Source organism: Paraburkholderia kururiensis (genome assembly GCF_034424375.1).
In the GTDB taxonomy this organism is placed as follows: domain Bacteria; phylum Pseudomonadota; class Gammaproteobacteria; order Burkholderiales; family Burkholderiaceae; genus Paraburkholderia; species Paraburkholderia kururiensis_A.
This window is the reverse complement of record NZ_CP139965.1, coordinates 1,832,321-2,059,583: the sequence shown is the minus strand read 5'-3', so window position 1 is coordinate 2,059,583 and position 227,263 is coordinate 1,832,321. Positions and strand designations below refer to the sequence as shown.

The 227,263-nt window shown below is 66.3% G+C and carries 205 protein-coding genes, 6 tRNA genes and 1 pseudogene (2 of these 212 cut by a window edge); 81 read left to right on the top strand and 131 right to left on the bottom strand.

Going from position 1 to position 227,263, the window contains the following annotated elements; genetic code table 11:
* The 3 genes from U0042_RS09280 to ppsA (U0042_RS09270) form a co-directional block, all read right to left on the bottom strand.
* Positions 1-861, bottom strand: the 5' portion of a protein-coding gene (locus tag U0042_RS09280; RefSeq protein ID WP_114815058.1) for an SPFH domain-containing protein. The gene continues 72 nt to the left of window position 1, outside the view; the window shows 861 of its 933 coding nt (coding positions 1-861); the start codon lies at positions 859-861; its stop codon lies off the left edge, out of view.
* A 45-nt stretch (positions 862-906) separates the two neighbouring features.
* Positions 907-1,350 (bottom strand): NfeD family protein, encoded by a 444-nt coding sequence (locus U0042_RS09275; RefSeq protein WP_114815080.1) that lies wholly within the window; start codon positions 1,348-1,350, stop codon positions 907-909.
* 136 nt (positions 1,351-1,486) lie between these two features.
* Entirely contained in the window at positions 1,487-3,886 is a 2,400-nt protein-coding gene (gene ppsA / locus U0042_RS09270; RefSeq protein WP_114815057.1) for a phosphoenolpyruvate synthase, read from the bottom strand.
* A 478-nt stretch (positions 3,887-4,364) separates the two neighbouring features.
* Between ppsA (U0042_RS09270) and U0042_RS09265 the strand changes: the two genes are divergently transcribed.
* On the top strand, positions 4,365-5,180 hold the full coding sequence (locus U0042_RS09265) for a pyruvate, water dikinase regulatory protein (RefSeq protein ID WP_114815079.1): 816 nt from the start codon (positions 4,365-4,367) through the stop codon (positions 5,178-5,180).
* A 21-nt stretch (positions 5,181-5,201) separates the two neighbouring features.
* Here the strand turns inward: U0042_RS09265 and U0042_RS09260 are convergent, their stop codons facing one another.
* The 16 genes from U0042_RS09260 to rpsB all read right to left on the bottom strand — a co-directional run bounded on the left by U0042_RS09260 (position 5,202) and on the right by rpsB (position 21,357).
* Positions 5,202-5,990 carry a TrmH family RNA methyltransferase gene (locus U0042_RS09260; RefSeq protein ID WP_114815056.1) on the bottom strand — a complete coding sequence of 263 codons (789 nt, stop codon included), beginning with the start codon at positions 5,988-5,990 and terminating at the stop codon, positions 5,202-5,204.
* A gap of 91 nt (positions 5,991-6,081) precedes the next feature.
* Positions 6,082-6,897: a ribonuclease HII gene (rnhB, locus tag U0042_RS09255; protein WP_114815055.1), complete on the bottom strand. Its 816-nt coding sequence runs from the start codon at positions 6,895-6,897 to the stop codon at positions 6,082-6,084.
* The gene (lpxB, locus tag U0042_RS09250) at positions 6,894-8,063 is read right to left on the bottom strand and encodes a lipid-A-disaccharide synthase (RefSeq protein WP_114815054.1); all 1,170 of its coding nucleotides are present in this window, start codon (positions 8,061-8,063) and stop codon (positions 6,894-6,896) included. Before lpxB ends, rnhB begins: the two co-directional genes overlap by 4 nt.
* 3 nt (positions 8,064-8,066) lie before the next feature.
* The gene (gene lpxA, locus U0042_RS09245; RefSeq protein WP_114815053.1) at positions 8,067-8,855 is read right to left on the bottom strand and encodes an acyl-ACP--UDP-N-acetylglucosamine O-acyltransferase; all 789 of its coding nucleotides are present in this window, start codon (positions 8,853-8,855) and stop codon (positions 8,067-8,069) included.
* A gap of 73 nt (positions 8,856-8,928) precedes the next feature.
* Positions 8,929-9,393: a 3-hydroxyacyl-ACP dehydratase FabZ gene (gene fabZ / locus U0042_RS09240; RefSeq protein ID WP_114815052.1), complete on the bottom strand. Its 465-nt coding sequence runs from the start codon at positions 9,391-9,393 to the stop codon at positions 8,929-8,931.
* 119 nt (positions 9,394-9,512) lie between these two features.
* Positions 9,513-10,589: a UDP-3-O-(3-hydroxymyristoyl)glucosamine N-acyltransferase gene (gene lpxD / locus U0042_RS09235; protein WP_114815051.1), complete on the bottom strand. Its 1,077-nt coding sequence runs from the start codon at positions 10,587-10,589 to the stop codon at positions 9,513-9,515.
* A gap of 23 nt (positions 10,590-10,612) precedes the next feature.
* A complete protein-coding gene (locus tag U0042_RS09230) occupies positions 10,613-11,146 on the bottom strand; it encodes an OmpH family outer membrane protein (protein ID WP_198665433.1) in 534 nt (177 codons plus the stop codon).
* Between the two features lie 14 nt (positions 11,147-11,160).
* On the bottom strand, positions 11,161-13,464 hold the full coding sequence (gene bamA / locus U0042_RS09225) for an outer membrane protein assembly factor BamA (protein ID WP_114815049.1): 2,304 nt from the start codon (positions 13,462-13,464) through the stop codon (positions 11,161-11,163).
* Between the two features lie 66 nt (positions 13,465-13,530).
* Entirely contained in the window at positions 13,531-15,009 is a 1,479-nt protein-coding gene (gene rseP, locus U0042_RS09220) for an RIP metalloprotease RseP (protein ID WP_114815078.1), read from the bottom strand.
* Positions 15,010-15,016: 7 nt separating this feature from the next.
* Positions 15,017-16,222, bottom strand: a complete 1,206-nt coding sequence (locus tag U0042_RS09215; RefSeq protein ID WP_114815048.1) for a 1-deoxy-D-xylulose-5-phosphate reductoisomerase — start codon at positions 16,220-16,222, stop codon at positions 15,017-15,019.
* A 10-nt stretch (positions 16,223-16,232) separates the two neighbouring features.
* Complete coding sequence (locus U0042_RS09210) at positions 16,233-17,054, bottom strand: phosphatidate cytidylyltransferase (protein WP_114815047.1); 822 nt, start codon at positions 17,052-17,054, stop codon at positions 16,233-16,235.
* The gene (gene uppS, locus U0042_RS09205; protein ID WP_026122117.1) at positions 17,048-17,830 is read right to left on the bottom strand and encodes a polyprenyl diphosphate synthase; all 783 of its coding nucleotides are present in this window, start codon (positions 17,828-17,830) and stop codon (positions 17,048-17,050) included. The genes U0042_RS09210 and uppS overlap by 7 nt, the downstream gene beginning before the upstream one ends.
* 62 nt (positions 17,831-17,892) lie before the next feature.
* The gene (gene frr, locus U0042_RS09200) at positions 17,893-18,453 is read right to left on the bottom strand and encodes a ribosome recycling factor (RefSeq protein WP_114815046.1); all 561 of its coding nucleotides are present in this window, start codon (positions 18,451-18,453) and stop codon (positions 17,893-17,895) included.
* A 106-nt stretch (positions 18,454-18,559) separates the two neighbouring features.
* Positions 18,560-19,273 carry a UMP kinase gene (gene pyrH, locus U0042_RS09195; RefSeq protein WP_017778139.1) on the bottom strand — a complete coding sequence of 238 codons (714 nt, stop codon included), beginning with the start codon at positions 19,271-19,273 and terminating at the stop codon, positions 18,560-18,562.
* Between the two features lie 219 nt (positions 19,274-19,492).
* Complete coding sequence (gene tsf, locus U0042_RS09190; protein WP_114815045.1) at positions 19,493-20,374, bottom strand: translation elongation factor Ts; 882 nt, start codon at positions 20,372-20,374, stop codon at positions 19,493-19,495.
* Positions 20,375-20,604: 230 nt separating this feature from the next.
* A complete protein-coding gene (gene rpsB, locus U0042_RS09185) occupies positions 20,605-21,357 on the bottom strand; it encodes a 30S ribosomal protein S2 (RefSeq protein ID WP_017778137.1) in 753 nt (250 codons plus the stop codon).
* A gap of 488 nt (positions 21,358-21,845) precedes the next feature.
* Between rpsB and map the strand changes: the two genes are divergently transcribed.
* The 3 genes from map to U0042_RS09170 all read left to right on the top strand — a co-directional run bounded on the left by map (position 21,846) and on the right by U0042_RS09170 (position 27,174).
* Positions 21,846-22,655, top strand: coding sequence for a type I methionyl aminopeptidase (gene map / locus U0042_RS09180; RefSeq protein WP_114810678.1), 810 nt, complete (start codon positions 21,846-21,848; stop codon positions 22,653-22,655).
* 71 nt (positions 22,656-22,726) lie between these two features.
* The gene (locus tag U0042_RS09175; RefSeq protein WP_114810677.1) at positions 22,727-25,300 is read left to right on the top strand and encodes a [protein-PII] uridylyltransferase; all 2,574 of its coding nucleotides are present in this window, start codon (positions 22,727-22,729) and stop codon (positions 25,298-25,300) included.
* Positions 25,301-25,308: 8 nt separating this feature from the next.
* The gene (locus tag U0042_RS09170; RefSeq protein WP_114810676.1) at positions 25,309-27,174 is read left to right on the top strand and encodes a pseudouridine synthase; all 1,866 of its coding nucleotides are present in this window, start codon (positions 25,309-25,311) and stop codon (positions 27,172-27,174) included.
* Positions 27,175-27,235: 61 nt separating this feature from the next.
* Here the strand turns inward: U0042_RS09170 and def are convergent, their stop codons facing one another.
* From def to U0042_RS09145, 5 genes are all read right to left on the bottom strand, one after another.
* A complete protein-coding gene (gene def / locus U0042_RS09165; protein WP_114810675.1) occupies positions 27,236-27,769 on the bottom strand; it encodes a peptide deformylase in 534 nt (177 codons plus the stop codon).
* On the bottom strand, positions 27,766-29,817 hold the full coding sequence (ligA, locus tag U0042_RS09160; protein ID WP_114810674.1) for an NAD-dependent DNA ligase LigA: 2,052 nt from the start codon (positions 29,815-29,817) through the stop codon (positions 27,766-27,768). The genes def and ligA overlap by 4 nt, the downstream gene beginning before the upstream one ends.
* Before the next feature lie 324 nt (positions 29,818-30,141).
* Entirely contained in the window at positions 30,142-31,371 is a 1,230-nt protein-coding gene (locus U0042_RS09155) for a cell division protein ZipA C-terminal FtsZ-binding domain-containing protein (RefSeq protein ID WP_114810673.1), read from the bottom strand.
* A 130-nt stretch (positions 31,372-31,501) separates the two neighbouring features.
* Positions 31,502-35,020: a chromosome segregation protein SMC gene (gene smc, locus U0042_RS09150; protein ID WP_114810672.1), complete on the bottom strand. Its 3,519-nt coding sequence runs from the start codon at positions 35,018-35,020 to the stop codon at positions 31,502-31,504.
* Between the two features lie 154 nt (positions 35,021-35,174).
* A complete protein-coding gene (locus U0042_RS09145; RefSeq protein WP_114810729.1) occupies positions 35,175-36,239 on the bottom strand; it encodes a DMT family transporter in 1,065 nt (354 codons plus the stop codon).
* A 364-nt stretch (positions 36,240-36,603) separates the two neighbouring features.
* Here U0042_RS09145 and dapC point away from each other — a divergent pair, with 364 nt between their 5' ends.
* From dapC to cls, 6 genes are all read left to right on the top strand, one after another.
* Positions 36,604-37,833, top strand: coding sequence for a succinyldiaminopimelate transaminase (dapC, locus tag U0042_RS09140; RefSeq protein ID WP_114810671.1), 1,230 nt, complete (start codon positions 36,604-36,606; stop codon positions 37,831-37,833).
* A 143-nt stretch (positions 37,834-37,976) separates the two neighbouring features.
* A complete protein-coding gene (dapD, locus tag U0042_RS09135; protein WP_114810670.1) occupies positions 37,977-38,804 on the top strand; it encodes a 2,3,4,5-tetrahydropyridine-2,6-dicarboxylate N-succinyltransferase in 828 nt (275 codons plus the stop codon).
* 1 nt (position 38,805) lies between these two features.
* Positions 38,806-39,168: an ArsC family reductase gene (locus U0042_RS09130; protein ID WP_114810669.1), complete on the top strand. Its 363-nt coding sequence runs from the start codon at positions 38,806-38,808 to the stop codon at positions 39,166-39,168.
* Positions 39,169-39,252: 84 nt separating this feature from the next.
* Complete coding sequence (gene dapE / locus U0042_RS09125) at positions 39,253-40,392, top strand: succinyl-diaminopimelate desuccinylase (protein WP_114810668.1); 1,140 nt, start codon at positions 39,253-39,255, stop codon at positions 40,390-40,392.
* A gap of 38 nt (positions 40,393-40,430) precedes the next feature.
* Entirely contained in the window at positions 40,431-41,327 is an 897-nt protein-coding gene (gene prmB / locus U0042_RS09120; protein ID WP_114810667.1) for a 50S ribosomal protein L3 N(5)-glutamine methyltransferase, read from the top strand.
* Between the two features lie 206 nt (positions 41,328-41,533).
* Positions 41,534-42,970, top strand: coding sequence for a cardiolipin synthase (cls, locus tag U0042_RS09115; protein WP_114810666.1), 1,437 nt, complete (start codon positions 41,534-41,536; stop codon positions 42,968-42,970).
* Between the two features lie 30 nt (positions 42,971-43,000).
* On the opposite strand, the gene U0042_RS09110 is transcribed toward cls, so the two are convergent.
* Positions 43,001-43,480, bottom strand: coding sequence for a glutathione peroxidase (locus U0042_RS09110; RefSeq protein ID WP_114810665.1), 480 nt, complete (start codon positions 43,478-43,480; stop codon positions 43,001-43,003).
* Positions 43,481-43,611: 131 nt separating this feature from the next.
* Here U0042_RS09110 and U0042_RS09105 point away from each other — a divergent pair, with 131 nt between their 5' ends.
* Positions 43,612-45,543, top strand: a complete 1,932-nt coding sequence (locus tag U0042_RS09105) for an ATP-binding cassette domain-containing protein (protein ID WP_114810664.1) — start codon at positions 43,612-43,614, stop codon at positions 45,541-45,543.
* 174 nt (positions 45,544-45,717) lie between these two features.
* Positions 45,718-46,854, top strand: a complete 1,137-nt coding sequence (locus U0042_RS09100) for a CaiB/BaiF CoA transferase family protein (protein ID WP_232833340.1) — start codon at positions 45,718-45,720, stop codon at positions 46,852-46,854.
* A gap of 69 nt (positions 46,855-46,923) precedes the next feature.
* Here the strand turns inward: U0042_RS09100 and U0042_RS09095 are convergent, their stop codons facing one another.
* The 3 genes from U0042_RS09095 to alr form a co-directional block, all read right to left on the bottom strand.
* Positions 46,924-47,187: a DUF2866 domain-containing protein gene (locus U0042_RS09095; protein WP_114810663.1), complete on the bottom strand. Its 264-nt coding sequence runs from the start codon at positions 47,185-47,187 to the stop codon at positions 46,924-46,926.
* A 201-nt stretch (positions 47,188-47,388) separates the two neighbouring features.
* Complete coding sequence (gene radA / locus U0042_RS09090; protein WP_114810662.1) at positions 47,389-48,765, bottom strand: DNA repair protein RadA; 1,377 nt, start codon at positions 48,763-48,765, stop codon at positions 47,389-47,391.
* Between the two features lie 3 nt (positions 48,766-48,768).
* Positions 48,769-49,839 (bottom strand): alanine racemase, encoded by a 1,071-nt coding sequence (gene alr / locus U0042_RS09085; RefSeq protein ID WP_114810661.1) that lies wholly within the window; start codon positions 49,837-49,839, stop codon positions 48,769-48,771.
* Between the two features lie 221 nt (positions 49,840-50,060).
* Here alr and lplT (U0042_RS09080) point away from each other — a divergent pair, with 221 nt between their 5' ends.
* Entirely contained in the window at positions 50,061-51,368 is a 1,308-nt protein-coding gene (lplT, locus tag U0042_RS09080) for a lysophospholipid transporter LplT (protein ID WP_114810660.1), read from the top strand.
* Positions 51,369-51,396: 28 nt separating this feature from the next.
* The gene (gene thiD, locus U0042_RS09075) at positions 51,397-52,203 is read left to right on the top strand and encodes a bifunctional hydroxymethylpyrimidine kinase/phosphomethylpyrimidine kinase (RefSeq protein WP_114810659.1); all 807 of its coding nucleotides are present in this window, start codon (positions 51,397-51,399) and stop codon (positions 52,201-52,203) included.
* On the opposite strand, the gene U0042_RS09070 is transcribed toward thiD, so the two are convergent.
* The 4 genes from U0042_RS09070 to tsaB form a co-directional block, all read right to left on the bottom strand.
* Positions 52,188-53,207 carry a DUF1853 family protein gene (locus U0042_RS09070; RefSeq protein ID WP_114810727.1) on the bottom strand — a complete coding sequence of 340 codons (1,020 nt, stop codon included), beginning with the start codon at positions 53,205-53,207 and terminating at the stop codon, positions 52,188-52,190. The two genes, thiD and U0042_RS09070, sit on opposite strands and share 16 nt — an antisense overlap.
* 170 nt (positions 53,208-53,377) lie before the next feature.
* Positions 53,378-54,409, bottom strand: a complete 1,032-nt coding sequence (locus tag U0042_RS09065) for a uracil-DNA glycosylase (RefSeq protein ID WP_114810658.1) — start codon at positions 54,407-54,409, stop codon at positions 53,378-53,380.
* A complete protein-coding gene (gene rimI, locus U0042_RS09060) occupies positions 54,396-54,890 on the bottom strand; it encodes a ribosomal protein S18-alanine N-acetyltransferase (RefSeq protein ID WP_114810657.1) in 495 nt (164 codons plus the stop codon). Before rimI ends, U0042_RS09065 begins: the two co-directional genes overlap by 14 nt.
* A complete protein-coding gene (gene tsaB, locus U0042_RS09055) occupies positions 54,887-55,699 on the bottom strand; it encodes a tRNA (adenosine(37)-N6)-threonylcarbamoyltransferase complex dimerization subunit type 1 TsaB (RefSeq protein WP_114810656.1) in 813 nt (270 codons plus the stop codon). Before tsaB ends, rimI begins: the two co-directional genes overlap by 4 nt.
* Positions 55,700-55,838: 139 nt before the next feature.
* Here tsaB and U0042_RS09050 point away from each other — a divergent pair, with 139 nt between their 5' ends.
* The 3 genes from U0042_RS09050 to aceA all read left to right on the top strand — a co-directional run bounded on the left by U0042_RS09050 (position 55,839) and on the right by aceA (position 59,895).
* Positions 55,839-56,108 (top strand): acyl-CoA-binding protein, encoded by a 270-nt coding sequence (locus tag U0042_RS09050; protein WP_017778111.1) that lies wholly within the window; start codon positions 55,839-55,841, stop codon positions 56,106-56,108.
* A gap of 376 nt (positions 56,109-56,484) precedes the next feature.
* Positions 56,485-58,167, top strand: a complete 1,683-nt coding sequence (locus U0042_RS09045; protein ID WP_114810655.1) for a DEAD/DEAH box helicase — start codon at positions 56,485-56,487, stop codon at positions 58,165-58,167.
* A 417-nt stretch (positions 58,168-58,584) separates the two neighbouring features.
* Positions 58,585-59,895: an isocitrate lyase gene (gene aceA / locus U0042_RS09040; RefSeq protein WP_114810654.1), complete on the top strand. Its 1,311-nt coding sequence runs from the start codon at positions 58,585-58,587 to the stop codon at positions 59,893-59,895.
* A 296-nt stretch (positions 59,896-60,191) separates the two neighbouring features.
* Here aceA and U0042_RS09035 read toward each other — a convergent pair whose 3' ends face one another.
* Complete coding sequence (locus tag U0042_RS09035) at positions 60,192-60,626, bottom strand: universal stress protein (RefSeq protein WP_114810726.1); 435 nt, start codon at positions 60,624-60,626, stop codon at positions 60,192-60,194.
* 184 nt (positions 60,627-60,810) lie between these two features.
* Positions 60,811-61,719 (bottom strand): LysR family transcriptional regulator, encoded by a 909-nt coding sequence (locus tag U0042_RS09030; protein WP_114810653.1) that lies wholly within the window; start codon positions 61,717-61,719, stop codon positions 60,811-60,813.
* 165 nt (positions 61,720-61,884) lie between these two features.
* Here U0042_RS09030 and U0042_RS09025 point away from each other — a divergent pair, with 165 nt between their 5' ends.
* Complete coding sequence (locus U0042_RS09025) at positions 61,885-62,655, top strand: haloacid dehalogenase type II (protein ID WP_114810652.1); 771 nt, start codon at positions 61,885-61,887, stop codon at positions 62,653-62,655.
* Positions 62,656-62,738: 83 nt separating this feature from the next.
* Positions 62,739-64,331, top strand: a complete 1,593-nt coding sequence (aceB, locus tag U0042_RS09020; protein WP_114810651.1) for a malate synthase A — start codon at positions 62,739-62,741, stop codon at positions 64,329-64,331.
* A gap of 151 nt (positions 64,332-64,482) precedes the next feature.
* Here aceB and U0042_RS09015 read toward each other — a convergent pair whose 3' ends face one another.
* Together U0042_RS09015 and rraA are read right to left on the bottom strand one after the other, a co-directional pair.
* A complete protein-coding gene (locus U0042_RS09015; RefSeq protein WP_114810650.1) occupies positions 64,483-64,893 on the bottom strand; it encodes a gamma-glutamylcyclotransferase family protein in 411 nt (136 codons plus the stop codon).
* A 16-nt stretch (positions 64,894-64,909) separates the two neighbouring features.
* Positions 64,910-65,401, bottom strand: coding sequence for a ribonuclease E activity regulator RraA (gene rraA / locus U0042_RS09010; protein WP_114810649.1), 492 nt, complete (start codon positions 65,399-65,401; stop codon positions 64,910-64,912).
* Positions 65,402-65,639: 238 nt separating this feature from the next.
* Between rraA and U0042_RS09005 the strand changes: the two genes are divergently transcribed.
* Positions 65,640-66,539, top strand: coding sequence for an AraC family transcriptional regulator (locus U0042_RS09005; protein WP_114810725.1), 900 nt, complete (start codon positions 65,640-65,642; stop codon positions 66,537-66,539).
* Between the two features lie 102 nt (positions 66,540-66,641).
* Here the strand turns inward: U0042_RS09005 and U0042_RS09000 are convergent, their stop codons facing one another.
* From U0042_RS09000 to gltX, 7 genes are all read right to left on the bottom strand, one after another.
* Complete coding sequence (locus U0042_RS09000; protein WP_114810648.1) at positions 66,642-67,106, bottom strand: GNAT family N-acetyltransferase; 465 nt, start codon at positions 67,104-67,106, stop codon at positions 66,642-66,644.
* Between the two features lie 210 nt (positions 67,107-67,316).
* Positions 67,317-67,393 (bottom strand) — tRNA-Asp (locus U0042_RS08995).
* 85 nt (positions 67,394-67,478) lie between these two features.
* A tRNA-Glu gene (locus tag U0042_RS08990) sits at positions 67,479-67,554 on the bottom strand.
* Between the two features lie 59 nt (positions 67,555-67,613).
* A tRNA-Asp gene (locus U0042_RS08985) sits at positions 67,614-67,690 on the bottom strand.
* 81 nt (positions 67,691-67,771) lie between these two features.
* Positions 67,772-67,847 (bottom strand) — tRNA-Glu (locus tag U0042_RS08980).
* Positions 67,848-68,027: 180 nt separating this feature from the next.
* Positions 68,028-68,103: transfer RNA gene (locus U0042_RS08975), tRNA-Ala, on the bottom strand.
* 127 nt (positions 68,104-68,230) lie between these two features.
* Positions 68,231-69,640, bottom strand: coding sequence for a glutamate--tRNA ligase (gene gltX, locus U0042_RS08970; protein ID WP_114810647.1), 1,410 nt, complete (start codon positions 69,638-69,640; stop codon positions 68,231-68,233).
* 496 nt (positions 69,641-70,136) lie between these two features.
* Here gltX and U0042_RS08965 point away from each other — a divergent pair, with 496 nt between their 5' ends.
* A complete protein-coding gene (locus U0042_RS08965) occupies positions 70,137-71,090 on the top strand; it encodes a patatin-like phospholipase family protein (protein WP_114810646.1) in 954 nt (317 codons plus the stop codon).
* A gap of 263 nt (positions 71,091-71,353) precedes the next feature.
* Here U0042_RS08965 and U0042_RS08960 read toward each other — a convergent pair whose 3' ends face one another.
* From U0042_RS08960 to U0042_RS08940, 5 genes are all read right to left on the bottom strand, one after another.
* Positions 71,354-72,028: a C40 family peptidase gene (locus U0042_RS08960; RefSeq protein ID WP_114810645.1), complete on the bottom strand. Its 675-nt coding sequence runs from the start codon at positions 72,026-72,028 to the stop codon at positions 71,354-71,356.
* A gap of 114 nt (positions 72,029-72,142) precedes the next feature.
* Positions 72,143-73,789: an ABC transporter ATP-binding protein gene (locus tag U0042_RS08955; protein WP_114810644.1), complete on the bottom strand. Its 1,647-nt coding sequence runs from the start codon at positions 73,787-73,789 to the stop codon at positions 72,143-72,145.
* Positions 73,786-74,865, bottom strand: a complete 1,080-nt coding sequence (locus tag U0042_RS08950) for an ABC transporter permease (RefSeq protein WP_114810643.1) — start codon at positions 74,863-74,865, stop codon at positions 73,786-73,788. Before U0042_RS08950 ends, U0042_RS08955 begins: the two co-directional genes overlap by 4 nt.
* A 28-nt stretch (positions 74,866-74,893) precedes the next feature.
* Positions 74,894-75,931 (bottom strand): microcin C ABC transporter permease YejB, encoded by a 1,038-nt coding sequence (locus tag U0042_RS08945; protein ID WP_114810642.1) that lies wholly within the window; start codon positions 75,929-75,931, stop codon positions 74,894-74,896.
* Positions 75,932-76,012: 81 nt separating this feature from the next.
* Entirely contained in the window at positions 76,013-77,806 is a 1,794-nt protein-coding gene (locus U0042_RS08940; protein ID WP_198665291.1) for an extracellular solute-binding protein, read from the bottom strand.
* Positions 77,807-78,103: 297 nt separating this feature from the next.
* On the opposite strand from U0042_RS08940, the gene fabI reads away from it, so the two are divergent.
* Entirely contained in the window at positions 78,104-78,895 is a 792-nt protein-coding gene (fabI, locus tag U0042_RS08935; protein ID WP_114810641.1) for an enoyl-ACP reductase FabI, read from the top strand.
* Between the two features lie 173 nt (positions 78,896-79,068).
* Here fabI and U0042_RS08930 read toward each other — a convergent pair whose 3' ends face one another.
* Entirely contained in the window at positions 79,069-79,431 is a 363-nt protein-coding gene (locus U0042_RS08930) for a hypothetical protein (RefSeq protein ID WP_114810640.1), read from the bottom strand.
* A gap of 419 nt (positions 79,432-79,850) precedes the next feature.
* On the opposite strand from U0042_RS08930, the gene U0042_RS08925 reads away from it, so the two are divergent.
* Together U0042_RS08925 and zwf are read left to right on the top strand one after the other, a co-directional pair.
* Positions 79,851-80,702 (top strand): MipA/OmpV family protein, encoded by an 852-nt coding sequence (locus tag U0042_RS08925; RefSeq protein WP_114810639.1) that lies wholly within the window; start codon positions 79,851-79,853, stop codon positions 80,700-80,702.
* 468 nt (positions 80,703-81,170) lie between these two features.
* Positions 81,171-82,646 carry a glucose-6-phosphate dehydrogenase gene (gene zwf / locus U0042_RS08920; protein ID WP_114810638.1) on the top strand — a complete coding sequence of 492 codons (1,476 nt, stop codon included), beginning with the start codon at positions 81,171-81,173 and terminating at the stop codon, positions 82,644-82,646.
* Positions 82,647-82,684: 38 nt separating this feature from the next.
* On the opposite strand, the gene U0042_RS08915 is transcribed toward zwf, so the two are convergent.
* Complete coding sequence (locus U0042_RS08915) at positions 82,685-83,287, bottom strand: LysE family translocator (RefSeq protein WP_114810637.1); 603 nt, start codon at positions 83,285-83,287, stop codon at positions 82,685-82,687.
* A 51-nt stretch (positions 83,288-83,338) separates the two neighbouring features.
* Positions 83,339-84,595 (bottom strand): NAD(P)/FAD-dependent oxidoreductase, encoded by a 1,257-nt coding sequence (locus tag U0042_RS08910; protein WP_114810636.1) that lies wholly within the window; start codon positions 84,593-84,595, stop codon positions 83,339-83,341.
* Between the two features lie 96 nt (positions 84,596-84,691).
* On the opposite strand from U0042_RS08910, the gene U0042_RS08905 reads away from it, so the two are divergent.
* Entirely contained in the window at positions 84,692-85,429 is a 738-nt protein-coding gene (locus U0042_RS08905; RefSeq protein WP_114810635.1) for a class I SAM-dependent methyltransferase, read from the top strand.
* A gap of 85 nt (positions 85,430-85,514) precedes the next feature.
* On the opposite strand, the gene U0042_RS08900 is transcribed toward U0042_RS08905, so the two are convergent.
* The 25 genes from U0042_RS08900 to cysS form a co-directional block, all read right to left on the bottom strand.
* Positions 85,515-85,955, bottom strand: coding sequence for an excinuclease ABC subunit A (locus tag U0042_RS08900; protein WP_114810723.1), 441 nt, complete (start codon positions 85,953-85,955; stop codon positions 85,515-85,517).
* 17 nt (positions 85,956-85,972) lie between these two features.
* On the bottom strand, positions 85,973-86,422 hold the full coding sequence (locus U0042_RS08895; RefSeq protein WP_114810634.1) for a signal peptidase: 450 nt from the start codon (positions 86,420-86,422) through the stop codon (positions 85,973-85,975).
* A gap of 18 nt (positions 86,423-86,440) precedes the next feature.
* Positions 86,441-87,721, bottom strand: coding sequence for a beta-ketoacyl synthase N-terminal-like domain-containing protein (locus tag U0042_RS08890; RefSeq protein ID WP_114810633.1), 1,281 nt, complete (start codon positions 87,719-87,721; stop codon positions 86,441-86,443).
* Positions 87,718-88,944, bottom strand: coding sequence for a beta-ketoacyl-ACP synthase (locus U0042_RS08885; protein WP_114810632.1), 1,227 nt, complete (start codon positions 88,942-88,944; stop codon positions 87,718-87,720). The genes U0042_RS08890 and U0042_RS08885 overlap by 4 nt, the downstream gene beginning before the upstream one ends.
* Positions 88,944-89,669 (bottom strand): 3-ketoacyl-ACP reductase FabG2, encoded by a 726-nt coding sequence (locus U0042_RS08880; protein WP_114810631.1) that lies wholly within the window; start codon positions 89,667-89,669, stop codon positions 88,944-88,946. Before U0042_RS08880 ends, U0042_RS08885 begins: the two co-directional genes overlap by 1 nt.
* A complete protein-coding gene (locus U0042_RS08875) occupies positions 89,666-90,163 on the bottom strand; it encodes a hotdog family protein (protein ID WP_114810630.1) in 498 nt (165 codons plus the stop codon). The genes U0042_RS08880 and U0042_RS08875 overlap by 4 nt, the downstream gene beginning before the upstream one ends.
* Positions 90,164-90,171: 8 nt before the next feature.
* Complete coding sequence (locus tag U0042_RS08870; protein ID WP_114810629.1) at positions 90,172-91,353, bottom strand: beta-ketoacyl-[acyl-carrier-protein] synthase family protein; 1,182 nt, start codon at positions 91,351-91,353, stop codon at positions 90,172-90,174.
* On the bottom strand, positions 91,350-93,779 hold the full coding sequence (locus U0042_RS08865; RefSeq protein ID WP_114810628.1) for an MMPL family transporter: 2,430 nt from the start codon (positions 93,777-93,779) through the stop codon (positions 91,350-91,352). The genes U0042_RS08870 and U0042_RS08865 overlap by 4 nt, the downstream gene beginning before the upstream one ends.
* Positions 93,779-94,477: an outer membrane lipoprotein carrier protein LolA gene (locus U0042_RS08860; protein WP_114810627.1), complete on the bottom strand. Its 699-nt coding sequence runs from the start codon at positions 94,475-94,477 to the stop codon at positions 93,779-93,781. The genes U0042_RS08865 and U0042_RS08860 overlap by 1 nt, the downstream gene beginning before the upstream one ends.
* Entirely contained in the window at positions 94,465-94,896 is a 432-nt protein-coding gene (locus U0042_RS08855; protein WP_114810626.1) for an acyl-CoA thioesterase, read from the bottom strand. Before U0042_RS08855 ends, U0042_RS08860 begins: the two co-directional genes overlap by 13 nt.
* Complete coding sequence (locus tag U0042_RS08850; protein WP_114810625.1) at positions 94,893-96,485, bottom strand: HAL/PAL/TAL family ammonia-lyase; 1,593 nt, start codon at positions 96,483-96,485, stop codon at positions 94,893-94,895. Before U0042_RS08850 ends, U0042_RS08855 begins: the two co-directional genes overlap by 4 nt.
* Entirely contained in the window at positions 96,472-98,187 is a 1,716-nt protein-coding gene (locus U0042_RS08845) for a glycosyltransferase family 2 protein (RefSeq protein ID WP_114810624.1), read from the bottom strand. Before U0042_RS08845 ends, U0042_RS08850 begins: the two co-directional genes overlap by 14 nt.
* The gene (locus U0042_RS08840) at positions 98,184-99,893 is read right to left on the bottom strand and encodes an AMP-binding protein (protein WP_114810722.1); all 1,710 of its coding nucleotides are present in this window, start codon (positions 99,891-99,893) and stop codon (positions 98,184-98,186) included. Before U0042_RS08840 ends, U0042_RS08845 begins: the two co-directional genes overlap by 4 nt.
* On the bottom strand, positions 99,890-100,582 hold the full coding sequence (locus U0042_RS08835) for a hypothetical protein (RefSeq protein WP_114810623.1): 693 nt from the start codon (positions 100,580-100,582) through the stop codon (positions 99,890-99,892). The genes U0042_RS08840 and U0042_RS08835 overlap by 4 nt, the downstream gene beginning before the upstream one ends.
* On the bottom strand, positions 100,582-100,833 hold the full coding sequence (locus U0042_RS08830) for an acyl carrier protein (protein ID WP_017778070.1): 252 nt from the start codon (positions 100,831-100,833) through the stop codon (positions 100,582-100,584). The genes U0042_RS08835 and U0042_RS08830 overlap by 1 nt, the downstream gene beginning before the upstream one ends.
* Positions 100,834-100,836: 3 nt before the next feature.
* Positions 100,837-101,136: a phosphopantetheine-binding protein gene (locus U0042_RS08825; protein WP_114810622.1), complete on the bottom strand. Its 300-nt coding sequence runs from the start codon at positions 101,134-101,136 to the stop codon at positions 100,837-100,839.
* The gene (locus tag U0042_RS08820; protein WP_114810621.1) at positions 101,111-101,905 is read right to left on the bottom strand and encodes a lysophospholipid acyltransferase family protein; all 795 of its coding nucleotides are present in this window, start codon (positions 101,903-101,905) and stop codon (positions 101,111-101,113) included. Before U0042_RS08820 ends, U0042_RS08825 begins: the two co-directional genes overlap by 26 nt.
* Positions 101,889-102,599: a beta-ketoacyl synthase chain length factor gene (locus U0042_RS08815; protein ID WP_114810620.1), complete on the bottom strand. Its 711-nt coding sequence runs from the start codon at positions 102,597-102,599 to the stop codon at positions 101,889-101,891. The genes U0042_RS08820 and U0042_RS08815 overlap by 17 nt, the downstream gene beginning before the upstream one ends.
* 533 nt (positions 102,600-103,132) lie before the next feature.
* Positions 103,133-103,927: a polysaccharide deacetylase family protein gene (locus U0042_RS08810; RefSeq protein ID WP_232833351.1), complete on the bottom strand. Its 795-nt coding sequence runs from the start codon at positions 103,925-103,927 to the stop codon at positions 103,133-103,135.
* 359 nt (positions 103,928-104,286) lie between these two features.
* Positions 104,287-104,380: transfer RNA gene (locus U0042_RS08805), tRNA-Ser, on the bottom strand.
* 226 nt (positions 104,381-104,606) lie between these two features.
* A complete protein-coding gene (locus U0042_RS08800; protein WP_114810618.1) occupies positions 104,607-105,857 on the bottom strand; it encodes an aspartate kinase in 1,251 nt (416 codons plus the stop codon).
* Positions 105,858-106,357: 500 nt separating this feature from the next.
* Positions 106,358-107,788: a tRNA lysidine(34) synthetase TilS gene (tilS, locus tag U0042_RS08795; protein WP_198665279.1), complete on the bottom strand. Its 1,431-nt coding sequence runs from the start codon at positions 107,786-107,788 to the stop codon at positions 106,358-106,360.
* A gap of 56 nt (positions 107,789-107,844) precedes the next feature.
* Entirely contained in the window at positions 107,845-108,816 is a 972-nt protein-coding gene (locus tag U0042_RS08790; RefSeq protein ID WP_114810617.1) for an acetyl-CoA carboxylase carboxyltransferase subunit alpha, read from the bottom strand.
* 150 nt (positions 108,817-108,966) lie between these two features.
* A complete protein-coding gene (locus tag U0042_RS08785) occupies positions 108,967-110,058 on the bottom strand; it encodes a DNA-3-methyladenine glycosylase family protein (protein ID WP_114810616.1) in 1,092 nt (363 codons plus the stop codon).
* Between the two features lie 45 nt (positions 110,059-110,103).
* A complete protein-coding gene (gene cysS / locus U0042_RS08780; protein WP_114810615.1) occupies positions 110,104-111,501 on the bottom strand; it encodes a cysteine--tRNA ligase in 1,398 nt (465 codons plus the stop codon).
* Positions 111,502-111,726: 225 nt separating this feature from the next.
* Between cysS and U0042_RS08775 the strand changes: the two genes are divergently transcribed.
* The 4 genes from U0042_RS08775 (at position 111,727) to U0042_RS08760 (ending at position 114,618) form a co-directional block, all read left to right on the top strand.
* Positions 111,727-112,425, top strand: coding sequence for a tetratricopeptide repeat protein (locus U0042_RS08775; RefSeq protein ID WP_114810614.1), 699 nt, complete (start codon positions 111,727-111,729; stop codon positions 112,423-112,425).
* 68 nt (positions 112,426-112,493) lie between these two features.
* The gene (locus U0042_RS08770) at positions 112,494-113,075 is read left to right on the top strand and encodes a peptidylprolyl isomerase (RefSeq protein ID WP_114810613.1); all 582 of its coding nucleotides are present in this window, start codon (positions 112,494-112,496) and stop codon (positions 113,073-113,075) included.
* Between the two features lie 175 nt (positions 113,076-113,250).
* A complete protein-coding gene (locus tag U0042_RS08765) occupies positions 113,251-113,745 on the top strand; it encodes a peptidylprolyl isomerase (protein ID WP_114810612.1) in 495 nt (164 codons plus the stop codon).
* A gap of 75 nt (positions 113,746-113,820) precedes the next feature.
* Complete coding sequence (locus U0042_RS08760; protein ID WP_114810611.1) at positions 113,821-114,618, top strand: UDP-2,3-diacylglucosamine diphosphatase; 798 nt, start codon at positions 113,821-113,823, stop codon at positions 114,616-114,618.
* Positions 114,619-114,675: 57 nt separating this feature from the next.
* Here the strand turns inward: U0042_RS08760 and cysE are convergent, their stop codons facing one another.
* Positions 114,676-115,536 (bottom strand): serine O-acetyltransferase, encoded by an 861-nt coding sequence (gene cysE, locus U0042_RS08755; protein ID WP_327205047.1) that lies wholly within the window; start codon positions 115,534-115,536, stop codon positions 114,676-114,678.
* On the opposite strand from cysE, the gene U0042_RS08750 reads away from it, so the two are divergent.
* Entirely contained in the window at positions 115,535-115,726 is a 192-nt protein-coding gene (locus tag U0042_RS08750) for a hypothetical protein (protein WP_232833352.1), read from the top strand. The genes cysE and U0042_RS08750 overlap by 2 nt on opposite strands.
* Positions 115,727-115,776: 50 nt before the next feature.
* Here the strand turns inward: U0042_RS08750 and U0042_RS08745 are convergent, their stop codons facing one another.
* Positions 115,777-116,613 carry an RNA methyltransferase gene (locus U0042_RS08745; RefSeq protein ID WP_114810609.1) on the bottom strand — a complete coding sequence of 279 codons (837 nt, stop codon included), beginning with the start codon at positions 116,611-116,613 and terminating at the stop codon, positions 115,777-115,779.
* A gap of 346 nt (positions 116,614-116,959) precedes the next feature.
* Between U0042_RS08745 and U0042_RS08740 the strand changes: the two genes are divergently transcribed.
* From U0042_RS08740 to U0042_RS08720, 5 genes and pseudogenes are all read left to right on the top strand, one after another.
* Positions 116,960-117,757: an inositol monophosphatase family protein gene (locus tag U0042_RS08740; protein ID WP_114810608.1), complete on the top strand. Its 798-nt coding sequence runs from the start codon at positions 116,960-116,962 to the stop codon at positions 117,755-117,757.
* Positions 117,758-117,992: 235 nt separating this feature from the next.
* A complete protein-coding gene (gene lplT, locus U0042_RS08735; protein WP_114810607.1) occupies positions 117,993-119,291 on the top strand; it encodes a lysophospholipid transporter LplT in 1,299 nt (432 codons plus the stop codon).
* A gap of 346 nt (positions 119,292-119,637) precedes the next feature.
* Positions 119,638-120,279, top strand: a pseudogene (locus U0042_RS08730) (DNA mismatch repair protein MutS); the annotation flags it as partial.
* Positions 120,280-120,365: 86 nt separating this feature from the next.
* Positions 120,366-120,695: an ATP-binding protein gene (locus U0042_RS08725; protein WP_327205046.1), complete on the top strand. Its 330-nt coding sequence runs from the start codon at positions 120,366-120,368 to the stop codon at positions 120,693-120,695.
* Entirely contained in the window at positions 120,692-121,384 is a 693-nt protein-coding gene (locus tag U0042_RS08720; RefSeq protein ID WP_114810606.1) for a response regulator, read from the top strand. The genes U0042_RS08725 and U0042_RS08720 overlap by 4 nt, the downstream gene beginning before the upstream one ends.
* Here U0042_RS08720 and U0042_RS08715 read toward each other — a convergent pair whose 3' ends face one another.
* From U0042_RS08715 to U0042_RS08705, 3 genes are all read right to left on the bottom strand, one after another.
* Positions 121,385-122,383, bottom strand: coding sequence for a 1-phosphofructokinase family hexose kinase (locus tag U0042_RS08715; protein WP_114810720.1), 999 nt, complete (start codon positions 122,381-122,383; stop codon positions 121,385-121,387).
* A 20-nt stretch (positions 122,384-122,403) separates the two neighbouring features.
* Entirely contained in the window at positions 122,404-124,827 is a 2,424-nt protein-coding gene (gene ppsA / locus U0042_RS08710) for a phosphoenolpyruvate synthase (RefSeq protein WP_114810605.1), read from the bottom strand.
* 123 nt (positions 124,828-124,950) lie between these two features.
* Positions 124,951-125,577 carry a hypothetical protein gene (locus U0042_RS08705; protein ID WP_114810604.1) on the bottom strand — a complete coding sequence of 209 codons (627 nt, stop codon included), beginning with the start codon at positions 125,575-125,577 and terminating at the stop codon, positions 124,951-124,953.
* 364 nt (positions 125,578-125,941) lie between these two features.
* On the opposite strand from U0042_RS08705, the gene U0042_RS08700 reads away from it, so the two are divergent.
* Positions 125,942-126,289, top strand: a complete 348-nt coding sequence (locus tag U0042_RS08700; RefSeq protein WP_114810603.1) for a hypothetical protein — start codon at positions 125,942-125,944, stop codon at positions 126,287-126,289.
* Positions 126,290-126,307: 18 nt separating this feature from the next.
* Positions 126,308-127,732, top strand: a complete 1,425-nt coding sequence (gene phaZ, locus U0042_RS08695; RefSeq protein ID WP_232833338.1) for a polyhydroxyalkanoate depolymerase — start codon at positions 126,308-126,310, stop codon at positions 127,730-127,732.
* Between the two features lie 45 nt (positions 127,733-127,777).
* Here phaZ and U0042_RS08690 read toward each other — a convergent pair whose 3' ends face one another.
* The 6 genes from U0042_RS08690 to U0042_RS08665 form a co-directional block, all read right to left on the bottom strand.
* Positions 127,778-128,224 (bottom strand): hypothetical protein, encoded by a 447-nt coding sequence (locus tag U0042_RS08690; RefSeq protein WP_114810602.1) that lies wholly within the window; start codon positions 128,222-128,224, stop codon positions 127,778-127,780.
* Positions 128,225-128,465: 241 nt separating this feature from the next.
* Positions 128,466-128,717, bottom strand: a complete 252-nt coding sequence (locus U0042_RS08685) for a hypothetical protein (RefSeq protein WP_114810601.1) — start codon at positions 128,715-128,717, stop codon at positions 128,466-128,468.
* A 303-nt stretch (positions 128,718-129,020) separates the two neighbouring features.
* Positions 129,021-130,805: a PEP/pyruvate-binding domain-containing protein gene (locus tag U0042_RS08680; protein WP_114810600.1), complete on the bottom strand. Its 1,785-nt coding sequence runs from the start codon at positions 130,803-130,805 to the stop codon at positions 129,021-129,023.
* A gap of 26 nt (positions 130,806-130,831) precedes the next feature.
* Positions 130,832-132,859 carry a DUF47 family protein gene (locus U0042_RS08675; RefSeq protein ID WP_114810599.1) on the bottom strand — a complete coding sequence of 676 codons (2,028 nt, stop codon included), beginning with the start codon at positions 132,857-132,859 and terminating at the stop codon, positions 130,832-130,834.
* A gap of 210 nt (positions 132,860-133,069) precedes the next feature.
* Positions 133,070-133,531: a CBS domain-containing protein gene (locus U0042_RS08670; protein ID WP_198665278.1), complete on the bottom strand. Its 462-nt coding sequence runs from the start codon at positions 133,529-133,531 to the stop codon at positions 133,070-133,072.
* Positions 133,532-133,549: 18 nt separating this feature from the next.
* Positions 133,550-134,080 (bottom strand): flavodoxin, encoded by a 531-nt coding sequence (locus tag U0042_RS08665; RefSeq protein ID WP_114810597.1) that lies wholly within the window; start codon positions 134,078-134,080, stop codon positions 133,550-133,552.
* A gap of 248 nt (positions 134,081-134,328) precedes the next feature.
* On the opposite strand from U0042_RS08665, the gene U0042_RS08660 reads away from it, so the two are divergent.
* Positions 134,329-135,726, top strand: a complete 1,398-nt coding sequence (locus U0042_RS08660; RefSeq protein ID WP_114810596.1) for an MBL fold metallo-hydrolase RNA specificity domain-containing protein — start codon at positions 134,329-134,331, stop codon at positions 135,724-135,726.
* A 256-nt stretch (positions 135,727-135,982) separates the two neighbouring features.
* On the opposite strand, the gene U0042_RS08655 is transcribed toward U0042_RS08660, so the two are convergent.
* The 6 genes from U0042_RS08655 to U0042_RS08630 all read right to left on the bottom strand — a co-directional run bounded on the left by U0042_RS08655 (position 135,983) and on the right by U0042_RS08630 (position 141,325).
* On the bottom strand, positions 135,983-136,417 hold the full coding sequence (locus tag U0042_RS08655) for an Hsp20/alpha crystallin family protein (RefSeq protein ID WP_114810595.1): 435 nt from the start codon (positions 136,415-136,417) through the stop codon (positions 135,983-135,985).
* Between the two features lie 261 nt (positions 136,418-136,678).
* Entirely contained in the window at positions 136,679-137,722 is a 1,044-nt protein-coding gene (locus tag U0042_RS08650; protein ID WP_232833336.1) for a bifunctional enoyl-CoA hydratase/phosphate acetyltransferase, read from the bottom strand.
* A complete protein-coding gene (locus tag U0042_RS08645) occupies positions 137,719-139,662 on the bottom strand; it encodes a PHA/PHB synthase family protein (RefSeq protein ID WP_232833335.1) in 1,944 nt (647 codons plus the stop codon). Before U0042_RS08645 ends, U0042_RS08650 begins: the two co-directional genes overlap by 4 nt.
* Positions 139,659-140,405 carry a beta-ketoacyl-ACP reductase gene (locus tag U0042_RS08640; RefSeq protein WP_114810594.1) on the bottom strand — a complete coding sequence of 249 codons (747 nt, stop codon included), beginning with the start codon at positions 140,403-140,405 and terminating at the stop codon, positions 139,659-139,661. Before U0042_RS08640 ends, U0042_RS08645 begins: the two co-directional genes overlap by 4 nt.
* Positions 140,395-140,976, bottom strand: coding sequence for a hypothetical protein (locus U0042_RS08635; protein WP_114810593.1), 582 nt, complete (start codon positions 140,974-140,976; stop codon positions 140,395-140,397). Before U0042_RS08635 ends, U0042_RS08640 begins: the two co-directional genes overlap by 11 nt.
* A 67-nt stretch (positions 140,977-141,043) precedes the next feature.
* The gene (locus tag U0042_RS08630) at positions 141,044-141,325 is read right to left on the bottom strand and encodes a hypothetical protein (RefSeq protein WP_157977810.1); all 282 of its coding nucleotides are present in this window, start codon (positions 141,323-141,325) and stop codon (positions 141,044-141,046) included.
* Between the two features lie 74 nt (positions 141,326-141,399).
* On the opposite strand from U0042_RS08630, the gene U0042_RS08625 reads away from it, so the two are divergent.
* The 4 genes from U0042_RS08625 (at position 141,400) to U0042_RS08610 (ending at position 144,980) form a co-directional block, all read left to right on the top strand.
* Complete coding sequence (locus U0042_RS08625; protein ID WP_114810592.1) at positions 141,400-142,239, top strand: universal stress protein; 840 nt, start codon at positions 141,400-141,402, stop codon at positions 142,237-142,239.
* 6 nt (positions 142,240-142,245) lie between these two features.
* Positions 142,246-143,505 carry an acetate/propionate family kinase gene (locus U0042_RS08620; protein ID WP_114810591.1) on the top strand — a complete coding sequence of 420 codons (1,260 nt, stop codon included), beginning with the start codon at positions 142,246-142,248 and terminating at the stop codon, positions 143,503-143,505.
* A gap of 87 nt (positions 143,506-143,592) precedes the next feature.
* Positions 143,593-144,120 carry a universal stress protein gene (locus tag U0042_RS08615; protein ID WP_114810590.1) on the top strand — a complete coding sequence of 176 codons (528 nt, stop codon included), beginning with the start codon at positions 143,593-143,595 and terminating at the stop codon, positions 144,118-144,120.
* Complete coding sequence (locus tag U0042_RS08610; protein ID WP_114810589.1) at positions 144,117-144,980, top strand: universal stress protein; 864 nt, start codon at positions 144,117-144,119, stop codon at positions 144,978-144,980. Before U0042_RS08615 ends, U0042_RS08610 begins: the two co-directional genes overlap by 4 nt.
* A 395-nt stretch (positions 144,981-145,375) precedes the next feature.
* On the opposite strand, the gene U0042_RS08605 is transcribed toward U0042_RS08610, so the two are convergent.
* Entirely contained in the window at positions 145,376-146,506 is a 1,131-nt protein-coding gene (locus tag U0042_RS08605; protein ID WP_157977809.1) for a DUF1176 domain-containing protein, read from the bottom strand.
* Between the two features lie 338 nt (positions 146,507-146,844).
* Between U0042_RS08605 and U0042_RS08600 the strand changes: the two genes are divergently transcribed.
* From U0042_RS08600 to U0042_RS08585, 4 genes are read left to right on the top strand one after another with little or no spacing between them, the layout of a single operon-like run.
* Positions 146,845-147,297, top strand: a complete 453-nt coding sequence (locus U0042_RS08600; protein WP_114810716.1) for a MarR family winged helix-turn-helix transcriptional regulator — start codon at positions 146,845-146,847, stop codon at positions 147,295-147,297.
* 30 nt (positions 147,298-147,327) lie between these two features.
* Positions 147,328-147,891 carry an isochorismatase family protein gene (locus U0042_RS08595; protein ID WP_114810587.1) on the top strand — a complete coding sequence of 188 codons (564 nt, stop codon included), beginning with the start codon at positions 147,328-147,330 and terminating at the stop codon, positions 147,889-147,891.
* A gap of 2 nt (positions 147,892-147,893) precedes the next feature.
* Positions 147,894-148,223, top strand: a complete 330-nt coding sequence (locus U0042_RS08590; RefSeq protein WP_114810586.1) for a hypothetical protein — start codon at positions 147,894-147,896, stop codon at positions 148,221-148,223.
* Positions 148,220-149,473: an MFS transporter gene (locus U0042_RS08585; protein WP_114810585.1), complete on the top strand. Its 1,254-nt coding sequence runs from the start codon at positions 148,220-148,222 to the stop codon at positions 149,471-149,473. The genes U0042_RS08590 and U0042_RS08585 overlap by 4 nt, the downstream gene beginning before the upstream one ends.
* Positions 149,474-149,641: 168 nt before the next feature.
* Here the strand turns inward: U0042_RS08585 and U0042_RS08580 are convergent, their stop codons facing one another.
* From U0042_RS08580 to U0042_RS08565, 4 genes are all read right to left on the bottom strand, one after another.
* The gene (locus U0042_RS08580) at positions 149,642-151,123 is read right to left on the bottom strand and encodes an MFS transporter (RefSeq protein WP_114810584.1); all 1,482 of its coding nucleotides are present in this window, start codon (positions 151,121-151,123) and stop codon (positions 149,642-149,644) included.
* Positions 151,124-151,172: 49 nt separating this feature from the next.
* The gene (locus U0042_RS08575; protein ID WP_114810583.1) at positions 151,173-151,769 is read right to left on the bottom strand and encodes a TetR/AcrR family transcriptional regulator; all 597 of its coding nucleotides are present in this window, start codon (positions 151,767-151,769) and stop codon (positions 151,173-151,175) included.
* A 356-nt stretch (positions 151,770-152,125) separates the two neighbouring features.
* Positions 152,126-153,316 (bottom strand): sialidase family protein, encoded by a 1,191-nt coding sequence (locus tag U0042_RS08570; RefSeq protein ID WP_114810582.1) that lies wholly within the window; start codon positions 153,314-153,316, stop codon positions 152,126-152,128.
* Between the two features lie 578 nt (positions 153,317-153,894).
* Positions 153,895-154,737 (bottom strand): oxidoreductase, encoded by an 843-nt coding sequence (locus U0042_RS08565; protein WP_114810581.1) that lies wholly within the window; start codon positions 154,735-154,737, stop codon positions 153,895-153,897.
* A 142-nt stretch (positions 154,738-154,879) separates the two neighbouring features.
* Here U0042_RS08565 and U0042_RS08560 point away from each other — a divergent pair, with 142 nt between their 5' ends.
* On the top strand, positions 154,880-155,833 hold the full coding sequence (locus U0042_RS08560; RefSeq protein WP_232833333.1) for a LysR family transcriptional regulator: 954 nt from the start codon (positions 154,880-154,882) through the stop codon (positions 155,831-155,833).
* Here the strand turns inward: U0042_RS08560 and U0042_RS08555 are convergent.
* Complete coding sequence (locus U0042_RS08555; RefSeq protein WP_114810579.1) at positions 155,830-156,633, bottom strand: helix-turn-helix transcriptional regulator; 804 nt, start codon at positions 156,631-156,633, stop codon at positions 155,830-155,832. The genes U0042_RS08560 and U0042_RS08555 overlap by 4 nt on opposite strands.
* Positions 156,634-156,744: 111 nt before the next feature.
* Here U0042_RS08555 and U0042_RS08550 point away from each other — a divergent pair, with 111 nt between their 5' ends.
* Positions 156,745-157,824 (top strand): alcohol dehydrogenase catalytic domain-containing protein, encoded by a 1,080-nt coding sequence (locus tag U0042_RS08550; protein ID WP_114810578.1) that lies wholly within the window; start codon positions 156,745-156,747, stop codon positions 157,822-157,824.
* Between the two features lie 188 nt (positions 157,825-158,012).
* On the opposite strand, the gene U0042_RS08545 is transcribed toward U0042_RS08550, so the two are convergent.
* Together U0042_RS08545 and U0042_RS08540 are read right to left on the bottom strand one after the other, a co-directional pair.
* On the bottom strand, positions 158,013-159,263 hold the full coding sequence (locus tag U0042_RS08545) for an aminotransferase class V-fold PLP-dependent enzyme (RefSeq protein ID WP_419150505.1): 1,251 nt from the start codon (positions 159,261-159,263) through the stop codon (positions 158,013-158,015).
* Between the two features lie 84 nt (positions 159,264-159,347).
* On the bottom strand, positions 159,348-160,673 hold the full coding sequence (locus U0042_RS08540) for a cation:dicarboxylate symporter family transporter (RefSeq protein ID WP_114810576.1): 1,326 nt from the start codon (positions 160,671-160,673) through the stop codon (positions 159,348-159,350).
* Between the two features lie 147 nt (positions 160,674-160,820).
* On the opposite strand from U0042_RS08540, the gene U0042_RS08535 reads away from it, so the two are divergent.
* Positions 160,821-161,738, top strand: a complete 918-nt coding sequence (locus U0042_RS08535; RefSeq protein ID WP_114810575.1) for a LysR family transcriptional regulator — start codon at positions 160,821-160,823, stop codon at positions 161,736-161,738.
* A gap of 286 nt (positions 161,739-162,024) precedes the next feature.
* Here the strand turns inward: U0042_RS08535 and U0042_RS08530 are convergent, their stop codons facing one another.
* Together U0042_RS08530 and U0042_RS08525 are read right to left on the bottom strand one after the other, a co-directional pair.
* Entirely contained in the window at positions 162,025-163,191 is a 1,167-nt protein-coding gene (locus U0042_RS08530; RefSeq protein ID WP_114810574.1) for a glycosyltransferase family 9 protein, read from the bottom strand.
* Positions 163,188-165,299, bottom strand: a complete 2,112-nt coding sequence (locus U0042_RS08525; protein WP_198665277.1) for a sulfotransferase — start codon at positions 165,297-165,299, stop codon at positions 163,188-163,190. Before U0042_RS08525 ends, U0042_RS08530 begins: the two co-directional genes overlap by 4 nt.
* Before the next feature lie 298 nt (positions 165,300-165,597).
* On the opposite strand from U0042_RS08525, the gene U0042_RS08520 reads away from it, so the two are divergent.
* Positions 165,598-169,227 (top strand): autotransporter domain-containing protein, encoded by a 3,630-nt coding sequence (locus tag U0042_RS08520; RefSeq protein ID WP_114810572.1) that lies wholly within the window; start codon positions 165,598-165,600, stop codon positions 169,225-169,227.
* A 210-nt stretch (positions 169,228-169,437) separates the two neighbouring features.
* On the opposite strand, the gene U0042_RS08515 is transcribed toward U0042_RS08520, so the two are convergent.
* On the bottom strand, positions 169,438-169,902 hold the full coding sequence (locus U0042_RS08515) for a universal stress protein (protein ID WP_114810715.1): 465 nt from the start codon (positions 169,900-169,902) through the stop codon (positions 169,438-169,440).
* A gap of 464 nt (positions 169,903-170,366) precedes the next feature.
* On the opposite strand from U0042_RS08515, the gene U0042_RS08510 reads away from it, so the two are divergent.
* From U0042_RS08510 to fnr, 4 genes are all read left to right on the top strand, one after another.
* Positions 170,367-172,529 (top strand): PAS domain S-box protein, encoded by a 2,163-nt coding sequence (locus U0042_RS08510; RefSeq protein ID WP_114810571.1) that lies wholly within the window; start codon positions 170,367-170,369, stop codon positions 172,527-172,529.
* Positions 172,526-173,173 (top strand): response regulator transcription factor, encoded by a 648-nt coding sequence (locus U0042_RS08505; protein ID WP_114810570.1) that lies wholly within the window; start codon positions 172,526-172,528, stop codon positions 173,171-173,173. The genes U0042_RS08510 and U0042_RS08505 overlap by 4 nt, the downstream gene beginning before the upstream one ends.
* Before the next feature lie 389 nt (positions 173,174-173,562).
* Positions 173,563-173,970, top strand: coding sequence for a response regulator (locus U0042_RS08500; protein ID WP_114810569.1), 408 nt, complete (start codon positions 173,563-173,565; stop codon positions 173,968-173,970).
* Positions 173,971-173,979: 9 nt separating this feature from the next.
* Positions 173,980-174,774, top strand: a complete 795-nt coding sequence (fnr, locus tag U0042_RS08495; protein ID WP_114810714.1) for a fumarate/nitrate reduction transcriptional regulator Fnr — start codon at positions 173,980-173,982, stop codon at positions 174,772-174,774.
* 224 nt (positions 174,775-174,998) lie between these two features.
* Here fnr and U0042_RS08490 read toward each other — a convergent pair whose 3' ends face one another.
* Positions 174,999-175,781, bottom strand: a complete 783-nt coding sequence (locus U0042_RS08490) for a YkgJ family cysteine cluster protein (RefSeq protein ID WP_232833330.1) — start codon at positions 175,779-175,781, stop codon at positions 174,999-175,001.
* Positions 175,782-176,195: 414 nt separating this feature from the next.
* Between U0042_RS08490 and U0042_RS08485 the strand changes: the two genes are divergently transcribed.
* The 4 genes from U0042_RS08485 to U0042_RS08470 all read left to right on the top strand — a co-directional run bounded on the left by U0042_RS08485 (position 176,196) and on the right by U0042_RS08470 (position 180,003).
* Positions 176,196-176,636 (top strand): helix-turn-helix transcriptional regulator, encoded by a 441-nt coding sequence (locus U0042_RS08485; RefSeq protein WP_232833329.1) that lies wholly within the window; start codon positions 176,196-176,198, stop codon positions 176,634-176,636.
* Entirely contained in the window at positions 176,633-177,049 is a 417-nt protein-coding gene (locus tag U0042_RS08480; RefSeq protein ID WP_114810568.1) for a VOC family protein, read from the top strand. Before U0042_RS08485 ends, U0042_RS08480 begins: the two co-directional genes overlap by 4 nt.
* 106 nt (positions 177,050-177,155) lie before the next feature.
* Positions 177,156-178,352 carry an MFS transporter gene (locus U0042_RS08475; RefSeq protein ID WP_114810567.1) on the top strand — a complete coding sequence of 399 codons (1,197 nt, stop codon included), beginning with the start codon at positions 177,156-177,158 and terminating at the stop codon, positions 178,350-178,352.
* Positions 178,353-178,461: 109 nt separating this feature from the next.
* Positions 178,462-180,003 carry a tetratricopeptide repeat protein gene (locus U0042_RS08470; RefSeq protein ID WP_114810566.1) on the top strand — a complete coding sequence of 514 codons (1,542 nt, stop codon included), beginning with the start codon at positions 178,462-178,464 and terminating at the stop codon, positions 180,001-180,003.
* A 122-nt stretch (positions 180,004-180,125) separates the two neighbouring features.
* Here U0042_RS08470 and U0042_RS08465 read toward each other — a convergent pair whose 3' ends face one another.
* Positions 180,126-181,112 carry a zinc-dependent alcohol dehydrogenase family protein gene (locus tag U0042_RS08465; protein WP_114810565.1) on the bottom strand — a complete coding sequence of 329 codons (987 nt, stop codon included), beginning with the start codon at positions 181,110-181,112 and terminating at the stop codon, positions 180,126-180,128.
* 141 nt (positions 181,113-181,253) lie between these two features.
* Here U0042_RS08465 and U0042_RS08460 point away from each other — a divergent pair, with 141 nt between their 5' ends.
* The 3 genes from U0042_RS08460 (at position 181,254) to U0042_RS08450 (ending at position 183,206) form a co-directional block, all read left to right on the top strand.
* Complete coding sequence (locus U0042_RS08460) at positions 181,254-182,285, top strand: Acg family FMN-binding oxidoreductase (protein WP_114810564.1); 1,032 nt, start codon at positions 181,254-181,256, stop codon at positions 182,283-182,285.
* 117 nt (positions 182,286-182,402) lie between these two features.
* Positions 182,403-182,786 (top strand): c-type cytochrome, encoded by a 384-nt coding sequence (locus U0042_RS08455; RefSeq protein ID WP_114810563.1) that lies wholly within the window; start codon positions 182,403-182,405, stop codon positions 182,784-182,786.
* Positions 182,787-182,837: 51 nt separating this feature from the next.
* Positions 182,838-183,206 (top strand): DUF3564 domain-containing protein, encoded by a 369-nt coding sequence (locus U0042_RS08450; RefSeq protein ID WP_114810562.1) that lies wholly within the window; start codon positions 182,838-182,840, stop codon positions 183,204-183,206.
* Positions 183,207-183,339: 133 nt separating this feature from the next.
* Here the strand turns inward: U0042_RS08450 and U0042_RS08445 are convergent, their stop codons facing one another.
* Complete coding sequence (locus U0042_RS08445) at positions 183,340-183,645, bottom strand: HPF/RaiA family ribosome-associated protein (protein ID WP_114810561.1); 306 nt, start codon at positions 183,643-183,645, stop codon at positions 183,340-183,342.
* Between the two features lie 276 nt (positions 183,646-183,921).
* Here U0042_RS08445 and U0042_RS08440 point away from each other — a divergent pair, with 276 nt between their 5' ends.
* From U0042_RS08440 to arcC, 7 genes are all read left to right on the top strand, one after another.
* Complete coding sequence (locus U0042_RS08440) at positions 183,922-184,857, top strand: TIGR00730 family Rossman fold protein (protein ID WP_198665276.1); 936 nt, start codon at positions 183,922-183,924, stop codon at positions 184,855-184,857.
* 13 nt (positions 184,858-184,870) lie between these two features.
* Complete coding sequence (locus U0042_RS08435; protein ID WP_114810559.1) at positions 184,871-185,179, top strand: hypothetical protein; 309 nt, start codon at positions 184,871-184,873, stop codon at positions 185,177-185,179.
* Between the two features lie 125 nt (positions 185,180-185,304).
* Positions 185,305-185,607 carry a hypothetical protein gene (locus U0042_RS08430; protein WP_157977808.1) on the top strand — a complete coding sequence of 101 codons (303 nt, stop codon included), beginning with the start codon at positions 185,305-185,307 and terminating at the stop codon, positions 185,605-185,607.
* Between the two features lie 234 nt (positions 185,608-185,841).
* A complete protein-coding gene (arcD, locus tag U0042_RS08425; protein WP_114810557.1) occupies positions 185,842-187,332 on the top strand; it encodes an arginine-ornithine antiporter in 1,491 nt (496 codons plus the stop codon).
* Between the two features lie 15 nt (positions 187,333-187,347).
* Positions 187,348-188,565, top strand: a complete 1,218-nt coding sequence (locus U0042_RS08420; RefSeq protein ID WP_114810556.1) for an arginine deiminase — start codon at positions 187,348-187,350, stop codon at positions 188,563-188,565.
* Positions 188,566-188,681: 116 nt separating this feature from the next.
* Positions 188,682-189,680: an ornithine carbamoyltransferase gene (gene argF, locus U0042_RS08415; RefSeq protein ID WP_114810555.1), complete on the top strand. Its 999-nt coding sequence runs from the start codon at positions 188,682-188,684 to the stop codon at positions 189,678-189,680.
* Positions 189,681-189,763: 83 nt separating this feature from the next.
* Positions 189,764-190,672 carry a carbamate kinase gene (arcC, locus tag U0042_RS08410; RefSeq protein WP_114810554.1) on the top strand — a complete coding sequence of 303 codons (909 nt, stop codon included), beginning with the start codon at positions 189,764-189,766 and terminating at the stop codon, positions 190,670-190,672.
* Between the two features lie 87 nt (positions 190,673-190,759).
* On the opposite strand, the gene U0042_RS08405 is transcribed toward arcC, so the two are convergent.
* Entirely contained in the window at positions 190,760-191,209 is a 450-nt protein-coding gene (locus U0042_RS08405) for a CBS domain-containing protein (protein ID WP_114810553.1), read from the bottom strand.
* Between the two features lie 266 nt (positions 191,210-191,475).
* Here U0042_RS08405 and U0042_RS08400 point away from each other — a divergent pair, with 266 nt between their 5' ends.
* Positions 191,476-191,718: a hypothetical protein gene (locus tag U0042_RS08400; protein ID WP_114810711.1), complete on the top strand. Its 243-nt coding sequence runs from the start codon at positions 191,476-191,478 to the stop codon at positions 191,716-191,718.
* A gap of 37 nt (positions 191,719-191,755) precedes the next feature.
* On the opposite strand, the gene U0042_RS08395 is transcribed toward U0042_RS08400, so the two are convergent.
* Together U0042_RS08395 and U0042_RS08390 are read right to left on the bottom strand one after the other, a co-directional pair.
* Positions 191,756-192,031, bottom strand: coding sequence for a UDP-glucose 4-epimerase (locus U0042_RS08395; RefSeq protein WP_114810710.1), 276 nt, complete (start codon positions 192,029-192,031; stop codon positions 191,756-191,758).
* A 77-nt stretch (positions 192,032-192,108) separates the two neighbouring features.
* On the bottom strand, positions 192,109-192,759 hold the full coding sequence (locus U0042_RS08390; protein ID WP_114810552.1) for a BON domain-containing protein: 651 nt from the start codon (positions 192,757-192,759) through the stop codon (positions 192,109-192,111).
* A 430-nt stretch (positions 192,760-193,189) separates the two neighbouring features.
* On the opposite strand from U0042_RS08390, the gene U0042_RS08385 reads away from it, so the two are divergent.
* Positions 193,190-193,849 (top strand): nitroreductase family protein, encoded by a 660-nt coding sequence (locus U0042_RS08385; RefSeq protein ID WP_114810551.1) that lies wholly within the window; start codon positions 193,190-193,192, stop codon positions 193,847-193,849.
* A 62-nt stretch (positions 193,850-193,911) separates the two neighbouring features.
* Here U0042_RS08385 and U0042_RS08380 read toward each other — a convergent pair whose 3' ends face one another.
* The gene (locus U0042_RS08380) at positions 193,912-194,880 is read right to left on the bottom strand and encodes an acetyltransferase (RefSeq protein WP_114810550.1); all 969 of its coding nucleotides are present in this window, start codon (positions 194,878-194,880) and stop codon (positions 193,912-193,914) included.
* A gap of 61 nt (positions 194,881-194,941) precedes the next feature.
* Here U0042_RS08380 and U0042_RS08375 point away from each other — a divergent pair, with 61 nt between their 5' ends.
* The gene (locus U0042_RS08375; RefSeq protein ID WP_114810709.1) at positions 194,942-196,009 is read left to right on the top strand and encodes a ribose-phosphate diphosphokinase; all 1,068 of its coding nucleotides are present in this window, start codon (positions 194,942-194,944) and stop codon (positions 196,007-196,009) included.
* On the opposite strand, the gene U0042_RS08370 is transcribed toward U0042_RS08375, so the two are convergent.
* The 5 genes from U0042_RS08370 to U0042_RS08350 form a co-directional block, all read right to left on the bottom strand.
* Entirely contained in the window at positions 195,970-197,088 is a 1,119-nt protein-coding gene (locus U0042_RS08370; protein WP_114810549.1) for a hypothetical protein, read from the bottom strand. The two genes, U0042_RS08375 and U0042_RS08370, sit on opposite strands and share 40 nt — an antisense overlap.
* 93 nt (positions 197,089-197,181) lie before the next feature.
* Positions 197,182-199,011, bottom strand: coding sequence for a DNA polymerase/3'-5' exonuclease PolX (gene polX / locus U0042_RS08365; RefSeq protein ID WP_114810548.1), 1,830 nt, complete (start codon positions 199,009-199,011; stop codon positions 197,182-197,184).
* Positions 198,998-200,998: an ATP-dependent zinc metalloprotease FtsH gene (gene ftsH / locus U0042_RS08360; protein WP_419150522.1), complete on the bottom strand. Its 2,001-nt coding sequence runs from the start codon at positions 200,996-200,998 to the stop codon at positions 198,998-199,000. Before ftsH ends, polX begins: the two co-directional genes overlap by 14 nt.
* Before the next feature lie 90 nt (positions 200,999-201,088).
* The gene (locus U0042_RS08355) at positions 201,089-201,601 is read right to left on the bottom strand and encodes a BCAM0308 family protein (RefSeq protein ID WP_114810546.1); all 513 of its coding nucleotides are present in this window, start codon (positions 201,599-201,601) and stop codon (positions 201,089-201,091) included.
* A gap of 184 nt (positions 201,602-201,785) precedes the next feature.
* On the bottom strand, positions 201,786-202,436 hold the full coding sequence (locus tag U0042_RS08350) for a BON domain-containing protein (RefSeq protein WP_114810545.1): 651 nt from the start codon (positions 202,434-202,436) through the stop codon (positions 201,786-201,788).
* A 585-nt stretch (positions 202,437-203,021) separates the two neighbouring features.
* Between U0042_RS08350 and U0042_RS08345 the strand changes: the two genes are divergently transcribed.
* The 4 genes from U0042_RS08345 (at position 203,022) to U0042_RS08330 (ending at position 209,534) form a co-directional block, all read left to right on the top strand.
* Positions 203,022-203,939 carry a polysaccharide deacetylase family protein gene (locus U0042_RS08345; RefSeq protein WP_114810544.1) on the top strand — a complete coding sequence of 306 codons (918 nt, stop codon included), beginning with the start codon at positions 203,022-203,024 and terminating at the stop codon, positions 203,937-203,939.
* Complete coding sequence (locus U0042_RS08340; protein ID WP_232833328.1) at positions 203,936-205,228, top strand: putative glycoside hydrolase; 1,293 nt, start codon at positions 203,936-203,938, stop codon at positions 205,226-205,228. Before U0042_RS08345 ends, U0042_RS08340 begins: the two co-directional genes overlap by 4 nt.
* A gap of 65 nt (positions 205,229-205,293) precedes the next feature.
* Positions 205,294-207,762 (top strand): serine hydrolase, encoded by a 2,469-nt coding sequence (locus U0042_RS08335; RefSeq protein ID WP_114810543.1) that lies wholly within the window; start codon positions 205,294-205,296, stop codon positions 207,760-207,762.
* Positions 207,763-207,779: 17 nt separating this feature from the next.
* Positions 207,780-209,534, top strand: coding sequence for an AAA family ATPase (locus tag U0042_RS08330; RefSeq protein ID WP_114810542.1), 1,755 nt, complete (start codon positions 207,780-207,782; stop codon positions 209,532-209,534).
* Positions 209,535-209,584: 50 nt separating this feature from the next.
* Here U0042_RS08330 and U0042_RS08325 read toward each other — a convergent pair whose 3' ends face one another.
* The 8 genes from U0042_RS08325 to U0042_RS08290 form a co-directional block, all read right to left on the bottom strand.
* A complete protein-coding gene (locus tag U0042_RS08325) occupies positions 209,585-209,869 on the bottom strand; it encodes a DUF1488 domain-containing protein (RefSeq protein ID WP_114810541.1) in 285 nt (94 codons plus the stop codon).
* Between the two features lie 316 nt (positions 209,870-210,185).
* Positions 210,186-211,667, bottom strand: coding sequence for an efflux transporter outer membrane subunit (locus tag U0042_RS08320; RefSeq protein ID WP_114810540.1), 1,482 nt, complete (start codon positions 211,665-211,667; stop codon positions 210,186-210,188).
* Positions 211,645-212,730 carry an HlyD family secretion protein gene (locus U0042_RS08315; protein ID WP_114810539.1) on the bottom strand — a complete coding sequence of 362 codons (1,086 nt, stop codon included), beginning with the start codon at positions 212,728-212,730 and terminating at the stop codon, positions 211,645-211,647. The genes U0042_RS08320 and U0042_RS08315 overlap by 23 nt, the downstream gene beginning before the upstream one ends.
* Positions 212,727-213,443 (bottom strand): ABC transporter ATP-binding protein, encoded by a 717-nt coding sequence (locus U0042_RS08310; RefSeq protein WP_114810538.1) that lies wholly within the window; start codon positions 213,441-213,443, stop codon positions 212,727-212,729. The genes U0042_RS08315 and U0042_RS08310 overlap by 4 nt, the downstream gene beginning before the upstream one ends.
* Before the next feature lie 10 nt (positions 213,444-213,453).
* Positions 213,454-214,590, bottom strand: coding sequence for an ABC transporter permease (locus tag U0042_RS08305; protein WP_114810537.1), 1,137 nt, complete (start codon positions 214,588-214,590; stop codon positions 213,454-213,456).
* Between the two features lie 42 nt (positions 214,591-214,632).
* Positions 214,633-214,896 carry a DUF2964 domain-containing protein gene (locus U0042_RS08300; protein WP_419150504.1) on the bottom strand — a complete coding sequence of 88 codons (264 nt, stop codon included), beginning with the start codon at positions 214,894-214,896 and terminating at the stop codon, positions 214,633-214,635.
* Positions 214,893-215,363, bottom strand: a complete 471-nt coding sequence (locus tag U0042_RS08295) for a universal stress protein (RefSeq protein WP_114810536.1) — start codon at positions 215,361-215,363, stop codon at positions 214,893-214,895. The genes U0042_RS08300 and U0042_RS08295 overlap by 4 nt, the downstream gene beginning before the upstream one ends.
* Positions 215,364-215,418: 55 nt before the next feature.
* Positions 215,419-216,441, bottom strand: coding sequence for a universal stress protein (locus U0042_RS08290; protein WP_114810535.1), 1,023 nt, complete (start codon positions 216,439-216,441; stop codon positions 215,419-215,421).
* Between the two features lie 317 nt (positions 216,442-216,758).
* Between U0042_RS08290 and U0042_RS08285 the strand changes: the two genes are divergently transcribed.
* A complete protein-coding gene (locus tag U0042_RS08285) occupies positions 216,759-217,565 on the top strand; it encodes a DUF72 domain-containing protein (RefSeq protein ID WP_114810534.1) in 807 nt (268 codons plus the stop codon).
* On the opposite strand, the gene U0042_RS08280 is transcribed toward U0042_RS08285, so the two are convergent.
* The gene (locus tag U0042_RS08280) at positions 217,549-218,160 is read right to left on the bottom strand and encodes a TetR/AcrR family transcriptional regulator (RefSeq protein WP_232833347.1); all 612 of its coding nucleotides are present in this window, start codon (positions 218,158-218,160) and stop codon (positions 217,549-217,551) included. The genes U0042_RS08285 and U0042_RS08280 overlap by 17 nt on opposite strands.
* A gap of 395 nt (positions 218,161-218,555) precedes the next feature.
* Between U0042_RS08280 and U0042_RS08275 the strand changes: the two genes are divergently transcribed.
* The 3 genes from U0042_RS08275 to U0042_RS08265 all read left to right on the top strand — a co-directional run bounded on the left by U0042_RS08275 (position 218,556) and on the right by U0042_RS08265 (position 220,869).
* Positions 218,556-219,335, top strand: coding sequence for an amino acid ABC transporter substrate-binding protein (locus tag U0042_RS08275; protein WP_114810533.1), 780 nt, complete (start codon positions 218,556-218,558; stop codon positions 219,333-219,335).
* Positions 219,336-219,427: 92 nt separating this feature from the next.
* Positions 219,428-220,102, top strand: coding sequence for an amino acid ABC transporter permease (locus U0042_RS08270; RefSeq protein WP_114810532.1), 675 nt, complete (start codon positions 219,428-219,430; stop codon positions 220,100-220,102).
* Complete coding sequence (locus U0042_RS08265) at positions 220,102-220,869, top strand: amino acid ABC transporter ATP-binding protein (protein WP_114810531.1); 768 nt, start codon at positions 220,102-220,104, stop codon at positions 220,867-220,869. Before U0042_RS08270 ends, U0042_RS08265 begins: the two co-directional genes overlap by 1 nt.
* Positions 220,870-221,098: 229 nt before the next feature.
* Here U0042_RS08265 and U0042_RS08260 read toward each other — a convergent pair whose 3' ends face one another.
* A complete protein-coding gene (locus U0042_RS08260; RefSeq protein ID WP_114810530.1) occupies positions 221,099-222,574 on the bottom strand; it encodes an RNA polymerase factor sigma-54 in 1,476 nt (491 codons plus the stop codon).
* 333 nt (positions 222,575-222,907) lie between these two features.
* On the opposite strand from U0042_RS08260, the gene U0042_RS08255 reads away from it, so the two are divergent.
* The gene (locus tag U0042_RS08255) at positions 222,908-223,261 is read left to right on the top strand and encodes a BON domain-containing protein (protein WP_114810528.1); all 354 of its coding nucleotides are present in this window, start codon (positions 222,908-222,910) and stop codon (positions 223,259-223,261) included.
* A 79-nt stretch (positions 223,262-223,340) separates the two neighbouring features.
* On the opposite strand, the gene U0042_RS08250 is transcribed toward U0042_RS08255, so the two are convergent.
* The 4 genes from U0042_RS08250 to U0042_RS08235 all read right to left on the bottom strand — a co-directional run bounded on the left by U0042_RS08250 (position 223,341) and on the right by U0042_RS08235 (position 225,678).
* Positions 223,341-223,781 (bottom strand): ferritin-like domain-containing protein, encoded by a 441-nt coding sequence (locus U0042_RS08250; protein WP_114810527.1) that lies wholly within the window; start codon positions 223,779-223,781, stop codon positions 223,341-223,343.
* A gap of 158 nt (positions 223,782-223,939) precedes the next feature.
* The gene (locus tag U0042_RS08245) at positions 223,940-224,491 is read right to left on the bottom strand and encodes an HPP family protein (RefSeq protein WP_114810526.1); all 552 of its coding nucleotides are present in this window, start codon (positions 224,489-224,491) and stop codon (positions 223,940-223,942) included.
* Positions 224,492-224,766: 275 nt separating this feature from the next.
* The gene (locus U0042_RS08240) at positions 224,767-225,054 is read right to left on the bottom strand and encodes a DUF1488 domain-containing protein (protein ID WP_114810525.1); all 288 of its coding nucleotides are present in this window, start codon (positions 225,052-225,054) and stop codon (positions 224,767-224,769) included.
* A gap of 69 nt (positions 225,055-225,123) precedes the next feature.
* The gene (locus U0042_RS08235; RefSeq protein ID WP_114810524.1) at positions 225,124-225,678 is read right to left on the bottom strand and encodes a type 1 glutamine amidotransferase domain-containing protein; all 555 of its coding nucleotides are present in this window, start codon (positions 225,676-225,678) and stop codon (positions 225,124-225,126) included.
* A gap of 271 nt (positions 225,679-225,949) precedes the next feature.
* Here U0042_RS08235 and U0042_RS08230 point away from each other — a divergent pair, with 271 nt between their 5' ends.
* Positions 225,950-226,735 (top strand): superoxide dismutase, encoded by a 786-nt coding sequence (locus U0042_RS08230; RefSeq protein WP_114810523.1) that lies wholly within the window; start codon positions 225,950-225,952, stop codon positions 226,733-226,735.
* Positions 226,736-227,230: 495 nt separating this feature from the next.
* Here the strand turns inward: U0042_RS08230 and U0042_RS08225 are convergent, their stop codons facing one another.
* Positions 227,231-227,263: the final stretch of an aldo/keto reductase gene (locus tag U0042_RS08225; RefSeq protein WP_114810522.1), read on the bottom strand. Its footprint extends 1,032 nt past the window's final position; the window shows 33 of its 1,065 coding nt (coding positions 1,033-1,065); its start codon lies beyond the right edge, outside the window; the stop codon is at positions 227,231-227,233.

The following is a 227,263-nucleotide window of genomic DNA, read 5'->3' as shown; positions in this document are numbered from 1 at the left end:
AGCCAGGTTGCCGGGCACGATGAGCGTGTTGCCCTGCTTCGCCAGATTGCCGAACGCGTTCACGTACTGCTCCGCCACCTTCAGGTTGACCGCCTCCATACCGCCTTGAGACTGAATCGACGCCGCGATCTTCTGGATCGCCTCGGCGTTCGCCTCGGCCACCGCGAGTATCGCTGCGGCCTGCCCCTGCGCCTGATTGATGGCCGCCTGGCGCTCGCCCTCGGACTTCTGGATGGCCGCTTCGCGCGCCCCCGCGGCCAGGTTGATCTGCTCCTGCTTGCGGCCCTCCGATGCGGCGATGAGCGCCCGCTTCTCGCGCTCCGCCGTGATCTGGGCCTGCATGGCGTGCAGGATTTCCTTCGGCGGCGTGAGGTCCTTGATCTCGTAGCGCAACACCTTGACGCCCCAGTTGGACGCGGCTTCATCGAGTGCGGAGACCACGCTGTGATTGATGAAGTCGCGCTCCTCGAACGTCTTGTCGAGTTCGAGCTTGCCGATCACCGAGCGCAGCGTGGTCTGCGACAGCTGCGTGATGGCGAAGACGAAATTGCTCGATCCGTACGACGCCTTCATCGGGTCCGTCACCTGGAAGTACAGCACGCCGTCCACCTGCAACTGCGTGTTGTCGCGCGTGATACAGACCTGACTCGGCACGTCGAGCGGAATTTCCTTGAGCACGTGCCGGTACGCCACGCGGTCGATGAACGGAAGCACGAAGTTGAGCCCCGGCGTCAGCGTGGCGTGATAGCGCCCGAGCCGCTCCAGCACCCACGCATGCTGCTGCGGCACGATCTTGATGGTCTGTGCGATCAGCACCACGACGATCACGAGCACGATCAGCCCGACGACTGGTATTTCCATCATTGTTCTCCTTGTGTTGCACTGCGCTTTTTCTGTTGCGTCCCGTCAGGCCGGCGTCACGTGCTTGCGCGCGGCCACGATGAGGCAGTTGCCGCGCAGCGCGGTGATCTCGTAGAAGCGGGCATCTTCCGACTCCCCCGGCGCCAGCTCCACGTCCCACTGCGCGCCGCGGTACATCGCGCGCGCCCGGCGGTCGCGCCAGGCCGTCACCGTGAGCGGCGACCCGATGTCGATATTGACGTCCGGATTGTGCGCCGCGTCTTTACGACGCAGCCGCCCAAAGCGCGAGCGGCGCAGCGCCGCCACGGCGACGAGCGCCACCACCGCTGCCACGGCGAGCTGCACTTCGAGCGGAGCACCGCCCCACTGAGCAAGCCCCGCGGCAATGAAGCCGAGCGCGATCATCAACAGATAGAACGTGCCGCTCATCAACTCCAGCACGATCATCGCCCCCGCGCCGACCCACCAGAACAGTCCGTGAATGGCCACGACGATCTCCCCAAACAAAAACACCCCGGATTGACCGGGGTGTTATAGCACGTGTTGCAGCACGAATCGGCGCTTTCTTCACCGCAGCGTTCGACAAGCGACAGCGCTTACCGAACGCCGCGGGCGCGCTCGTGAGTTACTTCGCCTGCGCGAGCGCCTGCCACGTTTCGATGACCGTGTCCGGGTTCAGCGAAATCGACGCGATGCCCTCGTCGGCGAGCCACTTCGCGAAGTCCGGATGGTCCGACGGCCCCTGGCCGCAGATGCCCACGTACTTGCCGAGGCGGCGGCAGGTGTCGATGGCGCGCTTCAGCATGAACTTCACCGCGGGGTCGCGCTCGTCGAAGTCCACCGCCAGCAGTTCCATGCCCGAATCGCGATCGAGGCCAAGCGTGAGCTGCGTGAGGTCATTCGAACCGATCGAGAAGCCGTCGAAGTGCTGCAGGAACTCTTCGGCCAGAATCGCGTTGGACGGCACTTCGCACATCATGATGAGGCGCAGGCCGTTCTCGCCACGCTTGAGACCGAACTTGCCGAGCAGGCCGACCACGCGCTCGGCCTGACCGAGCGTACGCACGAACGGCACCATGATCTCGACGTTGGTCAAGCCCATCTCCTCGCGCACGCGCTTCAACGCGATGCACTCCATCTCGAAGGCCTGTGCGAAGTCTTCCGCGATGTAGCGCGATGCGCCGCGGAAGCCCAGCATCGGGTTCTCTTCGTCCGGCTCGTAGCGCGAACCGCCGATCAGCTTCTTGTACTCGTTGGACTTGAAGTCCGACAGACGCACGATGACAGGCTTCGGATAGAACGCGGCAGCAATCGTCGCAATGCCTTCCGCGAGCTTGTCCACGTAGAAGGCCCGCGGCGACGCATGGCCGCGGGCCACGCTTTCCACCGCCTTCTTGAGGTCCGCGTCGACGTTCGGATACTCGAGAATCGCCTTCGGGTGCACGCCGATGTTGTTGTTGATGATGAACTCGAGACGCGCGAGACCCACGCCTTCGTTCGGCAGCTGCGAGAAGTCGAACGCGAGCTGAGGATTACCGACGTTCATCATGATCTTGACCGGCACCGGCGGCAGTTCGCCGCGCTGCACTTCGGTCACTTCGGTTTCGAGCAGGCCGTCGTAGATGCGGCCTTCGTCGCCTTCCGCGCACGACACCGTGACGAGCGAGCCGTCCTTGAGCACGTCGGTGGCGTCGCCGCAGCCCACCACGGCGGGCACGCCGAGTTCGCGCGCGATGATGGCCGCGTGACACGTCCGGCCGCCTCGGTTCGTGACGATGGCCGAGGCGCGCTTCATTACCGGCTCCCAGTTCGGGTCGGTCATGTCGGCCACCAGCACGTCGCCGGGCTGCACGCGCTCCATCTCGGACGGATCGTGAATCACGCGCACGCGGCCCGCGCCGATCTTCTGGCCGATGGCACGCCCGGTGGCAAGCACCGGCGACTGGCCTTTGAGCTTGAAGCGCTGCTCGATCTTGCCGTGCGACTGGCTCTTCACCGTTTCAGGACGCGCCTGCAGGATGAAGATCTTGCCGTCGCGGCCGTCCTTGCCCCATTCGATGTCCATGGGGCGCTGGTAGTGCTTTTCGATGATGACCGCGTACTTCGCCAGTTCGATGACGTCGTCGTCGGTGATCGAGAAGCGGTTGCGCTGCTCGTGCGGCACGTCGACGGTCTTCACGCGGCCCGGCTCGCCCGGCTGCGTGAATTCCATCTTGATCAGCTTGGAGCCGATGGAGCGGCGGATGATGGGCGACTTGCCCTGCGCGAGCGTGGTCTTGAAGACGTAGAACTCGTCCGGATTCACGGCCCCCTGCACGACGGTTTCGCCGAGGCCGTAGCTCGACGTGATGAACACGGCGTCCTTGAAGCCCGATTCGGTGTCCAGCGTGAACATCACGCCCGCGGCGCCTACGTCCGAGCGGACCATGCGCTGCACGCCGGCCGACAGGGCCACTTCTGCGTGCGTGAAGCCCTTGTGGACGCGATACGAGATGGCGCGGTCGTTGTAGAGCGACGCAAACACGTGCTTCATGCGGTCGAGCACGTCTTCGATACCGACCACGTTCAGATAGCTTTCCTGCTGGCCGGCGAACGAGGCGTCGGGCAGGTCTTCGGCCGTGGCCGACGAGCGCACGGCAAAAGAGAGCTCGCCGGGCGAGCTCTTTTGCAACGTGTCGAACTGGGCGCGAATTTCCTGTTCGAGGCGAGGCTGCATCGGCGCAGCCACGATCCACTCGCGGATTTCCTTGCCTGCGGCGGCAAGCGCCTTCACGTCGTCGACGTCGAGCGTGTCGAGACGTTTCGCAATACGTTCGGTGAGGTTGTTGTGTCGGAGGAAGTCGCGAAACGCGAGCGCCGTGGTGGCGAAACCGGTCGGCACGCGCACGCCGGCTTCGGCGAGCTGGCTGATCATCTCGCCGAGCGACGCGTTCTTGCCACCCACGATTTCCACGTCGGTCATCCGCAACTGTTCGAACGGAACTACATACGCCTCATCCTTTGCGACGTTAACTGCGTTAGTCATACAAGCCCCTAAGTGTGAAAAAAATGCTCGATTGCGCAAGTGGGCTTACGTACGACGCGCTTATTGGAGGCGTGGCGTACCTTGCGCAACCTGTTGGAGAAGCAATCGCCGGCGGTGGATGTCGGCAGCCGTGCTGCCGCAGGCTCGCGTCGACCCTCGACAAAACAGGCAAAGCCGACCGAGAAAGCGCGATGAAGTGCACGATTCGCCGAAATTGCCACGAGTCCGCGCGGATTTGCGGCAGAAAGCCGTAGGATCGGCGGCAATTCGGCGTGGTTCGCCCGCAATTGCTTATCCAACAGGTTGCCGCTATTCTACCGTGCCGAGTGCCGAAATGTGTCAGCCGGCACGAACAATGCCTCGAATGGGTGCACGAACGCGGTTCCTCGCGTTCATGACGTTCACGACGCGGTCTTCGGGCCGGTCATTCTTCTTGCCACACCGGGCGCTGCCGCGCTTCACGTTCCAGCTTCTACCCATGCCGCCCACCGTATTCATCGTCTCCGACGGTACTGGAATTACTGCCGAGACCTTCGCGCATTCCATCCTCTCCCAGTTCGATCTGAAGTTCCGCCTCGTGCGCGTGCCGTTCGTCGACTCGACGGAAAAGGCCTACGTCACCGTCGAAAAGATCAACGAATCGGCCGTTCACGATGGCCGCCGGCCCATCGTCTTCACGACGCTCGTGAACAGCGGCTCGAACCAGATCGTGAAGGGATCGAATGCGCTCGTGCTGGACATGTTCCAGACTTTCGTCGAGCCGCTCGAGCAGGAACTGGAGCTCAAGTCGAGCCATGCGATGGGACGCGGCCACCAGAACGCGGACACGGACGAATACAAGAACCGCATCGAGGCAATCAACTTCTCGCTCGCCCACGACGACGGTCAGTCGAACCGCAATCTCGCGGAAGCGGACGTGATCCTCGTCGGCGTGTCGCGCAGCGGCAAGACACCGACCAGCCTCTATCTCGCCATGCAGTACGGCGTGAAGGCCGCCAACTACCCACTGATTCCCGAAGACTTCGAACGCAGCAAATTGCCCACGCCGCTGCTCGCGCATCGCACGAAAATCTTCGGGCTGTCCATCGATCCGCAACGTCTCTCGGAAATCCGCAACGAGCGGCGTCCGGGCAGCAAGTACGCTGCGCTGGAAAACTGCCGCTACGAGATCAACGAAGCCGAAGCAATGATGCGGCGCGAAGGCATCAAGTGGCTCTCGTCGACGCACAAGTCGATCGAGGAAATCGCCACCACGATCCTGCAGGAAATCAAGCTGGACAGGCCGGCGTACTGATCGTCGCCTGAAGAAGCCCGTTCATTCGCGGTGCCGCCGCTGCTGACGGCACTGCTCGAAGAGACACACGGCCGCCGCCGCGGCAACGTTGAGCGATTCCATTCCGCCCGGTTGGGGAATCGTCATCCGGTGCGCCGCGGCCTCGCGCCACGCCTCGGACACACCCGCCCCTTCATTGCCGAACACCCACGCGAGCGGCCCGGACAGATCGCTGTCGTAAATCGCCGCGCTACCGTGTGAATCGGTGATGGCGACGGGGACGTCGAGACGCTCGATCAGCGTGGACGCCTCCACGTCCTCGTGAATCTGCATCAGGAAGTGCGCGCCCATGCCCGAGCGCAACACCTTCGACGACCATGCATACGCGGTCCCCGAACCGCAGAACACGTGCTGGACGCCGGCGGCCGCGGCGCTGCGCAGAATCGAACCCACGTTGCCCGCATCCTGAATGCCGTCCAGCACGACGCATGTCTGCGTCACGTGCTCCGGCATTTCGGGGGCAAGCCGGTCGACGAGCAGCAGCAGCCCCACGCCGTTCACGACATTCGACAGCTGACCGAAGAGCGCATCGGGCAGCATCACGACAAGCTGGGGGTCCACGCGCGCGATGATGTCGTGCGCCTCGTCATGCCGCAGCGCGCCTTCGGTCACGATGCAGGTCTGCGGCTGCCCCGCTGCCTCGATATATGCCCGGGCGAGATGAAACCCTTCGAGCAGAGCCTGACCGCTACGCCGCTGCTGATGGGTCGAGCCGGCCAGCGCCTTCAGGCGTTTGTAGAGCGGATTATCGCGAGAGGTGAGCGTTTTCACGGGCTTTTACGGGCGCCCACAGAGCGATTGCGGGCGTGCGGCAAGAAGAGAGAATGAAACGGGGGTCGATGCAGCGCCTCAGACAAGCGCCTCAGAACGGCGCGACACCGTCGTCCGGCTGGGGCCGAGCTTGCTGCTGCCCCTGGTGTTGCGGACCGGCTACGCCGGCACGGCCGACGGTCGACACGGCGGCAAACGCGCCGTCCAGATCCTCCGCATCACCCGAGGAAACCACCGCCACAACGCTTTCACGGCCCGGCAGCACAAAGGGCATGCCGTGCAGCGCGTAGGCTTCACGCACCGGCGCAAACGAGCGCCGATGATGCTCGCACGGACCGTGCTGCCGCAGCGCGGCGAGGTGCTGCGGCGTACCGTAGCCAGCGTGAGCGTCGAAACCGTACATCGGGAAGGTTTCGTGCAATTCCAGCAGCATCCGGTCGCGCGTGACCTTCGCGAGAATCGAGGCAGCCGAGATGGAAGGCACGAGTGCGTCGCCGCCTATTACGGCTTCGCTTCGGACCGAGAGCACGGGACACCGGTTGCCGTCGATGCGTGCGAGCGTCGGCGTCACGGCAAGCCCTTCCACGGCGCGCTTCATCGCGAGCATTGTGGCGTGCAGGATGTTCAGCGTGTCGATTTCCTCCACCGACGCCGACGCCACGCAATACGCCACCGCGCGCGTGACGATCTTCTCGTAGAGCGCTTCGCGCTTTTTCGCCGTCAAGGCCTTGGAGTCGTCCAGACCGCGAATGGGTCGGGCGCGGTCGAGAATCACCGCCGCGGCCACCACGGGACCGGCCAGCGGCCCGCGGCCCGCTTCGTCCACGCCGCAGACGATGTCTTCCGGCGCGTTGAAATCGAGGCCGGCCTGAGGCGCGCGGGCGCCGCTCTTCCGGCGGCCCGTCATGCGCGCCCCCGGCGCTTTTCGACAATGCCCGCCACGACTTCGGCAGCACGCTGCGACGTGTTCTGCTTCAGCACGTGATGCATTTCCGTGAAGATTTCCTTGAGCGTGCGACGGTTCACGTCGTCGCGCAACTGGGTCAGCGTGGCATCCGCGAGCGCTTCCGGCGTCGCGAAATGCTGAAGCAGTTCGGGCACGACGAAGCGCCCGGCGAGAATATTCGGTAGCCCGACGTACGGCAGATACCCCTGGCGTCGCATGATCTGGCCGGTGAGCCAGGGCACCTTGTACGAAATAACCATCGGCTTCTTGAGCAGCGCCGCTTCGAGCGTAACGGTGCCGCTTTTCACGAGGATCGCGTCGGCGGCCGTCATGGCGACCTGCGACTGTCCGTCCACCAGCGTGAGCGCGAGGCCCGGATGGGCCTCGACGAGCGGCTGGAGCAGGGCCCGCAGCGCCGGCGTAGCGGCCGGCATCACGAAGCGCACGCCCGGTTCGCGCTGCTGCATGAGGGCCATGGCGTCGAAGAACGTCGGCCCGATCAGGCCGATTTCCGAGCGGCGGCTGCCGGGCAGCACCGCGATGACGGGGCCGCTCTCCGGCAGGCCGAGGGTGCGGCGCGCGCCCGCCGTGTCGGGTTCGAGGGGAATCTCGTCGGCCAGCGGATGACCAACGTACGACGCCGCCACGCCCGCCCTCTCGAGAATCGCGGTCTCGAACGGGAACACGCACAGCATGTGATCCACCGACTTCGCGATCTTCTTGATACGGCCGCCCCGCCACGCCCAGATCGAGGGACATACGAAATGGACCGTGGGAATGCCCGCTTCGCGCAGCGGCTGCTCAAGACCGAAATTGAAGTCGGGCGCGTCGACGCCGACGAACGCATCCGGCGGATCGGCAAGCAGTTGCCGCTTCAGCTCGTTACGGATGCCGAGAATCTCGGGAATGTGCCGCAGCGCCTCGACGTAGCCGCGCACGGTCAGCTTCTCCATCGGCCAGTGCGCCTCGAAGCCCTCGGCGATCATGCGAGGACCACCGATGCCGTAGTACTGCGTCGTGCCTTCGAGGCGCCCTTGCAGGCCCTTCAGCAGCGAAGCGGCCAGCAGGTCGCCGGACGGTTCGCCGGCCACCATCGCGAGCCGCAGCGGTCGGGTCTGCAGTGCCATCGCCTAGCGGATGATGCCGCGTTGCGACGCTTCGACGAAGTCGACGAACGCCTTCACCGGCGCGTCGCCGTCGCCGCCCGCCGAGGCGAGCTCGCGCAGTTGCACCTTGGCCTCTTCGAGCGAGAGTCCGTTCTTGTACAACAGACGATAGGCCGAGCGCAGCGCCGAGATCGCATCGGGCGAAAAGCCGCGGCGGCGCAACCCTTCGACGTTGATACCGTGCGGCTCGGCCTTGTTGCCCGCGGCGATCACGAACGGCGGAATGTCCTGCACGAGTGCCGAAGCGCCGCCCAGCATGGAATGCGCGCCGATGCGCACGAACTGGTGCACGCCCGACATGCCGCCGACCACGGCGTAGTCTTCGACGATCACGTGCCCCGCCAGCTGCGCGTTGCTCGACATGATCACGTTGTTGCCGAGCCGGCAGTCGTGGCCCACGTGCACGTACGCCATGATCCAGTTGTCGTCGCCGATGACAGTGATGCCCGTGTCCTGGATCGTGCCTGTGTGCAGCGTCGTGAATTCGCGAATGGTGTTGCGGTCGCCGATCACGAGCCGCGTGGGCTCGCCCTTGTACTTCATGTCCTGAGGGCGGCCGCCGACCGACGCAAAATGGCCGATCCGGTTGTCCACGCCGATCGTGGTGTGGCCTTCGACCACCGTGTGCGCCCCGATCGTGGTGCCCGCGCCAATCGTGACGTTCGCGCCGACAACCGCATACGGTCCGATTTCGACCGTTTCGTCGAGCTGTGCGCCCGGCTCGACGATCGCAGTGGGATGAATCCTGCTCATGCGTCCTCGCTTCTCGTTCTGCTGCCTCATGCCCCGCCCGTGCGGGCCGTCGCAGCCATTGTCGCAGCCGCCTTTACTGGCCCGGCTCGACGTTCTTGACCGTGCACATCAGTTCGGCTTCCGCGGCCACGACGCCATCGACTTCGGCACGCGCCTTGAACTTCCAGATGCCGCGCAGGTAGCGCTCGAAGGTGGCGTTCAGGATCAGCTGGTCGCCCGGCTCCACGACGCGCTTGAAACGCGCACCGTCGATGCCCACGAAGTAGTACAGCGTGTTTTCCGGGTTCTGCGGCGCCTCGGCGAACGTGAGGAGCGCGGCGGTCTGCGCGAGTGCTTCCAGGATCAGCACGCCGGGCATGACCGGGCGCGAGGGGAAATGTCCCATGAAGTACGGCTCGTTGATCGAGACGTTCTTCAGCGCCTTGATGCTCTTGTGCGGCTCGAGCTCGAGCACCCGGTCGACGAGCAGGATCGGATAGCGATGCGGCAGCAGCGTGAGAATCTTATGGATGTCGAGATTGATCTTTTCGGTGCTCATGGTGTTTCTGCTCACGCATTGACTGCGCGGTGATGACTGCGGAAAGGCTCATGCGGCCGGGGAACACGCGGTTCCTGCGACCTCCGCTCGTTGGCGGGACGACGCGGCTGCGCCGTCGCTTACGTTTCGTCCGGCGTCTTCGCGGCCACGGCCGCTTCAAGCGCCTTGATCCGGTCGCGCAGCTTGTCGAGATTGCGCATCAGCGCGGCGCTGCGGTTCCAGTCGGCGTGATCCACGGCGGGGAACGCGCTCGTGTACATGCCCGGCTTCAAAAGCGACTTGGACACGCCCGACTTCGCCGTGACGATCACATAGTCGGCAAGCGTCACGTGACCCGCGATGCCCACTGCGCCACCGATCATGCAATGCCGTCCGATCGTGGTGCTGCCCGCGATGCCGGCGCAGCCCGCGATCACGGTGTACGCGCCGATGCGGCAGTTGTGACCGATCTGCACGAGGTTGTCGATCTTCACGCATTCCTCGATCACGGTGTCGGCCATCGCGCCGCGGTCAATCGTGGTGTTCGCGCCGATCTCCACGTCGGGGCCGATCGCGACGCCGCCCACTTGCGGAATCTTGACCCAGCTGCCGGTGCGCGCATCGCCGTCGCCCGTGAAGTCGGGTGCGAAACCGAAACCGTCCGAGCCGATCACGGCACCCGCGTGAATGATTGCGCGTTCGCCGATACGGCAGCCGTGATAGACGGCAACGTTCGGATACAGATGCGAGCCGTCGCCAATGCGCGTGCCGCGGCCGACGAACACGTTCGCGTCGAGGCGCACGTTCTCGCCGATCACGGCGCCCGCTTCGACCGTTACGTTGGGTCCGATCACCGCGCTTGCGGCGACCTGGGCCGATGCATCCACCGTAGCGGAAGGATGCACGCCCGGCGCCACCTTGGGCGCGGCGAGGTCGATGAATGCCTGCGCCACGCGAGCGAAATAAGCGTACGGATTCGGCGTGACGATGAAGTTACGGCCGTCGCGGGCCGCGAGTTTCGAGAGGTCGTCGGCCGAGATGAGGACCGCGCCCGCCTGGGTGGTTTCGACCTGCGACAGGTACTTCGGGTTCGCGAGGAACGCCAGTTGAAGCGGGCCGGCCTGATCCAGCGGAGCCAGGCTACCCACGCGATGCGACGGGTCGCCGACTACTTCACCGCCGAACCGCCGGACGATTTCCTCGAGCGTAAATGCCATGGTGCGCGTACTGCTCCTGCTTTTCAGTTGGCGTTGCCGCCCGACGCCGCAAGCGCCTTGAGCACCTGGTCGGTAATGTCGATGCGCGGACTCACGTACACCGCTTCCTGCACGATCAGGTCGTAGTGCTGCTGCTCGGCGATCTGCTTGATCACCTTGTTCGCGCGGTCCAGCACCGCAGCGAGTTCTTCGTTGCGTCGCTGGTTCAGGTCTTCACGGAACTCGCGCTGCTTGCGCTGGAAGTCGGTGTCGAGCTGCGACAGGTCGCGCTGCTTCTGCGCGCGGTCCGCCGGCGACATCGACGTGCCGTTCTTGTCGAGCGAATCGGACATCGACTTCAGACGCTGCGCCATGTCCTGCAGGTCCTTGTCGCGCTTTGCGAACTCGGCCTCGAGCTTGCTCTGCGCGGCCTTGGCGGGCGCGGATTCGCGCAGGATACGGTCCGAATTGACTGCCGCGATCTTCGCTTCCTGGGCGTGGGCTGAGGCGCTCGCGCCCAAGGCCGCCGCCAGCGACAGCGCGCAGGCCACACGTTTGAAAGACATACCCGTTAGCAAAGTCATCCTCTCGATTAGAACGCCGTCCCGATCTGGAACTGGAACTTCTGGTACTGGTCGCCCGTGTGTTTCACGAGCGGGAAGCCGAGGCTCAGCTTGAGCGGACCGATGGGCGAGATCCACGCGAGGCCGACGCCATAGCCGTAACGCAGACCGTTCGCGCCGATGCTGTTGCCTTCCGTGCCCCAGACGTTACCGCCGTCGAGGAACGTGAACACGCGAAGCGTGCGGTCATACCCGGTGCCCGGCAGCGGGAACGTCAGTTCGATATTGCCGACCAGCAGCTTCGAGCCGCCGATCGGGTCGTTCGTCTTGGCGTCGCGCGGACCCAGCGAGCTCGGCTCGTAGCCCCGCACCGAACCGATACCGCCCGCGTAGTAGTTCTTGAAGATCGGGTACGGCTTGCCGCCGAGGCCGTTGCCGTAACCGCCCTGGAAGTTGAAGCCGAGCACGAAGCCGCGCGCAAACGAGTAATAGTACTGCGCCTGGATATCGGCCTTGTAGTACTGGGTACCGGCGATCGGCGTGCCGTACTCCGCGTTCGCCTGCGTGAAGTAGCCGCGGCTCGGCACGAGTGCGCTGTCGCGCGCGTCGCGCGACCAGCCGAGCGTGAGCGGCACGTTGCTCGACACACGGCCGAAGTTGTTCACGTAGTCGATATAGCTTTGCGGCGTGGCCGAGTCCACGTCGAGCCGGTTCTGCTCGAAGCCCGTGCCGAAGTACACCGTATCGACTTCCGAGAACGGAATGCCGAACTTGAGGTCGGCGCCCGCCGTGATGATGCGAAAGCTCGAATTGGTCGAGTAGTAGAGCGGCTGGTACGTACGGTAGTAGACGTCGGTAATGCGCTTGATGCCGTCGACGGTGAAGTACGGATCGACCTGCGTGACCGTCAGCGTGCGGTAGCTGCGCGCCGTGTTCACGTTGACCGAGAGGCTCGTGCCCGAGCCGAACACGTTGTCCTGCGAGACGCCCGCCGAAAGCACGACCTTGTCCGTGGACGAGAAGCCCGCGCCCAGCGTGATCGCACCGGTCGGCTTTTCCGTGACCTTCACGTCGACGTCGACCTGGTCGGCAGTGCCTTCCACGGGCACGGTGGTGACATCCACGTCCGTGAAATAGCCGAGACGGTTGATGCGGTCCTTCGACAGTGCAAGGCGGTTCGAATCGAACCACGAGCTTTCGAGCTGGCGCATTTCGCGGCGCACCACTTCGTCGCGCGTACGCGTGTTGCCGTTCACGTTGATGCGGCGCACGTAGACGCGGCGGCTCGGATCGACCTGCAGCGTGAGGTCGACCTTGTGATGTTCCTGATCGATCTGCGGCACGGCGTTCACGGTTGCGAACGCATAGCCGTATTCGCCGAGCTTGTCGACAATGGCCTTGGTGGTGGCCTGCAGCTTTTCGGCGGAGAAGCGGTCGCCCGACTTGATCTTGAGAAGCTTGTTGAGCTCCGCCTCACGGTCGAGCAGATTGCCCGCGAGCTTGATGCTCGACACCGTGTACGGCTCGCCCTCATGCACCGTGATGGTCAGGTACATGTCCTTCTTGTCGGGCGAGATGGAGACCTGGGTCGACTCGATGTTGAATTCGAGGTAGCCGCGGTTCAGGTAGTACGAGCGCACGTTCTCGAGGTCGCCCGTGAGCTTTTCCTTCGAGTACAGGTCGTTCTTCGTGTACCACGAGAACCAGTTCGGCGTGGAGAGCTGCATCTCGTCGAGCAGTGTGCTCGACTTGAACGTCTTGTTGCCGATGAAGTTGATCTGGCGGATCTTCGCGCTCGGCCCTTCCACCACGGCGAACAGGATTGCGACGCGGTTGCGGTCGATCGGCGTGACGGTGGTGGTGACTTCGGCGGCGTAGAAGCCGCGCGTGAGGTACTGGCGCTTCAGTTCTTGCTCGGCGCGATCGACGAGCGCCTTGTCGTAATAGCGGCCCTGCGACAGACCCACCGAGCGCAGCGCCTTGGTAAGGTTGTCCTTGTCGAACTCGTGCAGACCGGAGAAATCGATGGTGCCGATCGCGGGGCGCTCGGCCACCTGGACGATCACGACGTTGCCTTCGGTGGCGATCTTCACGTCGTTGAAGAAGCCCGTCGCATAGAGCGCGCGGATGGCTTCGGAAGCCTTTTCGTCGGTGAACGTCTCGCCTTGCTTGATGGGCAGGTAGGAAAACACGGTGCCGGGTTCGACGCGCTGCAGCCCCTCGATCCGGATGTCCTGTACCACGAAAGGTGTCGTTGCGTGTGCCACCAGTCCATGCGCCGCGAACGCTGCGGCAACAACCGTTTTCGGAACCAAGCGATGAGGTCTAAACAACGTGCTTCCCCAGTATGTATAGCTGCATCAGACCGGACGGCTGTCGCTGGACGCCGCCGGACTTCTTTAAAAGTGGATTAAACGAGCCAGATCGTTGAAAAGCGCAATCGCCGACAAGGCGACGATGCAGGCAAGCCCCGCTCTCTGGAGTACCAGCTGCCAACGATCGGAAACGGCTTTGCCCGTTACAGCCTCAACCAGATAATATAACAGATGCCCCCCGTCCAATACCGGAATTGGTAGCAGATTGAGCACGCCGAGGCTGATGCTGACAAGGGCCAGGAACGACAGGAATGCAGAAGGACCGAGGCGCGCGCTCTTGCCCGCATAGTCCGCAATCGTCACCGGGCCGGACAGATTCTTCAGCGACGCTTCGCCCGTAATCATCCGGCCGAACATCCGCAGCGAGTAGATCGCAATGTCCCAGGTGCGGGTCGCACCCAGACGAACGCTCTCGATCGGCCCGTAATGGACGTCCACCGATGGCGCGTCTGTGGCGAGCGCCGCGCCGATGCGGCCTACGCTCCGGCCGGTTTCCTCATCACGCTGCGGCGCGGGCACGACGGTCAGTTGGCTTGTCGTTTGGCTCGTCGCGGCGGCGGCGCGGGCATTCTCCGCGGTCTTGTTCGCAGCGTCGTTCGCTGATTCCGGTTGCCCGTCTTGCCGCTGTGATTGCTGCGGCGCACCGCGTTCCACTTCCAGCGCGACCGGCTTGCCGGCATGCGCCTTCACATAGGCGATGAAACTCTCGGCACTATCCACGGGCCGACCGTCCATGCGGCGCAGCGTGTCACCGGCTACGAGTCCCGCCCGCTGTGCCGCGCTGCCCGGCTCGACGGCCGCCACGCGCAACGTCGCGCCGCCCACATCGAAGCCGAGCTTCGACATGAAGTCGTCGTCGAGATCCTGGCCTGAGAGGCCCGCGAGATTGACCGCAAAGTCGTACGTACCCTGCCCGTCGCGCGCCGACAGCACTACGCGCTCATGGTCGAGCGCGGCGCCCAACAGCTTCCAGCGCAGGTCGGACCACGAACGCACGGGCTCGGCCTGCGCGCCGTTGGCATCGCGAATGGCGACGATCTTCTCGCCGCCTTCGAACCCGGCTTGCGCTGCGACGGTCCCGGCGGGAGGCGCGGCAACGATGGCGACCGGCTCCGTCACGCCCGTGGCGAACACGGCCGCGAACAGCACGATGGCGAGCAGGAAGTTGGCGAGCGGCCCTGCCGCGACGATGGCGATCCGCTTGCCGACACCCTGGCGGTTGAAGGCGCGCGGCAGCTCTTCGGCGGCAATCGGTGCGCCGCCCTCCACCACCTCGCGCTCATCGAGCATCTTCACGTAGCCGCCCAGCGGCAACGCGGCCACGACCCACTCGACGCCGGTCTTCTTGCTCACCCAGCGCGCAAGCGGCTTGCCGAAGCCGATCGAAAAACGCAGCACCTTGACGCCGCACAAACGCGCAACGCTGTAGTGGCCATACTCGTGAACAACCACGAGCACGCCGATCGCAACGATGAAGGCGACCAGTTCGGTGAGCAGGTTCATAAGCGCCTCACTGCGCCACGCGCTCCAGGCGGCGCGCGCCGGCAGGCAAACCGTCGATGAACGATGCCGCCGCGCGGCGAGCCGCCGCATCGGCATCCAGCACATCGTCGAGACTCGTGGCGCGCCGGTTCGGCAGCGCGTTCAGCACGGCGTCGACAGTCTGCGCGATGGCCATGAAGGAAATGCGACGTGCAAGGAAAGCGTCGACCGCCACTTCGTTGGCCGCGTTGAGCGCGGCGCTTGCCACGCCGCCCTCGGCCAGTGCCTTCATGGCGAGCGCGAGGCACGGGAAACGCGCGTAGTTCGGCTTCTCGAACGACAACGTCGCGATTTCGGCAAGGTCGAGTTGCGCGACGCCCGAATCGACACGCTCCGGAAACGCCAGCGCATGCGCGATCGGCGTGCGCATGTCGGGGTTGCCGAGCTGCGCGAGCACCGAACCGTCGGCATACGAGACGAGCGAATGGATCACGCTCTGCGGATGGATCAGCACGTCGATGCGCTCGCCGGGCAAGCCAAAGAGCCAATGCGCCTCGATGACCTCGAGGCCCTTGTTCATCATCGTGGCCGAGTCGACCGAAATCTTGCGGCCCATCACCCAGTTCGGATGCTTGCACGCCTCTTCGGGCGTCACGTCGACGAGCGTAGCCGGCTCGCGCGTACGGAACGGGCCGCCGGACGCGGTCAGAATGATCTTCGAGACGCCGCCGTGCAGCGCCGCCTCGCGCGGCAGGCACTGGAAGATCGCGTTGTGCTCGCTGTCGACGGGCAGGAGCACCGCATGGTGATCGCGCACGGCGTCCATGAAGATCGCGCCGGACATCACGAGGGCTTCCTTGTTCGCAAGCAGGATGCGCTTGCCGGCGCGGGCCGCCGCGAGCGTGGGAGCGAGGCCCGCCGCACCGACGATGGCCGCGACCACGGTGTCGCACCCGTCGCTCTTCGAGACGTCGACGAGAGCCTGCGGGCCCGAGGCCACCTCGGTCTTGCTCCCTGCGGCGCGCAGCTTCGCTTCCACCCGCGCCGCGGTTTCGGCGTCGCCGACGACCGCCACCTGGGGAGCGAAGCGCAGGCACTGCTCGACCAGCTTGTCGCCGTTGCGGTGCGCCGTGAGCGCGTAGACAGAGAAACGTTCCGGATGCCGCGCGACGACGTCGAGCGTGCTGTCTCCGATCGAGCCCGTAGAGCCGAGCAATGTCAGTCGTTTTTGCATGTTTCTTTCTCTAGCCGGCGCTGCGGCCGACGATAAGCATGGCAAGCGGCAGCACCGGAAGCAGTGCGTCGATACGGTCGAGCACGCCGCCGTGCCCCGGCAGGAGGCCGCTGGAATCCTTCACACCCGCCTGGCGCTTGAGCAGCGACTCGAACAGATCGCCCACCACGCTGAATGCGACCAGCACCGTGAGCGCGAGGAGCGCCCGGACAGGGCCCGCGTGCGCGAAGAGCGCTGAATAAAGGGTCGGTTCGAAGGCGTGCAACGTAGCGGCCGCCGCCGAGACGACCATGACGGCGAGCCAGCCGCCCGCCGCGCCTTCCCAGGTCTTGCCGGGGCTGATGGCCGGCGCGAGCTTGTGCCGGCCGAAAGCCTTACCGGAGAAGTATGCGCCGATATCGGCGAGCCAGACCACGAGCAGCAGCGACAGCACGAACGCCACGCCCGCGGCACGTGCGGCCACAAGCGCATGCCAGCAGGCCGCGAACAGCACGAGCCCGGCGACGAACAGGAACGGCCGCCAGGCCCCGTCGGCAAGCGTCGGTTTGCGCACCAGCGCATAGGGGCCGGCGATCACCCAGAAGATCGCGGCCGCCTCGAAGAGCGGCCGCGTATCGGAGAGGCGCGTGCTGGCCACCACGGCGAGACCTGCCGCCACCGCGTACAGCACCGGCACCACACCGTTGGCCTTCAGGAGCCGCGCCCACTCCCACGCGGCGAACACCACGACGAAGCCGATCAGCGCACCGAACGCGCCGATGGGCGCAAACAGCGTGACCGGCAGGAAGACAGCCAGCAGAACGAGCGCCGTGATGACACGGGTTTTTAGCATGGAAGGGGATCGACGTTTTGCGATTGCGGCTCCAGCTGGGCGCTGGTGCGGCCGAAGCGCCGTTCGCGCTCCGCATAGGAAGCGATGGCGTGGCCGAGCGCGTCCGCGTCGAAATCCGGCCAGTAGGTGTCGGTGAAGTAGAACTCGGTATAGGCGAGTTGCCAGAGCAGGAAGTTGCTGATGCGCTGCTCGCCGCCGGTGCGAATGAAGAGATCGGGCTCCGGCGCATAAGCCATGGCCAGATGCTGGGCGAACGTGTCTTCGTTGACCGGCACCACGTTGCCCGTTTGCGCCGCCTCTTCGACGAGCTTTCTCGTCGCCTGCATGATGTCCCAGCGGCCGCCGTAGTTGGCCGCAATGGTGAGCGTGAGGCGCGTATTGCGGGCGGTTTTCGTTTCCGCCCGGCGGATGAGGTCCTGAATGCGCGCGTCGAACATCGACAGATCGCCCACTACGCGCAGCCGGATGCCGTTGGCGTGAAGCTTGCCGATCTCGCGTTCGAGCGCCGTGACGAACAGACGCATCAGGAACGAGACTTCGTCGGTGGGACGGCGCCAGTTTTCGGAGCTGAACGCGAACAGCGTCAGGTACTGGACCCCGCGGCGCGCACAGGCTTCCACCGTGGCGCGCACGGCGTCGACGCCTCGCGTATGGCCGGCCACGCGCGGTAACCGGCGCTGCGTCGCCCAACGGCCGTTGCCGTCCATGATGATCGCGATGTGACGCGGGACAGCCGTCACATCAGGCACGCGAACGGTTGAGCTGGTATAGGTCATGGCCGTCGGACTCAAACTGCTTGGGGAACGGAAAACACTGACGCAAAGAAAGCCCGACGGCTTCAGACCGTCATGATTTCCGCTTCTTTGGTCTGCACCATCTTGTCGATCTCGGCGACGAAGCGGTCCGTGAGCTTCTGGATGTCGTCGCCGGCACGGCGCTCGTCGTCTTCCGAAATTTCCTTGTCCTTGACGAGCTTCTTCAGTTGCTCGTTGGCATCGCGGCGCAGATTACGCACGGCGACCTTCGCCGTTTCGCCTTCGCTCTTCACGACCTTGGTGAGTTCGCGGCGGCGTTCTTCCGTGAGCGCCGGCATCGGCACGCGGATCAGGTCGCCCTGCGTGGCCGGATTCAGACCGAGGTCCGATTCGCGGATCGCCTTCTCGACCACCGGCACCATCTTCTTTTCCCACGGCTGGACGCCGATCGTGCGGGCATCCACGAGCGTGAGGTTGGCGACCTGGGAAATGGGAACCGGCGAGCCGTAATAGTCGACCTGGATGTGATCCAGCAGACCGGTGTGGGCGCGGCCCGTGCGGATCTTGGAGAGATCGTTCTTGAATGCGTCGATCGAGCGCTGCATCTTTTGCTCGGCGCCCTTCTTGATGTCAGCCACAGCCATTTTCTAACCTCCGAACCATCATAACGTGCGGACCGGCCAGCGCGCCGCTGCGGCAGCTTCAAGCCTCGCCGGACCCGCGTTCGAGCCTTCTCGCGTGACCGAGAGTTTACACGTGGACGAGCGTGCCCTCGTCGTCGCCCTGGACGATCCGCTTGAGCGCACCGGCCTTCGTGATCGAGAACACGCGGATAGGCAGCTTCTGGTCGCGACACAGCGCGAACGCCGTGGCGTCCATGACCTGCAGGTTGCGGCTGATCGCCTCGTCGAACGTGATCGTCGTGTAGCGCGTCGCCGCGGGGTCCTTGCGCGGATCGGCCGAATACACGCCGTCCACCTTGGTCGCCTTGAGCACGACCTCCGCACCGATCTCGGACCCGCGCAGGGCCGCCGCCGTATCGGTGGTGAAGAACGGGTTGCCCGTGCCGGCCGCGAAGATCACGACCTTGCCCTCTTCCAGCTGACGAATGGCGCGCGGCCGGATGTACGGTTCCACGACCTGGTCCATGCGCAGCGCGGACTGCACGCGAGCCTCGATGCCCGCATGACGCATGGCGTCCTGCAGCGCGAGCGCATTCATCATGGTGGCCAGCATGCCCATGTAGTCCGCCGTGGCGCGGTCCATGCCGGCCGCGCCGCCCGCGACGCCGCGAAAGATATTGCCGCCGCCGATCACGACCGCGAGCTGCGTGCCGAGCTTCACGACCTCGGCCACGTCTGCCACCATTCTTTCGATCGTTGCGCGATTGATGCCGAAAGCATCGTCGCCCATCAGAGCTTCGCCGGAGAGTTTGAGCAGAACGCGTTTATAGGCAGTGGGCATGGAGGTATCCAGATCGCGCGGAAAGGGACAATAACTTGAAACTGTAGGGGTGAAATACTGATTCGGGCAAGCACCGCCAAATTTGCCCCGGCGCGTGCACGAGGTGCGCGCAACCGTCGATCGGCGCGCCGGCGGGGATGGCCCGAGGCGCGCCTTGCGGCGCTGCCGGCCGCGGCGAGGTCTTGCCTCGCCGCGGGGTACAACATGTTGCGGTAACGCTTATTGCTGCTTTGCAGCAGCGACTTGCGCCGCCACTTCGGCCGCGAAATCGTCCTGGCGCTTCTCGATGCCTTCGCCCACCACGAACAGTGCGAACTTCTGCACGCTCGCATTGCCGGCCTTGAGCATCTGCTCGATGGTCTGCTTGTCGTTCTTCACGAACGGCTGGTTCAGCAGCGACACTTCCTTCAGGTACTTCTGCACGCTGCCTTCCACCATCTTCGCCACGATCTCGGCCGGCTTGCCCGATTCGGCGGCCTTCTGCTCGGCGATGCTGCGCTCCTTCGCGATCAGGTCCGCCGGCACGTCGTCGGCCGACAGCGAAACCGGCTTCATGGCCGCGATGTGCATCGCGACGTCCTTGCCGACCTGCTCGTCCGCGCCCGAGTACTCGACCAGCACGCCGATGCGCGTGCCGTGCAGGTACGCGGCCAGCTTGCCGGCGGTTTCGAAGCGCACGAAACGGCGGATCGACAGGTTTTCACCGATCTTGCCCACGAGCGCGAGACGCACGGCGTCCACGGTCTCGCCATCGAGCGCCAGCGCCGACAGGGCGGCCACGTCGGCCGGGTTCTGCGTAGCGACCAGCTCGGCCACCTTCTTCGCGAACGCGTTGAAGTCGTCGTTCTTGGCGACGAAGTCGGTTTCGCAGTTCAGTTCGACGAGCGCGCCGACGTTGCCGCCGATGTACGACGCCACCACGCCTTCAGCCGTCACGCGCGACGCCGCCTTGCTCGCCTTGTTGCCGAGCTTCACGCGCAGCAGTTCTTCGGCGCGGGCCATGTCGCCATCGGCTTCGGTCAGCGCCTTCTTGCATTCCATCATGGGCGCGTCGGTCTTCGCGCGCAGTTCTGCCACCATGCTTGCGGTAATTGCCGCCATCATTCGCTCCTTGCAATCTGACTGTTCACACCGCCCGCACTTCGATGCCGGCGGCCGGAATTCGTTTCGCTGCGACACATTTGTTACACGTGCCGCGCGGCCGGGACCGCCTTTGCGGCGGCCATTCTTGCTGTCCGGTCCACCGTGGCGCCGAGCGACTCCGCGCAGCGCCGCAGCTTAAAAAAAGGGGGCCTGTAGAAAGCCCCCTTTTTTGCCGGACACGGGGCAGCTTACGCTTCCGCGTTGACCTCGACGAACTCGTCGCCGTCGTCGCCGCGCACGGCCTGAACGACTTCGTTCACGGCGTTCGCGCGGCCTTCGAGGATCGCGTCGGCCACGCCCTGGGCGTACAGTGCGACGGCCTTGCTGGCGTCGTCGTTACCCGGAATCACGTAGTCGATGCCTTCCGGCGAGTGGTTCGTATCGACCACGGCGATCACCGGAATGCCCAGCTTGTTGGCTTCCGTGACGGCGATCTTGTGATAGCCGACGTCCACCACGAAAATCGCGTCGGGAATGCCGCCCATGTCCTTCACGCCGCCAATCGACTTCTGCAGCTTGGCGATTTCGCGTTCGAACAGCAGCGCTTCCTTCTTGCTCATCTTTTCGAGCTCACCCGCCTCGACCGACGCTTCCATGTCCTTCAGGCGCTTGATCGAAACCTTCAGCGTCTTGAAGTTGGTCAGCATGCCGCCGAGCCAGCGTGCGTTCACGAACGGCATGCCGGCGCGCTGTGCTTCTTCAGCGATAATGTCGCGCGACTGACGCTTCGTGCCCACGAACAGGATGGTGCCGCGATTGGCTGCCAGCTGACGCACGTACTTCAGCGCGTCGTTGTACATCGGCAGCGTCTTTTCGAGGTTGATGATGTGAATCTTGTTGCGATGGCCGAAGATGAACGGGGCCATCTTGGGGTTCCAGAAGCGCGTCTGGTGACCGAAGTGGACACCGGCTTCCAGCATTTGGCGCATGGTGACTGCCATGAAATTCTCCGCGAGGGTTAGGTCTTAAGCCGGCTGCCGTATCGGCGGCAAGCCCGCCCTGCCGGGCGAAGCCTGCAGACGACACCCTGGGTGCGCCGGCTTGCGAATGTGCTGCGCGCCTGGATCGTGCGGCACCGGGACTCCCGGAAGGCCGCCTCCCACGCTTGCAGCGTCAGGTCCAAGCCGCTCCCCCACATTCGCCGGATTCCGCAGACCGTGCCACTTACTACCTTTGGGCGGACCTGCAATCCGGGAAAACCGGGAGCGACTTAGCCAGTAAGTATAGCACGCGACTGTTTCACGACTCAACCAGCGCCCGGGACGGCGCGGCGCGAAGGCGTACGAGACAGGCTGCCGCCCGCCCCTTCCCCGCCACGGCCAGCCGGGCTGCCGACGCCCTCCCCCCCTTTGCCAAACCCCTGCGGCACGGCGCGTTAGGTGCGATAATTGCGTTTTATTGCCGCTAGCCAGCAATCCTGGGCTCCGCCATGGCCATTACCATCAAGAACGAACATGACATCGCGCAGATGCGCGTTGCCTGCCGCCTCGCAAGCGAGGTGCTCGACTACATCACGCCGTTTGTCGCTGCCGGGGCCACCACAGGCGAACTGGACAGGCTGTGCCACGAGTACATGCTCAACGTCCAGGGCACCGTGCCGGCACCGCTCAATTACCAGCCGCCGGGCTACCCGCCGTATCCAAAGGCGACCTGCATTTCGGTCAACGACGTGATCTGCCACGGCATTCCCGGCGACAAGACGCTCAAGAACGGCGATGCGCTCAACATCGACATCACCGTGATCAAGAACGGTTATTTCGGCGACACGAGCCGCATGTTCATCGTCGGCGAGGGGTCGATCCTCGCGAAGCGTCTTGTTCAGGTGACCTACGAGTGCATGTGGCTCGGCATCGACCAGGTGCGCCCCGGCGGCCATCTGGGCGACATCGGCCACGCCATCCAGCGGCACGCCGAGAGCAACGGCTACAGCGTGGTGCGTGAGTACTGCGGCCACGGCATCGGCACGGTGTTCCACGAAGACCCGCAGGTGCTCCACTACGGTCGTCCGGGCACCGGCATCGAGCTTCAGCCGGGCATGATCTTCACCGTGGAGCCGATGATCAACGCCGGCCGCCGCGACATCCGCACCATGCCCGACCAGTGGACGGTCAAGACCAAGGACCGCAGCCTCTCGGCGCAATGGGAGCACACGGTGCTCGTCACGGAAACCGGGTACGAGGTGCTGACGGTCTCGGCCGGCACGCCCGCGCGCCCCGACATCGTCGCCGCGGCCGCCTGAGCGGCCTTTCCGCTCAGCGCCTGCTGCCCCCGCTCCCCGGTCCTCCGTCCTCTGTCTCGACACGCCCGCCCATGAGTGTTCCCGCTGTCGCCCTTCCCGATACGTCTTCGCTCAGGACGGACTACAAGGCGGCCAAAGCCGCCCTGCTCGAGCGGTTCCGCACCGCCACCAACGTCGATGCCCTGATGCGGGCGCTCGCGCGTCTCACTGACGACACGCTGCGCCGCGCCTGGCAAGCCTGCGAGCTGCCAGACGCGCTGACGCTCGCCGCCGTCGGCGGATTCGGGCGCGGCGAACTCGCGCCGCATTCGGACGTCGACATCCTGGTGTTGCTGCCCGACGATCCGCCGCACGTGGAGGCGCGCATCGAGCGCTTCATCGGCCTCGCCTGGGATCTCGGGCTGGAACTGGGCAGCAGCGTGCGTACGGTTTCGCAGTGCGTCGAGGAAGCCGCGAACGACGTCACGGTGCGCACCTCGCTGCTCGAGGCGCGCTTCATCACGGGCAGCGCCAGCCTCTTCGACGATTTTTCGCACTGCTACCACGCCGCGCTGGATCCGCGCGCATTCTTCCAGGCGAAGGTGCTGGAAATGCGCCAGCGCCACGCGAAGTTCCAGGACACCCCGTACGCGCTCGAACCGAACGTGAAGGAAAGCCCGGGCGGCCTGCGCGACCTGCAGCTGATCCTCTGGATCACCCAGGCCGCGGGCTTCGGCAGCAGCTGGCGCGAACTCGACCAGCGCGGGCTCATCACGGGCCGCGAAGCGCGCGAACTGCGCCGCAACGAGCGCTTCCTCAAATCGCTGCGCGCCCGGCTACACGTCGTGTCGGGACGCCGCCAGGACATCCTCGTATTCGACCTGCAGACGCCCGTGGCCGAGAGTTTCGGCTACCGCGCAAGCGGAGCGAGGCGCGCCAGCGAGCAGCTGATGCGCCGGTATTACTGGGCCGCCAAGGCGGTGACGCAGCTCTCCACGATCCTGATCCAGAACATCGAGGCGCAGCTCTTCCCGAAGACGAGCGGCATCACGCGGGTACTCTCGGACCACTTCGTCGAGAAACAGGGCATGCTCGAAATCGCCAGCGACGACGTGTTCCAGCGCGAGCCGCATGCCATCCTCGAAGCGTTCCTGCTCTACGAGAAAACGCCTGGCGTGAAGGGGCTGTCGGCACGCACGCTGCGCGCGCTCTACAACGCGCGCGACGCAATGGACCAGCACTGGCGCCGGGACGCCGAAAACCGTCGCCTCTTCATGGAGATCCTGAAGGCGCCGGAAGGCATCACGCACGCCATGCGTCTCATGAACCAGACGAGCGTGCTGGGCCGCTACCTGCTGAACTTCCGGCGCATCGTCGGCCAGATGCAGCACGACCTGTATCACGTCTATACGGTCGACCAGCACATCCTGATGGTGCTGCGCAACCTGCGCCGCTTCGCCGTGCCCGAGCACGCGCACGAGTATCCGTTCTGCAGCCAGTTGATCGCCAACTTCGAGCGGCCGTGGGTGCTCTACGTGGCGGCGCTCTTTCACGACATCGCGAAGGGCCGCGGCGGCGACCACTCCACGCTCGGCATGGCCGACGCGCGGCGTTTCTGCCGGGAACACGGCATCGAAGGCGACGACGCAGCGCTCGTGGTGTGGCTCGTGCAGCACCACCTCACGATGAGCCACGTCGCGCAGAAGCAGGACACGAGCGACCCCGAAGTGATCCGCCGCTTTGCGGAACTGGTCGGCAGCGAGCGCCGGCTCACAGCGCTCTACCTCCTGACGGTGGCCGACATCCGCGGCACGAGCCCCAAGGTATGGAACAACTGGAAGGGCAAGCTGCTCGAGGACCTGTATCGCGCCACGCTGGCCGTGCTGGGCGGCGCGCGTCCAGACGCGCACTCGGAGCTCAAGTCCCGCCAGGAAGAGGCGCTCGCGCTGCTGCGGCTCGAAACCGTGCCGGAGCACGCGCACCGTGCGCTCTGGGACCAGCTCGACGTGGGCTACTTCCTGCGCCACGACGCGGCCGACATCGCGTGGCAGACGCGCGTGCTGTATCGCCACGTGCAGGCGGAAGCGCCCGTGGTGCGCGCGCGCCCCTCGCCGATCGGCGAGGCCTTGCAGGTGCTCGTCTACCTGAAGGACCGCCCCGACCTCTTCGCCGGCATCTGCGCGTACTTCGACCGCAATGGTCTCTCCGTGCTGGACGCGCGCGTGAGTACGACGAAGCACGGCTACGCGCTCGACAACTTCCTCGTCGCGTACACCGAAGGCGACGTCCACTATCGCGACATCGCCAACCTCGTCGAGCAGGAACTGACGGCACGGCTGGCCACGCCGGGCACGCTGCTGCCCGAGCCCTCGAAGGGCCGTCTGTCGCGCCTGTCGCGCACCTTCCCCATTACGCCGCGCGTCGACCTGCGGGCCGACGAGCGCGGTCAGTACTACATCCTTTCCGTGTCCGCCAACGACCGGCCGGGCCTTCTTTATTCGATCGCACGCGTGCTGGCCGAGCACCGGGTCGGCGTCCACGCGGCGCGGATCAACACGCTCGGCGAACGGGTCGAAGACGTGTTTCTGCTGGACGGACACGGGCTGTCCGATAACCGGCTCCAGATCCAGGTCGAAACCGAGCTGCTGCGCGCGATCGCAGTCTGAAAAAATTCATGCGAGTCAAACTGACAGCCAAGCATCCGCGGCCGACAGCGCCCGAGCGCGCCCCCGTCCGTTCCGGTAGCGCGAACGCGCGCAAACCCACCCGCCCCGCTGCGGCGACCGCACCAGGTACCGGCGCGGGAGCACCGAAGTTCGGCGGGGCCAAACGGCCAGCCGGACCCGCGAGCGGAACCGGGCCGCGCTCAAGCGCAAAATCAAGCGCGAAAGCCGGCGCCGCGGACGCGGGCGGGAAACGGCCTCGGCCGGCCGCGAAGCCCGCAGCGGGAACCAGCCCAAAATGGGAAGACCGGGCGCGTGATCGCGGCAATGAGCGCGGAGCGGCCCGACCGACCGGCGCGGCACGCGAAGGTGGGTACAAACGCCCAACGTCAGCGCCTGGCGCACCGAGAGCTTCGGGGTTTGCGCGCTCCGAAGGGAAATTTAAGGCTCGTGCGGAAGCAGGCGGAGATCGTCCGTCGCGGCCCCACGCGGGCGCTGCGGCGGATCAGCCAACAGGTGCAGAGCGCCGACGCGCCGAGAAGGCCGCATCTGGACCCGCCGGTGAACGCAAATCGCGCGGTCCGGCTCGTGAGGCAGAGGGCGGCTACCGCGCGACGAATCGCAGAACCGAGGGTCCGCGCGGGTCAACCCGTGATACAGAGGGTACGCGCCGCTCTGTTCGCGGAACGGACGGGCCGCGAACCGACGCGGCACGCAGGACGGATGGCGTGCGCGGCGCGGCAGCGACGGACCGCCCTCGCCGCGCGTTCTCCTCAGCATCCCGGCGCGACGAACCGGCGCGGGGCTTCGGGCCAGGCAGCCGCCGAGCAGACGCGCCCGCCCGAGATACCGAATCGCGCACCGGCCGATTTGAGCGCACGCCGCGGGCCGGCTCCGCGGGCACAGACCGCGCCGAGCGTCCTTACGCGAAGCCCGTGAAAGGCACGTACAGGGAGGGTGGCGAGCGTGGCGGCGACCCAAGAAGCGACCGTGGTCGCGGCGCGCCCGCGGCAGGCAAGCCTGCCCGCCGACCGTCTACGCGTACCGATGCAGCCGCACCCGCGAAGGGCAGGTCCTCGCCCCGCCCGTCGGAAGCGGTGCGCCTCCATGAAGACGAGCCAGGAACGCTGCGCCTGTCGAAACGCATGTCGGAACTGGGCCTGTGCTCGCGGCGCGAAGCGGACGAGTGGATCGAAAAAGGGTGGGTGCTCGTGGACGGCGTGCGAGTGGATGCGCTCGGCGCCAAGGTACGCCCGGACCAGCAGATCGAGATCAACCCGGCTGCGCGCGCGGCGCAAGCCCGCCAGGTGACGATCCTGCTGCACAAGCCGGTGGGCTTCGTTTCCGGACAGGCAGAGGACGGCTACCCTCCCGCGGCCACGCTCGTGACCCCGGCCAACCACTGGGACGGCGACCGCTCCGGCATCCGCTTTTCGCCGTTGCATCTGCGCACGCTCGCGCCCGCCGGCCGTCTCGACATCGATTCGACCGGCCTCCTGGTGCTGACCCAGGACGGCCGCGTCGCGAAGCAGTTGATCGGCGAACAGTCCGACGTCGACAAGGAATATCTGGTGCGCGTGACGTACGGCGACTTGAGCACCGACATCGACCAGCACTTCCCCGCGGCAAGCCTCGCGATGCTGCGTCACGGCCTCTCGCTCGACGACGTCGCGCTCAAACCTGCGATGGTCAGTTGGCAAAACGGCGAGCAGTTGCGCTTCGTGCTGCGCGAAGGCAAGAAGCGGCAGATTCGCCGCATGTGCGAACTGGTCGGCCTGAAGGTGGTGGGCCTCAAACGCGTGCGGATGGGCCGCGTGACGCTGGGCGCATTGCCGCAAGGCCAATGGCGTTACATGACGCCGGACGAATCGTTCTGACCGTTCCCAATGTGCCGCAACGTGCGCAGCAGGCAACGAGCCCTGCTGCGCCCGGCACACCTCAGTCGTCCTGACCCGGATCGAGGTCCGGAAAGAGGACCTCGGTAAAGCCGAACTTCGAGAAGTCCGTGATCCGCATGGGGTACAGCTTGCCGATCAGGTGATCGCATTCGTGCTGCACCACGCGTGCGTGAAAACCCTCCGCGACGCGATCGATGGGCTTGCCGAACTGATCGAATCCTTCGTAGCGGATCATCGAAAAGCGGTTCACCATACCGCGCAGCCCGGGCACCGAGAGACAGCCTTCCCAGCCTTCCTCCTGATCCTGCGACACCGGATGGATGATCGGATTGATGAGCACCGTTTCCGGCACAGGCGGCGCGTCGGGGTAACGCTCGTTCTGGCCGAAGCCGAAAATCACCACCTGCAGATCGACGCCGATCTGGGGTGCCGCGAGCCCCGCACCGTTCGCATCGTGCATGGTGTCGAACATGTCGGCGATGAGCTCGTGCAGCTCGGGCGTGTCGAAATGATCGACCGGGCGTGCGATGCCGAGCAGGCGCGGATCGCCCATTCTGAGAATTTCGCGAATCATGGCGTGTGACCCTCCAGCAGCTTGCGCATACCCTCTTCGTCGAGTACGGAAACGCCGAGTTCCTCGGCCTTCGCGAGCTTGCTGCCCGCGTCCGCACCCGCGACCACGTAATCCGTTTTCTTCGATACCGATCCCGCCACCTTGGCGCCCGCGGCCTCCAGCATTTCCTTCGCCGCTTCGCGCGTGAGATTCGGCAACGTACCCGTCAGCACCACCGTTTTGCCCGCGAGTACGCCTTGCGGTGCCTTGGGCGCGGGCGGCCCTTCTGCCCAGGTCACCCTGCCGGGCGCCCGCAACTGCTCGATCACGGTGCGGTTGTGTTCCTCTGCAAAGAACTGGTGAATCGACTCGGCCACCACGGGGCCCACGTCGTTCACTTCCAGTAGCGCCTCCACCGACGCGCTCATGATCGGATCGAGCGAACCGAAATGCTTCGCGAGATCTTTCGCGGTGGACTCGCCCACATGACGGATGCCGAGCGCGTAGATGAACCGCGCGAGCGTCGTCTTCTTGGCTTTTTCCAGCGAATCCAGCAGATTCTGCGCCGACTTGTCCGCAAAGCGATCGAGAGCGGCTAGCGTGGAAAAGCCCAGGCTGAACAGATCGGCCGGCGTACGCACGAGGTTCTGGTCGACCAGCTGGTCGATCACCTTCTCGCCGAGACCATCAATATCCATGGCGCGGCGCTGCGCGAAATGCCAGAGCGCCTGCTTGCGCTGCGCCGGACAGAAGAGCCCGCCCGTGCAACGCGCCACGGCCTCGTCGGGCAGCCGCTCGATGCGCGACCCGCATACCGGGCAATGCGTGGGCATGACGAACGCGCGAGCGTCTTCGGGGCGCCGGTCCAGCACCACGCTCACCACTTCCGGGATCACGTCGCCGGCACGACGCACCACGACCGTGTCGCCGATATGGATGTCCTTGCGGCGCACCTCGTCCTCGTTGTGCAGCGTCGCATTCGTGACCGTCACGCCGCCCACGAATACCGGCTCGAGGCGCGCGACGGGCGTAATGGCGCCGGTGCGGCCCACCTGCACATCGATGGCCTGGAGCCTCGTCAGCGCTTCCTGTGCGGGAAACTTGTGTGCGAGCGCGAAGCGCGGCGCGCGCGAAACGAAACCGAGTGCGTCCTGCTGGTCGCGGCGGTTCACCTTGTAGACCACGCCGTCGATGTCATACGGCAGGTTGTCGCGCTTCTCTCCGATCGCGCGAAAGAACCCGAGCAGTCCTTCCGCGCCCTGCACCACGCGCCGCTCGCTGTTCACGGGCAGCCCGAGTTCCACATACCAGTCGAGCAGTTCGCTGTGCGTCGCGGGCATCTCCATGCCGTCGAGCACGCCGATGCCGTAGGCAAAAAACGAGAGCGGACGGTGCGCCGTGATCCGCGTATCGAGCTGCCTCAAGCTGCCCGCCGCGGCGTTGCGCGGGTTCGCGAATTCGCGCTGCCCCGCCTCGCGCTGACGCTCGTTGAGTCGCTCGAAGTCACGGCGAAACATCAGCACTTCGCCGCGCACGTCGAGCACCTTCGGAATACGCTTGCCCTTGAGCTTGAGGGGAATGGAGCGAATCGTGCGGACGTTCTCGGTGACGTTCTCGCCCGTCGTGCCGTCGCCTCGCGTAGCGGCCTGCACGAATTGCCCGTCGACGTAACGCAACGAGATAGCGAGCCCGTCGAATTTCAACTCACACGCGTAATCGACCTGCGTCACGTCCAGCGTCTCACACACACGTCGGTCGAAGGCGACGATGTCCTCGTCCTCGAAACCGTTGTTCAGCGACAGCATGGGTGCGTCGTGCACCACGGGCTCGAAACCGCTCGCCACCTCGCCGCCCACGCGTTGGGTAGGCGACTCCGGCGTGATGAGGTCCGGATGCTCAGCCTCGATCTGCTGCAGCTCGACGAACATCCTGTCGTACTCGGCATCCGGCAGTTCCGGCTGATCGAGCACGTAGTACGCGTAGTTCGCGCGTTCGAGCTCGTTGCGCAGCCATGCGGCGCGCTCGGCAGCGGATGCGTGGACGGGTTCGCGGGCAGTCGTTCGGGCCATGCTGTTGGCGGGGTTCGGAAGGAAATTGAGTGGTCAGATTATCGCAGGAAGCCGCCGCCGTGGCATCGGCCAAAAGGACAGCTTCACCGGCGCGGTGCGGGTCGGTATCGTCTTCTCCATGCGCTGGGTAGGCGCCCATCACGGATGGACAGCGTGCAGGACGAACGAGTCTCGCCGGCAGGTTTAACGCGAAACGTTCCACCTGCCAGGCACGCAGCGGCGTGCGCTATTTCGGGACTCCGCAGGTTGCCGCCGCTCACCGTCTACGGTGAGCGGCGCTATGAAGATGCGATAAAGGGAGAAACAGTGAACCGGGCGCTGGCATTACTGACTGAAGAGCCGCCGCGTGGCGGCCGAACCGGCAGGAATGCCGGCTTGCTCGAGCTTCGCGTAGAGCGTCATCAGCTGCTTTTCGATGGCAAGGAAAGCTGCCTCGGGCAGCGGGCGGCGCTGGTCGTCCACCACGCGGCCGCCAATCCGCTCGGCAAGCGACTTCGCGTAGTCGCACATCAGGCGGAACGGCAGGATGTCCTCGTCGGCCACGGGCACATCGAGCACCAGCGTGATCATCTGGCCGCCCTTGTACGTGAGGTCGTCGCGCAGGAAGTTGGTGTCGCCGAACTGCAGCATGAACACCGGGCTTTGCTTCGCGTCGAGCTTCACGAAACGGGTGCCGTCGCGCGAGAGCAGCAGGCCGTCCTGAGAGGCGACCGCCTGCACGTAGTTGGCCGACCACGGCGCGCCGTCCGACATCACGTTGATCGAGAGCTGCGCGTCGCACTGCGCGGCGAAGCCGTCCAGCTCGCGTGCCATCGATACGGTTTCCATCATGTCCGGAAACTCGGGGGCGGCATCGAGCGCGTCCGCGAATTGCTGCACGCCCGAAACGAACTCGGAGAACTCCAGCTCGTTGAGCGGACCATTACGGTTGGCGAGCTGGGCAGCGGCGCGCAATTCCTCGTAGCGTGCGCCGTTCTGCAGCAGCTCCCACGCACCGTCGCCGTCCGGCTTGCCCTCGATGTGCACGGGCTTGCTTCCCGCACGGCGCAGGCGCTGCGCGAGCGGAATGATGCGCTCCGCAGGCACCGGCGCAGCGAGCCGGATGGGCACGATGCAGTCGATGCGGCGATCCACCACGGCGGGCGGCGCCGCAGAAATGGTCGTGGCCGTGGGCAACACCGGTTCGGTGCGTTCGTCGTCGCCTTCGGCAGGCTGCGGCTCGGCAAAGCCTCCGTTGGGCGACGTGGTTTCCGCCTGAATGTCCGCGGGCACATCGAGCGGTGCCGCTGCGCCGAAGCCCGGCTCGATGCGCTCCTCCGCTTCCTCGCCCGAGCTGCCCGCCAGCGTCGGTTCGCGGCGTGTCACGGGCCGCGCGGGCTCGATGAACGGACTCTGGTTCTCGTGATCTTCGCGGGCCAGCGTTTCGGCGGTCTCGGCCGGCATCGGCCTCGGCATCCTGCGGCGCACTTTCGCTGCCTGCCAGGCGTTATACGCCACCACGCCGGCCACCACCACGGCACCCGCGCCGGTCAAACCGAGGGTCAACTCGTCCATGCATGCTCCATCAGCAATTCTTCTTCGGGCGATGCGCCGCGCAAGGCATCGTCTGCGATGCGGCAGCGCGACGGTGCGAGGCAGCACCGCGCTGCCCGTCCGCCATGCGCGCTCGCGCGGCGCTCGCCAATCAAACGTTATTCTGGGCGAATCCGGCAGCCGTTTCCATGTCGACTGCCACGATGCGCGACACGCCTTGCTCCTGCATCGTCACGCCGATCAGCTGCTGCGCCATTTCCATCGCAATCTTGTTGTGCGAGATGAACAGGAACTGCGTCTTGTCCGACATCGCGCGCACCAGGTTGGCAAAGCGTTCGGTGTTCGCGTCGTCGAGCGGCGCGTCCACTTCGTCGAGCAGACAGAACGGCGCAGGATTCAGCTGGAACATCGCGAACACGAGCGCCGTGGCCGTGAGCGCTTTCTCGCCGCCCGACAGCAGATGAATGGTCGAGTTCTTCTTGCCCGGCGGCTGTGCCATGACCTGCACGCCGGCGTCGAGAATCTCGTCGCCCGTCATCATCAGCCTCGCCTGGCCGCCGCCGAAAAGCCGCGGGAACAGCTCGCCGAAGTGGCGATTCACCTCGTCGAACGTGCCTTGCAGCAGTGTGCGTGTTTCCTGATCGATCTTGCGGATCGCGTCTTCGAGCGTTTCGATCGCGCTTGTCAGGTCGCCGGACTGCGCATCGAGGAAGGCCTTGCGTTCCTTCGCCGCGGCGAGCTCGTCCAGCGCGGCCATGTTGACCGGCCCGAGCGCCGCGATCGCATTGTTGATGCGCGTCACTTCGCCTTGCAGATACGAAGGCTTGAGGTCCGGCGTGAGTTTGGCCTGCAGCGCTGCTTCGTCCACGCCGGCGGCCTGCAGTTGCTCGACATACTGCTCGCCGTTCAGGCGCGCGGCCTGCTCCTTCAGCTGCAACTCGGTGATGCGGTCGCGCAGCGGCTGCAGCGCGCGCTCTGCCGTGAGGCGCGTTTCGTCGGCCTGGCGCAGACTCGCCGTGAGATCGTCGAGCTCGATACGCGCGAGACGCAGCGCTTCTTCCTTCTGCGCGCGAATGTCGAGGGCGTCTTGCAACCCGGTATGCGCGGTCTGCTCGTTGATGGTTTCGAGTTCCGCGCGCGCATCCTCGAGCGACGCCGCTACCCGTTCGCTCTGCTCGTGCGCCACCTGGATGCTGCGCCGAAGCTCGTCGATACGGTTGGCCATGTTGCGCGCGGCAAACCGTGCGTCGTTCGCGGCGCGCTCCAGGTCGCGCGCCTCAGCGCGCGCTGCGGTCAAGTCCTCGTCGAGCGCTTCGAAAGCAAGCTGGTTGTCTTCGTAGCGCGCCTGCAACTCGGCAAGTTCGGCGTCGTGGCGCTCGAAATTCGCTTCCGACTCGGCCCGCAGTCCGCGCTGCTCTTCGATCTGGGCGGCGATTTCCTCGCGCTCCTCGCGAATCTGCGTGCTGCGCGCCGTATAGCGCTCATGCGCCTGCGTGAGTTTCAGCACGTCCAGCTGCAGCGCGTGCACGCGCTGCGTGGCGCGTTCGGCCTGAGCGCGCACGTCGGCGAGCGACTGGGCCGCCTGCGTGTGCGCCGCTTCGGCGCGGATCGCGGCGGCCTTCGCCTCGTCGGCAAGCAGCGCCTGGGCGCGCACCTGGCGCGTGAGGTTCTCGATTTCCTGCTGCCGCGCGAGCATGCCGGCCTGTTCGGAGTCGGCCGCATAGAGCTGCACGCCCACGCGCGTCACGACGTGCCCCGCCTTCACGACGAAGGCGCCGCCCTCGGACAGCTGCGAGCGCTGGGCGAGGGCCTGCGCGAGGTCGTCGGCGACGAACACCTGGCCCAACCAGTCGTTGAGCACAGCCCGCAGCCCGGCGTCGTCGATGCGTACGAGCGACAGCAACGGATTCAGCGCTGCCGTCGCGGCCACCGGCTGACCCGCCACAGGCGGCGAATAGAACGCGAGCTTGGCGGGCGGCGCGTCGGTGGCGAACGCCTTCACCCAGTCGAGATTCGAGACTTCCAGTGCGGCGAGCCGCTCGCGCAGCACCGCTTCGAGCGCCGTTTCCCAGCCGGCCTCGACATGCAGCTTCTTCCACAGACGCGGCAAGCCGGCGAGTTCGTGCTTCTCGAGCCAGGGCTGGATCTTGCCTTCGGTCTGGACGTTTTCCTGCAGCTGCTTCAACGCCGAGAGGCGAGCTTCGAGCTGGTGTATCTGCGCACTTTCGGCCTGCACGCGCTCCTGCGCGGCACGGCGCTCGGCGTCGAGACGCGGCACCGTTTCCTGTGCTTCCGTGAGCCGGTCCTGCGCGTCGCGCAGAATTTCCTCGTGCTCGGCAAGCTGCATGCGCAGTTCTTCGAGCTGTGCCTCGTCCGGGGCGTCGAGCCCCCCTGCTTCCGCCTTCAGCCGCTCCTCGCGTTGCTGAAGTTGTTGCAGCATCTGGTCGGCGTTGCGCTGGTGGGCAGCTTCCAGCTTGATGGCCTGCTCGGTTTGCGCAATACCCGCGCGCTCGTCGTTGAGCTGTCCCTGGGCGTCGCGCCAGCGCGCTTCGAGCGCGGGCAGCGCGTCGTGTTTCGCGGCGGCTTCTTCCTCGGCGAGGGTCGCTTTTTCTTCGGCAATCGCCCGTTGCTCTTCGGCGTCTTCCAGATCGCCCTGGGCCTTCTGAGCCTGTGCGAGCCACTGCTCGCGCTGCGCCGCGAGCGCTGCGATCTGTGCCTGCGCGCGATTGCGCGATTCGACGATGAACTTGATTTCGGCTTCGAGCCGGCTCACTTCGGCGTTCGCTTCGTACAGCGCGCCTTGCGCGCCCTGCATCGCGTCGGTCGCGGAGTAGTGCGCAACGCGCAGCGTTTCGAGTTGCGCTTCCACTTCGCGCAGCTTCGCGGTGTGCGCTTCGAGATCGATCTGGGCCTGCTCGATGGCGCGCTGCTGGCGCTGCTGCTCGCTCGCCGCCTCGTTCTTGCGCAACAGCCAGAGCAGCCGCTGCTTCTCTTCGCCTTCGGACTGCAGTTCACGAAACTTCGTGGCCACCACAGCCTGACCCTCGAGCTTGTCGAGGTTCGTGGTCAGTTCGCGAATGATGTCTTCGACGCGCGTGAGGTTCTCGCGCGTGTCGTGCAGCCGGTTCTCGGTCTCGCGGCGACGCTCCTTGTACTTCGACACGCCCGCGGCTTCTTCGAGGAACACGCGCAGCTCTTCGGGCTTCGCCTCGATGATGCGCGCGATCATGCCCTGCCCGATGATCGCGTACGCACGCGGCCCGAGGCCGGTGCCGAGGAAGATGTCCTGGATGTCGCGGCGGCGCGCCGGCAGGTTGTTGATGTAGTAGCTCGACGTGCCGTCGCGGGTCAACACGCGCTTGACGGCGATCTCGGCATACTGGCCCCACTGGCCCGCGGCGCGACCGTCCGCATTGTCGAACACGAGTTCGACGCTTGCGCGGCTGCCCGGCTTGCGCGCGGTCGAGCCGTTGAAGATCACGTCCTGCATCGACTCGCCGCGCAGTTCCGAGGCGCGCGACTCGCCGAGCACCCAGCGCACGGCGTCGATGATGTTGGACTTGCCGCATCCATTGGGACCGACCACGCCGACCAGCTGGCCCGGAACCTGGAAATGCGTAGGATCGACGAATGACTTGAAGCCAGCGAGTTTTATCGAGGTCAGACGCACGGCGATATCGCTGATTTATAAGGGATTGAAAACTGGATCGCGCCCCGTGCCGGAACGCGGCGCCACCGGTGCGGCGCGCGTTTTCCGTTGACGGAGCGCCATACGGATACGCCGCAGGCACGCGAGACAGCGCACCTGCGGCGGGTAGCGGCAATCATACCATCGCGCGTGAGCGATTCCGACCGGGCGTGTGCCCATCCGGACCGCTTTGCGGCCCGCCGCCGACGTCGGCATCCTGGCCGCGGCCTTGTCCATCGCCTCGCCCGTCACCCTTCGGGTCGCGTTTCAGATCGCCTGGATGCGGGCCCGGATCGCGATGTATCCAACTGGACAGCAGCGAGGCGAGCACGATGCAGGCGCCGCCTGCCCATTCGCGCGGGCCGGGCACTTCGCCGGCGAAGAGCCACGCGGTAAGCGCCGTCACGACGAGCTCGAACAACATGATGATGGACGCACGATTGGCCGGTACGCGGGCGAGCCCGTACTGCACCAGCATGTTGTTCGACGCCAGCACGAGCCCCAGCGCCAGGACCAGCAGCGCCGCGAGTGCCAGATGACCGCCCGCGGGCGGCGCAGGCATCGGCTCGAACAGCGACGCGCAGGCGCTGAAGAGCGCGGCGCCGCCGAAGATCGTCGCGGTACGCATTTCGGGCTTCATCTGCGGCAGCACGCGGCTTGCCTTCAGGATCAGCACGTTGCTCATGGCAAAGCCCATGCCGCCCGCGAGGCCGCCCCATTCAGCCAGACTGGCCGGCATCGGCAGGCCGGCCTGCGGCGACCACAGCATCAGCATCGCGCCGCCCAGCGACAGCGCGGCAAGACCTGCGCCACCCCACGTCAATCGCTCGTGCAGGATGAAGTGCGCGAAGAGCGCGGTCCATGCGGGCGTCAGATAGAAGAGCAGCAGCACGCGCATCACTTCGCCGTGAATCGAACCCCAGACGAAGCCGAGGTTGGTCACGCCGGCCGCGAGCCCGAGCGCGGGCAAGATCCAGTGCCAGCGCACGCTCGCAATCGCCCGGCGACGCAGCACGAGCACGAAAAGACAGCCGGCGGCGCTCGTCGCCGCGCTCGCGGCCGTTCCCGTCACACCGAGAGATGCCAGCGTGCGCAGCGGGTACCAGACCATGCCCCACACCGAAGCGCCCAGCATGATCGCGAGCGTGGGCCAACTGGCGGACCAGCTCGCGGCGCCCTTCGCCGGCACGTTGGTGTGCATGTTGGCGCGCTCGTTCGTACGAATCCGGCCGTTCATTGCGGCAAACCTCTGCGGCCCTCAGCCATCTCACCGCGGGCCTTGCCCTCGTTGCTGCGTAACGTCAATCTGCATCCTCTCGTGTGTTCGTCTCTCTGCGTCGTCGCACGGTGGCGTCGCGCGGCAGCACAGAGCAGCGTACCGCTTGCCGGGCCGACTCCGCCCGTTGAGGGGCCGCACTCCACGCTATAATCGGCCGCTTGAAGTTCGCAGCCGCAACCGCGCGTCGGGCGCCTCACCGCAACGGCGTCGGGCCGGCTTCCATGGTGGCCGGTGCGTGCCTCGCTCACCTGTCGCTGTCCGTCTTCGATCAGCCCTGATCCGCCAAGTGAATCCGCTCCTCGACACCCTTCAGTCCTATCCGTTCGAAAAGCTGCGCGCACTCTTCGCCGACGTCGCGCCGCCACACGACCTGCGCCACATCAGCTTCGGCATCGGGGAGCCCAAACATCCTACGCCGGCGCTCGTGCGCGAGGCGGTGATCGCCTCGCTCGACGGCCTGTCGGCCTATCCCGCCACGGCAGGATCGGACGCGCTGCGCGAAACCATCGCGCGCTGGATCACGCAGCGCTACGGCCTGCCGGACATCGATGCCAAGACACAAGTGCTGCCGGTCTCAGGCTCGCGCGAGGCGCTCTTCGCGCTCGCGCAGGCGGTGGTCGACCCGACCGCGGGCGTCAAGGACCCGGCGAAACGGCCGATCGTACTCTGTCCGAACCCGTTCTACCAAATCTACGAGGGCGCCGCGCTGCTCGCGGGTGCCGAGCCGTATTTCGCCAACAGCGATCCGGCGCGCAATTTCGCCTGCGATTATTCGGCGGTGCCCGACGACATCTGGGCCCGCACCCAGCTGCTCTACGTGTGCTCGCCGGGCAACCCGACCGGCGCGGTGCTCACGCTCGACGACTGGCGCGAACTGTTCGCGCTGTCGGACCGCTACGGCTTCGTGATCGCCTCCGACGAGTGCTATTCGGAAATCTATTTCGACGAGAGCGCGCCGCCGTTAGGCGGCCTCGAAGCCGCGCACCGGCTGGGCCGCGGGTTCGAGCGTCTCGTGATGCTGTCGAGTCTCTCCAAGCGCTCAAACGTGCCCGGCATGCGCTCGGGGTTCGTCGCGGGCGACGCCGCCATCCTCAAACCGTTCCTGCTTTACCGCACCTACCACGGTGCCGCGTTGTCGACGGTCTGGCAAAGCGCCAGCATCGCGGCATGGAACGACGAGGCTCACGTGCGCGAGAACCGCGCGAAATACGTGCAGAAGTTCTCCACCGTCACGCCGCTGATCGCCGACGTTCTCGACGTGCGCATGCCCGACGCCGCGTTCTACCTCTGGGCGAACGTGGCCCGCACCGGCCTTTCGGATACCGCCTTCGCCCGGCAACTGTACGCCGACTATAATGTGACGGTTCTACCGGGCTCGTATCTCGCGCGTACTGCACATGGCGTCAATCCGGGGCGCGATTTCGTCCGTCTGGCGCTCGTCGCGAGTGTCGACGAATGCGTCGAGGGCGCCCAACGGATCGTCTCGTTCTGCCGCTCACTTGGCGCGGCGAGCTGAGCCGGTCGGGAGCTCGCCCAGCACGTCGCGGCGCCGACAACCGGCGTGCGCGGCATCACGGCCCACACAGCCGGTGCGCGAGCAGCCCGCCGCGAGGCACCCCGCTTCTCTTCCACTGTCTTTCACTTCCAGCAACCACGAACATGTCGCAACAACTTCAGCAGATCATCGACACCGCCTGGGACAACCGCGCCGAGCTGTCGCCGAAATCCGCCTCCCCGGAAGTGCGTGACGCCGTCGCGCACGCCATCGAGCAGCTCGACCGCGGCGCGCTGCGCGTCGCCGAAAAGAAAGACGGCCAGTGGGTCGTCAACCAGTGGCTGAAGAAAGCAGTGCTGCTGTCGTTCCGGCTGGAAGACAACGTGCCGATGCCCGCCGGCGGCTACTCCCAGTTCTACGACAAGGTGCCCTCGAAGTTCGCGAACTACACGGCCGAAGACTTCGCCGCAGGCGGCTTTCGCGTGGTGCCGCCCGCCATCGCGCGCCGCGGCTCGTTCATCGCGAAGAACGTCGTGCTGATGCCGTCGTACACGAACATCGGCGCCTATGTGGACGAAGGCACGATGGTCGATACGTGGGCCACCGTCGGTTCGTGCGCGCAGATCGGCAAGAACGTGCACCTGTCGGGCGGCGTGGGCATCGGCGGCGTGCTGGAGCCGCTGCAGGCCAACCCCGTCATCATCGAAGACAACTGCTTCATCGGCGCGCGCTCGGAAGTGGTGGAAGGCGTGATCGTCGAAGAGAATTCGGTGATCTCGATGGGCGTCTATCTTGGCCAGAGCACCAAGATCTACGATCGCGAGACCGGCGAAGTGACCTATGGCCGCATTCCGGCGGGCTCCGTCGTGGTGGCGGGCAACCTGCCGTCGAAGGACGGCTCGCACAGCCTCTATTGCGCCGTGATCGTGAAGAAGGTGGACGCGAAAACGCGTGCGAAGGTCGGGCTGAACGAACTGCTGCGAGGCGACTGAGATGGCCGCCGGCAAAACGGTCGTCTATGGCATTCCAAACTGCGACACCGTGAAGAAGGCGCGCGTGTGGCTCGAAGCGCACGGCGTCGTGTTCGAATTCCACGACTTCAAGAAAGCCGGCGTCACGGCGCCGCTTCTCAAGGGCTGGCTGAAGGAAGTGCCGCTCGACACGCTGGTGAACCGGCGCGGCACGACGTGGCGCGGCCTCGACGACGACGCGAAGGCCGCGGCGCAGAACGAGGCCGGCGCCATCGCGCTGATGATCGAGAAGCCCTCGGTCATCAAACGTCCGGTGGTGGTCGTGGACGGGCGCGTGAAAACGCTCGGATTTTCGGCCGACGAGTATGCAGCGCTCTTCGCCTAGCGCCGTGGCGCTCCGGCGCCGCCTGTAACCCATGCTCTTGCCGGCCCGCGGGCCGGCAATTTTCTTATCGGAAGTCTCATTCCCATGTCCGGCACCCTCGCCCTTACCGAACAGCTCATCGCCCGCGCATCGGTCACGCCCGACGATCACCACTGCCAGCGGATCCTGATCGAGCGCCTCGCGCCGCTGGGCTTCGCGTGCGAAACCATCGAGTCGCACGGCGTCACCAACCTCTGGGCCGTCAAGCGCGGCACCGAGGGCGCCAACGGCAAGCTGCTCGCCTTCGCGGGCCACACCGACGTCGTGCCCACCGGCCCGCTTGAACAATGGAGTTCGCCGCCGTTCGTGCCCGCCATTCGCGACGGCAAGCTCTACGGGCGCGGTGCGGCGGACATGAAGACGTCGCTCGCCGGCTTCGTCGTAGCAAGCGAGGAATTCGTGGCCGCGCATCCGCAGCATCGCGGCTCCATCGCCTTCCTCATCACGAGCGACGAGGAAGGTCCCGCCACCGACGGCACCGTCAAGGTGGTCGACCTGCTCGAAGCGCGCGGCGAGCGGCTCGACTACTGCATCGTCGGCGAGCCCACGTCCACGGCCACGCTCGGCGACGTCGTGAAAAACGGCCGGCGCGGCTCGATGAGCGGCAAGCTCACCATCAAGGGCGTGCAGGGGCATATCGCGTATCCGCACCTCGCGAAGAATCCGGTCCACCTGTTCGCGCCGGCATTGGCCGAGCTGGTGGCGCAACGCTGGGACGACGGCAACGAATACTTCCCGCCCACCACGTGGCAGGTGTCGAATCTGCATAGCGGCACGGGCGCGAGCAACGTGATTCCGGGTCACGCCGACGTGCTCTTCAACTTCCGCTTTTCGACCGCGAGCACGGTGGAAGGATTGCAGCAGCGCGTGCACGCCATCCTCGACCACCATGGGCTCGACTACGACCTCCAGTGGACCGTGAGCGGTCTGCCGTTCCTCACGCCGCGCGGCGAGTTGTCGAACGCGCTCGAGAAGGCGATTCGCGACGAAACCGGCGTGACCACCGAACTCTCCACCACGGGCGGCACTTCGGACGGCCGCTTCATCGCGCGCATCTGCCCGCAGGTGGTCGAATTCGGGCCGCCGAACGGCAGCATCCACAAGATCGACGAGCATATCGACGTAGCCTTCGTCGAGCCGCTCAAGAACGTCTACCGACGCGTGCTCGAACAACTGATCGCCTGAGGCGACCACGCACGCCGACACGACACGAGGAGTCCACCATGCCGCATCCGCTCTGCGCGACCTTCCACACCGTGCGCGACCTGCTGCGTTACGCGGTCACGCGTTTCAACCAGGCCGAGCTGGCGTTCGGCCACGGCACCACGAACGCCTACGACGAAGCCGCATACCTGCTTCTCCACACGCTGCATCTGCCGCTCGACCTGCTCGACCCCTTCCTCGATGCGCGTCTCACAGACGAGGAAACGACGACCGTGCTCGGCGTGATCGAGCGCCGCGCCACCGAGCGCGTGCCGGCCGCGTACATCACGCACGAAGCATGGATGCACGGCGTGCGCTTCTACGTGGACGAGCGCGTGATCGTGCCGCGCTCGTTCATCGGTGAACTGCTGCAGGACGGCTTGCAGCCCTATGTCGAAGACCCGGAACTGGTGGGCGCCGTGCTCGAACTCTGCACGGGCTCGGGGTGCCTCGCCGTGCTCGCGGCGCACGCGTTTCCGAACGCGGACATCGACGCGGTGGACCTCTCGTCCCCGGCGCTTGAAGTCGCGACGCGCAACGTCCACGAGCACGGCCTCGACGAACGCATCTCGCTCTTCCAGGGCGATCTGTTCGCCCCGCTGCCCGAGCGCCGCTACGACGTCATCGTTACGAATCCGCCGTACGTCAATGCGGAATCGATGCAGACGCTGCCCGCCGAATACCGGCACGAACCCGAAATGGCGCTCGCAGGCGGTGCCGACGGCATGGACATCGTGCGACGCATCATCGGCGAAGCGCGCCGCTGGCTCACCGACGAAGGCGTGCTCGTGGTCGAGATCGGCAACGAGCGCGCGAACGTCGAAGCAGCGTTCGGCGGACTCGATCTGGTGTGGCTCCCGACAAGCGCCGGCGACGACAACGTCTTCCTGATCCAGGCCGAGGATCTGCCGGGCTGAACCAGACCGCGTCACCGACCGCGCGCGCCCCAGCGCGTGGCGGCGAAAGGCGGCGGAGCCGTCTAACGCCGCCACGCCGATTTCCACTTGCGCACAAGCAGGCACAAGCGGTCTCGACAGACGCGACGCCACCACCATCCGGTAAGATGGGCGGGCCTGCGCGCCAGCCGGCGCGCAGCGGTTCAGGAGCCCCTCCGCACGCCTGTATGCAACCCGATCTGCTCCATCTCGGCACACTCGTCGCGCTCGCGCATATTCTCGGCGTCATCGCGGCGTGCCACGCCATTCTCAATACCCGCACCTCGCAAGGCGCAATCGCGTGGGCCGTCTCGCTCACCGCGATGCCCTACTTCACGCTGATCCCCTACCTGTTCCTCGGCCGCAGCAAGTTCGAGGGTTATGCCGACGCCCGGCGTCTGCGCAACGAATCGCTGCGCTCGCGCGCGCACCCGCCTGAGTGGGATTCGATGGGTTCGTCGGGCGGCAAGCCCGCCGACGCGCTGGGCGAGAGCGTCATCCGCTCGTTCACGCGCCTTGGCGGCATGCCGTTCCTGCCGGGCAATGCCGTGCGCACGCTCGTGAACGGCGAGGCGACTTTCGCGGCCATTCTCGAAGCGATCGGCGAAGCGGAGCGCTATGTGATCGTGCAGTTCTTCATCGTGCGCGCCGACGCGCTGGGCGACATGCTCAAAGACGCCCTGCTCGCCTGCGCCAAACGGGGCGTGCGCGTCTACTTTCTTTACGACAGCATCGGCAGCTTCGATCTGCCGCATCGCTACGTTTCCGCGCTGCGCGCGGGTGGCGTAGACGTGCATCCCTTCGCGACCCACCGGCGCTTCGTCAACCGGTTTCAGCTCAACTTCCGCAATCACCGCAAGATCGTGGTGGTGGACGGTGCGCGCGCCTTCGTGGGCGGCCACAACGTAGGCGTCGAATACCTGGGTGCGAACCCGAGGCTTTCGCCGTGGCGCGACACGCACATCGAAGTGCGCGGCCCGGCCGTGGCGAGCATCCAGTTCGTCTTCACCGAAGACTGGTACTGGGCGACCCAGCAGTTGCCGCCGCTCGACTCGCCGCCGGCCACGCATGGCGACGACATGCATTGCCTCGTACTACCGAGCGGCCCGGCCGACCGCCAGGAAACCTGCTCGCTCTTTTTCGTGGAGGCGATCAACGCGGCACGCAAGCGCATCTGGATCACGACGCCCTATCTCGTGCCCGACGAAGCCGTGCTGTCCGCGTTGCGGCTTGCCGTGCTGCGCGGCGTGGACGTGCGCATCATGATCCCCAGCCGGCGCGATCACTACGTGGTGTTCGAAGCCTCGAAGCTGTATGCCTACGACGCGATACGGGCGGGTATTCGCATCTTCCGCTACCGGCCGGGCTTCCTGCACCAGAAGGTCGTGTTGATCGACGACGCGGCGGCCGCGATCGGCAGCGCGAATCTCGACAACCGGTCGTTCCGTCTCAACTTCGAGATCATGGTGCTCACGGTGCATCGGGCCTTCGCCGCCGAGGTCGAAGCCATGCTGCAGCACGACTTCGATGAAGCGTTCGAGATCGACCGCACCGAGTACCGCAACGCCCCCGCGTGGCGGAAGATGACCATGCACGTGGCGCGGCTCTTCGCCCCCATTCTCTAGCGGCCGCACCAGGCGCGGCCCGCCCCCGCGCTACAGCAGCTTTTCGATGTCAGCCGCGATGGATTCGGGCTTCGTGACCGGCGCGTAGCGTTTCACGACGTTGCCGTTGCGGTCCACCAGAAACTTCGTGAAATTCCACTTGATTGCCTCGAGCCCCAGCAGACCCGGTGCCTCCTCCGTGAGGAAGCGATACAGCGGATGCGCGCCCGCGCCGTTCACGTCGATCTTGTCGAACATCTGGAACGACACGCCGTAGTTCTTTTCGCAGAAGCTGCCGATCTGCGCCGCGTCGCCCGGCTCCTGCTTGCCGAACTGGTTGCATGGAAAGCCGAGCACCGCGAGACCGCGCGCCGCGTACTGCTCGTGCAATTGCTGCAGGCCGGCGTATTGCGGCGTGAATCCGCACTCGCTCGCCGTGTTGACGATCAGCATCACCTTGCCCTGATAGCGCTCGACGCTCACCGGCTCGCCGTTCAACGCGGTGGCCGAAAACGAGTAGATCGAAGTCATCTGTGCGTTCCTCGCAAAAAAGTAGCGCCAGTCTAAGCGAAAAGACCCGTGCGCGCCCCTGGCCGTCCGGCCGATCCTCCGGGCGGGTCGCACGGTCTAGAATAGCGTTTTCGTCAGCGCCGGACCTCGTTGTGATCCGCTTTAACCAGTTCAGTCTTACGCGCGGCACCAAGCCGCTTTTCGATCAGACGTCGTTCACGCTCAATCCCGGCGAAAAGGCCGGGCTCGTCGGCGCGAACGGTGCCGGCAAATCGACCTTGTTCGCCGTGCTGCGCGGCGAGTTGCACGCGGACGCCGGCGACTTTTCGATGCCGCCTTCGTGGCAGATCGCCCACGTCGCGCAGGAAACGCCGGCCGTCGACAAAAGCGCGCTCGACTACACACTGGACGGCGACGCGGCACTGCGCGAGATCGAGGCGCGCATCGCGGCCGCCTCCGCGGCACACGACGGCACGGCCGAGGCCGAAGCCCACGCCGCCTTTGCGGACGCGGACGGCTACACCGCGCCGGCGCGCGCAGAAGCGCTGCTGCTCGGCCTCGGCTTCACGCTGGAACAGACGCGCCAGCCGGTCAGCAGTTTCTCCGGCGGCTGGCGTATGCGTCTGAACCTCGCGCAGGCGCTGATGTGCCGCTCGGACCTGCTGCTGCTCGACGAGCCTACGAACCACCTCGACCTCGACGCCATCGTGTGGCTGGAAGAATGGCTGCATCGCTATCCCGGCACGCTGGTCGTGATCTCGCACGACCGCGAGTTTCTCGATTCGGTCTGCAACGTCACGCTGCACCTCGAGCAACGGCAGATCAAACGGTACGGCGGCAACTATTCGCAGTTCGAGATTCTGCGCGCCCAGCAGCTCGCGTTGCAGCAAAGCGCCTACGAGAAGCAGCAGAAGACCGTGGCGCATCTGCAGAGCTTCATCAACCGCTTCAAGGCGAAGGCGACCAAGGCACGGCAGGCGCAGAGCCGCGTGAAAGCACTGGAAAAGATGGAGCTCATCGCGCCGGCGCATGCCGCTTCGCCGTTCACGTTCGAGTTCCGGCAGCCCGATTCGGCACCGAACCCGATGATGGTGATGGACGGCGTACGCTGCGGCTATCGCGCGGCGGACGGCAGCGAAATTCCCATCGTGGAGGGTGTGACGCTCTCCATCCAGAACGGTCAGCGCATCGGTCTGCTGGGCGCGAACGGTCAGGGCAAGTCGACGCTGATCAAGACGCTGGCCGGCACGCTGCCGCCGCTTGCCGGCGAGTTGCGCACGGGCAAGGGCCTGCAGATCGGCTACTTCGCGCAACATCAGCTCGAAACGCTGCGCCCGGACGACTCGCCGCTCCAGCATCTCGCCCGGCTCGCGCCCGACACGCGGGAACAGGAACTGCGCGACTTCCTCGGCAGCTTCAACTTCGCGGGCGACATGGCGACGGCGCCCATCGCCCCGTTCTCCGGCGGCGAGAAAGCGCGCCTCGCGCTTGCGCTCATCATCTGGCAAAAGCCGAATCTGCTGCTGCTCGACGAACCGACCAACCACCTCGATCTCGAAACGCGTCACGCGCTCACCATGGCACTCGCGCAATTCGAAGGCACGTTGATCGTCGTCTCGCACGATCGCCATCTGCTGCGCGCCACCACCGACGAATTCATGCTCGTCGCGAAGCACCGCCTGCAACCGTTCGATGGCGACCTCGACGACTACCGCAGTTGGCTGCTCGAGCATGCCGCACAGCAACGTGCTGCGCTCAAGGTGAGCGAGGCGCCGCAGGCGTCGGCCGAAAATTCGCAGAACCGCAAAGATCAGCGGCGCCAGGAAGCCGAGACGAGACAGAAGCTGTCGCAACTGAAAAAGCCGTTGCAAACGCGCATCGCGAAGATCGAAAAGGAAATGGACGCGCTGAACGCCGAGAAGACCTCGCTGGATGCGTTCGTCGCCGACCCGGCCAGCTACGAAGCGCAGCACAAGGCCCGGCTGACCGAGGCGATCCGCCGGCAGGGCGAAGTGGCCGGGCAGCTCGAAGCACTGGAAGCGCAATGGCTCGATGCGCACGAGGAACTGGAGCAGATCGGCTAACGGACAACGCGCGCCGGTGGCGGGATCAAACCCGTGGACAATCAGCGTTCGTCAGCCGCCACGCCGCAATATGGACCTCGGCACGCGCGGCGGGCATCCCGGCTGCTGTACCGACGGAGCAAGGCCCGCTGCGCCCGGCACCACGCCCCATCGTCATCGACAAGGAGATTGAGAGTGTCGTCTCCCGCTGTACTGCAAGGCCTGCGCGTGCTCGATCTGACGCGCCTGCTGCCCGGTCCTGTCGCCACGTTACGGCTCGCGGAACTGGGTGCCGACGTGCTGAAGATCGAGGCCCCGGGCGCGGGCGACGACGCGCGCGTGATGATGCAAAGTGCCGCGGACCGGGTAGCGGGTCGCCCCGGCGCGTTCTACCGCATCGTCAATCGCGGCAAGCGGGAAACGCGGCTCGACCTGAAGTCGGAAAGCGGTCGCAACGTGCTCAAGGCACTGGCTCGCGACGCGGACGTGCTCGTGGAAAGTTTTCGCCCCGGCGTGATGGCACGGCTCGGTCTGGGCTACGACACACTGCGCGAGCTGAATCCGAAACTGGTCTATTGCGCCATAACGGGCTACGGTTCGAGCGGTCCGTTCGCCCGTCGCGCGGGCCATGATCTCAACTACGTTTCCTATGCCGGCGTACTGGACCAGCTTGCCTCCACGGACGGCACGCCCGTACTGCCCAATTTCCAGATCGCGGATCTGCTGGGCGGCGCGCTCAGTGCGGTGACGCAGATTCTCGCGGCGCTCTGGCACGTATCGCGCGGCGGCGAAGGCCGTTTCCTCGACGTATCGATGACGCACGCCACCTACGCCCACAACGTCGTCGCGCAAATCGCGCTCGCCAATGACGACGAAGAAGACCAACACGCAGGCCACGGTCTGCTCAATGGCGGAGTGCCCTGCTACAACCTGTATCGAACGCTCGACGGGCGTTGGCTTGCGGTGGGCGCACTGGAGCTGAAGTTCTGGGAAACGCTGTGCGCGGCAATCGATCGGCCGGAATGGGGCACACGGCACTGGAGCCTCGGTCAAGCCGTCGGCGGAACCGATGCCGCCGCGCTCACGCGCGAACTGGCCGGCGTGATTGCCAGCCGAACGCTCAAGGAATGGTCGACGCTGCTGGAGCCGCTGGACTGCTGCGTCTCGCCCGTGCTCACACCAGCGGAAGCGGCGCGGCATCCGCTTTTTACCGGTGCTACATCGGAACAACCGGGAGCAGGAAAGGACGCCGAAGCACGCACGGCAATGCAGTCAGAGAGGGCCGACATGCGCGCCCCGCTCACAGGGCCACAACGGCAAGACAAGTATTGAAGAGGCGTGAAGCGCGGCCCCTGAGCCGGTGCACGCGCTGACACCGCGAGACTGGTCCGCGCGCAGACGTCAGCGCCGTGGCAAGGTCTGCCGAGGTTCGCGCTCGTCGTCGTAGAGCCTATGCTTGCGCCCTTCCACGTGGCGCGCGATGGTGCTTCGCACTTCTGCTGCCGTCGCATGTTCCGCGACGACGCGGCGGGAGATCTGCCCATCGCTGTCGATCCACTCGACGATGCGGCATGCGCCGCCCCAAGGTTGGCGAATCGGGTCGGACACGCGGCAGCCGCGTACCACGACAGCGCAGTCGGCCGCGGATTCATGAGACTGTTTCAAGACACCACCCTTCCCGCTCGAAACGGAATGCAGACCGAATCAAGCATAGGGAAAACACGTGTCTGGTGGGTTACAGCTTCCGAGGCCTCCGTTACAGCCGATTACTGTCGTGAAGCGTGTGCGAGGCGAAGGGTAATATCGGGGAATCAGCCGAAAAGAACCGTGCAGCCGAGCGTCCGTCTGGCCGCGCCTGCCGCAGCGTTATTCGAACTCACGCACGCGGTCGATCGCCTGCTCGATCCGCTCGACCGCGATGACCTGAAGACCGTCGATGGGCTGCTTCGGCGCATTTGCCTTCGGAATGAGCGCGCGCGAAAAACCGAGCTTCGCCGCTTCCTTGAGCCGCTCCTGGCCCCGGGGTGACGGCCGGATCTCGCCGGCCAGCCCCACTTCGCCGAACACGATGAGCCCCTTCGGAAGCGGCTTGTTGCGCATCGACGAATGAATGGCAAGCAACACGGCCAGATCGGCGGCCGGCTCGGTGATCTTCACGCCGCCCACCGCATTGAGAAAGACGTCCTGGTCGAAACACGCAATGCCCGCATGCCGATGCAGCACCGCAAGCAACAGCGCGAGCCGGTTCTGTTCGAGGCCGACCGCGAGCCGCCGCGGATTGGGCACGTGCGCCGTATCCACGAGCGCCTGGATTTCCACGAGCAGCGGCCGCGACCCCTCCTGCGTGACGAGCACACACGAGCCCGGCACGGTCTGCTCATGCTGCGAAAGAAACAGCGCGGAAGGATTGGCGACGCCGCGTAAGCCGCGCTCGGTCATGGCGAACACGCCCAGTTCGTTGACCGCGCCGAAGCGGTTTTTGAACGCGCGTACGAGGCGAAACGACGAATGCGTGTCGCCTTCGAAGTACAACACCGTGTCAACGATGTGCTCGAGCACGCGCGGGCCCGCCAGGTTGCCCTCTTTCGTCACGTGCCCGACCATGATGATCGCGGTGCCCGATTGCTTCGCCACGCGCGTGAGTTGCGCGGCACATTCGCGCACCTGCGCGACCGACCCGGGCGCCGACGAAAGCGCCTCGGAATAGATGGTCTGGATCGAATCGATCACGGCCACGTCCGGCCGTTCGGCTTCGATGACCGCCTGAATTTTTTCGAGCTGGATTTCGGCAAGCAGCTGGAGGTCGCTGGCCTTCGCGCCGGGCTCCAGCAGCGCGAGCCGTTGAGCACGCAGCGCAATCTGCGCGCCGGACTCCTCGCCGCTCACGTACAGCGCGCGCCGCTCGTTCGCAATCTGTGCGAGCGACTGAAGCAGCAGCGTCGACTTGCCGATACCCGGATCGCCGCCGATCAGCACCACGCCACCCGCCACGAGCCCACCACCCAGCACGCGGTCGAACTCGCCCACGCCGGTGGTGAAGCGCGGAACGTCAGAGGCCTCGATGTCGGCGAGCCGTTGTACCGTCGCAGTCTTCGCGAGCGACTGGAAGCGCCGCGCGCCGGCGGGCTCCGCGACGGTTTCCACGAGCGTATTCCACGCGCCGCAGGCGGGACACTGCCCTTGCCACTTCGGCGCCTGCCCGCCGCACTCGGTGCAGGTGTACAGCGTCTTCGGTCGGGCCACGCGTTATTCCGCCCGCACCGGCACGCGCGGCGCGATCGCGCACATCAGCTCGTAGCCGATCGTGCCGCACGCTTGCGCCACGTCGTCGATAGGCAGCGCGTTGCCCCACAGTTCGACGCGCGTGCCCACGTTCGCGTTCGGGCACGGGGTGAGGTCGACGGTGAGCATGTCCATGGAGACGCGGCCCACGGCCCGCGTACGCACGCCGTCCACGATGATCGGCGTGCCTTCCGGCGCGATGCGCGGATAGCCGTCCGCATAACCGCAGGCAACCACGCCGATGCGCATGGTCTCGCGCGCCTTGAAGGTGGAACCGTAGCCCACGGTCTGCCCCTTTGCCACGGTCTGCACAGCGATGAGTTCGGAGGCAAACGTCATGGCCGGCTGCATGCCCGCGCCCTCGATGGCCGCGTTCACGCCCGAGGGCGACGCGCCGTACAGAATGATGCCGGGCCGCACCCAGTCGAAGTGGGCCGCAGGGTGCCAGAGCGTGGCCGCCGAGTTCGCGAGGCTACGCGCACCCGCGATGCCTTCTGCGCCGCGCTCGAACGCTTCCATCTGGTAGCCGATGCCGCGTTCACTGTCGGCGTCGGAGAAATGGGTCATCAACGTGATCTGGCCAATGCCGGCGCAGGCCCGGGCGCGCTCCCATGCCGCACGGAAACGCTCGGGCGTATACCCCAACCGGTTCATGCCGCTATTCATTTTCAGCTGGATATTGACCGGCTTCGACAAACGCGCCATTTCGAGCATGCGCATCTGCTCGTCCGAATGAATGACGGTGGTGAGGCTATAGCGGTCGATGACGTCGATGTCCGTCGGACGAAAGAAGCCTTCGAGCAACAAAATGGGCCCGGCCCAGCCGAGTTCACGCAACTTCACCGCTTCTTCGAGGTCGAGCAATCCAAATCCGTCGGTTGCACGCAGCCCCGGGAACGCGCGGGCGAGGCCGTGGCCGTAGGCATTGGCTTTCACGACAGCCCAGATTTTCGACTTGGGCGCGCTGCGGCGCACGACTGCGAGATTGTTGGCGAGAGCGGCGGTGTGAATCGTGGCTGAGAGGGGACGCGGCATGGGAAGTTTTCGTAAAGACGCTTTCAAATCAGGAGCTTACAATGCGTTTTCAGCGCCTGGAAGTCCGCCGGATGGTGCGGCTGAGGTATCTGCTAGTCCGAATGCCGCTATTTTCGTGATATAAAGCCGTGCGCACAACCCATTTCGATCGTAATAAGCCCGGATGCCTTACAGCCGTCCGGGGCGGCCGGACGGCAGAGAGGACAGCATCGCATCATCAGATGAGAAAAGGCTTTTACACCATCATGGCCGCGCAGTTTTTTTCTTCGCTGGCCGACAACGCGCTTCTGATCGCTGCCATCGCTCTGCTCAAAGATCTCCACGCTCCGAACTGGATGACGCCGCTCCTGAAGCTGTTCTTCGTGCTGTCATACGTCGTTCTTGCTGCGTTCGTGGGCGCGTTTGCCGATTCCCGGCCCAAGGGCCGCGTCATGTTCATCACCAACACCATCAAGGTGGTGGGCTGCCTCATGATGCTGTTCGGCACGCATCCCCTCTTCGCCTATGGCGTGGTGGGCTTCGGCGCGGCGGCGTACTCGCCGGCCAAATACGGCATCCTCACCGAACTGCTGCCGCCTGACCGGCTCGTCGCCGCGAACGGCTGGATCGAAGGCACCACGGTCGGCTCCATCATTCTCGGCACCGTGCTGGGCGGCGCGTTGATCAGTCCGCACATCGCCTCGCACGTCATCCACTACACGCCGCCGTCCATCAACACGCCCGCTGAGGCGGCGATGTTCGTGATCATGTCGATCTACGTCGTCGCGGCTCTTTTCAATCTGCGCATCCCCGACACCGGCGCCCGCTATCCGAAACAGGAGCGCGGCCCCATCAAGCTCGTCACCGATTTCGCGGACTGCTTCCTCGTTCTCTGGCGCGACAAGCTGGGCCAGATCTCGCTTGCCGTCACCACGCTCTTCTGGGGCGCGGGCGCCACGCTGCAATTCATCGTGCTCAAATGGGCCGAGGTCTCGCTCGGCATGTCGCTCTCCGAAGGGGCCCTTCTACAAGCCGTGGTCGCGGTCGGCGTGGCGGCCGGCGCAATGATCGCCGCGGCACGCATTCCGCTCAAGAAGTCGCTGTCGGTGCTGCCTGTGGGCATCATCATGGGTATCGCGGTCATGCTGATGGCGTTCTACACCCGCGACTTCTTTCCGCCGCACTGGAACATCTCCGTCGGGCGACTGCACCTGCCCGTGTATCTGCTGATCGCCTATGTGTTCCTGATGTTCGTGGGCAGCCTCTCGGGCTTTTTCGTGGTGCCGATGAACGCACTGCTCCAACATCGCGGTCACGTGCTGCTGTCGGCGGGCCATTCGATCGCGGTGCAGAACTTCAACGAAAACCTCTCCGTGCTCGTGATGCTGTGCCTCTATGCCGTGCTCGTCTGGCTCGACGTGCCCGTGGCGCTCGTCATCGTGCTGTTCGGCACCTTCGTGTGCCTGATGATGTGGCTCGTCATGAAACGCCATCAGGCGAATCAGCGCGCGTTCGATTCGGTCGCGCTCATCGGCGAAGTGAAGCACTGATCGGGCGTCGCAACGCCCTCCCGCTGTCATGACTCATCCCATTCCCAACGTGCTCACCATCGCCGGCTCCGACTCCGGCGGCGGGGCGGGCATTCAGGCCGACCTGAAAACCTTCTCCGCGCTCGGCGCCTACGGAGCAAGCGTAATTACGGCGCTCACCGCGCAGAACACGCGCGGCGTGACGGGCGTGCACGCGCCGGAGCCGGCGTTCGTAACGGCCCAGCTCGACGCGGTGTTCGACGACATCCGCATCGACGCGGTCAAGATCGGCATGCTGGCGAACGCGGCTATCGTGCACGCGGTCGCCGCGGCGCTGACACGCTACCGTCCGCCGTGCATCGTGCTCGACACGGTGATGATCTCGAAGAGCAATCACGCCTTGCTCGCAGCCGACGCGGTCGCCGCATTGCGCGACGAACTGCTGCCGCTCGCCGACGTGGTCACGCCCAACCTGCCTGAGGCCGCGGCGCTGCTCAGCGAAGCGACAGCGACCAACGAAGCCGGCATGGTGCGCCAGGGCGAAGCGCTGCGAAAGCTGGGCGCGCGCGCCGTGCTGGTGAAGGGCGGGCATCTTGGCACAGACGAGAGCCCCGACTGGTTGGTGCAGGAGAGCGGCACGCTACGCCTGGGCGGTGCACGCGTTCCGGTCAGGAACACGCACGGAACGGGCTGCACACTTTCATCGGCGATTGCCGCGCTCGCGCCGCAGCGCGACAGCCTCGCCGCAGCGGTGGCCGATGCCAAGCAATACCTGACGGGCGCCATCGAAGCGAGCAGCCGGCTCGACGTCGGCCACGGCGTGGGCCCCGTTCATCACTTCTATCGCTGGTGGTGACGCGCGAATGCCTGCGCGTGCCGCGGCCAGTCGTCCGGAACGATGAAGCCGCGCGAGCGCTCGGTGCAGGCGCCGCTCGCATCGCGCGCGAACGCGGCCACCATCGCCGGTCCTGATCCATCTTCAAGCTGTTCGGCCAGCGTATAGGCGTCGACGAGCGGTACCTGCCCTTCGTCGTCACGATACCGGCGCGGCGCCAGCCATTCGAGCCGGGACAGCCTGCGCCAGACCATGGCGTGGTCCGACGCGAAGCGAGGCCAGTCGCCGCGGGTCGTCCACCAGCCGCGCGCGTGATCGGGCGCGAGTTCAGGGGCAAGCGGCTCCGCGTTGCGCGCAGCAGCTTCGTCGGGCAGGTTCTCCGCCCGATAAAACAACCACCCTTTGACGAACATCCGCGCTTCCCACGGCCCGCGATGTCCGAGCGTTGCAAACTCCTCGCGCCCGCTGAGCGGCAACTGATGACCGAGCAGATGCGACAGCTTGAGGTCGAAGCGATCCTGCAGATTCGGGCCGACGTAGTCCGCGAGGCGCGCGCGCCCGTCGCCCGCCTGCAGGTAGCACTTCACGGCCAGTTCCCAATGCCGGCGACGGCCGCTGTGGGTTTCCACGAGAAAATCGCATTCGCCGAGCGTGACGCCCGCGCGGCGCAGCGCGACGTTCGCCGCCACGAGCCGCGCTGCGGGACCATGCTGCAGAAACCAGCCGAGCAGGCATTCGGCATAGCGGCCAAGCCGCGTCACGCGCGCTGCCGCGATGGCGCTGTGCAGCGCGAGCGCGTCGCGATCCAGAGCAACGAGCCAGTCGATGGTGTCCGCCCGCTCGCTCGCCGATTCGAATGGATCGGCGAGCAGATCGGCTGGCGGCTGTGCCCGCAACAGGCCGGGGCTGAAAAGCAGCCACGCGAGGTCTCGCACGGCGGTGTCGCGCAGCGAATCGAGACGGGCATCCTGGCTGACGTGTTCGGGCTGCGGTGACTGCGCGTCCGGAACGATGTCCGGCGACATGTCGGGTGCGACGTCGGCCGGTTGTTCGGTTGTCGGTTCGGTTGTCGGTTCGGTTGTCGGTTCGGGCTGCGATGCCGAGTACGGCCCGAGGTGCGGATCGGCGTGCGACCGGGCCCGCGATGCCGGCTCATCGGGCACGGCGGCACCGCACTCGCCCGGCGCGCCTTTCTTCATCCTTCGCCGCCGGCGCCCTTGCGCCACGTATCGCGTGCGAGGCAAAGGTCGGTCCACGCCTTCGCCTTGTCGTGGAGACTGCGCAGCAAGTAGGCGGGGTGATACGTGACGATCACCGGTACGCCCTCGTACTCGTGCACGCGCCCGCGCAGCGACGAAATGCTGGCGTCGGTCTTGAGCAGGCTCTGCGCGGCAAAGCGGCCGAGCGCGACGATGATCTTCGGCTTCACGAGCGCGACCTGGCGCTGCAGATAAGGCTCGCAGCGCGCCACTTCGTCGGGCTCCGGATTGCGGTTGCCGGGCGGACGGCACTTGATGACGTTCGCGATGTAGACGTTGTTGCCCCGTGCGAGCGTCAGCGCGCGCAGCATGTTGTCGAGCAGCTTGCCCGCCTGGCCGACGAACGGCTCGCCCTGGCGGTCTTCATTCTCGCCGGGCGCCTCGCCCACCAGCATCCATTCGGCCTCGCGGTCGCCCACGCCGAACACCGTGTTGGTGCGCTTCTCGCAGAGGCGGCAGCGCTGGCACCCCGCCACGCGTGCGGCGAGCGCGTCCCAGTCGAGCGTCGCGACGGATGGCTCACCGGGCGTGTCCTGAGCCATCGGGGCTTGCCGCTCCGGCACGGGCGACGGGGCGTCGAACCAGGCAAAGTCGTCCTCTGCGGGTGGCGGCTCGTCGACGAGGCGGGCAGCGGTTGCCGACGGCTGAACCGCCGTATCGGCGTTTGGCATTCCGGAGGCCGTGGCTGTCGGGGTGTCGGCAACCGCCGTAGCGCGGCCCGACGTTCCAGCGGCCATCGACGGCACAGCGACTGCCGCGGCGGTGACGTCCGAAGCCGACTCTTCGCCCCGTGTCACTGACGCCGCGGCTCGAGGCTCGGCCGCCGCATCCCGCTCTCGCGTCGTTGCGAGCGCCTCGTCCGCGCCGGATTGGTCGCTCACGTCGGCAGAACGCTGGCCTTCCGCACCTCGGCGCACCCACACGGGCGCCAGGCCCATCTCTTCCAGCACGGTCTCACGGAGCGTCATGCACGCCCTCCTCTGCAAACGAAAAACGCATCACGATCGCGTCCTCCCGGCTGCGATGACGCGCCGGGTAGTAGTTCTTGCGCCGGCCGATCGACTTGAACCCGAAACGCTCGTAAAGCCGGATCGCCCGATGGTTCGACGGCCGCACCTCGAGCAGCAGCCCTTCGAGACGCTGGTTGCGCGCCATGCGCACCGCCTCGCGCAGCAGCGCGAGCCCAGCGCCCGCGCCCTGCGCGCTCGGCGCCACGCAGAGGTTGAGCACGTGCATTTCGTCGACCACCGGCATCAGCACGCAGTAGCCGAGCAGCGTGCCCGTCACGTGCCGCATGCAGATGCCGAAGTAGCCGTTGCGCAGCGAGTCCTCGAAATTGCCGCGCGTCCAGGGAAATTCGTAGGCGACCTTCTCGATGGATACCACTTCGTCGAGATCGCTTTCGGTCATCGGCGACAGATAGCGATCGGCCAGCAACACGCCACTCATTGCGCGCCCTCGGGACTACCGTGCGTCTCGCGAGAGGCCAGCGTGCCCGCGTGCGTTGTCGCCTTGGCCGCGAGCCGCTCGGCCACCGTTTGCGCCACCTTGTTGCGCACGTACTCGGGCGCGGCTTGATCGGGCCGCACGGTACGGCCGGCACGCAAGGCACGCAGCGCCGTGACCGCCACTGCGCGGGCATGAGGCACAGCCTCGCCGTTCACGTGCTGGGCGTGAGCCGCCGCAGGCAAGCGCTCGCCGAACGCCGCCGCGGCATTGCCGGCCAGCGTGAACGGCTCGTCGGGAATCACGAGTTGCGCGGGAGCGTCCAGCGACGCCGACTGGATCGTGCGCCATTCCTGCTGCGCGTCGTCCCACGCGAAGTCGGCCCAATAGACCTCGTCCATGCGTGCATCGAGCGCCGCGAGCACCCGCGTGGCGGATGGGTCGGCAAGCCGCGCCGCTTCGGCGCAGGCAACGAGTGTGCTGACCGGCACGACCGGCACGCCGAGCCCGAATGCCAGCCCTTGTGCAACGCCCGTCGCCGTGCGCAGACCGGTGAACGAGCCCGGTCCGGCGCCGAACGCGATGGCGTCGCAATCGGTCAGCCCGAAGCCCGCTTCGTCGAACAGTTCGCGAACGGCGGGCAGAAGACGTGTGCTGGACACCGCGCCCGTGGCCTCGTGGCGCGTCCAGATGCGCAGCGCGTCCTGGGCGTCCGGGGCGGAGCTGCCGGACGTATTGCCGGCGGAGCAAAGCAAGGCGACCGAGCAGAATTCGGTCGACGTATCGATGGCAAGCAGCACAGTTTGAGTCATGCCCGCTATTGTAATGCCCCGCTCTTGCCCTGGCCGGCGGCGGCCAGCCCGCCCGCCGTTTGGAAGAGTTGCTCCAGCGTCATGGCCGGCGCCGCTGTTACCATCGACGGCCATTCCCGCCACTGCCATGGAGAAAACGATGAGCGATGTCGATGCACTGTTCGCACAGGCCCAGGAAGACGTGAAACAGCTGCCCGAGCGCCCCGGCAATCTGACGCTGCTGCGTCTTTACGCGCTCTTCAAGCAGGCAACCGAAGGCGACGTGCACGGCGACAAGCCGGGTTTCGCCGACATCGTCGGCAAGTACAAGCACGATGCCTGGGCCGCGCTCAAAGGTACCCCGCAGGAAACGGCGCGCCAGCAGTACGTGGAGCTCGTGGAGTCCCTGAAAAACGGCACGGCTTCCTGACGCCCGGGGGGCGGCGGGACGAAAAACCGAAATCGATGTGGCGCGGCGCAACAAATCTCTTTATAATGCCAGCTGCGTTTTGCCTTGGCCTCGGTGCAAACCGGTTTCGCGGCACAGCGCTTCGTAGCGTTATGCTCCAATCCAGTTTAGAACCTGTCCCCCTCTGCCTTGGCCCTGTTCGGGGCCGTCAAAGATCAGGCTGGCGGCATACCATCCGGTGCGCCGCATCCGAAACAGCTTCTAACTAGAAACTCGCTCACGGTTGCGAGTTGCCCCCGTTTTTCGATTTGCTCGCGGCTTCATGCCCGCTGAATCCGACGACCAGGGTTGTGTCGATTGGCGCCGACGTTCCATTTCCTGCGTTCCAAGGATTTACATGACTTCGAGTAACACCCCCAGCCCGCTGACCGCCCTCGCCAACGACGTCTTCGGTGACAACGAACAGCAGGCCGCTCCCGCGCACGACGCCGCCGCCGCTGTCACGCCGGAAGGCCCGTCGTTCGCGTCGCTCGGCCTCTCGCCCGAAATCGTTTCGGCGCTCACCGCGGCGGGCTACAAGGTACCCACGCCCGTGCAGCAGCGTGCCATTCCGGCCGCCATCGCGGGCCGCGACCTGCTCGTTTCGAGCCCGACCGGCTCCGGCAAGACCGCGGCCTTCATGCTGCCCGCCATCGAGCGCTTCGCCCAACTGCAAAAGACGCAAGCCAGCCAGCCGCGCGAACCCCGTTCGGGCGACGCGCAAGGCGAGCGCCGTGGCCGCCGTCCGCAGCCGGTCGCGCGCCCTGGACTCCTCGTGCTCACGCCCACCCGCGAGCTCGCCATGCAGGTGACCACCGCCGCATCGACCTACGGCAAGCATCTGCGCCGCCTGCGCACGCTCAGCATTCTGGGCGGCGTCGCATATGGCCAGCAGTTGATGCTGCTCGCGAAGAACCCTGAGATTCTCGTCGCGACGCCGGGCCGTCTGCTCGACCATCTCGAGCGCGGTCGCATCGACCTGTCCGAACTCCAGATGCTGGTGCTCGACGAAGCCGACCGCATGCTCGACATGGGCTTCATCGACGACATCGAAACGATCGTGGCCGCCACGCCGGCCACGCGTCAGACCATGCTTTTTTCGGCCACGCTGGACGGCAAGATCGGTTCGCTCACGAGCCGCCTGCTGAAGGATCCGGAGCGTATCGAGATCGTGCAGCGCCTCGAGTCGCGTGCGAACATCGCGCAGACGGTGCACTACGTCGACGACCGCGACCATAAGAACCGTCTGCTCGACCATCTGCTGCGCGACACCGGCCTCGACCAGGCCATCGTGTTCACGGCAACCAAGATGGACGCCGACCAGCTTGCCGGTCGCCTCGCCGACGCCGGTTTCGAAACGGCCGCGCTGCACGGCGACCTGCCCCAGGGCGCACGTAACCGCACCATCCGCGCGCTGCGCGAGCGCCGCGTTCGCGTGCTGGTTGCAACCGACGTGGCTGCGCGCGGCATCGACATCCCCGGCATCACGCACGTGTTCAACTACGATCTGCCCAAGTTCGCCGAAGACTACGTGCACCGCATCGGCCGTACCGGTCGTGCGGGCCGCTCGGGCATCGCGGTAAGCCTCGTCCATCACGCCGAGCAAGGCGCGCTCAAGCGCATCGAGCGCTTTGTGCACACCACGTTGCCCGTCAACGTGGTCGAGGGCTTCGAGCCTCGCAAGACGGCGCCCGCCAATCGCGGCTTCGGTCGCGGCCGTCCGGGTGGCGGCAACGGCGGTCGCCGCTTCGGTAATGGCGGCAAGCCGGGCGGCGGCTACGGCCAGGGCGGTCAACGTACGGGGGGCTGGGCCAACAAGTCCGCGGACGGTGCTTCGCGCGGTGGTTACGGCGCGCCGAGCGGCGGCCAGTCGCGCGACGGCTATGGCGCCCGTGATGGCCGCCCCGGCGGTCAGCGCAGCGGTTCCGGCGACTCCCGCGGCTTCGGCGGCGGCTCCCGCGAAGGCTACGGCCGCTCGCGCGAAGGCGGCTACAGCGGCCGCCGTCAGGACGGATCGCGCACTTCGCGTCGCGACGACTAACCTGCGCGCATCGCGAACGCGATGCGCCTGATTGCCTTCCCAGCGGCTTCTTCTGCCGCAGCGAAAGCGCTGAAGACCGGTGCCCAGGCACCGGTCTTTTTTTATGTCCGCCTGAATTTCACGATATGAAAAAATCTTTTGAGTCGTAAAATTTCGTGCTGCGTGGCACAAGCTGTTGCGTTCCAGGATGGAAAACGACATTTCTCATCACGAAATCAACACATCAAGCCATTGATTTAAAACAAAAATAAATTCCTATAAAACCTGACTTACGGCCTGTTGCACCTGCCCGGTTTTGCCTAGACTCTTATATAAGACTTCGCGAAACGAGTCGACCCAATTCCTCCAGGAACCCGTCGTTTCGCGAAGACAGCCAGTCCATCGATTCACTTCAAGGCACTCAAAGGAGAGCACATCATGACCACGACGCGTCAACAACAGGCTCAGGAACTGCAACAGCAATGGGAAACCGATCCGCGCTGGAAAGGCATCAAGCGCGGCTACAGCGCCGAGGACGTCGTGCGCCTGCGCGGCTCGCTGCAAGTCGAGCACACGCTCGCGAAGCGCGGCGCAGAAAAGCTGTGGCAGCTCGTGAACAACGAGCCGTTCGTGAACGCGCTCGGCGCCCTCACCGGCAACCAGGCCATGCAGCAGGTCAAGGCCGGCCTCAAGGCGATCTACCTCTCGGGCTGGCAAGTCGCGGGCGACGCCAACGTGGCCGGTGAAATGTACCCCGACCAGTCGCTGTACCCCGCGAACTCGGTGCCGCTCGTCGTGAAGCGCATCAACAATACGCTCACGCGCGCCGACCAGATCCAGTGGTCCGAAGGCAAGAACGAAGGCGACGAAGGCTACGTCGACTTCTTCGCGCCCATCGTGGCCGACGCCGAAGCCGGCTTCGGCGGCGTGCTCAACGCATTCGAACTGATGAAGGCCATGATCGAGGCCGGCGCCGCGGGCGTGCACTTCGAAGACCAGCTCGCCTCCGTCAAGAAGTGCGGCCACATGGGCGGCAAGGTGCTCGTGCCGACCCGCGAAAACGTCGCCAAGCTCGTCGCCGCGCGCCTCGCCGCCGACGTCTGCGGCACGCCGACTGTGCTCGTCGCGCGTACCGACGCAGAAGCCGCCGACCTCATCACGTCCGACGTCGACGACAACGACAAGCCGTTCCTCACGGGCGAGCGCACGGTGGAAGGCTTCTTCCGCACGAAGCCGGGCCTCGAGCAAGCCGTGTCGCGCGGCCTCGCCTACGCGCCGTATGCCGACCTGATCTGGTGCGAAACGGGCAAGCCGGATCTCGAGTACGCGAAGAAGTTCGCCGAGGCGATCCACAAGCAGTTCCCGGGCAAGCTGCTCTCCTACAACTGCTCGCCGTCGTTCAACTGGAAGAAGAACCTCGACGACGCAACGATCGCGAAGTTCCAGAAGGAGCTGGGCGCGATGGGCTACAAGTTCCAGTTCATCACGCTCGCCGGCTTCCACGCGCTCAACTACTCGATGTTCAATCTCGCGCACGGCTACGCACGCCAGCAGATGAGCGCGTTCGTCGAGCTCCAGCAGGCCGAGTTCGCCGCCGCCGAGAAGGGCTTCACCGCGGTCAAGCACCAGCGCGAGGTCGGCACGGGCTACTTCGACGCCGTCACCCAGACGGTGGAGCGCGACGCTTCCACCACGGCGCTGCATGGTTCGACCGAAGACGAGCAGTTCTTCGACAAGAAGGTCGCCTGATCCAATGGGTTGCCGGTCCGGGGCAGGTCCCCGGCACCGAATCGTGCCGGCTTCAAAAACAAATCAGGGAGGAGGCGCGGCGGGTGGGTACTCAGGTACCGCCCGCCGCCACACCAGGCTGCGCGACGGGGTGCGCGCCTTGGCAGACGCGATATGGTCGACCCCATACGTCGGACTGCGAGCCTGGAAAAAACGCCAACGCGGCACAACCGCGGCAGCACACAAAAGAACGGAACGCGCCGGACCCCCGGCGCGATTTCGCTGCGAGCCGCGTTGCCCCACGGCCTCGCTTGTCGCTATCGATACACGATCACAGGAATCTTCGTATGGGTCAGCACGCGCTGCGTCTCGCTGCCGATCAGCAGGCTGCCCAGGCCGCGCCGTCCGTGCGAGGCCATGAAGATCACATCGCAACCGCCCTGCTCCGCCGCTTCGATGATGCCGAGATACGGTGACGGGTGCACGCTCGTCTGGCAGTCGCAGACCACGCCCGCGCTGCGCGCGGCTTCCTCGACCTCCTGCAGATGCATCTGCGCCTCACGTTCGCTGCGTTGCTGGAAGTCGACAGGCGGTTCGATCACGACTTCGGAAAACGGCGAGTACGGATATTGCGGCAGACACGCGTACGCCGTTACGCGCGCGCCCACGGCGCGGGCCAGATCGATGGCGCCGTCGATCGCCTTCTTCGACAGTTCCGATCCATCGGTTGGAACCAGGATGTGCTTGAACATGGCGCCCTCCGTTGCGGGCAGCGGCGCGATCTGCACGGCGCCGGGCTGCGGCGGTGGTGTCGGGGTGGTCCCGCATCGCGGACCTCGTGCTCCGATTCTAGTGCGCCGAAAAACGCGGCAACGCACGGGTGCGGGTCTGTACCCATATCGGAAACCCGCCTGCAGTGCGACGCAAGGCGCGGCATCAACCCTCGCCCCAATAGCCGGGTTGCTCGTAGGTATGTTTGAGGAAATCGAGAAAGAGCCGCACGCGCAGCGGCAAATGGCGGCGTTGCGGAAAGACGGCGTGAATACCGATGGGCGGTGCGGCGAAGGCGTCGAGCACACTCACGAGCCGTCCGGCGAGCACGTCGGTGCCGACCTCCCACCACGAGCGCCACGCGAGCCCGTGACCTTCGAGACACCATTCGTGCAGGACCGCGCCGTCCGAGCATTCCATGGTGCCGGAGACGCGAATGGAGACGACCTTGCCGTCCTGCTGGAACGTCCAGCCGCGCTGCTGGTTGGCGCTTGCCGCCAGCGCGAGGCAATTGTGATGAGCGAGATCCGCGAGCGTGGCCGGCGTGCCGCGGCGTGCGAGGTAGTCCGGCGAAGCCACGCACAGGCGCCGGTTTTCGCCCAACCGCAGCGAGACGAGCGAAGAGTCCGGCAGTTCGCCGAGACGTACGGCGCAGTCGAATCCCTCGTTCACGAGATCCACCATGCGGTCCGAAAGATCCAGCGTCACGGAAACGTCCGGATGCGCCACGGTGAACGCGGGCACGAGCGGCGCCACGTGGCGTCGGCCGAAACCCGCTGGCGCCGAGACGCGCAGGTGACCGCTCGCCTTGACGCCGCCCGCCGACACGCTCGCTTCGGCGTTCTGCATCTCGTGCAGCACGCGCTGACAGTCTTCGAGAAACGCCGAGCCTTCGAACGTGAGCGTAATGCGTCGCGTGGTGCGCACGAGCAGTTTCACGCCGAGGCGCTCTTCGAGCGCGTCGATACGTCGCCCGATGATGGCGGGCGCCACGCCCTCGGCTTGCGCCGCGGCCGAGAGGCTGCCCTTCGCTGCTACGGCGACGAAAGTTTCGATCTGTTTGAAGCGGTCCATCGCATCACCGTAGACAGTTCAAAGCGCCGGGAAAGTGAGTCCCGGAGCGGTGAGCGACAGATTAGGTAGATGAAAGTAAAAGATCAAGTGACGATTCGAAGCTTTCTTTGCCTTAAGCATCACGAATAGAATCGTCGTCGACCTCTGACAACGGAGCGCACGGCTATGTCGGCCACAACGACACTCTTTCCCAAGGCAGTGATTTTCGACGCGTACGGCACGCTCTTCGACGTCCATTCGGTCGTCGCCGCGGCCGAGCAGCTGTTCGCCGGCCAGGGACTCGCGCTCTCGCAGTTGTGGCGGCAAAAGCAGATCGAATACACCCAATTGCGCACGCTCTCGGACCCCGAAGGCGGCGCGCGCTACCAGCCATTCTGGAGCGTCACGCTCGACGCCCTGCGCTTCTCGGCGCGCAAGCTGGGTCTGCCGCTCACGGCCACCGGCGAAAAGCGGCTGATGGACGAATACGCGTGTCTCTCGGCTTTTCCCGACGTCCTGCCCGTGCTGCGGCAGTTGCGCGCAGGCGATGGCGCGGGCCGCGCGCCGGGCCTGGCCATTCTCTCGAACGGCAATCCGCAGATGCTCGACATCGCCGTCAAAAGCGCCGGCATGACGGGACTCTTCGATCACGTGCTTTCGGTGGACGCCGTGCGTGCCTACAAGCCCTCGCCGGCCGCCTATGCGCTCGGCACGCAGGCCTTCGGCGCAGCGCCACGCGACATCGTGTTCGTTTCGTCGAACGGCTGGGACGCCGCGGGCGCCGGCTGGTTCGGCTACACCACGTTCTGGATCAACCGCCAGGGCGCGCCCGCAGAGGAACTGGGCGTGCGGCCGGACGGCACAGGCAGCGGCATGGCGGACCTCGCCGCGTTTCTCGAAACCCACGCGCCGCCCGACCGGAGCGCGGCCCGCGTGCGCCACAGCCCCGGCGCATGACGGGCCGCCGTTCCGCGCGGACGGCGCACGCAGTACCCGCTTTCACATCCGATTCACATCTGACCGACCAGGGAGCAGCCATCATGGCCAATTCGTTGCAGACACCGCAGGGCATGCAGATTACCGGCGAGATTGCGCCGGGCTTCGAAACGATCCTTACGCCGCAGGCACTGGCACTCGTCACGCAACTGCATCGCGCTTTCGAGCCGCGCCGCCAGGAACTGCTGAAGGCTCGTGCCGAGCGCACGAAGCGCCTCGACGCGGGCGAGCGCCCCGACTTCCTCGCCGAAACGAAGAGCGTGCGCGACGGCGACTGGACCATTGCGCCGTTGCCGAAAGACCTGGAATGCCGCCGCGTGGAAATCACGGGCCCGGTGGAGCGCAAGATGATCATCAACGCGCTGAACTCCGGCGCGGACTCGTACATGACTGACTTCGAGGACTCGAACACGCCGAACTGGAACAACCAGATCACCGGCCACATCAACCTCAAGGACGCCGTCCGCCGCACCATTTCGCTCGAGCAGAACGGCAAGTCGTATCGCCTGAACGACAAGGTCGCGACGCTGATCGTGCGTCCGCGCGGCTGGCACCTCGACGAGAAGCACGTGACCGTGGACGGCCAGCGCGTCTCGGGCGGCATCTTCGACTTCGCGCTGTACCTGTTCCACAACGCGAAGGAACTGATCGCGCGCGGCAGCGGCCCGTACTTCTATCTGCCGAAGATGGAAAGCCACCTCGAAGCACGCCTCTGGAACGACGTCTTCGTCGCCGCGCAGGAAGCCGTGGGTATTGCCCGCGGCACGATTCGCGCGACGGTGCTGATCGAAACGATCCTCGCCGCCTTCGAGATGGACGAAATCCTCTATGAGCTGCGCGAGCACAGCTCCGGCCTCAACGCGGGCCGCTGGGACTACATCTTCTCGGCCATCAAGAAGTTCAAGAACGATAAGGACTTCTGCCTTGCGGACCGCTCGCAGATCACGATGACCGTGCCGTTCATGCGCGCCTACGCACTGCAGTTGCTCAAGACCTGCCACCGACGCAACGCGCCGGCCATCGGCGGAATGAGCGCGCTCATTCCGATCAAGAACGATCCGGCCGCTAACGACAAGGCGATGGGCGGCGTGCGTTCGGACAAAGCACGCGACGCCGGCGACGGCTACGACGGCGGCTGGGTCGCGCACCCGGGCCTCGTGCCCGTGGCAATGGAAGAGTTCGTCAAGGTGCTCGGCGACAAGCCGAACCAGATCGGCAAGCAGCGCGACGACGTGCAGGTGACGGCCAAAGATCTGCTCGACTTCCGTCCGGAACAGCCGATCACCGAAACGGGTCTGCGCAACAACATCAACGTGGGCATCCACTACCTGGGCTCGTGGCTCGCCGGTAACGGCTGCGTGCCGATCCACAATCTGATGGAAGATGCCGCCACGGCGGAAATTTCGCGCTCCCAGGTGTGGCAGTGGATCCGCTCGCCGAAGGGCACGCTGGAGGACGGCCGCAAGGTCACGGCCGAACTCGTTCGAGCGCTCGCGAAAGAGGAACTCGTGAAGGTGAAGAACGTGGTGGGCGGCGATACGGCACCGTACGACCGCGCGGCCGAAATCTTCGAGCAGATGTCGACGGCAGAGCAATTCACTGAATTCCTCACGCTGCCGCTGTACGAGGAAATCTAAGTACCGTGATCGCTATTGCGTGGCCAGCCCGGTTGTAAACACGGGCCGGTCTCGTGGTAGCGGAGCCGGTTACCAGTCAGGTGGCGCGGTAGTGCACGCGGGTTACACGCGAACCTCCGGCTACAGCAGGCCACCTCAGGCGGCCCTCGCCTCAGCGGGCGCGCCGGTACGTCACCCAGTCTCCGTTCCTGATCTCCGGCCATCCCCTCGCCGAATCCGGCGCAACGGGATAGAACCGGCAGGTGAGCGCCACGCCGTTCACCTCGACCTCCGTATGACGGGCGAGAAATAGCCCTTCCACACCCGGATAGACCTCTTCGATCTCGTCGAGCACGGCGACAAGCGCGTCGTCGATCTCGTAGACGTCGCCCTTCACGCGCAGCGCCCGGTCGCCAACCTGCTCCACCACGAGCCCCGGATACGCGCCGAAATCGAACAGTCGCCCGCGCACGAAGGCCTCGCCTACGAGTGTCGGCGCCGCGATGTCGTAGCGCGCCGCGGCCACGTTGATGTCGTTGATCTCTCCCGCCCGCAAGGTGCCGTAGACAAACACGTACTGCATCAAGCGTCCCCCGGCTTCAGAGCGGCGCGCTGGAAACGAGCACGCCGTCCGCGTCGGCGTAGATCCATTCGCCGGGCCGCACCGTCGTGCCGGGCAGGCGCACCGGTACGTCGCGTTCGCCGCCGCCGCGCTTCTGGCTGCGCTGCGGGTGGGCGGCCAGCGCGGCAATGCCGATGTCGCATTCGTTCAGTTCACGCGTGTCCCGCACGCAGCCGTACACGACGATGCCCGCCCAGCCGTTGACCTGCCCGAGCTTGCCGAGGTTGCCGCCGACCAGCGCGCATCGCAGACTGCCGCCGCCGTCCACCACGAGCACGCGGCCTTCGCCGGGTTGTTCGAGCGCGGTGCGCACGAGCGTGTTGTCCTCGAAGATTTTCAGCGTGACGGCCGGGCCGCAAAAAGCCGGCGCGCGGCCGAAGAAACGAAATACCGGATCGAGCACGCGCAGCGTGCCGGCGGCAAGCTGATCCTCGTGCGCGTCGCAGAGATCCGCAGTGGCCTGGGTCATGGGCTTCCTCCACGGTTTGGCGATGGGGTTTGGCAATGAGTTCGACGTCATCGAAATCGCACGCATTATGCCCGCATATCGGGCAGGGAAGAAAAGCCGGCGGCAACCGGTCAACGGGGCTGCGCAGCGGGTGTGTGCGGCATGCGTGCGAGTCTGCCCGGCGCCCGGCCGCGCCCTGCAGCGCGTGCTGCACCCGCCTACAATGGCGGAGCCGCCGCTGCCCGACTCCGCGCCTGCCATGCCACTCGACGCCACTTCGTCTTCTTCCGATCAGGTCCACTTCGCCGACATTCCGCCGGACTTCGCGCCCACGCCGGTTCATCCCATCCGGGTGCGGTCGCGCCCCATGCCGGCGGGCGTGCGCATCGCGCGTCATACGCACGGCTGGGCGCAGGTCGCCTATGCGTCGCGCGGCGTGCTGCGCGTGGCGACCACGGGTACGACGTGGATGGTGCCGCCCTCGCGCGCGATCTGGGTGCCGCCGCACGTGACGCACGAAGTCGTCATCGTCGAAGAGGCGTTCCTGCGTACGCTCTATGTGGACGAGACGGTGGTGCCCGAGGGGCTGGACGCGTGTCGCGTAGTGGAGGTGTCGGGGCTGCTGCGCGAGGTCATTGCGGCGCTCGATACGCAAGGGTTGCCCTCGTATCGCGAGCGGCTGCTCGGCACGCTCGCCCTCGACGAGATCACGCGGTCCGAGCCGCTGCCGCTCTCGGTACCGATGCCGGCCGAAAAACGGTTGCGCACGCTATGCGAAGCGCTGATTGCCGATCCGGCCGGCTCGGTGTCGCTGGAACACTGGGCGGCCAGCATCGGTGCGAGCACGCGCACTATCGCCCGGCTGTTCCGCCAGGAACTGGGCATGAGCTTCTCGCAGTGGCGTCAGCAGGCCATCCTCGCGCGTGCGATTCCGTTGCTGAACCAGGGGCGGCCGATGTCGCTCGTGGCGGAAGAACTCGGCTACCAGAGCCAGAGTGCGTTCTCCGCGATGTTCCGACGGGCCTTCGGACAGAGTCCGCGCGCATTCATCGCACGCGACATCGCACATCGCGAGGACAACGGCGTCGCGCTTGCTGCTCGAGACGAGCTGTTGTCACCGGACGTCGAGGTCAGCACCGCACGGCCTGCGCGGACGTAGACAAATGATGAATGCCGCTCGCGCATGACGCGATTGCAACAGCAGTTGGCGTATGCAGAAGGATTGGCTTAGCGACCGACGAAGGGGATGACATCCACCGCATCACACCTTGCGCGCCATGTGGCGGATGGAGCCGAGCCGCGCAAGCCTCGGGCCCGCAGGCCGGTACCCCATGCGCTGATAGAGCCTTGCCGCCGGATTGTCGACGAACACCCGCAGTTGAAGCTCCTTCAGACCGCGTTCGCGCGCCCACTGATGCGAGATGTCGAGCAGGAAGGTGCCTGCACCCTGACGCCGGTGTCCTTCGGCGATCTGCACGTCCCGGATATGCAGCGAGTCGTTTTCTTCCGTCACCCGCAGCACGCCGATTGCTTCGCCCTCGGCTTCCAGAATGAAGTTCTCGGATTCGCGCCAGCTTGCGAGAAACAGGTCGCCCCGCCAGACGAGATGGTGTCGCCGGTAATAGCCGTCCATGTTCGTACGCGTCAGCGCTTCGGCAAACTCGAAGTCTTCTATGGTGGCGCCGCGCAGATGGAAGCGGGATGGGACGTCGTTCGGGGCAAACATGGCACACCGGCGAGAGAAGAACCTGCACAACGGTAAGGCAGGCCGTGCACGCTGGCAATGGCTGTTTTTCCGAAGCGGTCAGGAACAACGGCTTGGCGTTGCTGGTTGACGGTTGGCGGAGTCAGGTCGAGCATCCCCTTCGTCCGCGCCGCTCTGACTGGAGCAAACAACAAAAAGCCCGCTGGGTGTTCCCAGCGGGCTTCTCGTTTTTGGCGGAGCGGACGGGACTCGAACCCGCGACCCCCGGCGTGACAGGCCGGTATTCTAACCGACTGAACTACCGCTCCAGTCTCTACAGCTTCGCGCACATCGCCTTGTGGCTGCGTACGCTGCATCGCCTCGTGCTGCATGGCGCTGCTACCTGTGTGTCTTTGGCGTCCCCTAGGGGATTCGAACCCCTGTACTCACCGTGAAAGGGTGATGTCCTAGGCCTCTAGACGAAGGGGACAACACAGGCTTACACCTTAATAAAAAAGCCCGCTCAAGTGCGCCTGAACGGGCTTTGTCTGGCGGAGCGGACGGGACTCGAACCCGCGACCCCCGGCGTGACAGGCCGGTATTCTAACCGACTGAACTACCGCTCCAGTCTTTACATCATCGCTTACGGGCGTCGGTTAGTTCCCGCATGCTGCTTCGCCGGTTACTGCCTGGCGCCGCGAATGTCCTGGCGTCCCCTAGGGGATTCGAACCCCTGTACTCACCGTGAAAGGGTGATGTCCTAGGCCTCTAGACGAAGGGGACATAATCTTTGCAGACCAACCTCTTCTGCATCGTGTCGCTTATCGCGACGCTACCGCTCGCAATTTGCTGCTAACTACCTGCAACAGCGAAGACCGCTATATTAACTGCCGTACCGCTGCTTGTGAAGTCTTTTTTCTACGACGTCCGGCTGGGCAGAAAAGAGATTCACGAATGTTCTGGTGGTGGAGGTAAGCGGGATCGAACCGCTGACCTCTTGCATGCCATGCAAGCGCTCTCCCAGCTGAGCTATACCCCCTTGCAGAACAGAAACGAGATTTTAGAGACCGAATCGTGGTTTGTAAATACCCTTTGAGCTTTCCAACGCAACTTTTTCGATCGCGCCGAGCGGCCCTTCGAATCGCGCTCCGTTTTCGGCATCACGCTTAAGCCAGCGCCTTGCCGATTCGCGCCACCACTACCTCGCGTGAGAAGAGCGAAAGCAAGCTATCGATCGAGGGTGTGTGCGTCGTGCCGACCACGAGCAGGCGTACCGGCATCGCGAGTTGCGGCATCTTGAGCTTGTGTGCCGCAAGCGTCGCCTTCAGCGCCGCCGCGATCCCCTCCTTCGTCCATTCGGCGCTGCGCAGCGCCGTGACGAGATCGGCGAGCGCGCCACGCACGGCGTCGGTCACGTGCTGCGCCAGCGCCTCGGGCTCAGGCTGCGGCTCGCGATAGAACATGACGGCGTTTTCGGCGATCTCCTTGATGGTCGATGCGCGATCCTTGAGCAAGGCGATCACGCCGTCGAGCGACGGGCCTGCCTCGAGCGCCGCAGCGTCGATGCCGAGCGCCTCGAAGAACGGCTTCGCCAGCCCGGCAAGACGCGCGCTGTCCGCTTCCTTGATGTAGTGATTGTTGAGCCAGTTCAGCTTGTTGTGGTCGTACTGCGCCGGCGACTTGCCGAGGTGTTCGAGGTCGAACCACTCGACGAACTGCTCACGCGAGAAGACCTCGGCGTCGCCGTGCGACCAGCCGAGACGCGCGAGATAGTTCAGCACGGCCTCCGGCAGATAACCCTCGTCGCGGTAGCCCATCACGCTCATTGCGCCATGACGCTTGCTCATCTTCTCGCCCTGCTCGTTGAGCACCGTGGGCAGATGCGCGTAGACCGGCGGCTCCGCGCCGAGAGCTCGCAGGATGTTGATCTGGCGCGGGGTGTTGTTCACGTGGTCGTCGCCGCGAATCACGTGTGTGATGCGCATGTCGAGATCGTCCACCACGACGCAGAAGTTGTAGGTGGGCGTGCCGTCGGGACGCGCGATCACGAGGTCGTCGAGCTCCTCGTTGGAAATTTCAACGCGCCCCTTCACGGCGTCGTCCCATGCCACGACGCCCGTCAGCGGATTCCTGAAGCGCAGGACCGGCTTCACGCCTTCCGGGGGCGTGGGCAGCGTCTTGCCGGGCTCCGGACGCCACGTGCCGTCGTAACGCGGCTTGAGGCCGGCGGCGCGCTGCCTTTCACGCAGCGCATCGAGTTCTTCCGTCGACATGTAGCAGGGGTACACGAGACCCTGCTCCACCATCTGCGCCAGCACCTCGCGATAGCGGTCCATGCGCTGCATCTGGTAGAACGGGCCTTCGTCGTAATCGAGGCCGAGCCATGCCATGCCTTCGAGAATGGCGTCGACCGACTCCGAAGTCGAACGCTCGAGATCCGTGTCCTCGATGCGTAGCACGAAGGTCCCCTTGTGATGACGCGCGAACGCCCACGGGTAAAGCGCGGAGCGAATGTTGCCCAGATGGATGAAACCGGTGGGGCTCGGTGCGAAGCGGGTACGGACAGAGGTGGTCATATGGATGAGCTCGGAGACGGCGTCGCGCGTGCGGGCAAGGCTGCCGCGGTCTCGTGAAGGACGCGCGCCGGCCGCCCGCGAGCGGCAGAGCAAGACGCCGGCCGGTGATGTCCTGCGGCGTTCGCCCACGCAACGCGAATGAAAAATTCGACCTGCGATTATACCCGCCGGGACTTCGGTGAGCCGCCGGGTGCCGCGCGGCACGCGCGCAAACGAGGCCGGGTGCGCGGCTCATTCCGCTACCAGTCGCTCTCATCGGGGCACGCTGTATGTCGCTCGCCGTACGTGTGGGATCCCACCACAAGTAGCACGTCCACTCGGTCGGCGTATCCGTGCATGGCTACCCGTTTGCTTTATGATGTGCCCGCGCCGGCGCCCGTTGCCGACGCGGTACGCGCCGCACGGTACGCCACCGTAATTGCGCCGCGCGTTGCGTGATCCGCGGTCTGCGCCCCGGCTACCGGCCGGCCGTGCGCTACCGCAGCTGGAGAAATCGTTGAAGCCTTCCTCGCCTTCCATGGGCCGCCGGGCGTTTTCGCTCGCCGCGGCATCCGCCGTCCTGACTGCCTGCGGCACCACAGCCACGCAGACCCACACCACCCCCAGCACATCGGCGCCAAACACCGCGGCCACGCCGCCCGTGGGCAAGCCGGCGCGTCCGCTGCGGGTCGGGCTCGCGCTCGGCGGCGGCGCCGCGCGCGGCTTCGCGCACATCGGCGTGATCAAGGCGCTCGAAGCCCGCAACGTGCAGATCGACCTGGTGTGCGGCACGAGCGCGGGCTCCGTGGTGGCCGCGCTCTACGCTTCGGGCATGAGCGGCATCGCGATCAACAAGCTCGCCTTGACGATGGATCAGGCATCCATCAGCGACTGGGCCATGCCGTTTCGCACGCGCGGCCTGCTGCAAGGCATCGCGCTGCAGAACTATCTCAACACGACGTTGAACAATCGCCCCATCGAGAAGATGGCGAAGCCGCTCGGCGTGGTTGCCACCGATCTGAGGACCGGCGAGCCTATCCTGTTCCAGCGCGGCAACACGGGTATCGCGGTTCGTGCGTCGTGCAGCGTGCCGTCGATTTTCGAGCCCGTGAAGATCGGCGGCCACGAGTATGTGGACGGCGGGCTCGTGAGCCCGGTGCCGGCTGCGTTCGCGCACAAGATGGGCGCCGATTTCGTGATCGCGGTGGACATCTCCGCGCGCCCGGAAAGCGGGCTCACCCAAAGCTCGTTCGATGTCCTGATGCAGACGTTCACCATCATGGGCCAGACCATCAAGGCCTATGAACTCGACAAATACGCGGACTTCGTGATCCGGCCCAATCTGGCCGCCATGAGCAGCAGCGACTTCGGCCAGCGCAATGCGGCGATTCTCGCCGGCGAGGAAGCGGTGGCGCGAATCATGCCGGAGCTGGAACGCAAACTCGCGCAAAGTCGCGCCACGGTCGCGTAAGCGGCGTTTCCGCCGTGGGGCGGGTGGCGAGGCGTTGGTTGAGCACGCGCTTCCCGGCGCGCCATTCAGCCACCCCGGCATTTGCCGCACTGTCGCTGGCCCGTCGCAGCACGGGCCCTGCGGGCGAGACGACTCAAGGCACGCAGAACGCACGCTACAAACACAAAAAGCCCGCTTCAAACGAAGCGAGCTTTTTGTCGAACTGCCGAAGACCTGATGAAAAGAAGCGGCCGGCCGGCTGAACCCCGACTAAGCGGGTCTACTCAATTGCCGCCAATCGTCGCGCTTACGCGCTGCTTCAGGTCCTGCTGCTGCGGATAGGTGGTCTCCACGCGTCGCGCGCCCGTAAAGCGCTTTTCCCAATAGCCGTCATCCATATCGTCGACGCGGATCGTGCTGCCCGTGGAAGGCGAATGCACGAACTTGTTGTCGCCGATGTAGATGCCGACGTGCGAGAACGTGCGGCGCATCGTATTGAAGAAAACGAGGTCGCCCGGCTTCAGCTCGGAGAGGCGCACCTTCTCGCCCACGCGACTCATTTCCTCGGCCCGACGCGGCAGCGCGAGGCCCAGCGTGTCCTGGAACACGTAGCGCACGAAGCCGCTGCAATCGAGGCCCGAATCCGGCGTGTTGCCACCCCAGCGGTAGCGCACGCCAATCATGTTCAGCGCGCCGACCACCACGTCGCCGGCCTTGCCCGCCATGCCGGACAGGAACGAGCGGGTGCCGCTCGTGCTGTCGCTCGCTGCGGGAGCCTGGGTGGTGCTGGTGGGGGAGGAAGACTGCGAATTCGTCGAGAATTGCGACGAATTTAAGGCATTCTGACTAAAATTGCTTGCTTCATCGGCGAATGTGCCGGAACTTGCTGCCATCAGCACGCCGATGAACATCCCGGCGACGGCGCGCGCGCAAGCCTGGGTCAAATGTCTGTGGTGCATCGGTCGGTAGAATTTGCCCGAAAATCAGGGGGTTAGAAGAAAACTTTGGACGATACTAGCCAGTAAGTATTCGCGTGTCAAAACAAATAGAAAAATACAATCGTCACACGCACCTCATTGGGGAATATGCCCGCCGAGGGCCGCCTGGAGCAGCTTCCGCGTATAAGGATGGGCCGGTTCGGCGAAGATCTTCCCCACCTCGCCGGTCTCCACGATCGCCCCGTTTTGCATCACCACCACCCGGTGCGCCATGGCGCCGATCACCTCGAGGTCGTGGCTGATGAAGACGTAGCCGAGGTTGTACTTGCGTTGCAACCCGGCCAGCAGCTTGAGCACTTGCTGCTGGATGGAGACGTCGAGCGCGCTCGTCGGCTCGTCGAGGATGAGGATGCGCGGCTCCAGCACCAGCGACCGCGCGATCGCGATGCGCTGCCGCTGCCCGCCCGAGAACTCGTGCGGATAGCGATAGAGCACCGTGCGGTCGAGGCCCACCTCGCGCAGTACTGCGACAACCTTGTCGCGCCGCGCCTTCGCGTCGAGTTGCGGCCGATGCAGCGCGAGCCCCTCGCCCACGATCCGCTCGATCGTGTGTCGCGGCGAGAGCGAGCTGAACGGGTCCTGAAACACCACCTGCATGTTCGAGCGCAGCTCGGTCTGTTCGCGGCCGCGATAGCTCGCGAGCGAACGGCCCTGAAACTCGATCTCGCCGTGCGCGGTGCGCTGCAGTCCGAGCAGCGCCATCGCAAGCGTCGATTTGCCCGAACCCGATTCCCCGACGATGCCGAGCGTCTCGCCCTGCCGCACCGACACGTTAGCGTCGTCCACTGCGCGAAAGCGCCCGGTGCGAAACCAGCCGCGAAAGCCCGGCAGCCGGGTCGGAAAATCGACGCACACGCCGCGCGCATCCAGCAACACGGGCGAAATGGGCAGCACGGGCACGACCGTGCGCTCCGGCCGGCTGTTGAGCAGCCGCTGTGTGTACGGATGCTGCGGCGATTCGAAAATCGTCTCGACCGGCCCGCTCTCCACGAGCACACCGCGCTCCATCACGGCCACGCGCTGCGCGAATCGGCGCACGAGGTTCAGGTCGTGCGTGATGAGCAGCACCGCCATGCCGCGCTTCTGCGCCTCGTCGCGCTGAAGCTCCAGCAGCAGATCGACGATCTGCGCGCGAATGGTGACGTCGAGTGCCGTGGTGGGCTCGTCGGCGAGCAGCAGTTGCGGCCGGCAAGCCAGCGCCATCGCGATCATCGCGCGCTGGCGCTGCCCGCCGGAAAGCTGGTGCGGGTAGCTCGCCACCCGCCGCTCCGGATCGGTAATGCCCGTGCGTGCGAGCAGCGCCGCAGCCTGGCGGTACGCCTGCGGCTTGGTGAGGCCGTCGTGCAGCATGATCGTTTCCGCGATCTGCTCGCCCACCGTGAAGAGCGGATTCAGGGCCGTCATGGGCTCCTGAAAGATCATCGCGATGTCGTTGCCGCGCAGGCCGCGCATCTCGCGTTCGCTCTTCGCGAGCAGGTCTTCCCCGTTGAAGCGGATCGAACCGCCCACCTGCGCATCCGCGAGCAGACGCAATACGGAAAGCGCGGTAACCGTCTTGCCCGAGCCCGATTCGCCGACGAGCGCCACACGCTCGCCGCGCGCAATGGAGAGCGTCACGTCGTTGACGGCCACCGTATCGCCGAACGCCACGCGCAGCCGCTCGAGCGAGAACAGCGGCGTACCGGCCGCCGGCGCGGCCCTTTCGCTGGCGGCGGCGCTCACTGGTTGCCTCCCGCGCGCATGGCGTCGGCAATGCGCGTATCGAGCGCGTTGCGCAGCGCGTCGCCCATGAACGTGAGCAACAGCAGCGTCACGACGAGCACGCCGAACGTGGACATCGAGATCCACCACGCGTCGAGATTGGCCTTGCCCTGGGCGAGGAGTTCGCCAAGGCTCGGCGTAGGCGCGGGCACGCCGAGGCCGAGAAAGTCGAGGCTCGTGAGCGCGAGAATCGCGCCGCTCATGCGAAACGGCAGGAACGTGATGACCGGCGTGAGACTGTTGGGCAGCACGTGCCGCCAGATGATCTGCCAGTTCGACAGCCCCATCGCTCGCGCGGCGCGCACGTAGTCCTGATTGCGATTGCGCAGAAATTCGGCGCGCACGTAATCGGAAAGGCCGATCCAGCCGAACAGCGAGAGCAGCACGATCAGCAGGATGAAGCCCGGCTCGAAGATCGAGGAAAAAATGATGAGCAGATACAGCTCGGGCAGCGCGCTCCAGATCTCGATCAGGCGCTGGCCCACGATATCGACCTTGCCGCCGAAGTAGCCCTGCACTGCGCCCGCCAGCATGCCGAGCAGCGTGCCGATGGCCGTGAGCACGAGCGCGAACTCCACCGAAACGCGAAAGCCGTAGACGAGCCGTGCGAACAGGTCGCGGCCGCGATCGTCGGTGCCGAGCCAGTTCGCGCGCGAAGGGGGCGCTGGATTCGGCGTTTTCGAAAAATAGTTAAGCGTGTCGTAGTAGTACGGGTTAGGCGGGTAGATCGCGAAGTTGCCCGGCGCGTCGAAGCGATGCCGGATGTACGGATCGAGATAGTCGGCCGGCGTCGGGAAGTCGCCGCCGAATGCGGTCTCGGGATAGTCCTTGAAGAGCGGGAAATAGAGTTGCCCGTCGTAGCGCACGACGAGCGGCTTGTCGTTGCACCACAGCGGCGCCGCAAGGCTCGCCGCGAAGGCGAACACGAAGACGACGAGGCTCCAGTAACCGAGGCGCTGCTGCCTGAAGCGCTGCCAGATGCGCCGCGCCGGCGACGGCGACACGAATGCGCGCACCGGCTGCGCGGAAGAGGACATCTCAGGGCCAACGCGGGCTCGGCTCAACTCAGTGCTCCAGATGCTCGAATTGAATGCGGGGGTCGACCAGCACGTAGCAGAGATCGGAAATCAGTTTCGTCACGAGACCGATCAGCGTGAACAAATAGAGCGTTCCCAGCACGACGGGATAGTCGCGGCGAATCACGGACTCGTAGGAGAGCAGGCCCAACCCGTCGAGCGAAAAGAGCGTCTCGATCAGCAGGCTGCCCGTGAAGAAGGCACCGATGAACGCGGCCGGAAAGCCCACGATGAGCGGCAGCAACGCGTTACGAAATACGTGCTTCCACAGCACCGTGCGCTCGGAGAGACCCTTCGCGCGCGCCGTCAGCACGTACTGCTTGCGCACTTCGTCGAGGAATGCGTTCTTCGTAAGCATGGTGACCACGGCGAAGCTGCCCACCACGGAAGCAACGACGGGCAACGTGATGTGCCACAGATAGTCGAGGATCTTGCCGCCGAGCGACAGCGAGTCCCAGTTGTCCGACACGAGATTGCGCAGCGGAAAGAGCTGCAGAAACGAACCGCCCCCGAACAGCACGAGCAGCAGCACGCCCAGTACGAAGCCGGGAATCGCGTAGCCGACGAGCACGACGAGGCTCGTGACCAGATCGAAGCGCGAGCCGTTGCGCACGGCCTTCGCGATACCGAGCGGCACCGATATGAGATAGGTGAGGAAGAACGTCCACAGGCCGATGCTGATCGACACCGGCAGCTTCGAGACGATCAGCGACCACACGCTTTGATGCCGGAAATAACTGTCGCCCAGATCGAAGCGCGCGAAGCGTCCGAGCATCATGAAGTAGCGTTCGAGCGGCGGCTTGTCGAAACCGTAGAGCGCCTTGAGTTGTGCGAGCTGCTGGGCATCCACGCCCGTATGGGCACGCATGCCGAACGGCAGGCCCTGCTCGGCACCTTTGCGCAGCTCGTGTATCGCCTGCTCCACCGGCCCGCCCGGCACGAACTGGATCACGACGAAGGTCAGCGTCAGCACGCCGAGGAGCGTCGGGATCATCAGCAGCAGGCGTTTGAGGATGTAGCTCCACATAGGCGGCAATCCGTATGTTTGAACGGGACGGCTCGCGTACGGGCGGCCATGATCGGCGCGCTTGAAACACGAGCCGTTACGCTACTGGTTCGCCGCTCCCGCAGGCGATGTCTTGAACCACCACGTCGAGATGATCCAGTCGCTCCCGGAATAGTACAGCGGCAGTGTGCGCGGCCACGCGAGCGTGTTCTTGAACGCCACGCGATGCACCGCGCTATACCACTGCGGCACCACATAATAGCCATGCATCAAGACCCGGTCGAGCGCATGCACCGCGTCGACAAGCGCCTCGCGCGTCTGTGCCGCGACGATGGCGCGCAACAGCGCGTCCACCACCGGCGACTTGAGGCCGATCAGATTGCCTGAGCCCTCCTCGTCCGCGGCTTTGCTGCCGAAGCGGTCGATCTGCTCGGTGCCCGGCACCTGCACGTCGGGATAGCGGATCGTCGTCATGTCGAAGTCGAATGCGTCGAGGCGCTTCTGATAGAGCGCGAAGTCCACGGCGCGATAACTGACCTTGATGCCGAGCTTCTGAAGACTGCGCTGATACTGCGCCATGATGGGCTCCCACCGCGCCGAGCCGCTCGTGTCGTCGAGCACCTCGAATTCGAACGGCTTGCCTTGCGCGTCGCGCAGCGCTCCGTCGCGATAGGTCCAGCCGGCCTGCGCGAGCAGTGCGCGCGCCTTGAGCAGATTGGCGCGCAGCGAGCCGGGCGGGTCGGTGTCGGGCTGTACGGGCGGCGGCCCGAACACCGCGGGGTCGAGCTTCGAGCGCCACGGGTCGAGCAACGCCAGCTCGCCCGGCGAAGGCAACCCTTTTGCCTGCAGGTCTGTGTTCACGAAGAAGCTGTCGATGCGCCGGTACTGGCTATAGAACAGTTGCCGGTTGAGCCACTGGAAATCGAGCGCAAGGTCGAGCGCCTCGCGCACGCGCACGTCCTGAAAAAGCGGCCGACGCAGATTCATGATGAAGCCCTGCATGCCGGCGCCGTTGTGCTGCTCGAACTCGCGCTTCTGCAACTCGCCGCTGTCGAAGCGTTTGCCCACGTCGCGACGCACCCAGTTGCGCGCCACGTATTCGACGAGCGCGTCGTATTCGCCGGCCTTGAACGCTTCGAGACGGGCGACGTCGTCGGCATAGAGCTTGTAGACGATGCGCTCGAAGTTGTACATGCCGGCACGCACCGGCAGATTGGCGCCCCAGTAATTCGGATCGCGGCGATAGGTGATCGTGCGCGCGTTCGAGTAGCTCTCGATGAGATACGGGCCGCTGCCTATCGGCTTTTCGAATGCGAGCTGGTCGAACGGAATGCGTGTGCCGTCGGGCCGCAATCCCCATTTGTGCGAGAACACCGGCATGCTGCCCGCGATCAGCGGCAGTTCGCGGTTGTGCGCTCGAAACTCGAAGCGCACCGTGGATGGGTCCACCACCACGGCGCGCGTGATGTCGGCATACGAGAGGACGACGGGCGGCGCGGCCTGCCGGCTCTTGAGCATATCGAGCGAGAACTTCACGTCTGCCGCCGTGACGGGGTCGCCGTTCGAGAAGTGTGCGCGCGGATTGATGTGGAACGTGACGGACATGCCGTCGGACGCGACTCGAATGTCGTCGGCAAGGAGCCCGTATGCCGATGCCACTTCGTCCGAGCTTCCCGTGGTGAGGCTCTCCAGCGACAATCCGAGGCCAGGCGCCGGGTTGCCGCGCATCGTGAAGAGGTTGAACTTGTCGAAGCTCGTGAGCCGGTTCGGATTAGCGAGCACGAGTGTGCCGCCTTTGGGCGCCGCCGGATTGACGTAATCGAAATGGCTGAAGCCGGGCGGGTACTTCGGTTCGCCATACTGCGCGATGGCATAGGCGCCCCAGGCCGACTGCATCGCGGTGAAGGCGACGAGCACCGTTGCAGCCGATAACGCGACTGCGGCACGCCCCGTGTTGCGCCATGTGCGCCAGGCACCGGAGGCAGCACGACGGGCCGCACGACAGACAGATATAACGGCCGCATAACGGCCTCTGTCGAGCGATGCCCCGCCCCGTCGCGAGCCGCTTGGCGAGCCAGTTGTCATAAGGGCTTGTTTATCCAGTTGGCGGTTGCAGTGTGAGAGAATTCTACCCAACCTGCGCGACGCCGCGCACCATAGACAGCGGCGCGCCGCCCCACATTAGGAGAATTCATGGGCTTTCTGGCCGGCAAACGCATCCTGTTGACGGGTCTTCTGTCGAACCGCTCCATCGCCTACGGTATCGCTCAGGCGTGCCGGCGTGAAGGCGCCGAACTCGCCTTCACGTACGTCGGCGAGCGCTTCAAGGACCGCATTTCCGAATTCGCCGCGGAGTTCGGCAGCGATCTCGTCTTCCCGTGCGACGTGGCCGACGACGCGCAAATCGAAGCGCTCTTCGTCTCGCTCAAGCAGCACTGGGACAGCCTCGACGGCCTCGTCCACTCCATCGGCTTCGCGCCGCGCGAGGCAATCTCGGGCGACTTCCTCGAAGGCATGACGCGCGAGAACTTCCGCATCGCCCACGACATCTCGGCGTACAGCTTCGCCGCGCTCGCCAAGGCGGCGCTGCCGCTGCTCTCGCCCGAGGCGTCGCTGCTCACGCTCTCGTACCTCGGCGCCGAGCGTGCCATCCCGAACTACAACACGATGGGGCTCGCCAAGGCCGCGCTCGAAGCGAGCGTGCGCTACATGGCGGTTTCGCTCGGCGGCAAGAGCGTGCGGGTGAACGGCATTTCCGCAGGCCCGATCAAGACGCTCGCTGCGAGCGGCATCAAGAGCTTCGGCAAGATTCTCGACTTCGTGGAGCACAACGCGCCGCTCAAGCGCAACGTGACGATCGAGCAGGTCGGCAATACGGCGGCGTTCCTGCTCTCCGAACTGGCCTCGGGTATTACCGCAGAAATCGTCCACGTCGACAGCGGCTTCAATGCCGTGGTGGGCGGCATGGCCCCCACGGAAGAATGAGCGAGGCAGACAAGCGCCGGCCACATCCTCTGCCCCAGCAGGCGGCCTGAGTACCGAGCTTCACGCCCTTTCGCGACCCATAAAAAAACCGCTCTTACGAGCGGTTTTTTTTCGGCTTGCGTCAGCTTACCTGCAAGGCGCCATAGCGTTCGAAAGCGCCTCGCCATCGCAGGTCAATGGCGCCATCCGTCATGGCCGCCGCCATGGCCATGATCCCAGCCGCCGTGGCGTCCGCGGTCCCAGCCGCGGTGATAGCGGTACCACTCGTCGCGGTCCCAGTAGCGGCGACCGTCCCAATAGCGGTCGCCATGCCAGCCGATCACGATGGCGGGCGCCGGATAGACAGGCGCGGGATAGATAGGCGCCGGCTGATAGACGACAGGCGGAGGCGGTGGCGCATAGACCGGAGCCGGCGCGACATAAACCGGTGCCGGAATGCCGATGTTCACGCCCACGCTCACGCCAGCCAACGCCGCACTCGACACGCCAATCGCCAGTCCTCCCGCCACCCATGCAACAACACGCGCGAACTTCATGATTCACCCTTTTTGCAGATGTGCTTACGTCCTGATGGTTGCCCGGACTATATCGCAGGCTCGCTTCCCGCGTATTTCAGCTTTGTAATAACTGCTGCATAAGATCGCGCGAACGCCCATGCGGTTACGTCCAGTAACATAAAACGGCCATGCCGAAACGCTGCCCCGCCACCGGGCACACCCGCACGTAGCGAGCCCGCCGGCCGCGCCGCAACAAGGCAGAGCGAGGACGAAACGAGGCTGAAACGGAAGCGATGCGCTCACGCGACAGTGCCTCGGAACAGCTCTTGCTTCCCCGCTTGATTGCGCCCCATTGCAAGACCATGGCATCGGCGGCGACATGGGCCGCCTGCGCGCGGCGGCGTGTCGTGCCGCGACCGGTCGCCTGAATCGCAACGGGGTCCTACAGGAGCTCATTCATGCACAAGCGCACGACCGCCGCAGCGGCATCGGTCATTGCCACGCTCGCAGCAGCACTGGCCACCCCCGCCTCGGCACAGACGCCGTCGCCGCTCGCCGAATGGCAGTACACGGCGGGCATTCCTCTCGAAAAACTCATGCAGCCTTCGCTGCCGACGTGGCGTATCCGTGTCGGTCCCGCGGCCAGCTTTCGCCCCCTTTACGACGGCTCCGACCGCCATCACATGGTGGCCGGCCCGAGCATCGACATCCGCTACCGCGACCTCTTCTTCCTGTCGACCGGTGAAGGCATCGGCATGAACGTGCTGTCCGGGCCGAACTGGCGCGTCTCGCTCGGCGCGGCTTACGACCTGGGCCGCCGCGCGCGCGACGACTCCAGCCGGCTCGGCGGCATGGACAACATCAACCCGGCTCCGGCGGTCAAGCTGGCCGGCGAGTACGTGATCTCGAAGTCGTTCCCGCTCGTGCTACGCGCGGACGTGAGGCGCTATTTCGGCGGCTCGAACGGCTGGGTCGCGGACCTGGGCGCCTATATGCCGATGCCCGGCAGCTCCCAGAAGTTCGTCTGGTTCGCGGGCCCGGGCGTGACCTTCGCGGACTCGCGCTACATGAACAGCTGGTTCGGCGTGACCCCGAACGAGGCGGCCCGCTCCGGCCATCCGGCCTACCGTGCGGGCGCGGGCGTCAAGTCGTTCGGCTTCGGCGTGAGCGCGACCTGGATCATCAACAAGCACTGGCTCGCAAGCGGCGACGCCGCGATCCAGCAACTGGTCGGCGACGCCGTGCACAGCCCGATCACGCAGCGCGCAACCGGCACCGTGCTCGACATGACGGTGACGTACCAGTTCTGACGGACGCCGCCGCCGCGGCCCGCACGGCGGCAAGCAGCGCGGCTCAGGCGGCTTGACGCGCGCAGTCCAGTGCCAGCCGGGCACGATGGCGCACCACGGCGCCACCGCCGTGGCGTGCAGCGACGAAGCGCAACGAGTCAAAACGAAGCACAACACCCTGGCCCACTCCAGCACAAGCCCACACGCTCCGCACAAGCCGGCGGCCTGCCGTCAAATTTCCCCTAAGATACGCACAGGCGGCCGTGCCGGCCTGTGCGCTCTCTGCGTCTTCGTGCGCAGCGCCTTCCTGCACGAACGCCGATAAACGGGCACCATAGCGTGCACCGCAGATGCCTGCGGGAAGACGCCTGGCGCGTCACCCGCATGCGGGCGCCCGCGGTCCGCATCGGTCCCGGTCAATCCCGCCCGGTGCCGATTCGCTCCGGTCCGTCTCAACCCGGCCCCTAACCGTCCACCTCCAAACGCACCATGACCACTCAGGCCCCATCCGCAGCGTCAGACCGCCCGCTCGACATGATCATCTTCGGCGGCGCCGGAGACCTGTCCGCGCGCAAGCTGCTGCCGGCGCTCTACATGGCCCACCTGCACGGCAACCTGCCGGCCGATACGCGCATCATCGCCATCGGCCGCCGCGACTGGACGCGCGAGCAGTATCTGTCCTTCATGGAAGAGCACTCGCGCCCGTTCGTCGACAGCAAGGCGCTCGACGCGCTCGCGTGGGACAGATTCCTCGCCCTCTTCGACTACGTGCGCATCGACGTGGGCGCCCAGGGCGACTACAGCCGCCTGTGCGCCGCCGCGCGCCGCAGCGCACAGCGCGTGTTCTATCTCGCGACCTCGCCCGAGCTTTTCACCACCATCTGCGACAACCTCACGGCCTGCGGCCTCGTCGACGAGCACGCGCGCGTGGTGCTGGAAAAGCCGCTCGGCCACGACCTCGAATCGGCGCGCGCCATCAACGCCTCGGTGGGCCAGCACTTTCCCGAGCAGCAGATCTACCGGATCGACCATTACCTCGGCAAAGAGACGGTGCAGAACCTCATGGTGCTGCGCTTCGGCAACGCCATCTTCGGCCCGCTCTGGCAGGCTCCCTACATCAAGAGCGTGCAGATCACCGTGGCCGAAACGGTGGGCGTGGGCAGCCGCGCGGGCTTCTATGACCAGACGGGCGCCATGCGCGACATGGTGCAGAACCACCTGCTCCAGCTGCTGTGCATCGTGGCAATGGAGCCGCCCGTTTCGCTCGACCCCGATGCCGTGCGCGACGAGAAGCTGAAGGTGCTGCGCTCACTGCGTCCCATGACGATGGCCGAAATTGCGCGCGACACCGTGCGCGGCCAGTACACGGCAGGCGCCGTGGCAGGCGAGCCCGTGAAGGGTTATCTGGAAGAAGACAACGTGCCGGCCGACAGCCACGCCGAAACGTTCGTCGCGCTGCGCGCGCAGATCAACAACTGGCGCTGGGCCAACGTGCCGTTCTTCCTGCGCACGGGCAAGCGCCTGCCGAAGCGCCGCTCGGAAATCGTGATCGACTTCGCCGACCTGCCGTTCTCGATCATCCCGAGCGGTCCGCGCAAGTACGGCAATCGTCTCGTGATCCAGCTGCAGCCCGAAGAGTCCATCCAGCTGCAGATGCTCGCGAAGGAACCCGGCAGCGGCCTGCACATGCTGCCCGTGAACCTCAATCTGGATTTGCAGCAGGCCTTCACGGGGCGCCGCGCCGAGGCGTACGAGCGGTTGCTGATCGACGTGATCCGCGGACGTCTCACGCACTTCATGCGCCGCGACGAACTCGAAGCGGCGTGGGCGTGGGTGGAGCCTATTCTGAACGGCTGGAAGGAACTGGGCGACCGGCCGCGCAGCTATACGGCGGGCACTTATGGGCCGGCTGCGTCGTCGGCGCTGATGGCGCGCGAGAACATGGCCTGGGCTGAAGAAGCCTGAACGTCGGAGCGGGTGGCGGGCATGTTCTGTCGTGCCCGCTACCGGTTGAAGACCGAATACAGCAGCGAACCCGAGAACGCGACCAGCACGACGCAGGCACCACGCAACAGCGTCGACGTGTGCCGCGCCCACGCGCGACGCGCCGTGAGCAGCCCGCCAAGGCACGACCAGCCGATTCCCACCGGTATCAGCACCATCAGGAACGCGGCGATCGTCGAGGCGAAATAGCGGATGGAGTGAAACGCTTCCAGCGGAAACAGCGTGCTCGCAAACAACAGCGCCTTCGGATTCAGCAGCGTCGTCACGAAGAGGTCGCGAAACGTGACAGGGCCGCCCGGCACGTCGTGCAACGTGCGGCTCGCGCCCCACATCTTCACCGCGAGCAGCAGGATGTAGGCGGCGCTCACCAGCTTGACCGCGGCCGGCAGCCACGGCCGGCCCACGGCGAGAGCGCTCAGGAAGAATCCCCACGCGGCAATGCCCGCGAGATAGCCGAGCGCCTCGGCAATCAGAAGCGGCCACGTGCCGCGCAGTCCCACCTTGAGTCCCGACGAAAGCAACAGCGTGTTCGTCGGGCCCGGCATGACAAGCACGAGCGCCACGTACAGCGACATCTTCAGCAACGTGTCCAGATTCGGCATTGCGCTTCCCGGTTCGTCATGCCTGCGGCCGGCACATCATAGGGACCGCGTTCATCGCGCCGGCCCGAACACGGTGCACGCGTCATGGAGCGCATCGAGCCGCCGGACCGGGTCCGCGACATACGGGTTCGACTCGTCCCACGCGTATCCCGCCAGCACCGCGCTGATCATGCGGCGAATGCCGGGCGTCTGCTGCGGGTAGTAGATGATGTCCTGCAACTCACCCGTGTACCAGCGCTCGACGAACGCACGGAACGTATCGATGCCCTTGCGCAGCGGCACATCGTAATCGCCGTGCCAGTCGACTGTCTCGCCGCTCAATTGCCGCTCGAGCGTCTTCACGGCGAGATGCGCGGAGCGCAGCGCAATGGTGACGCCCGAGGAGAACACCGGGTCCAGAAACTCTCCCGCGTTGCCGAGCAACGCGTAGCCCGGTCCGTGCAGGCGCTCGACGTTCGCCGAATAGCCGCCGATATGGTTCACCGGCATCAGGAACGGCGCGTCTCCGATGAGACGGTTCAGCGTGGGCTCCTCGCGAATCAGCGTACGCAGTCTTTCTTCGCGCGCCGATTCCGCGACGTCCAGAAACGCGGCGTCCGCCACGCACCCCACCGACGAACGACCGCCCGCGAGCGGAATCATCCAGAACCAGACGTCGCGCCGCTGCGGGTGCGTCGCGATGCAGATCTTGTTGCGGTCCGTCGCGTCGAGCGGCAGGCCGTCGCGCACGTGGCTGAAGAGGGCCGAGCGTGTGGGCAGTCCCGTGGGCGCCTCGAGGTTCAAGAGGCGCGGCAGCACCCGGCCGAACCCGCTGGCGTCGAACACGAAGCGTGCGTGCACCTCGTAGCTCCGGCCGTCTTCGTCAGTGACCTGAAGCACGGGCGCGCTACCCGTTTCGATCGCTCGCACGGTATGCCCGAAGCGCACTTCGGCGCCCTGCTGCGCGGCGCAGCGAATCAGCAGGTCGTCGAATTGCGCGCGCTCCACCTGCCAGGTCGTACCCCAGCCCGGCGTGTGCTTGTCGCGAAAATCGAACGACGACGACTGGTCGCGCCACACGAAACGCGCGCCGTTCTTGTACTGAAAGCCGGCTTCCACCAGCGTCTGCAGCATGCCGGCTTCTTCGAGATACGCCATGCTCTGCGGCAGCAGGCTCTCGCCGATCGAAAAGCGCGGAAAGTGCTGGCGTTCCAGCACGAGCACCGAACGCCCGGCCTTCCTGAGCAACGCAGCCGCAACCGCGCCCGCGGGACCGGCGCCGATGATCGCCACGTCTATCGCATTCTGATGGGATGAAATAGTGCTCACAGCTTCCTCTCAATTCTTCGTCGTGCTTCGGTGACGCTTGCCATTACAATGTCGCGCAGCCGTTCTACTCACAAAACATGCGCGGGGAATAAAACCATGTCGCCCTCCGAAACATCCAGTGTGCCCTTCGTGCCGGAGACGGCGTTCGGTGTCTGGTTCCTGCGCACCCACACGTGGGAACACCACGTGCTGCGCGTGGCGATCAACGACCTCAAACGGCTCATCGATACGCCCCTGCCGGCGGCGCCGGTCATTGTCGACGTCGGCTGCGGTCAGGGCAAGTCGTTCCGCCTGCTCGCCAACGCGTTCAGTCCGCAGCGCATCGTCGGCATCGATTATCACGCCGAGTCGCTCGCGCTCGCGGAGCAATCGTCTCAGGCGTGTCGCGCGCAATCGGCCTCGCCGCTCGACATCGAACTGCTGCGCGGCGACTGTGCGAATCTGCCGCAGGCATCGGCCAGTGCCGACATCGTGTTCTGCCATCAAACCTTCCATCACCTCGTCGAGCAGGAACGCGCGCTCGCTGAATTCCAGCGTGTATTGAAACCGGGCGGCGTGCTGCTCTTTGCCGAATCCACCGAGGCCTACATCAAGTCGTGGGTGATCCGGCTGCTGTTCCGCCACCCCATGCAGGTCCAGAAAAGCGCCGACGGCTATCTCGACATGATCCGGCTGGCAGGGTTTCGCTTCGGACCACAGAACGTGTCGCTGCCCTACCTGTGGTGGAGCCGCGCCGCGGACTTCGGGCTCTTCGAGCGGCTCGGCCTTCATCATCCGAAGCCCGGCAAGCGGCGCGAAACGCTCGTCAACGTGGCGGCCGTCAAACCGGCCTGAGCCGCTTCGTGAGCCCCTGAACGTACGGCGGCGGCGAGTGCACCGCCGTGCGCCGCCAGCCGCCACCCTGCCCTGCCTTGCGCGGTTATTTCCCGCCCTTCAACGTCACCACGTCGCCCACCAGCGCAACGCCCGCAATCAATGCGCCCGCGCCGCACGTAAACTCCGTGGGGCTTTGGGTCAGCTGGTTCCGGTAGTTGCTCTTGATGTTGATGACCGCATTGCCGCCTTGCTGGCGCGCTCGGTCCTGCAACTCGATCACGGCCGACAGAAACACGTGCTGGCAAGCCGCTTCGTCGGTCTTGTTGAAGGCGTTCGTCTTTTTGTTCGTGGCGACGTGGCCGAACGATTTCAGCACGGCCGGATGCTTCTGGCCGGCGAAGTACAGCGCGACATCGTCGGTCACCTTGCCGGGCTCGCTGCGTAGTGCTTCGGCGACAGGGTAAGTCGATACCGTGTCGCGCGCGAACGCATGCGAGGTCGCGAGTGCCGCGCACAGCGTGGCGAACATCAAAGACGTTTTCATCGTCATCCTCATGGGCTTCAGTGGGCCTGGAGGACAACGCGGTCGCCTTCTATTGCGATTGCGGCAGCGCTCGGGCTCACGCCACAGGTGTAGTCCGTGGTCGAAGCCGTTTCCGTCGAGTGGAAACGCGTTTTCACGTTCACGACCGCGTTGGCGCCATGCTCGCGCGCGTCGCCGCGCACCTTGTTGAGCGCCTGCGCAAGCGCCTTGTTGCACGAGGCTTCAGGACCGTCGGTGGTACGCGCGATACGCACGGAGTACGACACGTGGCCCAGCTGGCGCTGCACCGCCGGATGATCCTGCGCGCCGAAATACAGCGCCACGTCCGCGCCTTGCGACGAGGCTGCCGACACGGGCGCGAGCGGCAGCGACTTCACCTGGGTCGCGCAACCGGCCTGCGTCGCAGTGATGACGGCAACGGCCGCAACAGCGGCAACGGTGCGTAGCGTAAGGCAGTTCTTCTTCATTTTTTTTTCCTCGTGGGATCAAGATTGCCTGTGGCGTCGTGCCATCTCCTGGCACTCGATCCAGGCACTAAACATCAGGCTCGCGCAACTGCCGCCGAACCCGAATGAAACAGACATGGCGTGATCGATTGCGGCATCGCGCGACGTTCGCACGAGCGGCAAACCCGCTGCACGCGCGTCGAGCGATTCGATGCCCGCGGTGCCCGCCATGTAGCCGTCGCGCATCATCAACAGCGTGTAGATGGCCTCGTGGGCACCGCACGCGCCGGGCGGGTGTCCCGTCAGGCCCTTCGTCGACGAGAACGGCGGAATCGCTGCGCCGAATACGGCTGCGAGCGCCTCCAGTTCCTCGACGTCCCCGCGCGGCGTGGAGGGTGCGTGCGTGTTGATGTAGTCGGGCCGCGTGCCGGCATCGTCGAGCGCGGCGCGCATGGCGCGCGCGATGCCGCTCGCGTGAGGCGTCACCATGCCGGCGCCGTCGGTGCAATGGCCGAAGCCCGTCAGCTCCGCGTAGATACGCGCGCCGCGCGCAAGCGCATGTTCGAGCGATTCGAGCACCAGCACGCCCGCGCCCGACGCGATCACGAAGCCGTCGCGGTCGATGTCGTACGGCCGGGAGGCCCGCTCGGGGGTTGCGTTGAAATTGCGCGACAGCGCGCCCATTGCGTCGAACAACAGCGTCATGTTGTCGTGCAGCGCCTCGCTGCCGCCCGCGAGCACGAGCGCCTGGCGTCCGGTCTGGATCAGCTGCATCGCCTGTCCGATGGCCAGCGCCGACGTCGTACAGGCCGACGAAGGCGAGTACGTCACGCCCTCCACGCCGAACACGTGCGCGACGTTGGCCGAGGTCGTGCTGCTCATGGCCTGCGGCACCGTATAAGGCGGCACGCGGTCGAGCCCGCGCGCCTGCCCGATGGCGAGCGCGCTGTCGTAGGCGGACATGGTGCCCACGCCTGAGCCGATCACGGCGCCCGCTGCGGGCGTACGCAACGCGGCGGCGTCGAGCCGCGCATCGGCGATCGCGCTGCGCGCCGCGTGGCAGGCGAAGCGCGCGGTATCGCCCATGAAGCGTTCGAGCTTTCGCTCGAAGGGCGGCTCGTGCGCCACCGACGCCACGCCCGCCACCTGACTCGCGAAGCCGCGCTCGCGCCACGCTTCCACGCGCACGATGCCTCCGCGGCCCGCACGCAGCCGCGCCGACACGTCGTCGAGCGTATTGCCGAGGCACGACACGATGCCCATGCCGGTCACGACCACCCGTCGCAGGCCGGCCGGGCTCACGAGAACCGGCTCGCTCATCCGGCGCGCCTGAACACGAGCGACGTATTCACGCCACCGAATGCGAAGTTGTTGCTCATCACGTATTCGGTGTCGATGCTGCGCGGCGCCTTCACGATGTAGTCGAGGCTCGCGCACGCCGGGTCCACGTTGTCGAGATTGAGCGTGGGCGCATAGGTGTTGCGCTTCATCATCTCGATGGTCCACCAGGCTTCGATGGCGCCGCACGCACCCAGCGTATGGCCGATATAGCTCTTGAGCGAGCTGATGGGCATGCGCTCGCCGAAGGTCTGCGCCGTGGCGTGGCTTTCGGCGATATCGCCGCGGTCGGTCGAGGTGCCGTGCGCGTTGACGTAGCCGATGGCGTCCGCCGGCAGGTTCGCGTCGCGCAGCGCGAGTTGCATCGCGAGGGCCATGGTGTCGGCCGTGGGCTGCGTGATATGCGCGCCGTCCGAATTGCAGCCGAAGCCCACCACCTCGGCGTGAATGCGCGCGCCGCGCGCCACGGCGTGCTCGTACTCTTCGAGCACGAGCGTGGCGGCGCCCTCGCCCACCACGAGCCCGTCACGCGCCACATCGAACGGACGCGGCGTGAGCTGCGGGTCGTCGTTGCGCGTGCTCGTCGCGTAGAGCGTGTCGAACACGGCCACGGCAGGCCCCGAGAGTTCCTCCGCGCCGCCCGCCAGCATCAGCGTCTGTTTGCCGTACGCGATCGTCTCGTAGGCGTAGCCGATTGCCTGGCTGCCCGATGCGCACGCGCACGAGGTGGGCACGATGCGCCCTTTCAGGTCCCAGAAGAGACTCACGTTCACGGCGGTCGTGTGCGGCATCATCTGCACGTAGCTGTTCGACGTGACATCGCTCATCGAGCCCGTGTCGAGCATCTTGCCGAACGCGCGAATCGGCTCCACCGACCCCGACGACGAACCATAGGCCACGCCCATGCGGCCGTCCTTGATCGAGGGATCGTCGAGCAGCCCCGCATCGGCCAGCGCCAGTTCGCTTGCGCGCACGGCATAGACCGACACCGGCCCCATCGAGCGCGTCTTCTTGCGCGGATAGTGCGCGGGCACCGGCAGTTCCGGAATCGGGCAGGCCAGCCGCGTATGCAGCGACTCGAAATAGTCCCAGGCCGGAATGCGCCGCACGGCATTGCGGCCCAGCTTCAACGCAGTTTCGATCTCGTCCCACGCGTTGCCGAGCGCCGTGACGCCGCCCATTCCCGTAATGACGACGCGCTTCATCACACCATCCCGCCGTTCACGCCGATCACCTGGCGCGTCACGTACGACGCCGCGTCGGACATCAGGAAGCTCACCACCGCCGCCACCTCGGCAGGCTCACCGACGCGGTTCATCGGCACGGCCTTGAGCGCCTGGTCGAGCGGCACGCTGTCGAGCATGCCGGTGTCGATCAGCCCCGGCGCCACGCTGTTGACCGTGATGTTGCGCGACGCGAGTTCCACCGCGAGCGCCTTCGTCGCGCCGATCAAGCCCGCCTTCGCGGCGCTGTAATTGACCTGTCCGCGGTTGCCGGTCACGCCCGACACCGAAGCCACCGTGACGATGCGCCCGCCCTTGCGCGCGCGCACCATCGGCATCGTCAACGGATGCACGACGTTGTAGAACGCGTCGAGACCGGTTTCGATCACGACGTCCCAGTCTTCGTCGGTGAGCGCGGGGAACGCGGCGTCGCGCGTGACGCCCGCGCAGCAGACGATGCCGTAGTACGCGCCGTGCGCCTCGACGTCGGCTTCGAGCACGGTGCGGCACGCGGCGCGGTCGCGCACGTCGAACTGCAACACGGTGGCCGTGCCGCCTTGCGCGGTGATGCCGGCCGCCACTGCTTCGGCTTCCTGACGACCGCTGCGGCAATGCACCGAGACGGCAAAACCGTCCGCGGCGAGCTGATAGGCGATAGCGCGGCCGATGCCGCGGCTTGCGCCGGTAACGAGAACACGGCGGCTCATGGCTTGAAAGCCTCCTCGATAAAAGTCTGGAAATTGCGCGGCTGATAGACCTTGACGATGGCCTCGGCGCACAGCGCGCCCTCGTGGCCGATCGTACACGCGTAGGCGCCGTGGCCTTCCTCGCTGCGCAGCACTTCCTTGATGGTGATGCACAGCTGCGCGCCGCCCGGAAATGCCGGCATGCGTGCCTCGTAGCGGCGCGTGCCGAGCAGCACGCCGGGCCGCACGTTTTCGCCGGCGCGCATGGCGAGCAGGCCGACGTGCGCCGCAATGGCCTGCGCCATCAGTTCGACGCCGATCCACGCGGGCATGGCGCCCTCGCGGTCGGCGTACCACGCGTCGCTGCGCACGCTCGCATATGCCGTCAGCGATTCGTCGTCGAATGCGCTCACGGAGTCGAGCAGCAGCATCGTGCCCCGATGCGGCACCAACTGCTCGATGGGCGGCAGCGCCGTGTCGCCCTCGAGGGCATGGGTCGAAGTGGGTAGCGTCATCGCGGATTTCACCGGCCGAGAATCAGGCTGACATTGCTGCCGCCGAACGCAAACGAATTGCTCATCACGTATTGCGCGTTGCCGTTGCGCGGCAGACGGCGTTCGTCTTCCACGAGGTCGAGTGCGGGCAGCGCGGGATCGGCTTCGCCATCCCACACGTGACGAGGCAGTGCGACGTCGTCGCGCGCGAGCGTGAGCGAGGCAAAGCCGAGTTCGGTTGCGCCCGCCGCGCCAAGCAGGTGGCCCGTGAGCGGCTTCGTGCCGCTCGCGGCCACGCCTTGCGGGAAGACGCGTGCCATCAGATGCGCTTCCATCTCGTCGTTCTTGACGGTGGCCGTCGCGTGCAGGTTCACGTAGCCCACCGCGGACGGCGCGATGCCTGCATCGCCAAGTGCCGCGCGCAGCGCGAGTTCGCCCCCCACGCCCTGCGGATCGGGCGCCGAGATGTGATGCGCGTCGCTCGATTCGCCTGCGCCCGCGAGCCGTACCGGCCCCTCGTCGCGGCTCATCAGGAACACCGCCGCGCCTTCGCCGACGTTGATGCCGCGGCGCTGCGCGCTCATCGGGTTCATGCGCACCGGGCTCGTCGAATCGAGCGAGGCGAAGCCTTGCAGCGTCAACTCGCACAGCGAATCCACGCCGCCCACCACCACCGCGTCGCACAGCTTGAGCCGCAGCAGGCGGCGCGCCGACACGAACGCCTTCGCGCTCGACGTGCACGCCGTCGAGATCGTAAACGCCGGCCCGCGCAAACCGAGCGCCGCAGCGGCGAACGGCGCGGCCGTGCCGATCTCCATTTGCCGGTAGTCGAACGCGGACGGCATTGCGCCCGTCACGGAACGCTCGCGCAGCGCCGCTTCGGCCGCGCCAATGCCCGACGTACTCGTGCCGAGCACCACGCCGATGCGCTGTGCGCCATAACGTTCGCGCGCGGCGTCGACGGCGGGGGCGATCTGCGCGAGCGCAGCGAGCAGCAGACGGTTGTTGCGACAGTCGTAGGCCGCGAGTGCCGCGGGCGGTGCGAGATCGAGCGGTGCCGTCACGCTGCCGGCGAACATCGTGCCGATGCGCGTATCGATGGGTCCCATGCCGGGCGCGCGGCCATTGGCCAGCGACGCGACGATGGCGTCCACGTCGTTGCCGAGCGCGTTGATCATGCCGAGCGCGTGCAGATAGACAGGCGCGTTCACGTGGCCCTCCGTTGAGTAGCAGGGATACCGAGCGGCGCGAGCAGCACGGACACCATGATGCCGAGCGACAACGTTGCGCCGAAGCTCTTGAGCGCCGGCATCGAACTCATGCCGAGCAGACCGAACGACAGCAACGTGGTGGCCGCGGAAAGCAGCACGCCGGTCCAGACCGCGCCGAGCTGTGCGGGCGCACGCACGGCCCCTTCGCGCAGGAATACCGCGTAGTTCGCGCCCACGCCGAGCACCAGCATCAGCGCGAGCGAGTTGAAAAGCGTGAAGCGCACGTGGACATAGCCGAATACCGCAAGCGTCACGCCGATCGCGATCAGCACCGGCAGCCCCGTGGCGATGCCGCCGCGCACGCCGTAGCGCAGCATCAGCAGCACGAAAACCAGCAGCAGCGCGCCGGCGAGCCAGATGGCACTGTCCACACGCCAGGCCCCGAACAGGCGCGAGACGCTCGCGGCCTTGTCGACGAAGCTCACGCCCGGCACCGCGTGTGCCGTGGCCGCCAGCACCGCTTCGTTCGCAGCCGCAACGCCCTGCGGAATGACGACCGCCGCGAACGCGTCCGGCGTGCTCTTCGAGCGGCCGAGCCAGAGATGACGGAACGGCTGCGACCACGGTTCGGCGAGCCACGCGTCGATATGCAGCGCCGCCGCGCTCGATTGCGCGTAGGCCGCGAGCCACGTGTTCGTCACTTCGTCGCGAAAGCCGGCTTCGGCGAGCATGGCGCGCAGCGCCGCGGGGTCTTGAAACACGTGCGCGGCGATGAGTGCGCGATCCGCCTGCTGCTGCTTTTCGGACGGCACGAACGACGCGACCGATTGCCAGCCGCTCACGAGCGGTGTGCCTGGTGTGCCCGATGCGTCCGTGAGCGCACCGAGCTTCGTCGCGAGTGCCTCGGCACGTTCGAGCACGCGCTCGGGCGACTCGCCGCGCACCACGAAGAATTGCGAGCTGTTATCGACGCCCACCGCTTCGGTCACGATGCGTTCCTGCGCGACGAGCGACGGATCGCGCTGAATCAACAGGTGGATGTCGTCGTCGCTGGCAAGCTTGAGCCAGCCGGGCACGGCGACGAGCGTCACCAACGCGGCCACGATCCAGACCCGCAACGTGCGCCGGCCCACGAGCAACGCCTGCCATTTCGTCAACATCGATGCGGCCACGGTGAACAGCGTGCGCGGCGCACGCCGCGCGGGCCGCACGAGCAGGCTCGGCAGCAGCCACAGCACCGACGCGAACGCGATCGCGATACCCGCCATCGCGAAACACGCGATCTGCTTGAGCGCGGGAAACGGCGCGAACGTGAGAATCGCGTAGCCGAGCAGGCTCGTAGCGAGCGCGACCATGAGCGCCGGCGCCACCTCGCGCGCGCCGCGCCGCGGCTCCCACGCCTGCCCGGCACCGAGGTAGACGACGAAGTACTGAATCGAATAATCGACGGCCTCGCCGATCAGGCTCGCGCCGAATACCAGCGTCAGGAGATGCAGCTTGCCGAACACGAGCAAGGTGGTCGCCAGCGCGCACAGAATGCCGAGCGCCGTGGAAACGAAGCCCAGCACGATGAGCCGCGGCGAGCGGAAGACCCACAACATCAACAGCGCGATGCCGACCAGCGAGCCGATGCCGATGGCGTGCATCTCCCGTTCCGAGGCCCGGCGCGCTGCCTCGGCGTAGAACACGGCGCCCGTGCGCGCGAGCGTGACGTCGGGGAACGTGGTCTTGAGCCGTGCTTCGCTCTGCGTCACAGCGGCGAGCACCGCGCGCTGGACGTCTGTCTCGTAGGCCGAGCCGCGCAGCGTCGCCACGACCAGCACACCGGTAGAGGACCCGCGATGCGAGACCAGCAGCCCGTCTTCGATCGTGAGGTTCGAGGTGGCAAGCGGCAGGCTGCCCAGCCAGTGCTGGAGCCAGCCGAACGGGTCATCCGCGAGCGGTGCAGCGAGCCCCGCGGCCGGCAGGCCGTAGAGGCGTTGCAGCAGTGCATCGTGCAGCGTGGTCGCGCCACCGGCGAGGCTGCGGCGATCCGCGGGCGTGAGCAGATTGAAGCGATACGGCAAATAGAAACGCGCGATGCGCGAGAGGTCGAACGGCGGCAGTTGCGCCGTCACCGATGCGAACGCGCCGCTCGCCGCAAGCGTTGCGCCGAGTTGCCGCGCGGCCGCCCTGGCGTGGACCGCGTCATCGCTCGACACCACGAAGACGGCACGATTGCCGAGCGCGCCGGCGAGGCGATCCACGGCCTCTTCGGCGACGGGGTCGGCCTCCGTTGCGGGCAGCAACGCCAGCAGATTCGTTTGCAGCGGCGAGGGTCCCGCAAAGCGCCACGCGCAATAGAGCGCCGCCGCCAGCGCGAGCACGAGCCACGCGGCACGCAGCCACCACGTCCGGGAGACGGCGAACGTGCGATGCGCCTCCACTAGCGGGCCCCGAACAGCGCGTGTTCGGCGGGCGTGAGTTCGCTCACCGCTGCGCTGCCCTCGAAATCGAGCTGCGTGACGTCGCCGTTCGCGTGCGCGATGCGCAGCGTGCGCAGATAGTCGCCGCCGCTCATCTGCAACGAGGCGATGGACTGCGCGATCTGCGGCTGATTCGGCACGAGCCGCATCTGCCAGCGTGCGGGCGTGCCCGTTGCCTCGACATCGAACTGCGAATAGAGCGCGCTCAGGTCGCCCGCCAGCATCGCGCGCATCATCTTCGAGATGCCGCCTGCGGCACGGGCGCCCTGCGCACTGCGGCTCGCCGTCTGCGTACCCGCAGCATCCACGCTGACGATGCCGGCGTCGGTCATGACCCATGTGGCCTTATAGGGCGTGTCGATGTGCCAGATCGCGCCGCGTTCGCGGAAGAACAGCAGCGAGCCCGTGCTGACGAGGGGCGCTTTCATCGCCGCGAGCGTCTGCGTCTGCGTGAAACGCGTGCGAACGCCCTTCGCTTTCGCGAGATGCGCCGCGATCTGCGAGACGAGCGCCATGTCGTTCGAAGCGGATGACGGCGCGGAGGCAGCGGTTCCGGTGGCATTTTGAGCGGATGTGCCGGTCGCCCCGGCCTGACTCGCGACCACGTGCAGCGCGACCAGCGCCACGACGGCACGCACGCGCAACTTCAGCGTTCCCATGCCCGCTCCAGCTTCTCGAATACGACGGGCGGCGAGACGAATTGCAATTCCTTCGTCTGCGCATGCACCGCGACCTGAACCGTGTAGCCCTTCGTGAGCCGCTCGCCCGTGCCGGCATCGACGATCTCGTAGCCGATCTTCAACCGGTTTTCGTGTTCGAGCAGGTGCGCCCGCACTTCCAGTTGCTGACCGTAGACCGCGGGCCGCACGTACTTCAGATGAACCTCGACCACCGGCCACAAATAGCCCGACGCCTGCATTTCGCGGTAGTCGTAGTCGAACTTGCGCAGCAGCGCGGCTCGGCCTATCTCGAAGTACTTGAGGTAGTGGCCGTGCCAGCACACGTTCATGGCGTCGACGTCGTGGAACGGCACTTCGACGTTGGCGCTTGCGCTCAGAACCGCGCGCGTGCCGCTCATGCCGCGGCTCCATCCGTAGGGGCCATCAAGCCGCCCGCCGCGATGCTCGCCGTCACGGCGCGCAGGTCGGGTTCGAGCGGACGGTCTTCGTCGACGAAAGCCGACATGCCCGCCACTGTGCTCATGAAGCGTTGCAGCGGCACGGGGATCATCGTTGCGCCGTTGAGCTTCAGGCGTAGCTGCACGGCCTGCACCGTTGCGAGCGTATGCGCCGCCGCGACCTGTTCGGTGAGTTGCAGGACGCGCAGGCAGTCGCGCGCGGCAATCGTGCCCATGCTCACTTTGTCCTGGTTGTGCGCTTCCGTCGAGCGCGAGAACACGCTCGCGGGCATGGTGTGCTTGAGCGCCTCCGCCGTCCAGGCAGACGACGAAATCTGCACCGCCTTGAAGCCGTGGTTGATGGGCGCGCGCGCGGGCGCGGCGCCTGTGAGGTTGCGCGGCAGGCCGTTGTTGAACTTGTCGTCGACGAGCAGCGCCAGCTGCCGGTCCATCAGATCGGCAAGATTGGCCACGGCGGTCTTCAGCGAATCCATGGCGAAGGCAATGTGGCCGCCGTAGAAGTTGCCGCCGTGCAGTACGCGGCCGCTGTCGGGATCCACGAGCGGGTTGTCGTTCGCGCTGTTCAGTTCGTTCTCGACGTCGCGGCGCACCCAGCTGAGCGCGTCGCAGGCCACGCCGATCACGTGCGGCGCGCAGCGGATCGAATAGCGATCCTGCAAACGATGGCCCGGCGTATCGGTACGGCCCGCCAGATCGGCGCGAATCCAGGCGGCGGCTTCGGCCTGGCCGGCATGAGGCTTTGCCTCGAAGATCAACGCATCGAAATGCGCGGCCCGACCGTCGAGCGCGACCGTGGACAGCGCCGTCAATGAGGCCGCGAGGCGCGCCAGCTGCGCCGCACGCGCGAATGCGAGACACGCGAGACCCGTCATCACGGCCGTGCCGTTCATCAGCGCAAGACCTTCCTTCGGCGCGAGCGTCAGCGGCTCGTGTCCGAGCGCGCGCCAGGCTTCGCGCGCGGAGCACAACGCGCCGCGAAACATCACATCGCGCTCGCCCACCAGCGCGGCTGCCACATACGAGAGCGGCGTGAGGTCGCCGCTCGCCCCCACGGACCCTTCTGACGGAATGCGCGGCAGCACGCGATGGTTGATCAGGTCGGCCACGCGTTCCAGCAGCACGGGCCGCACGCCGGAGAATCCGTAAGCAAGCGAATTGAGTCGCGCGGCGATGACGGCGAGTGTTTCTTCGTTGTCCAGATAATCGCCCATGCCGCAGCCGTGATAGCGCGTGAGCTGCAACGGCAAGGCTTCGACCAGATGCATGGGTACCTCGACGACGCACGCGTCGCCATAGCCCGTGTTGACGCCATAGACCGTCGCGCCCGAGGCCAGGTGCTGCCGCAGAAAGTCCGCGCCGCGCTGGATGCGGGCGCGCCAGGCGGGATCGCTGTTCAAAGACACCGCGGCACGCCGATGCGCCACGGCCACCACGTCTTCGATGGTGAGCCGACGGCCGCCTATCACGACGCGCTGCGCGGTCATGCCCGGCGTATCAGCCACCGCACCGTTCAAGTCATGTTCGGCCATTCGCGCCTCCGCTGGGGCGCGCCCAGAAGTCGTAGAAATTGAACCATTGATAAGGCGCCTTGCAGCAATAGTGTTCGAGACGCGCGGCATAACGCTGGGCCCAGATGGCCAGATGCCGGGCGCGCTCGCGTCGCGGCAGTTCGATGCGCTCGGCGAACGGCTCGAAATAGAGCCGGTAAGCCCCGCGTTCCTTGAGGCAGAAGAACAGATAGACGGGGCACGCCAGCGCATGCGCGAGCACGTACGGCCCCTGCGCAAACGGCGCGCTCGCACCGAGGAACGGCACGTGCGTGGTCCGCCCCGCTTCGCGCGCCGGCGTACGGTCGCCCACGATCACGAGCAACTCGCCGCGCTCGATGCGCTCCTGCATCATCAGCGCGGTCTCGGGCCCGAAGTCGTTGACCTCGACGAGATGCTGCGCGAAGTCGTGATGCGCGGCGGCCAGCACGCTGTTGAAGCGGCGTGCGTGTTCGGTGTAGACGATCGCCGTCACTTTGGTCTGGGCGCTGCGCACGGCGAGCGCGCGCGCCATCTCCAGATTGCCGAGATGCGAGCCGATGACGAGCGCGCCGCGCCCGCTGGCAAGCAAGGCGTCGAGCGTGCCGGCATCGTCGAACTTCACGTTGGAGAAGTCGAGCTGACCGGACCACGCGACGAGCTTGTCGAAGCCCGATTGCGCGAACGTGAGCATGTGGCGATACGCGGTGAGCCAGCCTGGCCGCGGCGTGGCCTCGTTCGGCCTGAAGCGCTGGAGTTGCGCGAAGTAGCGCGTGGAGGCGTCGCGCGCGGCGCGCCCCGTCAGCAGGAAATACGCGACGATCGGGTACAGCCACAGCGACGTGAGGCGCGGCCCGATCGTACGGCACCCCAGCGCGAGCAGTGCCATGCCGAGGCGGCTGCCGCGCTCGGCCATGCGCCACCACGGCGTCGTGCGAACGCCCGCCGCTTGCGCTGCGCGGCGCGGCATGAACTTGTGTGCGACGAGCAGCGGCGAGCGCACCAGCATGCCCGCGACGAGTCGCGTGTGACTGCGGCTGATGCGCACGTTGTCCCACAGCACGTCGAAATGCGAGACGCCGTCCGTCGCGTATCGAACCGCGGTGGGAATCGAGACGAATTCGACGCGCCGCCAATGGAGCCGCACGAGGATCTCGATGTCGAAGTCCATGCGCGTGGGCAGCTTCACGCTGTCGATCAGGTCACACGCCACGTCGAGCGGATACAGGCGGAAGCCGCACATCGAGTCGCGAATGGCGAACGACAGCGTTTCGATCCAGACCCAGACGTGCGTGAGATAACGCCCGTAGAGACGCGATTTCGGCACGCTCGCATCGTAGACGGGGCGGCCCAGGATCACCGCGTGCGGCGCCGCGTGCGCGGCTTCGAGAAAGCGCGGCACGTCGGCTGCGTCGTGCTGCCCGTCGGCGTCGATCTGCAGTGCGTGCGTGAAGCCGGCTGCACGCGCGGCACGCAGACCGGCCATCACGGCCGCACCCTTGCCGCCGTTCACGGGCAGGCGCAGCAGCGTGAGCTGGCCCGCGTAACGCTGCGCGAGCGCGGCGAGCACGGCCTGGGTAGGCTCGTCGCTGCCGTCATCGACAACGAAGAGCGGCAGCCCGTGCGGAATCAGGTTGGCGACGGTTCCGCCAATCGCGTCCTTGTGGTTGTAGATCGGGATGACGATACAGGCAGCGAGGCTCATGCCGGCTCCCCGTAGACGATGACGCCCGAGGCGCAGTCGCGCTCGCCCAGGTGCCAGGCGAACTGCAGGCGACGGCGCAGCGCGTCGTGCGTCATGACGAGCTTGAGCACGGCGCCGGGCGGCACGGGCGCCATGAACTTCAGCCGGTCGATGGAGACGAGCGTGCGCACGCCGGGCACGTATTCGCTCGCGAGACGCACGACCCAGTCGATCTGCACGACGCCCGGCAGAATCGGCAAGCCGGGAAAGTGGCCCGCGAAATGGACGAGCGTGGGCGGCACATGCAGTTCATAGAACCGCTCGTTGTCGTCCCCTGCTTCGGCGAGTATTTCGAAGCCGTCTTCGTGCGCCTCGAACGTGCGGGCAATGGCGGCTGCCTGTAGCTTGCCGCGCGCATCGAACGGCAGCGCCTTGCGAAAGCGCCAATGACGCGGCAGCACCGTCATGTCGAAATAGCCCGCGAGATGACGGCGCAGCGTCTTCACGAGCTGCACGCGGCCTTCGCGGCGCAGCGCGGCGTTGCCCTCCGCCGACAGCACCGCGAGCGCGCCGATGCGCTTGCGCGAAGCGCCGTCGAGTACCGTGGTTGCCGCCTCGGTCACGAAGGGATGCAGACGCAGGCGGGCTTCGAGTTCGGCGAGCGCCACGCGCTTGCCGTCCAGCTTGACGACGCGGTCGAGACGACCCAGCAGGTTGAAGCCGCCTCGCGTGTCGAACGCCACGGCGTCGTCGGTGCGATGCCAGCCGTCGTGGTCCAGATGCGGCGAACGCAGTTCGAGCGCGCCGTCGTCCGCGCGGCGCACCTCGATGCCGGGCATGGGGCACCATGCGTCGGAGCCGGCCTGCATCCGCCACGCAATGCCGCCCGTTTCCGTGCTGCCGTAGATTTCGCGCGGCGCATGGCCGAGCACGGCGGCAAAACGTCGGGCCGTGTCGAACGCGAGCGGCCCGCCCGACGAGAAAAAGGCGCGAGGCGCGGGATCGAACGCATCGAAGCCCGGCAGATCGGGCCAGCGCGAAAGCTGCGCGGGCGTGGAGACGACGACCGTCGGCCCGCACTGCGCCATGCGCGCCTGCAACTGCTGCGGGTCGACGCAGGTGGAGCGGTCGAAGGCGCGGCACGCCGCAAGCGGCCAGAACACGCGAAACAGCAAACCGTAGATGTGATGATGCGGCACGCTCGCGAGCACGGTCGCATCGCCGGCAAGCGCGCCCCATTGCGCTTCCAGCGTCTGCACTTCGGCATTGAACTGGGCGAGCGTCTTGCGCACGGGTTTCGGCACGCCGCTACTGCCGGACGTGTAGAGCGTGAGCGGCGCGTTCGCGGCGATGGTGCCGGTGATGCTGATGGCGTCTGCGGTTGCCGGAGCATCAGCGGAAATGGCGGCGATGTCCGCTTCGGTCAGCACCGCATCGTAGGCGTCGCTCAGGTCCGCGAGATAGCCGGGCGCGGAACTCGCCGGAATCACAGGCTCTTTGCCGGCCACGAAGAGACCGAACAGCGCGCACGCGAACGTATACGGATCGTCGGCGCAGAGCGCAAAGCGCTGCTCCGCGCGTGGGCTCACGTGGGCCGCGATCGCCAGAACACGCGCGCGGAATGCAGGAAAGTGGAGCGTGTCCGCGCCGTCGCGGCATACCGCCCGCGGCGCCTGTGTATCAGCCGCCGCCAGCGGTGCGGCAAGCAGATCGTGCAGCGCGATCACCATGCCCCCGTGCGCTGCGCCCTCGGCAGCATGATGTACTTGCGCCACACGATCTCGGCAACGAGCAGCACGCCCACCACGCCATACGCGATGGCGCCGTTATAGAGCGACCACGATTCGCGCGACCACCACAGCGCCGTGTAAGCGGAGAAAACGCCGTTCGCGGCGAAGAACACGGTCCACAGTTGCGTGACGCGACGCGTGTAGCGCACCACGTAGTCAGGCGGATCCGGGTACGTGAAGCGCGCGAACCGTTCGATCATCGACGGCCCGTTGGCGAGCGTCGCACCGAACGCCACGAGCAGCCCGAAGTTCACGAGCGACGGATAAAGGCGCAACAACAATTCACTGTTCGTCACGACGATCGCCACCGACGCGCAGTTGAGTGCGCCCGCCACGGCCCAGTCCACGAGGCTGAGCTTGCGCAGTGACGCGGCGAATGCGCCCGTGCCTGCCACGCGTTGCAGCCACAGCAACGCGAGCAGCATGCAGCCCACGTAGCGCGGCGAGTCCCAGCGCCAGGCACACAGGATCACGACCGGATAGGCCAGGTTCGCAGCGAGGCGCACCATGCGCCGCGCGCCGCGCCAGGCAGGCGCGGCCTCGTCCACGGCGGGCTCCGCGTGGCTCGCGTCGCGCGTGAGCCGGTCGCCCGCCGCATGCGCGTCGCAGGAAGGCGTGGATGGCATCAAGCCTGAGCCGCGAGCAGCGATTCCACAGCGGCGATCACGTCGCCCACCGTGCGAACCGACTTGAACTCTTCCGGCTTGATGCGCCGGCCGGTCATTTCCTGCAGCTTGATGGCGAGATCGACGGCGTCGATGCTGTCCAGATCCAGTTCTTCGAACAGATGCGCCTCCGGCGTCACGCGCGCCGGGTCGATCGCGAAGTTTTCGTGAAAGATGGCGCGGATGCGCTCGAGAATGTCTGCTTCGGTCACGATTCAATCCCCCTTGCCTGCAGTTTCTTCCAGCTCCGCCGCGTCTTTGCGCTGGGCTGCGACCAGCTCGGCGAGCGTGTTGACGGAACGAAAATAGTCGCGCACGCGCGCGTCGTCGGCGGCGATGGTGAGCTTGTAGCGCTGGCGCAGCACGATGCCGATTTCGAGCGCATCGATCGAATCGAGCCCCACGCCGTTGGTGTCGAACAACGGAGCGTCGTCGTCGATATCGTCGGGCGTCAGGTGTTCCAGATCGAACGCTTCGATCAGAAGCTGCTTAATTTCCAGTTTTAAAGAATCCATGATCGAACAGGTTCTGGGTAATGTGTGCCTCAACTGCACGGGTGACGCTACGCGCGGCGAGCGCGGGCGGCATCTCGTGCGACGCGAGCCGCTCGACACCGACGGGATCGAGCACATTCACGGTGATGCGGAAAGGCCGCTCCGGTACGTGATACCAGCGCATCTGCTTCGTGAAGGCGGGCGGATCGCAATGCATGAGAACGGGGATGATCGGCGCGCCCGCTTCGAGTGCGATGTACGCGAAGCCGCGCGAAAAGGCGCGCAGCCGGTTCGGCGCGGGGCTGCGCGACCCCTCGGGAAAAATGATCATCGTGTAGCCCGCGGCGATCTGCCGTCGGCAATCCTCCACGAAGCCGGCGGGGTCGACGTTGCTCACATATTCGGCAGCCCGAACGATACCCCAGAAGCATGGGTTGCCCCAATGAGCGTTTTTCACGACGCAGCAGGCGCGCGGTGTAAGCGCAAGCAGCACGACGACGTCGAGATAGGTGGGATGGTTTGCTACGACGATGGCCGGCGCCCCCGAACGCAAGACCTCGACGCCGGCCACGTCGAGTTCCATCACGCCCATGCGCTTCAATGCGTCGACGAGCGCGCGAAAGAACCAGTGGATCACCATCGTGACCGCGCGTTGACGCGACGCGCGGTGCGGCCACAGGCTCGCGAACGGAAATACGAGAAGCGAGAAGAACAGTCCGCTTATTCCGAAGACCGTGAAGCTGAGGCCGGTGGCGAACAGACGCCAGGCACGATTAAACCGCGCTGACATGCCACCCCCACTGCCAGGTCGCGCCGGCGTGTTGCCACGCGGCCGCAGATTGCGTATCGAGACAGTGATGCACCGCTTCGCCTTGCGTTTCGAAACGCGTCACGCCTGCGCGTTCGGCATCCGGTTGGTGCTCGGCCTCGCAGACGGTGCATGCGAGATGTCCCTGCGCGAGCTGACCCGCGCCGAGCAGCAGCGCGAGCGCGCCCTGCTGCACTTCGTGATCGACCTCGCCGTACGCACCGTTGGCCGGTTCGTCCGCATAGACGAGAAGCACCGGCACGGCCGGTTCTTCGGTGTACTGCGCATAGGCTTCGAGCAATGCGTAGCCGAGCGTTTCGGGGCCGGCGGAAATGGCGTTTGCGGGCGAGCGGTCCTGCCTCGCAATGCCGAAAAGCCCGGACATGGCGTTGAGCACCGAGAGGCTGAAGGCGTTCGGCAGCACCGGCTTGCCGGTCTCGATGCCGTGCAGGATGTCGGTGGTACGTCGCAGTTCGCCGTGCCTCGATGCGAACACGATGCGTACCTGCGGCACGTTTTGTACGCAATCGTGGGCGACCTTCAAGGCCATCCGCGAAAGCGAACTCAGCCGGCGGCGCATCATCGGATCGATGAAGGCGACCTCGGCTGTTTCCGCAGAGGTGGAGGACCAGAAAGACCACCGGGCTACCGGCAAGGTCCACGACAAATCGGGCATATCGACATTCGGTGTGGGTAGCCGCATCGTCCAGGCTACACACCGAAACGACGCTTGGAAGCGTTTTCACCCGCTCACGCTGAGGCTGCGGGGCCTTCTCTTACCGCGTATTAACGGCATCTGGCGCGGATTATTTAGACCAAATCAAAAGACCGGCAATACACGCTAAGCAGCGCCAACTTCTTTTGCGAAAGGTTTGAAAGAATTGCCGTAGCGCTTATGCGGCAAAGCGGTCTCCTTCGATTCACAGTGCATGCATTTACGGACCGCCGTTCGGCGTTTTGCACGAATGTCGTGACTACGGCGCACGTTCGCGTCCGGAATCTCGCCCATTCATCTAATCCGCGCCAATAAGCGGTCGATTATCAGTTGGACCACACTGAAAATCTGTCAAATCTTGTCAAAATAGTCCACAAAAACGGTAACGCCTTTGAATGACTAAACCAATTCCACACGCTTCGTCAATTCGTGACGACGTGAACCGACATCACGAAATGCCTACCGGAACGCCCGCCGCGCAATCGACAAAATACCTACGCGGAAGGCAATGCTTCGCGCAACGTAATGAAATGCAATTGCTCGCGTTCAGCTGCGGCGAACACCTGCGGAAGCATGGAGAGGATGACGGGCCGTCCGTCCACTCCGTTCGCGGCGTTGCCGTCGTGGGCGAGCAGTATATCGCCCGCGGCGAGCTGATGGACGAGGCGTTGCGCGACGACGTCAGCGCGTGTCTCCCGCGTATCGAAACCTCGCCTCGTCCATGACGCAAGGCGCAGGTCGAAACGCTGCAGAACCGGTTCGAGAAATACGTTGCGCAAGCCCGCCGGCGCACGGAAGAATCGCGGCGGCTCGCCAGTCAGGTCGGCAAGCGTCTCTTGAGCCGCTTCGATCTCGCGTGCCAGCACGCCGGGACCGCTGACCGAGAAGGTATGCCGATGCCTTTGCGAGTGATTTTCCACCGCGTGACCGCGCGCCACGATCTCGCGCGCGAGTGCCGGATACCGGCGCGCGTGCTCGCCGATACAGAAGAACGTTGCGCGCACGCCATGGCGGTCGAGAAGATCGAGCACCTGCGGTGTGACGTGCGGGTCCGGGCCGTCGTCGATGGTCAGCGCGATGGCGCGGCGTTCGCTAGCGGCGGCCGGCAATCGCGTCCAGTTGGGGCCCAGCATCGACGAGCGCGGCCATAACCCCGCCACGGTGACAACGGCGTGATTCGCAAACGTGCCGGCCAGCCACCACGGCCAGGCGGCCGGATGGACCACGCATCCGGCCGCCGCGAACGCATGCCAGGCCGCGGAAAGCGTCAGCGCGGGCGGTTGCTCCATAAAGGCGCGCGGGCGCAGACGCCCGTTCAGGGCACCCAGCTTCAATCCCGCAGACGAATGGGGTTCAGGCATCGGACTTCTCGAGCCGCAATGTAAAGAGGACCGCAGAGAGTAGCAAAGTTGCGGGAAGACGCCAAATAGGCGTGCATGCCGCGAGGGTGACTCCGTGCTCGCTATCGGACCAGCATTTCAAAATGCGGCCGGCTCGTTCGCACCGGTCAAACGCGGATGACGGAACGACGGGAACCGCGACCGAAGCGTAGTCATTTTGTGATACGGCGTGACGCACGGGCGCGCTATATCGCGAAAAAGAAAAAGCCCCGTGAGTCGTCAAACTCACGGGGCTTTGTCACCGCTTTTGGCGGAGACGGAGGGATTCGAACCCTCGATCCAGGTTTTGGCCCAGATGCTCCCTTAGCAGGGGAGTGCCTTCGACCTCTCGGCCACGTCTCCCGAAAACTTCGCTCGCGCCAGGGAGGCAGCGCGACGAAGCCAAGATAATAGCGGTTCCGTGCTCACAGGTCAATTTGTGGCGCACAGATTTTGCGTGCGTTGTCACTGACCTGTCATGCCCATTCTCAATTGCGTCATTCGCGCATGCTGCTTCGTTTTACGCGTCAATCATGGCGTGACGCACCTTGCTGTGAGACCGCGGCCGTCGGTCAGCGGGTATCTCGCGTCAGGCCTGATCGAGCTCGAACACCTTGTGCAAGGCGCGCACGGCCAGCTCCATGTACTTCTCGTCGATGAGCACGGAGATCTTGATTTCGGAGGTCGAAATCATCTGGATGTTGATGCCCTCTTCGGACAGCGTACGGAACATCTTGCTCGCGATACCCACGTGCGAGCGCATGCCGACGCCCACCACCGAAACCTTCGAAACCTTCGGATCCCCAAGCACCTGCTCGGCGTTCACGTGGCCCTTCACCTGATTGGTGAGAATGTCCATCGCGCGCTGGTAGTCGCCGCGGCCCACCGTGAACGTGAAGTCGGTCTTGCCCTGCACGCTCTGGTTCTGGATGATCATGTCGACGTCGATGTTCGCGTCCGCCACCGGCCCGAGAATCTGATACGCGATGCCCGGCTTGTCGGGCACTCCCATCACGGCGATGCGGGCCTCGTCGCGCTGGAACGCGATACCCGAGATGACTGCTTTTTCCATGGTCTCGTCTTCTTCAAAAGTGATCAGGGTGCCCGAGGTCATTTCCTCTTCGAGCGGCATGAGCGGATCGGTCAGGCTCGACAGCACCCGCGTCTTCACCTGATATTTGCCGGCGAATTCGACCGAGCGGATCTGCAGCACCTTGGAGCCGAGGCTCGCCATTTCCAGCATTTCCTCGAAGGTGATCCGGTCGAGCCGGCGCGCCTCTTCTACGACGCGCGGATCGGTCGTATATACGCCGTCGACGTCCGTGTAGATCAGGCACTCGTCGGCCTTCAGCGCAGCGGCCACTGCCACGGCGGAAGTGTCCGAGCCGCCGCGGCCGAGCGTCGTGATGTGGCCGTCCGGATCGATGCCCTGGAAGCCCGTGATCACGACGACCTTGCCGGCATCGAGGTCGGCCGTTACGCGCTCGCTCTCGATGTCGCTGATACGCGCCTTCGTGAATGCGCTGTCCGTTTTGACGGGCACTTGCCAGCCCGTGTAGCTGACCGCGTCCACCCCTTCTTCCTGGAGCGCGATCGCGAGCAGACCCACACTCACCTGCTCGCCGGTGGCGGCGATCATGTCGAGTTCGCGCGGGCTCGGGCGAGCCGAAATTTCCTTGGCGAGACCGAGCAGCCGGTTGGTTTCGCCGGACATCGCCGACGGCACGACGACCATGCGGTGGCCGGCCTTGTGCCATTTTGCGACGCGCTTCGCGACGTTCTTGATGCGCTCGGTCGAGCCCATCGAAGTGCCGCCGTATTTATGTACGATGAGTGCCATTGTCGTTCTGAACTGGAGAGATAACCGCGCTGGCGCACTGTGGAAGTGCCGCGGGGCCGACGTCATCGGCACCGAAGCGCGGCGAGCCGCCGGGAGCCTACGCGTGTCGCGCTTCGGTGCCGATGACGCCGCACGACCGACGGCGTAAATGCAGCGCGTGCAGCACGCGCGGATTTTGCCCCTGCACGCGGTACAGCCGTTCCGGCTCCGCATGCCCTACCCGCGTGACGGCCCTGACGCCTGCCGGATGCTGCCAGGCACAGGTCCGCGCCCGACGCTCGTGGCGACAAAAGCGGGTTGGGGAAACGCATTACCCTACCCGATCGGTCGCAAAAAGACAAGCCAGGCGGACCGGGCGCGCGGTCGAAAACGCTTATGGGGCAACGATTTGCGGCATCGCCTCGCGAAGCCGCAGGACGTAACGCGAGACCGCGACGAGGCAGGAACGGGCGACGACGACACCCCGGACATGCCATGCGCCGCTGCGTCGCACGCACCGTTCAGGCGACCAGCAGATCCGCGCGCCACTCGATACGAAAGTGGCGCGCCGAACGCGCGCGACTACGCCCGCTTGCTGCCGCGCGTTTGAGCGCAGCGTGGTTCACGCCGAGCCACGGCACGAAGAGCAGCGTATCGCCGGCAAAGATCAGCGGGACGTCGCGCTTCCATGCCGGCACGCCCCGCTCCTGGAAGAGGTTTTTCAGCGTGCGGCTGGGGCCGTCCGGGCTTGCGCGCATCCGCTCGCCGCCCGCGCGCGACCGCGCCGATAACGGCGCCTGCAGCAACGCGGCTTCGGGTATGGCGTCCGCTTCGCCCTCGGCGGCCGGCACGAACACGAATGTTCCGCGCCACTGAGGCAGGCGCCAGACGGCTTCGCCGCGCCACACGAGCACTGCGGGTGCACGCCCGGACAACGACGTTTCGTCGTGAGGCTCCGTGCTATCGCCCGCCTCCCAGAACACGAGGCCTCGATAGCTGCGCAGCGTCTGCCCCGCATGGTCCACACGCAGTTGGCGGTCGCCGTCTGCCGTGTGCAACTGGCGCAGTGCATCGGCGAGACGCGCAGCCGATGCCGCGGGCATGCCTAACGTGCGCATCCAGTAGCGCAGCAGATTCGAGGCGCGGTCGTCGTCGAGTGAGAGCAGCGCTTCGCGTGCCAGCGCGCGGCCCTCGTCGCGGGCCGCCTCGCGCAGATCGATGCGGGCGAGGTCGTCGAGCAGCCGCTGGGCCGAAGCGGCATGGGCAGCGGTACGGGCCAGCGCATCGCGAAAGCCTGGAAAGCGTACGGCGAGCGCCGGCAGAATCTCGTGGCGCAGCGCGTTGCGCGCATAGCGCGTATCCGCGTTCGATTCGTCGTCGATCCACGGCAAGGCGTGCGCCTCGGCGTACCGCTCCAGCTGGGCCCGCAGCAGGTGTAGCAGCGGCCGCACACGCATGACGCCGTGCGGGGTCTCGCGCGACGGCGCCATCGCCGAAAGCCCCGCCAGACCCGCCCCGCGCAGCAACTGCAGCAGCACGGTCTCGGCCTGATCGTCGGCGTGCTGTGCGAGCCAGAGGGCGTCCACGCGATGCTGTGCGCACATCTCGTCGAGTGCTTCGTAGCGCAGTTCGCGCGCGCGCGCCTCGATGCTGACGCCCGCTTCGCGGGGCACTTCGACACGCCGTGCGTCGAAGCTCACGCCGCGCGATTTCGCGAACGCCTCGCAATGCCCGAGCCACTGATCGGCATTGGCGCTGAGTCCGTGATGCACGTGAAGCGCGACGCAACGCGAGGCGCCTGCTACGCGCACCGCGGCATCGAGAAGAACCGTGGAATCGAGCCCGCCGCTGAAAGCGACGCCCACCCGCGCGTGAGACGGCAACGCCGCAAGCGCAGTGCCGACCGCGTCGAGAACGATGCGGTCGGCACTCGATTCAGCGGGAGTCACCACGTTGGCGCGGCGCCAGCGCGCCTCTCACGGAAGAAGATACGGGCTCGACGTCAGACTCACGCGCCCGGCGTGGTCTGCTTGTACTTGCCGTAGGACATCAGCCGGTCGAAGCGGCGCTCGCGCAGGTCCGCGATGCTCATGCCCTGGAACTGGCGCAGCGTGTCGGCCAGCGCGCGGCGCAGCAGCGCCGCCATGCCCTTGGGATCGCGGTGCGCGCCACCCAGCGGCTCGTTGATGATCTTGTCGATGAGACCGAGCGCCTTCAGCCGATGAGCCGTGAGGCCCAGCGCTTCGGCGGCCTCGGGAGCCTTCGCCGCGCTCTTCCACAGAATCGACGCGCAGCCTTCCGGCGAGATCACCGAGTAGGTCGAGAACTGGAGCATCAGCACGCTGTCGGCCACGGCAATGGCCAGCGCGCCGCCCGAGCCGCCCTCGCCGATCACGGTGGCGATGACCGGCGTCTTCAGCTCGGCCATCACATAGAGGTTGTGTCCGATTGCCTCGGACTGACCGCGCTCTTCCGCGCCGATGCCGGGATAGGCGCCCGGCGTGTCGATGAACGTGAAGATCGGCAGACCGAATTTCTCGGCAAGGCGCATCAGGCGCTCGGCCTTGCGATAGCCTTCGGGACGCGGCATGCCGAAGTTGCGCGCCGCGCGCTCTTTCGTGTCGCGGCCCTTCTGGTGGCCGATGATCATGCAGGGCTGACCGTTGAAGCGGGCAAGCCCGCCCACGATCGAGAGGTCGTCGGCGAAAGAGCGGTCGCCGTGCAACTCGTGGAAATCGGTGAAAAGCTCGTTGACGTAATCGAGCGTGTAGGGACGCTGCGGATGACGCGCAATCTGCGAGACCTGCCACGGCGTCAGGTTGGCGTACAGATCCTTGGTGAGCTGCTGGCTCTTCTTCGACAGCCGATCGATCTCTTCCGAAATATCGACGGCCGAATCGTCCTGGACGAAGCGCAGTTCTTCGATCTTTGCTTCGAGTTCCGCAATCGGCTGTTCGAAATCCAGAAACGTGGTCTTCATTGGTTGTAATCCTTGGACTTACCGGCAGCGCGTATTCTAACCGCGCCCAACGCCATCAAAATCGGCTCGCAACTATTGAATATCACTCGCCGATAGTACCGATTTAAAACGGCACCACATCGAATGCACACGCGCCTTGCGGGGCGCGCGTCACGCTCCCGCAGGCAATGCCTCGAGACTGCGCCACATGTACCAGGTCGCGACCGTACGCCACGGCTCCCAGTTCGCCGCCACCTCGCGCGCCTCGCTGCGCGTGACCGGCTCGCCACTGAAGTAGTTGACGCTGATGGCGCGAATGAGGCCGAGGTCGTCGAGCGGCAGCACGTTGGGACGCGAGAGATTGAAGATGAGGAACATCTCCGCGGTCCAGCGGCCGATGCCGCGAATCTGCGTGAGCTCGGCAATCACGTGCTCGTCGTCCATCGACGCCCACTTGCCGACGTGCAGCGCGCCCGACACGAAGTGCTGCGCAAGATCCAGGATGTATTCCGTCTTGCGTTTGGAAAGGCCGCACGCCGTGAGTCGCTCGTGACCCAGTTTGATGAACTGCTGCGGCACGAGCTTCGCGCAGGCGTCTTCGATACGCTGCCAGACGGCTTGCGCCGCCGCAACGGAGATCTGCTGCCCCACCACCGAACGCGCGAGCGTAACGAACGGGTCGCCGCGTGACAGCAGATGCACGGGGCCGAATTTCGGAATCAGCTTCTTGAGGATGCGATCGCGTTTCACGAGGTCGGCGCAGGCCTTGTCCCAATACGCGGGGCGCGTCACTTCGGGCGCGAGACTGCCGATCTGCACGGGCACTGCCGCTTCCGTGGCAGTCGATGCGCGACTCTTGCGCACGATCTCACCCTCGTGCGCGGCATCGACGACGAGCTCGCTCGTAAGGCGATCGTTGTCGACGTGCTGCGCGCCGAGTGCGCCGTTCGCCTTCTGGCGCGCAGTCTTTCGCGCGCTCTTCAATGCGCGCGTTTCTTCCTGCGTCGACTTTGCGACGCGCGGCGCGCCTGCGGAACCGTTGAGCTTGCGCTTCGACGGCGTGCCCGATGCGTCGCCATTCGCCGCGCCGGCCGGGGCTTTCGCCGCCTTTTTCAATGCGACCTTCGCCGCGGCCTTCATCGCGGTCTTCGCGGCGGTGCTCCCTGTCGTGCGCGTTGCGCGCGTGACTCGCGCCGCCTTCCCTGCGGCCTGAGCGCTCTGCGACGCGGCTCGTTTAGCCGCCGCCTTCGTGGCCGTTGCCATCCTGCCTCCTGCCTGGCGAGTCGATCAGTGGGTAGTCGACGGCGCTTAAACGCGGCGCCACTCGGTCAACCCGCCCGGTTTGTCTTCAAGTGCGATGCCGGCTTCGAGCAGTTCCGCCCTGATCCGGTCCGCTTCGGCGTACTGCTTCGCCTTCTTGGCCGCCGCACGCTCGGCGATCTTCGCTTCGATTGCGTCGGCATCGAGACCGCCGGCGTCCGACACGCCCGCTGCCTGCTGCAGATACGCACGCGGATCGCGACCCAGCAGACCCACGATTGCAGCAAGCTGCTTGAGTTGCCGCGCGAGCGCGGCGTCGCGCGTGCGGTTCACCTCGGTGGCCAGTTCGAACAACACGGCGACAGCCACCGGCGTATTGAAGTCGTCGTTCATCGCCGCACGAAAACGCGCGGCATACGCCTCGTTCCAGTCGAGTTCGCCCGCGTCCGGCGTCACGTCTTTCAACGCCGTGTAAAGACGCGTGAGCGCGTTGCGTGCGTCGTCGATATGAACGTCACTGTAGTTGAGCGGCGAGCGATAGTGCGCACGTGCGATAAAAAAGCGCACGACTTCGGCGTCGTACTTCGCGAGCACCTCGCGGATCGTGAAGAAGTTGCCGAGAGACTTCGACATCTTCTCGTTGTCGATCTGCACGTAGCCGTTGTGCATCCAGTAATTGACGAACGTTTTGCCCGTCGCGCCTTCGCTCTGCGCGATTTCATTCTCGTGGTGCGGAAACTGCAGGTCCTGCCCGCCGCCGTGAATGTCGAAGTGTTCGCCGAGCAGCGTGCAGCCCATCGCCGAGCATTCGATATGCCAGCCGGGACGCCCGCGCCCGTACCGCGAATCCCATCCGGTGTCGGCGGGCTCGTCGGGCTTCGACTGTTTCCACAGCACGAAGTCGAGCGGATCCTGCTTCGCATCGTTCGCCGCCACGCGCTCGCCCGCGCGCAAATCTTCGAGCGACTTGCCCGAAAGCTTGCCGTAGCCGGCAAAACGCCGCACCGCGTAGTTCACGTCGCCATCCGCAGCACGATACGCGTAGCCGTTCGCCTCGAGCGTCTCGATCATGCCGAGCATCTGCGCAATGAAGTCGGTCGCGCGCGGTTCGATGTCGGGCCGCGCGACGCCGAGCGCGTCGGCGTCTTCGTGCATCGCATCGATGAAGCGGGTCGTGAGCGACTTGATCGTCTCGCCGTTTTCGACAGCGCGACGAATGATCTTGTCGTCGATGTCGGTGATGTTGCGCACATACGTGACCTTGTAGCCGAGTGTACGCAGCCACCGCTGGACGATATCGAACACCACCATTACGCGCGCGTGACCCACATGACAATAGTCGTACACCGTCATGCCGCAGACGTACATCCGCACGGAGCCTTCCTGAAGCGGCACGAAAGGTTGCTTGTCACGGGCAAGCGTGTTGTAGATGCGCAGTGATTCCATAGAGACGATGCGTGGGCCGAAAGACGTCCGCGTGGCGAATCGTGCAAGCCGCGGGCCGAGTGACGGCGCCGGGGACAAACACCGCAAACTGGTACAGCCGGTGCTGTGCGGGATTGCGATCAGGCGGAGACGACCGAGGGTGACGAACAATGAGTCTGCAGTTCGGCGAAAACGCGCAGACCTTTTGTTAGAATGGGTCGGAGTATAACACCCCGACCTCTCCCTATGAAATCTTCCAGCGGCCGCGCGCGACACGCTGCAACCCTCGCCGCGACGGCCTTCGCGGGCCTCACGTTCGCGCTCGGCAGCACGGCCGTCCATGCACAGACGAAGGCCGTGACCGACGGTACGCCGCAGATCGATGCAGCCATCGCGCAGAAGGACTGGGCGGGCGCGCTCAAGGACCTCGACGCACGCATTGCCTCGAATCCTCGCGACGCACAGGCGCGATTCAAGCGTGCCACCGTGCTCGCGCGCCTGAATCGCGACGACGAAGCCATCACCGCGTTTACCGAGCTCACGCAGATGTATCCCGAGCTGCCCGAGCCGTACAACAATCTCGCGGCGCTTTACGCAAAACACGGCCGTTACGACGAGGCGCGCGTCGCGCTCGAAACGGCAGTGAAGGCCAACCCGTCCTATGGTCTCGCCTACGAAAATCTCGGCGACCTGTATCTGCGTCTTGCCGACGCCTCGTATCGCCGCGCGCAATCGCTGGGACGTGCGAGCGCGGTCACGCAGCAGCGTCTTGCCGACCTGCAGAAGATCGTCTCGCCGCCGGTCGTCCCGCGCCGCGCGAAGAAGGCCGCGGTCGAAGACTATACGAACCGCGCGTCGTCCGACCTGACGAACAATCCCGCCTTCACCTTCGGCGGCCCCACCGGTTCGCTCGCGGTGCCGCCGTACATGGCGCCGTCGCAATGAGCGGCGCGTCACACACGCACCGTTTTTTCCAACCCGCTTTTCCAACGCATCCCACTCCGAGGATCTTCATGAAATGGTTGATGCTGGCGCTCGGCAGCGCCGCCCTGATTGCGAACGCTCCCGCCTTCGCGCAATCCGCGCAGACGGCAGCGCATCCGCAGGTCCTGCTGCACACGTCCGATGGCGACATCCGCGTCGAGCTCTATCCCGAGAAGGCGCCGAAAACGGTCGCGAACTTCCTCGACTACGTGAAGTCCGGCCAGTACAGCGGCACGATCTTCCACCGCGTGATTCGCGGCTTCATGATCCAGGGCGGCGGCTACACCACGAGCTTTGCTGAAAAGCCGACGCGCGCGCCCATCCCGCTCGAAAGCCAGAACGGCCTCAAGAACGTGACGGGCACGATCGCGATGGCGCGCACGAGCGACCCGAATTCGGCCACGGCCCAGTTCTTCATCAATACCGTGGACAACGCCGGTCTCGACTATCCGAACCCGGACGGCAACGGCTATGCTGTGTTCGGCAAGGTGACGTCGGGCATGGACGTCGTGAAGAAGATCGAAGCCTCGCCCACCACCACGCGCGGTCCGATGTCCGACGTGCCGCAAAAGCCCATCGTGATCGAATCGGCCACGATCGTCGGCAAGTAAGAAGCGGGCAAGAAACACGCAAGAAGGGGCAGGTCGCCCGCTCGTCATCAGGGCGGACGGCTTGCGCCATCCGGACCACTCCGCTCCCGGCGCGGCACTGCCCGGCAAGTTTTCACGCCACATGGCTGTTTAACCCCGCGCCGCTCTTTCACCCTCCCCTCGCAAGGATTCCATCATGGTCGAACTGCATACGAACCACGGCGTCATCAAGCTCGAACTGGATGCCGAGAAGGCACCGAAGACGGTCGAGAACTTCCTGAACTACGTCCGCAAGGGCCAATACGACAACACGATCTTTCATCGCGTGATCGACGGCTTCATGATTCAGGGCGGCGGCTTCGAGCCGGGCATGAAGCAGAAGCCCACCGACGCGCCCATCGACAACGAAGCCAACAACGGCCTCAAGAACGTGAACGGTTCCATCGCGATGGCGCGCACGAACGATCCGCATTCGGCCACGGCGCAGTTCTTCATCAACGTGAACGACAACGACTTCCTGAACCACTCGTCGCCCACGCCGCAAGGCTGGGGCTACGCCGTGTTCGGCAAGGTGGTGGAAGGTCTCGACGTGGTCGAGAAGATCAGGAAAGTGAAGACGGGCTCGAAGGGCTTTCATCAGGACGTGCCGGTGGACGACGTCGTGATCGAAAAGGCCGTCGTTGTCGAATAAGCGGTCAACGCGCGTCGATAGCGCCTCGTCGACCCGCATTCGATGAGGCGCCCACCGCGTACCGACTGACGCCCCATGCTGCAGGAAAAATCATTACGAAACGCCGCTGCGGGCGTGCCCGGCGAGGGCAAACGCCCGCACGCGGCACGCCCGTTTCTGTTCATCTCGGACCTGCACTTAAGCGACGCGATTCCGCGCACGGCCGCGGCCTTCGAGCACTTCATCCGCGTCACGGCGGATCAGGCCGACTCTGTGTTCATCCTCGGCGATCTGTTCGAGTATTGGGTTGGCGACGACATGCTCGCCGACCCTTTCGTGAAACGCATGGTCGAGTTGATGCACACGCTTTCCGAGCGCGGCATCGCGCTTTACGTGATGCACGGCAATCGCGATTTTCTGCTGGGCAAGCGATTCATGAAGGCGGCCGGTGCCATCTGGCTGCCGGACCCCATCGCCATCACCGCCTTTGGCACGCGCATCGCGCTCGCGCACGGCGACGCCTTATGCACGGCCGACCGCGGCTATCAGATCTTTCGGCGCTTCGCGCGCAACCGTCTGCTGCAACTGCTGTTTCTCGCGTGGCCGTTCAGCTGGCGCCGCGCACTGGCCGAACGCATGCGCAGATCGAGCGAGGCGGGACGCGAGCGTCCACCGTTGCCGCGCTATGACGTCACGAAAAAAGGCGTGGATGCGCTCTTCAAGCTGAGCAGCGCGGCCGTGCTCATTCACGGGCACACGCACCGGCCTGCGAAGCATCGCGAGTCGGCGGGCACGCGCTGGGTGCTGCCCGACTGGGAACTCGATCACGGCACACCGCGCGGGGGCTACCTGCGCGTCGACGCCGAAGGCTTCAAGATGATGCCGCTCGATTGACGAGCGGTTCGCCGACGGCCAGTTTGCTCGCACTCGTGAGGAGTCGAGCGCCGACAGTCAGTCGCGTACCGCCGTCGTACTTTCGGCTTGCTCTGCCACCGTGCTGTCTGCCCGCTCGGCGCTACGAGCCGCACGCTCGCCGCTACCGCTTCCTTCGATCACGGCAGACAGTCGCCGCAGGTCCACGAGCGCCGCATCGGCGCCATGCAGCGCCTCCAGCTTTGCGCCAAGCCGCTCCAGCGCCGCGACGATTTCGTCGACGCGCTGCGTTTGCGTCGCCGCGTGGTCGATAAGTCCGTGAATGGCGAGCGAGACCGGGTCATCGGCGTTCGGCGTAATGCCGTAGGCGCAAAAGCCCGAGCGTGCCGCGGCTGGGCGCTCGCCGCGCGCGGGCTCGGTTCTCGCGGGCAGAATCACGCGTGCGGGATTGCCCACGGCCGTACCGCCTGCCGGCACCGGCTTGATTACGACCGCGTTCGAGCCGATCTTCGCTTCCGCGCCGATCGTGAAGCCGCCCAGCACCTTTGCTCCCGCTCCCACGATCACGCCGCGCTCCAGCGTGGGATGACGTTTCGCGCCGCGCGTGAGCGACGTACCGCCGAGCGTCACGCCCTGATAGATCGTGCAGTCGTCGCCTACTTCAGCCGTTTCGCCGATCACGACACCCATGCCGTGGTCGATGAATACGCGCCGGCCGATCGTCGCGCCCGGATGAATCTCGATGCCGGTCAGAAAGCGCGCCACCTGCGAAACGAAGCGGGCCATCCAGCGGCGCTTCGCGCGCCAGCAGGCATGCGCCACACGATGCAGTACGAGCGCGTGAAGCCCCGGATAGCACGTGAGCACTTCCCAGGCGCTGCGGGCGGCGGGATCGCGCTCGCGGATCGTGGCGATATCTTCGCGAAGTCTCGTGAACATGGCAGTGACGCTCGATAGGTGGGCAACGGCTGCGCACGGCAGACGACGCGCAGCGGCGGCGAACAGCGACAGCAACGAATGGGGCAACAGCGACGACGGCAGCGATAGCGATAGCCGCAACGGCAACAGCGTCGACAGCCACCGCCAACGCATTTTTCCTGCTTTACTTCGAACGGTTCATGGATTGTAGGCGATCGGCAGCCGCCCGCCGGGTAACCCCTTTTGCGACGGGGTTGCGTCTCAGGACGGCCCCTGCCCGGGATCGCGTGACCTCAGCAGCAGGATGTGTTTGGCGATACCGCGGATGATGTTGACCTCTTCCCGCTCCAGCCCCGAGCGGCTGAAGAGGCGCCGCAGGCGCGACATGAGTTTCTTGGGGTTCGCGGGATCGAGGAACTCGAGCGCGATGAGCGCGTTCTCCAGGTGCACGTACATCCGCTCGATTTCATCGTTCGCGGCGAGCGTCCCCACGGTCTGCGCCGGTCGCCTCGGCGCCGATGCAGTCTCGCCGCCCGCATCGAGGTAGGCCATCCTCAATTCGTACGACAGCACCTGGACCGCCTGGGCCAGGTTGAGCGAACTGTAGGCCGGATTGGCGGGAATATGCGCCAACGCGGTGCAGCGTTCGACGTCTTCGTTCGACAGCCCCGTTCGCTCGTTGCCGAAAACCAGCGCGATGTCGCCTGTGGCGGTGAGCCGGCAGGCCTCGCCGGCCATGGCGCGCGGCGCCCCGGGCGGCGGACCGTATTCGCGCGACCGAGCGGTAAGCGCAAGCGACCAGTGCACGCCGGCCAGCGCCTCGGCGAGTGTCGGCACGACATGCGCGTTGGCGAGCACGTCGTCGGCGCCACTCGCCATGGCAATGGCTTCGGGATCGGTCTGCACTTGCGCCACGCGCGGCGCAACGAGCACAAGCCGCGAAAAGCCCATGGTTTTGAGCGCGCGCGCCGCCGCGCCGACGTTGCCTGGATGGCTAGGCTCCACGAGCACGAAGCGGGTCGACGTAAATCCGCCGCGCACGGGACTGATGCCTTCGGCCGCAGCCTCCGGCGTTGCTACTGAAGATGTTCGAGACAAGACCACGATTGAACTGGCTATCCATGATGCGAAAAAGGGTATGGTAGCGCGAGGCCCGGCCGGGCGCGCCCTGGCCGGATGGCCAACGGCAACGGTCCGTGCGCAGGCTCGCCGCGCAACCGCGCCGCGAGCCGCAGAGGCCCCGTCCTTCAACGGGGGCACGGAGTCGGGTAAAATCACGCTGTTTCGCGCGCACCATTGCCGGTGCGCATCGCTCTTCTTCAATTCGTGTGTCGTTGGCAGGACGGCTGCGAGGCGCGCCGGGCCGGCCGCTTCAAGCTGTATCGCCCACTTTCGTTACATCCGGCGGACCGCTCCCGTGGCGCCGGCATAAGGATCCTGTCTCATGCATCCCATGCTCAACATCGCTGTCAAGGCCGCTCGCCGCGCCGGACAGATCATCAACCGCGCATCGCTCGATCTGGACCTCATCCAGGTGAGCAAGAAGCAGCACAACGACTTCGTGACCGAAGTCGACAAGGCCTCGGAAGCCGCCATCATCGACACGCTGAAAACCGCCTACCCCGATCACGCGATCCTCGCCGAAGAGTCCGGCCGTTCGGAGAACGAGTCGGAGTACCAGTGGATCATCGATCCGCTCGACGGCACCACCAACTTCATTCACGGCTTCCAGTATTACTGCGTGTCGATCGCGCTCGCGCATCGCGGCATCGTCACCCAGGCCGTGGTCTACGATCCGACGCGCAATGACCTCTTCACGGCGTCGCGCGGCCGCGGCGCGTTCCTCAACGACCGCCGCATTCGCGTGGCCCGCCGCGACCGCCTTGCCGATGGCCTGATCGGCACGGGCTTCCCGTTCCGCGAAAAAGATACGCTCGACGCTTACTGCCGCCTGTTCGCCGAAATGACGACCGCCTGCGCAGGCCTGCGCCGGCCCGGCGCCGCCGCGCTCGACCTCGCCAATGTCGCCGCGGGCCGCGTCGACGGCTTCTTCGAGCAAGGCATCAGCGCGTGGGACATGGCCGCAGGCAGCCTCCTCGTGACCGAAGCCGGCGGGCTGGTCGGCAATTACACGGGCGACTCGAACTTCCTGAATCTCGGCGAAATCGTCGCCGCCAACCCGAAAATCTACGCGCAGATGGTGCCCATTCTCTCGAAGTACAGCCGTACGAAGACGGCCTGACCGGACGCGCATGTCGGCGCCACCGCGCGCCGCGCGAGGCGCTTCATGACGCGCCTTTCGCGCACGCGCTATGATCGCAAAGCGGCTTCGGCCGCTTTTTTGTTTGGCGCGGCGATTGCGTGCCCGCCTGCAAGCTCGCGTGCAGTACCCGATCTCGCGAACCCAGCGTCCACGCGCTCGGCGCGTGGTGTCTCGCCGGCAGTGCACGTATCCGACGGTTTCTCGGCCCCGCTCCATGAAAAAAGGCTTCTACACGATCATCGCCGCGCAGTTCGTCTCGTCGCTCGCGGACAACGCGCTGCTCATCGCCGCCATCGCCCTTCTCGCGGTCATCCGTTCGCCGTCGTGGATCACGCCGCTGCTGCAGATCTTCTTCACGATTTCTTACGTGCTGCTCGCGCCTTTCGTCGGCGCCTTCGCAGATGCGCTGCAAAAGCGCCACGTGATGTTCATCTCCAATGCGCTGAAGGCAGGCGGTTGCCTGCTGATGCTCGTGGGCGTGCACCCCATCGTGGCATACGGTGTGGTCGGCTTCGGCGCGGCGGCCTATTCGCCCGCCAAGTACGGCATTCTCACCGAGCTGCTGCCGGCCGAGCGGCTTGTTGCGGCGAACGCGTGGCTCGAGTCGGCCACCGTGCTCTCGACCATCGTCGGCACGATGCTGGGCGGCGCGCTCGTGAGCGCCTATGCGGGCAAACTGGTGACGCACCTCGACCTGCCCGTCATCCGCACGGCTGCGGACCTCGCCATGTTCGCCGTGATGCTCGTCTACGCGGCCGCGGCACTGATCAACATCGGCATACCGGATACCGGTGCGCGCTATCCCAACCGGCTCGCGCATCCCGCCAAGCTGACCAGCGACTTCCTGCATTGCTTCCACGTGCTATGGGCCGACAAGCTCGCGCAGATCGCGCTGTGGGTCACCACCTTGATGTGGGGTGCCGCGGTGACCCTGCAGTTGCTGGTCCTCAAGTGGGCCGATGCGAACCTCGGACTCTCGCTTTCGAAGGCCGCCGTCATGCAAGGGGTAACGGGCCTCGGCGTCGCACTGGGCGCCGCCGCGGCGGCGGCGTGGATTTCGTTGCGCACGTCCCTTCGTGTGCTGCCAATCGGCATGCTGGCGGGCATCGTCACGATAGCAATGGCGTTCTACAGCAAGAGCCTGTTTCCACCGGACGCCGGCATCCGCGTCGCGAGCTTTACGGTGCCGCTCTACATGCTGTTCGCCTGGCCGCTGATGATTGGACTCGGCGGGCTGGCGGGCTTTTTCATCGTGCCGATGAACGCCGTCCTCCAGCATCGGGGCGCCGCTCTGCTCTCGGCAGGCCACTCCATCGCCGTGCAGAACTTCAACCAGAACCTGGCGGTGCTTCTGATGCTCGGCGCTTACGCCCTGCTGCTCATTGCGAAGCTGCCGGTGCAATGGATCATCGTCGTGTTCGGATCGTTCGTCACGTTCATGATCTGGCTCGCGAAACGGCGCAGCGCGGCGAACAGCCGGGAAGTGGATATGCGGGCGCTGGTGGAGGAATGAGACAACCGCGGCGCGGTGCGGCGCGTCGTGACGCGACGCGTGTGCCACCCGTCGAATCCCCTAGAATGTAGGGCTTGTTTTCGGCGTTCGCTTCGAATATCCGCGCCCGCCGCCGGCGTTCATCTCGATGTGTGGCAGCGCCAGGCGGGAGAGCCGCATGAACAGCCGGATGCGCCTTTGCAAAAGGGCGTTGGTCGTCCGGTCTATGGTTCGGCGACTGCGCGCGAAGTATAGTCGTCGAACCGAAGCTGCAGGTCGCCGTTTGCGCCCCTCAACAGGCGAGGCACAGCCGAAACGGAAGCGAATGTCCGCAAATGTCCGAACACGCCTTTCAGCAATCGATTGAATGAAAACAGAATCCAGCGTCGAAACCGTGCCTGAGCAGACCCTCGCCGCGCACACGCCGATGATGCAGCAGTACCTTCGCATCAAAGCCGAGCATCCGGGCACGCTCGTGTTCTACCGGATGGGAGACTTTTACGAGCTCTTCTACGACGACGCAGAGAAAGCCGCACGGCTGCTCGACCTCACGCTGACGCAACGCGGCGCCTCGGCCGGCATCCCGATCAAGATGGCCGGCGTGCCGCATCACGCCGTCGAGCAATATCTCGCGAAGCTCGTGAAGCTGGGCGAGTCCGTGGCCATTTGCGAACAGATCGGTGACCCGGCCACCTCGAAAGGGCCAGTGGAACGCAAGGTGGTCCGCGTGGTTACGCCGGGTACGCTGACCGACGCCGCGCTGCTCGCGGACAAGAGCGACGTCTACCTGATGGCCGTGTGCGCGGGACACAACCGGCGCGGCGTGGTGGTCAACGTGGGCCTCGCGTGGCTCAATCTCGCAAGCGGTGCACTGCGTCTTGCGGAAGTCGCGCCCGACCAGGTAGCCGCCGCATTCGAGCGCATTCGCCCCGCCGAAATTCTGGTTGCCGATGCTCCCGCCGACGCAAACGCGTGGTCGCCGCCATCCGGCTCGTGCGCGTTGACACGCGCACGAACGAAGAGGACATCGCGGCCGCGCTGCGCACGACGCTGCAAAAGTTCGAGCATCAAACGGGCCTGGCCGCGCATCTCTCGGTGAACGACGACGGCGTGCCGCTGCCCGCCGACGTTCAGGTCCAGGTGCTGCACGTGGTGCAGGAAGCGCTCTCGAACGTGCGCAAGCATGCGCACGCCACGCAGGTATGGGTGAAGGTGAAGCAGGCGCCGCAATGGAGCGTCGAAGTCTGCGACGACGGCTGCGGCTTCGCCGCCGAAGAGCGCGCCGGCGACCCGACGCATGTGGGGCTGCGCATCATGCACGAGCGCGCGGACCGCGTGGGCGCGACGGTCACCGTCACATCCACGCCGGGTGCCGGCACGCGCGTCGTGCTCACGCTGCCCGAACCCCGGAGGCTCGCCGCATGAACACGCCCGCCTTGAGTACCTCCGTGCGCAAGCCCGTCCGCCTGCTCGTGGTGGACGACCACACGCTGTTTCGCCGCGGCCTGATCGCGCTGCTCGCCTCCGACGAACGCTTCGAGGTGGTGGCCGAAGCTGGCGACGCCGGCGAAGCCTACCGCCGCGCGGCGGACACCCAGCCCGACATCATCCTGCTCGACAACCATCTGCCCGGCGTGAGCGGCGTGGACGCGCTCGCGGGCCTCAAGGAGGCGGCGCCGCGCGCGGGCGTGCTGATGCTCACGGTGAGCGAGGACGAACGCGATCTGGCGGCCGCCCTGCGCGGCGGCGCACGCGGCTATCTGCTGAAGACCGTGGACAGCGACGTGATGGCCGACGCCATCGTGCGCGCCGTGGCCGGCGAATCGACGATCAGCCCCGAGATGACGGGCAAGCTCGTGAGCGCGTTCCAGCAGTTGCAGGCCGCGCCCGCGGCGCCGGCCGCCGAAGCGGAGCGCGACCCCATCGATACGCTTTCCACGCGCGAGGCCGAGATTCTCCAGCACATCGCGCGGGGCGCCACGAACAAGGAAATCGCGCGCGCACTGGCGATTGCCGAGACCACCGTGAAGATTCACGTGCAGCACATTCTGCGCAAGCTGAACCTCACGTCCCGCGTGCAGGCGGCGGTGTATGCGGCGGAACGGGCGGTGTGATCAGCGTACCGACGCCTCGCGCTTCACCATCTCGGCCGCCATCCGCTCCACTTCTTCCGCGCTGCAAAGCCGCGTGCCGGACGTGAGCAGCGTGGCACTGGCCGCGGCCAGCGCGTAGCGGAACGCGTCGTCGAGGCCGGCTTGCCGGTTCAGTGCCCACACCATCGCGCCCAGAAAGCTGTCGCCCGCGCCGATCGAACTCGAAACCGGCACGTCGAGCGCCGCTGCGCTGAGCGTGCGGTCTTGCGTAACCAGCAACGCGCCGCGCTCGCCCAGCGTGAGCGCCACCATTTGGGCGCGCCCTTCGCGCACCAGCTGTTGCGCCGCCTCGCGCCATTCGGGCTCGGCGGCGAGCGGCCGGCCCGTCAGCGTGCGCAGTTCGCCCAGGCTCGGCTTGACGAGATAGACGCCGGCGTCGAGCGCCGCGGCCAGCGCGGGCCCCGACGTATCGACCACCACGCGCGTGTCGCGCGCCTTTGCTGCCTTGGCGAGTTGCGCCCACGCATCCGCAGGCAGGCCCGGCGGCAGACTGCCGCTCAGCACGAGGTAGCGCGGCGCGGGGTCGAGCGAAGCCAGATAGTCGGCACAGGCCTGCCATTCGCGCGCCGTAACGGTAGGCCCCGGCAGCACGAAGCGATACTCGCGGCCCGTCGACGTTTCGCGCACCGAGAAGTTTTCGCGTGTCTCGTCCGCTATGTCGATACACACGCCGGCCACGTGCTCCGCGTCCAGCAGTTCGCGCAGCATCTGCCCCGTGGCACCGCCCGCCAGGTAGAGCGCGACGCAATCACTCGCGTTGCCGGCGTTGCCGCTGAGCCGCCCGATCACGCGTGCCACGTTGATGCCGCCGCCGCCCGGGTCGCGCTGCGCGTGCGTGCAGCGCATCTTGTGCGATTCGACGAGCCGCTCCACGGAGGTCGCGACATCCACCGCGGGGTTCAGCGTGACCGTGAGAATCGCGGGTGCGGGGTGTTTGGCTGCGTGGTGAGGGGTTTGCATCGGTTCGCGCGTCGTCTGCGTCATTGAGCGGTTTTCTTCGAAGCGGCCGATTCGGCCACCGCCACGCGGCGCTTCACGGCGATGAAGCTGTCCGGGCTCACGGAGATCGAATCGATGCCGCACGCCACGAGGAATTCCGCGAACTCGGGGTGGTCGCTGGGCGCCTGGCCGCAGAGCCCCACCTTGGCGCCGGCCTCGTGCGCCTGCGTGATGACGTTGCCGATCATCCACTTCACTGCTTCGTCCTGCTCGTCGAAGAGACCGGCCAGATCCGCCGAATCGCGGTCCACGCCGAGCGTGAGCTGCGTGAGGTCGTTGCTGCCGATCGAAAAGCCGTCGAAGCGCTGCGCGAAGGCCTTCGCCAGAATCACGTTCGACGGAATCTCGCACATCACGTAGACCTGCAAGCCGTCCTGGCCGCGCTTGAGTCCGTTCTCGGCCATCACCTGCAACACGCGATCGGCCTCTTTGGTGGAGCGGCAAAACGGAATCATCACGATCACGTTGGCGAAGCCCATTTCGTTGCGCAGCCGTTCGATGGCACGGCATTCCAGCGCGAAGCCGTCGCGGTAGCGCGGCGAGTAATAGCGCGACGCGCCGCGAAAACCGAGCATCGGGTTTTCTTCGGCGGGCTCGAACTCGGCGCCGCCGACGAGGTGCGCGTACTCGTTGGTCTTGAAGTCGCTCATGCGCACGATGACGGGCCGCGGATAATGCGCCGCCGCGATGCGCGCAAGGCCGCGTGCGAGGCGCTCCACGAAGTACTCGGTCTTGTCTTCGTAGCCTTCGGTGAGCGCCGCGATGGTGGCCTTCGCGGTTTCGTCCGCGAGCGTGTCGTAGCGCGCGAGCGCCATCGGATGAATCTTGATGTGGTTGCTCACGACGAACTCCATGCGCGCCAGCCCCACGCCATCGGCGGGCAGGCGCCACCAGCGAAACGCCGCGCCGGGATTCGCGAGGTTCAGCATGATCTTCGTCTGCGTGGCCGGAATGCCGGCGAAGTCGATCTCTTCCACTTCGTATTGCGCAATGCCTTCGTAGACGAAGCCGTCGCGGCCTTCGGCGCAGGAGACGGTCACTTCCTGCTGGTCGTGCAGCAGATGCGTGGCGTTGCCCGTCCCCACGATGGCGGGCAAGCCCAGCTCGCGGCTCACGATGGCCGCGTGCGAGGTGCGTCCGCCGTGGTCGGTGATGATGGCCGCCGCGCGGCGCATGATGGGCACCCAGTCGGGGTCGGTGGTCTCGGTGACGAGCACGGCGCCGTCCACGAAGCGGTCGATGTCGCGCGGGCTCTCGATCACGCACACCGTGCCCGCCGCCACCGCTTCGCCGATGCTCACGCCGGCCACCAGCTTGCGCCCCGCCTGGGTGATGCGGTAGGTCTTCACGGCGCTCGCTTCGCGGCGCGACTGCACGGTCTCGGGGCGCGCCTGGACGATGAACATCTCGCCCGTCAGTCCGTCTTTGGCCCATTCGATATCCATCGGCTGCCCGTAGTGGCCTTCGATGATGCAGGCCCAGCGCGAGAGCGTGAGAATTTCGCTGTCGGCAAGCACAAAGGCGGCACGTTCGGCCTTCGATGCCGGCACGTTTTTTGTGGGCGGCGTGGCGAGCGCGGCTTGAGCATCGGGCTTCGCGTAGACCATCTTCTGCGCCTTCTCGCCGCGCTTCTTGCCGATGATCGGCACGTGCGCCTCGTCTTCGAGCAACGGCTTGAAGACCTCGTATTCGTCCGGGTCCACGGCGCCCTGCACCACGTTTTCGCCCAGGCCCCATGCGGCGTTGATGAGCACTGCCTTGTCGAAGCCGGTTTCCGTATCGATGGAGAACATGACGCCCGCGCCGCCCACGTCGGAGCGCACCATCTGCTGGATGCCCACGGAGAGCGCCACTTTCAGATGGTCGAACCCTTTGGCCTCGCGATAGGCGATGGCGCGGTCCGTGAACAGCGACGCGTAGCAGCGACGGCAGGCGTCGAGCAGCGCGCGTTCGCCGCGGATGTTCAGGAAGGTCTCCTGCTGGCCCGCGAAGCTGGCGTCGGGCAGGTCTTCGGCCGTGGCGCTGGAGCGCACGGCCACGTCGAGATCGTCACGATGGGCTCGCGCACAGAGGGCGCGGTAGCCGGCGCGGATGGCGTCGGCCGTGTGTGCGGGCCATTCGCCGCGCAGGATCGCGCGGCGAATGGCGTCGCCCGCTTCGGCGAGCGTGAGCTTGCCGTCGGCGAGTTCGCGCAGCGTGACGGCGAGCGTCTGGCGCAGACCGTTCGCTTCCACGAAATGCCAGTACGCGGCGGCGGTGGTCGCAAAACCCGGCGGCACCTTCACGCCGCTCGCGCCGAGCGTGGCCACCATCTCGCCGAGCGATGCGTTCTTGCCGCCTACGGTCGGCACGTCGCCGCGCCGCAGGTCTTCGAACCAGACGACCTGCGTGGTATGCGTGGCCATGGCGCGCTCCTGTCTTACGAATGTGCAGACAAGCGTGCCATTGCAGGCAGGTCATGGCTTGACAGGGATCAAAGCAGGGATCAAAGGTCGAGGCGCGCTGACGGGCGCCGCTCGATGCTCGACTCAAACGCCCGGCTTCCACGGCCACGAGGGATAGATCGGGCTTTGTCCTTCGGGGCTTTGGCGTTCCACGTTCTCGCTGTCTTGCGCGGTCCCTTCCATGCTCTCGCGCTTCGACGCGCCGCCGCCTGCACCTTCCACGCCTTCCACGCCGCCGGCGCCATCGTCGGCGGCTTCGGTTTCGCCGCTGTCGGGCGCTTCGTCGGTTTCGTCTTCACGTGCGCCGGTGTCCGCTTCGTCGAATTTTTCCATCGACGTTTCCGCGCCGATGTCCTCGCCGAACCACGGCACCTCGGTGCGCAACATCGCGACGTAGGCCTGCCAGCCGCGCGGATTGCCGGCGAACAGATGCTCGCGCACGGGCTCGGCCAGCTTTGCGTGATCGAGCGGCAGCGCAAGCAGCGCTTCGGGCCACGTGCGAAACGCCTGCAAGGCGCGCGTCACGAACTCGGGGCCGGTGATGCGCGGCGAGAGATGGGCGAGCCAGGGCAGCGTGTCGGCGAGGCCGTCCGCGGTGCGCCAGTGGCTCGCGGACACGGCACCCGGTTTGCGTTGCGCGATCTGGCTCGTGGCGTGCAGCACGCTGCCCAGATGCAGCAGCAATGCGCGTCGTTCAAAGGCGTCTTTCATTCGTTCGTTCCTCTTGCATGGAGTCCGCGGGTCGCGATGCACCAGCGCCTCGCGACGATGCGGCGATGCCGCAATACGGCGAGCGCCCTCGCAAACCACGCGCCCGGCGCACGCGGACGGTCTGGTCGAGTCTATCGCACGCATGTTGCCGCGCACGAGCGCGCATGGTGGCGCACGGTCACTCACGGTGCTGCGATCGAACGCCACGTTGCCGCGTTCGGCGCGAAACGGCCGTTCCGGTCCATCCGAATTCTTCTGTCCCTTCCGCCCGATTCACGGCTTGATACGTATCAAGCCGGACCTTTGGGCGCTACCTAAGCTCTAATCTGACAGCGGCCCGCTGCGGCCCTCTGAGGAGACTGTCATGCAAATCGCTCACCCCTTCCATCTGGAACTGCGCCACGCGACGATTCCGACCTATATCGTCAGCTACGTCTTTCCGGTTCTCTTCGTGCTCTACGAGCTATATCGCGTGGGCCAATGGATCGCGACGCAGGGCTTTCACTTCGCCGCCTTCAAGGAAATGGGCTACGAGTATCTGCTGATGCTCACGTTCTTCGCCATCCAGCTTGCGGTGCAGGCCGCGTTCCTCGTGTGGACCTGGCTCGGCCGGCATCCGGACCTCGAACACCGGCTCGGCAATCTCACGTTGGGGCTGGTGGCGTCGGCCGCCGTGCTCGCGTTCGACTACGCGTTGCAGGTGGCGTTCTAGAAACCGACTGGAGAGACGATGTGGTACGCATGGCTTGAGGCCCAGCGCGGCATGGCGCGAACGATGCAGCCGTGGGCGCAACCGCGCCGCGGCGCAACGCGAAATGCGAAGGGGCCACCCGAGCCGTGCGGGGCGTCGGAGGCATCAGGTACCCGGGGCGCGGCTTCGCGCGCACGCTCCGATGCGCGCGACGACACCCGGCAAGACACGCAGCCCGCCGGGCCGACGGACGCTTCGGAAGGCGTCGACTGGCTCACCGCCGTGGGCTGCGCATCGCCGGAGCCACCGCCTTTCGGCATCGAGCACGTGATGGTGGACGGCACGCGCGTCGCCGTCGTCGAAGACGTCGTGGAGCGCGTGCCGTTCTGCACGTTGCGCCGCTTTCGGCGCGTGGCTTCCGGCGCCGCTCAGGCCCGCGCCCGTCGCGCCGACAAGGAGCACGCGGCCCATGCTGCCACCGCCGCCCACACGTCGGCTGCGCATCGCACCGCAGCCGGCGCGCGTCACGCGGCGTCAAACTCGCCCGCCGTCTTCCTCTGCCCGCCGCTCGCGGGCCATCACGCGGTCATGCTGCGCGAAACGGTGGAAACGCTGCTGGAACAGCACGACGTCTACGTGCCCGACTGGGCCAACGCGCGCGACGTGCCCGCCGAGGCCGGTCCCTTCGGGCTCGACGATTACGTGCTTACGCTCGAGCGCTTCATGCGCAGGGCGGGCGCGGTCCACGTGCTCTCGGTGTGCCAGGCCACGGTGCCCGCGCTCGCCGCCGTGGCGCTGATCGCCGCCGACGCGCACAACAGCGGCAGCCCGCCGCCGTTGAGCGTGACGCTGATGGGCGGCCCCATCGATGCGAGCCTGAACCCCACGCCCATCGACCGCTTCGCGCGCGATCACGAGATCGGCTGGTTCGAGCGCCACGTCATCGACGTCGTGCCGCCGCCGTATGCGGGCCAAGGGCGCCGCGTGTATCCCGGCTTCATCCAGCAGGCCGCGCTCGTGACTGCGCACCCGCACCGCTACCTCGCGTTGCAGGCGCATTACTGGGCGAGCTGCATGACGGGCGACCTGGCCGCGATGACGCGCAGACTGCGTGAATTGAGCGAATACGCGTCCGTGCTCGACATGACCGAGCGCTATTTCCTCGACACGATTCGCGTGATCTTTCAGGAGCGGCTGCTGCCGCGCGGCATGTGGCAGGTGGCCGGGCGCCGCGTCGCGCCGCAGGCGCTGACATCGACGGCGCTTTGCACCGTGGAGGGCGATCGCGACGACATCGTGGGCGCGGGCCAGACGCACGCGGCGGGCGCGCTGTGCACCGCGATACCCGCCGGGCGGCGCATGCAGCGCACCCTTGCGGGCGCCGACCACTACGACCTGTTTCTCGGCCCACGCTGGCGCGACGAAGTGCATCCGATGCTGGAGCGGTTCTGGGCGGGGCTTTAGTGGCGTGGCTGTAGGGGCGTGGCTTTAGGAACGTGGCGGTATGCGTCAGTTCCGCTTCAAGCCCTCTTCCACAAAACGGCGAAACCCTTCGTCGATGCGACGAATCTCGCCCGAGCAGGTCTGATAAAACCACCCGGGCGTGCCGTCGCTGCGATACATGCCCTGGCACATCGCCTTGAGACGAATGAGCGTGCCGCCGCCGTCCGCGGGCGTCTTCCACGCGGCGAGCCATACCTTGCCGAACCCATGCGGCTGGGCGGTTTCGATCACGTCGGCGTCCGCGTGCGTCACGCCCGTTGCCGAATGGCTCGCGATGTAGTCCTGCGTGAGCCGCCATGCGTCTTTGCAGGCGGCCTCGCTCGCGCAGGTCACCGACGCCTGGGCACGCGCCTCCTGCAACTGGATCTCGCTGCGGCGCAAGGCGTCGACGTCGGCGTCGCTCGCGCACGCGGCAAGGGTCGCAAGCACGGCGGCGAGCACGGCGGCAAGCATCTACGGCTTGAGCCGTGCGTGGCGCAGCGCAACCGCACGCGTGACGAGACACCTCATCGCGAAGCCTGGCGCGGAAGCGGCGCGCCCAGGAGACACAGTGCACCGTGCGGTAAGCCGGTAAGCCGCTGACGGTGGCAGGCGGAGACGCCCGCACCGCGCGGCATGGCGAAACGGAACGTACGGCCGTCGCGGCGGCCGCGTCTGATGTGTGGACTCATCGCTTTCATGGCGGGGCTCCCGGTTATGCGGCCAGGGCGTGCGGTTGCGCACAACGTGCCGCGAACAGATCGCCCGTGGGCGGGAACACGTTCCACGAGCCGTCGTCGTGACGGAAGAACAGAATGGCGAGGCGGCCCTTCGCCGAGCCGTACTCGACGCAAACGTAGCGGCGCCGGGTCGCGCTCAGCCTGCCGTGCGTCACGTGGGCCGAGTAAGCCGTGGACGCCACCCACTTGTTCACCAGCGAGCGCAGGGAGAGTGCATTGCCGTTCATGGTCCGCTCCTTTCGTCGTGCCTTCGCGGCGGGGAATCGGGACATCGCCGCCGCGTTTGCGTCCATGACTACAGTATCGGCAACGGCGGCCGCGGCTTAAATCAGCGCAGGCGGAAATTCGCGTAATCGGGCAGCACGGCGTGTAGGCGCGCGCCTACAGCTCAGTCGTCCTGCCCGAAGCGCGTCGCGTTTTTGCGTGCCGCGAGGCGGGCGCCATGCGTCCGCCATGCGTTCGTCCATGCCCGCTCAGGCCCCTTCTCGCCGCTTCTGGCCCCTTCCCGCCCCTTCCTCGTTCTCGCGCTTTCAGGCCGACCGCAGGCGGGCCAGCCTCGTCCTCAGTTCGGTCAGCGGCTCCGTCACGGTGCGCGTCTCGCCCGCGTAGATTGCGCCTTCGTTGCCGTCCAGCGTGAGCGTGTCGCCTTCGCGGAACGTGCGGCCGCCGATCTGCACCGTGCGGGCCGCGTCGTCGATCTGGAGAGACTCGCAACCCGTCAGGCACACTTTGCCGAGTTGCCGCGCGACCACCGCCGCGTGCGAGGTGCGCGCGCCGCGACGTGTCAGGAGTCCGACCGCGGCCTGCAAGGCGACGAGGTCGTGCGTGTCCGCGTCGCGTCGCACGAGAATCACGGGGCGCCCCGCGGCGTGACGCTCGCGCGCCGCGGGTTCGTCCAATGCGATCTCGCCTGCGGCCACGCCGCTGGTCGCGCTTGCCGCGCGGGCGAGCGGCACGAGCGGTACAGGCGGCACGGGCGGCTGCGCGTCGCCGTCATGGCCGCTCGCAGCGCCCGCCGACACCACGCGCGTGCGCGAGAGCGCCGAGTCGGCGATAGCCGCGGTGCGTTCGCGCGCGGTGCTTGCATCGATCACGCCTTCGTCCAGCAAATCCAGCGCGATCTGCACCGCGGCCTGCGGCGTGCGCTTGCCGCTGCGCGTCTGCAACAGGAAGAGGCGGCCGTCCTGCACGGTGAACTCGAAGTCCTGCATGTCGCCGAACGCCTGTTCGAGCCGGCTCGCGGCGTCGCGTAGCGCGTCCCACACGGCGGGCATCACACGCGCCAGCTCGTCGTGGCCGAACGCCTCGCGGCGCCCCGACACCACGTCTTCGCCCTGCGCGTTGAAAAGAAAATCCACCCAGGGCGCGCGCTCGCCCGTGGACGGGTCGCGCGTGAAGCCGACGCCCGCGCCCGACCGTCCGCCGCCGTTGCCGAACACCATCGCCTGCACGGTGACGGCGGTGCCCACGTCCTCGCGGATACCGCACTGCCGCCGGAACGCGACGGCCTTCTCCGACTGCCAGCTCGCCAGCACGGCGCCGATGGCGCCCGCGAGTTGCGCCTCGGGCGCCTGTGGAAACGGATGTCCCGCCGCGCGCTCGTAGGCGGCGAGATACCGCCGCGTGAGCTGGCGCAACTGCGCGAAGTCCAGGCCGCCGCGTTCGTCGGCGCCGGTGGCCGCGCCGCCCACGCCGGTGAGCGCGGCGTATTCGTCCGCGAAGACCTGGGGCGAAATGCCGTCGATCAACTCGCCGTAGCTCGCCACCAGCCGACGGTAGGTGTCCCACACCAGCCGCGGGTTCCCGGTCTGCCGCAAGAAACCCGGCACGGTGGCATCGCACAGGCCGATGTCGAGCAGCGTGTCGAGCATGCCCGGCATCGAGACCGGCGCACCCGAACGCACGGCCACAAAGAGCGGCATGCGCGGGTCGCCGAAGCGCTGGCCGCACGCCTGCTCCATGCGTTGCAGCGGCGGGCCCCATACCGCGCGCTCGACGGCACGCCGGCGAGCGCTGTCGCTGCTGCAATAGCCGGTGCCGAGCACGAAGGCCGGCGGCACCGGCAAGCCGAGCGCCGCCATGCGCGAGAGTCCGTAGGCCTTGAAGCCGATCTGCGCGACGAGCGCGGCGTCGGGGTGTCCGGGTTCGCGAACGGCGGCGGGGCGTTCGTCGTTTCGCTGCGCGTGTTCGTCGCCCGCAGCTTTCGCTGCGCCACGTTGCGGCCCGCCGCAGCCGATCAGATGCACGTCTTCCGGCCAATGGCCGTTGCCGTTGCGCCCGTCCGCGACGGTGGCGGTCAGTGGGGCGGTCTGCATGGCGGTCTGGATAGTCGTCTGTACGCTCATCGGCGCTCTCCCGTTTGTCCGAACACGACGTCGCGCAACGCGTAGCCCGCGGCGAGCAAGCGGTCCGATGCGAGTTCCAGGGCCTGCGCCAGATCGTTCGCAAGCATCAGCGCGGGCGCGTCGCGCAGGCTCGCGAGCATCGCGCGGCGGGCCTGGCGCAGCAGTTCGTCGCATTGCCGCTCGGAACGCAGCACGTTCCAGGTGGCCGCGAGAAACGCGTCGCTGTCGGTCATGTCCGCGCCAGAGCCGAGGTCGCGCGCGATGGCGAGCGCCTTGATGTGCTCCTGCATGGCCGAGAGCACCGCGCGCGCCAACTGCAACAGCGTCTCGCGCACGTCGTCGGCGAACCCTTGCTGGTGGCCGTCCGCGATCAGGCTCATCAGGAACGCGGCTTCTTCGAGGGCGTCCGCGATGTCGTCGGAGAGTTCGGCTACGTGCGCAAACGGCTGCCAGCGCGGCTGACGCTGCGCTTCTTCGCGGGCGCGCATGACGAGATGGTCGGCCTGGCGCTCCCAGCGCTTGGCACGCGCGGCGAGGTCCTGCGCGGCACTGGCAGGTTCACGCGAAGCAGCCATTGCCGCGCCGCTTTCCACGGACTGCAACACGTCATGCTCCAGTCCGTCGCTCACGGCCTGTGCCAACGCATGACAATACGCCGCGTGCTCTTCGAGCAGCTCGAACTCCTCGCTGCGATGGCGCACGCTGCGCGCGAGCAGGAGACGCGTTTCGTCGGCCACGAGCGCAGCGGGTTGCCCGGCGAGCAGCGCCTCGCTCGCAAGCCGCAGCACTTCGACAAGGAACGCCTGCGCGTCTTCGTCGCCGAGCACGGTGTCGAGCCGGTCGCCGATGCGAAACGTGCGGAATGCGCCCTGCCCTACGTCCTGCATGGCCGCGTACACGAGCGCCTCGCCGCCGCACTTGAGCCACGCCATGTGCCCCGCGTCGAGCCGCGCGGCCTCTTTGAGCACCGCGATCGCGCCCGCCTTGCCGACGAACGGCAGCAGCCGCTTGCGCGCGCGGTTCCAGTCGATCAGAAACACGATGCGCGAACCGATGCCTTCGAGCGTGGCGTCGAGCGCGGCATCGTCGGCGCACTCGAACCACGCGGTGCCGAAGGTGAACGCGTCGCCCTCGTTCAGGCGCGCCTCGATCTTCGATTCGAGATTGCCCCAGCGCGCCCCGTACGGCTGCAGCAGCGACTGGAAGAACTCGAAGCGCACACGATGCAGGTCCGAATAGCGCAGCGTGACGGTGCGCCCTTCCACCTGCACGACGAGCACGTGCACATCGTTTTCGCCGATGTCGTTTTGCAGCAGCAGCCGCGTGCCGTCGCGCGTGGCCGCCGTGCCGAGGCCGGGGTGATCGAAGCGCAACGGCGCCGTGCGGTTGAGGCCCCGCATGAAGGCGGCGATGCGCGGCTTGTCGTCGGGCAGCACGTGCCAGACGTGCGCGCCCTCCACGTCTTCGGTGGCGAGCGCGGCCGCGAGCTGGTTGAGCTGGCGATGCAGGTCCATGACGAGCAGATGCAGGCTGTCTTCGCCGGCATGCTCGCCGCCGCGCTCGCCGCCGCGTTCTCCGCTCGTGAGCGCGCGCAGTTGCGCCGTGGTGAGCTGGTCGCCGTTGAGCGCATTGAGCCATGCGCTCCAGTGCGCCACGCGCGTGCGCAACGTCGTGTCCTGCGTGTCGCGGTCCGCCTCGGTCTCGACGAGCGGGCGCGCCATCGTCGCGAGTTCTTCGGCGAGGTGTTTCGCGAGGCGCGGCAGTTCGGGCAGCAGCAACGCGTCGTCCACGCGCGAAGCAGTGGCCGCAAGATTGCGCAGCCACGGTGCGTCGGTTTGCGCGGCGGCCATTTCGGCCGAGAAATCGAGCGCCTCGCGCTCGGGGTGATCCGCGTGCGAGGCCGCGGCCTGCAACACGCTCAGATAGAGCTTCAGGCGCTCGTTGGCAGCGAGGGCCTGCTGGATCCATGCGGGCAGCAGCAGACTGCGCTGCCCCATGGCGTCGACGGCTTCGATTTTTTGCATGATGCGTGCGTGGCTCGGCTGGAAGACGGGTGGGAAGTCACGGCAAAAACCTGGCAAAAAAGCACGGAAAAGGGCACGGCAAAGGGCACAACAAAGGGCACGGCAAAAAGCAGAGAGCAGGAAGCAGAAAACAGAAAGCAACGCAGAAGCAGGCCCACTCAAAAAACGACCCGCCGGAGCGGGTCTTTCTTCACGGTGCGCAATGCGCGTTCACATCGGCAGCGGCGTTTGCACGCTCGCCGTGCGTTCGCGGTTCTGTTCGTGACGCACGACGCTGGCGAGCAGCGTCCAGTCGCGGCCCAGCGCCTCCACCACGTCGTCGAGCGACAGCACGCCCACGATGCTCGCGCCCTCGCGCGTCACCGCGAGCCGCCGCACGCCCTGGCTCGCCATGGTCTGCATGGCGTCGGCAAGGTCGGCCTTTTCGTCGATCGTCGCGACGCGCGGCGTCATCACTTCGCCCACGAGCGTGTCGGTGGGCGACGTGCCTTTGGCCACGGACTCGATCACGATGTCGCGATCCGTCACGATGCCCACGATGCGATCGCCCGCGGGGTCGGTCACTATGAGCGCGCCCACGTGCTGCGCGCGCATCTGCGCGGCCGCTTCCTGAACGTTGCACGACATGGGGATATGCACCGTCCCCTGGCTATGGCATTCCTCGACTTTCATGGTGTTTTCCTCGATGGGTCACAAGGTCCACTCGACCGTGTTGAGCACGGTCAGGCGCTGGCCGATACGCTGCGCGAATTCCGCGATCAGCCGTTGATCTTTGCCGGCGTGCAGGTCGCTCGCCGTCACTTCGCACTGCGCGATGGGCGGCTTGCCGGTAATCATGCGCATCTGGTCGAACACGTTCGCCGCGCCGCTGCCGCCCAGGCTGCAAAAAAAGGCCACGTGTTTCAGCGATGCGCGGTGCGCCACGAGCCAGGCGCGCACCGGCGAACTCACGCTGCGCGCCCACACCGGCGAGCCGACGATCACGACGTCGTAAGCCGCGGGATCGTGCGTGGACGGCTCGATGGCTGCGGGCCGCTGCCGTACCGCTTCCACGACCGAACGCAGATAGCCGCGCACGCCGCTGCGCGCAGGGTCACGGTCGGCACCGCTTTCGCGGATGGCTTCGAGGTCGGCATGCAGCGCGCCGGCAAGCATGGACGCAAGACGCGCCGTGACGCCGGAGCGGGAGAAATAGACCACGAGGATGCGGGCAGCCGGCATGGCGGGCCTCCGTACGTCACGGCGGGACGTGTGCATTGACGGGAACGACGGCGGTCTGGCGCGCCGCCGATGCCACACGCGGCGCAATCCCATGCGCACAGGATAGAAAGCACCGGCCCGCGTTTCATGATCCATATCAAGCCCCCATCGGACCCTCGCGAGTGCAATGAGGCAGGCGGCGTTTTTTACGAGAGGCGCACCCAAGAGCCTCACTGGAACGCGACCGCGCATTCCCCTACGGACCTGCTATGAAACTCACTTTTCTCGGCGCGACCGAAACCGTCACCGGCTCGAAATATCTGCTCGAAGCGGGCGGGCTGCGCATTCTCATCGACTGCGGGCTGTTTCAGGGCACGAAGAACCTGCGGCTGCGCAACTGGGGCGAACTGCCCGTGCCGGCCGATTCGCTCGACGCCGTGATCCTCACGCATGCGCACATCGACCACAGCGGCTACCTGCCCGTGCTCGCGCGCAGCGGCTATCGCGGGCCGGTGTACTGCACGCCGGGTACGCTCGATCTGTGCGAAGTCATGCTGCGCGACAGCGCGCGGCTCCAGGAAGAAGAAGCCGAATTCGCGAACCGGCATGGCTATTCGAAGCACCATCCCGCGCTGCCGCTCTACACGGTGGACGATGCGGAGCGCGTGTTGCGCCAGTTCGTGCCGCGCGATTTCGACGTGCCCACGCCGCTCAACGAACGCGTCGCGTTCCGGCTCTTGCCGGCGGGCCACATTCTGGGCGCCGCGAGCGTGGTGCTCTGCTGCGGGCACAAGCTCATCGCGTTCTCGGGCGACCTGGGACGCCCGAACGATCCCATCATGCGAGCGCCCGCACCGCCCGTGCACGCGAACTATCTCGTGGTGGAGTCCACCTACGGCGACCGTCTGCACGAGCCGGGCGACCCCATCGACGAACTGGAAGCGCTCTTTTCGAAGACCTTCGCGCGCGGCGGCGTGGTGGTCATGCCGTGCTTCGCCGTGGGCCGCGCACAGGAGATTCTTCACTACATCGCGCAGTTGAAGGTGGCGGGCCGCATGCCCAACGTGCCGGTCTATCTGGACAGCCCGATGGCGACGAGCGTGACGGACATCTACCGCCACCATCTGCGCGACCATCGGCTCACGCTTTCGCAGGCGGAGGCCATCGGCAAGGCGGCGGTCATGGTGCGCACGGTGGATCAGTCGAAGGCCATCGGCGAGCATCGCGGGCCGATGGTGATCATTGCCGGCAGCGGCATGGCCACGGGCGGTCGCGTGCTGCATCACCTGAAGGCTTACGCGCCGGACCCGCGCAACACCATCGCGCTGGTCGGCTACCAGGCGGCCGGCACGCGCGGCGCGGCGCTCGCAGCGCACGAACCGTCCATCAAGATTCACGGCGAATATGTGCGCGTGCGCGCCCACGTGGAGATGATCTCCTCGCTCTCGGCGCATGCCGACTACAGCGAAACGCTCGCGTGGCTGGGCCAGCTTTCCCTTGCGCCCGAACGCACCTTCGTCACGCACGGCGAGCCCGCGGCCGCGGACGCCCTGCGCCGCCGCATCGAAGAAACGCTGCACTGGCGCTGCGAAGTGCCCACATGGATGCAGAGCGTGGAGCTGCCCGAGTTGCCGGATCACCCCGACGCCGAGCCTTGCAAGGCGTAGCGGCTAGCGAGTGTTCTTCGCGCGCTCGCGGTGTGGAGGCAGGCGCGAGCGCGATTGCCGGATGGCGTGATGCCGTGCGCCGCGTTGCAGCGCTCCACGCGTCTGTTGTCCGTCTATTGCCCGCCTATTTGCCCGTCTATTGCCCGCCTCTTGCCGAATTCGCCGCACAAAAACAAACCGGGCGCACCTGCAACAGTGCGCCCGGTCTTTCACGCGACACGAGCGGCGTGCCTGCTGCTCGCGCCGCGCCGAAGCCTTACTGGATCTCGAGACGCTTGCGCGCCGTGGGGGCCTTCTTCGGCAGCGTCAGCGCGAGCACGCCGTCCTTGTACTGCGCCGTGGCGCCGGCTTCGTCCACATCCGCGGCGAGCGTGAAGGAACGGCTGAACGCGCCCGAATAGCGCTCGCGACGCACCACGCGCTCGCCTTCCTTCAGTTCCTTGTTGCGCTCCACCTTCGCGTTGATCGACACCAGATTGCCGTCGATCTTCACGTCGATGTCGTTGCGCTCCACGCCCGGCAACTCGGCCTTCACGGTGTAGGCCTTGTCGTCTTCCGTCACGTCGATCTTCATGGCGGCGAGCTGTTCTTCCTCCGCGGGCGCGATACCGCGCAGCGGCCGGAACAGCCCCTGGAACAGGTCGCTGACAGGTTCGAGCGAAAACGGGTCGTAACGGGTCAGATTGCTCATTGCTTGCTCCTCAAACGTTTTCAGGTCCGGTTGAAAGCGCCCCGTTCGGCTCCCGGGTCCGGCGCCCCGTGGAGCGGGCCAGTCCGCATACCACGCGCCCGATCTGCGCGCGGCTGCATGCTCTTACTCTAGAACCGGACGCCCGCGCGCCGTTGACGTGTATCAACCGGGTTCGATGCACGCCGATGAGCGTCCATGAGCGCCGATGAGCGTTGAGATGCACCGGCGGCCCTCGACGTTCGTCGGCATGCCGTGCCGCGATCAGCCCGCGCCGTCGCGTTCGCGCGCGCCCAGAATCGCTGCGAGCGCGCACGACGCGATGCGCCCCGGCACGCTGTCCGCGCGGCTCGTCAGCACGATGGGCACGCGCGCGCCCAGCACGATGCCGGCGCTCGCCGCGCCGCCCAGAAACTCCAGCTGCTTCGCGAGCATGTTGCCGGCTTCGATGTCGGGCACGAGCAGGATGTCGGCGCGGCCCGCCACCGGCGAGGTAATGCCCTTCATGCGCGCAGCGACGTCGGAGATCGCGTTGTCGAACGCGAGCGGGCCGTCCACGACAGCGCCCGCCAGCTGCCCGCGGTCGGCCATCTTGGCGAGCGCGGCGGCGTCGATGGTGGAATGCATCTGCGGGTTCACGGTCTCCACGGCGCACAGCACAGCCATGCGCGGTTCCTCCACGCCGAGCGAGTGCGCCAAGCCAATCGCGTTGCGCGCAATCTCGAACTTCTGCGCGAGGTCCGGTGCGATATTGACGGCGGCGTCCGTGATGATGAACGGACGCTCGTAGGCCGGCGCGTGCAGCAGGAAACAGTGCGAAATGCGTCGGCCCGTCTGCAGACCGGAGGCCGGCGCCACCACGGCGCCCATCAGTTCGTCGGTGTGCAGGCTGCCTTTCATGAGCGCATGCACCTGGCCGCGCGCGGCCAGCTCCACGGCGTGCTGTGCGGCCGCGTGACTGTGCGGCACGTCTTCGATCGGAATGCCGGCCAGATCGATGCGCGCCTGCGCGGCTGCCGCTTCTACCTTGCGACGCGGCGCGACGATCACCGGGTCGATGAAGCCCGCGCCGCGGCCCACGCTGGCCTCCACCAGCGCGGCGAGGCTCGCTGCGTCGCACGGATGCACGATGGCCGTGCGCACCGGACCGCACCGATGCGCCATGGCGAGCAGCGCGGGCGTCTCGCCGTTCGCGGCGGGCAAGAGGCCCGGCAGTCCCACCACGAGCGGCTGGGTCACGCCGCCTACGGGCACGCGCGTGTCGAACTCGAGCGCCTGTTCGTCGTCTGTCTTGAGGATGTCGTTCATGGTTCGAAGATGTAGGTGCCGGGGGCATCGCAAAGGCCGTCCGGCACGGCGCGCGCTTTCACTTCACCGCTCGACTGCGTACGCAGCCATGCGGTCCAGCGCGGCCACCATGAGCCTTCGGTGACGGGCGTTTCGTCGAGAAATTCCTGGCGTCCGCGATACGGCGCGCCGCGCTCGCGCGTGGCGCAGCGGTAGTGACGCCCGGCGTGCCCCGGCTCGGAGACGATGCCCGCGTTGTGACCGCCCGCCGTCAGCAGGAACGTGACCGGGTTGTGCGTGAAGAGCAGCAGCTTGTAGACGGAGCGCCACGGCGACACGTGGTCGCGTTCGGTGCCCACCATGAACATGGGCCATTCGATGTCGGAGAGCGCCACGTTGCGTCCGTCCACGTGATAGCGGCCGGCCGCGAGGTCGTTGTCGAGAAACAGGCTGTGCAGGTACTCCGTGTGCATGCGATACGGCAGGCGCGTGGTGTCGGCGTTCCAGGCCATCAGGTCGTTGGGCTTCGAGCGGCGCCCCAGCAGGTACTCGCTCATCATGCGCGACCAGATCAGGTCGCGCGCGTTGAGCAGTTGGAACGCGGCGGCCATCTGCGCGCCGTCCAGATAGCCCTGGCGCCACATCAGCGCATCGAGCGCGGCCAGTTCGCTCGCGTCGATGAAGAGGCCGAGTTCGCCGGGCTCCGTGAAATCGGTTTGCGCCGCGAGCAGCGTGACGGAGCGCAGCGCGTCCGTGTGACCGTCGCGTGCGAGCGTCGCCGCGGCGACGGCGAGCAGCGTGCCGCCGAGGCAATAGCCCACCGCATGCACGGGCTCGGCGCAGCGCTCGCGCACCTGGCCGAGTGCCGCGAGCAGGCCATCGGAAAGATAGTCGTTGAGGCCCAGGTCGCGCGCTTCGGCGCCCGGATTGCGCCACGACATCATGAAGACCGTATAGCCCTGATCGACAAGGAAGCGCACCAGCGAATCGTGCGGCTGCAGGTCGAGGATGTAGTACTTCATGATCCACGACGGCACGATGAACACCGGTTCGCGCGCCACGTGTGCCGTGCTGGGCGCGTATTGCAGCAGCTCGCAGAGCGCGTTGCGCCACACCACCTTGCCCGGCGTGACGGCCACGTCGCGGCCCGGCTGGTAGGCCGACGGGCTGCGCGGGCGGCCCACCACGTGACGGCTCGCCATGTCTTCGAAGTCCGCGAGCCAGTGCTGCGCGCCCGCGACGAAGTTCGTGCCGCCCGTCTTCGCCGTGGCTTCGAGCACGGCCGGATTCGTCGCCACGAAATTGCCGGGCGACCACGCGTCGATCCATTGCCTCGCGCCGAAGCGCGCGAGTTCTTCGTGATGCCGCTCCACGCCGGGCACGCCCGTGGTGGCGTCTTCCCACCATCGCTGCATGCCGAGAAACGTGTCGCGATACACGCAGAACGGCCAGAGCGACCAGGCCGGCGCGGCGAAGCGCGGGTCGGCAGTGGCTGCGGCCGGTTGTTCGTTTTGCGTTGCGCCCGATCTTGTACCCCTCGCTGCACCGTGCGTTGCGCCCAGCAGGACCTGAGGCGCGCTCGATGCCGCGAGCGCGCTGCCCGCGCCCGGCAGCCAGGCATCGCGCCAGGCGCGCAGCGTCAGCTCCAGACATTTTCCCGGCGACGCCGCCAGATGCATGCTCCAGTCGAGCCAGGCGAGCGCCATCGAAGCCGGCGAGAGACCGCCCGTTGCCATGGCGAGCGCGGCGTGCGCGGCGCGATCGAGCGGATCGTCGCGGGTGGCGCGCGCAGGCAGCCGGTCGGGATGCAGCGTGACCTCGACGGGCTCGATGGCCCGCCCCGAATGACGCGCGGTGCCCTTGCGCGCCTTCGTGCGCTTCGCGGGTTTCCCCGAAACCGGCTCGTTTTCAGGCGTGAGCGCCTTGGCCGGCGCGAGCGGCTGTGCGTTGGCCTCGGTCATTGCATGTGCATGCCGCCGTTGATGGCGAGATTCGCGCCGGTGATGAAGCTCGCGTCGTCCGAGCACAGGAACGCGATGAGCGCCGCCACTTCGTCGGGCTGGCCGAGGCGCCCGACCGGAATTTGCGGCAGGATCTTCGCCTCCAGCACGTCCTTCGGTATGGCCTCCACCATATGCGTGGCGAGAAAGCCGGGCGACACGGTGTTGACCGTTACACCGTGCTTCGCCACTTCGAGCGCGAGCGATTTCGTGAAGCCGTGAATGCCCGCCTTCGCCGCCGAGTAATTGGTCTGCCCGAACGAGCCGCGCGAGCCGTTCACCGACCCGATGTTCACGATGCGGCCGAAGCGGCGCGTCACCATGCCGGGCAGGAACGGCTTGGTCATGTTGAAGAGCGCGTCGAGGTCCGTGCGGATCACGGTCTCCCAATCGGTCTTGTTCATCTTCATGAACGTGGAGTCGCGCGTGATACCGGCGTTGTTGATGAGCACGTCGATCTGGCCGAACTCTTCGAGCACGCGCTGCGCGCAGCGTTCGCAGGAATCGAAGTCGGCGACGTCGGCCTCGTAGGCGTGGAACGTGCGCCCCGCGTCGAGCTCGTGCGTGAGCCAGGTGGAGACGTGATCGTTGGCTTCGGAATGCGACATCGTCACCGTCATGCCGGCGTCGTGAAGCCGCCGGCTGATCGCGGCACCGAGGCCGCCCATGCCGCCCGTCACGAATGCAATGCGTTTAGTCGGCATGGCGGTCTCCCTTCGCGGCGCGCGAACGTGCGGCGGCTGCTTGTCGGACCGAAGGCTCGGCCGTTGAGGCCGCATCGGCTGTTTCAGCCGTGGAGGCCGGGTATGAGGCCGATGAGTTCGATGCCTGCGCGACCGCATGCGCCACCGACTCCGCCGTACGCTCGAACGCGGCCATCCAGTCGCGCATGGGCAGCGCGGCGCCGTGGGTGGTAGTGAGCTTCTGCCACTCGCCGGCGCAGGCGCCCTGCCACTGACGCAGCGCGTCCTGCACGCCGTTGCCGGCCTCGCGCGGCGCCTGCGTGGCGAGCTGGATGCCGTCCTGCCAGAGCGAGGTGCTCGCGCTCAGGTAGTCGCGCACCACGGTGTGGTAGCCCGCCACCATCTCGTTCCAGTCCTGCGCGTGAGCCAGTGCGCCGAGTGCCTGCTGCACGGCGTTGCGGTCACGCTCCATGCGGCGCTGCTGCCATGTCAGCGCCTGCTGCCGCCATTGCTGGCCAAGCGCGAGCATGCGTAGCGCAATGGTCGCGTTGGCCCGGCAGGTTTCCAGCAACGCGTTGTATTCGTTTGCCATGATCCCTTTCCTCGTGAGTCGACGACCCCGCGCGTTCCCATGTTCGGGCGCTCCGGCCTGGGCGCGCTCATCGCACCCCGTTCACGCGATTCAATGCGTGCGATCGGTTCAGTGACGTGAAGCGCGCCGCAGCCGGATGGTCGAGTTTCACTGTAGGCGAGCGGTCCTCGCCGGCGTTGACCTGTATCAATCCTGCCAGGCGTTCCTGCTGCGGTGCATCGACGGTGCGCGTGCGGTGTGTTCGTGGTGTGTCCGCGGAGTGTTCGTAGTGCGTTCGCGGTGTGTCTTGCGGTACGCGCGAGGCGAAGCGGCGCTCTTTCACGCCTGATCTGCGCTTGATCTGAATCAACGGCGCGCACGCCGCGCTTTCTAGACTCCATGGCATACCGTCACCCTGGTTCTCTTTTTTGCGGAGCACGCGCGATGAGCTACAAGAGCATCGTTGTTCACCTCGATACGAGCGAGCGGGCGCACCCGCGCCTCGAAATCGCGCTGCGGCTCGCAAGCCAGTTCGGGGCGCATCTCACCGGCCTCTTCGCCACCTTTACGCCCGAGCCGCGTTCGTTCTACGTGATGGCCGGATCGGCCGATTACTTCATCGAACACGAGCGCAAGCGCGTGCAGCACCGCGCGGCGCTGGAGCGGCTCTTTCACGCCGAGATCGCGCGCGCGAAGGTGGAAGGCGAATGGATCGCCACCACCGAATACGCGAACCTTTCCGTGCCGCGCCGCGCGCGTTATGCGGACCTCATCGTGGCGGGCCAGAACGATCCCAACGACCCGGACTCGTATATCGCCGACCACTTCGCCGAAAACCTCGTGATGACCTGCGGACGGCCCGTGCTGCTCGTGCCGTACACGGGCGTGTATCCCACCGTCGGCCATCGCGCCGTGGTGGCCTGGGACGGCAGCCGCGAGGCCACGCGCGCCCTGCACGACGCGCTGCCGCTGCTCGCACACGCGAAGAAGACCACGGTGCTCACCATCAACGGCACGCGCGGCGAGCCGGCCGGCAGCCGCATTCCCGGCGCGGACATCGCGCTCGTGCTCGCGCGTCACGGCGTGACCGTGGAGGTAGTGGAGGTCGAGAGTGCGTCGGGCGTGCCGGTGGGCGAAACGCTGCTCTCGCGCGCGGCCGATGCCGGCGCCGACCTCGTCGTGATGGGCGGCTACGGCCACGCGCGCTGGCAGGAACTCGTGATGGGCGGCGCCACGCGTACGCTGCTGCGCTCGATGACAATGCCCGTGCTGATGTCGCACTGAAGGCGGATGCCGTCGATGTCTGAACCGACACCCACGTCCGCCGCCATTCTCGTGCTCAACGCTGGCTCGTCCAGCATCAAGTTCGCGCTGTTCGATTGCCCGGACCACGGTGCAATGAGCGATCGACCCGGCGAAGGTCCGCCGCGCCGGCCGCGGCGCTCGGGCGAAGTGGAAGGCATCGGCGAAACGCTGCGGATGCGCGTGGACGGCGTCGACGTGGCCATCAAGGCCGGGGCGTCGGACGGCGACCCTTACCGCGCGGCGCTGGCGCCCGTGATCGAATGGGTGCGCACGCAGAACGATCACGTGCAGCTTGCCGCCGTCGCGCATCGCGTGGTGCATGGCGGCGCGCGCCACACGGCGCCCGTGGTGGTGAACGAAGCCGTGCTCGACGACCTCTGCACGCTCATTCCGCTCGCGCCGCTGCATCAGCCGCACAACATCGGCGCCATCGAGATTCTGATGCGCGCCCTGCCCGGCGTGCCGCAGGTGGCCGTGTTCGACACCACGTTTCACCGCACGCTGCCGCGCTGCGAACAGTTGCTGCCGCTGCCGCATGCGATGTTCGACGAAGGCGTGCGGCGCTACGGTTTTCACGGGCTCTCGTACCAGTACCTGTCGGTCGCGCTGGAAGAGGCGTTCGGCACGCGGGCGCGCGGCCGCGTGGTGGCCGCGCATCTGGGCAGCGGCGCGAGCCTTTGCGCGCTCCAGAACCTGCAAAGCGTGGCCACGACGATGGGCTTCTCCGCGCTCGACGGCCTCATGATGAGCACGCGCTGCGGCTCCATCGACCCCGGCGTGCTGCTGCATCTGATCGAAGTGCGCGGGCTTTCGCACCGCGCGCTCGGCAGGCTGCTCTACGACGAAGCGGGGCTCAAGGGCGTGTCGGGAACCTCCGGCGATCCGCGCGTGCTGCTCGAAGCCGAAAGTCACGACGAACGCGCGCGCGACGCGCTCGCGCTCTACGTGCGGCGCATCGTGCGCGAAACGGGCGCGCTGGTGGCGCTGCTGGGCGGGCTCGACATGCTCGTCTTCACGGCGGGCGTGGGCGAGCATTCGGCGCCCGTGCGCGAGCGCGTATGCGCGGCGCTGCAATGGCTCGGCATCGAACTGGACAGCGCCGCGAACCGCGCCAATGCGCACGTCATTTCGACGCCGTCGAGCCGCGTCACCGTGGTGGTGGAACCCACCAACGAAGAATGGGTGGCCGCGCACAGCGCGTGGCAACTGCTGGGCGACGCCGCCCGCCCAGTTGCTCTGCGTTGACGCGGCCCCGCCGCTTGATCCAGATCAGGACCGCCCGGCGGTCCTCCACGATGATTGAAGTCATGCCATTCGAGCCCGAGGCCCGCCATGTACACCCGAATTCTTGTCGCGCTGGACGGTAGCGAAACGTCGTCGCGCGCACTCGACGCGGCATTGCAGCTGGCGCAGCAAAGCGGCGCGCAGCTCACGCCGCTCTACGTGATCGACATTCCCGTGCTGCCGTTCGACGCGCCGGGCTACGACCCCTCCATCGTGCGCGACGCGTTTCGCGACGAAGGCGCGCGCGTCATGGCCGACGCGGCCAAACGCATGACCGACCACGGCGTGCGAGGCACACCGACCATCGCGGAAGTAGCGCCGCCCGGCGAGGACGTCGCACATCGCATCCGGCTCGCCGCCCAGGCCCTGCCCGCCGACCTCATCGTAATGGGCACGCACGGACGACGCGGCTTCAGGCGGCTGGTGCTCGGCAGCGTGGCCGAACGCGTGCTGCGTACGGCGCCCTGCGCCGTGCTGCTGATACCGGCGCACGGCGAAGTCCACGCCGATCTGCCCGAGTCGGCGCACGGCGCAGCGGCAGAACCGTCGCCCGAAAGCGCGAAGGAGCCGTCATGAACGCGTCCGTTCGCACCACCGCCTGGCGTACCGTCCTCGTCCATCTGGACGACAGCCGGCAGGCGGCCGCGCGCCTCGCCTTCGCCTGCGATTTCGCGCGCCGCCACGACGCGCATCTGATCGGGCTCTATGTGGTCTGCCAGGACCTGTTCCGGCCCATCTACCGCGACGACGAGAGCCTGCGCCTCGCCGTGAACGAAGCACAGCAGGCCGAACGGGCGCGCCGCGCGGAAGAAAGCTTCAACGAAGCCGCGCGGCTGGCGGGTATTTCGGCGGAATGGCGCGCACCGCGCGGCGAGGCCATCGACGCCGCCACGCTGCATGCGCGCCACGCCGACGTGCTCGTGCTCGGCCAGTACGACCCGGACGATCCCGCGGCCTACATCGCGGGCAACTTCGTGGGCGACCTCGTGATGGCGAGCGGCGTGCCGGCCATCGTGCTGCCGTACATCGGCAAGATGCGCACCTTCGGCGAAAACGTGCTGATTGCGTGGGACGCGAGCCGCGAGGCCGCGCGCGCCGTGCACGATGCGCTGCCCATTCTGCGTCGCGCACGCTTCGTGACGATCCAGGTCGTGCAGCAGGGCCGCAACGAGAACCTGGACTCGCTCGATGCCCCCGAGGGCATCGACCTCGCCGCCTATCTGGCCCGCCACGGCGTGAGCGCGTCGTTCGCGACTATGCCGCGCGTGCCGGGCATGAGCGCGGGGGCGTCGCTGCTGAACCGCGTTTCGGACGTGCATGCCGACCTGCTCGTAATGGGCGCGTACGGCCACACGCGAGTGCAGGAACGCGTGCTGGGCGGCGTGACGCGCACGATGCTGGAAGCGATGACGGTGCCGGTATTGATGTCGCATTGAGCGGCCCCGGCAACACCGCATGGAGGAAGGCAGAAAGCGAAACTGAATCTTCGGTCCCGGAAGCGCGACAAGCCCTCGCGCATCGGCTGCGCCCGCCATTCACTTTTTGGGACGGTGAGTGGTGGGCGTTTTTTTTGGGGAGGTGCGGAATGGGCCGGTTGCGGAGCCGGAGCAAGCAGCCGCTTGTTCTGTTCGAAAGCGGACGATGCGCCTGATTGCTCGTTCCTGCTGCCGTTGAGAGTCAACCCGAAAGATGGGTTGCCCCCCGAAGACGCCCAGTTGTCGAATTCGAAACCAAGCCTATTGATCCTCGCAGGTTCAAACTCAACGGCAAACCGGGATCGGGCGCTTACGCAGCACGTGCCGCTCCTCCGTTACTCAATCCCGGAGCCGCATTACGGTCTCGTGCGATATAGCGACGGCCAGTCATCCACGTCAATGCCAGCACATTGGCCCTGTATGCGACGCGCTGCCAGTACGAACTTCGTGCCGTCAAAGATCCACCTGGTCACTGCGCCACAATCGCCGATACCGCGCTCCCGCTCGAAGCTCTCGAGCGAACGTTGCCCTGGGTCGTAGCGGGCGCCAGCGAGCCCGTTGCTGAGCTGCTCTCCGCTGTCCGTATCGGCACCTACGCCGGTGTTCCCGTTCAATTGCAGCCGCGTACCGTCAAAGGGCGGCTTGCGGCTCACTCGGTACCACAGGCTGGCACCGTTGTACGAGGGGTCCGCACAGTCGAGCATCACCAGGGCGTCGCTCGCCGAAAGCGCCTGCGCTCCGCTGCCCTTCGGGGCGGCTTTTAGCGGTCCTTCGTCGTCGCCCATGTAGCAGCCCTGGACGTCGGCCTGAAATCTCGTGAACGTCGCGTCAACGAGCCGTTGCTGCTCTGCCGCGGACATCTGTGGCGCAGGCGCTGCCGGCGGGACCCCAGGCAAAGGCAACGGCGCCGGTACCGACGATGCCGGTGCCGTTCCCGCTCGCCGCCATGCTGTAACCGTCCCCACCCGGCCCTGTACGCTGTCCACCGCAAGCAGCGCCGCACTCAAACCCGCCAGCGAGAGCTTCCTTGCGTGCGCAGCAGCCGGATCACCCAGGCTCATCGTTTGCGCATCCCGCGCCGCGCTCACCCAGGCGGTGATCACGGAGACGTCGTTGGTGGCCATGCGTCTGCCGTACGATTGAGCCGAATCTGCCTGCCACGTTTTCCATTTCGCCGGATCAGTACTGAATGCGCGCGCGTCGATGCGCATCTGATCCGCGCTAACCGCCTTCCCAGAAGCGACTTCGAGTCGCATTCCGCCGTCTGGTCCGGCATCACGCGAAAGCCATACCACGACCTCCTCGCCCTCCCCGGCTTCGTCGTTGGCCCCCTGCACCACGCAGCGTTTCACGTTGTCGCAAACGACTTCCCAGTTCTTGAAGTCATGAAAGAACGAGAAATCGTCTTTGGGCGCAGCCACGACAAACGATGATGACAGGCCGCCCAACGTCAATAGCATTACGAAGCTCAAACCACGATTGACCATGCTCTTCCCCCTCATGACGAGCAACGTTGCGGATACAGCGGAACATCTGGATTCCCGTGCGCCCTGGGAGGCCGACCACACAGCATAGGAACGATCTGGCAGACCGCTTGCCTTCGGTCGCCCATCCTTCAAGACGGTCTGGGTCGGGCGCTTACCGAAGCGGTATCCACTTCGGATTTTCGGGCCAAACGACGCATGGTGCTGCGCATCGCACCGACAGCGGCTCCGAACGCCCCGTTGCGGACGATCGGCGCGCCGCACCCTCTATGGCGGCTTTCAAGGCGATATATCTACAGTTATTCTGTACAGATAACCTGTATATATACCATCATCGCTTCATGATGAAACAAGCAAACACGTCCGGGACTCCCGAGTTGGCCGCGCTGGCCGGCGAGCTGCGCATTTCTGTGGGCAAACTGATTCGACGGTTGCGGGAGCAGGCGCATCCGGGGGACTTCACCTCCGCCCAGAAGTCGGTTCTCCTGCGTCTGGATCGCGACGGCCCTGCAACCGTCTCCGCCCTTGCCCGGGCAGAGAGCGTGCGGCCGCAGTCCATGCGTGTCACGGTAGCCGGTCTGGAGGCGATGGGCGCTGTCAGTGGGAAACCCGACCCGGCAGATGGCCGGCAAACGCTGATAAACCTGACGCCCCGTTTCCGGAAACAGCTGAAGGCGAGCCGCGCTGCGAAAGAAGACTGGCTTGTCCGCGCCCTCCAGGCGCAACTGTCTCCCCGCGAACACGGCGAACTCATGGCCGCGATCAAACTGCTACAGCGACTCGCCGACTTCTAGGCCATTGCCCACCCCATTTCAGGAAACAAGATGGCCGTCACCACGCTCGATGCGAACAGCGCCCTCATCATCGTTGACCTGCAAAAAGGCATCGTGGGTTCCTCCTTCATCCATCCCATTGACGGGATCGTGAGTCGTTCGCGCGCGCTGCTCGACGCGTTTCGCGAGCGCGGCTTGCCGGTCGTTCTCGTCAACGTTGCCGGCGCAGCGCCTGGCCGCACCGAGCGGCAGCGCCGCAGCGAACCGTATCCGGCTGGGTGGACTGACTTCATCCCCGAGCTCGATCAGCAGCCCGGCGATATCGTCGTGACGAAGCGAAGCTGGGGCGCGTTCGCCACCACCGACCTCGAAAACCGGCTGAAGGCCCTGGGCGTCACCCAGGTCGTCGTCACCAGTGTCGCCACCGGAACGGGCGTCGAGTCGACCGCACGCCAGGCCTACGAGCATGGCTTCAACGTCACCTTAGCCCTCGACGCCATGACTGACGCGCGTGCCGAGGCCCACGACTACAGCATCAAGAACGTCTTTCCGAAGCTGGGCGAAACGGGCACGGCTCAGGACATCATCGATCTGCTGGCAACGAGGAGCGTCTGAGAATGGAATGGCTTCATCTCGTATCCTGGTTTTTTGGCGGCGCCTTTCTCACGAACGCCGTGCCGCACTACGTCAGCGGCTTGATGGGAAAACCGTTCCAAAGTCCGTTCGCGAAGCCGTCGGGGCAAGGGCTGTCCTCGTCGACCGTGAACGTGCTCTGGGGTTTTCTCAATCTGGTCGTGGGCTATCTGCTCCTTTGCCGTGTCGGACATTTCGATCTGAGAGACACGAGCGATGCCATCGCGCTCGGGCTCGGCGTCCTGGCCCTTAGCCTGCCCACGGCTCGACATTTCGGCCGCTTCCACGGCGGCAATACACCGGGGCATTCGTGAGCCCTCCGGCAACCGGTGTCTTCCGTTCGCTGAAAAACGTCAACTACCGCGTCTGGGCGGCAGGCGCGCTGGTGTCCAACGTGGGCACGTGGATGCAACGTACGGCTCAGGACTGGCTGGTGCTGACGCAGCTCACACGTCACAATGCGGCGGCCGTGGGCACCGTGATGGCGCTCCAGTTCGGGCCACAGCTTCTGCTGCTGCCCTGGACGGGATTCGCCGCCGATCACTACAACCAGCGCAAACTGCTGATGGCAACCCAGGCCGTACTGGGCGTTCTAGCCTTGATGCTCGGTCTTCTCACGGTGACTGGCATCGTCCAGCTCTGGCAGGTCTATGTATTCGCCTTTCTGTCAGGCTGCGCGTCGGCGTTCGATGCCCCCGTGCGTCAGACATTCGTGGCCGAACTTGTCGGCGATGCGGATCTGCCGAACGCGGTCGCGCTCAACTCCACTTCGTTCAACGCGGCGCGCATGATCGGGCCGGCGGTGGCCGGTCTGGTCATCGCTTCGATCGGCACAGGCTGGGCATTTCTGCTCAACGGCGCCAGTTTTGCAGCGGTGGTGGCCTCGCTGTTTCTGCTGCGCGTTTCCGCTCTGCGAACGAACGCGCGAGCACACCGGACCAAGGGGAGTCTCACCGGGGGATTGCGCTACGTGTGCGGCCGATCCGACCTCAAGGCGATCCTCGTCATGCTGTTCCTGATCGGCACGTTCGGACTGAATTTCCCGATCTTCATCTCGACCATGGCCGTCAGTGTCTTTCACACCGACGCGCGCGGTTACGGTCTGCTGTCGTCGATCATGGCCATCGGTACGGTGTCCGGCGCCCTGCTTGCTGCCGGCCGCGATCGCCCACGCTTCGTGTCGCTGTTGACCGGCGCCGCGATTTTCGGAATCGGCTGCACGCTGGCCGCCATCGCACCGGGCTACGGGTTCTTCGCCGGCGCGTTGGTCGTCGTGGGCGTGGCCGCCTTGACCTTCACCAACGCGACCAACAGCCTGATGCAGCTCACGACCGAGCCTTCCATGCGGGGACGGGTGATGGCGCTGCGCGTGGCCATTGCGCTCGGCGGTACGCCGATCGGAGCGCCGGTGGTGGGTTGGGTAGCCGACCATCTGGGGCCGCGCTGGGCGCTCGGCGTCGGCGCGGCGTCCGGTTTTGCCGCGGCCATGGTCGCCATCCACGCCATGGCGCAACAGCTTCATCGGCCACGCGGAGGCGCATTCGAACAGCGTGACTTGCAGTGATGCAGCCATCGGGGTCCGCTTCCGAAGCGGGGTGGACGCTGCAATGTCCGTATGAGGTCGATGCGTCGGCCTGCTTTTGGCCGGCGGGCGCCCGCATGGTCGGTGGTAGTCGACCCGCAAGCGACAATTGCGTTTCGAAGTTCGGGGTCTGCTGACGACAGACGGCGACTACGGCCGACTACGTTCAGGGCCGAAGCCCGGCCGGGCGACCGCCCGCACGGAGGTCGGCGCGGCGGGCGCGCGTGCGAGCGAGATGCCCAGCGCAGCGCCGGCGGCGAGGAACAACGAAATCGAGAGCAGCGCGACGATGAACGCGTGCGCAATGGCGGCCGGATCCTGGCGCGTGCCGAGGACCGTATAGAAAATTCCGCCGATGATCGCGACGCTGAGCGACGTGCTGACCTGCAGCGTCGAACTGGCGATGCCGGCGATCATGCCGGAAAGCGCCGGTGCGACGCGGCCCGTCACCATGCGCATCAGCGTGGGCAGCGCGAGCCCCTGTCCGAAACCGATCACGAACAGCGCGGCGGCGAGCGGCACGGACATGAGTGGCATCCCGACCGGCGTGGCATCGATCAACCACGCGAGGCCGACGAGCCCGACCACCTCCAGCCCCATGCCGAACGGATTGACGTAAGCGCCGATGAGACGTCCGCAGAACGGAGTCGACAACGGGCCGAGCAGGAACCCCACGCCGAACGGCAAGAACACGAGACCCGCGCTCAGCGCGTCGACGTGCAATGCATTCTGCAGATACACCGAGAACAGCAGGAAGAACGCGCCGATCGCGTACAGCAGCAGCGCGATCAGCAACGCCCGTCCCAGCCCCGGCGCGCGCAGCGCGGCCGGATCGAGCAGCGGTGCGCCGCCACGGCGGCCCAGCCTGCGCTCGTAGCGCCAGAAGAACGCGGCGAGGGCCGGCACCGCGATCAGCGACACCCATGCCCAGACGGGCCAGCCTGCTTCGCGCCCTTCGATCAGCGGCACGATCAGCGCGCCCAGTGTCAGCATCGACAGTACGGTGCCGCCGAGGTCGAGCTTGCGCGCATGCTGCGCACGCGTTTCCTTCAACAGCGGAAGGCCGAACAGCACGACCAGAATCGCCAGCGGCAGATTGACGAGGAAGATCGTGCGCCAACCCAGGTTCAACAGGTTCAGCGAGATCAGGATCCCGCCCAGCGCCTGCCCGACCACGGCGGCGAGGCCGAACACCGCGCCATACAGGCTGAGCGCGAGCGGCTTTTCCGCTTCCGGGAAGATCGCCTGGATCGAAGCGAGCGCCTGCGGCGCCATGATCGCGGCGGTCACGCCCTGCAACGCGCGACCGATGATGAGCGTCCACGGCGAACTCGCGAGGCCGCACAGCATCGAGGCCGTCGCAAATCCGATCAGCCCGAGAAAGAACATGCGGCCGCGGCCGAACAGGTCGCCCAACCGGCCGCCGGTGATGAGCGTCACCGCGTACAGGCCGGCATACGACGAAATGACCAGTTGCTCGGCCGACGACGATGCGCCCAGTTCCGCACGGATCGACGGCAGCGCGACGTTGATGATGAAGAAGTCCAGCGGCGGCAGGAACGCACCGACGAGCAGGACCGAAAACATGGCCCAGCGACGCGGGTCGGGCGAGAGGGGATCATTTCGTGACATGGACGGCTCTCCATACGGAACCATTCGGTTCCAAATTGGGTAAAAAAATTCAGTCGAGAAGGCGCATCGTGCGATCGACCAGCGCGAGCATGTCGCCCTCCGGCACGCCGGTCTTCCCCAGCACGCGCATGCCCTCGATCTGGCAGACGAGCAAACGCGCCAGCACCTGTTCGTCCTGCTCGGCGATCTCGCCGCTCGCCTGGCCGCGGACGATCGCGCCCGCATAGAGCTGCTGCAGGCGCCGGAACATGCGCCCGGTGCGCTCCGCGACATCCGCGTCGCGCGCGGCAAGTTCGGTGGTCATCGCGACCACGAGGCACCCCCGCCGGCCCGCCTCGCCCACGGACAGGTGCGCATAGCGCAGCAGCGAGTCGCGGATCGCATCCTTCACGGGGCCGGGTTGCGACAGGAGGTCGGCGGTCGCCTTGAGCCCGTCGGCCATGTACAGGTCGAGCGCCGCCAGCAGCAGCGCCTTCTTGTCGCCGAATGCCTTGTAGAGACTGCCGCGCGACAAGCCGGTGCCGGCCATCAGGTCGGGCAGGGACGCGCCCTCATATCCGCGGTCCCAGAAAACGTCCATCGCGTCGCGCGCGGCATCGCCAAGTTCGAATTCGCGGGGACGGCCCACGCCAGCCGGATTTGCCATCGATCAGGTTCGCAAACGATGCGATGCTTGAAAGTTGATTCGATTATATAGACCGATCGATTCCAATGTCAACGCGCGTATGTCGGCGGGGACTTTAGCGCAGGAATGTTGGCGTTAAGACGAGACTGGTTATCACGCCAGTCGTGCTTTCGCGCAACATCAGCGGCGACTCGCGCCTCTGAAATGGCCCGGTGTTGAGCGCCTCCAAAGTCCGGGTCACGTTGGACAGCCGCACCCGGCTTGAAGCCGCTCGTCAACCTCGACCTGCGACGTTGACGAGCGGCTTGCCAGCCAAGGGCATCGCAATCGCTTAGTAGTGCTGCCCAATGTGCCAACGGACATCTTCCGTTGGTCTGCTAGCGACCCAGGTCCAGATGGCCGACGTAGACCGTGCACCCTTTCCCAAATTTGACGCCGGGATTGTCAGGCTTTGTCGCGAGCTCCACCAATCCACGTCCATTCGGATAGGCGAGCAGCGCTGACGAATAATTGGCGCAATTGATGTCTGTGCTTGGCGGTATGCCGCTGACTTGCACCGGTGCCGGCAACCGGGCCCAGGCTCCCTGTCCTTCCGAATCGGCATTCGCGAACAATACCCCGCCGTCGAGCGGGGCCTGCCTGCCGTTGCTGTCGACCAGATTCCTGCCCACTACGATGATCCGGCCGCTCTCTTTCATCGAACCGGGAAGCCATGTGTTATTCGGAGCGACCTTAAAGTACTCGCCCTTCTCGTCCTTTGGCACAAAACCCAGATACGTGGGATCACCGAAATTCCATCCATCTGTCGAGACACGCGCATGTACAGTGCCCGAAAACCGGGGCCCCTGAACCTCGTATGTCATGAAGAACCGGCCGTTTGAAATGCGGCTGACCACGGCCATGCCTGGGCGGTCCTGCTTGACGCCGCTGGCGACGGTATCTCGCTGATCTTCCCAGCCCGCGCCCTTGAAATAATTGCGCATCTGGACAAGCTTCTGGCTATGCTCAGGATCCGTCTCATCAGACCAGAACATGACCAGTGCGCCGTCATCCGCAATCTCGAATTGAGGCTCCCAAAGGCCATGATGGAGATCCCCTCTGGCCACCGGAATACCTTGATATTGCCAAACCCGCCCATGGTCGCTGCTCGTGAAGTAGCCGATGGCGGGAGTTTTTCCCTCAAGGTACGCCGTGGCATAGATCAGGGTGCCGCGCGGCAAACTTCCAACCTGCCGCTCCAACTGAAACAGGGTCTCGCAGCACCGGAGGGTGAGTCCATTCGACGAGGCGTCAATTGTGCTGATCCGGGTCCAGGTCTTGCCGTGGTCACCACTGGAAAAGATGTCGCTTCGGGAACTCGCAATCAGATCGCCGGTGTAATGCCCCGCTTCGTTCATCACCCGCACAATCCTCGGATAGCCTGTACTTCCCGGGATAGGCGATTCCGGCGAAATGCGCACGCCGGGAGAAAACGGTGTATCGGTGCTCTCTTGCGACATTGCGATATTGAACTGCAGAGAGCCGGACAACGCACAAAGCAAGAGCAGAAAACGCGGGCTGATCCTCATCCGATATGCTCCTATCCAAGGTAAATTAGTGCGCTTTCCCATACCTGCCGACGTGCAGCCATGCTGGAGCGGGAAGGTGCCGATAACGCACACGTGCTAAAGGGGGCCCGTCAGTGAATGCCCGGGAATGCGAATGCCTTCGCTTCCGGTGACACTGCCCCTCTGCGGGAATGATCTCGAGTACGCGTTGCCGAAGCGCCGCTTAAAGCCGGGAATTCCAATCGCACGGAAAGTGATCGGCGCTGCTGCGTTGCGCTTCGTGTTGCGTTCTTCGCACCTCGCCACGACGCGCAAACATGGCTGCAAATCTGGTACCCCGACATGTGTGCGATACAGCGAGGCGCTGTGGGCGGAATCCACACCGAGCGGTACCGGTCTGGCGGCGACACGTCCGCCTGTGCCAAGGTATGAGCGCCTCAACAAGCTCCAGTGATTCTGGATCGGCCTTCACCCGGAACTGCGTCTGTTGCGAAGCGGTGGTGTAGTAGGCGAAGTTAAATCGCTGTCGCCGCTTTTCGTACGAAGGTGCCAGACGGTAGGGCCAAAGCACCCATCTGGGTGCGTTCGTGCGCGACCGCTCACGTCTCGTAATCCGTGCTTCTCGTCAGACGCTCCCACGTGTCGAGATCGCGCGTCAGGTCCTCAAGCTTGGCACGGACAAGATCGAGCGCATCGCCTCCGAGGACGAGATGCAGCGGCGGCCGGTCCGATTCCAGCGCGGCGATGATGGCTTGACTGCCCCGCACCGGATCCCCCTGCTGTTTTCCATGCCCGGCGAGCACATTGTCGCGAGCCTTGCCGGCCGTGCCCGCATAAGCTTCGAGGCGCACGCGTGACTGTTTCATCGACGCGCCCCGGAAATCGGTCCGGAATGCGCCCGGCTCGACAACCGTCACGCCAAGGCCCAGCGGGCCGATCTCTTTGGCCAAAGCTTCAGAGAGTCCTTCGACGGCAAACTTCGTCATGTGATAGAAGCCCACGCCGGGGAACGTCGTCAGACCACCGACCGAGCTGATGTTGACGATATGCCCTGACCCACGCTTGCGCATGCCGGGCAGGGCCGCCTTGATCATGTTCCAGGTTCCATAGACGTTCGTCTCGAACATCGCCCTGACATCGCCGTCCTCGCCTTCTTCAATTGCGGCGAGGTATCCGTACCCCGCGTTATTGACGAGCACGTCGACGGCGCCGAATCGTTCGTGAGCAGCGGCAACGGCCGCCTCTGCCTGCTCTGTATCGGTCACGTCGAGCCGGACGGTCGCGACGGCGTCGCCATACTCGCGGACAAGGTCCTCGAGGGCCTCCGCCTCCCGTGCGCTGGCCACGACGCGATATCCCGACTCGAGCGCGCGTCGGGCGAGCGCTCGCCCCAGCCCTTTCGAACATCCTGTGACCAGCCACACCGCATCTTTCATCAACATATCCGCACCTTTCGTTCGCCCCTTTCGTTCGCCCCATTCGCCGGCCGCCATCGTTCATCAACGGGCATCCCATGCCGCAGCACTTTGAGCGGATTCTAGTTACGCTTACTCTTTCAATCATCCCGGACAATTCGAAAGAGTCATGCAATCTCATGGAATGATCGCGCGAGGAAGCCTTGACGACCTGTTCGCCTTCGCGACGGTTGCGAGAACCCGAAGCTTCACGCGCGCGGCAGCCGAGCTTGGGGTATCGAATTCGATGTTGAGCTATACGATCAAGCGGCTCGAACAGCGGCTCGGTATCGTATTACTCGGGCGGACAAGCCGCAGCGTCGCGCCGACGGAGGCAGGCGAGAAACTGCTGCTGACGCTCGAGCCGGCATTGCAGGCGATCGATGCCACGTTGGCCGAGCTGAGCCGGGCGCGCGACCAGATCTCCGGCACGCTGCGCATCACCGCGACAAGGCAGGCTTACGAGGCCGTTATTCGGCCCGTGCTCGACACGTTCTGCGAGACACATCCGCACGCAGTCGTGGAGGTCGTCATCGATTACGGATTTCGCGATATCGTGGCGGACCGTTTCGATGCCGGCATCCGGCTCGGAGAGAAATTGCAGAAAGACATGGTCGCGCTGCGCGTCGGCCCCGCACTGCGGATGGCAGTCGTCGCATCGCCCGCTTACCTCGCGCGGCATCCCGCGCCACGAACGCCGCACGACCTCGCCACGCACCGCTGCATCAACTACCGGATGGTCTCCGCCGACACGCTTTATGCCTGGGAGTTCGAACGGAATGGCCGGCCATTGAAGATCGCCGTTTCGGGGCCGCTCACCTTCAACGAGCCAGAGCTCATGCTTCACGCCGCAGCGGACGGGCTCGGCGTCGCTTATGTCCTGGACCACGAGGCGGCAGACTGGCTTGCATCGGGCCGGCTGGTCAGGCTGCTGGACGACTGGATGGCGCCCTTTCCGGGTTTCTATCTTTATTACCCTTCTCGCAAGCAGATTTCTCCGGTGCTGGCTGCGCTCCTGACGGTTTTACGGGCGCGGCAACCCGGCCATTTGGCAACGGACGTTGCGCAGCGCCAGCCGGATTAGCTCGAGCGCGGCTTCGTCGCCGGGGCATCGACCGGCGTGTAAATCGCAAGTTTCAGCGCTGAATTGTCGTTCGCCTGAAACGTCGCGTATTCGTAGCGTTGCGTGCCGTGCCGTGCATGCGCGAGCACCTTCTCGCCTGCCCCGCCGCTGCGCACGTCGTGCGCATTCCACCACAACACGAATTCGGCGCTGCTTGCGCATAGCCGCTGCACCAGCGCTACGAACGCCGGATCGGTAGCATGCAGATCGTAAGTCATGCGAAACAGTGCGATCATCCTGCGCGCCTCGTGGGCCCAGCCGGTGGCGAAGAGCCGCCGTGCTTCCGGCTCGATGAACATGTAAATCAGGATATTGCGGTCAGCTTCGGCGAGACGGTCGAAACCTAAAAGGTCGGCTGCGGCTACGTTCCACGCCAGAATGTCCCAGCGACGGCCGGTCACGTATGCCGGCAACTCGAGGCTCGCGACGATCCGCGCTACGGTGGGCGGCACGTCCTCAGGCACAAAGGCGCGCGGCTCGGCGCGCCGCGCGAGCGCGCGCAGATGCGCGGCTTCCGCCTGATCGAGCCGCAACGCTCGGGTGAGCGCATCGAGTGTGGTTTCCGACGGACTGACGTCGCGCCCTTGCTCCAGCCGCACATACCAGTCGACACCGATGCCCGCCAGTTCCGCGACTTCTTCACGCCGCAAACCCGGCGTGCGGCGTCGCCGACCGTCGTTCAGGCCTACGGCATCGGGTTTCAGTTTCTTGCGTCGGGAGCGCAAAAAGTCGCCAAAGAGGGTTCGGGTGGGAGTGGTCATCGGTTCCGCTTCGGGCAAGGGGGTATGGGGCAATCCTGGGATCGTGCCGGGCCTTGTTGCAGATGATAGGCCTGCCAGAATCGTCCTGTCGTCACCCCTGATGGACGTCTCATGAAAGCAGCGATTCTAAAGAGGCTCGGCACGCCGCTCGCCATCGAAGCGATACCGGACCCCGTGCCCGGTACGGGCGAGGTTATCGTCGACGTCGTTGCGACGCCGGTCCTGTCATACGCGCAGGAAGTGTTCGGCGGCGAGCGCCGCTATCCAATCGAACTGCCCATCGTGCCGGGCTGCGGCGCGATTGGCCGGGTCAGGACCGTCGGCCCCGATGCGACACAGTTGCGTCCGGGAGACTGGGTGTTCTGCGACCCGACCGTGCGCTCACGCGACGACGCGCTGATGCCCGACATCGTGCTGCAAGGCTGGAGTTCGCGCGGCGACGGCGGCAAGCGGTTGCAACGCTACTTTCACGACGGCCCGTTTGCCGAGCGGTTGCGGGTGCCCACCGAAAATGCGGTGCGTATCGGCGACATCGACGGCGCCGATGCCGCGCGCTGGTGCGCGCTCAACACCTTGCTCGTACCTTATGGCGGGTTGCTCGCGTCCGATCTGCGCGCAGGCGAGATCCTGCTGGTAAGCGGCGCGACCGGCAACTTCGGCAGTGCCTGCGTGGCGGTGGGGTTGGCAATCGGCGCACGATGCGTGGTGGCGCCCGGTCGTAACCAGCAGGCGCTCGCGGACCTCAAGCGCCGCTTCGGCGAACGGGTGCGCACCGTTGCACTGACCGGCGATGAAGCCGGCGATCGCAAACGCATGCAAGAGGCGGCTCCCGGACCGATCGACTGCGTGATCGATCTGATGCCGCCGTCGGTGTCCGCGACAACGGTGCGTGCCGCGGTTATGGCAGTGCGTCCGTATGGACGGGTGGTGCTAATGGGCGGAGTCGGCATGCTGGGCGGCGCAGGCCTGGAACTGCCGTACCCATGGATCATGCGTAACGACATCACGTTGCGCGGCAAGTGGATGTACCCGAAGGAAGCGGTGACGTTGATGACGGGACTTATCCGCTGCGGGTTGCTGGACCTGGGGCACTTCGATGTGAGGGTTTTTGCGCTCGACGACGCGAACGAGGCGGTCGTGCACGCGGCGGTAAACGGCGGCCCGTTCCGGATGACGGTGATAGCGCCATAAGCGACTCCGGTCGGATAGCAACCGGGATTCGCGACCCGGCGTGCGTTCGCAATGCGCGACCGACTATCGGCTCATGGGTTTTGCATCGCTTCGCTACAGAAAAATCGGATGGCGGCCATGCCGACATAGCGCCAGGAACGCACCGAATTACAAAGCCAAATTTCGATGCGTCGCCTCCTCACCCCGCGTTATCTCGCAAGCCGGCTTGTGATCGCAATGTCCTCCGTTACAGCGAGGAACCTCGCAATGTCGCTCGGCGCATGGCAATGCAACGGAGAGATGCGCACCGCACCGTCGAGGTTGAACGATTTCAACATTCGCCCCGAGTAGAGGCTTGTCGCAATCCGCTCATAGACGATCACGCCGCGCTCTTCATATGCGCGCACGGCGGCGGTCGGATCCAGACCATCGAAGCCGATGCCCGCGATCAGATCGCGGCGCGTCAGATCGTCGTGATCCCAGAACACGCGCACGCCGTCGATCGCTCGCAGCCCGCGCTGTCCATCACTGCCGTCGAGCATCAACGACAGCAGCGCTCGCTCGTGTTCTTCGATGCGGTGCATGCCCTGCACGAAGCGTTCGCGGCGGTCTTCGGCGTCGCTGAACTGCGCGCCGATCCATGCGACGTAGTCGACAATTGCGCTCACCATGGCAAACTGCGCCGGCGCGGGACTGCCGAGTTCCCAGACACCTTTCTCTTTGGCGGCGAGCCGATGATGGGGAAGTTCCGCGAGCCGTTCCGACAGCCACGCCACGCCCGCACCCCGGCAGCCGAAGAATTTGTATGGCGCGAAGTTGATGCCGTCGACGGGTGTCTTCTGCAAGTCGATGACCGCGTGCGGCGCGTGCTGGACCGCATCCACGATGATGTAGAGATCCGGCTTGCGCGCGCGCGCACGTTCGACGATGGCCGCGATATCCAGCTTTGCTCCCGAAATGTTCGACGCGTACATCACGCTCAATAGCGACGTGTCCTCGTCAATGAGCGAAACGATGGCATCGACATCGACGCCACCCGTTTCGGCGTTGCTCGGCGCGACGCGCAGCGTCTTGCCGGTGCGCTCGCAGTACAGCGTCATCGCGTCGAAGGACGACGGATGCTCGAGAATGGTCGTTACAGCGTTCGTGCCAGGCACGTTCTCCATCACCGCGCGCACCATTTCGAACATCGCCGCCGATGCCGTCAGAGAGAGATACACGCTGCCGTCGCGCGCGTTGAGAATGCGGCGGATGTCGTCTTCGCCACGCGTCTGGATGTCCTGCAAAACCAGTGCGCGTTCGTGGATTCGCTCGGGACAATCCGGCAACGCGTCGATCTTCGCGAACGCTTCCAATGCCGATTTCAGTCTGAATGAACCGCCAGCGTTGTCGAAGAAGAGGCGCGCACGGCCGTCGACGTCGTGATCGACGTAATGGAAGCGGCGCTTGATCTCTTGCATGACCGATTCGGAAAACAACTGCCCGCGACTACTCATCTCACTTGTTCCTCGTTTCAGGATTGCCATTTCTGCCTTTACCTGTCCTCATGCGTCCAGCGACGCGATATAAGCCCTGCCCTTTTCCTCGTCGTACTGACCTTCCCATCTGGCGATGACGAGCGGTGCGAGCGCGTTGCCCACTACGTTCAGCGCGGTGCGTCCCATATCCATGATCCGGTCCACGCCCGCGATGAACGCGAGTCCTTCGAGCGGCAATCCCGCACTCGCGAGCGTCGTCAGCAGGATGACGAACATGAAACCCGGCACGCCCGCCGCGCCCTTGGATGTGACGACCATGGTCAGTACGAGCACAATCTGCTCTTGCAGGCCGAGAGGTACGCCATACAGCTGGGCCACGAACAACGTGCCGATACCGAGATAAATCGATGCGCCGTCGAGATTGAAGGTGTAGCCCGTCGGCACCACGAATGTCGTGATGCTTTTAGGTACGCCGAAGTCCTCCATCTTCTTCATCAGTTGCGGCAGTACCGTCGCCGAACTGCACGTCGAGAACGCAATGATCAATTCGTCCTTGATGACGCGCAGCAGCGTGAAGATGCGGAATCCGAAGATGCGCGCCGTGACGCCGAGCACGAACACCGCGAACACGATGATCGCGAGGTAGGTCACCGCTACGAGTTTGACAAGCGGCAACAGCGAACCGAAGCCGAAGCTCGCAACGGTCACCGCAATCAGCGCACACACGCCGAAAGGCGCGTAACGCATGACCATGCCGGTGACCTTGAACATGGCATCGCTGATGCCTTTGAAAGTCGCAATCACGGGGTTGCGATATTCGGCAGGCACCGATTGCAGGCCCAGTCCGAACAGCACCGAAAAGAAGATCACGGGCAGCAGGTCGCCGCGCCCCATTGCCATGACGATGTTGTCGGGAATGATGCTCAGCAACAGCGCCATGAAGCCATGATGTCCATGGGTCTGCTGAGTTGTCTGCTGATAGCGCGAGATATCAGCGTGGCCGAGCTGCGACAGATCGGTGCCCAGGCCCGGATGCAGCACATTGCCGAGCACGAGTCCCAGCACGATGGCGATCGTCGTGATGATTTCAAAGTACACGAGCGTCTTCAGGCCGATGCGCCCGAGCGAGCGCCCATCGCCCACGCCTGCGATTCCCGTCACCATGCTGGTGAAGACGATAGGCACGACCACCATCTTGATCAGACGGATGAAGACGTCGCCCGCCGGTTGCAGGAAGCCGTTGATCGCGGATTCACGAAACTCCGGGAAACGGTTGAGTACCAGCCCCACGACGATACCGACAAAGAGGCCGATCACAATTTGCATAGCGAGCCCGACGCGCGGCTTGTGCTCCATGCGCTCGGGTTGAGGTATTTCCATGACGGATTCCATGCGTTCTCCAGACTCGTATCGGTTCATATGAATAAAGTCGAGCCTCGCCGGGACTCGTTACGGGGCAAAGTAATGAGCCAAAATAAGCAAAAAAAGCGATTTTTTTCTATGAGAAAATATCGCTTTTAGTGATATGACGTGTGGACCATGCTGACCTTCAAGCAGATGGAAGCCTTGTACTGGATCGTTCAGCTCGGTTCGTTCGAGGCCGCCGCGGCGCGACTGAACACCACGCAATCGGCAATCTCCAAGCGCGTGCAGGAGCTGGAACGCGCATTCGACGTGCTGGTGTTCGACCGCGCAAATCGCAGCGCACGTCTCACGGAGAAAGGGACCGAGTTCTTCGAACACGCTAAGGAACTGCTCGAGCGGCGCGACCAGATCGTCGAGCGCATGAGTTCGAAAGAGGCGCTGGTACGTCAGATCCGCATCGGCGTGACAGAACTCACGGCGCTGACGTGGCTGCCGCGCCTCATCGCGGCGATTCAGGCCGAGTATCCGAAGGTGAAGGTCGAAGCAGAAGTGGATCTGAACGCGATGTTGCGCGAACGGCTGGCCGCGGCCACTGTCGACGTCATCATCGTGCCGCAGACGCACGAGGTCGAGCCGTATGCGTCGACGCTCGTCGGTCAGGTTCGGAATATGTGGATGTGCGCGGCCAGTCTCGCGCCGGGCAAGCGTGCGATTCCGCTTGCTGACATCGCGAAGTTTCCGCTGATTTTGCAGGGCGGCCTGTCCGGTACGGGTTACGTGTACAGCCGGTTTCTGGAGGAGCAAGGCGTGGCGTTGCAGAAAGTACTGGCGAGCAACAGTCTGATTGCGCAAATCGGGCTCACGCTGTCGGGACTTGGCGTCAGTTACTTACCCGAAGCATGTCTTGCGCGCATGCTCAAGCGGCGGGCGCTTGTCGTAGTGCCGACTTCCCCAGCCCTGCCCCCCGTTAGATACGTCGCCATGCATCGGGCAGAGCAGCCGCATTCGCTCGGTGTTGCTGTGGCGAGGCTTGCAGCGCAATCGTGCGACTTCTCCTCGAATCTTTTTGATCCCGAAGTCAGGCGAAAGTAAAGGCGAAAGAAGTCACCGACTCGCTGAGCCGCTGAGCCGCGTCGATGTGGTGACTTGCGCGGTCATCGGAGGAGCTTGATCTGGACTCCAAATCTATTTCTCACCAATCTGGGCGTAGCCAGCCGCGTTCGTGTGCCCGCGATCGGTACTGGAGCGGTCACTCGGTTCTGACATTCGAAAGACAGCTTCTGGCTGGCTCGCGCCCGACGACAGAGCGCGACGATCTCTCGGCCGTACGTTCGATGCAAAAGGCGTAATCTGGTCCGCAAGAGACAGATGCGCCACGCTACAAGCGCGATCGAACGAAACTGCCAAGCTCCCGTGCAATCGCGGCGATCACGCTAGCCCAATCGCCGCGGGCAGGCTGACGGAACAATCTTGCATGCGGATACCATGGCGAATCCTCGCGTGCGAGTAGCCAGCGCCAGTCCGGCACGAATGGCAGCATCACCCAGACCGGTCGCCCGAGTGCACCTGCAAGATGAACCGGCGAGGAATCCACCGAAACCAGAAGATCCGCCAGGCTCAAGATCGCCGCCGTATCCTCGAAGTCGTCGATTTCGCTGCTCAGCGATGCGAGCGACATGCCGTCGGGCGGACGCCCCGCCTGCGCTTCGGCCGGCCCCTTTTGAAGGGAAAGGAACGTTGCTTCGCAGTGCGCGAGCGGCGCCAATTGCTCGAGTGCGAGCGACCGGTTCGCGTCGTTCGGATGAGTCGGGCGACCCGCCCACACCAGGGCGACCCACGGGCGTGGCAGCGTGGCGAGACGTTTCCGCCAACGCTCGACGCGCTGCGCATCCGGCTGCACATACGGCGTCGGGCCGGGCAAGTCAGCGAGCGTCAGTCCCATTGCCATGGGCAGGCTCATCAACTCGCAATGAGCGTCGAACGGCGGCGGCAGCTCTCCGCGCGCAAGGATGTGATCGAACCCGCGTGTGCGCGCTGCGAGCAGTAATACTTCACGGGACACCTCCAGGATCACGCGCGCGCCGCTTTTCGCTTTCGCCCACGGCACCATCCGCAGAAACTGAAACGTATCGCCGAAACCCTGTTCATCGTGGATGAGCAGCGTCTTGCCCGGTATCGGTTGTCCATTCCAGCGTGGACGTTGCACCTTACGCTCCATGCTTGCCGTGTGCGCGAGACTGTAGCGGTAGCGGTATTCGCGCCAGCCGCGTTCGAACTCCCCCATCAGTAGCAGTGTCTCGGACAGATCGAAGCGCGCCGCGTAGTCGCCCGGCACGTGTGCGACCACCATTTCCTGAATCGCGCGCGTCTCCGCGATTTTTCCCTGTGGACGAAGCGCGCTCGCGAGCCAACGCCACACGGCGAGCGGCGCCGTCCCCGAAGCCACCAGCGGACGGAGCAGCGCTTCTGCTTCCTCGTAGCGCTGCTGCGCGAGCAGCGGCCGGATTTGCCGGTCGAGCGCCGCGAGGTCGAGGCCTGACGTCACTGCGGCATCTCCACGCCGAGCGCGGCCAGCAACGGCCCAAGATACGCGGTGTGGGCGCGCCAGCGGCCCTTCGATGTGCCGTAGATCGGCTGGCGCACCTGGTTCGCGCTCGCGGTGCGCACCACGCGGCGGTCCTGATGGAAGTTCAGGCACGCCTCGCTCCATGGCAATCCGAGAAACTCGATCAGTCGACGCGCCTCGTATTCGACGTTGTCGACAACCGCTTCGTAATCCACTTCGATGAACTGCCCGGGCGGCAGCACGGCGCGCCAGTGGGCCATCAGACGTTCGTAGGCGCGATAAAACCGGCCCAGTTCTGCCTGGTCGTAAGCGAACGGTTGATCCCCAGCGAAGAGCTTCGTGTAGCAGGACAGACACGTATCGACGGCATCGCGCCGTGTATGAATGATGCGCGCCCCCGGCAGTATCAGTGGGATCAGACCTGCGAGGGCGAAGTTGCCCGGCATCTTGTCGACGAGCCGGACGCTGCCGCGCGCCAATGGGAGAGTCCGCGCAAGATAGTCGCGCCCCAGCTGCTCGAGCACGCGGCTCGCGGTGTACCTCGGCCCAGCAGCCAATGCGGGCAGACGGTCGGGATACACGCCGCTGGCATCGACTACCTGCCGCAGTGCGGCCAGCTCGCCCGCTCCGGTCACGTCGGGATGAGCGGCCACGATCTGCTCGATCAGCGTCGTGCCGGAACGCGGCATACCCACGATGAATACCGGCAAGTCCGACGCTGCGCCCATGCCTTGTAGCCGTTCATAAAGCTCGGGCGTGAAGGTTTCGGCGATACGTTGCAGCCATCGTTCGGTGTCCTGCTGATCGTACGCAAAGCTCGCTCGTCTGGCGCGATTGGCCGCATCGAAATGCGCGAAGGCGCGGGCGCTGTCCTTGATGTCCAGGTAGGCTTTTCCGAGCGCGAACTGTACCGCGATGCGATCCTCTAGCGCGCGCCGATCGTCTTGCGCGACAAACGCTTCAAGCACGGGGAAATCGGGATCGCCCGCTTCGAACGTTCGCGTGTCGGCGCGTGCCGCACGAATCAACGCCGAGCCCGGAAACGCTTCGAGGGCCCGGTCGAACGCGGCGAGCGCTTCGTCCTTGCGGCCTGCTTCTATCAGCACCATCGCGCGGCCGAGCATGGCTTCCTCCGCCACCGTGCCGGGCAATTGCGCCGCGCGTTCGAATGCGGCCAGCGCCTCGTCGGTTTCGCCACGCGCCTGGAGCACCGTCGCGAGCATGTTGTGCGCTTCGGCGTATTGCGGCGCACACGCCACGGCCCGACGCGCGAGCACGAGCGCTTCGTTATCGCGTTCGAGTTTGAGCAGCAGTTTTGCATAAGCGACGAGCGCGACCGGATGCTGCGGCGCGAATGCCTGGAGCTTGTCGAATACGCGAAGCGCTGCGTCGTACCGGTGTCGCACACTTTCGACTTCAGCGAGGTTCAGATACGCCTCGACGAAGCGCGGATTCAGGTCCAGCGCAAGTTGAGCCTCTTGCGCCGCTTCGTCGTAACGGCCCTGGGACGAAAGCAGGAACGCGAGGTTGCTGTGGGCTTCCGGATACTCCGGTTTGAGTGCGATGGCACGCCGATAGTGCGGCTCGGCCAGATCGAGGCGGCCAAGTCGCCGCAACGTATTCCCGAGATTGTTGTGTGCTTCCGCCCATTCCGGCTGCAGTGCAATCACGTGTTCGAGACAGGTGCGGCTTTCGTCGAAACGCCCCGCCTCCTGCAGGATGATGCCGAGATTGTTCCAGCCCGCGGCCAGCGTCGGGTCCATGGCGACCGCCCGCCGGGCGGCTTGCGCGGCTTCCTCGAGCAGACCTTTTTGCCGGCACATCTCAGCGAGATTGGCCGAATAGACAGCCGGTGCACGGGGCGCCTTGCACGCCTCGCGCAGATGCCCGATCGCGATGTCCAGATTGCCGTAGGCGTGCGCGATCAGTCCCAGAAGGTGCAGCGCATCGGCCTGGCCGGGCCACGCGGCGAGCACACGCTGGCAGAGGAGTTCCGCACGATCGGCCTGGCCGGCGTTCCAGTGTGCGTGCGCGCGCGATAACGCTTCAGGGATGCTCAATTCTTCCGGTGGCTGATGGGTGGGCATGAAAATAATAGGTCAGGCTCGTAATGTCCAGCCGGATTATCGGCGGCGCATTGCCGGAATGAAAGCGTGAATGGAGATAACGTGCGAAGCATACCAAACCGTCGTGCGTGTAATCCGGCCTGGCAAGCCTCGCATACGAAAACGTTTGCGCATTTATTGCCCGTTGCTACATTAAGTTTTTGCTGAAATTGTCGTTAACAGGCGTAATAGGAATTTGGCGTCAACGAATACGAGCGCAGTCCATAAAAACGACCCTGGATCATGCCCGCTTCACCACCGAGAGGCTTCTTCGGTACGCATGACCCGACTTCCCGTCCTGACGATGAAAACAACAACCGACACATACCGAGCTGGTGCTGCCGTTCCAGGTGCGCTGCGGGAATTCGCGTTGCGCCGGCACCCGCTTGCAGCGGCATCTGTTGCCACCTTCGCGGTTGCGCTGCATGCGGCCCCGGCCTCTGCGGCCTGCCTGAGCACCAATGTGAACACGGACGTTATCGGTGCGACGACATGCGTGAACTGGAGCACGACCGGCAACACCTCGCTCGTCGTCACGAACAGCGGGTCTCTCTCCGGTACGCCGACCGCAATCAGCGTGAGCGGTTCCGGCACCGGCTCGGCGCTGTCCAACAGCGGGGTGATCGCAGGCACGGCTTACGGCGTTCTCAACGCCGGTACGATCGGAACGGTAACCAACCACAGCGGGGGCACCATTGTCTCTGCGCAGCAATACGCCTTTTATAACGATAACGGCACGGTCATTTCGATGACCAACGAAAGCGGGGGGAGCATTATGGGCTCCACGCTTGGTATCGCCGATGCGGGCCTTATTAGTTCGTTGACCAATAGCGGCGTCGTTTCCGGCAACAGGGGCATCGAGACTGGGGTTGGCGGCACCATCGGCACCCTAGTCAATAACGGCACGATCAGCGGAACGGGCGGGTCCGGAGTCGGAATCTATAACTTTTTCGGCACGTTCGGCACCATAGACAACACCGCTAATGCCACGATCTCGGGTCTGGCGTACGGCGTTTACAACGTCGGAACGATCGGCACGATCGCTAACGAAGGAACCCTGACGGGCGGAATTGCCGGCGTTCTTTCAAGCAGCGGCGGGACGGTCGGCACCATCACGAACTCGGGGCTGCTTCAGGGCGGCCAGCAAGGTATCCAGGGTGCGAATCTGACGATCACCAATAGCGGTACGATCAGCGGCGGCACCGATGCGATCTACTTCACGGGTGGCAGCAGCCTTCTGACGCTCGCATCGGGCCAAACGATGGTGGGGGCGATCGAACTGGGTGCAGGCGCCAGTGCGACGGTCGGCGGCGCCAATTCAGGGCTGACTGTGGGTAATGCGATCAAGCTCGACGCCTCCACTTCGACCCTTACCCTGAACAGCACCGGCAACCTCACGCTCGGCGGCCTGATTTCCGGCTCGGGCAACGTGACGGTAGGCGGCGCCGGCACGTTGACACTGGCAGGCACCAATACGTACAGCGGCACGACGACGATCGGCAGCGGCGCGCTGCAATTGACGGGCGATACGTCGCTGATGACAGGCAACATCGTGGACAGTGGCGCGCTGATTTTCGGCCAGACGGCCAGTTCGCGCTACAGCGGCACGATTTCGGGCGCCGGCAGCGTGACCCAGGGCGGCACCGGCACGCTGACGCTGACAGGCGCGCAGACTTATACCGGTGCAACCGCAATCAATACAGGGGCGACGCTCGCCCTCTCCGGTTCCGGTAGCGTCGCGCAATCGGCAGGGGTGACGGCGAACGGCACGTTCGACATCTCCGGCACGACGGGCGGCACATCGATCAAGAGTCTGTCCGGCACGGGCAGCGTGACGCTCGGTAGTCAGACGCTCACGCTTACCGATGCAAGCGGGGTGTTCTCGGGCGTGATTTCGGGAACCGGCGGCCTGACGTTGGCGGGTGGCACAGAAACGCTGACCAACGTGAACACCTACACCGGCACGACGTTGATCGAAAGCGGTGCGGTGCTCGCCCTGTCCAGCGCGAACAACATTGCGATCGGCAACGTCGTCGATTTCGGCACGCTGCAGATCTCCGGTTCGGCAGGCGGCCTGTCCGGCTCGGGCACGGTTTCGGTCGGAGCGGCAGGACTGACGCTCGCGGGATCGAACGGCACGTTCGGCGGCGTCATCGCGGGCGGGGGCGGACTGACGCTCGCGAGCGGAACGCAGACACTGACCGGCACGAGCACCTATACCGGCACCACCACGGTTGCCGGCGGCGCGACGCTGGCGCTCGCAGGAACCGGCAGCATCGCGCAGTCGAGCGGCATGATCGATAACGGCGTGCTGGATATTTCCGGCACGGCGGGCGGCGCGCAGATCGCCAACCTGTCGGGAAGCGGCACGGTGAACCTCGGCGTGCAACGGCTGACCGTAGCGGGGAGCGATTCGACCACCTTCTCCGGTTCGATCAGCGGCACGGGACCGTTCGTCAAACAGGGCACCGGCACGTTGATCCTCGATGGCCGCAGCACCGCCTTTACGGGTACCACCGAAGTGGCGGGCGGCCTGCTCGAAGTGGGCGACATCGGCACGCCGGGCGCGCTGTTAGGCGGGAGCGTCGTCGTCGATACACCCGGTACCCTTCGCGGACACGGCACCATCGCCGGCGATGTGACCAACAACGGCACGGTCATGCCGGGCGGCTCCATCGGTACGCTCACCGTCGCGGGCAACTACGCGCAGGCCGGCGGCGCCACGTTGTCGGTGGAGGTGAGCCCGACGGCGGCCTCGCAGTTGAGTGTGAACGGCAGTGCCGCGCTGAACGGCGTGCTGGCTATCGCCTACACGCCGGGCACTTACTCGGCGAGGCAGTACACGCTGGTTTCGGCCCGCAGCGTGAGCGGCACGTTTAGCAGCATCACGAACACCGGTACGTCGTATCTCGGCACGCTGACGCCCACGATCACGTATAGCGCCGATTCGGTATTGCTGACCTTGAGCGGAGCCGTCGCGCCCACCGATACGTCCATTTACACCGCACTCGGTACCGCCGCGATCGTGGGAGGGCAGGCGCAAGACGCCGCGCTGCTCGACCGGCTCGGAAACGGCTCCGCCGCAACGCCGGGCGCACCCGCCGGTTGGGTGACGGCCACCGGCAGCCACACCAAAGTAAGTGGTACGAACGGCGAACCGGGATTCCAGGCGAATCGCTACGGATTCCTTGCGGGCCTCGACCGGACACTCGGCAGCTATACCGTGGGGGTCGCGGCGGGTTACGACCATACGGCCGTCGGCGAGCAGGATACGGGCGACTCGGGCACGATCGATACCCTTCGTGTCGCGCTTTACGGTGCGCGCAAGCTCGGGCCCGTCAATCTCGCCGCAACGGTCGGCGCCGGACTCGACTTCCTCTCGCTCAAACGTCCGTTCGGCACACAAGGCACGGCCGAAGGCGACCACATGGGGCAGGAGTTCAACTTCGGCACCCAGGCCAGCCTGCCGATGACATTCGGCAGCGTGACGGTCACGCCGCGCATCGGTCTGCGCTACGCCTACTTCCACGCCAATGGCTTCGGAGAAAGCGGTGCCGGCGGCCAGGATCTGCAGGTGGGGGCGGACAACGTGCGCAGCCTTCAGCCGTACGCGCAAATCTCGCTCGACCGGAACTTCGGCGATTCGCTCAGGCCTGTCAACGTGGAGCTACGCGTCGGCTATGCGCATGAATTGCTCGATGCGAACCGGGCCGTCAGCGTAGCGTCGCAAGACGGCACGCCGTTCAATGCGCCGGGCACGACGCTGCCGCGTGGCTATCTGACTTCGGGTGTCAGCGTGACGATGCATCCGGTGAGGAATCTCGATGTCGCGCTGAGTTATGACACGGTGTTCAACACCACCCATGCGTCGGTGCAGCAAGGCAGCGTGCGCGTTGGCTATCGGTTCTGAGCGAAGAGGCTGACAAGCCTCTTCGCGTGCTGCGGACGCCCGGGAGCAAGAGAGGCTGATACAGCCTTGTCTCCACCAACGTTCTTTTCAAGCGGCCACCTGAGGCTTTACCCCCATCACCAGAGCCGTGGAGGCCCATCGTGGCGGCCTACGCCCGAACGCAGCCCCCATCAGCTGCGTTCCACGCCACCCTCCGTTCCTTCCATACCCTCAGCGGACACCCTCGGCCTCCGGGTCATGCCGGACCACCAGCACCGGCCTGTCCACCGTTCTCAGCACCGCCTCGGCCACGCTGCCCAGCAGCAGGCGCCGCAGGCCGTGCAGGCCGCGCGTGCCCATCACGATCAGGTCGGCCTCGGCTTCGTCCGCGGCGCGGCGCAGCACCGTGGCCACGTCTTCTCCGTAGGCGTCAACGGCGCGTGCCGTGCCCTGCACCTTCTGCTCGCGAAAGCGTGCTTCGGCGTCCTCGAGCGCGGCCGTTGCCGAGCCGCCGCGGGTGTCCGCCGGCACGTCCTCGGCGAACGGCGTATTGACGTCCACGAGTTGGGCGTGGTGTTCCGCCACGTAGACGGCCGCCACCACGGCTCCGCTCGCCTGCGCAATCTTCACGGCTTCGTCCAGCGCGCGCCGCGCGCTGCGGCTGCCGTCGATCGCTACCAGAATCCGCTTGTACATCTTGCCTCCCGGGCCAGGCCCTTGACGTTGAATGCAGAGGGCGCGCCGCATTTCCATCACGGCGCGATGACGCGCAGTGCGCTTACCGAGCAGTCTGGCGACGGGGCCGCCCGCGTCGTTGACGAGGATCAAGCGCCAGAAGGTGTCAAGGCCGTCACGTGTGGCTCGCGATGAACCAGAACAGAAATGCGGCCCTATGCATCCGATACGCATGGGATGTGCGCCAGGCCTCCGACAGGCCGGCGCGCGAAGCGCATAAGAAACCTGCAAAAAGCCGCCCGATTTCCCGCAAACCGGCGCGGGGCGGCCCTCGGACTGGCGCAAGCCGTGTAAAACAGTCACAATTCGCTCACAATTTCCTTAATCGACGCGGGTATTCCATTCACCGCCCCGCGACGACGTACATTCACACCGCATCCAGACATGAGACGGCGTCCCTATGAGCTCGATACGGCGGGAATCACATGACCGCTAGTCCCCAGTCCGCCGGCCCTTCGGCGCCCCGACGCGACCCGCGGTTGTCGCGGCAACCCATGCTGGCGGCCACCGTGGCACTCGTGGCGGGGCTTCTCGCTACGCTTGTGACCCTATGGGTCGTCCAGCAGGAACTTGCGCATGCCGCAGCGACGCGCTTCGAGCAGCGCACCACGCGTGTCACCGCGGTGCTTCAGCAGAAGCTCGCGGCCAGCGCCGCTGTGCTGAACGGCGCACGCGGGCTGTTGGGCGCCGTACCCGTGCCAGCGCCCGCGGCATGGCGCGACTATGTCAGGCGGCTCGATCTGGAAGGCGGCCGCTCGCCGGTGCGCGCGCTCGGCTACGCCGACGTGCACGGCCGCCCCTTCCCGGGCGCCACGGCCGAAGCGTCTGCTCCGCTCACGGCTACGCTCGTGGCCCCCGCCGCCGAAGACGCCCCGGCGCCCGCCCTGCCCAATACGCCGGACAGCCGCGTCGCCCTGTCGCGCGCGGTGGAATCGGCGCAAGTGGCGTTGACGGCGCCCGGCGCCGGGAAAGGTGCGCAGGACAGCGCCGCCGACGAGCGCCCGCCGCTGTGGCTCTATCTGGCGGTCTACGGCACGCCGGCCACGCCGGCTACGGCCACAGACCGGCAGGCTAACCTCGCCGGCATCCTGTTCGCCCAGCTCGATCCCGATCGCCTGTTCGACCCCGCCCGCTTCGGCGAGCGGGGCCTCGACCTGCAGGTGTACTCGGGCGAGTCGTCGACGCCGATCTTCGCGACCTCGAGCGGCGACGAGGAGAACACATCGTCCGCCAGCGCGCTGCATCGTTCTACCGTGCTGTCGTTCGGCGGCACGACCTTTACGCTCGCCTGGTCGGCGAGCGGCAGCGCGGCGTCGGCGGCCAACGCCAGCGTGGACGCCACGGTGGCCGTGGCCGGTGTGGTGGCTTCGCTCGTGCTCGCTGTGCTGGTCCTCGTGCTCGCGCGCCTGCACACGGACTCGCGCAAGGTGGCCGGCGAATCGCGCACCCAGTCGACGCTCAACGAGGCCCGCATGATGGGCATCATTCGATCGTCGATGGAGGCCATCATCACTATCGACGAATCGCAGCGCATAGTGATCTTCAATCCGGCCGCTGAGCGCGTGTTCGGTTGTTCCGCCATGGACGCCATCGGCGCCCCGCTCTCGCGCTTTCTGCCCGAGCGGTTCCGCGACGCCCATGCGCGGCACGTCGAGCAGTTCGGCGTGACAGGCGTCTCCGACCGTCAGATGGGCCGTCAGCGCGTGCTGTACGGCCTGCGCGCGAACGGCGAGGAATTCCCCATCGAAGCCTCGATCTCGCAGATCCGCGACGCCACCGGCAAGCTCTACACGGTCATGCTGCGCGACGTGACGGAGCGCGTACGCGCTGAAAACGATCTCAAGCAGTCGCGCGAGGAGTTGCGTGAACTCTCCGCGAACCTGCAAAACGTGCGCGAAGAAGAAAAGACCCGCATCGCGCGCGAACTGCACGATGATCTGGGCCAGCAGCTCACCGCCCTCAAGATGGATCTCTCGGCGCTGGAGCACATGGTGGGGCCGGATTCGGGCGCAAGCGCCGACGTGCTGGAACAACTGCGCAGCATGAGGCGCCTCATCGACGCCACGGTGGCCTCGGTGCGCCGCATCGCCGCCGACCTGCGGCCCGTCATGCTCGACGACCTGGGGCTGTTGCCCGCCATCGACTGGCTCGCGGGCGACTTCACGCACCGCTACGGCATCGAGGTGGACCGTCGCATCGCGCCCGGCGACACCCATTTCTCGCGCACCAGCGCGACCACGCTGTTTCGCATCGTCCAGGAAGCCCTCACCAATGTCGCCAAGCACGCCGAGGCCACACGCGTGGAACTCATGCTGCGCATGGAAGGCAACTACTGCGTGCTGCGCGTGAGCGACAACGGACGCGGCAGCCACCCCACCGGTGCCGACGGTGCCAACACCGCGGGCGGTACCCACTTTGCGAATGGGACGAACGGTCGCCCCGGCAAGTCGTTCGGTATCATCGGCATTCGCGAGCGCGCCCATATGCTGGGCGGCTCGGTCGCTATCGACACGGCCGACGGCAAGGGCTTCGCCCTCACCGTCACCTTCCCTCGCGAGGCCGTGCAACAGGAAGAGACACTTTCATGACCAAGGTACTGATCGCCGACGACCACACGCTGGTACGCGACGGGCTGCGTCATATCCTGCAGAACGCCAGCGGCTTCGAGGTGGCCGGCGAAGCATGGGACGGCGCCACGACGATTGCGCTCACGCGCTCCACCGAGGCGCAGGTGCTCGTGCTCGATCTTTCCATGCCGGGGCGCAACGGCGTCGAACTGATCCGGCAGATCAAGGACGAGAAGCCGAATCTGCGCATTCTCGTGCTCACCATGCATGCCGAGCAGCAATACGCGGTGCGTGCGTTCAAGGCCGGCGCATCCGGCTATCTCACGAAGGAAAGCGCGAGCACCGAGCTCGTTTCCGCGGTGACGAAGGTCGCGGCGGGCGGCGTCTACGTGAGCCTCGCCATGGCCGAACGTTTCGCGCAAAGCCTCAACGAACCCGCGGACACGCTGCCGCACCAGCGCCTTTCCGACCGCGAGTTCGACGTGTTCCGGCGCATCGCGGCGGGCCAGAGCATCTCCGAAATCGCGCAGGAGCTATGCGTGAGCGCGAAAACGGTGAGCACCTACAAGACGCGCATTCTCGAAAAGATGCAGATGCCGCACGAAGCTGCACTCGTGCGCTACGCCATGCGGCACAAGCTGTTCGACGACAACGACGAAGTCTGAGGAAAACTCGCGATTCGCTAAGCCATGACTTCGCGAATCGCGAGTTTTCGATATTCGCTCAATGCGCGCATTAACAGGCCGGATAACACGCCGGACCCGCGCGCAGATAGATACGCCATAAGACAAACGATAAAGCGTGCCTAAACGCTATCCCGCATGGGTAAAGCGCCAGGATAAAGGCACCGATAAAAGCGCTGATGAATAGCGCATGAAAAAGAGCCAGCCGAACGGCGTCATATCGCCGCATTCGAGGCCCCACGGGGCACACCGGCTGCCCGCCAAACGCCCCGCCCGCTGTAGGAATCGACCTACAGGCGTTCCTTCCGCCCTACTGAAAGTTCAACCGACGCCGATTTAAATTCCGTGGGGCGCAGACCATACTTGCATCCATGAAATCCGAACGGTCCACGAAGCTGAAAGTCTTCCTCGCGGAAGACTCGGTGCCGGTGAGGCGAAGAATCTCGCTCTCGCTCGGCAGGATCGACGGAGTGTGCGTGGTGGGAGAAGCGGAAGACGTGTCCGCCGCGCTCGAAGGCATTGCAGCATCCTGTCCGGATCTCGTGATCGCCGACCTGCGGCTCGCACAAGGCAACGGCCTCGAACTGATCGAAGCCGTCACCGCAGCGAACCAGCCCGTAGTCACGATGATGTTGACGAATCACGCAGGTCCGGCCATTCGCGAAGCAAGCCTCGCGGCGGGAGCGCAGTACTTCTTCGACAAGACAGCCGAATTCGAAGAAGCCCGCAGCGCCGTTGAAGCAATTGCCCGCACGCGCAGCACGCGTGCTGTCGCATAGGAGATGGACATGTATTCGAGTACCGCCTGTGACGTAGCTGTTCCGTCTGGCTCGCCGCACACCGCCTATCAGACGTTCCCGATCGCTCCTGTCGACGCACCGGTTGATACGCCCAAGCGCACTGTGGCGCGCTGCTCGACCTGCTCGATGCGCGCCATCTGCCTGCCGCCCAGCCTCACCACGGCGGAGCTGGAACGGCTCGACGCAATCATCTGCACTACGCGCAACGTGCGCCGCGGCGAAGCGCTGTATCGCGGCAACGACGCGTTCCAGAGCATCTACGCCGTGCGCGTCGGCTCGTTCAAGACCGTGGTGATCCATCGCGATGGCCGCGAGCAGGTGACGGGCTTCCAGATTGCCGGCGATGCGATGGGCCTCGACGGCGTCTACGCCGGCCGTCACAGCTGCGACGCCGTCGCGCTGGAAGACAGCCAGGTCTGCATCATTCCGTTCGGCCTGCTCGAAGTGGTGTGCCGCGAAGTGAAGTCGATGCAGCACCACGTGCACCAGATGATGAGCGGCGAGATCGTGCGCGAATCGGGTCTCATGATGCTGCTGGGCACGATGAGCGCCGAGCAACGCCTCGCCACGTTCCTGCTGAATCTGTCGAGCCGCTTCAAGTCGCGTGGCTACTCGGCTTCGGAATTCCACCTGCGCATGACGCGCGAAGAAATCGGCTGCTACCTGGGCATGAAGCTCGAAACGGTCAGCCGGATGTTCTCGAAGTTCCAGCGCGAGAAGCTGGTCGATACGCACGGCAAGCAGATCCGCATCACGAACATGGAAGGATTGGCGCGCGTGTGATGGCTGCACGCGGCAGTACACAGGATGTCTGTGGGTCGCGCATGACAAGGCGGCCGACGTTGAGGACGTAAGGTTAGCCGGCTCGCTCCGGCGAATGAGTGGGTGCAAGTGCCTCGAAAGAGGTGTGTGCTTTGACGGCGCAGCAATGCGCCGTCTTTTTTTTGGGCTTTTGATGGATTGGGCGTGGCGGTTCCGTATCGGCTCTGTCGTCACCGCACCACGAATCAATCCCCGTTCGCCGCCTGAAACCCGAGGTATTCGTGCAACGCGGGCAGGGCTTCGGGCGCGCCTGCTTTCGCATCGACCGAAACCAGCGTCTCGCGCGTGCCGCGGCGGTTGGAAATGAAGGTCCACGACGCCGCGCTCGCAGCGTCGCTCGCGACTTCGTCGTCGCGCATCGCCGCAGCGATTGCGTTCGCCATGGCCTCTCGCCCCGGCGCAATCACCACGAAGCCCTCGTTTGCCACCGCCGCCGTGCGCACGCCGAGTACATCGCAGAGTCTGCGTTTCGCCTCGACGTCGTGGATGTCGGCCGCGCGAAAGGCGTCGATGGTCGCCACCAGCGAGGCATTCGCGTAGCGCCCCTCGACTTCGAGCACCGGATGACGCTCGTCCCATGCCTCGGGCGGACACAGCTTGGCAGCCGGCTGAAGCTCGATGAACGGATTGATCTCCGCGGGATAAATGCGGCATACGCGCGGCCGTCGATCGTACGCGCCGCAGCGCAGGTCGGCTTGCAGATGCGGGCACGGCCCTTCGAACGCGGCCACGACCGTCACGATCACGCGCAACGGCAGCGTGCCGCTCATCGCCGGAAAGGAACGCCTCGACTTGTAGGCGGCGAGGCGATCGTCGGCGGCCGGCTCGACGGGCCAGGGGATGGCGTCGCAGAGCAGTTGCGTCTCTCCGCCGTCGCGCAGCCAGTCCGCCGCTTCCGCGAGGCTCAACGGTAGACGCAGATCCCGGCAGCAGCGGCCGCACATCGTGCAGGAGAAATGCGAGGGCATGGAAGGGTCCGTTGGGAAATGGCGGGCAGGCGGGCAGTCTCTGGCGCGAAGCCTACTACGTGCGACGCGATCGCGCCGCGAGCAGCGCACAACGCCGTGCCGGTGCCTTATTTGGCTTATTTGCCGGGTGCTGGTTGGTGTCGTCTGATGCTCTGCAGCACCAGCATCCGCCGCAGGAAAACTTCCGCCGCTTTCGGCGACCGTCACAGTGGCCGCCCGATGCGGCCTAAACTACGCGCATTCCGCCCGCCCACTATCCGAAGACGCATGCCCGCTCGATCAGACCGACGCGCAGCCGCGCCCGCCTCGTCCGCTGCCTCGCCCGCTGCCTCTGCTCCCGCCTCCTCTCCTGTCCTGGCTGACGCCCTGGAAGACCCCGCCCTGCTGCGCCGCCTGTTGCGCGCGAAAGACCGCATGGACGCCGCCTCGCACGAGGCCTGGCCCGTCAGGCGTCTGGCGCGGGTGAGCGGCGTCTCCGAGGCCCATTTCGCGCGCTCGTTCAAGCGCGCTTTCGGCGTGCCGCCGCACCGCTACCTGCTCACGCGCCGCATCGAGCAGGCCATCGCGCTGCTGCGCGACACCGAACTGGGCATCACCGAGATCGCCTTCGCCACGGGCTGGGAGAGTCTCGGCACGTTCGGGCGCGTTTTTCGCGACGTCACCGGCCAAAGCCCGGGCGCCCTGCGCGCCGCGAGCCGCGCCGCGCCGGCCGACACGCGCGACCTGGAGCGCATCCCCGCGTGCGTGCTGAAGGCGGCGCAGCGTCCCGACCTCACCATCGCAGTTTTGGAGAAGCGCCGCCGCGCGGCCGGCGCTACATTCGCGCCATCTACCCAGGAGGAGGAGGCGTCATGAATGAGGGCATCAACGTGGTGGGGCTCTACGTCGACAATCAGGACGAAGCGCTCGCGTTCTATGTCGACAAACTCGGATTCCGCGTTCACACGGACGTGAGCAACGGCCCGTACCGCTGGCTCACGGTGCAGCATCCGGACCAGCCGTCGTTCCAGCTCGGCCTGTTTCTGCCGGGGCCGCCCATCCACGACGCCGCCACCGCGCAAACCCTGCTCGCCATGGTGGCCAAGGGCGCCATGCCGCCGCTCGTCCTTTCCGTCGACGACTGCCGCGCGAGCTACGCCCGGCTCAAAGCCCGCGGCGTGGAGTTCACCCAGGAACCGGTGGACCGCTTCGGCAACGTGGACGCCGGCTTTCGCGACCCCGCCGGCAACGGCTGGAAGATGATCCAGGCGGCGAAAAACCCCGCCTGAGCGTACGCCGCGCACTCGCCGCACCGGGGCTGCATGAACGCGTGACGCGCCGCGGCGGAACATGGCTTGCTGCCTTCGCTGGCGTACCTGCACCACGGAGCAAGCCATGCACGCACGTCTCTCGCAGCCCGCGGCGCTGAGCGGCCCGGCGTCGCTCGTCGCGGCAGCCGTGCTGCTCGGCACGCTGTATGCCGGCAGTACGCTCGTCACACCGCTGTATCCGCTTTATCAGCGCGCATTCGGGCTGTCCGATCTGACCATCACGCTCGTCTACGCGACGTACGTGGTGGGCAATCTCGGCGCATTGCTCGCGTTGGGGCGCGTGTCCGACGCGGCCGGTCGACGCCCCGTCAGCCTGCTGGTGCTCGCCGTGGGCGGGGCGAGCGCGCTGCTGTTCCTCGTGGCCGTCCATCCCGCGCTGCTCTTCGTCGCGCGGGCCGCGAGCGGGCTCGCCATCGGCGTGGGCGCGGCGACGGCAACCGCGTGGATCGCCGACCTGCACGGCGGCAAAGACAAAGCCCCCGCGAGCCGGCTCGCCGCAGCCGTCAACCTGGTCGGCCTCGCGGGCGGCGTGGCGGCGGCGGGCCTGCTCGCGCAATTCGCGCCGTGGCCGCTGCGCACGGTGTACGTGGTCTACCTGCTGATCCTTTGCGTGACGGCCGTGCTCACGCTGCGCACGCGTGAGACCGTGGCGCCCGTTGCGAACCGCCGCCGGTCGCTGTCTTTCAGACCCCGCGTCGGCGTGCCGAGGCAAGCGCGCGCCGCCTTCGTCGCGCCCGCTGTCACCGCGTTCGCGACTTTCGCGCTGCTCGGCTTCTACGCCGCGTTGCTGCCCAACCTGCTCGCCGCCAGCATGCACGTGCACAGCCCGGCACTGAGCGGCGCCGTGGTGGCCGAACTGTTTGCCGTGGGCGCCGCGACCGTGGTTCTGACGCCCGCGCTCACGTCCCGCGCCACGATGATCACCGGCTTGTGGCTGCTGCCGCCCAGCCTCGCGCTGCTGTTGTGGGCGCAGGCAGCGGGATCGATCGCGGTGCTGATCGCCGCGACCGCGCTGTGCGGGATCGCGTCCGCCTTCGGATTTCGCGGCAGTCTCCAGGAGATCAACCGCATCGCGCCGCCGGAGCATCGGGCTGAACTGCTGTCGGCGTATCTGCTGTGCTGCTATGGCGGCAATTCGCTGCCGGCCGTGGGCGTGGCCGTGCTGTCGCGGTATGTCGGACACCTGTGGGCGGACGGGATATTTGCGGCGGTTTCGGTGGCGTTGGTCGGCGTGGCGCTGACAGTGACAAAGCGCGGGTGAGGCGCAGGCGGGGCGCAGGGGGACGCAGGCAAGGCGTGCGCGGCAGGCCGATGGCGAAACTGCGTAGAATCCCGATCCATCATGTTCGAGGCACAAGAAGAGACGATCGATGGACCCTGCGCAATCGCATTTGCCCTCGGGCACCGGCCGATACCAGACGGCGCTTGCCCTCTATTCGAGCGGCAACGTGCTCGAGGCGCTGACGGTGCTCGACCCCGTGCTCGAACCGGGCGTACCCGGAAGCGCTGAACGCGCGCAAGCGTTGAACCTGGCTGCGGCCTGCGCGCTGCGCCTCGATCGCAAGCTCGACGCCGAACGCTATTGGCGGATGGCCGTCGAGGCCGACCCGCACAACGCTCAGGCGCATTACAACCTGGGCGTGCTGCTGCATGGGCTCGACCGGTTCGCAGAGGCGCAGGCGTGCTACCGCGCAGCGCTGGCGGCACGTCCCGATTACCTCGACGCTCACCACAATCTGTGTACGTTGCTGAAGACGTGCGGCCAGTTGTCGGACGCCGAGGCCGCCTGCCGGCAGGCCCTTTCGCTGCATCGCGATCATCCGGTCCTGCTGTGCAGTCTCGGCACGGTGCTCGTCGAACAGGAGCGCCTGCAGGAAGCGGAATCGGCCTACCGGAAAGCGCTCGCGGTCGACCCGCGCTACGCCGACGCGCGATGCAAGCTCGGCGCGCTGCTGCTGAGCCTTGGCCGCTTCGAAGAAGGCTGGCCGCTGTTCGAAGCCCGCTCCGATGCCGCATTGACGGACCGAACCGCGGTGCCGCCCGGCGTCGCCTATCCGCAATGGCAGGGGCAATCGCTACAAGGCAAGGCCGTGCTCGTCTGGCAGGAGCAGGGCTTCGGCGACATGATCCAGTTCGGGCGGTATCTCTCGTTGCTCAAAGCGCGCGGCGCGGCGTGGATCACGCTGGCCTGCGCGCCGGCGTTGCGTCGATTGTTCGGCAACGTACCGGGCGTCGACGCGGTGGTCGACGGCCAGTCCGATCTCGCGCGTGCGCCGCACGACTACTGGACGTTGCCGCTCAGCATTGCGCACGTGGTGGGCACCACGCTCGATTCCATTCCGCCGGCGGCCTACCTGCACGCGGATGCGGAACTCGTCGAGAAATGGCGGCCTCGCGTTGCGCCGTTGAAGGGACTCAAAGTGGGCCTCGTCTGGAAAGGCCATGCAGGTCACGGCAACGATCGCAACCGGTCCTTGCCGTCGCTCGAGACGTTGAGGCCGTTGCTGAACGTGCCTGGCGTGAGCTTCGTGAGCTTGCAGAAGGGACAAGGGGAAGCCGAAGCGAGCGCGCTTCAGGGCGGCCCCTTCGTGCTCGATGTCGCGCCGGACATCACCGACTTCGCCGACAGCTCCGCACTGATCGCGCAGCTCGACTTGGTCATCAGCGTCGACACCGCGGTCGCGCATCTTGCCGGGTCGTTGGGCAAGCCGGGCTGGGTCATGCTTCCGGCGCTGGGGCTCGATTGGCGATGGGTACGTGGGCGAACCGATTCGCCCTGGTATCCGGGCACGATGCGGTTGTTTCGCCAAACGCAGCCGGGGCAGTGGGCACCCGTGGTAGAGCAGATCGCCGCGGCGTGCCGGGATGTCTCAGCGAAGTACGTGCCGGCGATTCATGCGCGAGGAGTTTGACTGGGGCTCGGGGCGATGCCAGGCGAGTTGAGGTTGTCGACCGCTGAGCCGTATGAGCCGTATGAGCCGTTGAACCGCTAAACCACCGTACCGCTGACCGAAGCAAGCCGCCCTCGCCCCCCTCACCTCACCACCAACACCGCCGCCCCCGACACTCTCCCCGCCCTCAAATCGTCCAGCGCCTGGTTCGCATCGGAGAGCGCGTACGGTGTCGTCTCGATCGCGAGCGGCACGGCGCCGGCGATGCGCATGAAAGCCTGTCCGTCTTCGCGCGTGAGATTCGCCACCGACACCACCCGCCGCTCGCCCCACAGGAACGCGTAGGGAAACGACGGGATGTCGCTCATGTGGATGCCGCCGCAGACTACCGTGCCGCCCTTCACCACCGCTTTGAGCGCGAGGGGCACGAGCGCGCCCACGGGCGCGAAGATGAGCGCGGCGTCGAGCGGCGCGGGCGGCGTCTCGTCGCTGCCGCCCGCCCATGCGGCCCCCAGGCGCCGCGCGAGCGACTGCGCAGCCGTGTCGCCGCTGCGCGTGAACGCATAGACTTCGCGGTCCTGATGGCGCGCCACCTGGGCCACGATATGCGCCGCCGCGCCGAAGCCGTAGATGCCGATGCGTCGCGCGTCGCCCGCCATGCTCAAGGTGCGGTAGCCGATCAGTCCCGCGCACAGGAGCGGCGCGGCCTCGATGTCGCTGTAACGCTCCGGCAAATGGAAGCAGTAGCGGCTGTCGGCGACGGTGCGCTCGGCATAGCCGCCGTCGAGCGTATAGCCCGTGAAGCGCGGGTCGTCGCAGAGATTCTCGCGGTGCGCGAGGCAATAGCGGCAATGTCCGCAGGTATGGCCGACCCACGGCACGCCTACGCGGTCGCCCACGGCGAAGCCCGTCACGTCCGCGCCCAACGCCGCTACGGTACCGACGATTTCATGGCCGGGAATGACGGGTCGCTTCGGCTCGGTGAGTTCGCCGTCGACGACGTGCAGGTCCGTGCGGCACACGCCGCACGCGTGTATGTCGATCAGCAGTTGCCCCGCTTCGGGCACCGGGTCCGGCAACGACATTTCCTTCAGATACGGTGCCGAGCCGTCGAACACCATTGCGCGCATGCTGACTCTCCTTCGCTGACCTGCATCAACTCCGCCCCCACCACCCGCTGCGACGATAAGCCGGATAGCGGCGTGAAACCCGCCCCTCTGCGGCGGCTTCGCATTCCGCTCATCACCCTACCAACCGAGGGAGGCCGCACGATGGACCATGTTACGCGTTCCGCCGCGTGGGATGTCGACGAACACCAGCTCGCGCCGTCGGCCGGCGTGGAAGAGAAATTGCGCTTCGCGCTGCGGTACGCGGTGCTCGCGCCCTCCAGCCACAACACGCAACCGTGGCGCTTCATCGTGGACGGCGACGCCGTGACGCTGTGCGCCGACCGTCTGCGCGCGCTGCCCGTGGTAGACCCGTTCGACCGCGAACTCATCATCAGTTGCGGCGCGGCGCTCTTCAATCTGCGCGTGGCGCTGCAGCGCTTCGGCCTGGCCTACGCGATCACGGTGTTTCCGTCGCATGCCGACCCCGACGTGCTGGCCCACGTGCGCATCGTGCCCGGCGGTCGTCGCGATGCGTCGCTCGACGCGCTCTTTCCCGCCATCGTGCAGCGCATGACCACGCGCGCCGCGTTCGTCGACGAACCGGTCCCGCCAGCCGCACAGCGTCGGCTGATCGAAGCGGGCGCGGCCGAAGGCGCGGACGTCGCGTGCATCGATGCCCCCGCGGACCGCGAGCGCATTGCCGAACTCATCGCCGACGCCGACCGCCTGCAATTCGCGGACGCGCGCTTTCGCCGCGAACTCGCGAGCTGGGTGCATCCGCGCCGCAGCGACGACGGCATGCCGGCCTACGCGGCGGGCGTGCCCGCGTTGCTCGATGTCGCGGCGCCACTCCTGACCTCCGTGATTCGCACCTTCGACGTGGGCGGCGGCATGGCCGCGGCGCATCATCGGCTCGTGGAAGGCTCGCCGCTTCTCGTGACCATTTCCACCGGCGCCGATAACGCCGAGGCCTGGCTCGCCACAGGCCAGGCGCTCGAACGCGTGCTGCTGACCGCGGTGGACGAAGGCTATACCGCGTCGTATCTGAACCAGCCCATCGAAACGCCCGAACTGCGCGAACGGCTGCGCGCGGCGATCGGCACGGCGTCCACGCCGCAGCTGTTGCTGCGCATCGGCCGCGGGCCCGATACGCCTCACGCGCCGCGGCGTCCGCTTGCCGACGTGGTGTCGTGAAGCGAGCCCACCACACACACGCTCACCGGCCACAACCGCCTTGACACGCATCAATGAGCGAACCCGTGTCCCTTTTAGACTGGACCTGGAATCAAGCGTCATCGAGGAGCGTGAGACATGAAGGCCACATACAAGAACAGGCGCGTTTGCGCGGCATTACTCGCGAGCCTTGCGGGTATGGCAGGTATGGCGGGACTGACCGCCAGCGGCGCGGCGTACGCACAGCAGACGAAGCGGATGGCCGAACCGACTGAGTTGATCGATCAGCAGCACTGCATGTTCTGCCACACGTCGGACTCGCCGTTTCTCGCGCCTTCGTTCCATCAGATCGCCGAGCGCTATCGCAAGGTGCCCGACGCCACGGTGATGCTCGAACAGAAGCTGCGCCTCGGCGGCCGCGCCCACTGGGGCGACACGCCGATGCCGCTGCCGCCCGAGCGCGGCGGGCCGCTTTCGCCTGAAGACGCCCATACGCTGATTCAATGGGTCATGACGCAGTAGGCGCACCGCATTGCACCGCACTGTGCGCCCCCACCGACCGGAGAGAACGCCATGCGCATCACCATCCATCTCGATACGTTCGACAGCACCGATCCCGCGGTCTACGCGATCCTCTGGCTCGACAACGAGGCGCGCAAGTGGTCGCGCGAAGGGCATGCCGGTATGCACCTTCCCGAGTGGGGCACGCTGGCCACGAGGGACGGTACGACGCGCATCGCAGACCCGGAAACGCAACGCGTGCTCTGCGAATTCGAAGGGCTGGATCTGGGCGCGTCGAGCGGTCCGTTCGAAGGCGAAACCGGGCGCGTACTGTGGCACCGGCATTCCCACCATCCGGCCGTGAACGGCCACTGGCACGTGCAATGCGTCGACGAGATGAAGACGCAGCCGGAAAGCGGCCTGTTCGCGGGGCCCATCTGATGGTCGCTACGGTCTGATTGTCGCTGCCTTGAGCGGCGTGTCGTTACATCAAGCAGCAGGCGGTGCATGAGACGGGGCCCAGCTCGTTCGCGTGCCCCTTCGCGTACCCGTTCCGTCGTGCGCCGTTGCGGCGCTACCTCTTTGCCGAGTCGTGCTCCAGTTGCTTCTCGGCTTCGTCGAAAGCCTGCCTGATTGCCGTGTTCGGATCGTCGCTCGTGCAATGACGCACGGGCTTCAGGTCGTGGGACGGCGTGATGAGATCGAGCCGCGCGTCGTAGCGCACACGATCGCCGTTCGCACGCATGAGTTCGATGGCGAGGTGGCAACCCGACAGCGCGCTCGCAAAGCGGAACAGACGCACGAGCTGGGCACCGGCCTCTGCTTCTATCTGTGCCGATCCAGCAAAGCCGAGATAGACGATCTGCATGCCGATTCCCATGGTTACCTCCCGCCATCCGATGCGGCGCTCTGTTGCTGCTCTCCAGGACCGTGACGGACTGCACCGAAACGGTTGAGCGTTGTAGACATCATTGCCGCTTATGCGCTTTTCCCGTTGATGTGTGTCAAGCGGGTGAATGCGCGCAGGCCATGCCCGCAGCGCGCCGCACGGGCAGACACGCACGCGGGCGCCAGCACGGTGCGCCCTTGACGACGATCAATCGCGCGCAACAGATGCCTCGTATCGTGGAATACGCTGCCGGCATCGGCGCCGGCCATGAACCCTGAACACCTCATGTTGAAGAAGCGCCGTAGTGCCACGTCCGCTGCGTCCAACGCGCGCGCGACGAGTTCTGTCGAGCCCTGCACCCTGCCGCCCGGGTTGCCCGCACGCGTGCGTCGGCTCGTGACGAGCCCTACCTATCTGCAAGCCGACGAAGATGCAGCCTTCCTGCAAAGCCCCGAAATGTGCGGCGTACGGCTGCAGCTCGACTACTGGAAGACCGAGCAGCGTCTGCAGCAACAGGCCATCGAACACACGGTCGTGGTGTATGGCAGCACGCGCATTGCGGCGCCGGCCGTCGCGCGTCGCCGGCTGGCCGAAGCGCGTGCGGCGGCATCGGCAGAACCGGACGACACCGACCACGCGCGCGCCGTGAAAATAGCCGAGCGGTTGCTGGCGCGCAGCCACTACTACGACGTGGCGCGCGAACTGGGCGAACTCGTGGGCAGCACGGCGGGCAGTTCGGTGCTACCGAGGCTCGCCATCATCACGGGCGGCGGTCCCGGCATCATGGAAGCCGCGAATCGCGGTGCCTTCGAGCAGCACGCGCCCAGCATCGGCCTCAACATCTCGCTGCCGAGAGAGCAGTACCCCAACCCCTACGTCACGCCCGACTTGTGCTTTCGCTTCCACTACTTCGCGATCCGCAAGCTGCATCTGCTGGAGCGCGCGAAGGCAGGCGTGTTTTTTCCGGGCGGTTACGGCACCTGCGACGAACTCTTCGAAGTGCTCACGCTGTTGCAGACCGGCAAGATCCGGCCGCTGCCCGTCGTGCTCGTGGGCGAAGCGTACTGGCGTAGCGTGGTCGACTTCGACTTCCTCGTGGACGAAGGCATGATCTCCGAAGCGGACACGAAGCTGTTCGTCTTCTGCGAAACGGCCGCCGACATCTGGGCCGCCATCGTGCGCTGGCACGAGGCGGTGACTTAAAGCGGCGGCATGCATGAAGCGCGCGGTTCACGCGATGTGTCCGTGCACACGCGCAGCGACACCCCAGGAAGCCTGCGATGAACCCGACACCATCACGGCCCGCGCCCGGCGCGACTTCAGCGGCAACGTGCCGTGTACCTGGCGCATCACTTCGGGCGCGTGCCGCCTGTTCCTGCGTCGCGTCGGGCTCGAAGCGAATGTTGCAGGTGCGCTCGAAAGCGGACGTCATGCGTTCGATGAAGACACCTGCGAAGTCCGTCCCGTTTGTAGGGAAATGCTGAAGGCGTCGGCGATCCCCTACGCGAAGTTCAGCGCGGTCTGATTTCGCCGACGCACGTGCTGTCCGATACTGGGTTCATGGAAAGAACGTTTTCGCCGCACCGCCCCCAACGCCCCGCGCACCATTGACGTTGCCCGGCGTTCCCTACGCGGCCAAGGAGACCTGCCATGTCCTACGGAATGTCCGTTGCCCGCTACGAAAACGCCGGCGCTGTCTATCCCGAACCCGAACGCCGGGGTACGCAACACGCTACCCCGCCCCGCACGCAGGAGCGCACACAGACCTCGCGCGCCGACGTCTGCGCCGAAGCCGACGCGCTGCTCGCGCTCGCGCGCGAAGCGGGCATGCTCGTCACGCTCGACGGTCAGATTGGCCGCGAGAAGTATCAGAGCGTGGCGGGATCGGTGGCGTCATTGCAGCGGTTCGCGGCTGCGCTGCGCGACATGTTCGGGGAGCAGGCGGCGGCGTGAAGGTGAGCGGGCAACGCGCTCTGCCCGCCCGTTTCGCGTGAGCGATCGCGCCACGAAAGTGCCATAAAAAAGGCATCAAAATGCGTGCGGCATGTTTCGCACACCGCCGCGCTCAATGCCTCACCATGCCGCATCCCGATTCGACCATCCCGGCTAACCCTGACTGATCCACGTCAAACGCCACCCCGGTTTCGCATGACCTAATGAGACGTCTCCCTACCTGGAGTACCTCTCATGAAACCCCTGGCTCGTCACCTGCACGGCACACCGCCTGCCGCGGCCCCCGTGCCACCCGTCTCTTCCAGTACGGCCTCTCCTCAACGTCTCAAGCTCGGTCTGCTGACCGCGCTCGTCGTGGGTTCGATGATCGGCAGCGGCGTGTTCTCGCTGCCTCAAAACATGGCCTCCGGCGCGGGCGCGGGCGCCGTGCTGATCGGCTGGCTCATTACCGGCGCCGGCATGCTGATGCTCGCCTTCGTCTACCAGACGCTCGCGCTGCGCAAGCCGCAACTCGACAACGGCATCTACGCCTACGCGCGCGCCAGTGCCGGCGACTTCGTCGGCTTCAACTCCGCGTGGGGCTACTGGGTCAGCGCGTGGATAGGCAACGTCGGCTACCTCGTCATCGTGTTCGGCACGCTCGGCTACTTCTTTCCGATCTTCGGCGAAGGCAATACGAGTGCGGCGATCGTGGGCGCGTCGGTCGCGTTGTGGATCATGCACTTCGTGATCCTGCGCGGCGTGCGCAGCGCAGCGGTGCTCAACGCCGTCACCACCGTCACGAAGATCGTGCCGCTCGTGCTCTTCATCGCCATTGCGGCGGCGGCGTTTCACGCGCAGCAGTTTTCCACGGGCTTCTGGGGCAACCCGAAGCTGCCCGGCGTGCTCGATCAGGTGAAGAGCACGATGCTCATCACCGTGTGGGTGTTCATCGGCATCGAAGGCGCCAGCGTGTATTCGGCGCGCGCGCAGCAGCGCTCGGACGTCGGCCGCGCAACCGTGCTGGGTTTTGTGGTCGTGCTGGCGCTGCTGATGGGCGTGTCGCTGCTCTCGCTCGGCATCGTCTCGCAGCCCGAGCTTGCGGGCATGAAGAACCCGTCGATGGCCGGCGTGCTTCAGAAGGTGGTGGGCACCTGGGGCGCAGTGCTCGTGAACATCGGTCTGCTGGTTTCGGTGGGCGGCGCGCTGCTCGCCTGGACGTTGCTGGCCGCCGAAACGCTCTTCACGCCTGCAGGCGGCGGCGTGATGCCCGCGTTCCTCAAGCGCGAGAACGAGCACGGCGTGCCCGCGAACGCGCTGTGGGTCACCAACGGGCTCGTGCAGCTGTTCCTCATCGTCACGCTGGTTTCCAACGCGACGTATCTCGCGCTGATTTCGCTCGCCACGTCGATGATCCTCGTGCCGTATCTGTTCTCCGCCGTCTACGCGGCGCTCATCGCGGTGAAGGGCGAGGGCTACACCGCGGGCGAAAGCGCCCGGTATCGCGACATCGGCATCGGCGCGCTCGCCGTGGTGTATTGCTGCTGGCTGCTCTACGCGGCCGGCCTCAAGTACCTGCTGCTGAGCGCGCTGCTCTACGCGCCGGGCGTGGTGCTCTATGCGTGGGCCAAGCGCGAGCAGAAGGCGCGCATCTTCCAGCCGTTCGAAGCGGTGATTCTGGCCGCAATCGTCGGCCTCGCCATCGCCGCCGCGTGGCTGCTCGCCACCGGCCGCCTCAGTCTGTAATACGGAGAACACATCGTGATATCTGGCGTCTATTCCGAAACCGGACGACTGCGCAAAGTGATCGTGTGCCGTCCGGGTCTTGCCCAGGCCCGGCTCACGCCGGCCAACTGCCGCGACCTGCTGTTCGACGACGTGCTGTGGGTTACCCAGGCGAAGAACGATCACTACGCATTCGTGAGTGCGATGCAGGAGCGCGGCGTCGAAGTGTTCGACACGCACGACCTGCTCGCCGACGTGGTACGCAACCCCGAGGCGCGCGAATGGATTCTGTCGCGCAAGCTCGCCCCCGGGCAGATGGATGGCGAACTCGCCGCGCAGCTGCGCCCGTGGCTCGACGAAATGAAGGCCGACGAACTGGCCACGCGCCTGATCGGCGGCATCGTGAAGGCCGAGTTGCCGTTCCGCCCCACGGGCATCACCGCAGAGTGCCTGGACCATGCGGGCTTCGTGGTGCCGCCGCTGCCCAATGCGCTCTTCACGCGCGACAACAGCTGCTGGATCAACGACGGCGTCGTGCTCGGCTCCATGTACTGGCCCGCACGGCGGCAGGAAACGCTGCTCACCACCGCGATCTACCGCTTTCATCCGCTCTTCGAAGGCGGCCCGCGGGTCTGGTGGGGCGACCCCGACGTGGACCACGGCGGCGCCACGATAGAAGGCGGCGACGTGATGCCGCTCTCGCGCGAAGTGGTGGCCATCGGCATGGGTGAGCGCAGCTCGCCGCAAGGCGTCGCGCAACTCGCGCGCGCCCTCTTCGCCCAGCAAGGCGTGAAGCGTGTGATCGCGGCGCAGCTGCCGCGCTCGCGCGGCGCGATGCATCTGGACACCGTGTTCACGTTCTGCGACCACGACCTCGTCACGATCTTCCCGGAAGTGGTGAACAGCATCCATACCATCAGCCTGCGTCCCGGCGACCGCGAAGGCGAACTGGACGTGCGCGCCGAAACGGCACCGTTCCTCGACGTGGTGGCGAGCGCCATCGGCGTGCCGAAGCTGCGCACCGTCGCCACAGGCGGCGACGAATGGGAAGCCGAGCGCGAGCAATGGGACGACGGCAACAACGTGATCGCGCTCGCACCGGGCGTGGTGGTGGCCTACAACCGCAACGTCTACACCAACACGCTGCTGCGCAAGGCCGGCGTGGAAGTCATCACCATTCCGAGCGGCGAGCTGGGCCGCGGACGCGGCGGCGGCCACTGCATGACCTGCCCCATCGAGCGCGACCCCGTCTGATTTCTCGCGGCCGGCGCACACCGCACCTTCGTTGCGGACACCACGTGCGCCGGTCCGTTCAAGACGCGCGCCTTACCAGAATCAACAGGCTCAACAGGATCAAGGAACCCGACATCATGGCATTCAACCTTCGCAATCGAAGCCTGCTCAACATGCAGGACTTCAGCCCCCGCGACATCCGTTTTCTGCTCGACCTCGCCGCCGAACTGAAGCGCGCGAAATACGCCGGCAACGAAGTGCCGCGCCTGAACGGCAAGAACATCGCCCTCATCTTCGAGAAGACCTCCACGCGCACGCGCTGCGCGTTCGAGGTGGCCGTGCACGACCAGGGCGGTCACGTCACCTACATCGATTCGGCGGGCTCGCAACTGGGCCGCAAGGAATCGCTGAAAGACACGGCGCGCGTGCTGGGGCGCTTATACGACGGCATCGAATACCGCGGCTTTCATCAGACTGCCGTGGAAGACCTCGCGCAGTATTCGCACGTGCCGGTGTGGAACGGCCTCACCGACGAATTCCACCCCACCCAGGTGCTGGCCGATCTGCTCACCATGGAAGAGTTCGGCGAACGGCCGCTGGACACGATGTCGTTCTGCTATCTGGGCGACGCCCGCTTCAACATGGGCAACTCGCTCTTGATCGGCGGCGTGCAGATGGGCATGGACGTACGCATTGCCGCGCCGCGCGCCCTGTGGCCCGAAGAGCATCTCGTCGCCCAGATGCGCGAGCTGGCGCAAACCACGGGCGCACGCGTGCAACTGCTCGAAGATCCCGCCGAGGCCGTCAAGGGTACGGACTTCGTCTATACGGACGTGTGGGTGTCGATGGGCGAGCCCGTCGATGCCTGGGGCGAGCGCATCGCGCTGCTCAAGCCGTATCAGGTGAACGCGGCGCTCATGCGCGCCACCGGCAAGCCGCGTGCGCGCTTCATGCACTGCCTGCCGTCGTATCACAACCTCGAGACGGAAACGGCACGCCAGGTCCACGAAAAGTACGGCCTCACCGAACTCGAAGTGACCGACGAAGTGTTCGAGTCCGAAGCCTCCATCGTGTTTTCGCAGGCGGAAAACCGCATGCATACGATCAAGGCCGTGCTCGTCGCCACCCTGGCCTAGCACCGCATCCAGCACCGCGCCGACGTGCCGCGCGAATGTGCGGCGCGAAGGCGCGGAGCGCACACGCCCAGCAAGGAATCGTCATGCGAATTCTCGTCGCCCTTGGCGGCAACGCGCTGCTCAAACGCTCGGAGCCGCTCACCATTCCGAACCAGATCGCCAACACGCGGCGCGCGGCGGCGCAGATCGCGAAGCTCGCCGCCGGCAATCAGCTGGTGGTCGCGCATGGCAACGGGCCGCAGGTCGGCATGCTGGCGCTGCAGTCCGCGGCGGGCGGCAGCGCCTCGGCCACGCCGCTCGACGTGCTCGATGCCGAGTCCGAAGGCATGATCGGCTATCTGCTCGAACAGGAACTGGCGAACGCGCTGCCACGCGAGCGCGCCGTCGCCACGCTGCTCACGCGCGTGGAAGTGGACCCCGAAGACCCGGCGTTCGGCCACCCCACCAAACCGATCGGCCCCGTGTATCCGAAAGACGACGCCGAGCGGCTCGCCATTCGCAACCGCTGGTCCATTGCGCCCGACGGCGCGGGCTTCCGGCGCGTGGTGGCGTCGCCGAAGCCGCAGCGCATCGTGGAGATCGACCCCATCCGCTGGCTGCTCGCGCACGACACGGTGGTGATCGCCGCCGGCGGCGGCGGCATTCCCGTGGCCGCGACGCCGGACGGCAAAGGGCTCACGGGCGTGGAAGCCGTGATCGACAAGGACCTGTGCAGCAGCCTGCTCGCCCAACAGCTCGAAGCCGACCTGCTGCTGATCGCCACCGACGTGGACGCCGTCTACCTCGACTGGCGCACGCCGCGCGAACGCGCGCTGCGCGAGGTCGCGGCGTCGGAGCTGCGCAAGATGCCGTTTGCGGCGGGATCGATGGGACCGAAGGTGGAAGCCGCCTGCGCGTTCGCCACGCAGACGGGGCGCCCCGCGGTGATCGGCGCACTGGACCGCATCGAAGACATGGCGAAGGGGACGGCCGGCACGCGCGTGACGGGGTGACGTTCGGATCGGATGCGGGGCCCGGGGCACCGCATCCTACCTGCATCACATCGCGCATCACATCACGCTTCCCATCGCGCCGCACCCTCACGTACGGTGCTTTTCCTCGAAGTGCGACTGCCGGCCGGTTAAGAGCCACAGCTCCGATAGAAAGCCCGAAGCCGCTTCCAGCAGATCGTCGAACGCGACGATGCCGATCAGTTCGTCCGCATCGCCCAGCACCGGCATGCGCCGAATGCCGTGCAGCCGCATGCGGCGCAGCAATTGCCACTCGTCTTCCCATTCGTATGCCGACACGACGGGCGTAGACATCATCTCGCTCACGAAGAGCTTCGCCGGATCGACCTCTTTAGCGACGACCGAAAGCACGATGTCGCGGTCGGTGATCACACCGAGCGGCATGCGGCCCGACGCCGACTCCTCCACCACGACGAGGTCGCCCACGTGATGATTGCGCATGAGCCGCGCCGCTTCGAGCACCGTGGTGTCCTGACGGCACGTCACGACATCGCGAGTACAGATGGTTGCTGCATTCACTTCACGCCTCCTGAATACGTTTTGTGCGCTTGATGCAGGGGGTTTCGTCCGACCTGTCCGGCAACGCCGGTGCCGTTTTTATACGGCTTTTCATGTGAACTTCTGTGCAGCCCGAGGCGCTGCCATGCTTTCGTGTGCGTGCACACATATGGGTTGAGTTCCATCAACAACCACCGCGGCTCGCTTCGTAAATTGAAGTCATCGCGACGTCTTCCACGCATCCCGGGCCTGCCGCCATGCGGCGTCGCTTACTCGAGGAGAGCAACATGGTTGCCGGTGTTCTGCTATGGATTGCCCTTGCGGCATTCGTCCCCTACGTCCTCACGCCCGGTGTCGAACATGCCGTTCGACACGACGGCCAACCCGCGGCTTCCTCGCCGCAGGCTGCGCCGGCCCATTCGCCCGCCGATGCAGCGCCTGCTGCGTTGCCTTCCGCGTTGCCTGCCGCCTCGTCGGCCACGTCTTCTACCGCAACCCGCTTGCCCGCTCCCGGGCGCAACGCGGGCTGACGCGATTCGTGCGAAGCGCGCGGCGCCCGCCGCGCGCTCACATGTCGAACGCGTTCGCCATCTTCAGTTCGATCCACGTCATTCCTTCGCGCAGGCCCTCCAGCACCGCCTCGCGCTCGCTCACGAACGTGCGGGCGTGACGGAAGCGGTGCTCGAACAGCTTGTCGCCGGCGCGCTCGTGGGTGACGCAGATGTCGCAAACGTAGCCGTGTGAACCGGCCGCGCCATGCGCCCCGGGCGCGGCGCACGGCGCCGGCGCGGTTTCCACCGCCACGGACCAGTGCCCTTCGTGTACGTTGCCGAGGATGGTCATGATCGGCCTCCGCGGCACGCGCGCCGTCGCGCCGCCGTACAAGACCCGCATGTCATGTCGATGCGCTGCACGGCCCGTCACTCCACGACGAGGTTATCGATCACGGCACGCACGCCCGGCGCGGACCACGCCGCGCCGCGAGCGACCTGCCGCTCCGCGTACGACCCCACCTTGCCCGAGAGCGTCACCGTGCCGTCCTGCACCTTGATCTGGATGTGCTTTGTCTCGCGTTCCGCGTGCCGCTGCATCGCCCTGGCAATGTTCGTACCGATGTCTTCGGAGTCCACGTCGCCGCGCACGTCGATGCGGTTCGACACGCCCGTGACGCCGCGCATCTGCGAAACCGCGCGATTCGCGATGTGGCTCTGATACGCCCACTCCACCTCGCCGCTCAACGTGACCCAGCCCTTCTCGACCTGCACCTTCACGTCGTCCTCGCGCAGGCCCACGGTCCAGCGCAGCACGGAACGCACAGCGTTGGCGATGTCTTCGTCGGTGCGCACGTCGTCGTTCGGCAGACGCACGTGCATTTCCACCACCACGGCCTTCACGCCCGCCACGCGATGCGCCGCCTTTTCGGCCGCCACCTTCTCCGCGTAGCTCGACGGATGCCCCGAGAGCGTCACGATGCGGTCCGACACCTCCACGCCGATATCCGTCGCCTTCACGGCCGGGTCCCACTCCAGTTCGTCTTCCACGTCCTGCTTCAATTGCGCGTCCGTCTTCATTGCCTTCTCCTCGCCGTCGCTGCCGTTGCCCCAACAAGTTGCCAGATGACTGAGGCCGTTCACCCGCGCTGCCGTCCTTGCGAAATGGAGGCAGGCAGGCGCGCCCATGCAGACGAGCTTTGCATGCGGGTAGGGGTCGGTTTCTGACGCAGGTCAACGGCCTCCATAGGGCATCCACAAGGCCTCGTTTCGCTTCTCGCGAAGAGCGTCCCTGGCGCGCCGCATGTTCGGGACACGCGGCAGCGAGCGACCCGCATTGCACGACCCCGCCGCCGGCCCGACGCCATGCCGCCCATGGAAAGGTCTGTTGCGCCGCCGGGCCGGTTGACTGAAATCAAGCGGACCCGAGCGCCGACCCGCTATCGTGAAAAGGCCCGCGCGCGGCCTTCGCGCGCACCGAAAACCACTGTCACGCACAACGGAGTGGGACATGAGCCAGAAGCAACTCCTGACGTACAAGCCGGCGCCTGCCACGCAGCCGCCGAAGCCGCAAGGCGAAACCCCGCCGGTCATCGAGCTGCCCCAGCCCGACCTGCGTTCGGGTGTGCCGCTCATGGCGGCGCTCTCGCTTCGCGCGAGCACGCGCGAGTTCGCGCCTACGGCGCTTACGCCCGCCCTCCTCGGCGACCTGCTGTGGGCTGCGGACGGCGTGAACCGCCCGCTCACGGGCGGGCGCACAGCGCCCTCGGCGCACGCGTTCAACGAGGTGGATATCTACGCGGCGCTGCCCAACGGCGTGTACCGCTACGAGGCGACGCAACACCGGCTGGTGCTCAAGCACGCCGTGGACGCGCGCAACATGACGGGTTATCAGGACTTCGTGGGCGCGGCACCGCTCGACCTGGTCTACGTGATCCGCATGTCGGCGCTGCTCAGCATGCCGCAGTCGCAGCGCGAAACGTTCGCCGCCGTGGCCGCGGGCGCCATCGCGCAGAACGTGTCGCTGTATTGCGCCTCCGCGGGCCTCGCCACGGTGGTGCGCGGCTGGATCAACCATCGGCTGCTTTCCGATGCGTTGAGCCTCAACGAAGACGAGTTGCCGATTCTCGCGCAGACCGTGGGCTTGCCCGCCACGCCGCCCGCGCGTTGAGGCCGGGAACCGGCGCAGGGTCGCGCGGCCCCGCACCGGTTCAAGCCGCATTCACGCGATGTTCAAGCGGTCTCGAACACATGCCGGAACATCTGCACGAATTCGTCGAAACGCTCGCGTGCGAGGCTGTTGATGCCGCCCGCGGCCATGCGTCCGCCGCCGGTCGCGAAGCCCCGGCACAACCGGTCTGCGCCGTAGGGAAAACCGACGGGCGCGCGCACGCTCACCGTGAAGTCGCCGCGCTGCGTCGCGGAAAGCACCGCATGGGCCCGCTGCGGCTCCGCGTTCGCCAGCGCATTCGCGAACGCGCCTCGAACGCGCCGCGACCACGCCGCGTCGGGCAGCACATAGACGCTGCCGCAGGGCAGCTCCGCCGCGGGCCGCTGCTGATGCGCGAGCGCCATGTCGCGGCGCCGGCTGTCGGCCAGCTGCTCCACGAGCGAAGAGGCCGCAATGAATTCGAACGGATCGGCGTAGGGACGCACGGCACGATAGAGCGCGGCCGGCGGCACGATGAGATCGGCCTCGCCGTCGCCGTAGGCGTTGTAGTTCATGGCCTCGCCGAGTTCGCGCAACTGCTGCTCGTCGCGCTGGGCGAGCCGGCTCTGCACAGCGAACGCGTGGGCGGGCCCCACGAGGTTGTCGCCAAACGCGCCCGCAATGGCCCACAGGCGGTGCCGGCCGTGCAGGTGACGGTCCACGATCAGACTGGTGCACACGTCCGGGGCCGGATCGATGTGCGCCGAAAGCGCCGCGTGCGCCGGCACGGTGCCTGCGTAGTGATGATCGAAGAACTCTACGTCCACGCCGCGGTCGAGCAGCGCGACGAGCGGCGCACGGTTCGCATCGAGCGAAACGTCGAGCACGGTAACGGAATCGCCCGCAGCGGCCGCAGCTTCGACGCGCCGCAGCAGCGCCACGTCGCGCTTGGGGCCGGTGACGAGCGTGGACTCCATCGGCTGCGCGAGCCTCAGCTGATGGAGCGCACAGATACCGTCGGCATCGCCGTTGAATACATCGAAGTGCTTCATGAAGAGAGGCGCATCCGGTCAGGAAATGCAGGAAGGCGAATCAAGAGAGGCAAGCTTCATGATGGACCAGACTGACCTGAAATTGTTCGCGCTCGGCGGCACGCGCGAGTTCGGCGCGCGCGTGGCGGCGCATCTGGGCATCGCATTGAGCGAACACGAAGAGCGTGCGTTCGAAGACGGCGAGCACAAGACGCGCCCGCTCGTGAACGTGCGCGGCAGCGACGTCTATGTCGTGCACTCGCTCTACGGCGACGCGCACGAAACCGTCAACGACAAGCTGTGCCGCCTCCTGTTCTTTCTCGGCGCCTTGAAAGACGCGTCGGCGGCGCGGGTCTGCGCGGTCGTGCCCTATCTCGCCTACGCGCGCAAAGACCGCAAGTCGCAGCCGCGCGATCCCGTCACCACGCGTTACGTGGCGCAGTTGTTCGAAGCGGTGGGCACGGACCGCATCGTCACGCTCGACGTGCACAACCTCGCCGCGTGGCAGAACGCGTTCCGCAGTTGCCGCACGGAGCATCTGGAGGCCAACGGTCTCTTCGCCGCGTGGTTCGCCTCGCGTCTTGCGAACGAAGACGTCGTGGTGGTCTCGCCGGACGCCGGCGGCATCCGCCGCGCCGAAGACTTCCGGCTGCGGCTCGCGGCGCGCCTCGGCAAGCCCGTGGAAGCGGCCTTCGCGGGCAAACTGCGCGCGGGCGGCGTGGTGACGGGCAAGCCTGTCGTGGGCGACGTGAACGGGCGCTGCGCGGTGATCGTCGACGACCTGATCAGCACCGGCACCACGCTCGCGCACGTCGCCGCGGATTGCCGGGCGCTGGGTGCACGAACGGTGTACGCGGCAGCCACGCACGGCTTGTTCATCGGCGCGGCAGCTCAGGTGTTGGGTGGGGCAGCGCCGGCTCGCGAGCACGATCGCGCGCGTGCGCCGAACGAAACGGCAGCTGCTTACGGCGACGCCTGCACCGCAGCGGCACTCGCGCAGATCGTCGTTGCCGACACCGTGCCGCCGTGGCGCGTACCGCCCGGTGCGCTCCTCGACAAGCTCACCGTACTCGATACCGCCCCGCTCTTCGCCGAGGCCATCGCGCGCATTCACACGGGCGGCTCGATCGTGGAGTTGCTGCAGCACTGAGGCGGCTCCGCGAACGCGCGCGCACCGCGCTGCGCGTGCAGTTGCGCGAGTTCGAGGTATTGCGCCGCGCGCTCGCGCCAATGCAGCGCCGCCTGCGCCCCCGACCGAAACGCACGCTCGCGCAGGTGCCACGCCGCCAGCCGCGCGCGCACCGCGCCGCGGTAGCTTTGGTAAAAGTTCACGAGCGCCATATCGACGCGCGCGCCGCGCGTCTCCCCATATACCTCGCCGTACGCCTTGAGCAACGCTCGCGCAAACACGGGCGCGCCCAGCCGCTCGCACTCGAGCGCGAGATAGCCGATCTCGTCGAGCACGTCGAGCGTTCGCAGCTGCTGCGAAAACTCGAGGCAATCGATCACGGCAACCGGCTGCGCGAGGCACACGTGCTCGGGCCGCAGATCGCCGTGTCCTTCCACCACCCAGCCGCCGCGCACGCGCTCGTCGAAGCGCGCGGCGTGTGTTTCCAGCATCGCGCGCTGTTGCGTGCAGAGCGCCGCCACGTCGCCCGCGGGCAGGCCGAATGCGGGCTTGCAGAGTTCGCGCTCGTTTTCGTCGATGCCTTCGCGCAGCATGCCGCGGTACGTCTGCGGTGTCCACGGCGCCGCCGGCAACGAGCGATGAAACGCGGCGAGCCGTTCCGCGATGTTTCGCGCATCGCGCGCGGTCGCGGTCTGGTGGGCAAGTGCCCAGTCGAGCATCTGGTCCGCACGCAGGCGCTTCATCTTCACGAGCCAGTCCACCACGGCGCCTTCGCCGCCGGGACGCAGTACCCCCTCGGCGTCGAGCGTGAGCGGCACCACGCGCTGATAGACGCCGTTCGCGAGCCGCCGGTTGAGCCGCAACTCTTCCTCGCAGAAGTGGCGGCGCGACTCCAGCGTGCGGAAATCGAGCTGCTCGTAGCGCACGGGCTTCTTGAGCTTCCACGCGTGCCCGTTCGTGAGAAAAACCCACGACATATGGGTCTCGATGCACTGCACGGCCTGCGGCCCCTCGGGCCACGCGGCCGGATCGCGCAGCCGTTCCACCTTCGCGTCGAGCGTCAGGGTGGCGGGGACGCTGGGCTTTCGTGGTCTCGTCATGATGGGACGGCGGCTGGCGTCAGACGACACGCGTCATGAAGGCGCACGGCGCCTGCCCGGCTCACGAAGCGGCAGCGCGGCATGCGGGCCACGTCAGCTCCGCGGCAGGGGCACGGCATCGGCAGCCGCTTGCGGCCCAGCGTCGGCGTGAGCACTCGACCCAGCACTCATGGCCGCTCCATGCCTGCGCCCCTTGCCCATCGTGCGCGCGAGCAGCGGCCGCAACTGCGCGAGCGTGCGCGTGTTCAGCACGTCGCGTTTCGTGAGCCAGCCACGCCGCGCCTCGCCGATGCCGGTATCGAGGTGGCGAAAGTCGTCGGTACTGTGCGCGTCGGTGTTGATGGAAACGAGCACGCCCATGCGCGCGGCCTCGCGGCACGCGAGGTCTTCGAGATCGAGCCGCTGCGGCTGCGCGTTGAGTTCCAGGTAGCAGCCGCGTTCGTGCGCATGCGCGATCACGCGCGCGAGGTCCAGATCGCAGGCGTCGCGTTCGCCGATCAGCCGCCCCGTGGGGTGCGCGAGGATCGTGAAGTGCGGATGGTCCATTGCGCGCAGCACGCGTGCCGTTTGCGCCTCGCGCGACAGATTGAAGTGGCTGTGCACGGCGCCCACCACGAGGTCGAGCCGCGCGAGCACGTCGTCGGGCAGATCGAGCCGGCCGTCTTCCAGGATGTCCACCTCGATGCCCTTGAGCAGCACGATGCCGTCGAGCGTCTCGTTCAGCCGATCGATCTCGTCGATCTGCTGCGCGAGGCGCGCGGCGTCCAGGCCGTGCGCCACGCCGAGGCGCTGGGAATGGTCCGTGATCGCGAGGTAGTCGAGGCCGCGTTCGCGCGCCGCGAGTGCCATCTCGCGCAGGCTGTTGCGGCCGTCCGTGGCGTTCGTGTGCGCGTGCAGGTCGCCGCGCAGGTCCTTGCGTTCCACCAGCGCGGGCAGCCGGTCTTCGCGCGCCGCGTCGATCTCGCCGCGGTCCTCGCGCAGTTCGGGCGGCACCCACGTCAGCCCGATCGCCGCATAGACCGACTCTTCCGTCGTGCCCGCCACACGGCGCTCACCGCGAAACACGCCGTACTCGTTGATCTTCAACTCGCGGTCCTGCGCGATGCGGCGCATGGCAATGTTGTGCGCCTTCGACCCCGTGAAGTACACGAGCGCCGCGCCGAAGCATTCGGGCGCCACCACGCGCAGATCCACCTGGAGCCCGCACTTCAGCACGATGCTGGAGCGCGTCTCGCCGCTCGCCAGCACCTGCGCCACTTCGTCGTAATGCACGAAGCGCGCCGTGACCGCAGCCGGCTGACGCGTGGTGACGAGGATGTCGAGATCGCCCACCGTTTCGCGCATGCGCCGAAAGCTGCCGGCCGCCACGGCCTGCACGACGCCGGGCGTGGCGCGCAGATACGCGAGCAGCGGTGCGAGATATTGCGCCGCGAACGACAGCAGGAACCGCCGCTCGCGATGCTGGAGCCGTTTGGCGAGCGCTTGCGCGATATGCGCCTCGGTCTTCTCGCCGAAGCCCGGCAGCTTGCGGATGGCGCCCGACTGCGCGGCTTCGCGAAGCTGTTCGAGGGTATCCACATGCAACGCGTCGTGGAGCATGCGCACGCGTTTGGGCCCGAGTCCCGGCACGTCGAGCAGTTCCACGATGGCGGGCGGCAATTCCTTTCTCAGCCGCTCAAGCAGCGCGCAGGAGCCCGTAGCGGCAATCTCGCGCAGCTTCGCGGCAAGGTCCGTGCCGATGGCGGGAATATCGTCGAGCGCTTCGCCCTGCCCGATCATCTGGGCCACGTCGCGTCCGTAGCCGCCCACCGTGCGCGCCGCGTTGCGGTAAGCGCGCACGCGAAACGGATTCGCGGCTTCGATTTCGAGCAGGTCCGCGATCTCGGAAAACACCGCGGCGAAATCGGCGTTATGGACCGGCATGGTGCGGCTCGTTCGGGGCGGCGGTCATGGCGGGCTCGGAAACGGGCGCGTTCGCGGCGGAGTGGCTTTCCGGTTCCTCACCGGCACTCCCGCTCGCCGCTTCGTCCACTGTTTTGCTCACCGCCTTGTTCGCCGCTTCGTGAATTGCTTCATGCGCTACTTCACGAGCCGCTTCATGAGCCCCTTCTTCGTTCGCAATCAGCCGCAGCAACGTGTCGTGGTCGAGCACTTCCTGTTCGAGCAGCCGCTGCGCGATTCTCTCCAGCGCATCGCGCCGCGCCATCAACGTGCGCATCACGCGTTCGTGCGACTCGGCGAGCAGGCGCCGCACTTCCTCGTCGATCAATTGCGCCGTGCTTTCGCTGCAACGCTCGCCCGACACGCCAGACGCAAACGGGGACGGCGCATTGCCGTCGGCGTCGCCGAAGGTCGCGAGGCCAATGCGCTCGCTCATGCCGTAGCGCGCCACCATGTGGCGCGCCATCGCGGTGGCGCGCTCCAGATCGTTTTCGGCACCCGTGGAGACGTCGCCGAACGCGATCTCTTCAGCCACGCGGCCGCCCAGCAGCGCATCGAGCCGGTCCAGCAGTTCGCTTCGGCGCAGCACGTAGCGGTCTTCCGTGGGCACCTGCTGCGTGTAGCCGAGCGCCGCCACGCCGCGCGGAATGATGGACACCTTCTTCACGGGGTCGCAATGCTCGCGGCTTTGCGCGACGAGCGCGTGGCCCGCTTCGTGGTGCGCGATGATGATCTTCTCGTGCTCGTTCATCACGCGGCTCTTGCGTTCCATGCCGGCCATGGCGCGGTCGATGGCTTCGTCGAAGTCCGCCATTTCCACCGCCGGCTTTTCCAGCTCCGCGGCGTGCAGCGCCGCTTCGTTCACGACGTTGGCGAGGTCCGCGCCCACGAAGCCCGGCGTGCGCGCGGCGAGTTCGCCCAGATCGACGTCCGCGGCCAGTTTCACGTGCTTCACGTGGACCGCGAGAATCTGGCGGCGCCCCGTCACGTCGGGGCGGTCGATGGCGATGTGACGGTCGAATCGCCCCGGACGCAGCAACGCCGGGTCGAGTATCTCGGGCCGGTTGGTGGCGGCCATGATGATGACGCCCGAGTTCGGCTGGAAGCCGTCCATCTCCACGAGCAACTGGTTGAGCGTCTGCTCGCGCTCGTCGTTACCCGAGGTCACGCCTGCGCCGCGCACCTTGCCGAGCGCATCGAGTTCGTCGATGAACACGATGCACGGCGCCTTCTGCTGCGCCTGCTCGAAGAGGTCGCGCACGCGTGCGGCGCCCACGCCCACGAACATCTCCACGAACGCCGAGCCGCTGATCGAGAAAAACGGCACCGCTGCCTCGCCCGCTACGGCCTTGGCCAGCAGCGTCTTGCCGGTGCCGGGCGCGCCCACGATCAGCACGCCCTTCGGAATCTTGCCGCCGAGGCGCCGGTAGCGTTCGGGGTTGCAGAGGAACGCGACGATCTGCTGAAGCTCGGCCTTGGCTTCGTCGATGCCGGCGATGTCGTCGAACGTGATGCCGGTTTCCTTCTGCACGTAGACGCGCGGCTTGCTCTTGCCGATGCCCGTGAAGTCCTGCAGGCCGCCCGGCCGGCGCATGAGCAGACTCCAGAACAGGAAGAAGCCCACGAGCGGCAGCACCCACGAGAGTAGCGAGCCGAGCCAGGTACTCTCGGCCACGCCGCGATAGCGGATGCCCGCGGCCGTGAGGTTGTCGATCAGATGGTCGTCGGGCACGCGCGTGGTGGAAAAGCGCCACGGCGCGCCGCCTTCCTTGACCGCGGCGGCGTCGGATGCGGGCAATGCGGCCGCCGCGTCCGGCATGCGCAAGGTGCCCGCGATCGTCGTCGGACCGATTTCAAGGTCTTGCACCTGGGCGGACGCCACGAGCCGGTGAAAGTCGCTGTAGGCAATCGTCGTGCTCGTGGTCTTCAGCATGAGCAGTTGCACGATGACGATCGCGACGAACGTCATCGTGATGAGCACGCCCGTGTAGTCGTTTTTCTTTTCCATGGACCTCTGCCGTTTTTCGCGCGCCTCGTTGCGGTGGTCTCGTTGCGATGCCTATTTACCCGTCGAGCCGCGCGACCACGTGCCGCGCAACAGCGCTTCGTTCTCGCCGTAGCTCATGGTGAGCTGGCCCTGGTGAGCCCGGAGCATCGCTTCGCCCAGCCGTCGCACCAGATGCGGGCCCGTGGTGCGCACCACCACCTGGCCGTCGCCGGAATCGATGGCCATGATGCGTTCGAGCGGATGCTCCTTTTCCTCGCCCGCGGCCTGATTGTGCAAGAGGCCCAGCACGTCGTCGACGTGAGCCTGCAGGTAGTCGCCGGAGAGCACGAGTTCGCCCGCGGGCACGCCCTCCAGAATGCGGCGGCACGCGGGGCAGACGATCTGGCGCGCGTCGTCCGCGGCGGCGTGCCAGGTCCAGCGGCCGTTTTCGCAGGTCGCGCCGCACTGGCTGCAACTCGTGCCGCCCGCCACGCGCTTCGGTTGACGGTAACTGTCGTCGGTGCGGGCGCCGGGTTGATGGTCGCGGCGCATTTTCGTGCCGCCGGGTTCAGTGGAACGGGTCATGATGTGTGTCCTCTTTCTCTATGCTGCTTCGGATATCCGCGTTGGTATCGGCTTGCTGATTGCCTTGCTGATCGGGCTTCTGATCGGCTTGCCGATGAGCTTGCGCATCTGCTTCGATACCGGCGTTGATGCCCTCGTTGACCAGCCGTCCGATGGCGGCCAGGAAAACCGCTGCCCGTGCGCGTCACGCCACGCTGAGATGGTCGACCACGGAGCGCACACCTCTTGCCGACCACGCCGCCCCGCACGCCGCGCGCTTTTCGGCGAGCGAAGTCACGGTGCCGGTAAGCGTGACGATGCCGTCGCGCGCGTCGATGGCAATGCCTGCGAATTCGCGTTGCGCGCGCCGCGCGAGCGCCGCGGCGATCTGCGCGCCCACGTCCGCGGCGGCTTCGTTCGCGCGCACGGCGATCTGGTTCATCACGCCCACCACGCCGCGCATACGCGAAACGAGCATTTCGGCCGCATGGCGCTGGTAGCCCCAGTCGACTTCGCCCGTGAGCGTGACGCAGCCGCGCTCCACTTCGACCTGGATGGAGTCTTCGTCCAGCCCTTCCTGCCACTTCAATGCCGAGACGATGGCCTGCGCCAGCGCCTCGTCGGAACGCGCGCCCGGCGGCGGCTCCGGCACGTCGAGTTCGAGCACGAGCGCGCGGCAGCCGCCCACGCGCTGCGCGGCCTTCTGTGCCGCGATCTTTTGCGCGCAGCTCGACACCGAACCGCGCAGCGTGACGATGCGGTCATGAACCGCAACTTCGATGTTGCGCGCGTCGAGCGCGGGGTCCCAATACAGCTCCTGTTCGACGTCCTGCTTGAGTGTTGCGTCGGACTTCATGAGGCGTCTCCTGCACGGTGAAGTGCACGTGAAGAAAGAGAAAGGCGCGAGAAATACGGAAGAAATGCGTGAGACATGTGCGAGACATGGCCTCCAGCATCGCGCACACGCCCCGGCAAATGTTGATACCGATCAAGCGCGCGCCACCCTGGACAAAGGCCCGCGCAACGCGAATGACGGGCTGGCTGCGCCGCACGCGCAGCCACGACGGGGCGCGCGCGGCCGCAAGCCGCTTGTGGCGCGCACGTAACCGTTTTCACGGGGGCAGACCCGCTTGACTCAGATCAAGCCAGCAAGGCCTCTGGACGGGTCGAATACGTCCAACGCAGCGAAATGCGGCCTCGTGCCGCTTGCCCGATAGCGATCGAGCCGCACCGGCCACTGATGAGCGCAGGCACCGCACGAGTACGCAGAAGCGCGCACAAACGCGCACGAGCGCGCAGCAACACCGACACATCGACTGAACATCGACGAACCATCGACGGAACGGCGGGTACAGGCAAAGAACGGGCAGAGGCTTCAATGCAACATTTTTTCGGACGGGGGTGGCGTATGTTTGCGGCAGGTATTGGCTGGACCACCTGCATGGCCTGGGCCGGAGGCGCAGGCGGCGCGCCGTCGGGTAGCGCGCCGGACCCGCAGGGCACACGGGAAGTCGCGATTCTCGTTTATCACCGCTTCGCCGAAACGGCTGAAGATTCCATGACGGTGCGCACGCAAACCTTTGAGGCGCAACTGCGCTTCCTGCGCGAGCACGGCTATCAGTTCGTGCCTTTGCGCGACGTGGTAGCGTGGCTGCGCGCCCAGCGCGAGGAGGCCGACGGTGCGGACGCGAATGCCCCTGCGAGCGCTGCGGCGAGCGCATCTGCGAATGTAGCCGCGGATGTAGCCGCGAGTGCGCCCGCCGGCGCACGCACGAGCGCACGAACAAGCGCACCCGTCACGCTGCCGCTCAAGGCCGTGGCGCTCACGGTGGACGACGGCCACCATTCCGTCTACGACGTGATGCTGCCCATCGTGCAGCGCGAGCATCTGCCCGTCACGCTGTTCGTTTATCCGAGCGCCGTGTCCAACGCGCCGTATGCGCTCACGTGGAACCAGCTGCGCACGCTGCACGACACGGGTCTCTTCGACGTGCAGTCGCACACGTGGTGGCATCCGAACTTCAACGTCGAGCGTCGTCGCCAGGCACCGGAGGAGTTCCGTCGCTTCGTGCTCACGCAGTTCAGGCATTCGCGCGAGCGCATAGAGGCCGAGGTGGGCACGGACGTGGACATGCTCGCCTGGCCGTTCGGCGTCTATGACGAGGAACTCATGACGCTTGCCCGCGAGGCGGGCTATCAGGCGGCCTTCACGCTGGAGGCGCACAAGGTGACGCCCCGCGCGCGCATGCTTGCCATGCCGCGCTTCCTGATGGTGGATGCCTGCACGCCCGCCGTGCTCGCGCGGCTGCTGGGCGAAACGGTGACGCCCGCGGTGCCGTCCGGGGAGTCCGCACGATGAGGGCCCAGCGCGCAGGTGTGCTGGGCTGGATGCGCGTGGTGGCCGCGCGGAGCTTCATCGCCGTGGCCGGCGCCTTGCCGTCCCTCGCGCTCGCCGCGACGGCGGCGATCAGCGGCGTCGTGATCGACGCCTCCACGCACGCGCCCGTGCCCGGCGCGACCGTGACCGTGGGCGGCGTCTCGCAACACACCGACGCGAACGGCGCGTTTTCGAGCACGCTCGCCGCGCCCCTCGTCGAGGCGCGCGCGCCCGGCTATCTGCGCGGCCAGGCCGCCTCGGCCGGCGGCGCACCGGTGACCATCGCGCTCACGCCGTTCCGGCCGCGCGCGGTCTACCTCTCGGTGTACGGCGTGAACAACGAAACGCTGCGCGAAGGCGCGGTGCGCCTCAAGGAGAGCAACGGCATCAACGCGCTCGTGATCGACATGAAAGGCGATCGCGGCCTCACGCCCTACCCGAGCGCCGCGCGCGACGCGATCGGCGCCACCGCGCAGCTCACCGAGCACGCGCCCATCCGACGCGACTTCGCCGCGCTCGTCGCGCAGCTGCACGAGCAGGGCTTCTATCTGATCGCTCGCATCGTGGTGTTCAAGGACGATCCGCTCGCGAGCGCCCACCCCGAACTCGCGGTGCGCGACGAAAGCGGCCACGTGTGGCGCGACCGCGAACATCTGCAGTGGGTGGATCCGTCCTCGCACGCGGTGTGGGCGCACAACCTCGACGTGGCGGAGGAAGCCGCGCGGCTCGGCTTCGACGAAGTGCAGTTCGACTACGTGCGCTTTCCCGACGCAAGCGGCCTGCGCTTTGCCGAGCCCAACACGCAGGCGAACCGCACGGCGGCCATCGTCGGCTTTCTGCAGGCCGCGCGGGCGCGCCTTGCGCCCTACAACGTGTTCGTGGCCGCGGACATCTTCGGCTACGTCTGCTGGAATACCGACGACACCGCGATCGGCCAGCAGCTCGAACTGCTGGGCGGCCCGCTCGACTACATCTCGCCCATGCTCTACCCGTCCGGCTTCACCTGGGGCCTGCCGGGCTGCACGAAGCCGACCGCGGACCCGGGGCAGATCGTGCGACGGTCGCTGGCCGAAGCGAAGGCGCGCACGGGCCTGCCGGGCGTACGCTTCCGACCGTGGCTCCAGGCGTTTCGCGACTACGCGTTCGACCACCGCGAATTCGGCGCCGACGAAGTGCGCGCCCAGACCGACGCCGCCGACGGCGCGGACACCGACGGCTGGATGCTATGGAACCCGCGCAATCACTACGATCCGGCGCAGTTGCCGCATTGAGCGGGGTGGGCGTGCGACGGGACACGAGTGCCTCGCCATGGCGCGCGCGGCGAGGCATTGCGGCGATGGCGGCGGCGCTCGTGAAGCGCCTGGCGCTCGTGTCATTCGCCGCGCTGTGGATGCTGACAAGCGTGAGCCAGGCCGAGACCCAGGGTGAGAACCTGACCGAGGCTCAAACGGGCAACGCCGCCCCGCCCGCGACCACCGCGACACCTGAAGCCGCGTCGCCCACGCTCACCGCATCGGCTGCTTCCCCGGCCGACTTCGACGCCACCGCCCGCGCCCAGCTTGCGCAGATCGTCGCGGGCCAGATCGCCGCGCATCGCCTGCCCGGCGCAGTGGTCGTGGCCGGCGACGCCACGCACGTCGCGCTGCATGAAACCTACGGTGACCGCATGGTCGCGCCTGAGCGCGAGCCCATGACCGAAGACACCGTGTTCGATCTCGCCTCGCTCACCAAAGTAATCGCCACGACGACCGCGGTCATGCAGTTGGTCGAGCGCGGGCGGCTCGAACTCGATCAGCCCGTTGCGCATTACTGGCCCGCGTTCGCCGCGGGCGGCAAAGACGCCATCACCGTGCGGCAATTGCTCACGCACACCTCGGGGCTGCCGCCCGACCCGCCGCTGCCCGCGCCCTCTGCACCGGAGGAAGCCCGCGCCGCGCTGCTGCGCGGCATCGCGGCGAGCACGCCAACTGCGCCGCCCGGCGAACGCGTGATCTACAGCGACATCAACTTCATCGTGCTCGGCGAACTGGTGGCGCGCGTGTCGGGCATGCCGCTCGACGCGTGGTGCCGCGCGCACGTCTTCGCGCCGCTCGGCATGCGCGACACGATGTTCCTGCCCGACGCGGCGCACACCGCTCGCGCCGCGCCCACTACGCTGGACCGTGCGGGCCTGCGGCGCGGACGCGTCCACGATCCCATCGCCGCGCGCGCCGGCGGCGTGCTGGGCCACGCCGGACTGTTCTCCACCGCCGCGGACCTCGCCCGCTTCGCGCAAATGCTGCTGAACGGCGGCCAGCTCGAAGGCGCACGCATCCTCACGCCGCAAAGCGTAGCCGCGATGGCCACACCGGACACGCTGGGCGCGGCCGGGTCGTGGCGCGGCCTCGGCTGGGAAACGGGCGCGCCGCTCGTCGCCAACCGCGACCGGCTGCCCGCCGTGGGCACGCTCACGCACACCGGCTACACGGGCACCGCGCTCTGGATCGACCTGGCCACGGGCCGTTTCGTTGTGATCCTGACCAACCGCGTGCACCCCGACGACAGCGGCGACGCCCGGCCGCTGCGCGACCAGATCACGTCGCTGATGGCGAGCCGCCATGCGCCGCTCTCCGCCGCCGCGCTCGCGCGCCGCGTGCCGTGGGCGGCGCCGGCACTGGCGTTCGCGGCCGTGCTGCCGGCGTCGTACGGCCCCGTGGCGACCGGCATCGACGTGCTCGAAGCCCAGCAGTTCGCGCCGCTTGCCGGTTTCAACGTGGGGCTCGTCACGAACCACACGGGCTTCGACGCGCAGGGCCACCGCACCGTCGACGTGCTGGCGCACGCGCCCGGCATGCGGCTCGTGGCACTCTTCGCGCCCGAGCACGGCCTCTCCACGGACGTGGACGAACCCGTCGCCGACACGCGCGACGCCGCCACGGGGCTCGTCGTTCACAGCCTGTACGGACGCGGCCAGCGCTTCGCGCCGGAATCGCTCGACGGCGTGAGCGCGCTCGTCTTCGACTTGCAGGACGCGGGCGTGCGCTTCTTCACCTACGAGACCACGCTCGGCTACGCGCTGGAAGCCGCGGCCGCGCGCGGCATTCCGCTGTTCGTGCTGGACCGTCCGGACCCGCAGGGCGCGGACCGCTTCGGCGGCCCCGTGCTGGATGCCGGGCGCGAGTCGTTCACGGGCTACTTTCCGCTGCCGCTGCTGCCCGGCCTGACCGTGGGCGAACTGGCCGCGCTCTTCAACGCGGAACGGCACATCGGCGCCGACGTGCGCGTGATTCCGATGACGGGCTACGCGCGCTCCATGCGACCCGCGGACACAGGCCTCGGCTGGGTGCCGCCGTCGCCGAATCTGCGCACGCCCGCGCAGCTCGACCTGTACCCCGACGTGGCGTTGCTGGAAGGCGCGAACGTGAGCGTGGGGCGCGGCACGGCGCATCCGTTCGAATGGATCGGCGCGCCGTGGATGGATGGGGCGAAGCTCGCAGCCACCTTGAATGCGGCGCAGGCGGACGTCCGCTTCGAGCCCGTCGACTTCGTGCCCACCGAATCGCGCTGGCACGGCACGTTGTGCCACGGCGTGCGCGTGGTGAAGGCGAACCCAACGCGCGAGCCCGTGCGCGTGGGCCTCACGCTGATCGCCACGCTCCATGCGCTCTGGCCCGAGACTTTCGATCTGACCGCGACGCGCGACGCAGTGGGTTCGACGCTCGTCTCCGATGCATTACGCGACGGCGCCGTGGATACTGCCGCCACCATCGCGGCTGCCGACAGCGCGCGTTTTCGCCGCGTGCGGGCACGCTATCTGCGCTACTGAACCGAACCCCGCCTATCATGACGACGCCCCGCCGCCCGCCTGTGCCTCGTTCCACGCGCTCACTTCGTCGACGCACAAGCACGCGCCTCGCGCGGCACGAAGCGCGTGCCGTAGACGCCGCCCTGCGTCGCGCCGCCACGTATCGGCACCCGGCGGGGCGCATCCGGCGCGTCGAGACGCACATCTCCGTGATCTATCTGGCGGGCCGTTTCGCCTACAAGCGCATGAAGCCCGTGAACTTCGGCTTCGTGGATTTCCGCTCGCTCGCCGACCGGCTGCGTTGCTGCAAGGCCGAGTTGAAGCTGAACCGGCCGCTCGCCGGACCGCTCTATCGCGCAGTGATGCCGGTGGTGCGCGCGGGACATCGGTGTGTGCTGGGGGACGGCCCCGGACGCATCGTCGACTACGTGGTGCAGATGCGCCGCTTCGACGAGGCGCACCTGTTTTCGAAGCTCGTCGCACGACACGCGCTGCGCGCTGCCGACGTGGACCGCGCCGTGGACCGGCTCGCCGCTTATCACCTGCATGCCCCGCGCCGGTCGCCGCGCGCCGGCTACGGCGGCGCAGAGCGGCTGCGCGCGCAGATCGAGGCAGTGCTGCCGCCGCGGATCGACTTGCCAGATAGACCAACCGGGTCAAGCGAACCGCACGAGCCGCGCCGCCCCGCGCTGCACGCGTGGATCGACAGCCAGTTCGAGCGCCTCGCGCCGCTGCTGGATGCGCGCCGCGCGGCGGGCTTCGTGCGCGCGTGTCACGGCGACCTGCACCTCGACAACGTGGTGCGCCACGGCGGCGACGCGCTGATGTTCGACTGCATCGAGTTCAACGACGCGCTGCGCTGGAACGACGTCGCGAACGATCTGGCCTTCTTCCTGATGGACCTCGAAGCACATGGCCGCGCCGACCTTGCACGACGCGCGCTGGACCGCTGGCTTCAGGCCACGGGCGACTTCGCCGCACTGGCCGCGATGCCGCTCTACCTTGCCTACCGCGCGCTCGTGCGGGCGATGGTGGCACGGCTCAAGGCGCAGACGGTGCGTGCTTCGAGCGACGGCCAACGGCAACGGATGGGCGCGTCGGCCGCACCGGACTACGCCGCGCTGGCCATGCGCATGACCGCGCCGCGCCGGCCGTTTCTGCTGCTTTGCCACGGCTATTCGGGCTCGGGCAAGTCCGTGGCGAGCCGCGCGCTCGCCCGACTGAGCGGCGCAATTCGCGTGGCCAGCGACACGGAGCGCAAGCGCGCGCGTCCGCTCTCGCCCGTCGTCGAACGAGTGTTGCCGCCCAGCGCCTACACGCCCGCGGCCATCGACGCCGAATACGCGCACCTGCTCCAGATCGCCGGACAGATTCTCGCGGCAGGCTACCCCGCGCTGGTCGATGCCACGTTCCTCAAGCACGCGCATCGCGCGCCGTTTGTCGCGCTCGCGCAGAAGTTGGGTGTGTCGGTGGTCCTGCTCGACTTCGCGGCAAGCCGCGCGTGTCTGCAAGCGCGCGTGACCGGGCGTTCGGCAACGGGACGCGATGCGTCCGATGCGGGTGTGGCCGTTCTCGCGACCCAGCTTGCGCAAGCGGAGCCGTTCACGGCCGATGAAGCGGCACTCGTCGTGCGTTTCGACACGGAAGTCCAGCAGGCGTGCTTCGAGACCGCCGAATGGTGGGCGCCGCTTTTTGCGCGCTTACGGGCGATGACTGGCGCCGAGCCGTGCGCGGTAAGCGCGGGCGGTGTGCCGTCGGGTTCCGGCGCGCAGGGCGGCGGCTCAAGCGAATGACAGCCGTGCGCTGAAGCCGTCGCGCGACAGCATTGCCGAAAGCCGCGCCTTCACCCCTGCGACTCGTAGAAGCGGAAATAGCCGCTATGCAGCAGCACGGGCTTCGCGCCCAGTTCGCCGAGGAGCGTCCGCGCCGCGCGTTCGATGGCCGGCCGGTTCGCGTCGAACGCCCGGATCAGGTCTTCCTCGCGCGGCGACGCCGCACCGAAGTGATCTTCGAGCGCCTCGGCCGTGATCGCGCACTGCACATAGGTGTCGTCCACGACGGCAGGGAACGTGAGAACGAGATCACGTCCGGAGTACTGGGGGGGCTCGGGAGAAAAGGAAATCTGCATGATCGCGGCCTGTGGTAGCGGGCTGTTCGGACGGGACTGCCGGGGTTGCGGGAAGGCGTGCAGCGAGGTTCCGGCGGGTTCCGACATGAGCCGCGGCGCGCCCTCGCACGCGGTGGCCCTTGAATCAGCATAGGGGGCACCTGCGGAGCACGCTTGACCTGAGTCAAGCGGGGCGGGAGCGAACGAGGTGGGTCGGGGCCATTGCGTCCATTACGGCGATTACGGCCGTTAGGTCGGTGGCGTCCGTTGCGTCCGTTGCTCCGGCGCAGGTTCGGCACGCGGCAACGCCAGCCTCATCGCGCCACATAGCCTCGCCCTACCGCGCCTCGTTCCATCCTCCGCCCAGCGCGGCGTAAAGCGCCACGGTGTCCTGCAGGCGCTGCGCATTCGCCTGCAGCCAGGCAATGCGCGCCTGGTGGTACTGGCCGTCTGCAATGAGTATCTGCAGGTAATCGACGGTGCCGGCCTCGTAGCCCACCTTCAAGAGCCGCAGCGCCTCCGACGACGACTCCACCGCGCGCGTCTGCGCCGCCAGCGCCTCGGCGTCGTGCTGGAGCGCGCGCAGCGTATCCGCCACCTGCTGGAACGCCGCCAGCACGACCTGCTGGTACGCGGCGCGCGAAGCGTCGTAGGCGTCTTTCGCGGCCTCGCGCTGATACCAGAGCGAGCCGCCGTGAGAAATGGGCGTGGTGGCGTCCGCGCCCACCGTCCATGCCTTGCCCGCACTGCCGAACAGCGTGGGCACCGTCGTGCCGTTGAAGCTGCCCGACGCCGAGAGCGTGACCGAAGGCAACAGCGCCGCCGTGGCGACGCCGATGTTCGCGCTCGCCACATGAAGCGCCGCTTCGGCCTGAAGAATGTCGGGCCGGCGCGCGACGAGCGCGGACGGCACGGTCTCGGGCAACGTGGCGGGCAGTGCGATGTCGGTGAGCGAAAGCGGCGGCGCGTGCCAGTCTGCGGGCAGCATGCCGGCGAGCGTGGCGAGCAGGTGCTCGGCCTGCGCGCGCTTTTGCGCGAGCGCCGGCAGCGAGGCCTGCAGCGTCGCGCGTTCGTTTTCGAGCGTGAGCACCGCGGTCCACGCCGCCGTGCCGCCCTCGTACTGCGCTTTCGTGAGGGCGATCTGTTCGTCCACGAGGCCGATCATTTCCTGGGTGGCCGTGATCTCGTCGCTGTAGGCCGCACGCGCGATCATCGTGTTGACCACGTTCGAGGTGAGCGTGAGCCACGTGGCGACGAGGGCATAGCGGTCGGCATCGGCCTGCGCGGCGAGCCCTTCCACGGTGCGCCGTTCGCCGCCCCAGAGGTCGAGCGCGTAGCTGATGCTGGCCGACAGCGTGAAGAGGTTGAAGAGCGCGGGCGCGGCGCCGCTGCCCAGACGCGCGCCGACGTAGCGTTCGCGCAGGGCGCTCGCGCCGGCATCCACCTGCGGGAAGAACACGCCGGCGCCGGCGCGCAGTTCATGCTCGCTGCGCCGTAGCGACGCCTGGGCGCCCGCGAGCGTCGCGTTGCCGGTGAGCGCCTCGTCGACGGCGGCGTCGATGGCCTTCGACTGGAACAGCGTCCACCAGTCGTCGCGCAGCGGCGTGCCGGACGAAAACGTCTGCGAAGCGCCGGCTGCGGTGAGCGTGGCGGGCACGGCATCGCCGGGCACGTAGCGCTCCACGCGCGGCGTGGCGGGCTTCGTGAAGTTCGGGCCCACCATGCAGCCTTGCAACGCGAGCGCGCCGAGGCAGACCGCCCACGCCAGACGTGCGCGCCTGCCGGGCCTGCCGGACCTACTGGGCGGCAATGTACACATCGACGAGTTGTCCCGGATAAAGCCGCACGGCATTCTGCGGCGCGACGCGGAAAATGACCGGCAGCACGCGCACGTCCACGCGCTCGGTGCGCTGGTCGGAAAGCTGGATCTTCGGCGTGACGTAAGGCTGGATGCGCACGAATTCGAGCGGCACGTCCACCTGGGTGCCGCGCACGGACATGCGGGCCTTCAGCTTCTGTCCGTCCGGCAGTCGATTGATCAGGATTTCGTCCACGTAGCAGCGCACGTTGAGCCGGTTCGACGGCGTGCCCAGCACCACGACGGGCGCGTAGCCCTGCGAATAGGTCTCGTAGACGCCCTGCGACGACACGTAACCGCCCGTTGCAGCGTTGACGGCGAGCACCGCGCCGTCTGCGGGCGCGCGCAATGTATAGCGGTCCAGCAGCGCGCCGGCCGCCGCCGCGGCCTTGCGCAGCGCCACCACCTGGCGCTCCTGGTTGCGCACGTCGAACGTCCATGCGCCCGCACGCGTGAGCTGGTATTGCTTCGTCACCACCTCCAGATTCGCGCGCGCCACCTTGACGCCATTGGCGGCGTTGTCGAGCGCGTCGCGGCTGATGGCCTTCGCGTCGATCTCGTAGGCGCGCTGCTGCTTCGCGTACTGGTCTTCGGCCGTCTTGAGCGTGGCCGCGGCCGCGGTGACCTGCGCACTCGCCACGTTCAACGTTTCGGGCCGCGGCTGCGCGTGCAGTTCGTCGAGCATGGCCTGGGCCGCGTCGGCCTGCGCCGCGAGCTGTTCGGCGGTGGCGCGCTGCACGGTGTCGTCGATGGTGAGCAGCACGTCGCCGGCTTTCACCGCGGCGCCGTCGCGCACGAGAATGCGCGTCACGCGCCCCGAGACGTCCGGATACACGTTGACGTTCGCGCCCGCCGGCTGATCGCTTTCCACGATGCCTTCGGCGTACACGCCCTGCGCGTAGGGATTCGACGCCGGTTTGAACACGGGCGGCTGCGGCTGCTGCTGGATGCCGTACACCCAGGCCGCGATCATGGCGGCCACGAAGCCCACGAAAGCCGCCGCGAACAAGAGCTTCTGCCTCACTCCCCGCCTCCCATTTCAATGCCCTTGAGCTGGCCGTCCTCCATGCGCAGGATGCGGTCCGCGTAGTCGAAGATGCGGCTGTCGTGCGTGACGATCACAATGCAGCGCGTGTCGCTCAGCACCTGGTGCTTCACGAAGTCGATGATCGAGCGGCCCGTGTCGCCGTCCAGCGACGCCGTGGGCTCGTCGAAGATCAGGATGTCGGGCTGGCTCACCACGGCGCGCGCAATCGCGACGCGCTGCTGCTCGCCGCCCGAAAGCTTCACGGGCGCAATGCCGGCGCGATTGCCGAGCCCCACGATGTCGAGATACTTGCGCGCCTCGGTCATGGCCTCGTCCCAAGGGCGCCGCTTGAGAATGAGCGGTATCGCCACGTTTTCCGCGGTCGTGAGGCGCGGGAACAGGTGGTAGTCCTGGAACACGAAGCCGATGCGGTTCAGGCGGAAGTCCGCGATCGCGTCGTTGGGCTGCTTCCAGAGGTCCACGCCGTCCACCACCACGTCGCCGCCGTCGGGCCGCAGGATGCCGGAGATCACGCTCAGCAGCGTGGTCTTGCCGCTGCCCGACGGCCCCACGATCAGCAGCATCTCGCCGTAGCGCGCCTGCATGCTGACGTTAGCCAGCGCGCGCGTGCGCGCCTCGCCTTCGCCGAACCATTTGTCGACGCCGCGTGCGTCGATGGCGAGTTTCGGAAGGGTCGCGAGTTTGGGCATGGCGCTGCACCTAGCCGCGGAAGATGTCGAACGGCTCGATGCGCAGCACGCGGCGCACGCCGAGATAGCTCGACAGCCCGGCGATCACCACGACCATGCCGAACGCGAGCATCAGGTTGAAGTACGTGACGAGCGCCGCGTAGTCGGGAATGCGCAGCCGCACGAGGCTGATGAGCGCCACGCAGATGCCGACGCCGAGGCCGTAGCCCGTCAACGCCGTGAACGTGGCCTGAAACAGGATCATGCCCACCAGCTCGTGGCTCTTCGCGCCGATGGCCTTGAGCGCGCCGAATTTCTCGAGGTTTTCGAGAATGAACGTGTAGAACGTCTGCCCCGAAATGGAGAGGCCCACGATGAAGCTGATTACCGTCATCAGCAGGATGTTCGTGCCGAGCCCCGTCTCGTACTTGTAGAAGCGCGAGATGCGCTGCATGAACTCGTCCTTCGTGTAGGCCACGTAACCGAGCGACTTCACCGCGGCCTGAATGTGGGCAATGTCGGCGTCGGACTTCGGCTCCACGAGCACGTACGACGTCGTGTAGCGCGCGGACGGGATGTACTCGACCGCCCGCGTGTACGTGGTGTAGAGCGTGGGCGTACCAAAGAGGCCGCTGCTCGCCACCGTGGCGATGCCCACGATCTTGCCGCGGTGGTCGTTCAGTTCGAAGTCGGTGCCGAGCGCGGGGTTGTTGAGCTTGACGAACTCGGCGTCGTCGATGGCGATGAAGCCGTTCTCCGCGTAGATGTCTTCGATGTGGCCTGCCTTCATGCGGGGCCAGCCGTAGAGACTCGTGTCGTCGAGGCCGATCACCGTCACCGCCTGGTAGGTGCCGTCGCGCAGCTTGACGAGCGCACCGCCCGAATAGAGCGGCACCGCATACTTCACGCCGTCTATGCTGCGCACGGCGTCCAGCACGTAGTCGGGCATGCCGATGCTGTTGGCGATGGTCTTCACCGCCGGGTCCATCACCCAGACCTTCGCGCCCACGTTGATGACCGTGGCCGACGAGCGGTTCAGCACGCCCGCGAAGAGCGAGGTCATCTGCACCATCAGGAACACGGCGAACGTAATGCCGACGATGAGCGCGGTGAACTTCGCGCTGTCGTTGACAAGCAGCTTGAACGCCAGCCGCAAGATTCCCTTCATGTCGTGGTGCTCCTGCGGCCCGGTTTCATGACAAGCGGCGTGTCAGGCATCGTCCTTCGGTGTGGGGTTGAGCAACATGACGAACCCCGCGATGCCCACCACGACGGCCGCCATGCCATAGCGGAACGACGCGCCCGCCTCGAACAGCAGCCCGTGAATGACGAAGCCGAGGCCGGCCAGGGCCGTGAACACGGCAATAGCCGCGAGAACGATCCGATACTCCTTGCGCACCATGGCTGGCTCCCCGTGCTTCGCCTCGTCTTTGGGTCCGTTGAATAGCCGCTGGGCCCGACCGATGTAGCTCATGATTTCGCCGCCTTTTCCACGTCGTCGCTGCGCACGAGCAACACCGGGCACGACGAGAAGCGCAGGAACCGTTCGGCCACGCTGCCCAGCACCACGCGCCGCACGCCGCGCCGGCCGTGCGTGCCCATCACCACGAGTTCGGCGCCGTAACGCTGGGCACAGCGTTGCAGACAGGCCGCGACGTCGTCGCCCGCGCTTTCGGTTTCCACGAGTTCCGTGTCGCCCGCGAGGCCCGCGGCGGCCACGGCCTTGCCGGCGGCTTCGAGCGCCTCGGTGCCGTCGCGGCGGAACGCGTCGAGCAGCGCGACGGGGTCGTAGTAGCCCGCGTAAGTGAAGAGCGCGGACTTGTCGACCACGTACACGCAATGCACGCTGCCCTTGCCGAGCGACGCCATGCGGACCGCCTCGTTCAACGCGCGTTTGGACGATTCGCTACCGTCGACCGCCACCAGAATCTTTTGATACATGACTCACCTCTGTCTCTTTGTTGATGTGTGCGCTCGGCGCGCAGAACTGCTGGCACTACAGAAAAACGGTGGGCTGCACGGCCCTGGGGGCTTCGCCCGGCACTTCGGCGGGCGGCTCGGCCTCGGCTTCGCCTGCATGCACGTGTGCGACGCTCGTGAGCGGACACACCAGCACCGCGCAAGGGGTATCGCGCAGCGAACGCGCGGCGACGTTGCCGGCCATCCAGTGGCCCGGACCGCGCCCGCCATGCGAGCCGATCACGATGAGGTCCGCCTGCCACTGCTTCGCCTCGCGCGCGATCGCGCGAGACACGTCGTCGTCGGTCTCGCCGGTATCGATGCTGCCGACCGGCACAGTGCGCCCGCACCCTTCGATCAGCGCCACCGCTGCCTTCAGCGCGCGGCGCGCCGCTTCGTCCACGATGGCGTCGCGCCAGCGCCTCGGCACGCCCAGCGCCCGGTCGACCACGTGGATGGCGCGCACTTCGGCTTGCGGCGGTGCCACCGAAAGGGCGATACGCAGCGCGAGCAGCGACGTGTCGCTGCCGTCCACGGCCACGAGCACGCGGTCGAGCTTGAGGTCGTCGTCTGCCAGCCGTTGCGCCGGCACGTAGAGCACCGGACAGTGCGTGCCCGCCGCCACTTCCTCGGGATCGAGCCGGCACGCCCAGCGATGCCCGTGCGGATGCGCGGAAACCGCGACGAGGTCCGCGCCCCACGCGGCCGCGGCATGACGCAGCGCGTCGGGCGCGTTCGTGCGGCCGGCCGAGAGATCGATCAGATCGGTCTCGGGCACCGCTCCCTCGTGCCCGAACTCGCGGGCCGCATCGCAGAGGGCTGCATGCGCCCCGTACACCATGATCCGATGGGCGTCGTCCCAATCGGGATAACTGAGCATCAGCGTCGGAAAGAGCGTGACGGGATTGCAGACCACGTCCGTGAGCCGCACGCGTGCATCCGCCGCGGCGAGCCGCAACGCGAACCGCGTGAGCGGCCGCAGTCCGCTGCCGCCTTCGGTGGCGACCAGAAGCCGCCGGAAGGCGAACGGGGTTCCCGCGTTGTGTGCTGAATCGTCCATGACCGACCTCGTGCCGTGAAGCTGGCTCGCCTGCGCGTTTCGATGCAAGACACGGCTGAACACACCGCGCACGCAGGCACACCACTCATGCGTTCATGATCGGTGCTCGCGGCCGGCGGGCGTTGACGTGGGTCAAGTTACCTTTTGCGTCAGGTCTCGCGAGGGCAGCGGTTGGTCTTCGATGGCGGGCTCACGTGTGGGCGGTGGATAGCCGACCGGTAGCCGAACGGCCGAGTGCGGGCCGCGCCGCGCCTCGGCTACACTGCATCACTCCTACAGCACAGCCGCGGCACACGCTTTTGCGGCGCACTCCACCCATGAAAAACACGGCTCAATCGCGTATTCGCATCGGTGTCGGCGGCTGGAATTACGAACCGTGGCGCGGCGCCTTCTATCCCGAGGGGCTTGCCCAGAAGCGCGAGCTCGAATACGCGAGCCGCGTGCTCACGTCCATCGAGATCAACAGCACGTACTACGGCTCGCAGCGCCCCGAGAGCTTCATGAAGTGGCACGACGAAACGCCGGACCACTTCGTGTTCGCCGTGAAGGCGCCGCGCTTCGCAACGAACCGTCGCGTGCTTGCCGAGGCAGGCGCGTCCATCGAGAAATTCTTCGCGAGCGGCGTGATGAACCTGAAGGCGAAGCTCGGCCCCGTGAACTGGCAGTTCGCGCCTACCAAGGCCTTCGACGCCGACGACTTCGCCGCCTTCCTGAAGCTGCTGCCCGACAGCGTGGAAGGCCAGTCGGTGCGCCATGCGCTGGAGGTGCGCCACGAGAGCTTTCGCTCGCCGGAGTTCATCGCGCTCGCACGCGAGTACGGCGCGGCGGTCGTGATTGCCGGCGACTCGGACTATCCGCAGATCGCCGATCTGAGCGCGCCGTTTGTCTACGCCCGCATCATGGGAACCGCCGAGGACGAGCCGGAAGGGTACGCAGAGAAGGCCCTCGACCGCTGGGCCGAACGCGCCCGCACGTGGGCGGCGGGCGGCATGCCGGAGGGGCTCGCCACAGCGGGCACGAAGCCGCTGCCGGCGAAGCACCGCGACGTGTTTCTCTACGTGATCAGCGGACACAAGGTGCGCAATCCCGCGGCGGCCGCGGCGCTGATCAGGCGGCTGGGGTAGGCGCGACGCAGTTCGACGTCTGCGGATGCGCCACCGGCGCAGGCCACCGGCCGTCCTCGCGAAACAGGTAGCCCACCACAGCCCGCATCACGCGTTGCTCGAGCGCGGCGGCCGCGCTGTCTTGCCGGATGTCGTCCTGTTCGCCCGCGGCGTCGATCATGCCGCGCGCCATCGCGAGCACGTCGGCGGCGGCGGTGGCGGGGTCGGCTAACGGAGGCGCGTCGGGGCGCCTGAACGCATCCTGGAGCGTCGCGACGATGGTGTCCGCCACGTGCTGCTCGCGCTCGCCGAGCGGCAGGCGGCGTTCCTCGAAGTCGATCAGGCGCGCGAGCACGGGCCGACGCGTCTGGTGCCGTACGGCACCGCGGATCAACAGGCGCAGCGTGTCTTCGCAGGTCGCCGCTCTGCCCGCTTCTTCCACATCCGCCACGAGCGTGACGGTTTCGCGTTCGATCAGCGCGGCCGTGAGCGCGTCCCGGTGCGGAAAGTACTGATAGAGCGAGCCGATGCTGACGCCCGCGCGCTCGGCCACGGCGTTGGTCGTGTAGCCCTCGAAGCCCGCGTTTTCCAGAATGCGCGCGGCCGCTTCCAGAATCGCCTCGACGGTGGGCGCTGTGCGGGCCGTTTGCGCGGGGCCAGCGGGTCGGTTCGACGGGTGGCGGCAGCGGACGAAGAACGGTTCATGTGAGGACGTGGCGAACGGCAGAAAGCCTGGAAAGCCTGGAAAGCGCGGGCAGCAGGCCGCAGGAAGGCGCGATCCAGATATGAGCGAACGCTCGGATTCTATTCGCTTTCGACGTAAAACCAGGCATCCGGCATGCTCGCCCACGCATACGCGGGCGCCTCTTTATTACCGGAAGGCATATCAATGAGGTACCAAATGCTTTGTGGAAATAACCGGTTTTTGCTACAGTCCGCTCCACCAGCGCGACCGCTGACATTGCAGAGGCCGGGCGCGCGGACCATTACTTATCTCGGAGCCACCCAAACATGAAAATCATCCGCTCTCTTCTGTTGATCGGCCTCCTGCAGGCAGCCGCGGTCACCGCCGCGTTCGCCGCCGACGACCTCGCCCAGATCAAATCGGCCGGCGCCATCAAGATCGGCACGGAAGGCACCTACGCGCCGTTCACGTTTCACGACGCCTCGGGCCAGCTGACCGGCTTCGACGTGGAGATCGGACGCGCCGTGGCGCAGAAGCTCGGCGTCAAGGCCGAATTCGTGGAAGGCAAGTGGGACGGCCTCATCGCGGGCCTCGACGCGAAGCGCTACGACGCCGTGATCAACGAAGTCTCGGTCACGCCGGCGCGCAAGGAGAAGTACGACTTCTCCGACCCGTACATCGCCTCGCATGCCGCGCTCATCGTGCGGTCCGACAACACCACGATCAAGAGCTTCAAGGACCTGAAGGGCAAGAAGTCGGCCAACACGCTCACGAGCAACTTCGGCAAGATCGCCAAGGACAACGGCGCCGAAGTGGTGCCGGTGCAAGGCTTCAACGAATCGATCGACCTGCTCACCTCGGGCCGCGTGGACGCCACGGTGAACGACAGCCTCTCGTTCCTCGACTTCAAGAAGCACCGTCCGGACGCGAAGGTGAAGATCGTCGCCATCGACGATTCGCCCGACAGCGACAAGTCGGCCATCCTGATCCGCAAGGGCAACCCCGAACTGCAGGCCGCGCTGAACAAGGCGCTCGCCGAACTGAAGGCCGACGGCACCTACCAGAAGATCGCCGACAAATACTTCGGCAAGGACGTTTCGAAGTAAGCTCCCCACACTGAGCGCATGACGGGCCGTGCCGCCAACGCACGGCCCGTATGCATTGGCGCAAACGAACAAGAGAGGAGCGAATCCGCACCATGCCCGCCACGCTGCACCTGATGGCAGACTCCCTGTGGCCCCTGCTCTACGCGGGGCTCGTCTTCACCGTTCCCCTCACGCTGATCTCGTTCGCACTGGGGCTCGCGCTCGCCTTCGTGGCGGCGCTCGTCCGGCTGTTCGGCCCGAAGTGGGCCGTGGCCGTCGTGCGCTTCTACGTGTGGCTCATTCGCGGCTCGCCGCTGCTCGTGCAGCTGTTCGTGATCTTCTACGGCCTGCCCAACGTGGGCATCGTGTTCGATCCGCTCACGGCCGCCATCATCGGCTTCACGCTCAACGTGGGCGCGTACAACTCCGAAGTGATCCGCGGCGTGATCGAGTCCATTCCGAAGGGTCAGTGGGAAGCCTCGTACTCCATGGGCATGACGCGCGGCCAGGCGCTGCGCCGCGTGATCCTGCCGCAGGCCACGCGCGTGGCGCTGCCGCCGCTCTCGAACTCGTTCATCTCGCTCGTGAAGGACACGTCGCTCGCCGCCGTGCTCACGGTGCCGGAAATCTTCCAGGCCGCACAGCGCATTGCGTCGGTCACGTACGAGCCGCTCGTGCTCTACACCGAGGCCGCGCTCATCTATCTCGTGTTCAGCTCCGTGCTGTCGTCGGCGCAGGTGCGCCTTGAACGGCGCTTCGGTCAACATGCAGTGTTTCAGGGTCAGTGATGATCAGGCTCGAGAAAATCGAAAAGTATTTCGGCGACCACCAGGTGTTGAAGCCCGTGGACCTCACGCTCGAGCAAGGCACGGTGACGGCGCTGATCGGACCGTCGGGCAGCGGCAAGAGCACGCTCTTGCGCTGCGTGAACCTGCTGGAGATTCCCGACGCGGGCACGCTGGAGGCCGGCGACGAACGCATCGCGTTCACGCGCGGCTCCAAGCCCGCGCGCGAAGCCGTACTGCGCGTGCGCCGGCGCACCGGCATGGTGTTCCAGAACTTCCAGCTGTTTCCGCATCTGCGCGTCATCGAAAACGTGATGGAAGGCCTCATCACCGTGCAGAAGTGGGACCGCGAGCGCGCAAGGCAGCGCGCGCTCGATCTGCTCGCGAAGGTCGGCATCGATCACAAGGCGGACGCCTGGCCCATGACGCTCTCCGGTGGCCAGCAGCAGCGCGTGGCGATTGCACGGGCGCTGGCGCCTTCGCCCGACGTGCTGCTGTGCGACGAGCCCACGTCGGCGCTCGATCCCGGCCTCGCGGCCGAAGTGGTGGACGTGCTGCGGCAACTCGCGCGCGAAGGCATGACCATGCTGATCGCCACGCACGACCTGCGGCTTGCCGCATCGATCGCGCGCAGCGTGGTGTTCCTGCAAAGCGGCGTGGTGGTGGAAGCCGGCGCCGCGCGCGATGTCTTCACGCGGCCGCGCGAGGCCGAAACGGCGCGCTTCGTTTCGACGCTCACGCAGGGCTTGCCCGAGGAATGGGCGGATTGAGGACGAACCGAGGGCCAGCCAGTTGAGCGCCAACTGAGGCGCCTCTGCCTGCGGCGAAGGACGAAGGGCGAAAGGCCAGGGACGGAGAACGGCCAAGCGGCAAGCACCTTCGCGAGCGAGCGGGCGACCTCGCGAACTCCGCAGGCGCCTGCCGCGCCCGCCTCTTGCCCGATCACGCGTTGGCGCAACGCGCCGCCCCCAACGCTCCAGGTTCCGTCTCCAGGTTCGCCTACAGATTGCGCCGCAGATCCGCCGGCGGCACCTTCATCTGGCGACGGTACTTGGTGACGGTCCGCCGCGCCACCATCACGCCCTGATCGGCTAGCATCTTCGCAAGCGCGACGTCCGATAGCGGCTCGCGCGCATTCTCGGCCTCGATCATTTCCTTCAACAGCGCACGCACGGCGGCCGCCGAACAACGGCCGCCGCTTTCCGTTTCGAGTTCGCGCGGAAAGAAGTGCTTGAACTCGAAGATGCCGCGCGGCGTGGCCATGTACTTGTTGCCCGTGGCGCGCGAGATGGTGGATTCGTGCAGGCCCAGTTCCTCGGCGATGTCGCGCAGCACGAGCGGCTTGAGCGCGATCTCGCCGTACTGGAAGAACGCGCGCTGGTGCTGCACGATGCACTCGCCCACACGCAGGATGGTTTCGAAGCGCTTCTGCGCGTTGCGGATCAGCCAGCGCGCTTCCTGCAACTGTTGCGCGAGCGGCGAATGGCTCGACCCGGCCGACTGCGCGAACAGCTCCGCATAGAGCCGATGGATGCGCGCGCGCGGCAGCACCGCGGGGTTGATCGTCACGACCCACTTGTTGCGCACCGCGCGCACGATCACATCGGGCACCACGTAGCTGTCTTCGGCGCGTCCGTAGTGATTGCCGGGCTTCGGGTCGAGCTTGCGCACGAGCGCGCAGGCCACGCGCAGCGCGTCGGCATCGCAGCCCAGCTGCTTTTGCAGTTCGGCCTGTTCGCGGCGCGCGAGCCGTTCGAGATGATGGGCCGCGATCTCGCGTGCGATGTCGCGGCCCGGCGTAGTGGCCGGCATGGCGTCGAGTTGCAGCGTGAGGCATTCGGAGAGCGAGCGCGCGCCGATGCCGGGCCGGTCGAGCGACTGCACGAGCCGCAACGCGATCACGAGTTCGCTTTCCGTGAGCGGCGGCGCGAAGTCGGCCACCGCCGCGAGTTCGTCCAGGTCCTGGCGCAGATAGCCGTCGTCGTCGAGTGCTTCGATGACGATGCGGGCCGCCTCGCGGTCGCGCGGGCCCAGCGGATAGAGACGCAGCGCCTCGTGCAGCTGCTCGCGCAGCGTGGGCTGCATGCGGACCCAGTCCGCGGGATCGGAGCCCTGGCCGTCGTCGTCCTGGTTGCTGCGGCGCAGGCCCATGCGCTCGGGCGCGTCGGCCATGTAGCCGCCGGCCGGCTCGTCCTGCATGGTGCGTTCGGCGCCCGACTCTTCGGCTACGCCGGGCATGTCGGTGGAACCCGGCAGTTCGGCGGGCGGGGCGAGCCCGTCCTCGCGTGCGGCAGGCGGCGTGTCGCCGTCCTCGCCGGGCGCGGGCGTGTATTCGAGAAACGGATTGGTGTCGAGCGCATTGCGCAGTTCCTGCTGGAACTCGAGCGACGACAACTGCAACAGCCGTACGGATTGCTGCAGCCGGGGCGTGAGGGCGAGGTGTTGTCTTGTACGTAGCTCAATTGAAGGCGGCATGGCAGTCCTGAGTGAGTCACATCGATGACAAGCCCCAGAAAAGCAACTGCTGTACCAGCGGACGCAATGCGTTGTTCCGTAAAGCGTTCGTGCGCGAGCAACCGTTGCTGACGAGTGTGCGGCATCGCGCTTTTTACAAAGGTCCGGCAAGAAGCGTGCGCCGGTCAGGCGAGCGCGGCTTCACGCAGCGCGCCATGCGCGAAAACGCCACGCGCAAGGGCTCGCGCGGCGTTGCGCCGGTAAGGCTTGCTGCGCGCGCATGACATGCCGCGGCGCGGCACGCGGCTTGCGGTAAAGCTGACTGCGAAACCAGCAATCAGGGAGGAACGCACAATGAAAATCGCTCCAGTCATCAGGTCCGCCTGCGTGATTGCGTGTGCGGCGTCCGCCGCCTGCGCCCTCTTCGCGATGAACGTCAGCGCGCAGGAAAGCTCGGCCCCGCCGGCGGGGTCCGAGACGATGGGCCAGCGGCTCGACGACGCAACCATCACGACGAAGGTGAAGGCCACGCTGATCAGCAAGAACGTGAAGTCCACGCACATTCACGTGAAGACGCGCAACGGCGTGGTGTGGCTCACGGGCACGGTGCCCACCTCGGGCGACAGGACGGCCGCCGCGGAGGCCGCGCAGGGCCTCTCGGGCGTGAAGGTCGTGAAGAACGAACTGAAGGTGTCGGCCACGGACTGAGAACGGAGCGCGGCATGGGCCACGCGCCCGATGCCGCGCTCTGGACGCGATGCTGGGGCTCTGCGGCGCGCCCAGCCCGCTATCTCGACGCCGCATCGCGCAGCGCGCGGATGCGCTCGTGCATGCGGATCAACACGTCGTAGTGACGCTCGACGATGGGCCGCACGTCGTCGGGTAAATCGGCCGCGAGCGCGGCCTCGTAGCGTGCTTTCGCCACGTCCTCGGCCTTCTCGCATTCGGCCAGAATGCCGCGATCGGTGCGGCCGGTAATGGAGAGCCGCACGTCGACCCAGCCGCGATGCAGGCTGCCCGCGAGCGACCCGCCCGTGCCCGGCTTGCCGCCCATGCCTTGAATGGCGTCCTGCAATTCGCGCGCGCCGCGTGCGCAGAGGTCGGCGCGCTCGATGAACAGCGCCTTGAGTTCCTCGCTCTGCGCGTCTTCGGCGGCCTTGCGAAAGCCGCGGTCGCCGTCCGTCGACGTTTCGACGAGATCGTTGAGCACTGCGATGACGTCAGCCATGTGAACGCCTCCTTGCGAGAATGCGCGAGCCGCGCCGCGCGTCTGCGTCCCTTGCCCGCTGTGCACGCCGGGTGGTGCGCACACGTGGGCACGTCGAACGTCCGGCGTCGAGCGCGCGCTTAAACGCGTATGCCTTAAACGCGTGTGTCCTGCGCCGGCTACATGGTTTGCGGCTCTCGCGTGGGATCGAAGTCCACCCAGCGACGTTGCTGCCAGCGCCCGTTTGCGCGTTCGATCTCTTCGGCGCCGCCCTCGCGCAAGAGGCGCGCGGCTTCCTGCTGGTTCTCCGCGGTGACGTGCACGGCGAGCAGCACGCCCGACGGATGCGAGCGGCCGTGCACGGTCTCGCGCCGTTTGCCGCCGCCGCGCGTATGCGACATGGCGCCCGCGAGCGAGCCCACATAGGCGCCCACGCCCGCGGCGGCAATCCAGATGATCACGGGCGCGGAAAACACGCTGAAGATGGCCACGCCCACCACAGCCCCGATCACCGACCCGATGACGACGCCCTTGCCCGCGCCCTTCGAGCTCTGCTCGGCCTGCGGGTCGGCGTATTCGTCGCCGCCCACGGGAAAGCGCGCATGCTGCCCGCCCGGGTTCACGTAAAAGAGCGACACGTCTTCTTCGATGAAGCCGTGATCGAAAAGCCGCTGGGCAGCAGCCTCGGCGGCGGGAAAGGTGGTGAAGCGGCCGGCGACGATCAGCGACATGGCGTCCCCCTTTGCGTTTGAATCTGTGCTTGAGATTGCGCTCGAGCCTGCGCTTGAGGCGGCATTTGAGGCTGCATTCGAGTGCACTCGAATTCGAGCCTGCGGTTGCCTGCGAGCCTGCGTTTGCACGCATGCAAACCGAACGCGTGCCAACGAACCTGCACCTGAGTGCACGTTGCACCTGCACCATCGAGCGCATGCAGAAAGTGGCAGCATATGCAGTGCCCGGTCATGCGCCTCGTGCTGACCTGCACTGCACATGACCTGCCGCGCGTTCAGTGCCTGTCCATGCGAAAGAGTCCGCTGTGCAGCGCCGCGCCCTCGCCGCCCGTCTGTTCGAGCGCGTCGCGGCACACGCGGTGAATCGATTCACGGCCGCGCTGGAACGCGCCCACCAGTTCGGCTTCGAGGGCCGAGCGCGCGCCGAAGTGGTCTTCCAGCGCCTCGGCCGTCACCGAACAGACCACCGGCTCGCCGTCCACTTCGGCCACGAACCGCAGCGCGAGAGCAGAGCCGTCGAAGACCGGTGCTTCATCGGGAAAGCGGATGTTCATCTCGGGCATCTCCGCACGAAGGGGCCGGGTTCAGGCATGCAGTCAGCGGATGCACGGGCCGAACACGTTCATGCGCGCTCATGCACGCTGATGCTGCTGCGAAAGCCGCGCGATCAGCGCCTTGTTGAACGCGGGCAGATCGTCGGGCTTGCGGCTCGTGATGAAGTTGCCGTCTTCCACCACTTCCTTGTCCACCCACGTGGCACCTGCGTTGCGAAGGTCGTCCTGCAGCGACGGCCAGCTCGTCATGGTGTGGCCTTTCACGATGCCCGCGGACACGGGCAGCCATCCGCCGTGGCAGATCACCGCCACGGGCTTCTTCGCGGCGTCCACCGCTTTCACGAAGGCCTGCGCCTGCGGGATGAGCCGGATCGCATCGCCGTTCACCACGCCGCCGGGCAGCACCACGGCGTCGTACTCGTCGGGCTTCGCGTTGTCGAAGGTCTTGTCGACGGCGACGCTATCGCCCTTGTCGACGTGCTTGAACCCCTGGATCTTGCCGGGCTTCGCGGAAATCACGTGAACCGTTGCGCCTGCGCCCGCCAGCGCGCGCTGCGGCTCCACGAGTTCGGCCTGCTCGAAACCATCCACGGCCAGCACGGCCACCTTGCAGCCTTGAAGTGTGTCGGACATCAGTGGAACTCCTCAAAAAATAGGAAACAGGTTGAAGCGGCACCGCACGCGCCGCGCATCGGCAGCGCATGCGGTCTGCCTGTGAGTTTCAGCAAGGGGTATGCCCGCGAGGGCGCGACGGAACACGCGCGCCGTCCCGCTTATTCCATCCCGCACGCGAAATATTCCGGAAAAAACGGGGCTTCACGATGGAACAACCCGAGGGCGTCAGCTGTTTTCGGGTGGCGACCCCCTTCGCTCTCTACCTGCTCCACTCCTATTCGAGGCTTCCATGAACGAACAGACGCTCGCGGCACGCCGCGCCTTCCTCACGAAAACCGCCGCCAGCGGGGCCGGGCTTGCGCTCGCCGGCATCGGCGGCGCGGCGGGGCTCGTGGGTACGGTGAATACGGCCGCCGCGCAGACGCCGGGCGGCGCCGCACCTGCGGGCAGCCGCACGGCAGTATCGGGCGCATCGCCGCAAACGCTGCCGCCGCTGCCTTACGCCGAAAACGCGCTGGAGCCCGTGATCTCGGCGCAAACCGTCTCGTTTCACTACGGCAAGCACCATCGCGGCTACTTCGACAACCTCGCGAAGCTCACGCCGAATACGCCGTTCGCGGGGCAGTCGCTCGAAGCGCTGATCGTCGCGACCTATGGCGTGCCCGAGCACGAGGCCGTGTTCAACAACGCGGCACAGGCGTGGAATCACAACTTCTACTGGCAGTCGCTGAGCCCGTCGCCCACGCGCCCTTCGGAAGCGCTGAACGCGGCCATCGTGCGCGACTTCGGGTCGGTGGACCAGCTGACCTCGAAGCTCGCCGCCGTGAGCGCGTCGCAGTTCGGCAGCGGCTGGGGCTGGCTCGTGGCGCAGCACGGCAAGCTCGCGGTCATCAAGACCGGCAACGCGGATACGCCGCTCGCACACGGACTCGTGCCGCTGCTCACGGTCGATGTCTGGGAACACGCGTACTACCTGCAATACCAGAACCGCCGGCCCGAGTATCTCGAGCACGTCACGGCGAAGCTCATCAATTGGGATTTCGCGAGCACGAACTTCGCGCGCATGAGCGCGTGAGGCGATGGGCGACGCGACGTAGAAGCGTATCGATCGGGCAAGACACCGGCGATCGACAACAAGGGCACGCGGGCCATGCGTGCCCCTATGCCATGAAGGAGCACCCACGATGAAATTTTCGGCGAAACACCGGCACGCGCGGCATCGCTTCAAGGCCACCGTGATGGGCCTGCGCGCGCCAAGTCTGATGAGCGGCTCCGGCGAGCCGGGCGGCTCGGGCAGTTCGGGCGGGTCGGCCAAACAGGGCGGCGCGAGTCCATCGAACCGCACGAACACGGCCGGCGCCGCTCAGACCGGCGACGACGAGTCGTCTGAACCGGAGCCTGAGCCTGGGCGGCGGAGCCGGCAGCCGGTGTTAGCGTTCGGAGCCCATCGTCCAAGCCAACACTCGACGCCAGCGGCGCTGGCGCCCACGGTAGAAGAGAAGCCAACCTTCGCTGTGGACGGCCGGCACCGCGCCTCGTCCGGCCGCCGACCAACAGGCATCACCCTGCATCACTGCCCCGCGGCGCCCCGCGGATGCCGCGA

What these genes read in the sequence shown, in the direction of transcription:
- U0042_RS09030 (WP_114810653.1), bottom strand. Translation starts at nt 61,719, where the DNA reads ATGGACCGCTTCAAACAGATCGAAACTTTCGTCGCCGTAGCAGCGAAG.
- ligA (WP_114810674.1), bottom strand. Translation starts at nt 29,817, where the DNA reads ATGGCCCGAACGACTGCCCGCGAACCCGTCCACGCATCCGCTGCCGAG.
- U0042_RS08905 (WP_114810635.1), top strand. Translation starts at nt 84,692, where the DNA reads ATGTCGCCCTCCGAAACATCCAGTGTGCCCTTCGTGCCGGAGACGGCG.
- U0042_RS08915 (WP_114810637.1), bottom strand. Translation starts at nt 83,287, where the DNA reads ATGCCGAATCTGGACACGTTGCTGAAGATGTCGCTGTACGTGGCGCTC.
- U0042_RS08580 (WP_114810584.1), bottom strand. Translation starts at nt 151,123, where the DNA reads ATGTCACGAAATGATCCCCTCTCGCCCGACCCGCGTCGCTGGGCCATG.
- U0042_RS08455 (WP_114810563.1), top strand. Translation starts at nt 182,403, where the DNA reads ATGAAGGCCACATACAAGAACAGGCGCGTTTGCGCGGCATTACTCGCG.
- U0042_RS08600 (WP_114810716.1), top strand. Translation starts at nt 146,845, where the DNA reads ATGATGAAACAAGCAAACACGTCCGGGACTCCCGAGTTGGCCGCGCTG.
- U0042_RS08355 (WP_114810546.1), bottom strand. Translation starts at nt 201,601, where the DNA reads ATGACCCGTTCCACTGAACCCGGCGGCACGAAAATGCGCCGCGACCAT.
- U0042_RS08305 (WP_114810537.1), bottom strand. Translation starts at nt 214,590, where the DNA reads ATGAAGGGAATCTTGCGGCTGGCGTTCAAGCTGCTTGTCAACGACAGC.
- U0042_RS08255 (WP_114810528.1), top strand. Translation starts at nt 222,908, where the DNA reads ATGAAAATCGCTCCAGTCATCAGGTCCGCCTGCGTGATTGCGTGTGCG.
- U0042_RS09175 (WP_114810677.1), top strand. Translation starts at nt 22,727, where the DNA reads ATGAGTGTTCCCGCTGTCGCCCTTCCCGATACGTCTTCGCTCAGGACG.
- U0042_RS08470 (WP_114810566.1), top strand. Translation starts at nt 178,462, where the DNA reads ATGGACCCTGCGCAATCGCATTTGCCCTCGGGCACCGGCCGATACCAG.
- U0042_RS08640 (WP_114810594.1), bottom strand. Translation starts at nt 140,405, where the DNA reads ATGCCGACTAAACGCATTGCATTCGTGACGGGCGGCATGGGCGGCCTC.
- U0042_RS08550 (WP_114810578.1), top strand. Translation starts at nt 156,745, where the DNA reads ATGAAAGCAGCGATTCTAAAGAGGCTCGGCACGCCGCTCGCCATCGAA.
- U0042_RS08370 (WP_114810549.1), bottom strand. Translation starts at nt 197,088, where the DNA reads ATGACGAGACCACGAAAGCCCAGCGTCCCCGCCACCCTGACGCTCGAC.
- U0042_RS09145 (WP_114810729.1), bottom strand. Translation starts at nt 36,239, where the DNA reads ATGCACACCAACGTGCCGGCGAAGGGCGCCGCGAGCTGGTCCGCCAGT.
- U0042_RS08395 (WP_114810710.1), bottom strand. Translation starts at nt 192,031, where the DNA reads ATGACCATCCTCGGCAACGTACACGAAGGGCACTGGTCCGTGGCGGTG.
- U0042_RS08645 (WP_232833335.1), bottom strand. Translation starts at nt 139,662, where the DNA reads ATGACCGAGGCCAACGCACAGCCGCTCGCGCCGGCCAAGGCGCTCACG.
- U0042_RS08380 (WP_114810550.1), bottom strand. Translation starts at nt 194,880, where the DNA reads ATGAAGCACTTCGATGTATTCAACGGCGATGCCGACGGTATCTGTGCG.
- U0042_RS08720 (WP_114810606.1), top strand. Translation starts at nt 120,692, where the DNA reads ATGAACACGCCCGCCTTGAGTACCTCCGTGCGCAAGCCCGTCCGCCTG.
- tsaB (WP_114810656.1), bottom strand. Translation starts at nt 55,699, where the DNA reads ATGACTCAAACTGTGCTGCTTGCCATCGATACGTCGACCGAATTCTGC.
- U0042_RS08835 (WP_114810623.1), bottom strand. Translation starts at nt 100,582, where the DNA reads ATGCCATCCACGCCTTCCTGCGACGCGCATGCGGCGGGCGACCGGCTC.
- U0042_RS08565 (WP_114810581.1), bottom strand. Translation starts at nt 154,737, where the DNA reads ATGTTGATGAAAGATGCGGTGTGGCTGGTCACAGGATGTTCGAAAGGG.
- U0042_RS08670 (WP_198665278.1), bottom strand. Translation starts at nt 133,531, where the DNA reads ATGAAAGTCGAGGAATGCCATAGCCAGGGGACGGTGCATATCCCCATG.
- U0042_RS08635 (WP_114810593.1), bottom strand. Translation starts at nt 140,976, where the DNA reads ATGGCAAACGAATACAACGCGTTGCTGGAAACCTGCCGGGCCAACGCG.
- cysS (WP_114810615.1), bottom strand. Translation starts at nt 111,501, where the DNA reads ATGGAATCACTGCGCATCTACAACACGCTTGCCCGTGACAAGCAACCT.
- U0042_RS08895 (WP_114810634.1), bottom strand. Translation starts at nt 86,422, where the DNA reads ATGAAGAAGAACTGCCTTACGCTACGCACCGTTGCCGCTGTTGCGGCC.
- U0042_RS08555 (WP_114810579.1), bottom strand. Translation starts at nt 156,633, where the DNA reads ATGACCACTCCCACCCGAACCCTCTTTGGCGACTTTTTGCGCTCCCGA.
- U0042_RS08290 (WP_114810535.1), bottom strand. Translation starts at nt 216,441, where the DNA reads ATGGACGATTCAGCACACAACGCGGGAACCCCGTTCGCCTTCCGGCGG.
- cysE (WP_327205047.1), bottom strand. Translation starts at nt 115,536, where the DNA reads ATGTTCACGAGACTTCGCGAAGATATCGCCACGATCCGCGAGCGCGAT.
- U0042_RS08230 (WP_114810523.1), top strand. Translation starts at nt 225,950, where the DNA reads ATGAACGAACAGACGCTCGCGGCACGCCGCGCCTTCCTCACGAAAACC.
- U0042_RS09170 (WP_114810676.1), top strand. Translation starts at nt 25,309, where the DNA reads ATGCGAGTCAAACTGACAGCCAAGCATCCGCGGCCGACAGCGCCCGAG.
- dapE (WP_114810668.1), top strand. Translation starts at nt 39,253, where the DNA reads ATGTCCGGCACCCTCGCCCTTACCGAACAGCTCATCGCCCGCGCATCG.
- U0042_RS08575 (WP_114810583.1), bottom strand. Translation starts at nt 151,769, where the DNA reads ATGGCAAATCCGGCTGGCGTGGGCCGTCCCCGCGAATTCGAACTTGGC.
- U0042_RS08260 (WP_114810530.1), bottom strand. Translation starts at nt 222,574, where the DNA reads ATGCCGCCTTCAATTGAGCTACGTACAAGACAACACCTCGCCCTCACG.
- U0042_RS09000 (WP_114810648.1), bottom strand. Translation starts at nt 67,106, where the DNA reads ATGTTTGCCCCGAACGACGTCCCATCCCGCTTCCATCTGCGCGGCGCC.
- U0042_RS08900 (WP_114810723.1), bottom strand. Translation starts at nt 85,955, where the DNA reads ATGAAAACGTCTTTGATGTTCGCCACGCTGTGCGCGGCACTCGCGACC.
- pyrH (WP_017778139.1), bottom strand. Translation starts at nt 19,273, where the DNA reads ATGCCCACTGCCTATAAACGCGTTCTGCTCAAACTCTCCGGCGAAGCT.
- U0042_RS08625 (WP_114810592.1), top strand. Translation starts at nt 141,400, where the DNA reads ATGAGCTACAAGAGCATCGTTGTTCACCTCGATACGAGCGAGCGGGCG.
- U0042_RS09025 (WP_114810652.1), top strand. Translation starts at nt 61,885, where the DNA reads ATGTCGGCCACAACGACACTCTTTCCCAAGGCAGTGATTTTCGACGCG.
- U0042_RS08655 (WP_114810595.1), bottom strand. Translation starts at nt 136,417, where the DNA reads ATGAGCAATCTGACCCGTTACGACCCGTTTTCGCTCGAACCTGTCAGC.
- U0042_RS08340 (WP_232833328.1), top strand. Translation starts at nt 203,936, where the DNA reads ATGAGGGCCCAGCGCGCAGGTGTGCTGGGCTGGATGCGCGTGGTGGCC.
- U0042_RS08570 (WP_114810582.1), bottom strand. Translation starts at nt 153,316, where the DNA reads ATGAGGATCAGCCCGCGTTTTCTGCTCTTGCTTTGTGCGTTGTCCGGC.
- lpxB (WP_114815054.1), bottom strand. Translation starts at nt 8,063, where the DNA reads ATGGCACTGCAGACCCGACCGCTGCGGCTCGCGATGGTGGCCGGCGAA.
- frr (WP_114815046.1), bottom strand. Translation starts at nt 18,453, where the DNA reads ATGGCTGTGGCTGACATCAAGAAGGGCGCCGAGCAAAAGATGCAGCGC.
- arcC (WP_114810554.1), top strand. Translation starts at nt 189,764, where the DNA reads ATGCGAATTCTCGTCGCCCTTGGCGGCAACGCGCTGCTCAAACGCTCG.
- U0042_RS09210 (WP_114815047.1), bottom strand. Translation starts at nt 17,054, where the DNA reads ATGCTAAAAACCCGTGTCATCACGGCGCTCGTTCTGCTGGCTGTCTTC.
- U0042_RS09215 (WP_114815048.1), bottom strand. Translation starts at nt 16,222, where the DNA reads ATGCAAAAACGACTGACATTGCTCGGCTCTACGGGCTCGATCGGAGAC.
- U0042_RS08515 (WP_114810715.1), bottom strand. Translation starts at nt 169,902, where the DNA reads ATGTACAAGCGGATTCTGGTAGCGATCGACGGCAGCCGCAGCGCGCGG.
- U0042_RS08520 (WP_114810572.1), top strand. Translation starts at nt 165,598, where the DNA reads ATGACCCGACTTCCCGTCCTGACGATGAAAACAACAACCGACACATAC.
- U0042_RS08925 (WP_114810639.1), top strand. Translation starts at nt 79,851, where the DNA reads ATGCACAAGCGCACGACCGCCGCAGCGGCATCGGTCATTGCCACGCTC.
- phaZ (WP_232833338.1), top strand. Translation starts at nt 126,308, where the DNA reads ATGTGGTACGCATGGCTTGAGGCCCAGCGCGGCATGGCGCGAACGATG.
- U0042_RS08740 (WP_114810608.1), top strand. Translation starts at nt 116,960, where the DNA reads ATGCATCCCATGCTCAACATCGCTGTCAAGGCCGCTCGCCGCGCCGGA.
- uppS (WP_026122117.1), bottom strand. Translation starts at nt 17,830, where the DNA reads ATGACCTATACCAGCTCAACCGTTCGCGTGCCTGATGTGACGGCTGTC.
- alr (WP_114810661.1), bottom strand. Translation starts at nt 49,839, where the DNA reads ATGCCGCGTCCCCTCTCAGCCACGATTCACACCGCCGCTCTCGCCAAC.
- U0042_RS08590 (WP_114810586.1), top strand. Translation starts at nt 147,894, where the DNA reads ATGGAATGGCTTCATCTCGTATCCTGGTTTTTTGGCGGCGCCTTTCTC.
- U0042_RS08460 (WP_114810564.1), top strand. Translation starts at nt 181,254, where the DNA reads ATGGACCATGTTACGCGTTCCGCCGCGTGGGATGTCGACGAACACCAG.
- U0042_RS08930 (WP_114810640.1), bottom strand. Translation starts at nt 79,431, where the DNA reads ATGAAGTTCGCGCGTGTTGTTGCATGGGTGGCGGGAGGACTGGCGATT.
- zwf (WP_114810638.1), top strand. Translation starts at nt 81,171, where the DNA reads ATGACCACTCAGGCCCCATCCGCAGCGTCAGACCGCCCGCTCGACATG.
- def (WP_114810675.1), bottom strand. Translation starts at nt 27,769, where the DNA reads ATGATTCGCGAAATTCTCAGAATGGGCGATCCGCGCCTGCTCGGCATC.
- aceA (WP_114810654.1), top strand. Translation starts at nt 58,585, where the DNA reads ATGACCACGACGCGTCAACAACAGGCTCAGGAACTGCAACAGCAATGG.
- U0042_RS08810 (WP_232833351.1), bottom strand. Translation starts at nt 103,927, where the DNA reads ATGGAGCAACCGCCCGCGCTGACGCTTTCCGCGGCCTGGCATGCGTTC.
- U0042_RS08440 (WP_198665276.1), top strand. Translation starts at nt 183,922, where the DNA reads ATGAACCCTGAACACCTCATGTTGAAGAAGCGCCGTAGTGCCACGTCC.
- U0042_RS08615 (WP_114810590.1), top strand. Translation starts at nt 143,593, where the DNA reads ATGTACACCCGAATTCTTGTCGCGCTGGACGGTAGCGAAACGTCGTCG.
- U0042_RS08465 (WP_114810565.1), bottom strand. Translation starts at nt 181,112, where the DNA reads ATGCGCGCAATGGTGTTCGACGGCTCGGCACCGTATCTGAAGGAAATG.
- U0042_RS08700 (WP_114810603.1), top strand. Translation starts at nt 125,942, where the DNA reads ATGCAAATCGCTCACCCCTTCCATCTGGAACTGCGCCACGCGACGATT.
- U0042_RS08430 (WP_157977808.1), top strand. Translation starts at nt 185,305, where the DNA reads ATGTCCTACGGAATGTCCGTTGCCCGCTACGAAAACGCCGGCGCTGTC.
- U0042_RS08875 (WP_114810630.1), bottom strand. Translation starts at nt 90,163, where the DNA reads ATGACGCTACCCACTTCGACCCATGCCCTCGAGGGCGACACGGCGCTG.
- U0042_RS09015 (WP_114810650.1), bottom strand. Translation starts at nt 64,893, where the DNA reads ATGCAGTACGTGTTTGTCTACGGCACCTTGCGGGCGGGAGAGATCAAC.
- U0042_RS09050 (WP_017778111.1), top strand. Translation starts at nt 55,839, where the DNA reads ATGAGCGATGTCGATGCACTGTTCGCACAGGCCCAGGAAGACGTGAAA.
- U0042_RS08435 (WP_114810559.1), top strand. Translation starts at nt 184,871, where the DNA reads ATGAAGCGCGCGGTTCACGCGATGTGTCCGTGCACACGCGCAGCGACA.
- rimI (WP_114810657.1), bottom strand. Translation starts at nt 54,890, where the DNA reads ATGAGTGGCGTGTTGCTGGCCGATCGCTATCTGTCGCCGATGACCGAA.
- U0042_RS08560 (WP_232833333.1), top strand. Translation starts at nt 154,880, where the DNA reads ATGCAATCTCATGGAATGATCGCGCGAGGAAGCCTTGACGACCTGTTC.
- U0042_RS08310 (WP_114810538.1), bottom strand. Translation starts at nt 213,443, where the DNA reads ATGCCCAAACTCGCGACCCTTCCGAAACTCGCCATCGACGCACGCGGC.
- U0042_RS08770 (WP_114810613.1), top strand. Translation starts at nt 112,494, where the DNA reads ATGAAATGGTTGATGCTGGCGCTCGGCAGCGCCGCCCTGATTGCGAAC.
- U0042_RS08250 (WP_114810527.1), bottom strand. Translation starts at nt 223,781, where the DNA reads ATGGCTGACGTCATCGCAGTGCTCAACGATCTCGTCGAAACGTCGACG.
- rnhB (WP_114815055.1), bottom strand. Translation starts at nt 6,897, where the DNA reads ATGACGGGCCGCCGGAAGAGCGGCGCCCGCGCGCCTCAGGCCGGCCTC.
- U0042_RS08675 (WP_114810599.1), bottom strand. Translation starts at nt 132,859, where the DNA reads ATGCAAAAAATCGAAGCCGTCGACGCCATGGGGCAGCGCAGTCTGCTG.
- U0042_RS09035 (WP_114810726.1), bottom strand. Translation starts at nt 60,626, where the DNA reads ATGTTCAAGCACATCCTGGTTCCAACCGATGGATCGGAACTGTCGAAG.
- U0042_RS08815 (WP_114810620.1), bottom strand. Translation starts at nt 102,599, where the DNA reads ATGCCCGATTTGTCGTGGACCTTGCCGGTAGCCCGGTGGTCTTTCTGG.
- U0042_RS08800 (WP_114810618.1), bottom strand. Translation starts at nt 105,857, where the DNA reads ATGGCACTCATCGTACATAAATACGGCGGCACTTCGATGGGCTCGACC.
- U0042_RS08785 (WP_114810616.1), bottom strand. Translation starts at nt 110,058, where the DNA reads ATGGCAACGGCCACGAAGGCGGCGGCTAAACGAGCCGCGTCGCAGAGC.
- U0042_RS08890 (WP_114810633.1), bottom strand. Translation starts at nt 87,721, where the DNA reads ATGAGCGAGCCGGTTCTCGTGAGCCCGGCCGGCCTGCGACGGGTGGTC.
- U0042_RS08505 (WP_114810570.1), top strand. Translation starts at nt 172,526, where the DNA reads ATGACCAAGGTACTGATCGCCGACGACCACACGCTGGTACGCGACGGG.
- U0042_RS08540 (WP_114810576.1), bottom strand. Translation starts at nt 160,673, where the DNA reads ATGGAATCCGTCATGGAAATACCTCAACCCGAGCGCATGGAGCACAAG.
- U0042_RS08860 (WP_114810627.1), bottom strand. Translation starts at nt 94,477, where the DNA reads ATGGGAACGCTGAAGTTGCGCGTGCGTGCCGTCGTGGCGCTGGTCGCG.
- U0042_RS08960 (WP_114810645.1), bottom strand. Translation starts at nt 72,028, where the DNA reads ATGCACCACAGACATTTGACCCAGGCTTGCGCGCGCGCCGTCGCCGGG.
- U0042_RS08855 (WP_114810626.1), bottom strand. Translation starts at nt 94,896, where the DNA reads ATGAGCGGCACGCGCGCGGTTCTGAGCGCAAGCGCCAACGTCGAAGTG.
- gltX (WP_114810647.1), bottom strand. Translation starts at nt 69,640, where the DNA reads ATGACCACCTCTGTCCGTACCCGCTTCGCACCGAGCCCCACCGGTTTC.
- lplT (WP_114810607.1), top strand. Translation starts at nt 117,993, where the DNA reads ATGAAAAAAGGCTTCTACACGATCATCGCCGCGCAGTTCGTCTCGTCG.
- lpxA (WP_114815053.1), bottom strand. Translation starts at nt 8,855, where the DNA reads ATGAGCAGGATTCATCCCACTGCGATCGTCGAGCCGGGCGCACAGCTC.
- U0042_RS08760 (WP_114810611.1), top strand. Translation starts at nt 113,821, where the DNA reads ATGCTGCAGGAAAAATCATTACGAAACGCCGCTGCGGGCGTGCCCGGC.
- U0042_RS08245 (WP_114810526.1), bottom strand. Translation starts at nt 224,491, where the DNA reads ATGTCGCTGATCGTCGCCGGCCGCTTCACCACCTTTCCCGCCGCCGAG.
- fnr (WP_114810714.1), top strand. Translation starts at nt 173,980, where the DNA reads ATGTATTCGAGTACCGCCTGTGACGTAGCTGTTCCGTCTGGCTCGCCG.
- U0042_RS08350 (WP_114810545.1), bottom strand. Translation starts at nt 202,436, where the DNA reads ATGAAGTCCGACGCAACACTCAAGCAGGACGTCGAACAGGAGCTGTAT.
- U0042_RS08270 (WP_114810532.1), top strand. Translation starts at nt 219,428, where the DNA reads ATGCCCGCCACGCTGCACCTGATGGCAGACTCCCTGTGGCCCCTGCTC.
- U0042_RS08485 (WP_232833329.1), top strand. Translation starts at nt 176,196, where the DNA reads ATGGACGCCGCCTCGCACGAGGCCTGGCCCGTCAGGCGTCTGGCGCGG.
- ftsH (WP_419150522.1), bottom strand. Translation starts at nt 200,998, where the DNA reads ATGACGTTCGTCGCGATCGTCATCGTGCAACTGCTCATGCTGAAGACC.
- U0042_RS08685 (WP_114810601.1), bottom strand. Translation starts at nt 128,717, where the DNA reads ATGAACGGCAATGCACTCTCCCTGCGCTCGCTGGTGAACAAGTGGGTG.
- U0042_RS09265 (WP_114815079.1), top strand. Translation starts at nt 4,365, where the DNA reads ATGCCGCCCACCGTATTCATCGTCTCCGACGGTACTGGAATTACTGCC.
- U0042_RS08605 (WP_157977809.1), bottom strand. Translation starts at nt 146,506, where the DNA reads ATGGTCAATCGTGGTTTGAGCTTCGTAATGCTATTGACGTTGGGCGGC.
- U0042_RS09155 (WP_114810673.1), bottom strand. Translation starts at nt 31,371, where the DNA reads ATGGACGAGTTGACCCTCGGTTTGACCGGCGCGGGTGCCGTGGTGGTG.
- U0042_RS08765 (WP_114810612.1), top strand. Translation starts at nt 113,251, where the DNA reads ATGGTCGAACTGCATACGAACCACGGCGTCATCAAGCTCGAACTGGAT.
- ppsA (WP_114810605.1), bottom strand. Translation starts at nt 124,827, where the DNA reads ATGGCCACGCATACCACGCAGGTCGTCTGGTTCGAAGACCTGCGGCGC.
- U0042_RS08750 (WP_232833352.1), top strand. Translation starts at nt 115,535, where the DNA reads ATGGCAGTGACGCTCGATAGGTGGGCAACGGCTGCGCACGGCAGACGA.
- U0042_RS08790 (WP_114810617.1), bottom strand. Translation starts at nt 108,816, where the DNA reads ATGAAGACCACGTTTCTGGATTTCGAACAGCCGATTGCGGAACTCGAA.
- U0042_RS08885 (WP_114810632.1), bottom strand. Translation starts at nt 88,944, where the DNA reads ATGAAGCGCGTCGTCATTACGGGAATGGGCGGCGTCACGGCGCTCGGC.
- prmB (WP_114810667.1), top strand. Translation starts at nt 40,431, where the DNA reads ATGCCGCATCCGCTCTGCGCGACCTTCCACACCGTGCGCGACCTGCTG.
- U0042_RS08375 (WP_114810709.1), top strand. Translation starts at nt 194,942, where the DNA reads ATGGACCAGACTGACCTGAAATTGTTCGCGCTCGGCGGCACGCGCGAG.
- U0042_RS08880 (WP_114810631.1), bottom strand. Translation starts at nt 89,669, where the DNA reads ATGAGCCGCCGTGTTCTCGTTACCGGCGCAAGCCGCGGCATCGGCCGC.
- U0042_RS08330 (WP_114810542.1), top strand. Translation starts at nt 207,780, where the DNA reads ATGACGACGCCCCGCCGCCCGCCTGTGCCTCGTTCCACGCGCTCACTT.
- U0042_RS08335 (WP_114810543.1), top strand. Translation starts at nt 205,294, where the DNA reads ATGGCGGCGGCGCTCGTGAAGCGCCTGGCGCTCGTGTCATTCGCCGCG.
- tsf (WP_114815045.1), bottom strand. Translation starts at nt 20,374, where the DNA reads ATGGCGGCAATTACCGCAAGCATGGTGGCAGAACTGCGCGCGAAGACC.
- U0042_RS08845 (WP_114810624.1), bottom strand. Translation starts at nt 98,187, where the DNA reads ATGAGCCTCGCTGCCTGTATCGTCATCCCGATCTACAACCACAAGGAC.
- U0042_RS08525 (WP_198665277.1), bottom strand. Translation starts at nt 165,299, where the DNA reads ATGCCCACCCATCAGCCACCGGAAGAATTGAGCATCCCTGAAGCGTTA.
- U0042_RS08295 (WP_114810536.1), bottom strand. Translation starts at nt 215,363, where the DNA reads ATGTATCAAAAGATTCTGGTGGCGGTCGACGGTAGCGAATCGTCCAAA.
- U0042_RS09110 (WP_114810665.1), bottom strand. Translation starts at nt 43,480, where the DNA reads ATGACTTCGATCTACTCGTTTTCGGCCACCGCGTTGAACGGCGAGCCG.
- U0042_RS08820 (WP_114810621.1), bottom strand. Translation starts at nt 101,905, where the DNA reads ATGTCAGCGCGGTTTAATCGTGCCTGGCGTCTGTTCGCCACCGGCCTC.
- U0042_RS08300 (WP_419150504.1), bottom strand. Translation starts at nt 214,896, where the DNA reads ATGAGCTACATCGGTCGGGCCCAGCGGCTATTCAACGGACCCAAAGAC.
- arcD (WP_114810557.1), top strand. Translation starts at nt 185,842, where the DNA reads ATGAAACCCCTGGCTCGTCACCTGCACGGCACACCGCCTGCCGCGGCC.
- U0042_RS08940 (WP_198665291.1), bottom strand. Translation starts at nt 77,806, where the DNA reads ATGCAGTCGGCCTGGGGCGCCTATGCCATCGCGCAGTATGGCGAACCG.
- U0042_RS08690 (WP_114810602.1), bottom strand. Translation starts at nt 128,224, where the DNA reads ATGCTTGCCGCCGTGCTCGCCGCCGTGCTTGCGACCCTTGCCGCGTGC.
- U0042_RS08320 (WP_114810540.1), bottom strand. Translation starts at nt 211,667, where the DNA reads ATGTGTACATTGCCGCCCAGTAGGTCCGGCAGGCCCGGCAGGCGCGCA.
- U0042_RS08500 (WP_114810569.1), top strand. Translation starts at nt 173,563, where the DNA reads ATGAAATCCGAACGGTCCACGAAGCTGAAAGTCTTCCTCGCGGAAGAC.
- argF (WP_114810555.1), top strand. Translation starts at nt 188,682, where the DNA reads ATGGCATTCAACCTTCGCAATCGAAGCCTGCTCAACATGCAGGACTTC.
- U0042_RS08510 (WP_114810571.1), top strand. Translation starts at nt 170,367, where the DNA reads ATGACCGCTAGTCCCCAGTCCGCCGGCCCTTCGGCGCCCCGACGCGAC.
- lpxD (WP_114815051.1), bottom strand. Translation starts at nt 10,589, where the DNA reads ATGGCATTTACGCTCGAGGAAATCGTCCGGCGGTTCGGCGGTGAAGTA.
- U0042_RS08450 (WP_114810562.1), top strand. Translation starts at nt 182,838, where the DNA reads ATGCGCATCACCATCCATCTCGATACGTTCGACAGCACCGATCCCGCG.
- U0042_RS08235 (WP_114810524.1), bottom strand. Translation starts at nt 225,678, where the DNA reads ATGTCCGACACACTTCAAGGCTGCAAGGTGGCCGTGCTGGCCGTGGAT.
- U0042_RS08595 (WP_114810587.1), top strand. Translation starts at nt 147,328, where the DNA reads ATGGCCGTCACCACGCTCGATGCGAACAGCGCCCTCATCATCGTTGAC.
- lplT (WP_114810660.1), top strand. Translation starts at nt 50,061, where the DNA reads ATGAGAAAAGGCTTTTACACCATCATGGCCGCGCAGTTTTTTTCTTCG.
- U0042_RS08265 (WP_114810531.1), top strand. Translation starts at nt 220,102, where the DNA reads ATGATCAGGCTCGAGAAAATCGAAAAGTATTTCGGCGACCACCAGGTG.
- thiD (WP_114810659.1), top strand. Translation starts at nt 51,397, where the DNA reads ATGACTCATCCCATTCCCAACGTGCTCACCATCGCCGGCTCCGACTCC.
- rseP (WP_114815078.1), bottom strand. Translation starts at nt 15,009, where the DNA reads ATGAACCTGCTCACCGAACTGGTCGCCTTCATCGTTGCGATCGGCGTG.
- fabI (WP_114810641.1), top strand. Translation starts at nt 78,104, where the DNA reads ATGGGCTTTCTGGCCGGCAAACGCATCCTGTTGACGGGTCTTCTGTCG.
- U0042_RS08445 (WP_114810561.1), bottom strand. Translation starts at nt 183,645, where the DNA reads ATGGGAATCGGCATGCAGATCGTCTATCTCGGCTTTGCTGGATCGGCA.
- U0042_RS08680 (WP_114810600.1), bottom strand. Translation starts at nt 130,805, where the DNA reads ATGCAGACCGCCCCACTGACCGCCACCGTCGCGGACGGGCGCAACGGC.
- U0042_RS09005 (WP_114810725.1), top strand. Translation starts at nt 65,640, where the DNA reads ATGCCACTCGACGCCACTTCGTCTTCTTCCGATCAGGTCCACTTCGCC.
- U0042_RS08325 (WP_114810541.1), bottom strand. Translation starts at nt 209,869, where the DNA reads ATGCAGATTTCCTTTTCTCCCGAGCCCCCCCAGTACTCCGGACGTGAT.
- U0042_RS08475 (WP_114810567.1), top strand. Translation starts at nt 177,156, where the DNA reads ATGCACGCACGTCTCTCGCAGCCCGCGGCGCTGAGCGGCCCGGCGTCG.
- rraA (WP_114810649.1), bottom strand. Translation starts at nt 65,401, where the DNA reads ATGACCCAGGCCACTGCGGATCTCTGCGACGCGCACGAGGATCAGCTT.
- rpsB (WP_017778137.1), bottom strand. Translation starts at nt 21,357, where the DNA reads ATGGCAGTCACCATGCGCCAAATGCTGGAAGCCGGTGTCCACTTCGGT.
- U0042_RS08650 (WP_232833336.1), bottom strand. Translation starts at nt 137,722, where the DNA reads ATGAACGACATCCTCAAGACAGACGACGAACAGGCGCTCGAGTTCGAC.
- fabZ (WP_114815052.1), bottom strand. Translation starts at nt 9,393, where the DNA reads ATGAGCACCGAAAAGATCAATCTCGACATCCATAAGATTCTCACGCTG.
- map (WP_114810678.1), top strand. Translation starts at nt 21,846, where the DNA reads ATGGCCATTACCATCAAGAACGAACATGACATCGCGCAGATGCGCGTT.
- U0042_RS08480 (WP_114810568.1), top strand. Translation starts at nt 176,633, where the DNA reads ATGAATGAGGGCATCAACGTGGTGGGGCTCTACGTCGACAATCAGGAC.
- U0042_RS08275 (WP_114810533.1), top strand. Translation starts at nt 218,556, where the DNA reads ATGAAAATCATCCGCTCTCTTCTGTTGATCGGCCTCCTGCAGGCAGCC.
- U0042_RS08660 (WP_114810596.1), top strand. Translation starts at nt 134,329, where the DNA reads ATGAAACTCACTTTTCTCGGCGCGACCGAAACCGTCACCGGCTCGAAA.
- U0042_RS08240 (WP_114810525.1), bottom strand. Translation starts at nt 225,054, where the DNA reads ATGCCCGAGATGAACATCCGCTTTCCCGATGAAGCACCGGTCTTCGAC.
- U0042_RS08285 (WP_114810534.1), top strand. Translation starts at nt 216,759, where the DNA reads ATGAAAAACACGGCTCAATCGCGTATTCGCATCGGTGTCGGCGGCTGG.
- polX (WP_114810548.1), bottom strand. Translation starts at nt 199,011, where the DNA reads ATGCCGGTCCATAACGCCGATTTCGCCGCGGTGTTTTCCGAGATCGCG.
- U0042_RS08490 (WP_232833330.1), bottom strand. Translation starts at nt 175,781, where the DNA reads ATGCCCTCGCATTTCTCCTGCACGATGTGCGGCCGCTGCTGCCGGGAT.
- U0042_RS08610 (WP_114810589.1), top strand. Translation starts at nt 144,117, where the DNA reads ATGAACGCGTCCGTTCGCACCACCGCCTGGCGTACCGTCCTCGTCCAT.
- U0042_RS08850 (WP_114810625.1), bottom strand. Translation starts at nt 96,485, where the DNA reads ATGGCCGAACATGACTTGAACGGTGCGGTGGCTGATACGCCGGGCATG.
- U0042_RS08545 (WP_419150505.1), bottom strand. Translation starts at nt 159,263, where the DNA reads ATGCAAGAGATCAAGCGCCGCTTCCATTACGTCGATCACGACGTCGAC.
- U0042_RS08705 (WP_114810604.1), bottom strand. Translation starts at nt 125,577, where the DNA reads ATGAAAGACGCCTTTGAACGACGCGCATTGCTGCTGCATCTGGGCAGC.
- cls (WP_114810666.1), top strand. Translation starts at nt 41,534, where the DNA reads ATGCAACCCGATCTGCTCCATCTCGGCACACTCGTCGCGCTCGCGCAT.
- U0042_RS08665 (WP_114810597.1), bottom strand. Translation starts at nt 134,080, where the DNA reads ATGCCGGCTGCCCGCATCCTCGTGGTCTATTTCTCCCGCTCCGGCGTC.
- U0042_RS08385 (WP_114810551.1), top strand. Translation starts at nt 193,190, where the DNA reads ATGAGCCAGAAGCAACTCCTGACGTACAAGCCGGCGCCTGCCACGCAG.
- U0042_RS09045 (WP_114810655.1), top strand. Translation starts at nt 56,485, where the DNA reads ATGACTTCGAGTAACACCCCCAGCCCGCTGACCGCCCTCGCCAACGAC.
- U0042_RS08825 (WP_114810622.1), bottom strand. Translation starts at nt 101,136, where the DNA reads ATGGATTCTTTAAAACTGGAAATTAAGCAGCTTCTGATCGAAGCGTTC.
- U0042_RS08535 (WP_114810575.1), top strand. Translation starts at nt 160,821, where the DNA reads ATGCTGACCTTCAAGCAGATGGAAGCCTTGTACTGGATCGTTCAGCTC.
- U0042_RS08620 (WP_114810591.1), top strand. Translation starts at nt 142,246, where the DNA reads ATGCCGTCGATGTCTGAACCGACACCCACGTCCGCCGCCATTCTCGTG.
- aceB (WP_114810651.1), top strand. Translation starts at nt 62,739, where the DNA reads ATGGCCAATTCGTTGCAGACACCGCAGGGCATGCAGATTACCGGCGAG.
- U0042_RS09070 (WP_114810727.1), bottom strand. Translation starts at nt 53,207, where the DNA reads ATGTCGCCGGACATCGTTCCGGACGCGCAGTCACCGCAGCCCGAACAC.
- U0042_RS08400 (WP_114810711.1), top strand. Translation starts at nt 191,476, where the DNA reads ATGGTTGCCGGTGTTCTGCTATGGATTGCCCTTGCGGCATTCGTCCCC.
- U0042_RS09130 (WP_114810669.1), top strand. Translation starts at nt 38,806, where the DNA reads ATGGCCGCCGGCAAAACGGTCGTCTATGGCATTCCAAACTGCGACACC.
- U0042_RS08950 (WP_114810643.1), bottom strand. Translation starts at nt 74,865, where the DNA reads ATGTCCTCTTCCGCGCAGCCGGTGCGCGCATTCGTGTCGCCGTCGCCG.
- U0042_RS08345 (WP_114810544.1), top strand. Translation starts at nt 203,022, where the DNA reads ATGGCCTGGGCCGGAGGCGCAGGCGGCGCGCCGTCGGGTAGCGCGCCG.
- dapD (WP_114810670.1), top strand. Translation starts at nt 37,977, where the DNA reads ATGTCGCAACAACTTCAGCAGATCATCGACACCGCCTGGGACAACCGC.
- U0042_RS08775 (WP_114810614.1), top strand. Translation starts at nt 111,727, where the DNA reads ATGAAATCTTCCAGCGGCCGCGCGCGACACGCTGCAACCCTCGCCGCG.
- ppsA (WP_114815057.1), bottom strand. Translation starts at nt 3,886, where the DNA reads ATGACTAACGCAGTTAACGTCGCAAAGGATGAGGCGTATGTAGTTCCG.
- U0042_RS08390 (WP_114810552.1), bottom strand. Translation starts at nt 192,759, where the DNA reads ATGAAGACGGACGCGCAATTGAAGCAGGACGTGGAAGACGAACTGGAG.
- U0042_RS08945 (WP_114810642.1), bottom strand. Translation starts at nt 75,931, where the DNA reads ATGTGGAGCTACATCCTCAAACGCCTGCTGCTGATGATCCCGACGCTC.
- U0042_RS09065 (WP_114810658.1), bottom strand. Translation starts at nt 54,409, where the DNA reads ATGACGCTCCGTGAGACCGTGCTGGAAGAGATGGGCCTGGCGCCCGTG.
- U0042_RS08715 (WP_114810720.1), bottom strand. Translation starts at nt 122,383, where the DNA reads ATGCAAACCCCTCACCACGCAGCCAAACACCCCGCACCCGCGATTCTC.